Origin of the sequence: Pedobacter zeae (assembly GCF_014196715.1) — a bacterium.
Taxonomy (GTDB): domain Bacteria; phylum Bacteroidota; class Bacteroidia; order Sphingobacteriales; family Sphingobacteriaceae; genus Pedobacter; species Pedobacter zeae.
Genome location: NZ_JACIEF010000002.1, coordinates 1,303,671 through 1,517,507, shown reverse-complemented (window position 1 = coordinate 1,517,507; position 213,837 = coordinate 1,303,671). Strand labels below are relative to the sequence as shown.

The following is a 213,837-nucleotide window of genomic DNA, read 5'->3' as shown; positions in this document are numbered from 1 at the left end:
ACAGAAGTCTGCCCTGCCGGGATGGTTACCGTAGTACCGATCGAAGTATAATCCGATCCGCTGGTAGCTGTGCCACCAACATTGTAGGTAATCTGCGTATCAGTAGTCGATGCATTACTTAAGGTAAAGGTAAACTCACCGGCTGTGCCTGGTTCTGCACCGTCTTTAGTGGCTGCAACAGTTACCGTGGCAGTGGTATTATCGGTAATGTTGATCGTTGCAGTTTTATCGGCAGGTACTGTTGTAATGCTTACCAATGGACTGTTAGAAGAAACAAGGGTCGCCACAACCGTTTCAGTGCCTTCAACGATGTTGTCAGTCAATACCGGGATAGTAATTGTTCCGGTAGTCTGACCCGCCGGGATGGTAATGGTCTTGGTTACGATCGTTGAGTAATCACTACCCTCTGTTGCCGTTCCACCCAAAGTATAGGTAATGGTGGTAGGTTGTGATGATGGATTACTTAAAGTGACCGTAAAGGTTCCGTTCACCGGACCGTTTTCACTGCCTGAAGTACCCGCAGTAATCGTAGCTACCGAGGTATCGTTATCGGTGATGTTCACCGTAGCCGGTACTGTACTTGCCGTAATCGATGGGTTGCTGGTTGCAGCAGCCATCGTTAAGATCACTGTTTCTGTTCCTTCAGCAATGTTATCATCCAGTACCGGTACACTTACCCTTACACTGCTCTGCCCTGCAGGGATGGTTACCGTAGTACCGATCGAGGTATAATCCGATCCGCTGGTAGCTGTGCCGGTTACCGAATAGGTGATCTGCGTATCAGTAGTCGATACATTACTTAAGGTAAAGGTGAACTCACCGGCTGTGCCTGGTTCTGCACCATCTTTAGTGGCAGCAACGGTCACCGTTGCTGTGGTATTGTCCGTAATGTTGATCGTTGCAGGGGTATTGCTTACCGTTACTGTCGGGTTACCCGATACAGTTAAAGTAGCCACAACCGTTTCAGTGCCTTCAACAATGTTATCCGTCAATACCGGGATGGTAATTGTTCCCGTAGTCTGACCCGCCGGGATGGTAATGGTCTTGGTTACGATGGCCGAGTAATCGCTGCCCTCAGTGGCCGTTCCACCCAAAGTATAGCTAATGGTAGTAGGTTGTGATGAAGGATTGCTCAGCGTTACCGTAAAGGTTCCGTTCACCGGACCGTTTTCACTGCCTGAAGTGCCTGCGGTAATCGTAGCTACCGAGGTATCGTTATCGGTGATGGTAGCTGTTCCTGTTGCTGTAGCAATGCTTACCAGTCCTGTTATTCCCGAAAGTGTAGCTGTAAAAGTTTCGCTGGCTTCCGCAATACTATCATCTATTATCGGAACAGTAAAAGTTTGTGTAGCGCCATTTACCGATCCAGCTGGGAAGGTAAGCGTTCCACTGGTTGCGGTATAATCGTCCGGTTGAACAGCTGTACCATTGGCAGTAGCAAAATTAACGGTAAAGCTATTCTGCACTGATCCGGTTAAGGTTACGGTGAAGGTAGCTAAACCACCGGTTACATTTTCTGCAACCGAAATATTATTGATAGAAACAGAAGCATTATCATTATCCACTATAGAAGTGGTTACAGTGGCATTACCTAAAGATGCCGGGCCTGTAATCGAACCGATAGAAACGGTATAGTCTTCCGTATTTTCAAGAATAGCATCATCAACTATAACCACAGGGAATGTGATGGTACCACTGGCTGTTCCAACAACCGATCCTGCCGGGAAAGTAATGGTTGAGCTGTTAAAATTATAGTCTGCAGCATTTGCCGTATTTGGTGTTATTCCGGTCACCACGGTTACCGGCGATGCAAGCGTTGTTCCGGCCGTTCCTGTAAGGGTAACGGTATAGTTAACCGTACCTGCATTTTCATTAACTGATGTTGGACCCGACAATACAACAGTTGGATAGATATTCACGTTAACGGTAATCGGATCGCTTACTACTCCATCGGCTGTTGTTAAGGTATAGGTATAACTATCTGTTCCGGTATAACCTGCATTTGGAGTATAGGTAACTTTTCCACTGGCATCAACCGTGGTGGTACCATGTGCACCATTACCTGCTAAAACAGTTGTATTGGTAGCTGTTACTCCATCATTAGCTTTAACATCGGTCGTTACCGGGGTATTCACCAAAGTATTGATGTTATCGGTTACGCCTACAGGTTTAATAGAAATGATAAAAGTTTGTGCTGCACTTTGGTTTACACCACCATTTGCCGTGCCTCCGTTATCATTTAACACTACAGTTACGGTAACCTTGCCTGCAAAATTCCCTGAAGGGGTGTAAGTTAAGTTTCCGGAGGCATCTATAGCAGGTTGTACCGTAAATGACGTATTACTGTTATTGCTCACTGTAAAATTAACGGTCTGGCTCGCAACCTCATCAGGCGGGCCAGCTAAAATAGCTGTAGCCCAATTATTTACGGTTTGCGCACCGGCATTTGCATTTACAAGTTGATCCGCGCCTTTTACAAAAGAAGGTGCATCATTTACCGGATTAACGGTTATGCTTAGTGTACTGCTTGCCGTACCTCCATTACCATCACTTACAGTATAAGTAATGGCCGGAGCGGTGCCATTATAATTGGCCACAGGCACAAAAACGTAACTGCCATCGGCATTAAGTGTAATGGTTCCAACGCCATTAATCAGGTTAGAAGAACCCGGAGCATAATCCACCCCAGCAATACTGTATTTCGTTATGGTTAAGGCATTATTATCGATATCACTATCATTGCTCAATACCCCATTTGCAGCATTAACAGTTAATGTTACATCTTCATTGGTCGATTTGGTATCGGCAGTTAAAACCGGATCGCTATTTACAGCAGTTATTCCGGCAGATGCTTTATTGTTACTGGTAACAGGATCATTTTGCGCTCCGGAAACAGTAGCGGTCGTATTATAATCAGTACCTACTTTTATTGTTGCAGTAATGGTTAATACACTACTTGCACCACTGTTTAAGTTACCAACCGTCCATACTCCTGTAGATGGATTGTAAGTTCCTTGAGTGGCCGAAGCAGATACGAACTGATATCCTGCAGGCAATAAATCAGCAACACTTACTCCTGTTGCATCACTCGGACCATTATTACCCGCCGTTACCGTAAATACTGCATTTTGGCCAACTTTTAAGAAGGCATTGGCAACCGTATTGGTTACATACAGGTCGGTACTGGATTGGATGCTCGTTGTAACTGTTGCCGATGTAGCAGCGTTTGTTCCCGCTTCAGCAGGAGTTGCTACCGCCGTATTGGACAAACTTCCAGTCGCACCCGAAGGGATAAGTCCTTTTATAGAAATACTTACCGCATTGGTTGATCCGGCCGGAATATTTGCCGTTAATGAAACCGAATTACCCGTTCCCGTACTTCCGGAAGTAACTGTTGCGGTTCCGGTTACACTTGTTGTCCAGCTTACATTTTGGATTCCTGATGGCACGGCATCGGTAATTACCGATGCAAGGGCATCGCTGGTGCTGGTATTCCTTACTGTAACAATATATTCGATTGCGGCACCTGCATTGGCGGTGGCCGGTCCGGTTTTAATAATTTCAAGCACCGGTACCCTGCTTACCACAGTACTGGCAGTGGCAGATGAAGCCGCAGCGCCAGCCTCCGAAGGTGTGGCCGTTGCCGTATTCGTTAACGTACCACTATAACCAGCCGGAACTTTTCCGCTCACCAAAATGGTAAAGCCATTGCCATTTCCAGCACTGATATCTCCCGTTACCGAAATATTGTTTCCTGTAACACTGCTGCTGGTAATAGTCGCGCTTCCGGTACTGCTTGCTGTAATGGCAACATTTGTAATTGCAGCAGGCACAATATCTGCCACACTTAAGTTCACAGCATTACCTGTTCCATCGTTGCTCACATTAATCAGATAATTAATGGTATTGCCTGCTGTTAAGGTAGCCGGACCTACTTTACTAATTTTTAATATCGGTTTCCTGCTCACTGTAGTCACCACCGCTGCAGAAGTAACCGGTGTACTTCCTGCTTCTGATGGAGTAATTGTAGCGGAGTTCGAAATTGTACCCGAGAACGAACTGCTTATTGTTCCTTTAATATTGATGATGATTGCATCATTTGTGCCAGCAGGGAGGTTAGCATTTACACTGATCGAATTGGTATTTCCTGAATTACCAGAGTTAATGATCGCATTACCCGAAGCCGTGGCGGTCCATTGAACATTGGTTAAGTTATTCGAAATGGCATCTGTAATTACGGCATTCAACGCTGTACTTGGCCCATTATTCCGAACGCGGATCTGGTAATTAATTTCCTCACCTGCTAAAGCTGTTGTTGGCCCGCTTTTGGTGATTACCGGACTAACCATAGCCGAAACAGCAGTTGTAGCACTGGCTGTTTTTGCAGCAACACCCGGTTCTGAAGGAGTTGCTGATGCATTATTTACGATAGTGCCAACATAAGTTGGGTTAATGGTACCGGTTATAACGATGTTAATTACACCATTTACCGGAACATTCACCACAGCAGAAACATTATTGGTGGTACCCGAAGCCGATCCATTAATTACAGCTCCATTGCTGGCCGTTGCTGTCCATTGTACATTACTGATATCAGAAGGAACCACATCAGCAATGGTAGTGTTTACAGCATCTGATGGTCCTGTATTGGTTAATTTTAAAGTGTAGGTAATCTGCTGTCCGCTGGATGCTGTGCCAGGTGCCGATTTAGAAAATGCTAAACCTGGTGTTTTCTGCAGCACTGTTGTTACCGGTGTAGAAACCACAGGTGGGTTGCCAGGTTCTGCAGGCGTGGCTGTAGCACTGTTTACTAGGTTTGCAGTTGCATTAGAAGCGACAACACCATTTACGGTAATCAATATTTTTGAATTACCACCTGCTAAAATATTTCCGGTTACAGATAATGCATTTCCGGTTCCGGTAGCCCCCGCGCTTACAGTTGCACCATTGCTAACGGTGGTACTCCAGGTTACATTTTGTATGGCTGCAGGAATTGCATCGGTAATTACTGTACCACTGGCATTACTTGGGCCAGCATTGGTTACTTCGATGGTGTAGCTTATCGGTAAACCAGCACTTAAAGTTGCAGGACCTGATTTAATTACGCTTAAATTGGTTTGTTTAGCCACAACGGTTGTAACAGTAGGCGAATTTACCGGCGTTCCACCAGTGCCAATTTTTGCCGATGCAGTATTCGATATATTTCCGGCAAAAGCAGGATTTATAGTTCCAACAACATTAATGGTAATGGTATTGCCCGAAGCAAAAGGAATATTTCCAACTACTGCTACATTGTTTCCGCTACCGCTTGCGCCTGAAGTAATTGAAGCTGCACCATTTGCTAAAGCCGTCCAGCTTACATTCGTAATATCTGTAGGAATTACATCTGCAATATTTACGGCCGTTGCATCACTTGGTCCATTGTTGCTTATGGTAATGGTATAATTTATTTGAGTACCAGATGCTGCAGTGCTTGGTCCGCTTTTCTGTACGACCAAACTTGGTGAACTCACAACGGTTGTATTCACCGTTGATGAATTGTTTGTGGTATTAAAATCTGTTATTCCTGGTTGTAAAGTTACTGTTGCGGTATTAGTTAGTGTTGATGCAGCAGTGTTGGATGGCACTTTCCCGCTCACTAAAATGGTAATGAAATTTGTACTTCCCGCGTTTATATCTGCACCTACAGAAATATTATTGCCGTTGCCTGTTGTTGGTCCGTTTATAGTAGCAGTTCCGCTGGCAGTTGCCGACCAGCTTACATTGGTAATACCTGCCGGCACAACATCCGAAATCGTTAATCCGCTAGCATCAACCGGACCATTATTAACAACTTTAATAGCATAGCTGATGTTTTCTCCTGCTGATATGGTCTGCGGACCCGTTTTACTGATCGCAATATCAGTCGATCTGTTAATGCTCGTGGTAACAGAACTTTGCTTAATATCACTAACAGTTACTTCAACTGTATTGGTAAATACTGCCCTGGCGGTTTGTTTGATGATACCATTAACAGTAACGGTAATCGTACCTGTTCCAGCGTTAATATTTCCCTTGGTTAATATCGAGTTTGTTGATCCTGAAGTCGTACCTGTAACTGTTGCACCTGCAGTAGCTACTGCGGTCCAGCTATTTACCTGAACATCTGGAGGTACATTATCAACAATAAACGCGTTGGTAATATTTCCGGCACCCGTATTGTTAACTACAATCGTATAGGTTATCGGGTCGCCTATGTTTGCATTGGCCGGGCCCGATTTTGAAACCCTAAATACAGGATCGTTATCTACAGTGGTTACCTTTGTTGAAGTGTTATCAGAAGGATCAGGATCTGTAATGCCCGAAGCTAATGTTGCCGTTGCCGTATTGGTAATAGTATTACCCTGTGTTAAGGCGGGCGAAACCGTTCCACTGATGTTAACCAGAACAAGTCCGGTTGTTGGTGGAATTGTTGCATTAAAGCTTACATTTCTTGTACTCTGATTCCCGGAAATATTTGTTGTTGCCCCTCCGGAACTAACCACATTCCAACTTATACCACTTACAATTTCGGTTGGTATATTATCAAGTATATCGGTTATAGCGGTACTTGGCCCGTCGTTTACAATGCGTAGGGTATATGAAATTACTTCACCTGCCCCCACGTTTGCCGGACCAGATTTTGTGATACGCACATTTGCTCTTCTAGTAGTAGAAGTGGTGACAGTACTGGTTGCAGGTGTTAAATCGGTTACACCTGTCGGCGGAGTTGCCGTTGCAGTATTTGAAATACTGGTGGTTAATGTTGGTGAAATCCTGCCAGTAACTGTAATGATAATTTTATCAGCCGTATTCGCAGCGAGGTTACCTGTAATATCGATATTTCCTGAACCACTGCCCACACTAGCTGTTGCCGCACCTTGTGTAGCCACTGTCCAGGTAGGTGTTAAAAGGTTTGCATCAAAATTATCCACAATTCTTGCGGCAGTAACATCACCAGGTCCCGCATTGGTTACCGTTATGGTATAACTTACCTGCTCTCCTGCAACTGCGGCTGTTGGTCCGGTTTTTTCTATTCTTAAATCAGCTTGTTTTGTAACTGCAGAAGTAACGCTATTCGAAGTTACTACCGGGTTACCTGCTTCTGATGGTGTTACAGTAGCTGAATTTAACAAGGAATTCCCTGCAAAAGATGCATTTACCTTACCCGTAATGGTTACATTAATGGAATTTGCTGATCCGGCCGGTATATTCCCTGTAATGCTTAAATTGTTTCCAGTTCCTGTTGCACCCAAACTTATACTTGCCGTGCCCGCAGTAGTGGCCGACCAGCTTACATTGGAAATACCACTTGGGATATTATCTGCAATTACGGCAGCAACTGCATTACTTGGACCTGCATTTTTGATATTTAAAGTATAGGTTATGTTTTCGCCAGCATTAACTGAAGATGGTCCGGATTTAACAATGGTAATGGCACTTTTATTCGAAATAGTGGTGTTTACTGCATTTGAATTAACCGGAGCTATACCTGCCTCAGTTGGTGTGGCCACAGCCTGATTGGTAATGGTTACATTACTTTGAGCAGCAGAAATCGTTCCTGTTGCTGTTATCGTTACTTTATTTGCAGTACCTACCTTTAAGTTGCTGGTTAAACTAACATTTCCGGTACCCGACGCTGCACTCACGGTAGATGTTCCCGCTGCCACCGCTGTCCAGGTTACACCGGTTAATTGTGTCGGTATAGCATCGGTAATACTTAAATTGCTGGCATTGGAAGGCCCGTTATTAACGGCTTCAATGATATAAGTAACTGTTTCGCCAGCCTTAGCTGTTGCCGGTCCGGTTTTGGTTAAACTGATTGATGGCAATTTACCTACCGAAGTGGTTACCGTATTGGATGTTTTAGGCGTAGCGCCACTTTCTGCAGGTGTAACCGTGGCACTATTGGCAATACTTGTTGCCGCAGTACCTGCATCTACAGTTCCCGTTACGGTAACGACAATTTTATTTGCTGCGCCTGCTGGGATATCGCCGGTTACGTTAACTGCATTTGTACTTCCTGTGGCACCTGCCGTCACAACAGCCGTTCCTGAAACTGAAGTCGTCCATGATGGGTTTAAAATACTTGACGGAATAGCATCGGTAATTACTGATGCATTTGCGTTGGCTGTACCTTGGTTGGTAACCGTAATGGTATAGCTGATCTGTTCTCCTGCGTTGATAGATGATGGTCCGGTTTTCTGTATAGCTAAAACCGGAATTTTGCTCACATTGGTGGTTATGGTTGATGTTGCAGGTGTTGTTCCACTTTCTGATGGCGTAGCGGTGGCGGTGTTAGCTAAACTACCGTTTAATGCCGCACTTACCTTACCGGTAATGGTCACGGTAATATGGTTGGCACTTCCGGCAGGTAGATTGCCGGTAATGGCCACGGTATTTCCGGTTCCGCTTGCCCCTGTCAATACCTGCGCATTACCTGTGGCGGTAGCCGTCCACGTTACATTAGTAACCTGGTTAGATACGGCATCAGCTATGCTTAAATTTTGAGCATCAGCTGTGCTGGTATTAAATACATCAAGGGTGTATGTAATATTCTCTCCTGCTGTTAATGCCGTAGGACCATTTTTAGTAATCGCTACCGTTGGTGTTCGATTAACCGTTGTATTCGTTGTTGATGATGGAGAAGGGCTTCCGGTTTCTGTTGCAGTTACTGTTGCTGTATTGCTTAACGTACCACCAAATGCCGGATTTACCTTTCCGGTAACCGTAATAATTACTTTATTTGCTGCACCTGCCGGAATGGTTACCCCTGTTTGCAGGTTGTTGCCACTGCCTGTTGCACCGGCATTAATGACTGCCGCTCCCTGAACAGTTGATGTCCAGGTAGGATTTAAAACCTGGGCAGAAATGGCATCATTTAAGGTTGCATTAATGGCATCACTTGGCCCGTTATTTCCAATTTCTATCGTGTAGCTGATATTCGCTCCGGAGATAAGCGTAGAAGGTGCACTTTTTAGTACAGTTAAACCCGATTGAGTGGTTACAGAAGTATTAACCGGGCTCGAAGTAGTTGGCGGTACACCGCTTTCTGCTGGCGTAACCGTTGCAGTATTGGTAATACTACCTGATGCATTGCTCGCTATTTTTCCGGAAACAGTAATCTGAACCGTACTGTTCGCCTGGAAACTTCCGGTTAAGCTCAGGTTATTACCCGTACCTGTTGCCCCGGCAGATATAGTTGCCGTTCCCGCCGTTACGGCACTTGTCCAAGTGGTATTGGTTATCGATGACGGTATGGCATCAGTAATTACGGTATTTAAACTATTTGATGGCCCTGTATTTTTTATGGTTATCAAATACACAATATTGTTTCCGGCAATTGCAGTACTTGGTCCACTCTTGGTAATGGTAAATACCGGTTTTCTGCTAACCGAAGTGATGGCCTGCGCATTTACAGGTGTGCTTCCGCTTTCCTGCGGTGTGGCTGTAGCAGTATTGGTAATGTTACCTTCAAAATCAGGTTTAATGGTGCCTGTAACATTGATAATGATTTTATTGGATGCCCCTGCCGGAACATTGCCGGTAAGACTGATATTATTCCCGCTGCCGGTTGCACCCGCTGTTACAGTAGCCGCGCCCAATACCTGGCTGGTATAGCTTACATTTGTTAAAGAAGCTGGCACAACATCTGCCAACTGTACGCCTGTTGCATTACTTGGACCATTGTTAGCAATCTGAATCTGATAACTAAGTGTATTCCCTGCAGTTTCTGATGATGCGGCAGTTTTTGAAAGGGTAACACCAGATGTACTGGTAATATTTGAATTTACACTTGAAGTACTTCCCGTTCCCTGTGGTTCTGCAGGAGTCACCGTTGCCGTATTGGTGATGCTTCCTGTTGCACCCGGATTTACCGTTCCCTGAATGGTCACATTTATGGCATTTGCACTTCCTGCCGGGATATTAACTTTCAAATTGACATTATTCCCACTACCCGATCCACCCGTGGTAACAGTAGCCGTACCTTCGGCAGTACTGGTCCAGGTTACACCTTGTATGGCTGCAGGCACCGCGTCGGTAATATCAGCATTTACGGCATTACTACTCCCGTTATTTACAATCCTTAAGGTATAAGTTACTGCCGAACCCGCTGTTAAACCGGAAGAGCCTGTTTTGGTAATGGCCAATACTGGCTTGGCATTTATAGTAGTATTATTGGTAGCTGTATTATTTGCCGTATTCGGATCGGTGATACCCGCTGGAGGAGTTAAATTTACCGTATTACTTAAACTTCCTGTTGCAGCGGCAGCTACTGTTCCCGTTATCGTCAAGGTTGCCGATTGTCCGTTGCTTAAAGTTAAGCCGGTCCAGTTTCCATTTGTGCTGGTATAGCTACCCGATGAAGTATTATAACCGGTTGCGGTAAAACCAGCAGGTAAAACATCTACAACTTTAACAATATCGGAGGTTAATAGCTGGCTCGTGCCATTATTAGTAAGCGTAATGGTATAAGTTAACGCTTCGCCTGCAATTACCGGATTTGGCGTTGAGGTTTTTGCGATGGCAAAATCTATCGAACGGTTTATTGTGGTTGCATCTGTTGCTGTGTTATTACCAGTGTTAGTATCTGTTGTTCCTGCCGGTGCAGTAACTGTTACTGAGTTATTTAAGGTTCCACTTGCATTGGCCGCAACGGTTCCGGCAATGGTTAATGTAGTAGATTGACCGTTGCTTAAGGTTAAGCCTGTCCAATTCCCGTTAGTTTGGTTATAGGTACCTGCAGCGGCAGTAAAAGTTGTTGCAGTAAATCCTGCCGGAAGGTTATCGACCACGTTTACCACATCAGTTGAGAGTAGCGCACTGCTTCCGTTATTGGTTAAAGTTATGGTATAGGTTAATACCCCGCCAGCTACAACTGGTTTTGGCGATGCGGTTTTTGTGAGCGCTAAATCAACCTGCCTGTTAATGGTTGTATTATCTGTTTGGCTATTGTTGGTCAAATTCGGATCAACCGTACCCGTTGGTGCGGCCACGCTTGCCGTGTTACTGATGGTACCCGATGCAGTTGCTGCAAGCGTACCTGCAATAGTTAAAGTTGCCGATTGTCCGGTTGCTAGAGTTAAACCTGTCCAATTGCCATTTGCACTGGTAAAAGTACCTGTTGATGCGGTAAAAGTATTTGCAGTAAAGCCGGCTGGAAGATTATCGGTAATCTTTACAACATCTGTTGACTTTAAGGTGCTTGGACCGTTATTCGTTAATGTGATGGTATAGGTTAAAGCATTGCCTGCAATAGCTGGTTTTGGCGACGCCGTTTTAGTTAATGATAAATCAATTGACGGAACCGGAACGATATTGGTAATAGAAGTCGAATTATTAGCAGGCGTAGGGTCTGTTTCTGCACCGGTAATATTCGCATCATTAGCATAGTTAGCCGCCGTAGCATTAGCATTAACCGTAGCCACAATACTTAATGTTTGTGAAGAGCCACTATTTAGTGCCCCAATGGTCCAAACACCTGTAGCTGCACTATAGGTTCCTGTTCCCGGAGTGGCACTTACAAAGGTATAGCCTGCTTTTAACAGGTCGTTTACCTGCACACCTGTTGCATTACTTGGTCCGTTATTGGTTGCGGTAATGGTAAAGGTTACATTTTCTCCAACTGTTGGATTTGTTTTATTTACAGTTTTAGCAATCTGTAAATCGGTACTTTCGGTATAGGTAATTACGACATCATCGGCAGAAGCTGCACAAGGAGAACTTGTGATGGTCCAACGTAAAGTAGCAGCGGTATTTTTTGCAATCGTTACCGTAGTATTGCGGTTTGTTGGCGCATTAATGGTGGCCGATCCGTTAACAACTGTCCAAACACCGGTACCCGAGGTTGGCGCATTTCCCTGTAAAGTAAATATTCCTGAGTTATATTGCGTTTGATCTGCCCCGGCATCGGCAGTTGTTGGTAATTGGCTCACTGTTACAGTTACCGGAGATGATGGCACAGATAAACATGTGGTTCCAGCGGTAGAAACTGTTGTTCTTCTGTATAAAGTGGTAGTGGTTAAAACAGGAGGCTGAAAAGTTGCCCCATTTGCACCTGAAATAACGTTCCACGTTGTTCCATTGGTTGAATTCTCCCAAACATAACTAATAGTGCCCGATCCTGTTCCATTACTTACTGAAGTTAAAGCAGCAGGTTGCGTATTGGTACAAATTGTCTGATTGCTGCCGATAGATCCGGCAGTTAAAACACCCTGAACGGTCACCGTAAAAGTAAATGTATTGCCCGAACAGCCATTGGCAATAGGCGTCACCGTAAAGGTTACCACTTGTGCCGAACCGGTTGTATTGGTCAAAGTTCCGGTAACACTTGTACCCGAACCACTGCTTGGAATTCCTGTTACATTGGTAGTATTATCCCTTACCCAGTTATAACTTGTTGCTCCACTAAAATTAACGGCAGTTATAGCTGAACCGCTGCAAATATTCTGACTGGCAGGTGTTGCCGATCCGGTTGGCAATGCATTTACCGTAACTGTAACAGCTGGTGTTATGGCTTCGGCACAGGCACCACTTTTAACCCTAACCCTGTAGTAAGTGGTAGCAGTTAAAACTCCTGGAGTGATGGAAGTTAAATTTTCTGTTCCTGCGATATCCGTCCAGGTACTGTTATTTGGAGAGGATTGCCAAAAAACAACATTGCCGGTCTGACCGCTTATAGATAATGCTGTTGGTGCAGTATTATAGCAAATGCTTTGCGAGCCATTTACCGTACCAGCCACAGTTGCCGGGCTCTGGCTAAGGACTACAGTACCACTAACTGTGCCGCTACATCCCGTATTATCGGTTACAGAAACCAGGCTATAGGTTCCCGCCGTTGTCGAAGATATGATATATGGACTTGATGTAATTCCGGTTACATTCACCAATAAACCTGCAGGGTTTCTGTAGCTGATACTCCAGTTCGGTGTTCCGGTTAGCGCAACCTGAAGATTAGGTGTTGGTGAAGGAGAACAAACAGTACCACTGGCGTTACCAACTATGCTCAAAGTACCGGTAGGTAACACACTGTTGTTAGTTAAAACTAAATCAGAAGTACTGGTACAAGTACCATTGGTTATCGTCCACCGGGCCGTTACAGGAGAGCCATTTCTTACCCCTACAACAGTTGCATTCACTTGATTAGGGTTGTTAAGCGTAGCAAAATTACCAGGATTGGAAATAAGGCTCCATTGTCCCGTACCTACAGTTGGGGTATTACCCGTAATAAAAAACGTACCATCGTTACAGGCCGTACCACCAGAAGTAATTGATGAACTGGCTGTAGTTGGATTGGCATATAATAAAACAGTTGAGTTGCTTCCTCCACTTACTGTTGCTGTATTAGACCAATTACCAGAGGATTGAACTGTCGTCGCTGTTGCAGTAATCGTAAAAGAGGCAGTTTGCCCGGCAGCAAGACCAGTACCTGAATTATAGGTAAAGGTATAAGTGGTACCAACATTCGAACGAGTCCATGGGGCAGTTGTTCCGGTTGAACTTACAAAAGTCATTCCTGTCGGAATTACATCTGTTACCGAAAAAGTATTCAGGTTTGTAGTGCCCTCATTTTTAACCGTAATGGTATAGGTCGCATTGCTACCTGTAGCAATACAGGTTGGACTAACTGTTTTTACGATAGATATGTTGGGTTTGGTTAACAGTAAATCTTCGTCTGTTAAAGCAGGATTATAGTTGCTCCCACCTACTGTTCCGCCAGTTTCATATGTGGTATTTGTGCCTGATATCGCAAAAGATGCGGGAGAAATTAAACGGCTTGGATTTGCAGCAGTACGTGTTGGATCGAGATAAGTTACCTGCGCCGGATTACTGTATGTGCCTGGAGCCGTTGAAGCCGGAATGGTAACCGTCAGTTGAATAGTAGCTGATGTTCCGGCAGGAATGTTAAAATTTCCCAATACCGGAGAAGTAGCCGTTCCGCTATTTGCGACTGTAACTACGGTTGATGGGCTGGTAGAATAAACAATTGTTGCAGATAAGAAGGTTAAACCTGCAGGCAGCTGATCGTTTATACGAACACCCTCTGCACCTCCACCTGTATTGTTAATGTTAATGGTGTAAACCGTGGTAGAACCTGCAGGCACTGAAACTGTCGGGTTGCTTCGAGATTTAGTGATCACCAGGTTTGGCAAACAGGTAGAGCTTACGCCCTGCAATTCAGGGGGTAAATCATTAAACGCGAACTGATTTACTACACCAGGAGTCGAACCATCTGTTGCACCATAAGGAACATTAGAATTCGCGTTCCCAGTTTGTGTAACACCATCATTTGTTCTTCCGCTTAAACCACCTGAAGTATTTGTTGTTATGGTAGCATTGGGAATTTTATAATAGATTACACCGCCGCCGCCACCACCACCAGGACCATGCGCCGTTGTAGTAAAAGAATTACCACCGTTACCACCTTTTGCCTGAATGGTCAAAGTAGCTGTAGGGCTTGGATTAGCAACATTTATAAATATTGTTCCCCCGGCACCGCCACCACCTGCGCCATCTGCAGCGCTACCTAAACCACCCGCCTCGCCCCGGCCTCCATTTGCTAAAATAGTTCCTGTTCCTTCAATTTTATTTGCGGTGATGAGGATAATACCCCCACCAACACCACCTCTAACACCGTTTGTTGCATTATTGGCATCCCCGGCACCACCTCCTCCTCCTAAAAATAATCTGTTTAATGCGTACGGAACTGCAGCGCCCTGTCTACCACCGGTAACTGTATTGTCGCCATCTCCGCTATTCCAGCCCCATCCGCCTAATCCACCTGCAGAGCCATTACCGCCACCGCCTCCACCGGCATTGTGCACGTTACCACCTCCACCAGCGTTCCCCGGTGCACCGCGACCATAATCGCCATCCGGATACCCCTGAACACCATTATCAACCTGGTTATATCCATCCCACATAAAACGCGGGGTACCCACAATTCCTTCTCCTTTTGTACTCGCTAAGGTCGAATTGGTGGTAACGTATAAGCTTTGCTGGGTATTTGCAATGGTACGGGGTAAAAGATAGCCCCCCCGGAAACCAGTTGCACTCGCATCAATCACACGACCATTCATGGTTAGCGTTCCGGCAACATCAATTGCAATTAAACCACCGGCTTTACCATTCCAGGGAATGGTTTTAATATCGGTAGTCATCGTCAGGTTCGAATATTGCATTAAACGCACCACCTGGAAACGTCTTTGTCCCTTTGTAGCAGTCGCATCCGAATTCACATAACTATTTACCAATCCCCCACCTGAACCAGCTGCCTTAAATTGCAATGTTCCTCCTGCAGTGGTTACATCATTAAGAGCCACCACATATTCGTAACGCCCGGCAGTTACGGTTCCGGTATAACCCGAGCCATTATTGGCCGCTATACCCGATCCGTATGATGAAGTATTCGTTGTATTGGCATCCGCACCCTGCATCTGGATAATCAACAACAAATTACCTTTGGTTATCTGGGTGTTACCAAAAGAAAACACGGTACTTCCCACAGTAAATGAGCCAGGTACAGGATCCAATTCTAAGGAGGTACTGCCTGCATTTAAGGTTATATTTCCCGATTTAGACGGATAGAATGTATTCGCTGCTGTACTTAAATTTCCGGCGCCATCTGCACCCGGCGTAGCACATACAGGGGTTTGTGCATTTGAAACAGCGGTATAAAAAAGTAAAATGGCGATAACAAGCGATGCACATTTGATGAAGTAACCAGCTGGCTTCCTTAAGTTAACTTTTTTACCAAAAAAAATGTACGAAAAATGAGATAGAGAGGGTAAATTTTTATTCATAAGCAGGGTGATGATGAAGTACTTGTATCATTAAGCAATGATACCATGTGTATTAGCTGTTTATAGGTTTAGACGTATTTACGTAATTTTAAAATCAATGGTTTTTTTAGAATAAAAAGCTAACGGATAACGCATTACACCTGTTCATTTTATTCATTTATTTCCGCAAAAGTACTAAACAAAACATTATTCAGTATTAGCAACTCTACAAGAAAGCTCAAAAATTGCATAATTAATAATACAATAAAACACAAATATGATATAAGAAAAATAGAATAGCCCTTTTAAGCACTTTCTGGTAGGTTTTTCGTTCAAGCGATACTTTTGATGTGTTGATTTTGATCAAATAAAAAATTACAACCTGTAGCTATATCGGTTTAGTTTCTTATTAAGTATATGATTAAAGTCGACTAAAAATCAAAAGCAACAAGGTGGTATGCCTTCCAAAACCCGAGTAATAGTTGGGTAGTTTAAAGTGCTTAAAGCAACATCAAATTCATCGCTATACCAGGGCACCTGGTAGCATGATGGTACGGGCCAAAAGAGAATGATTAAAACTTTGCCTGTTTTAAAATGTTGACTAAGAATAAACAGGTATGTTATGAAAACTAAAGACAGTAAAAATACAACGGAAGAAAAGCACAAGAGCAAAGGAAGCTCTAAAGGAAAAGCTTCCTTCGATCAGAACGGAGAGGGTGCTTCGGATAAATTTGGTCAGGCAGGCTCCACACCTAACGAATCAGGGGCAAGTGGGCCCGGTACTGTGGATAGAAAGAAAAAAGCTTAGAAAAGATAAAAAGAGTAAAATACTCTTTTTATCTTTCATAGATACTCATCTTTTCAGCCAGTTCTATAATGCTCTTGATTTTCAGTTTCTGGAAAAGCCTCAATTTGTATGTACTTACCGTACCCATTTGAAGTTTTAACTGGTTAGAGATTTCTAATACACCAATACCTTTGGTTAAAAGCTCTGCTACCTCCAGTTCTCTGCCCGATAATTTGGTAAATGGATTATCGGCATCGTTACCCAAAATACTGTTAAACATATTTTCTTTAACATTTCTGCTCGAATACCGGCTGCCTGCTAAAATCGTTGTAATAGCGGTTACAATTTCTGATTCTTCTGCATTTTTGGTCAGGTAACCGGAGGCACCCGATTTTAAATAAGGTACAGCATAAATATTCTCGTTTAAAGAAGAAAATACCAGGATTTTAGCATTTGGCTGAACCAATTTAATTTGATCGATTACCTTAAGGTTGTTGCCTCCAGGCAAGTTTACATCAATGATGACTAAGCTCGGTGATTTTTCTACTTCCACAAGCGCCTGCTCCAATGTCGAGGCATGGATGATTTCAACACCAGGCCAAAAGTCTGATATTAAACCTTTTAAACCTCTACGAATGATTTCATGATCATCGGCGATGAGCACTGTAAAAGTACTTACGGTATTTTTTGTTTTCATTATTTTAAAGAATATTCTGCAAGTTAGTAAAAAGTTATTTTTTTGTACGTAATAGTAGTAAATTTTTTGTCTAAATATGTAAATATTATTATACACAATTAAAAAAAAATGTTAAAAATGTTTTGAAGGTGCCAGCCTGAGATTTTTTAGCAAAAGCATAAACTCCACTAATTTCACGCGTAGCGCTGCTTAACCGCAAATTTCAAACATAAAATACAGTACAGCGATGAATTACAGTCAGTTATTCTTTTCCTTACAATTCCTGCAATTCTGCCAAAAAACGATTAAATCTTAGCCCTGATCCGGCTAAGTGTTTCCAGCCTGATGGCCAAAAATGAGGCGATATGTTTCAAAGGAACGCGGTTAATCAGATCGGGAAAAGAAACCAGGAACCGCTCATATCTTTTTTCAGCCGAGGAGATCCTGCAGAGATAAGCACGCTCCTCTGCAGAGCGGTAATATAATTCGATCATTTTTCGGCCAACAATATTGGCTTCAGTAAAGTTTTCATACAGGTATTCTGATAATACATGTGGTATAGCAATTAAATCTACATCTTCTAATGCCTGTAGATACTCATCCGAATCGCTTTCAGCCAGGAAGTTGCGTATGGTACCTACAATTTCATCCTCTTTGGCAATCCATGTGGTCACCTCACTATTCCCGTCTTTTGTAAACCCCCTCACGATCCCTTTAACAATTAAAAAAAGGTATTGATTACGATCTACAGGTGAAATGAGGTATTTATTTTTTCTGTAGCTGACCGGAAAGGTATACTGATTAATCCGCCTTTCTATTTCATTATTAAGCGGATGAAATTTCTTAAAAATGGAGATCAAAGGGGAAAAATTATTGTATTGCTTCCACTTGTTATCATCTGATAAGTTAACTGCGATCATAAAAACTACTGATTAAACAGACAATTTTCTCATTAAATGAGAGAATTACGATGTAATAATAAGAACATTGGTCTTAAAAAAGAAGTTTTATTACATATAATTTAAAAGCAAACTAAAACTCCTTCTCCACGCCCAGACCAAACAAAGCAAAGTCATATTTCACAGGATCTGAGGGATCAAACTCCTTTAAATTATTGGTTAGTTCTACTGCGGTTAACCAATCTGTTTGCTTCCTGTTGATGAGGCCGAGCAAGCGCCCTACCCTATCTACATGTACATCACAAGGGCAAATCAGATCCTTAGGCTTCAGCGTGTTCCAGATTCCAAAATCAACGCCCCTGTCATCAGCCCTGACCATCCACCTTAAAAACATGTTCAAGCGCTTACACGTCGATTTTTGTTGTGGCGAAGAGATGTGTTTTTGGGTACGGTGCGGAAAATCTTCCATGGAAAAAAAATATCTCCTGAAGTAATTAAGGCATTGTTCGATAGAAACCTGCAACTCACCGGCCTGGCAGGCTTCCGAAGCATTAATCACCTGGTTTACCCCATCTGATATTTCCAGATAGGCATCAAGAAAAACATCTTGTTTGGGCACAAAAGCTTGCTCTAAACTATCAAAGCGGCCATAATGCATTTTGAAAAAGGAAATAAAATAAAGCAGGTCGGTATCGTTAAAGGTGCGGTGCTTAAAATTCAGTAAACCTTTTAACTCTTCATCGCTATGGTTAAGCACAAAATCGTAAGGTGCATTGTCCATCCGGTTAAGTAACTCCCGGCATTTGCTGATAATGGTTTTTCGCTGCCCCCAGGCCAGTACCGCAGCAAAAAAACCTGCAATTTCAATATCCTGTTTTTTCTCAAAAAGATGCGGAATACAAACCGGATCGTTTGCTATAAAACCAGGCTGATTGTATTGCGCTACTTTATAATCAAGAAAATTCTTTAACTCCAGGAATTGCATGAGATAGTTGGGTTAAAACGAAAGAAGTAAAAATGATAGTTATCCGGAGCTGAACGCAGATCTCCGTAATATGCGGTAATTCGTTATCATTTATTGGATTCAATAAAAAAATAAAAAGTTGCGTCATCCCGACCGAAACACAGTGAGCGGAGAGAGCTACCTCAAGACAGACTTAGCTTCGCTGAGCACTCCGTGGTTCTCGGCTTCGCTACACTTCGCTCGAAATGACGGCACTTTTATTTCTAAGCAGCTTAAGCCAAAGCCCTTTCGAGATCTTCTAAAAGATCGTCGATATCCTCTACACCTACACTTAAACGGAGTAAGTTATCGGTCACGCCAACCTTTTCCCGTTCCTCTTTCGGAATGGAACCATGCGTCATCGTAGCAGGATGATTGATCAGGGACTCTACCCCACCTAAAGATTCGGCCAGGGTAAACACTTTAAAGTTCGACGAAATCCTGAAGGTTTCCTGCAAATCTGCACCTTTTAACGTGATCGAAATCATACCTCCGAAGCCACGCATCTGTTTTTTAGCAATATCGTGGTTAGGATGATCTTCAAAGCCAGGCCAGTAAATTTTATCAACTTTTGGATGTGTTTTTAAATAACGGGCAACACGTTCGCCATTTTCGCAATGTGCTTTCATCCTTAAATGAAGCGTTTTAATCCCCCTCAGAACTAAAAAAGCATCTTGTGGCCCCGGTGTTGCGCCGCAGGCATTGTATACAAACCAAAGGTCTTTATATAAAGCCTCGTTATTGGTTACTAGTGCTCCCATTACCACATCAGAATGACCGCCGATATACTTGGTTACCGAATGCATCACAATGTCTGCACCCAAATCAATCGGGTTTTGCAGGTAAGGCGAAGCAAAAGTGTTGTCAACCGTTAGCATTAGTTTTTTCTCTTTGGTAATTTTGGCTATCCCCTCAATGTCAATAACCTGCATGGTTGGGTTAGTAGGTGTTTCTATCCAAACCAACCTGGTTTTATCATTAATATACGGCAGGATGTTTTCAGGTTTGGAAAGATCCAAAAAATGGAATTTGATCCCGTATTTAACATAGATCTTTGTAAAGATACGGTAAGAACCACCATACAGGTCATTCCCGGTAATAACTTCATCACCTGGTTGCAATAGGCGTAACACTGCATCGGTTGCGCCCATCCCACTCGAAAAAGCCAAACCATATTTGGCATTTTCCAAGGCCGCTAAACAATCTTCCAAGGCTTTACGCGTTGGGTTAGTCCCCCTCGAATATTCATACCCCTTATTGTCTCCAGGAGATTTTTGCCAATAGGTAGAGGTTTGATATATCGGTGTCATTACAGCACCAGTGGTTGGATCAGGCTCTTGGCCAGCATGTATAGCTTTAGTTGCGAATTTCATTTTTTTGAGATTTGAGAGGTGAGACCGGAGATATTTGTCGAGATCCAAATCTCATGTCTCACATCTGATTAATATATGAAAACCGTTTGTTAGAAGATTCAAAAACTTCAAACCTTACGACTCTAAACTTATTTTTAAAACGCCTGCACGAAGATTCACGGCTCAGAACTCAGGACTGAACTAATACGCTCGTGCAAACAACACCCTCTGAATAGATGGTTTACCCGAATAGATGCAAACACCATCTTCCAGTAGATTATCCAAAGGAATACAACGGATAGTTGCTTTAGTTTCTTCCTTAATTTTTTGTTCTGTTTCTGGCGTTCCATCCCAATGTGCAGCGATAAAACCAGCCTTTGTATCCAAAAGTTCCTTAAACTCTTCGTAAGAATCTGCTTTTGTAATGTGTTCATCCCGGTAAGCCAATGCTTTGTTGAACATGCTCTGCTGGATATCTTCCAGCAGTTTTACAATATAGATATCTAACCCTTCCTGGGGTACGGTCTGCTTTACTTTTGTATCCCTACGGGCAACTTCTACCGTCTTATTTTCAAGATCGCGGCCACCGATAGCGATACGGACCGGCACACCTTTTAACTCATAGTCGGCAAATTTAAATCCAGGCCGTTGCGTATCCCTGTCGTCATATTTCACCGAAACGCCTAAACCTTTTAAACGCATCGTTAATTCATTAACGTACGAAGAAATTCTCGACAGGTCCTCTTCACCCTTATAAATCGGAACAATTACCACCTGTATTGGCGCAAGTTTTGGTGGGATAATCAAGCCAGAATCGTCACTGTGTGCCATAATCAAGGCACCCATCAGGCGGGTCGAAACGCCCCACGAAGTAGCCCAAACATAATCTAACTTACCGTCTTTACCCGTAAATTTAACATCAAAAGCTTTTGCAAAATTCTGGCCTAAAAAGTGCGAAGTACCGGCCTGCAAAGCCTTACCATCCTGCATCAATGCTTCGATGCAATAGGTATCCAGGGCACCGGCAAATCTTTCGTTAGGCGATTTACGCCCTCTTACCACAGGTACAGCCAACCAGTTTTCTGCAAAATCGGCATAAATATGCAACATACGTTCTGTTTCTTCAATGGCTTCTTCGGCAGTAGCATGGGCGGTATGCCCTTCCTGCCATAAAAATTCGGCCGTCCGTAAAAATAACCTCGTACGCATTTCCCATCTCACTACATTGGCCCACTGATTGACCAATATTGGAAGATCCCGGTACGATTGGATCCAACCTTTATACGTGTTCCAGATAATGGTTTCCGAAGTTGGACGCACAATCAACTCCTCTTCCAGTTTGGCAGCTTCGTCAACTACAATATTGCCATTACCGTCATTTTTTAAGCGATAGTGTGTAACAACAGCACATTCTGTCGCAAAGCCCTCTACGTGAGAAGCTTCCTTAGAGAAAAATGACTTTGGGATGAATAAAGGAAAGTAGGCATTTTGATGACCTGTATCTTTAAACATTTTATCTAAAACGGCCTGCATTTTTTCCCAGATAGCATAACCATTGGGCTTAATAACCATACAACCACGTACCGCCGAATGTTCTGCTAAGTCTGCTTTGATTACGATATCGTTATACCACTGGGAATAATCTGCTTGTCTACTTGTAATTTCTTTGCTCATGTTATGTATTTGGAACGTAATTTGTACGTTAAAAAGTGTAAATTTCGATGGCAAATTTATAAATTTATGCCTACAAAAGGTTAAGAATTGATATCAATTATAATTTAACATTTTTAGACTAAGTAAATAGTTAATAATTAATTACTTTTGAAGCTGTTTATCAATATTCGTGAACACACACAACTAATATAAACACAATGAAACCAATTAAATTTTTACCCATTGTTATGATTGCTGCTGCAGGGTTGGTAGCATCATGCACGACATCAAAATTGGCTCAAACCAAGCACGATGATGATGTTTATAATTCTGTGGCAAAAGCCAGGGAGGTTGAAATAGCACCTCAGCCCCAGAACCGGCAGGGCCAGCAATATCAGGCTCAGGGTCAGGAAGAATATGATGAATATTATGGCACCAGTAATCCGTACTACGATATGGATTACGCTTCAAGGATAAACCGTTTTTACAATGGTTACAGCTTTCAGGGATACTATGATCCCTATTTCGACAATTATTATTACGGCAGCAGCTACGGGCCATCCAATTATTTAGGTATTGGATTAGGCTGGAGCAATGGTTACGGTTTAGGTTGGGGTGGCGGATTTGGCTGGGGCTACGGCAGTATCTGGAACAATCCATTCTATTACGGCAACTTTGGTTATGGCTGGAACAATCCATGGGGATGGAACTCTTGGGGACCATATTCTTACTACGACCGTTACGGCTGGGGCGGCGGATACTACGGCGGAGGCTGGGGTATTGGCGGCGGATACTATGGTGGCGGTGTGTATACCAATAGAAACTACAGACCAAGACCGGGAAGTGATGACAGAGGTGTGCCAAGATATGGCAATTCACCAGGAAATGCCGGCAGACCTAGCAGATCAGGTGTAAACAATCCAAACGGCATATCTTATACACCGAACAATAACGCAGGCCGGCCGGTAAGGAACCAAGGTGGATATACGCAAAACCAGGGTAATCAAAGCGGAAGACCTACCAGGAATGACGGTTATGCACCTCAGGGTACACAAGGCAGCAGACCTACCAGAAACGAAAACTATACCCCTCAACAGCCTACCAGGACTGAAAGCAGACCAAGTTATTCTCCTCCACCATCAAATGGCGGCGGTGGCGGCTCTATGGGCGGCGGCGGTGGTGGCGGTTCACGACCATCAAGAGCAGGAAGAGGTTAATTTTAAAACTTAAACACACAAATGAAAAAAATCATCTTAGCTTCTCTAGTAGCTACAGTAGCTGCTATGGGAACAACATACGCCCAAAGTTATGCACCCGATGCCTTCCGGTTCTCGCAAACCAATTATGGAAGCTCGGCAAGGTTTAAAGGAATGGGTGGTGCCCAGATTGGTGTTGGTGGAGATATCGGTTCTATTAATGCCAACCCAGCCGGCTTAGGTTTATTTACCAAATCAGAATTTAGCATTACCCCTGAATTTAATTCAGTATCCAATGGCAGTGCTTATTTAGGGAATAATACCTCAACAAATAAAAGCCAATTGAACTTAAATAATGTTGGTGTGGTATTTTATAGCCCGGCAACCAAAATGAAAGGTGCTGATGTAGATAAAGGACTTGTAAGCAGCGTATTTGGTTTAAGTTATACCCGCAATAATGATTTTCTGAATAATTTCAGCTATAACGGAATCAATACAAACAGTTCTATCAGGGATTCTTATGTAGACCAGGCCAACAATTATGGTACCAGTAACAGCATTGCCGGCGACGCTTACAATAGTTACCTGATTAATAAAAATACACCTACCTATCCAAATCAATTTTCTGCTGAGCCCTATAACAACGCTAATTTTAAACAAAATTGGGATGAGTCGCGTTTAGGTTCTACTTCTGAATTTAATGTAGCAGGCGCCTTAAATTTTGGCAACAAAGTATATATTGGTGCAACAGCAAGTTTCGTTAATGTAAAATACACCAGCGATGCTACTTTCACTGAATCGGGTATTGTTAATTCTTATGATGATGGTGCTGCCATACCAAAATATAACGGAAATGAAAATTATAATCTCACCCATTTCAGAAATCAGGAAACAAAAGGAGGTGGTTTTAATTTAAAATTGGGTGCTATTTTCAGGCCGGTAAATGAATTAAGGATTGGCTTGAATTTCCAAACGCCAACCTGGATGAACATTGAAGATAATACCAGTGAGACCTTACAGGCTACTACCTCCGGAAATGCAACAACAAGTCCAACCAAATCGAATAACCCTACTCAATACTACTCGTTTACGTATAACCTCCGTACGCCTTTAAAAGCATCTGCGGGTATCAGCTATGTAATCGGAGGTACCGCATTAATATCAGCTGATGTAGATTATGTTGATTATTCTTCGATGCGTTTCTCTGATTCTAATGGTTCTGATCTTTCTACCATTAACAGCAACAATGCATTTATTAAAGAATCTTATAAGGAAGCCATTAACTACAGGCTTGGTGCAGAGGTTAAAGTAACAAACGAGCTGAGTTTGCGTGCAGGTTATGGTGTAAATGGAAATGGAGTAAAAGGCGGGGATAATAAATTTTACCAGGGCCAGTATTATACCGGAGGAATCGGTTACCGCATAGACAATTATTATTTAGATGTAGCTTATCAAAACTACCAAACCAACTTTAACTCAAGTCCTTACTTATTAGATGATTATACGGAGCCTGTTGCTGATATAAAAAGCAAAAGAAACAACGTATTCTTAACTTTTGGTGTAAGATTTTAAGATAGAAACTTCAAAGCTTAAAGCGTGCTGGCTTAATAACCGGCACGCTTTTTATTTACCTGTTGTTTATTTTATTTACCTGTTGTTTACGGCAATCTCATTTTCACCATACACTACCCCGCTGGCTGTAACACCCTGCACAATAATTTTAAACTTGCCGTTAATATCGCCGGTATTAAAATTCAAGGGCGTTTCACCATCAATTAACAGCTGATAATTCCAGTAAACTGTTGCAGAACTGATTGGTTCCTGCTTATTGTTAATATCGGCTATGTAAAACTCCTTGGGAAGATTGATACCGCGCAGGATGACCAGATTGGGCTTACGCTCCTGCCCAACACACCCTTGGTAAACTGTACTTCCTCCACCTGCAGTTTTATACATCCCGCCCTTCAACGGGTTTTTGTTTCCGGGGTTACCGTAGTGATTCGGACAATTTAAGATATTATACATGCAAACATAATCTCCACATTCATTTGCAAATGCATTTTTAGCAAAATTTGTTCTTTCGTCTTTTACCTTTTTGATTACCACCTCTTTGAGCCTGATGCCCGCAGCAGAAGTAATACTCATGCTGTTTTCGCCCATAATACCTGTCTTCGTATTCGGCAATACATAAGTTTGCTGCTTCAGGTACTTCTTCAGTTCGCTTTGTGGTTCATTAATTTTAAGTTCATATTGGTCGTATCTGCTGGTCGACATTGCTAACCACACCGGTAGCCGGGCTTCGTTGATCACCAGGCTGGAATAGGGAATGCTGAAATGCCCAAGACTATCAGTGCTTAAAAAATTGAGGTTCCTCCCGGCAATTGTCGACAGCGCCATCGGCACTTTAAGCTGCTTATTTTTGCGGGTAATTACACCATCATATCCTAAACTGCTAAGCAGCGGATCGTGTGGATTAATTTTAGTTTCTGGCCATTTATACCTTCGCCAGCCTTTGATTAAGAGCAATTCATCCAGATAACCGGTGTTGCTATAGGTCTGGCCAAAACTGTTCGCCGAAAATTCTTTCAGGTTATGGAGATAAAAATGATCCACAATATTGGTTTGGTTGGCTAGCAAAACGCGATTAGCCTGTACACAAGAAACCGAAACCATCCCAACAAGAGGTTTTTTATCACGGTCCATGATATTGAGTTTCAATTTTACACTATCGCGGGTAAAATATTCCTGCTTCCCTCCGTCTATGCTAATGGTATTAATCTGATCGTAATGTGCAAAGAAAATTCTTTCAGCCAACGGCTTGTAATTGCTATCCAAAACGGTAACGGCTTGTAAACCTGCAGGCACCGAATCTAACTGAAAGCGAACATTTTGAGGAGTTCCAGCGCTTAAAATTAATGGGGTTTGCAAAAAAATATCAGAGAAATTATGCATGATTAAATGCACTTTAGTAACTGCATTAGCTGCAATCCTGATCTTAAATTCGTTATTGGCCACTGCTGAGCCTGAAGTTAAAACTACTCCCTTGCTTAAAATTTCAGGCAGTTTATGTTCACCTCTTTCTCCCCCTTCACCCAAAATTCGCATGGTATAATTTTTTGTTAACTGCGGTTGTATCATAAAAGTCCCTATCCCCATGGCATTTGTTGCAATGGTATCCAGTACTTCATGATCTGCATACAAAACTGCTTTGGCTTTAAGGTAGGTTCCTTCATTATCCTTAATTTCGAAACCTACCTTTGATACCAAACCATTAACCAGACAACCACCCTCCGGATAAAATTTTACCGCATAGCGGCTCTCATTCCTGATCGGTAAACTAAACCGGGTATAGCTGGTATCGCTTCCTTTTTTAATGCTGATAAAAAGTTCGTTATTATCTGTAGTAATCTCGTCTGCAGGATAGTCGATCATCAGCTCGCCTATTATACTGCTTTTAGCTGTACCTGCCTGCAAGATTCGTTTACCTTTACCAATCTGATACCTGATCTGTGCATTTTCAACAAAACGGTTGTCGCTGGTCAAAATTCTCAGCAACGCAGTTCCTTTTCGGGTGCGCTCATCATAGGGTTTAATTACAGAAATGCTTTGCGTTAAAGCAGTTACTGTGGCCGATTTAATAGTTATCGGCTGAATGAAAACACCATCAGGTTGTCCGTTTACCTTTAGGTTGGTGTTTGCCACAAAACGGTAAGTGCCACCCGGTAATGAATCCGGAAGAGTTATTGCGCCGAATGAACAGCCTTTATCTATTAAAAATTTATGCTGTAGTACAACACTGCTATCCTTATTGTTAACAAGCGATAAATACAGTGTGTGGTACTGTTTCATATCAGTTATGGTTTTAAGCAGGTATGCCGTAAACCAAACCTGATCATTGTTGGTATACACATTTTTATCAAAGTGAACATAAAGGTCAGACTCGCTCCTGTTTAAGCCATAATGATGAAGATTTGTTGCAATACTATCGAGTTTAGCCTCCTGAGCCTTAACAAATAGAGATGTAAATACCCATAGAGATGTAAGAATAAATGATTTTGAAAGCATAATCGGAGATCTGCCTAAAAATCAGATTTTTTTTCAAATTATTCAACTAAATAATCCCGTGCAGGCTCCCACCCTCCGCTGCCAGAAGGTCAAGTTTGTTTTCAACTGCAGCATCTTTGATCAATTCTGGTGCATGGTGAGGCTTTTTTCTCGCATCGATAATCAAAGAACCTTTACATCCCCAGTGTTTATTGATGGTAAAATCGTTGATGCCATATATATCTGCTGCCGGGTTACTCCGTGTAAAGGTCACCCAAACAAAGTTATCAATCGTAGCAGCGGTAAACCCGGCATCATCTGCCAGCACAATCAACGGCAACCCGGTTAAGTCCTGTTCCATTAAAGCCATATTGAGCAAGGCAATTTCAGCAGCAGTTTTCTCAGCACTTAAATAAGCTTCTGCTTGCAGTACCAATATTCCTGGCATGGCTATAGAAGGTTTAGAAAATCCATTGGTCAATTGCAGGCCATCAGGAACGTAGTTCCACAGTTCGCGTTTCTGGTTGCCCGCAGCAGCGATAACCACCTTCGAACCGCTGTTTAAACCGTCGCCACTATAATCCAGCGTATCAATGGTGGTATTGGTATAAAAATGGATATCTCTTGTCAAATCGATCCGCTCTAATATGTGCTTGATAAAAGCTTCGATATGATGCGTATCCAGCTGCTGATTATCTTCTTTGGCAGCTATAAAAAGGTATTTGGCCAAACTCAATTGGTTTTTGCCCAGAATGTGGTTGGCAATGGTTAAAATTTCCTGTGGCCTTCTTTCTTTCAGGTATGGCGTATAACGTTCGCTGCCAATGGCAAAGAGCAAGGGATGAACACCTGCTGCATCTACCGCATGAACCTCCTTTAACCCATGTATTTCCTGGGGGATGGCAGAACCGGTTATTTCATGAATCAACGCGCCAAAACTGGTATCCTCCTGCGGTGGCCGTCCCACTACCGTAAACGACCAGATGGCATCTTTTTTATGATACACATTATGCACTTTCATTAACGGAAAAGGATGTGTTAAACTGTAATAACCCAAATGATCACCAAAAGGTCCTTCCGGTTTATTCTCGTTCGGGTATACGGTACCAGTAATCACGAAATCAGCATCCGCAGAAATACAGAACCCCTCATCATCATAAAAATAACGGAAGCGCCTGTTGCCAAGAACGCCCGCAAAAGTCATTTCCGACAAACCTTCCGGCAATGGCATTACTGCAGCTAAGGGATGAGAAGGTGGCCCTCCAACAAAAATGCTTACTTTTAGAGGTTGTCCAAGCGCGTTCGCTTTCGATTGGTGCACCCCTATCCCTCTATGGATTTGGTAATGCAAGCCAATCTCTTTGCCCTGAACATAATCGTTTCCGCCCAACTGGATACGGTACATCCCTAAATTGGCATTAAGTATTCCGGGTTTATCCACATCTTCCGTATATACCTGAGGCATGGTAACAAACGGACCACCATCCATGGGCCAGTTAACAATCTGTGGCAGTTGGCTGATGCTTGTTTTTAAAAATTTATGCTTGGCAGATGGTGTTTTAAGTGGCAGGGCCGATAATGCCGACAGTGCAGAACCTGCATATCGAAAAGGATTTTTTAAAGCTTTTATAGGATCGTTTCTTAACGAAACCAATTGCTGCACCTTTGGAAGGGTATCCCTAAAAATGAATTTTGAACGTTCTAAGGTTCCGAACAGGTTAGAAACCGCAGGAAAAGGACTTCCTTTAACTTTTTCGAATAAGAGTGCCGGTCCTTGCTTTTCATATACCCTTAAATGGATGGCTGCCATTTCTAAATGGGGGTCTACTTCTTCTTTAATTCTGATTAAATGACCGTGCTTTTCCAGGTCTGATACACATTCTGCTAAACTTTTATACGCCATGCCCAAAGATAAATATTTAGATTTCCAATGAAACAAAAAAGCCTCATATAAGCAGATTTTATACTAAAGCTACTTATATGAGGCCGTTAACCTACCAAAATCGGGTTACTTTTTCCCGGCAAAAGAACGTAACATCCAGGTATTTTTTTCTTTAAACTGCATAAAACGGTTCACCATATCATTTGAACCATCGTCACCGGCATCATCAGTAGCTTCCAAAAGCTCCCGCTCCAATTCGATCAAAATGGCCATATCATCTAAAATGGCATCAACCATGTCAAGATCTTTTAAGCCGATCGTATCGATCTCTTTAATTTTCGATTGTTTTATATAATCGGCAAAGCGGCTATGCGGAGCTTTGCCCAAAGTTAAAACACGCTCAGCAATTTCATCAATCGTTAACTGTGCATTGGTATACAACTCTTCGAACTTCACATGAAGCGTAAAAAAATTCTGTCCTTTGATATTCCAGTGGCAACCCCTTAATTTTTGATAATGAATATGATAGTTGGCTAAATAATCATTCAATAGATCCACAACCGGTTTAACTTCTTTTTCGTTTAAGCTTATTTCTTTAGCGTCCATTTTTTTGTCGTTTATAATGTATTTTAATGTGTTCTTAACAATTCAGATTCTGAAAAGTTTTATTCAATTTTGTCTCCTGAACAATACGTTATTTATTAAACCGTTTAATATTCATTACCATATAAATTACATTCTTTTAAACATTTGTTAATGAATAGCATAATCGGACAATGAGGTTAAATTCTTCTTATTTTCACTTAAAAACGGGTAAAATAACATAAGATGGTTAACAATATTATTCGTATTATTGCTCCCTTTGACTTAAAAAATTACATAAAAAATAAATGCATAAAATATATTTATCTGCTGTAATGTTATTGGCACTTAATGTGGCAACTGCCAAAGCCAACACAGCAAGAGACTCTATCGGTGTAGAAAATAATAAAGGCAAAAAACTCATCATTCACCAAACTGTAGCAAAAGACACTTACTATTCGATCGGAAGAAGATACAATGTATCGCCAAAGGATATTATGGCCTTTAACGATAATAAGTATCTGCAGGTTGGGGTGATCATTAAAGTCCCAACCAATATCCCTTTTACCACTGGCGGATCATTACCTGCTGCAACTACTCCCGCAACAGCCAATGCAATAGAGCATACTGTTAAGCCGAAAGAAAATTTAAACATGCTGGCCGAAAAATACGGCACAACGATAAACGAGATTAAAGCTTTAAATAATTTAACGGGGAGTAACTTAAGCATCGGACAGGTTTTAAAAATACCTGCAAAAAACCAAACCCAAACCGAAGCTACAGAGCAAGCCAATCCAACCGTAAAAAATAATACGAAATCGCCTGTAAACGATAACCCACCGTCTGATCAGACGATGATCGAACATACGGTACAACCAAAAGAATTCTTAGGGAAAATTGCCGAAAAATACGGCACCACAGTTGAAGAAGTAAAAAAGGCCAACAACCTTTCTGGCAATAACCTGCGGATTGGGCAGAAGCTTAAAATCCCTGCAACCAAAAACATCGACGAAAACAAAGTAGTTTCGTCTGCCGTTGAAGAAAAACCGGCACAAGAAAATAAATCCGCTGACCCGGCAGGTACACATACCGTTTTAAGAAACGAAACGATTTTCACCATTGCCAAACAATATGGCACCACTGCTTATCAGATCCGGAAAATGAACGATCTTCCTGATAATGCCATTACCATCGGGCAGGTTTTAAAAGTTCCGGGCGGTATCATTACGGATGTTCAGGTGCCAAAAGAAAAACAGGCTGAAACCAAAACAAAAGAAGTACCGGCTGCTCCCAAAGAGGAAAGTTTCATCCATACTGTAGCAATCGGCGAAAACATTTTTTCTATCGCTAAAAAATATAATTTAACAGCTTACCAGATCAGAACGGCAAATAAACTCGACGATAATAATATTAAAGTCGATCAAAAACTCATCATTCCTAAACCACCACAACCCAAATCGGTAAATGATGCGTCAAAAGAAGAACAGGAAAACGAACCAGATAGCACCATGGTTAAAGACCCTAAACTGCGCCGCGATCCGAGTGTATATGGCTTAAGCCAGATCGAAGAAAAAGGTACAGCAGTTTGGATTACTGACCAGGACCTTGACGGCACAAAAATGTTGGTTTTGCACCGTACGGCACCTGTTGGAAGGGTAATTAAAATTACCAATCCGATGACCAACCGCACTACCTTTGCCAAAGTTGTTGGTAAATTTACAGAGAACGAATCTACAAAAGATGTTATTATTGTAATGACTAAAGCCGTAGCCGATTCATTAGGCGCTTTAGACAAACGTTTTTTCTGCAATTTAACATACAGTGCTCAATGAGTTCAAACAAAAAGCCTTTTATAATTGGTATTGCCGGTGGTAGCGGATCCGGCAAGACATTTTTCCTGAACTGCTTTCTTCATCATTTTAAACAGGATGAGGTAACACTTGTATCGCAGGATGATTATTACATCCCTGCCGGCGACATGACACAGGAAGAAAACAAACTATACAATTTCGACCTGCCCTCAACCATTGATAGTGAACAATTTTTAAAAGACATTAAACAATTAATGAGCGGCGAAGTGGTTTATAAAAAAGAATACAACTTTAATAACCCCCTGGCTGTAGTTAAAATACTCGAAATTAAATCAGCACCAATTATTATTGTAGAAGGCCTTTTTATTCTCCATTTTAAAGAGATTGCCGCTTTATTGGATCATACGATTTTTGTTGATGCAGATGAACAGGTTGCTTTAGACCGCCGCATTAAACGCGATGGCTTAGAACGGGGTTATCCTGAAGACGACGTATTGTACAAATGGCACAACCATGTAGTACCGGCTTATAAAGAATACCTGCTCCCATACCGCGAGCAATGCAATAAAGTAGTGATAAATAATACCAATGAGCCCGACGAAATTATCGCCATCACGGAAGATATTTCGAATGATTTAAGGAATAGTGTTTTGGTTGATATAAAATAAATACCAAAGAAGTCAAGCTTTTAAAAAGCTTGACTTCTTTTTGATTATACACTTTGTCAGGCTGAGCGTAGTCGAAGCCTTAATCGCCGTGGTTGGTGTCCTCACAAAAAACAAATTTAATCCAACCTCATTTCAGGAATCTCCCCCTCTACAATCAATCTTCCGGCTGTAGATTGCTGTATAAATTCGATGCTAACGCCTGGCGCACGCTCCAAAAGTTTAAAACCACCTTCAGGTAAAATATCTAAAACCGCCAGTTCGGTAACGATCTTTTTAATGCATTTTATACCGGTTAAAGGCAAGGTGCATTTCGGCAATAATTTACTTTCGCCGGCCTTATTTATATGTTGCATGGCTACAATGATGTTTTTGGCAGAGGCTACCAAATCCATTGCGCCTCCCATCCCTTTAACCATTTTACCCGGAATTTTCCAGTTGGCAATGTCGCCATTCTCCGAAACTTCCATGGCACCAAGAATAGTCAAATCTACTTTTTGTGCACGGATCATCCCAAAACTCATCGCCGAATCAAAAATTGACGACCCCGGTAAGGTAGTAATGGTCTGTTTGCCCGCATTAATTAAATCTGCATCCTCTTCTCCTTCAAAAGGAAATGGCCCCATCCCCAGTAAGCCGTTTTCTGATTGCAATACCACGTTAATTCCCTTTGGAATATAATTGGCAACCAGGGTTGGTATACCGATGCCCAGGTTAACGTAGTATCCGTCTTTTATTTCTTTAGCAATGCGCTGTGCGATCTCTTCTTTTGAAAACATAAATTGTAAATGAATGGATTTTGAATAATTGAATGAGTGAATGTTCCAATCTGCTGTCAGATTTCTGCCTTTCTCACCGTTCGCTGCTCAATTCTTTTCTCATAATTTTTCCCCTGAAAAATCCGGTGTACATAAATGCCAGGCGTATGGATATAATCAGGGTCCAGCTCGCCTGCTTCTACCAACTCTTCTACTTCAGCAATGGTAATTTTACCTGCCATAGCCATTACCGGATTAAAATTACGGCTGGTAGACCTAAAGATTAAATTCCCTGCCGTATCACCTTTCCAGGCTTTAACAATGGCAAAATCGGCATCAAATGCATATTCCATCAAATAATCCTTACCATTAAAATTACGCACTTCTTTACCTTCTGCTATTTCAGTTCCAACACCTGCAGGGGTAAAAATTGCCGGCATACCGTATCCGGCAGCAAGGCAACGGGTTGCCAAAGTACCCTGCGGAATAAGGTCTACTTCCAGTTCGCCACTTAATAACTGCCTTTCAAATTCCGCATTTTCGCCAACATAAGAAGAAATCATTTTTTTTACCTGCCGTTGTTTTAGCATTAAACCTATACCAAAATCGTCAACACCGGCATTATTGGAGATACAGGTTAAATTTTTAACCTTTTTGTTTACCAAAGCACTTATACAATTTTCAGGAATGCCACAAAGCCCGAAACCGCCCAGCATTATGGTAGCACCATCTGATATATCTTTGATGGCCTCTTCGGCACCAGATACTACTTTATTTATCATCTTATGAATTTTTGGTTAGTTTGCTAAATTACAAATTGCCTTCAAGAATGCAGCAATTATAATTTTAAATCTCTCCGGAATATTTATCAATTGGAATTAATCTAAATAACCATTACCTTTGTACTGCAATGATTTACGAGAGAGAAGAAAGTCAGTTCATACTACCCACCGATCCTGAATTCCAAAAAGGGATGGGCTTTATTTTCAGCTGTACTGCTGAGCATAAAAAATGCTGTGAAAAATTTAAAAAAGGGAAACGCTGTAAAAAGTGCCCGGGGCGTAAAAAATAGCAATGCTATTTAGCAATTTCTACAATCTTGTCGTCACTTCCATTACTGGTACAGATATAAATTTTACCTTCGGACGATTGGCAAACAGCCCTGATCCTCCCATAACTATTCACGTAAAAATCTTTTGTTGCCGTAATTTTGGTTTGCGCATCGTCTAATTTCAGTTGCATCAGTTTGGTTCCTTTCAATACCGCCAATAACAAAGAGTTTTTAAACTGCGGAATATAATCGTTATTGTAATAAGCCAAACCACTCGGTGCAATGGTAGGCGTCCAGTTAATTAGCGGTTCTGCCACATTATTGGCGCTGCAAAACGATTGTTCGCCACTTTCATTACAAAAACCCTTAATATTTGGCCATCCGTAATTGCGCTCTTTTTCAATGATATTGATTTCATCATCCGAATCCGGACCATGCTCCGAAGAAAATATCTTATTACCTACCTGCACCAATCCCTGTGTATTTCGATGTCCTAAACTCCAAACCGGATTGTTCGGATAAGGATTATCTGCTGGGATAGTCCCATCTAAATTGATCCTTAAAATCTTGCCTGCCAATGAATTTATATTTTGGGGATTAGCGGTATCAGATGCATCGCCGGTACTGATAAACAATTTACCTCCGCTGATCAACAAACGCGAACCATTGTGTATTGAGGCCGCCGGAATCTGGTCGAGCAAAACTAACGGATTGGTTAAATTTCCTCCTGTATAGGTATAACGGACCACTTTGGCCTTGTAAATGCTTCCATATCCATAAATTACATAAACAAAAGGATCAGTACTGAAATTGGGGTGTAAGGCCATCCCCAATAAACCTCCTTCGCCGTTGGTGCGTACTTCAGAGATAGTAAGCAGTGGTGTAACCTGACCTGTGGAAGGATTCAAACGGCTGATTTTGCCAGACTTTTCAGTAAACCAGATGAAATGATCAGGCCCATATACCATTTCCCACGGAAGACTTAATCCGGAAGCAATTACTTTTGCTTTTAATTCCACATCAGGTAAAGTACCAGGATCTTGATCACCATCGCCACTTTTTTTACACGTTGTGATAAACAATACCACAAAAAGACAGAGTAATATTTTTTTCATAACCGTAACATTTTAAAAATAACACAGTTACGGATATAAAAGTTTTAGTTTTCTGGGCTGCTGGCAGATGTTCCCACCCGGTAGTTTCCCAGAAATTGATGGAGTGCCAGAAGGCAACAGCTAATCCCACTACTTTGTCATCCTGAGCAGAGTCAAAGGATCTTTACTATTTGGCAAAGCTGATAGAGATCAAAGATCTCCACCATAACCCCATGTATCAGATCTAGCAACACACATCTTGTGTCTCACCTCTCATGTCTTGCATCTTGCATCTCATATCTTGTGCCCCATACTCGTGCCCCACATCTGCATCTCATATCTTGCATCTCGTGTCTCACATCTTGAACCTCATATCTCGTGTCTACCTCTCCATCTAGTTCAAATAAACATAGGTAATCCCATCTCCACCCCTATCAGCATGTTCATCTTCCATCCTGTTTACCTGGCTATATTTCCGTAAGTACTCCCTGATCATCTTCCTCAATATCCCATCCCCTTTACCATGTATCAGTTTAATAGACGGAAAACCAAGCATAACCGCTTTATCCAGGTATTTTTCAACTTCGAACAAGGCATCTTCCGTGCGTTTTCCACGCAGGTCTAATTCAGCCCTAAAATCTGATACCGCTTCGTTCATCCTTCCGGCGAACGAGTTAGCACTGCTTTGAATCACTTTTTTAGCTTCCCGGTTACTTACCTTTTGCACACGGTTCTTTTTAACTGTCGACCGCAGATCGCCAATAGCTAAAACCAGTTCATTCCGGTTAATTTCCAAAACCTGACCAATGGTTTCGCTATCTGTAAATTTAACGAGATCGCCTACTTCAATTTCGCCTGCCACAACCACCGGCGCCGGCTTCGGTCGCTCTTTAGGTACAGAATTCTTAACCAGCTCCCGTTGCAGGTTCTGGCGGAGGGCCTTGGTTACTTCTTTATCGGCCTGTTTTTCCTTAATCTCGGCAATGGTATTTTCTACTAACTTATTGGCGTTCTTAATAATATTCTGTGCCTCCTGCTTCGCCTCCTTAATCAGTGCCTTTTTATTCTCTTCTAAAAATGTTTTTAACTTTTCATTTTCAGCAACCAGGTTTTTTGCCTTATTCTGCTGATTTGCCAAACTTACTTTTGCATCGTAAACATTTTTCTTTTCACGTTCCAGGTCTACCAACATCGTATCTACCCAGTTCTGGTTGGAGCCTGTTTTCTCCTTGGCCAACTGGATCACTTCCTTAGGCAATCCAATATTCTGCGCAATTTCGAAAGCATAAGAACTACCGGGTTTGCCCATTTCTAAAATGTAAAGGGGTTTCATCTTTGCATTATCAAAAAGCATCGATGCATTTTCCAATCCAGGGGTATTCCCTGCAAACAGCTTTAAATTAGAATAATGGGTAGTAATTACACCTCTAACTTTTTTATTGTTCAGCACTTCCAAAACAGCCTCTGCCATTGGTCCGCCAAACTGCGGATCGGTGCCGGTACCAAATTCATCAATCAGTACCAGTGTTTTTGGTGAGGCATGCTCTACAAAATAACGCATCTTTTTCAGGTGCGCGCTATAAGTACTCAAATCGCTTTCTATCGATTGATCGTCGCCGATATCGGCGAAAATATGCTCAAAAATCCCGACTTCGCTGTTCGCATCAACAGGAATCAGCAACCCGGTTTGCAACATAATCTGCAGTAAACCAACTGTTTTCATACAAACGGATTTACCACCGGCATTGGGTCCTGAGACCAAAATCACACGCGTTTCTGAATCGATGTGAATATTTAATGGCGTAACGGTTTTCTTTTCAGCGGCGAAAGAGATCGATAACAAAGGATGCCTTGCATTGATCAGCTTTGTTTTCGGTTCCTTTAATAACCCGGGCATTTCGGCTTCAATATCTAAAGCAAACAGGGCTTTAGCCCTTACAAAATCTAATTTAGTAAGGAAACCATGATAAGAAAGCAGCAAAGGCGAATAAGGGCGAAGCTCATCTGTTAATGCAATTAAGATCCTGATGATTTCGCGGCGTTTATCAAATTCTAAATCGCGCAGCTTATTATTTAAGCTAAAAACCTCTTCCGGCTCAATATAAACAGTTTGTCCTGTGGCAGACTCGTCGTGCACAAAGCCCTTCACTTTTCGCTTATTTTCAGCCAAAACCGGGATACACATCCTGCCATCGCGTATTGTTAAACTGCCGTCGGCAACCCAATTGTTGGCAATGGCCTGTTTGTAAATAGCATCCATGCGTTTACGCACATCCTGCTCAGTTTTGGAGATGGCTGTGGTAATTTCTTGCAATTCTTTCGATGCATTGGGTTTAATCTTCCCTTTGGCATCAATTACCGCTTCTATTTTGCGGAGTATTGCTTTCTCTATTGGTAAATGCTCAAATAAAGCTTCGAGCGTTGGATAAACTTCGGCCCTTTCTTCGAAAAAGCGGAGCACCGAAAAAACGGTTTGTAAGGAAGTATATATCTGAAACCACTCTTCTTCTAACAGGTAAGTGCCTTCTACCCTGATTTTTTCAACCAGCGATTTAATATCAAAAAAAGTACTGATCTGTAAAGGCTCCTGATTTTGCAGGATGTTCTTAAATTCGTTTGTTTGCCGTAAAAATTTATCTATCTGATCAAAACGGTTCATCACCTGCATCTTGCCCACCATCGCTTGTCCCATGGGGCTCAAACAATGCTTGCTGATCAGCTGCCTGATCTCAACAAAGCCTAAACGTTCTAAACAATTATCGGGATATAACATATTATTTTATTGTATGGGTACCGGAGTGGAAGCCGAAACCACTTGTAATGACTGGGTTTTCTTTATATTAATAAGCGAATCTGCCTGTTTTTTCTTTTTGGCAATTTCGGCAGTTGCTTTAACTTTCGATAAAGAATCTGGTTTCATTTTCTTCCTGATGGCAAGAGAATCGGCCTTAAACTTCTTCGCAATCACTAATGAATCTGCTTTAAATTTCTTTCTTTGGATCATTTTATCGGCGATCTCTACCGCTTTTTTCTGCTTAGTTAACGATTTCTGTATATTTTTATAAATGATTTCAAGTTCTTTCGGATTGGTATTATACCATAAAAGACTTCTGCTGTATTGAACAGAATCTACCCCGAATTTTTTATAAATACCTTTGTAATAAGCTGCTGCAACCTTCTTTGCTGAATCTATCGCGTAGATATTTGCAACATAGCCGTCAACAATGTGTATATCATATAAAATCTTTTCCATTTTATCAGGTTTAATAATGTCATCAGGTATGCTTGGCTTACAACCAAACCATAATATAGCTGTCATTAAAACCCCTATTAGTCTCTTCATCCTTAATAAAATATTATTTTTTGCCCCAAATTCTGGTAAGGTTATTAATTTTACCAAAAATAGTTATAAATGAGCATAGCTGATAATCTTAAAAAATATAAAAGCGAAGTTGAATCGGATGGGGTAAAACTGATTGCAGTATCAAAAACACAACCAATAGAATCTATTTTAGAAGCATACCATGCCGGGCAGCGTATTTTTGGAGAAAACCATGTACAGGAAATGGTTGATAAAGAAGCGCAGCTGCCTAAGGATATCGAATGGCACCTGATAGGTCACCTGCAAACCAATAAGGTAAAATACATTGCGCCATTTGTAAAACTGATACATGGAGTAGACAGCTTGAAGCTTTTGCAGGAAATTGATAAGCAGGCTGCAAAAAACAAAAGAGTAATTGATTGTTTATTACAGGTTTACATTGCTGACGAGGACACTAAATTTGGTCTCGGCTTTGACGAGGTGATCGAATTGTTGCGTTCTGATGAATATGCAGCTTTAAAAAATATCCGTATTGTAGGTTTAATGGGCATTGCCACCAATACCAGGAACGAAAAACAAATTACTTTTGAATTTAATGAACTAAAAGTATTTTTTGATGGCATAAAAGTAAGTTTTTTCCGTAAAGAAGATTCTTTCAAAGAAATATCAACCGGAATGAGTGCCGATTACAAAATTGCGATCGAAGAAGGCAGTACCATGGTGCGCATTGGCAGCAGTATTTTCGGAAAAAGGATAATTAAACATTTCAAAAACAACGTTTCTGCCAATTAATATGGATTTTAACATCAGGTTTGCAACTGCCGAAGATTGCCCAAGAATATTAGAATTGATCAATGAACTGGCCTTGTATGAACGTGCTCCAGAAGAAGTAACCGTTACTTTAGAACATTTTACAGAAGCCGGCTTTGGCCAACAATCGGTTTGGAGAGCCTTTGTTGCCGAGGTAAGCCATAAAATTGTTGGTTTTGCCCTATATTACACCCGTTATTCCACCTGGAAAGGCTGCAGGTTGTACCTGGAAGATTTTATTGTAACGGAAGAATTCAGGGGAAAAGGCCTGGGCAAAATCTTATTCGACAAAGTAATAGAAGAAGCCAAAAACGGAAATTATAATGGTATGGTTTGGCAAGTGCTGGACTGGAACGAACCGGCCATCAATTTTTACAATAAATATAAGGCACATTTAGAAAGCGGTTGGTTAAACGCCGCATTGTCTACAGAACAAATCAAGGCATTTTAATATGGATATTTTTAAGTTTGGAGGTGCCTCAGTAAAAGATGCGGCAGGAGTAAAAAATCTGGCCAATATTGTACGCGATTACAAAAAGGGAAACCTATTGATCGTCGTTTCTGCCATGGGCAAAATCACCAACAGATTGGAAGATCTTACTCAGGCATTTATCACTCAAAACGACGAAGCACATGCAATTTTTGAAGAAATTAAACATTTTCATTTCAGCATTATAGATGAACTTTTTCAGGGCAAACACCACCCGGTTTATGACGAGGTGGCCAATACCTTTGTCGAAATCGATTGGCTGATTGAGGATGAACCCGACAACGACCCTGATTACATTTATGATCAGATCGTATCCATTGGTGAAGTGGTTTCTACTAAAATTGTGGCCGCCTGGTTAAATGAAACCGAAAATAAAGCACTTTGGATTGATGCACGCAATTATATCCAAACCGATAATACTTACCGGGAGGGTAAAGTAGACTGGACCAAGACCAACCAGATTATACAGAAAGATTTGGTACCCTTGCTAACTGATAATATCATTGTAACACAAGGGTTTATTGGCGGAACAAGCGAAAATTACACGACAACCCTGGGGCGCGAAGGTTCTGATTATTCAGCAGCTATATTTGCTTCTTGCCTGGATGCAGCAGCTTTAACCATTTGGAAAGACGTTCCAGGCGTATTAAATGCAGATCCAAAATGGTTTGACGAAACAGAAAAAATTGCTCAGCTTTCCTACCATGATGCCATCGAGCTTACTTATTATGGCGCAACGGTAATTCATCCCAAAACCATAAAACCACTTCAAAACAAAGGTATTCCGCTTTTTGTACGGTCATTCATACAGCCAGAGGGTGAAGGAACTGCCATTACCAAAGAGAATAACCCTTTGCCCATTCCTTCTTTTATTTTCAAGGTAAACCAAGCATTGATTTCGATCTTTCCTAAAGATTATTCCTTTATTATTGAAGAGAATCTGAGTAATATTTTTGAGCTTTTTCATAGGCATAAAATCAAAATCAATACCATGCTTAACTCTGCCATCAGCTTTTCGGTAAGTATTGATGACCATCCTGTTCAGATCGAAAAATTGATTAAAGACCTCTCTGAAGAGTTTACGGTAAAATATAACAAAGGATTGGAATTGGTAACCATCCGTTATTATAACCAGCAAACCATTGACCGGGTAACCACTGACAAAGATATTTTACTTGAAGTAAAGAGCCGCCATACCTGCCAGATGGTGATGAAGAATAAGTAGCAATTCCGGTATTAAGTATCGAGTACAAGACAATTAACAGGCAATTAATGCTTGATACTGAATATAATGCTTGATACTAAATACTCGATACTTAACACTCACATCTTGATACTAAAAATGAACGATAAACTTTTAGCCAAAGCCGTACAAGATTACATCAATGCTAACTTAAATACTGATATTAATCAAATTGCTTTAGCTAAAAGTCCTTTCGAAGGCATTACACCTGCCGAATTAGCCACACAGATCGGTGCAAAAAAGAAATCGGAAAAGAAATTACCCACCTGGTTCCGCACAAAAAACATCTATTATCCTCCAGTTTTATCCATCGAACAAACTTCTTCAGAAGTTACTGCCCGATATAAATCAAAACTGGCCAAAGGGAATACTTTGATCGACATTACCGGAGGTTTTGGTATAGATACCTATTACTTTGCCCAAAAGGTAAAAAAAGTTATCCATTGCGAAATCAATCCCGAACTATCAGCAATAGCAAAAAACAATGCACAGGTATTGGGAGCAAAAAATATCGAATTTAAGGTGGGAGACGGAATTGCTTACATTCAGAATAACAGTTCCCTTTTTGATACCATTTATGTAGATCCGGCCCGCAGGGCAGAAAAAGGCAAGGTTTTTATGCTGAGAGACTGTACACCTGATGTAGTGACTAACTTAGAGGCCTTATTAAAAAAATCGTCAAGGGTTATTATCAAAACAGCTCCTTTACTGGATATTTCAGCAGGGCTGGCCGAATTGAACCAGGTGAGCGAAATACAGATCATAAGCGTAAAGAATGAGTGTAAGGAACTTTTATGGATAATTGATAAAGGATTCGATAAAGACACTAAAATAACCGCGGTTACACTTAATAATGAGGTTGAAAAAGATTTTTCTTTTTACAGGTCGGAGGCGAATGGAACCATACAGTTTGCCGAAAGCCTGCACGTAGGTGGGTATTTATATGAGCCTGATGCGGCCTTATTAAAATCAGGCGCTTTTAATTTAATTGGCTTAACATATGAACTTATCAAATTACACACTCAAACCCAGCTATTTACTGCTGATTTTATAAAAACAGATTTTCCCGGGCGAATATTTAAAATTGAGGCCATATTAAGTACGGGCGAACTGAAAAAGGAGCAAAATTTAAGAGGCAATGTAATTGTCCGCAATTACCCCGCAAAGCCCGAAGATTTAGTAAAAAAATATAAAATCAAAGCTGACCAGGAACAGTTTTTAATTTTCACCAGGATTGCAAGCGGAGAAAATGTAATTTTAAAGGCTTCCATTATACAGTATTACTAGTTGTCACTCCAAATGAATACCGTCCATGCTGAACGCAGTGGAGAAACTTTCTAAAAAACCTAAACCCAAAAACCAACCCATTTTTGGGAAAGCGGGTTCAGAAGCTTTTGGGATTGCAAAGCCCCGCTTCTACCCATGAAAAATCGGCATCAGGCTAAGATCGGGTAAAATACCATGCCCCTTATTATACAAAAAGCCCTTCTCTCGAAAGGCTTTTTGTAGGGATGAAGAAATAATGATTATCGTATTGCTTAAACTTTCTTAACGTTTACAGCCTGTAAACCTTTTCTGCCTTCAGCTACTTCAAATTCTACAGTATCGTTTTCTTTCAGGCTTTCAATTCCACCTAAAACATCTTTAAAATGTACAAATAAATCCTTATTGTCTTCTTGTACAATAAATCCAAAGCCTTTTTGAGTATTAAACCACTTAACTTTTCCGGTTGCCATAAAAAAAATAAAACATTGATTAAAATAAATAAACCTTTTACGCCTTGATCAGCATTTAATTCAACCAATTGATTATTAAAAATGGTATAAACAATCAGTTAGTGCGTTAATATTGAAACAAAACTATCAAATATAACAATTTACACATAAAACACAACCTCTTTTTGATCGTTCAACAAGAATGTTGCGTTTTAAAAAGCATATTGTTAAAATTATTTATTCGGTTGGGGTGTTGTACGTAAATATGGCTTAATTACCCGGTGTCCTTTTGGAAATTTAGCAGGAATATCTTCCGTTTTAATGCTGTTTACCACAATTACATCTTCTCCATCCTTCCAATCGGCAGGTGTAGCTACACTATAATTTGCCGTAAGCTGTAAGGAGTCGATAACACGCAATACTTCATTAAAGTTCCTGCCTGTAGAAGCTGGATAAGTAATAATCAACTTCACCTTTTTATCGGGACTAATGATGAACAATGACCGAACCGTCAGTGTTTCTGAAGCATTTGGGTGGATCATATCATAAAGGTTGGCCACTGTTTTATCGGGATCAGCAATAATCGGAAATTCGACCGAAGTATTTTGCGTTTCATTGATATCGTTGATCCAGCCTTTGTGCGATTCGGCAGAATCGACACTAAGTGCCAAAACTTTAACGTTCCTTTTTTCAAACTCACCTTTTAGCGCAGCTGTTTTCCCCAATTCGGTGGTGCAAACCGGGGTATAATCTGCAGGGTGAGAAAACAGTACTCCCCAGCTATCGCCTAAATATTCATAAAAATCGATTTCTCCAATGGAGGTATTGGCCTGGAAATTCGGTGCGGTATCGCCTAGTCTTATGCTCATAATATTGTTAATTTTAAGTTGATTAAAGCAAATCTAAACAATACTATAGTAAATACATAGATATAATATATTTTAAGACGCCTAAATTACAATTTAAATAAAAAACCCTGAAGATTTTCGATCTGCAGGGTTTAAGAATATTAATTTGTTTGGGTTTTTAATTGTAAGCTTTGATCATGAACACATAGTCCTGTAACTTTTCGATCTGTTTGGTACGTTTCAGGCCTGATAAAGCACTTTTCTTATTAGCTGAAAGCTTATTTTTTCCCAGAGAATCCTGTGGAATAGCCCTCATTGCTTCTAAGATATATTTTGATTTAATTGCAAAAGCTGCTCCTTCTGTCTGATCGGGTTTACCACTGATAATTCCGACTAAATTTCCATTATTATCAAGCAATGGTCCGCCGCTGTTTCCCGGATTTACCGGAATAGATACCTGGTACTGGGTCGTATCGCCTATAAAGCCATTTTTAGAACTTACATATCCTTCACCCAATACTGCATCATCTTTAGGGTAGCCTAATGTATACACTACCTCGCCAATACTGCTGGTGTTCTTTTTAATGGTATAAGGAATAGCAGAAAGGCTGCTAAAGCCTTTATCACTTATTTTTAAAATGGCTATGTCATTTTGCGGATCGGTATAAGTTGCTTTAACTTTAAATGATTCGCCTTTGCTGTTCTGAACGAATAAAGAATCTGCGCCTTTAATTACATGGAAATTGGTCAGGATGTAACCATTTGCCGAGATGGCAAAACCAGTACCACCAAAGTTTCCGGGATTTGCATTTTTATTCTGCGCATCACCCGGTGTTGTAGATTGAATAGTTCTGATTAAATCTTTTGTAGAAGTTTTAACCTTTGACAGTTCCCTGCTCATCTGATTATACCGGATGTCCTGCTTGGTATTATGCTGAATGGAGTAGATAGATACAAGAGAAAGTAAAATAAATGATGCAGCAATGGCTATCGCAGACCGGTGTTTGCGCCATAGTTGTACCACCCTTGAAGGATGCGGCCTAAGTTCATTAGCCAGGCTGTCTACATCAATTTCAGCATGGATCTGGTTTAATTGTTCCTTCAAATGTAACTGCGCAGCAAATGCTCCCATAGATTCTAAAAAGAATTTATGCGAAACTACCTTATGGTCTACCGTGGCGTCATTACGGCGTAACTCCTCAAAAGCTTCTGTTTCCTGTGCATTAAGTTTACCTAAAAGATAATCCTCAATAATTGCATCTAACTCCAAATCGTTTCTCATTTCAATTATTATGGTTGAAAAAATATTTTCTTTAACCTTTGCAGGCATTTATATTTCTGTGTTTTTGCATTATCCGTATTCGTATAACCAAACTTTTCACAGATATCCTGCATGGATAAATCATGGATATAAAAATCCTGAATAATGGTTTTACAGGGTTCGCCGAGGTGATCCAGTGCCGATTGCATTTTTACAAAAGCGGCGTCTTTTTCCTCATGTTCCACAACATCCTCTTCTACAACCAATACATCTTCGTAATCAGTAATATTACCTGTCTTTTTGCTGTTCAGGTTGAGTTTTTTCAACCAGATCCTACGGCAAACCGAATAAATGTAGGTTTTAAGCTTGCTGCTCAGCTCAAAATTGCCTTCCTTAATTTTGTTATATAAAATAATAATGGCTTCCTGATAAACATCTTTTGCATCATCTTCATCGCCATTATTGTTCAGGATAAACTGCAAAACCATTGCATAATAAGCCTTGTATAACTTGTTAAGTGCATCTTTGGAGTTATTTAGAATACCTAAAATAACCTCTCTATCTGTTGGAACTGATCTCTTTAAACTGTTATTCACTAGTTAATACATTTTTCGGTAAATAGTAACCCAATATTAGACAAAAAAATATTTATAGCTACTATAATTGCTTAATACAAACTTAAGGCTGTCGGTAACCCAAAAGCCGGATAAAAAATATTTTAACTTTTTTTCTGATTATCGGGTTACCTTTCTACCTTTGCGGCATTAATAAGAAATTAATTACTAAAAAAAATTCAAAATGAAAAATGCATTCAAATTAGGCTTCTTAGCTTTAGCTTTATCTTTATCAGTTGTTGCTTGTAACTCAGAGAAAAAAGCAGAAGGTGCCGATACTACTTTAACTGATTCTTCTACTGTAGTTACCGATACTACTGCAAAAGATACTACAGTTAAAGATTCTACAGTAAAAGATACTACTGTAAAAACTACTACAGAAAAAACTGAAGTTAAACACTAGTCTAACTTTACCCATAAAAAAAGGCTTCTGATTATCCGTCAGAAGCCTTTTTTATATATTTTTATTTTTTTTTATTTTTTTGGGTTACCTTTTTAAATAACCGGTATTAAGAGGTAAATTAATTAATTACTTAAAAATATTTAAAATGAAAAATGCATTCAAATTAGGCTTCTTAGCTTTAGCTTTATCTTTATCAGTTGTTGCTTGTAACTCAGAGAAAAAAGCAGAAGGTGCTGATACTACAGCTACTGACTCTTCAACTGTTGTTACTGATACTACTAAAAAAGACACAATCGTTAAAGATTCTACAGTAAAAGATACTACTGTAAAAACTACTACAGAAAAAACTGAAGTTAAACACTAGTCTAACTTTACTATAAAAAAAGCCTCCTGATATAAAAATCAGGAGGCTTTTTTTTATTTCAACCTCACCATGGGTTACCTTTTATATTATTTGGTATTAACTTTAAACGGTAACCCTAAAACAAATATCAAAATGAAAAATGCATTCAAATTAGGCTTTTTAGCCCTCGCTTTATCTTTAACAGTTGCTGCTTGCGGCGGATCAGGTAAAAAAGCTGATGGTGCTGACACAACAATTACAGATTCTTCTACAATTGTAACTGATACCACTTCAGTTGATACTACAGTTAAAGATTCTACTGTGAAAGACACTACAGTTAAAGCTACCACAGAAAAAACTGAAGTTAAACACTAGTTATTTTAACAAAAAAGTATAAAAAAGGTCGTGATATTTATATCCTGACCTTTTTTATTATAGAAAGACTGGTTATTTTCAGGCTTTTTATATAAATTAGCCATTAATTAATTCAAAAAAGAACCAAACAAATTAAAAACAATGAAAAACGCATTCAAAATGGGCTTTTTAGCTCTAGCTTTATCGCTATCTGTTGTAGCTTGTAAATCAGAAAAGAAAGATGGCGGAACAGATTCTTCTAAAGTTGATTCTACAGTTGTAGATACTACAGTTAAGGATACAACTGTAAAAGATACAACCGTTAAAGACACTGTTAAAGCTGATACTACTAAAAAATAGTTTTATCAAAACCATTTTAAAAAGCCTTGGTTCAGCTAAGGCTTTTTTATTTTACGCATCTAGACCTTAAAATCCATCAATTGTAGTAAATTTGCGGCAAAAATATAATCCGCATAATGAATTTAACATCACTACAAGCTATTTCACCTGTTGATGGCCGCTACAGAAAAACAACCGAAAGTTTAGCTGCCTACTTTTCGGAAGAGGCATTGATTAAATACCGTGTTTTTGTAGAAATCGAGTATTTTATTGCACTTTGTGAGGTCAACTTACCTGGCTTGGAAAGTTTTGATAGAAATCTGTATGCGGACTTACGTAAAATCCACGAAAATTTCTCAGAGGCTGATGCCCTGGAAATTAAAGAAACCGAAAAAGTTACCAATCACGATGTTAAGGCTGTTGAATATTTTATTAAAAGTAAGTTCGACCTCCTTTCACTTCAAAACTATAAAGAGTTTATCCATTTTGGCTTAACTTCTCAGGACATTAACAATACGGCTATCCCTTATTCGATTAAGCTGGCTTTAAATGAAAGTTATTACCCGGCAATCAGCGCATTGATCGAAAAAATAAATGCCCTGGCTACCGAGTGGAAAGATGTTCCGATGCTGGCTCATACCCATGGCCAGCCGGCCTCTCCTACTAAACTGGGAAAAGAATTTTTGGTTTTTGCCGAACGTTTAAATATCCAGGTAGAAAGTTTAAAAGCGATCCCTAACAGTGCTAAATTTGGTGGCGCAACCGGGAACTTTAATGCACACCATATCGCTTATCCTCAAGTAAACTGGATTGATTTCTCTAACCAGTTTGTAAACCAAACGTTGGGCCTAACCCGTGCGCAACATACCACACAGATTGAACACTACGATCAGTTCGCTGCACAATGCGATGCTTTAAAACGCATCAACAACATTATTATCGATTTAGACAGGGATATCTGGACCTACATTTCTAAAAATTATTTCAAACAGAAAATCAAAGCCGGAGAAATTGGTTCTTCAGCTATGCCACATAAAGTTAACCCGATTGATTTCGAGAATGCAGAAGGAAATGCGGGTATTGCAAATGCCTTGTTCGAATTTTTCGCTGCCAAATTACCCATTTCGCGTTTACAAAGGGACTTAACCGATTCTACCGTTTTAAGAAACATAGGCGTTCCTTTCGGCCATACACTGATTGCCATTAACTCCACCTTACGGGGATTGAATAAAATTTTATTGAATGAAGCCGCTTTACATGCCGATTTAGATGAAAACTGGGCCGTTGTTGCCGAAGCAATTCAAACAGTATTAAGAAGGGAAAACTATCCAAATCCTTATGAAGCGTTAAAAGAGCTGACCCGTACAAACTCAAAAATAGATGCGGCGAGTATTGCAGAATTTATTGAAGGACTGGCTGTTGCAGAAGAAATAAAAGCACACTTAAGAACAATTACCCCTTTCAATTATACCGGCGTTTTTTAAGCAGATTAAATTGACGTTAAGCAGACAGCAGTTAAGGGTTTTATTAATGAGTTATTGTTAATTTTGTTTATTCAAAAAGATTAAGACATGACGATCAACGTATATACAGAACAGACTCCCAACCCAGCAACCATGAAATTCATGGTTAATAAGCTGCTAATTAATGGCAGTGAAGATTTTGCCACTAAAGAAAGTGCAGAACATTCTCCATTTGCGAAAGAGTTATTTAAGTTCAACTTTGTTTCTGGTGTGTTTTTCGCCAGTAACTTTGTAACCATCACCAAAACTGATGATGCGGAATGGGCTGATATTGAAGCCATTTTAAAGGAATTTGTTAAAGGAGCGGTTGAATCTGAATTAAAAATCAAAGAAGCAACGGCTGAGGAAGCCCCGACTTTTGAAGGTTCGGAAACTGAAATTAAAATTCAGCAGATCCTGCACGATTACGTTCGTCCGGCTGTAGAGCAGGATGGCGGTGCCATTACCTACAAATCTTTCGATGAAGGCGTGGTAACAGTAGAATTAAGGGGATCTTGTAGTGGTTGCCCATCCTCTACGATTACGCTTAAATCAGGTATTCAGAATTTATTACAGCGAATGGTACCAGAAGTTACAGAAGTGGTTTCTGAAGCGCTTTAAATTGCATTTTTCATAGTACACATATAACGAAAAGGTCCCGGTGTAAATCAGGACCTTTTTTTATTACTAAGAGTCGTCGTCACCCTGAATTTATTTTACAAGCAGAAATATATTTTCATTTGCCTTGTAGCTCTTTCGTATCCAGGGTCTTAATTGCAGAAAGGATGCTGAAATAAATTCAGCATGCCGATACTTCTAATAAAAATACTTTTTAATCGCTTCCAACATCTCGGCTGTGAGCTTTCCATTGGTTGCCAAAATCTCCCTTTTCTCAAAATAATCATTACCGCCAGCGAAATCGTATACCTCTCCTCCTGCCTGCTGAACAATAAAGCATCCGGCTGCAAAATCCCACTGTTGGAGGTTAAATTCGAAAAAAGCATCAAAACGGCCACAGGCGGTATAAACCAGGTCTACCGCTGCTGCACCAATTCTTCTTACGCCATGGCTTTTCTGCATCATTTCGGCCAGTAATTTCAAATATTGGGGTTGTTTATCAAACTGGTAGTATGGAAATCCCGTAGCCAACAAACTCGATTTCAAATCGGGATTAACAGAAACTTTAATTTCTTTTTTATTCATAAAGGCCAAACCGCCCTTGTAAGAATAAAACATTTCTCCCCTATTTAACTCGTAAACCACACCTATAACAGGTATTCCTTCTTCGTATAGGGCTACACTAATACCGTAAGCGGGTATGCCATGGATAAAGTTAGTGGTTCCATCTAAAGGATCGATGATCCAGGTATAGGTTTTACCTACGCGGTTAATGGTTTTCTCTTCGGTAATGAAACCGGCATCCGGAATCAACTTTTCAAGGTTCTGGACAAGTTTCTGTTCTGCTGTTTTATCAACATAGGAAACCATATCGTTCAATCCTTTGTATTCGATTTTTTGTGCATCAAACTGTATGGCCTCTTTACGGATAAAATTTCCGGTAAGCTTTACAACCGATATCACTTTATTGCATAATAATTCGTAATTCATAGTTATTTAACAACCAAAGAAGGTGGTTGTTGGATTTTAAATGGATTTATAGATGTAATTAAGCAAGCTGATTCTTATTCCTTAAAGCATAAGCACTTAAGGCAATGCCACCAATCACCAGAAAGGTAGAAATCATCTCGGCCTGGGTAAATGAAAGGCCAAAAACATGATATTTTGAATTTACACGAATTAATTCGATACAGAAACGCTCTATTCCATTTAAAATCATGTAAATACCGAACATTAAACCGGGTGCCTTTATTTTATCCCTGATTTTCCACAGGAAGGCAAAAAGGATCAGGCAGATAACCACTTCATAAATTGGCGTTGGATAAACACCCTGAGCCAGTTCGTTACAGAATTTTCCGCTACAACCCGGGATGGGAATTCCTTCTCCTACCACGTTATTTGGATATTTGTATGACCATAACCAATCAGGCAGCCACGAAAAGGGTTTGGGGTTTGGATTTACAATTCCCCAGTCGCCATCGCCAGCTAAGTGACAGCCAATACGGCCAACGGCATAAGCCAGCATCATTCCCGGGCCACCCACATCAAGCATATGCAGGGGTTTAATGCCATTTCTTTTGGCGATGATTAATACCGCTGCCCCACCACAGATTAAACCTCCGTAAAAAGTTAAGCCGCTAAAAGATAATAATCTTTCTATAGGGTGTTGAATAAAATCATCCCAATATTCTAAATTGTCAAAAAATTTAGCCCCTAAGAAACCCCAAATTGCAGCCCAAACAACCAGGTTGCTCATGATCTGGTAAGGATGAACGGTAACCAGGGTCTCCTTTGGTTTATCGAGTTTATGCTTATTTTTTTCCGTGTAATCCCAATAAGCAAACAGACCTGCGAAAAGCAGGCCGCCAATTATATTTCCTTTCGCCGACATTAATATGCCTTGCGCGTCGTTTACAAAAAGCTTGTAATTTAACAGGGCATAAACCAATTTATAACCAATCACGAAGCCAAAAAGACCGTTCATAATCAGTTCTGATGCCGTAGCAGGTTTACCTATTACTACTGTTTTTTTTATTGGATGGAGTATGCCCAGTGCTTCTTTACGCTTAAGTTCTTTAGTAAAAGCCCAGTAGCCGGCCACAAATGCCAGCGCCACAAAAACACCGAAAGTATTAAACGGAAGCGGTAAATTAATGCCGAAAAGGTATTCTAAAAAATGTGAAACGGTAGGAAACATACAAATAATTTGTTGCGAAGATAGGAAAGAAAGACCAAAGCTGAAAGACTAAAGAGCAAAGGCTAAGGGATATTCTTTCATACAATCGTCATTCTAAACTTGTTTCAGAATCCTTTGGCATTTAACCGCAAAGGGCGCAGAGTTAAAGGCGCAGGGCCTACAAAGCTTGTTACATTAAAGATTCTTCACCACGTTCAGAATGAGAGCAAGAAATACGGGATCAGGACTAAAGACAGTGGACTAAACTAATGATGTGCGTAAACGGTTTCCAGTTCAGCAACTTCTACTTCACCATCAGCAGTAATTTCAATCAGCTTAACCGCTTTTAGTTCGTTCACCATTAATGGATCGTACTTGGCACGTACCTTTACATAATTTTTGGTAAAGCCATGCATATAACCTGATTTTTGGTCTGCTTCAAAGAGTACTTCACCTTCGCTACCCAGTTGCGATTCGTAAAAAGCCCTGCGTTTCTTATCAGATAAAATGTGCAGCATTTTGCTGCGCTCGTTACGCTCACTTCCTGCCACAACACCTTTCATTTCGGCTGCCACCGTTAATTCGCGCTCAGAATACGTAAATACGTGCAGGTAAGAAATGTCCAGTTGATTTAAGAACTGGTAAGTATCCAGGAAATCTTCTTTTGTTTCGCCCGGAAAACCCACAATAACATCAACACCGATACAACAGTGTGGCATTACTTCTTTTATTTTGGCAACACGCTCTACATACAAATCGCGACGGTAACGACGACGCATCAGGCCTAAGATTTTATCCGAACCTGATTGCAAAGGAATGTGAAAATGCGGAACAAACCTTTTTGAAGTAGCCACAAATTCGATTATTTCGTTACTCAAAAGGTTAGGTTCAATTGATGAAATACGGATTCTTTCGATTCCTTCAACCTCATCCAGTGCTTTAATCAAATCAAAAAATTTATCTTCCCTTTGGCCATTGCGGATACCGAAATCGCCTAAGTTTACCCCTGTTAACACAATTTCTTTTACGCCGCTTTCAGCAATCATTTTTGCGCGGTTCACCACATTTTCGATGGTATCGCTACGGCTTGCGCCACGTGCTAAAGGAATAGTACAATAGGTACACGGATAATCGCAACCATCCTGCACTTTTAAAAAAGTTCGTGTTCTGTCGCCGATGGAATAAGAAGCAATAAAATTATGGTTTACTTTTTCAATACTCTGCTGATGGACAACTGTTTTGGGCTGTTTAGTTAAATCGGTTATGTATTCTACAATCCTGAATTTTTCTGCAGCACCCAAAACCATATCGACACCTTCAATTTCGGCAATTTCCTGTGGTTTTAACTGCGCATAGCAGCCTACAATGGTTACAAATGCATTTGGAGAATATTTTAAAGCTTCCTTAACAACTTTACGGCATTTTTTATCTGCATGATCGGTAACCGAACAGGTGTTGATTACATATACATCGGCCTGATCCTGAAATTCTACCACAGCATAACCCGCATCGGTAAATAAACGACCGATCGTTGATGTTTCAGAGAAATTAAGTTTACAACCTAATGTATAAAATGCGACCTTTTTCATTGAGCCTGCAAAGATAGAAAAATAGATTTGAGTATTGCGATATGAAATACGAGATTAAAGGTAAATTACAGTTTATTAACAATACAATTTCTAATTTTCCGATTTTCAATCTGATGGTAAACGATCAACTGTAAGCTGCTGATGGCAAGCTATAAACTATTCTTCCTGCCAGCGATAACTTTCCTGCTCAAAGCCCGCTAAGTCCAATACCCTGCTGATTACTGTTCCGGCCACTTCCTCGATGCTTTTGGGCAAGCTATAAAAAGATGGGTTAGCCGGACAGATAATGCCACCGGCTTCGGTAACGGTTTTCATGTTGTTGATATGGATCAGGCTAAAAGGTGTATCGCGTACTACGGCAATCAGTTTTCTCCGCTCCTTTAATACCACATCTGCAGCCCTGGAGATCAGATCGTTTGAAATTCCGTGCGCTATACGCCCTAGTGTACCCATAGAACATGGAACAATGATCATGGTATCGTATTTTGCCGAACCAGATGCAAATGGCGCATTAAAATCGTTTTTGTTATAAAAAGTAAAGTTTTTGAAACTGTTATAATTCTGATTGCCCAATTCGAACTGCCAAACCTCTTTTGCATTGTCGCTCATCACCACACCAATGGCTTCAATCTGATCTTTTAAAACCGATAACTGATCGAATAAAACTTTAGCATAAATGGATCCGCTGGCCCCGGTTACTGCAACTATCACTTTCTTTTTTACCATAAAACAAAAGTAGGTTTTCTGTAAGGGATTAAAAATAAAAAAAGGGCCAGAACATTGTTCTGACCCTACATCTACCTATGAAAAACATACCCTCGAAAGGGTAAGAACAAATATATATAAATTTTTAAAAAAATATAAGGGAGAAATGTTAAATCGTATAAATCAATTATTTAACCTATTAATCGAATACAACAAACTGATTATCAATTAAATAATTTTTAACAAAAATTTACTAAAACTTTTTTTCAAGCAAAAAATACAGCTTTTTTAATAAAAAACAGATTTAAATGTATTACTATAAATACATAATAATTCAACAAATACTTACTTTACGCTTAGGTTATTCATTTTTACACTTTTAACGTTACAATTTTTTAATATTTATATAACCTGATAAAACAGATTGCAAAGGCTTATAAACTTATTGATTTTTAGTTTTTCTCCGTGCTGTAAGTCTTTCTATAAATCGCCATTTACCTTCAACATTTTAAGAAAAGGGCTTTTAAAGCCAAACAAAATCATTGAAAAATAACGGCTTAAAAGCAGGCAAAAACACAAATCGCTTATAATGTATACCATTTTGTATGATAAATATGATATTATCTTCAAAAATCGGTTGGCGATTAACTACTTAAGGGTTATATTTGAGAAAGTGTCAACTTAAATTTATGATAGACTTAGCCTCTCCATTCTTAAAAGCGTTATTAAAACATGCTAAGAGCCCTATAATTATTTTTAAGTTAAAACCGGTATTAGTGGTGGTAGAGCATAACGATGCTTACCAGGCTTTAATAGAGCGTATCGGAGGAAAATTGAAATTCTATGATATTAACATTATCCCCAATCTTTTAAGTGATGCCGAAAAGGTACTCCTGATTAAAACAGTACAAAAAGTAAGCGAACTAAAAGCGAGGCGTATGCTGGTGATTCACCCCATCTATTCTAACTCACCAAATGTAAAATGGGAGCTGGAATTTTCGCCGGTTTTACAGAATGATGGGCCAGTTGAATACATTATCTGTTCGCTAAGAGAAATTCCACAGGATGAAAATGACCTTGGGCATATTTTATTTGAACTTTCTGAAAGTGAAGCACGTTTTAGGGGCTTTTTTGAGCAGGCCCCTTTGGGCATGTGCGTATTAAAAGGTCCGGAGCTTATTACAGAGTATGCAAACGATAATATATTAAAACTCTGGGCCAAAACCAGAAAAGAAGTAATCGGGATTCCACAGGAAGAGGCACGCCCAGAACTCGGACAACAGCGAGCCCTTTTAGACCGTGTAAAAGATATTTTCAAGAATGGCCAACCATTGACCATAAATGAATTAAAAATTACCACACCGGTTGCAGACGGTTATTTTATAGCTTTTTATGAGCCGTTAAAAAATGATAAAAACGAAGTAACCCGGGTTCTGGTTATTATTAAAGATATTACAGAGCAGGTAAATTTTAAAAAAGAACTCCTTAAAGCTAAAGACATTCTAAAAATAGCGATGGATGCATCAGAAATGGGCTCGTGGAACATTGATCTGGAAAGCAAACAGGTACTTTTATCAGAAAGATCACAACAGATCTACGAACTGGAAAGTAATAGATTAGGTATTGAAGAAGCCAAATCGCTGGTAAGTGATGAAGATATTAAACACCTTACCAGTGGTATCAGGCGGGCATTGCACCACCGGAATGCATTCAATATCGAATACCAAATTAATTTGAATGGTATAAGCGCTAAAAACAAATGGTTAAGAACAGCGGGAAAAGCCTATTATAACGAAGAGGGAAAAGCCATTTATATTGCCGGAGCTGTTTTGGATATCACAGAACATAAGCAGGACGAAATCCGAAAAAACGACTTTATCGGCATGGTAAGTCATGAGCTTAAAACGCCTTTAACTTCGTTAAGCGCTTATATACAGCTTTTACAACATAAATTTAAAGAAACGGATAACGACTTTACCATTCAGATACTTGATAAGATTAATGTTCAATTAAAAAGAATGTCGTTAATGATTGATGGCTTTCTGAATGTATCCTTATTTGAATCCGGCAAAATTTTATTGAACAGAACCAATTTTAACCTGGTTGAATTAATTAAAACCGTAGCCGACGAAAATAGAATTGTTTTAACCAGCCATTTTATCCAGGTGATTGGTACGAAAGAAGTAGTTGTAAATGCCGATATGGATAAAATTGGCAATGTACTGAACAACCTGATTGGAAATGCAGCAAAATACTCAAAAAAACACTCTTTAATTGCTATAAAATGCGAAATACAAAACGGTTATGCAGTGGTGAGCGTAGAAGATGAAGGCATAGGCATTAAGGAAAATGACATACCCAAACTTTTTGAACGTTTTTACCGTGTAGAAAGCCCTGACACCAAAACAATTGCAGGATTTGGAGTTGGCCTTTACATTTGTGCCGAAGTAATTGAAAGACATCAGGGAAAAATATGGGCAGAAAGCAAATTTGGTAAGGGATCTACTTTTTATTTCAGCTTGCCTATATCCAAATGATAGATAACCTGCGCGCTCAATTTGCCTGGCAGTTGCAAAATTAAATCTTTATTTGTTCCATTTCCAATTGAACATTTACTGCCATTAAACCATGCTCGTGTAATTCTATTTCAAAAATTACCCTCGAATTTAAATTAATTAGACTAGATACATTATCTAATTGAAAGTGAATATCTTGGTCGTTTTCGTCAATAATGATTCCAAGTCCAGATTCAAAGTCAATCTGAGTAACATCTCCCTTCCTCATATCACCCATTGCAGCATATATTTTTCATAAATAATAAGCAATTATAGTTAAATTATGTATAATTAAAAATACATATTATATTTTTTTTGATTAATTATTAACCTTTATATACATCTGTTATTGCTGCTAAAACGAATTAACTTGCGCAAACAGGTTATTTTGATGTTAACGCATCCCGGAAAAATTATTTTATTTTATTTTAAATAACTGTTTTACAGCTTGTTATTATCAATAAAAAAAATTATATTTATAAGGCCAATCAAGCTTGTGCGTGTTATTAACGAATTAATCATCCCGATTATGAAAAATCTCCATCAAACCCCGAGCATTAAAGAAGAAATCATCCTATTATCTGAAGAAACAGATCGAAATTACTGGGCTAACCGGCTGGGTGTAAGTTCTGAAGTGTTAAAATCGGCAGTAAGGGCCACAAGGTGTATAACTTTAGATCAGATAACGGCTTATTTAAGTCAACGAAAAAAGTCAATTGGCATTTCTTAACCCATTAAGGATTAAGACCAAACTCCAACCGGCTAATGCTCAGTTGTGCACGAGTGCATAACCGTTCAGACCTGATGAGACTTATTAAATTGATGAGAACCACATCATCATGAGGATAAGCATTGAGAAGAGAACGGGCTTAATCAACGGGTACCAGGATACTCAGGCATGCTTTTCAAAATTGACTAAATTCCTTTTTGGAAGATATGTTTTAGCAGTCAAGGTGCTTACATACGCATTTTTTCCATACCGGAATGGAAAGATGCTTGCAAAAATCAGCAACATATACCTCGAGTGGAATGCACCCACATAAAAAAAGGATGGAAAATTAATTCCACCCTCTTTATAGGCTGTATGATGACATTATTTTTGCGATTGTTCAGGAGCTTTTCCGATCAGATCCATAAACTGGTCTAATTTAGGCGTAATTATAATTTGGGTACGCCTGTTTTTAGCTTTACCGGCTACAGTAGTATTATCAGCAATCGGGTTATACTCCCCTCGTCCACCTGCTGTTAAACGCTTAGGATCTACAGCGTACTTGGTCTGTAATGCCTGAACCACCGACGAAGCACGTAAGGCACTTAAATCCCAGTTGTTTCGGATATTAGTTTGAGCGATAGGCACATTATCGGTATTTCCTTCAATTAACACATCGTAAGTATCGTAATCTTTAATGATTTTGGCGATTTTACTCAACGTTGCCCCGGCTTTGTCAGAAATTTCGTAGCTACCGGATTTATACAACATGTTATCGGCCAAAGAAATATATACCACGCCTTTAAGTACCTGAACATCAACATCGCCCAGCTCCTCCCTACTTAGTGAGCGGGTTAAGTTATTGGTTAACACCATATTAAGCGAGTCGCTTTTATTTTTTGCGTTAACCAGCTGTTTGATGTATTTATTTGAACTATTAATTTCATCAACGAGTTTTGAAATATTAACATTTCCCTGGTTGCTCGAGTTTAAACATTTATTCAAAGCATCCTGCAGCGCAGTAACATTGGCTCTTTCTGAAGCAATCTGTTCTTCTAAACTTTTTACCCGGCTCGTGCTGCCACTAAGCTCGCGTTGGCTATCCTGGTATTTATTGCTGAGCTCCTGATTTCTTTCTCTTAATTTGGCATAGGTATCCTGAAGTTCGGCATACTTCTTATTGCTTACACAACCTGCAGCAAGTGCTACGGTAAAGAGCATGATGGGAATTGACCTGTATAATTTCATAATATTACATTATTTGTTTCTACTTCATCAACAAATTCCTTGCCGTAAAGTTTCGCAACGCGCATAGCCGGTGTTAAAAGGTGTTAATTTTTACCGAATCGAAACTCGCCAATGCTTTATAAGTTCGTAATCCAATACTGCCTGAGGGGTATTGCGCATCAGTGGCAGAAAGCGAAGGTTCAGCAGATCCATTGATAAAAACATCAAATTTGTCTCCCTTTGCCACTACTTTGATGTTAAACACTTTGTTCATTTCAACAGGGAATTTTTCAGAACTGATTACCGTCCATTTCTGCCCGTCAGCTTTTCCAAATAATACCGATCCCTTGACTTGATCTAAGCCAACATAATACCCCTGGTAAGCATCAGCGCCAATAGCGGGATTAGACACCCTGAACATTAAACCCGCATCGCCAGTGGTATTGATTTTAACATCTGCCTGATAAACAAAATCCTTGAAGTGTGTTCCATTAGCCACATATTTGGATCCGTTTATGCCATAACCACCTGAGCCTGGATTTGAGGAAACGTTCATCTGCCCATCTTTCCAAAACCAGCCACCACCGTAAAAGACCCAATTCCTGGCCATTCCATGATCAAAATTTTCAACAAAATTTTTATTTAATTTTTTTGGCTCGCCGATTACAGGAAAACAGCTTAGGCGAATATTTTCAGATCCGTAGGGCACCAGGATAATTTCTTCCTTTTTTTCAGCCGAAGCAACCGGGCTAAAGGGTACGTCAAAAGCAGACACTTTACGATAATCTAGGCCCCATGATGGAATCTTTTTTGCCTGAACCTTTATTTTAACAGGTGCAGTTGCAGCAATGAAAGGGTTTTCCATCATTTTAGATTTCAATACGCGGGCATTGCCCAAACTACCTTTATCCATCATTAGGCCATAATTCCACGAAGATTCCGGATGGGTTTCGTAATCTGTAAAGCCCGCAACCGGATGCACTTTGGTAACCTTATCTGCAGCTTTGATTTCCAGTGCGTAAACAATGGGGCCACGTGCTATACTTACAGAATTGTTTACCTGCGTTTGGGTAGTAATTTCCATCGGAAAATTAAGTTCCAATTGATCGTCGTTTTTCCATTCGCGCGTTAGGCTAAACATTTCCCCGGCCTTTACACCTTTCAAAACAACCCCATTTAACCTAATGCTTGGTTTTACACTCCAGGCCGGAATCCTTAAAATTAATGGAAAAGATGTAGGAGCTGTGAGTCCGACCTTTAGCCTGATCTGCTCTTCAAACGGATAATTGGTTTCCTCGGTAAGTTTTATTTTTTTGTTTCCGGCTACTATGGTTTCTATCTCCATGGGGCCATAGGTAATTATTGCCAAACCTTTTTGGGGGGTAGCCACTACACTATTTTTGACGAAATAAGGCCAGCCCATGTGCATATTATAACGGCAGCAGCCAAAGCCTGAATATGGACTGGAAATCATACCTGTAGAATAATCCTGATTAAAGCCATGCTCGCTATGAATATTCTGTACCTGATTGGGCAATGTGTAATAAGAGTGGTTTTTAAAATCGCGGCTAAACTGCGCAGGCAGCGCATTAAAGGCCACTTTTTCCAACTGATCGCCAATTTTGGCCTCATGAATAACTTTCGCTGCAGTTTCTAAACTCTGCATCCATTCTACCACCGTACAGGTTTCAACCCCTTGTATACTGCTCGTACCCGCCAGAAATTCGGTTCCCGAACCCAAGCCTTCCGGCTGGCCATGGTCGCGCATAATATGAGTTATACCTTTAGCAAATGCTTCAAGATTAGATGGAAGATCCTGAAGCTGGGCGTAAACTACCGGGAATTTTAAGGCCTGGGCCACATTCACCATGTGTTTTGGCTGGAAATCGTCGCCGAAAAAGTAAAATCCGTTATTGCTGTAAATATCAATCCAGGGATACGCCTGTTGTTTTAACTTTTCTACAAGTTTTAACAAATCCTGATCTCCGGTTTTATTGTAAAGCCAAATGGCAATTTCCATGTTATCGCCCGCTCTTGCTTTAGCCCACTCACTCAAGGGATCAGCATCGAGGTTATTAAGTTCATATTTAAAGTATTTTGAGAGGAACGGGATAACCCTCTGATCATTTGTGGCTTCATAATAGCTCTGCAAAGCATACATCATGGGCATACGGGGCCACCAATCTTTCATTTTCGGCGGACCAAATGATCCGTTAGCCTGTTGATTATTTAGAGTCCAATCGATATATTTTTGCGCTTTCGCTTTTAGCTTGGGATCATCTAGAGTATAAGCCAATGCAACCAAACCCTTAACATAATAGGGTACGCGCTCCCAGCTATTACCCGATCCGCCCAGCCAATCGGTATTTTTACCCAGGTTATCTTTCTCCGGATATAATTCTTCAGCCATTCCGGTTGCACCGTCTCGCTGTTGCTCCAACTGCTTTAACAACCATCCTCTGGCCTTTATGCTTCCAATGGGCAACTGCACGAAAACCTCTTGTTTTAAAGGTGTTTTGTTCAACTCATTTAAACTTTGAGCGCATAAATACGGTATGGATGAACCAGAAAGCAGGAAATATAAAAGGGTTACTAATTTCTTCATAAAAAGGATATTGGTTAGCTACTTATTTATAAAACTAATAAATATCCCCTAACATTAAAACGATTTAGTAAAAAATAAAAGCAATTGAAGATTTTGAAATATTAACCATATAAAATAACCCCAACAACTTAGGTATAATAAATTGTTGGGGTTAATGCGAAGGGCTTACCGGGGGAAGTTACTTTTTGCCAAAAGTGACCCCCTGCCATGTATCGGTTCTAAAAGGTGAGGCTGGCAAACCATCGTTGCTCACCAGGTTACAGACCGGATTATTGCCCCAGGCATAACGAACAGCAACCGGATTTGCTACCTGATTGCTGCTGACGATAAGCTGGTTCCCTTTAATACTGGCTTTGGCCCAGTAAAATTTCTTATCTGCTCCGGCAATGGCAAAACCTGTTGGTGCTGCACCATCTGCAGTCTTTAACCCATTTTGGCTATTGCCAAATGTTAACAGCATTTGTTTTCCATCAACTTTACTTGATTGGTAAACAGGACCGGAATAGTTTATTTTTTGGCCATACGTTTTGGCCAGGGCAATTAACGCCAATCGCCTACCAACTTCCTGTTTATTTTTAGGGTGGATATCTTTCGCATCGCCAATATCAATAATAGTGGCCATGCCGGTATTGGGTAAAGCCAATGTTTTTTGCTGTGCCTCTCTAAGCTCTGCCCAGGCAGATTCTGCTGGTGTGTTATCAACCTGCATAAAATTGGCCAACTGCACAAAATAAAAAGGAAAATCTCCCTGTGCCCATTTCTGTCGCCAATCTTTAATCATGGCAGGAAATAGTTCGCGGTATTGGTAAGCTCTATCGGCATTAGCCTCGCCCTGATACCAAATAGCTCCTTTAATTGAAAACTGCTGATATGGGTGAATCATGGCATTGTACAAAACAGTAGGTCTATTCGGGCCATTTTCTTCGTAGGGTTTAGCTTCAATATTTTTAAAATCCAAACCTATTTTATATTTCCAGTCGCCTGTTAATGATATTTTTTCTGTTGTATTGTTTGTTAAGCTCAACTCTTTGGCATCACCGTATATACCGCCACCGCCGCCGCTGTCAAAAACCCTTACGGTAATGGTATTTTCACCTGCTTTGAGCAAGTTTGCGGGTACCGAATATGTTCTGCCAACGTTATACCCTACCGTTTCTCCTACTTTCGTTCCATTTACAAAGGTGATATCATTATCATCAATCGGGCCTAAATTAAGTTTAACCTCTTTTGTTTTCCAGTTTTCAGGGAGGATAAACTTTTTGGTAAACCATACTATGCCGTCGAAATCCCTAAGCCCTGCGTCTTCCCACATGGTTGGCAAAGTCATGTTTTTCCAACCTGTAGTTTCTGTTAAAGCCCATTTCGCTTCACCAGCCTGATATCCTGAATCTTTTTCGGTGGTAATCTTAATCCAGTTCTGCACTTTTTCTTCGTAAGAAACCGTTGAAGTGCTGGTTGCTGATTTTTGGATTTTATCAACTGCGGCAGAAAAATCGGCCATTTTTTTTAGCGTTTCGGCACTTGTCCAGGCTTCAGCAACTGTCCCTCCCCAAGAGGTATGGATCAGGCCGATTGGAATTTTTGTCTTTTCATATATCTCGCGTGCAAAAAAATAGGCTGTTGAAGAAAATTCAGCGATATATTTGGGACTGCATTCCTGCCATCCGCCATTGGCTACTTTAGCATCGTTGAGCGGAAAATTACTGGTCACATGCTCCGCCTGTAATAAACGGATATTTGGATACTTCGCCTCTGCGATCTCTTCTTCACTGTTGAGGATTTTTCCCCAGCCTGCTAAAGGCATTTCCATATTAGACTGGCCGGAGCAAATCCAAACGTCGCCAATTAACACATTATTCAGCACCAATAGTTCTCCATCGGAAATGGTAATCGAATATGGGCCACCATAAGCTGGTGTTGCCACCTTAATTTTCCAGTTACCGCCGGCATCGGCAATGGCCCCGTAATTAATTTTATTCCACGAAACCGTTACCTTAACCGCTTTACCAGCTGTAGCTTTTCCCCAAATGGCGGCATTGTTTTTTTGCTGTAAAACCATATTATCACTAAATACCGACGGCAATAAAATTTTTGACTGTACAAGTTGCGAACTGAAGAGAAATAATACGATAAAGGGTACAGAAATTAACTTAGGGATGCTCATATCTTGATCTGTTATTTAGTTATAAAAAAGCGAATGTACATTTTCTGCCTGTTAGCATCAATATATCTGCTCTCACAAATTTATAATAAAAATGGAGCAAAATTTCATTTAATTAGTTTGGGTAAGAATATCATTTTGCTTATTTTGCAGATCTAATAAGAAGAATGCTGGTGCTAAGTTAATTAGCCGGATGTTCTCTCAAACTACTGAATTAATGGTTAAGATTTTTATAGGCGGCCTTCCCGACAATATCCAAGAGATGGATTTGGCAATATTGGTTAGCCTTCACGGCAGAGTAGAAACAATTAAAATTGTTCGCGACAGGGCTACCGGCAAATGTAAAGGATATGCTTTTTTAGAAATATACAGTTTACAGGATGCAAAAAATATAGTATCTACCTTAAATGGTGAGACCTTTAAAGGTAATGTAATTACGGTTAAAGTTTCTGAAGAGCAAAGCACCGTTAAAACAGCTAAACCAAAAAACAATCAGGTTTTTAAAAGTAAGAGACCCCGGCTACAGCGCTAATTGTGTTTAACACTTCAGCAAATACAGGGTTAGTGGTATCAGTGTGAGCGATAGAACAATCTTTGTTTGCCATGTTACTTTACTGGGGTAATAAAAACTGGACAGACTTAGCCGTTTCTGATCTATAATGATTAGCTCCCATCAATTCGACTTATTTATAGGTAAATTGCCGAAATAAATTCGGCATGCGATTACAAGATAATTTATATTACCGAAACCGCTTAAGATCTTTCCGGGAAGCAATTTATACAAAAGAGGCTGCACCTGTTTATGATACAACCTCTTTTATTACAATAACTTATACTTACCGCTATACAATCACAAAAACCATGTAAGCCCTGGGCACAATAAATTGTTTTTCAAGCCCTGTTCTGCTTAGTATATCCTGGTCATCTCAATTTAATTGAACAAACTGCTTCCGTTATCGGTTTGGGCGGTATAGGAATCGAGCTTGAGACCGAATTGTAATGAATATTTAGAAGACAGCTCTTCGATTAAATCGGCAATTTTTTCTTCTTTAACAATGTTAATGGTACAGCCACCAAAGCCCGCGCCCATCATCCTGGCACCCAATACGTAATCTAAAGGTTTCACTGCTTCAACCAAAAAATCCAGCTCTTTACAGCTTACTTCATAATCCTTGCTTAAACCTTCGTGCGTTTCGAACATCAGATTTCCCAAACCTTGCAGATTACCATTTTCCAGTTGTTCTGCAGCGGTTAATAAACGTCCGATTTCTTTCACCACAAAGCTGCATTTTACGAATACATCTTCATCTTTTGGCTTAACATGAGCTTCTAACATACTTAAATCTACATCACGTAATGTATTTACGTTGGGGTAATATTCTTTTACCCAGGCTACCCCTTGCTCACATTGTGCTCTTCTTTTGTTGTAAGCCGAATCGGCCAATGCATGTTTTACATTAGTATTTAACAGCAAAAGTTTATAGCCATCAAGCTTTAAAGGAATATAAATATGTTTCATCGATCTGCAATCGAGCATAATGGCATGATCCTTTTTACCGAATACAGATGCAAACTGATCCATGATTCCGCAGTTAACGCCGGCAAATGTCTGTTCTGCCTTTTGCGCAATCAATGCAAGATCTGTTTTAGAAATGGAAAGGGAAAAAAGCTGATCGAGGGCAAATCCGGTTGCGCATTCTACGGCAGCCGATGAAGACAGTCCGGCACCTAATGGTACATCGCCGTCGATGTAAAAGTTAAAGCCCCCTAACTGAAAACCTCTTTCTATTAACTGATCGGCCACACCTAAAATGTAGTTTGCCCAGCTGTTTTCTGATTTCTTTAAGCTTTTTACCGACGAAATATCAAACTGCTGATAACTTTCTGAAAATAAATGAATTTCATCATCCTCTCTTTCAGATATGGCCACATAAATGGCTTTATCGATAGCGGCAGGCATTACAAAACCTCCATTGTAATCGGTATGTTCGCCAATAATATTGATTCTTCCCGGCGAGCGGACCAAAATAGGTTCGGCATTGAAAAGTTTTTTAAAGGTACTTTTTAAGTGTTGTGCGTTCATGATAAATTAATAAGCTTTAGTCTTCAGCTTTGCTGTTTTTATAGTGTAGGGTAGACATTTCTTTCAGGCGGTTTGCCGCAAATTCAGGGGTAATATCACGCTGGGGGTTGGCCAGCATTTCGTAGCCTACCATAAATTTTTTAACTGATGCCGAGCGCAGTAACGGCGGGTAAAAATGCATATGCCAATGCCATTCGGGATAATAACCATTGTTTACCGGCGCCTGGTGCATGCCTGCAGAGTAAGGGAAAGAGGTTTCGAACAGGTTATCGTATTTGGTGGTGAGTATCTTAATGGCTTCTGCTAAGGATTTCTTCTCTGCATCTGTAAACAATTTGATGCTATTTACATGGCGCTTGCTGATGATCATGGTTTCGTATGGCCAAACAGCCCAAAAAGGCACCAATACGGCAAAATGATCATTTTCGAATATAATGCGTTCATTTTTCTTTTGCTCCAGCTTTAAGTAATCGCCAAGCAAACTTCTCCTGTGGATGGCATAGTAAGTTTTCTGACGCTCGGTTTCCTTGGCAATTTCTAAGGGGATATCGCTCTGCGACCAGATCTGCCCGTGAGGATGCGGGTTGCTGCAGCCCATTATTTCGCCTTTATTTTCGAAAATCTGAATGTATTTGATCCAATTATTCTGGGCAAGGCTATTAAACTCATGCTGCCAAACCTCTACGACCGCCGTTATGGCTTCTACACTCATTTCAGGAAGTGTGAGGTTATGTTTAGGGCTAAAACTGATTACCCTGCAAAGCCCTCTCTGGTTATTGGCTACCAGTAAATCATCTTCATTCATTTCGCCCTCAGGTGTATTTTCCAGCAAAGCGGCGAAATCATTGTTAAAGACAAAACTTTCGGTATAGTTAGGGTTGCTATCGCCATCTGCCCTGCCATTACCGGGGCATAAATAACATTTAGCGTCGTATTCCGGACGGTTATCTGGCGTTAGCTCTTCAACCTTACCCTGCCAGGGCCTCTTAGTACGGTGCGGAGAAACTAAAACCCATTCTCCGGTTAATACATTTAACCGGGTGTGTGGGTTACTATCAAGTTCGAATGTTTGGTTCATTTTATATCTTCAAATTGGTTAGAGAAAAGAAAGCACTTGGCTTAACCTATCCAGGCCGGCAAATTATAAAATTATTATTAATTGTCAAAACGACAATTAATAATAATTTTTATTTCCGTAAAAATTTGAACATATTAAGCCCTTTAAAATATCAGATAAAAAATGATTGAATATTCCAGGCAACCGCATTATCTTGTTGCTGTTGATTGCATAGTATTTGGATTTGATGGTGAACACCTGAAAATTTTGTTGGTTAAGCGGGGCTTAGAACCTGAAATAAACAAATGGAGTTTAATAGGTGGTTTTGTGGGTGCCGATGAGAGTCCGGATGATGCCGCAAACAGGGTACTCAAAAAAATGACCGGTTTAGAAGGTGTTTATCTGGAGCAGATGCAGATTTATGGAGATCCTGGCCGCGACCCTATCGAAAGAACATTTTCTGTGGGTTATTTTGCCCTTATCGATATCCATAAATACCAAGCGCAATTAAATGATGATTATGAAGCGGAGTGGTTTTTGATTAATGATCGGCCAAAACTGATTTTCGATCATAACCAAATGGTGGCGGATGCCCGGAAAAAATTAAGGTACAAGGCAGCACTCCACCCTATCCTGTTCGAAATGCTGCCAAAAAAATTTACCATACCGCAGCTGCATATTCTGTTTGAAGAGGTTAACGATACTAAAATTGATACGCGCAATTTCAGCCGTAAAATTACCTCAACCGGTTTGCTGATCAAGCTGGCTGAGAAAGACAAAACAGGCTCTAAAAAAGGAGCATTTTATTTTAAACTGGATAAAAAGAAATACATTGCTAACTCACAGGCTTTCTTAAATTTAATTCCTAATTTAAGAGTATAAACCCTGCTGAAAAACACTTGGGTTTATGCGTTTATGCCTTGTAATATAAGTTCTTTTAAAAATCATCGTTATAGCTTTAATTATTTTATCAGTATGTTTGATAACGAAACAAACACACAATAAACTTAAATTAATCCAAGAACATGAACATGACCAAGAAACTTTTGTTTACAGCGCTCGTTGCATCATTTACCCTAAGCCTATACTCTTGTAAAACAAAAAAGCTTGCAGCTAAACCGGCTCCGGCTCCTGTTGAAAAACCTGCACCGGTTGAAGAGAAAAAGCCGGCTCCGGCTCCTGAAAAAGAACCGGAAAAACCTGCACCGGTTGAAAAACCTGATTTTAACCTTGATAATATACAGTTTGAATTTAATTCATTTGTATTGAAAACCTCATCGTTCCCGATTTTGGATAAAGCCGTTAACGAAATGAAAAAAGCACCAGAAACCAAGTTTGTACTTAATGGTTATTCATCAGCAGAGGGAACACCAGAGCACAACCTGCAATTATCTGTTGACCGCGCCAATGCAGTAAAATCATATTTTGTAAACGCCGGTTTAAACGGCAGCAATTTTACGGTTGTTGGTCACGGAGAGAAAAACCCAATTAGTAGCAACGACAGCGAAGAAGGCAGAATATTGAACAGAAGAACCGAGATTAAGGTTCAGAATTAAACTTACTTAGACCTTGCACGCGTTAAAAACCTGCAAGGTCTGATCTTTTATATTTATTTCTGATAAACCCGCACATATTCTACTTCCATCCGGTTTGGGAAGCGGGTATCTTTCAGGTCGCCCCCATTCATCCCACCCAAAGCCAAATCGAACAAGATATAGTGTTTTTGTCTAAAAGGATGAAACGTTGTCCCGTTTTCGTTCTCCAGCTCACTCAGTAAAGTTTTATTCAACAAAACATTATCGACGAAAAGGCTGATTGCTTCTTCGTCCCAATCCATTCGCCAGGTATGAAATTGTGAGGCCCATTTTTTTCCACCAAGTGAATCAGTTGATTGGGTATTGCTAAACCATTTAGGCTTACCGTTTTTACCCATACTGGCAATATTGGCCAATAATTTGCCCCGGTAATATTCCATAATATCAATTTCGCCATTGGCAGGCCAGTGGCCTTTAAGGCCTAAAGTCCAGAATGCAGGCCACAAGCCAGCAGAAATATCGATCTTAGCGCTCATTTCGAAACGGCCATATTGCCAGCTTTGCAAATCTTTAGTGATAATGCAGGCTGAAGTATACTCGATATTTTGAGGCTTCTTACGCCAGTCTTTACTCCCTGCAACATATAATGGATTAGGTTTCTGTTCTTTCCGCGCTTCGATGATCAGTTTCCCGTTTTTACAAAAAGCATTTTCGGCCTGGTACCACTGTAATTCTTCATTCCTTACAAAGCCATTTTCGTAGGTCCAGTTTGCCGGATCAGGTGGTCCATCCTTTTCAAATTCATCATTCCAAACCAATTTATAACCCTCGGATGCGTATTGATTGGCAATATTGTGCATTTTCTTTACCGCACAAGACTGCATAATCATTGCGAATGATAACATAAGGCAGGTTCGAAGTTGCTTTTGCATACTATTTTAAGAAATTAGGAAGGTACAATAAAAATACTTGATTGCGACAATATAGATAAAGTAATTGGGCAAAGGGTTTAACCGATTGGTCTTAGAGAGAAGCCACGTAAAATGAAGCGATGTTTTGATGGGCTAAAACAGGGCTAACGCCTAACATTCCTTATTGTTAAATCTTAAAAAAGCTCCCCAATTGCACAAGGCAAAGGGGAGCAAGAAAAATTAATTATCATAACAGAATGGCTAGTAACCAGGGTTTTGCAAAAACGATGGAAGTTTTAATATTTCGCTCTGTGGAATGGGCAGCAAATAATTTGCCGGGCGAAAATTATGCCTCCTAATGGAATTTGTAATCTGGTAATTGTACGAGTTACCATCAGTAGAAGTAGACGTTGTACCCGTTTTAGGTGTAATCATCATTACTTTATTGAAGGCATTTTCTGTTACTTCAGCAATTTTCCACCTTCTTTCATCGTAAAAACGCATATCTTCAAAAGCCATTTCGGTACGGCGTTCTTTAATAATTACGTCTCTGAGTTCAGCCTGACTAATGCCTGCTTTTATACCAAACCTGGCATCGGTGCCAGGCAAGATACCTGCACGTTCCCTGATCTTGAAAATATAGGTAAGTGCATCGTTAACTTGCCCCAATTCGTTCAATGCTTCGGCATAGTTTAACAATATTTCTGCATACCTCATTAAAGGATATCCCCTGTCGGCAGTTGCGCTTCCACCCCAGGATACATTCACATCGCACATTTTACGGCCATAATAACCAGAGGTTGTTCCAATGCCTGTACCATCACTAGGTGCATTTACATAGGTAAAAACCGGTGTTTGAGCCCCACTATTATTGGCAAACGATGAACCATTGTAGATCACAGTGTAACCAAACCTTGGATCGCGGTTAACATATGGATTGGCAGCATTATAACCTGAAGTTGGGTCTGTAATCTGCTTGCCATTACGCATATCGAACTGATCGACCAGGTTCTGAGTTGGTGTTGAATAATACCCCCCACTCCTCGACGGAGGAAGAAAATGACCTTCAAAATCCCTGTTTGGTGCCTGTGTATAAGTAAATATCAATTCGCTGTTTGCCCTGCTAATAAAGGCTTTATAAAAGCCATAACCCGGGGCTGTGGTATTGTCCAGTACGAGATCGTATTTATTCATATCAATTACATCTTTAGCGGCTTGTGCAGCTTTTGCCCAACGGGTAGCGTCGTAACTCGGATAGGCAATTATACTCGCAATTGCACCCGTTTTAACGATACCACCTCCATTAAACAGCGGACTTGCAGCAGTGAGCAATACCCTCGATTTTAATGCAAGGCACATCCCTTTGGTAATTCTTCCGTAATCCTGATCCAGCTGATCTAAAGGGAGATCTGCCGCAGCCGCATTGCATTCGCTTACGATATAATTGATACAGTCTTCGAAATTGTTACGTGGGATATCGATGATATCATCTTTATCAAATAACTTATCGCCTAAAAGTGCTATCCCCCCAAAAGATTTTACCAGGTAATGGTAATACCAGGCGCGTAAAAACCTGGCCTCTGCTGCCACACGCTTTTTTGTTACCTGTGCTAAAGGCGTAGACGGTAATTTAGAGAGGAACAGATTTACCGCCCGGATCTGTAAATAAGGCTGAACATAAAAATCGGTTGTTGTACCTTTTACCACATTTAATGGGTTTACATTACCCGAATACAGAATTACAGCATACTGTCCTGAACCGCTATAACGGTATTCTGCATCATCGGTGGCTTCGTCAAGATTTCCATGACTATCCCAACGGCCTTTATTAAATGAAAAGCCACGCCCCTGGTAAATCCCATTTAAAAAGCCTAATGTTCTTACGCTATCGCTAAACACGACCGATGCATCCTGTCCGACATTTTGCTGATCGAGGTAACTGGTTGCTTTTTTGCAGGACATTAATCCCACTAAAATTAAAACAATTAAAATATATCTTTTCATAACTTAAACTTAAAATGTTACCGATAAACCCATATTGTAAAGCCTTTGCGGCGGATAGTTGGTGTTTGTATTGTAACTTGATATTTCCGGATCGTATTCGTACAACGAACCAAGTTTGGTCCATGTAATTAAATTGGTCCCGTTTACATATATTCTTGCTCCTTTTAAATGCACTTTATTTACCCAGTTCTGTGGAATCCCATAACTAAGTTCTATCGATTTTAGCCGCAAATAATCACCTCTAACATTCCAAAAATCGGATGGTGCGGTAGGAATGGAAATCGAATTTGGTGAGGTTGATAATATAGGATATTTGGCATTCTGACCAAGTTCAGGAGTCCAGCTTTGTTGGTGGATAGCCTGAAAGTTTGATCCAAAAGCCTGGATAGATTCCCTAACCCCTGCCACATTAAAATTCAATGCCCCCTGGAACAACACATTTAAACTTAAGGTTTTATAATTTGCGCTTAAATTAAAACCCACAATGGTATTGGGTGTATTGGAATAACCGAAATAAGATTGATCAGCATCGGTAATCACCCCATCGCCATTTAAATCGGCATATTTAAGATCGCCTGGTTTTGCACCGGTAAGGGGTTTGGCACTATTGGCCACATCAGCAGCATCCTGGTAAAAACCTAAAAATTTAAACTGCCTTGGTGTATTAATTGGATTGCCGGTATACCGTTGGTAAGGGAAAAGTGGCAAAGCCTCATCCTGGAAAACGATTTTATTTTTAGCTACCGATATGTTACCGCCAACACGGTAATTAAAATCTTTACCTATTTTATCGTTATAGGCAAGCTCCAGCTCAAAGCCCCTGTTATTTGTTTTCCCGAGGTTAACCGGAGGCAAAGCCTGTCCAAATACATAAGAAACTGTTCCCCTGTTGGTTAAAATATCGTATCTGTCATCATTAAATACATCGAGTGTAGAAGTGATACGCCCCTTAAACATGGTTAAATCCATACCGATATTGAGTTTCTTCACCTTTTCCCAGGTTACATCAGCATTGGCCAGGCGGCCTTCAAATATGGCAGTATAAGCATTATGAGACGTTCCGAATGATACGGTACCGCTGTTGTTATAAGTTTGTAAATAAGCGTAAGCATAGTTACCGATATCGTCTGTTCCAACAAGACCATAAGATGCCCTGAACTTTAAACGATCGATAAACTTAATATTTTCTTTAAAGAATTCTTCTTCCGAAATGTTGTACCCGATTGATCCGGCAGGGAAAAAGCCATATTTTTTACCAGCAGCAAAAACTTCTGTTTTATTGTACCCCACATTAAATTCGGCCAGGTATTTTCCTTTATAATCATACCCTGCCCGACCAGAAAAACCACTGGTTGGAACCGGTATAAAATTTAATACCCGGCTTGTATTGGTGGCATCGTTATATCCAAAATAAGTTCTGTTGTTATATAATACCAAACCCGATACGTGATGCGAACCAAAAGTACGATCGTAGTTCAGCGAAGCCTGGGGGTTAATCGTTCTGGTGGTAGACCCCGGGTTATAGTTTAATGAATAAAAACCTACCCTAAAAACATTTGGATCTTTAGGGGTATAACTTCCGTCGGCTGGATTGTAAATAAAAGCAGGATAAGTTCCTCTCGACAGGCCCCTGGTGTAAGAGTAAGTACTGCCATAAGCAATAGCTCCCCTTAAAGAAAGTCCCTTAGTAATAAAATCGAGTTTTTGTGTGGCCGCAGCGTTGATATTCATGTTGTTTTCGAAATCCCTGCTGTACCCGCCAAGCGTTAATGCCTGTACAATATTTGGTGAAGAGTAACGGCCCGGTTGCGCATAACTGTACCCATAGCTTCCATCAGGATTGTAAATAGGATAAGCAAAAGGTGCCAGTGTTAAGTAACTGTTATAGAAATAAAATATATTCTGGATACCGTTAATGTTTGGAATTACCGGACTATTTCTCTGTCCGATGTTTCCAAATAGATCGAGTTTAACATTTAAGGTTTTTGTGGCTTTAATATCGATATTAGAACGGTAGTTGTATCTTTTGTAGTAAAAGTTATTGTTTACATCCTGACCAGAACTGAAGTCATTTAAGAGACCATTCTGATTAATCATGCCCACCGAAGCGAAATATTTCACGATATCGTTACCACCGCTAATGTCAAAGTTGTTACGCCATTGATAGCTAAACTTACGGAATAAAACATCTTTCCAGTTTACATTGGGATGGCCATAAGGGTCGTCGCCGGTTCTCCAATGTTCCAGATCTGCATCGGTATACAAAACGGGTAGGCCATCGTTTATTCTAGCCTGGTTGGCAAGCTTGGCCGATTCGTAAGCGTCAAGAAATTTGGGCAATCTTGTAGGTTGCGAGAGGGCATATTCGCTACGGAAAGTAATATTTGGAGGACCTACAGCACCTCGCCTGGTGGTAACCAAAACTACACCATTAGCACCTTTTATACCATATACAGCGGTTGTAGATGCATCTTTCAGGATACTTAAGCTTTCAATCTCATTTGCATCTAAACGGGCAAATTGCGCATAGGTAAACTCAATATCATCTACAATAATAAGGGGCTGATTAGATCCGGTATAGGAACCTGTTCCGCGGATAAAAAATGTTGCCCCATCAGATCCGGGCTGTCCGCTGGTTTGCTGCGAGCTGAAACCCGGCAACCTGCCAGCCAACGTGTTCTGTAAACTGACTGAAGGGTTTCTTCTGATTTCCTGACCTGACACCGAGCTTATTGCACCGGTTAAGGTAGCTTTTTTAGTGGTACCATAACCTACAACCACCACTTCTTCTAAACCCTTAACATCAGCTTCTAAACTTATATTAATGGTGGTCGATTGGCCAACGGTAACTTCCTTGGATAAGTAACCAATAGCATTAATCACCAAAATGCGACTCTTTCCCCTTAGGGTAATCCGGAATTTACCATCGATACCGGTTGATGCCCCATTACCAGGAACATCTTTCTCAATAATAGTTGCCCCCGGAATGCCCCCGTCTTTATCGCTAACCTGGCCTTGTACATTAACATTTTGTGCAAATAACAATTTCGACAAAATGGTGAAGGCTAAAAGGAATATATATTTTCTCATAAATTCTTTCATTTCTAACTTATTTTTAATCGTTACCAACCTTCATTCTGTATCAGGCTTCTATTCCTGATCACTTCTGAATAAGGAATAGGCATCAGGTAAAACCGTTGATTAAATGTTGTATTGCTTACTGTTGATGATGCATAGGTTAAGGCACCTGTTGCCGACTTAGTAATTACAGTACCATGAAGAGAACCGTTTAAAACCTGTCCGGCTATTTTCCAGCGCCTGATATCCCAGAAACGCTGCTCTTCAAAAGCCATTTCAATCCTTCTTTCATTTTGAATGAACGTGCGCATATCAGCCTGAGACATCCCATCTTTAACACCATAGGCATTTGCCCCTGTACCGGCAGTAATACCGGCCCTTGAGCGAAGGGCTCTCAAAGGTGCATAAGCATCAGCGGTTCTTCCCACTTCATTTAAGCACTCTGCGTAATCAAGCAATACTCCTCCATAGCGAAAAATAATATAGTTGTGATCCTGAGTGCCATAGGCTGTTGCATTAGAAAAATCGGCCATGTATTTTTTTAAGTAGTAACCTGTTCTGGTTTGTACGGCTACGCCACCCGGCTTATCTTTGCCACCTTCAAATGTTTCTACATTACGGCTCAACCATTTTATGCCATTATAGAAAACGGTGTTGTCTAATCTTTTATCCCTGCCTGCATAAGGGTTGCTTGCCACATAACCGGAAGCAGGATCTGTGATACTTAATCCGTTCAACATCGGGAATGCATCTACCAGTTCCTGTGTAGGGCTGGTTAAACCATTGCTTAAAGGTGTGGTAAAGCCCATCGGAGCATTGTTTGTTTCTATATCGAAAGTTTTTGCTCTTTGTTTTGCCAATATTACCTCTGTATTTTTTCTACCAATAAAAACAGCATTAAACGTTGTGGTAAGCTGGTATGCATTTAAATTAATAAGATCTTGTACCGCATTTAATGCCAAGGTCCATCTTCCGGCATCGAATGTTGGGTAACCTGCCAAAGCTTTCTTTACCGGATCGCTAGCCGTTCCTCCGCCGTTAAACAGCGGACTTGCAGCATACAGCAACACTCTTGCTTTTAGTGCATATGCGGCACCTCTTGTTATTCTGCCCAGGTCTGAATCAGCCACAGGTTCAACACGCAATAAACCTTTAATGGCATCACATTCGCTTACCAGGTAATTGATACATTGCTCGAAAGTATTCCTTGGAATTTGTAAATTATCATCCGGCGTTAATACTTTATCGCCTATCAATGGTACACCTCCATACCTTTTGATCATCTCAAAATAATTCATGGCCCTGATAAAACGGGCTTCAGCTTTCCAGTACTGAATTGTTTTTGGTGCATTGGCATCAACAGGAACCACGTCTACATTGGCCAGGAAATCATTAGCAGCACGAATTGCCCGGTAGGCATTTGCCCAGTTATCATCCGGATTATTGGTCGAATTTAGCCTTCCGTTTTTATAATATTCAACCACCCTGTTTTGTGCCGATGGAAGGGCATCGTCACTACCGGCATCAAGGAAATCGCCAACAGTATTGTCGCCATCTGCCCTCACCCTGTTAAAACCATCCGGTAATGAAGTATATAAATCTGAAAGCACTTGCCTGGCAAAATCGCCGTTTTTATCAAGCGGATCATAAACATTATCTCTTTTAATTCCCTGCAAAGGAGTTTCTTCATATTTTTTGCATGATGCCATTCCTATCAGGATCACCATCAAAACCATTATTCTAGTATTCATCTCTTTAAAGATTAAAATTTAACACTTAAGCCTCCATTAATCACCCTTTGGATTGGATATACCCCTCCATTCGTTTCCGGATCTACCCGGTCAAATGAAGCACTTGTAAACAAGTTTGTACCATTTACAAATAATCTGATGCCCGAAACTTTTACTTTATTGGCAAAGCGAGATGAAATGGTATAACCCAGCTCAATATTTTTTAACCGCAGGTAATTACCGCTGTGCATCCAGAAAGAAGACACGATGTTGTTGTTAAAGTTGTTACCAACTGTAACCCTCGGATAAGTTGCCGTTGCCGCAGTGGCCGGGGTCCAGCGATCTAAATTATGCTCGTAAGCCTGCCCAAAACCACCGTTCTGAAATTCCCATTCGCTGTTACCGGTTAACAACAGGTTCCTATTGGCAACACCCTGTAGCAATACACTTAAATCGAAACCTGAATAAGAGAAACCTATATTCGCCCCATAATAAAACAATGGCTTATCTGTACCGATTTTGGCCTGGTCGAACTGATCGATTATGCCATCGTTGTTTAAATCCTTATATTTAATATCTCCCGGAACCGGATTATAGCCCGCAATTTTGGCTGAAGCATTAATTTCTGCCTGCGATTGAAAAAGTCCATCGGCAATATAACCAAACGGCTGGCCAACAGGCTGACCGGTACGGCTTTGATAACTGTATTCCCTGAACACTTCGTTCTGGTAAATTACTTTTGATTTTAAAGTACTGGCATTACCGGAGACGAAATAGCTGAATTTGCCTAAAGATTGCTGCCAGTTTAACTGAAGTTCAAAACCGCTATACCGGTTTACACCAATATTTAAGTTTCTAACGGCTGTACCAACAATGGTTGACAGATTGGGTGAAGTAAGCAGGTCTGAATATTTGTTGTTGAAATATTCGGCCTGTAAAAACAAATGGTTGTTAAATAAAGTACTTTTTAGCCCTAAGTTTAACTTATCTCCTTTTTCCCAGGTTACATTTGGATTTGCCAATACATCCTGGCGCAGTGCTGAACTGCTTGAAGCACTGGTACCGAAGAAATATGAACTCGGGCTACCTACGTAAAACTGTTGGAAAACAAAATAACCAGCAGCATCGTTACCCGTACGGCCGTAGCTGGCGAACAGCTTAAGGTCGTTTAGCCAGGATAACTTAGGCATGAACTTTTCTTTGGTAATTGTCCAGCTTAAACCCGCAGCCGGAAAAAATCCCATTGGCGACCCTTTCGGATACCTGTTGGTGCGGTTAAGACCAAATGCTACTTCTGCGGTATAACGCTCATCGAAACTGTAGGCCGCACGACCAGCACCTCCATAATAATTCAAGCCAAGATCCGGACCACTGTTTACATTGTCGCTGGTTGCCCTGATCTGGGCATCAATTTGGTGCAAACCAAAATTCCTTTTGTAACCGATTGCCGCCTCCAGGTATGATTGCCGGTTCTGGTAATCTATTGAAGTACTGTTGTTCTGTGTACCATTTGTACCGAAAACCTGGTAAGTTGCTGTTGAACCTGTTCCTGTTTGCTTGGAAACTGCAAAAGATTTACTTCTATCAGTATTTTCCGATATGCCGGAATAAAATGAAACCAATGCCTGTGCCCATAAGCCGGGTATCACATCATCTAGATTTCTTCTTAAAGTTAAATCTGTAATAATATCCCTTCTGTAATTTAAGCGGTAACCGGAGCTAACAGTTTGCGCATAGATATTATTCTGGAACTGGGTATTGCCTCCATAGCTGCCATCGCTGTTAAACACGGGATAGGCATTGTTTGGGGTATTGAGTATAGAGTTAAAAATATTGGCCGCAGTACTTCCGGGCTGAGTGTAATTCCCAATCCGGCCAAAAAGATGCAGACCTAAGGTCATTTTAGGGCTAAGGTTAATATCTACGTTAGAACGTACCGTATAATTACTAAAGCTGGTGTTGGTAGAATACTCATTCAGGTCATTTTCTTTAAACTGGCCTTTTTGATTCTGGTATTCTAAACCAACGTAGTACCTTGCTGTAGTTCCTCCTCCGCGAAAATTAAGATCGTAACGGCTAAATGCCGATCTGTCTTTCAATACCTGGTCCTGCCAGTTCACATCGGGATGACCAATAGGGTCTGATCCTGTCCTGAATGCCTCCAGATCGGATGGTGTGTAAACAGGCAAATCGCCACTATTTACCCTTGCCTCATTATATAAGGTTGCATAATCAAAAGCATTTAAGGTTTTTGGCATTTTTAACGGGCTCTGAAAACCAGTTTGGGCGGTTAATGAAATTTGCTGGGCACCAACAAAACCTCTTTTTGTTGTTATTGCAATTGCACCACCTGATGACCTAAGCCCCAACATGGCCGTAGAAACCGCATCTTTAAGTACAGTAACCGACTCTATTTCTTCAAGATCGATCATCGTAAGATCTCTTGGTATCCCATCAACAAGAACGACCGGATTTTGACCCCTTAAGGATACCGTTACCTCTTCAAGTCCGGGGCGCCCACTGGTTTGATTTGTGTATAAACCCGCTAAACGGCCTGTTAAGGCATTCTTAACACTCGTTACCGTTGATTTAATAAGATCGTTATTGTATACCGCCTGCGTAGATGATGTGGTGAGGTTCGGCGCTACTTTAATATCATTGGTTAACACCACTTTTTTTTGCTGCATCACCATGATGTTATTACCGTCAATGCGAATAATCTGATTTAGATTTCCGTTGGCAACATATTCTTTCAGCAATTTGCCATTGTACTCAACACGTATAATGTCATTCTTTTTCGAATTGAGTTTTGCCGTTCCGGAACTGTCTGTTTTAGCGTTGTTTTTCAGGCTGATGTTTGAAACATCTGCACCTGGTAATGGGAAATCATTCCCATCGAGGATGGTAAACATAACGCTTTTAAGTTGGGTGGTATCCTGCCGGTTTATTACTTTCAGCGGGTTTGCATAACTCTGATTACCTAAACTCAGAAAGGCCCATGCTATCAATATGAAGCCCAGTTTTTTAAGTGTTTTTTCTCCACTCATGATTTTATGTTAGTTAGTTGGTTGTATTGCTCCATACACCGCCTATTTTTAGCAGGTGATTATCAGGCAATATGATGTTGGTTTATAAATTCAGGATATGGCAAAGCCATGGCCATTCATATTGTCTTTGAATGGTGCTTTTGTATTGTCCTGAATTATTTTAAGATTGGGAAATTCGATAAGGTACAATCGAACAAGATCAGTGTAAATATTCTTTCATATTGTTAGTTAGTTTAATATTGAATAGGACAAGACATTTTTAGGGTAGATAAAAAAAATGGGTTCAGTACCATTAGTCTGATCTGCTATAAAAATTACTCATGGAATAAAGTTTGGTTTTAAACAAAGTAACCATTTATTATCCCCATTGAGTGAGGGGCAATTCAGTAATAATTGGGGGTTAAATTGTTATTTTTTGTTAAATCACAGCTTCTAACCCCCAAATCATTGCTTTTTTAAGCGTTTAATCTACGTTTATTTTTTTTAATGTGTTTAAGATTGGCTGTTCAATTGCTTTTAAGGTAGTTTGATCAGGCTTAATCAGCTCTAAAACAGCAATGTCATTTTTGCCTTTTTTTAACCATTCCTGAGGAATATAAAGCGTTTGTTGCGGACCAATTGCCCAGTACTTTCCTAAGTTATGTCCGTTAACCCAAACCACTCCTTTTCCCCAATCGCTCATATCTAAATAAGTATCTGCAACAGTTGAAATATAGAAAGTACCTTTTTGAAGTGTGGGCCCGTTGCCTGCATTTTTAGGTGATGCAAGCTTGGCATTATAACCATTAATGTTGCTGAAAGGGAAACTGTACATCGACCAGTTTTTAACTTCAGTACCTTCAAAAATTACCTGTTCGGTAATTCCTTTCCTGTTTTCTAACAGGTATTTGCCAAAATTTATCCTGCCCATATTTTCTACAAAAATATCGAGCTGTACATCGCCTGCCGGAAGATTTAGCGAAAGTGTATTTTGGTTTAACCTGCGGTCTAAAATCCCTACCCTTTTTTGGTTGACAAAAACAAGCGCATAATCACGGAGTTGTTTAATCTGCAGCTCTCCTTTCTTTCCTCCTTTAATGGTTGTACGATAAAGCACATAACCATAATCCTGGCTTAGCGCTTCGAAGGTTAAAGGGCCGGTACTTTTTACCGCTTTTGGCAGTACACTGAACAGGGGCAGCTTACTGCTCAATTTAAAAGGTGCTATAGCCATGCTTGGTTTTGCTGCCGGAATTGGCGGCAAGCTTTGCCCCGCCGGAAGGTGTTTTTCTATCACACTTCTAAAGGCCCTGAATTTTTCAGTTACATTTCCGGCTTCGTTTAAAGGCGCATCATAATCATAGCTGCTGGTTTGTGGCTCGTAAGGCGAAATATCTTTGTAGTTAGCTCCATTCATAAAAACGCGGGTGGTACCTCCATGGAACATGTACATATTAATGGAAATACCCGCTGCCAGAACCGAATCTAACCTGTTGGTATATTCTTCTGCCGGAACAGTGTGGTGTGCTGTTCCCCACCAATCGAACCATGCAGGGTACCATTCTGCAATAAAATACGGACCTTTGCCTTTATGGTTTTCATTTACCAAAGCCCTGATTTTTGCCGGATTATCGATCCCGTTTAATGCCGGTAACAATCCTTCTAAATGTCCATCTTTTACGTCTGCTGCAGGATCGCAGGTATAAAGCAATCCGTCGAAACCCGCTTCAATAAACATCTTCCGATTGATATCCAAATAGTTTTTATCAGCTGCATAAGAGCCATATTCGTTCTCTACCTGCACCATAATAATGTTACCACCATGGTTAATCTGTAGCGGAGCCAATTGTTTACCAACTTCAATAATATATTTCTTATATTCCTCTAAATAGTGTTGTTCGGTACTCCTCACTACCAGCCCTTTTTCGTTTTGTAACCAATAAGGGTAACCGCCAAACTCCCACTCTGCACAAACGTATGGACTTGGCCTCAAAATAACCCAGAGGCCTTCTTGTTGGGCAATTTTCACAAATTCGGCGATATTATTATTCCCTGAAAAATCGAACTTCCCTTTTTGTGGCTCATGCAGGTTCCAGAATACGTAGGTACCGATAGTATTTAAGCCCATTGCTTTCGCCATCTTCATGCGTGCCCGCCAGGCCTCTTTTGGCACGCGCGGGTAATGCAGCTCACCAGAGATAATCTGAAAGGGTTTGCCATCTAATAAAAAATCTTTTTCTCCAAGCTTAAACGTATGTTTAGCTTGCTGGCCAAAAGCCGATAAAGAGAAACTTATCGCCAGTAACCATAGTAATTTTACTTTCATCTATAAAAGTTGTTTTTAAGACGATCGGAATTTTGGGCAAAAAGAGTCCCATTTTGCGTATTTTTACGCATCCATCATCCAGGTTTATATAAAAATTTTGCTTTTTTTCTTACTTTTTAAACACGCTCAGATCCCATTCATCTGCCCAGTTTATTGAAATTTTATCCTGTTCAAATTTGATCGGCAACCATAAATAACGACCATCAATTGCATTTTTTGGTACCCATTTATCTGCCATAAAAATAAATTCGCCCTTTTTGCCCGGTACCGGTAACACATGGGTACTCTGCCCACCATAGGTTAGCTTAGCTCCTTCACCCTGGCAAGGATTTCCCATATAAGTCCAGGGCCCCCAGATCGAGTTTGCTTTAAACCACCTGGCCGGATTTGGTGCCCAGCCTGTACAACCAGAACCAATCATATAATAAGTTCCATTTTTCTTAAACAATGCTGGTGCTTCGGTTTGCTGTCCTACATAAATTCTGATAAATTTTCCGGTATGTCCTAAATAATCCGGGGTTAGCTCGGCCAAATGCAAGGTAAAATTCTCTTCTGACGAAAATACATGATAAGCCTTTCCATCGTCATCCACGAAAACGGTCATATCTCTGGCCATTTGTCCGCCAGGAAAATCCCTGCAGAAAAAACCGTCACTTTTATTGGCTGGCTGCTCGCAGTTAACCTTATCGTTTTCGGCGGTACCTGCAGCATAAAAAGGCATTTTACCAGGATTCGGACGATAGCTCTTAATAAAAGTATAGGGTCCGGTTGGGCGATCGGCAACGGCTACACCCGATCTGGCTGCTGCATAACCTTTACCCAAAAGCTCTAAGTGAAACCACATTACAAATTTTTTGGTTTTCTTATTGTATACCACTTTTGGCCTTTCGAGGATACAGCCTTTGGCAATATCGCTGGTCAAATCTTCAGAAACCGACAAGGCAATGCCTTCATCTTTCCAGTTGTACAAATCTTTTGATGAATAGCAATGCACACCAACCTGTGCCGTATTTCCTTTTTCCCCTTCAATTTTATGCTCTCCAAACCAATAATAAATGCCTTTATGCTCCACAATCCCTCCGCCGTGGGCGTTGATATGAACACCTTTGTCATCCTTCCAAATTTTACCTGGCGTAAAAGAGGTATAGGTTTGCTGCGCAGAAACATCACTACCTAAGCCCAAACCAAGGGCTATAAATCCTAAAACAAAACTGATTCTCTTGTTCATCATTTTAATCAACTAATTTTAACATTATAAATACTCTAATTCGGTTATCCGCTATTATTTTAAACTGGCACTGTGATCGTTCTCAAAATTCTCACCGCTCCAGATTTTTTGCGCACTCCATTTTTCAGCCGGGTTGGCCCAAAAAGGGTCTGATTCCGGTAAACCCAGTGGTAAAAAGATATTTGATGCGATGTATGGGCTACCCTGATTATTATAGAAATCGCCGAGACTAGGCTGATCGCCATACAAACCTATTGTTAACCAGCCATTTTTATAGGTGGTAGGGCTTTCTAAAGTTTTTCTGATTACTGCTGTTAAAGCGCAACGTACCTGTGCCGCACTTAACTGTTTAGGCAAAGCTTTTCTCCAGGCCATATCGGCCAAATGATGAAATGCAGCGCCGCGGTAAATAATGGAACGGCCGGTTGCAGGGTAAGTGCCATCGGCATTAATTAATCTTTCCTGGATGATGGCATACCGTTCATTACGTTTTTTAATCTTCTCGAACATTTCTTTATAGCTGTTTGTTTTCGGCCCCAAGATATTAGCCAGCGTAGCCAGATAAGGATGGATAACATAACTATTGTAATAATCGAAGGCGTATGATGTTCCGTCGGTATACATTCCATCGCCAGTATACCATTGTTCCATTTGCTGCAGGGCATAATCAACGCGCATGGGGTCCCAGTTATAGCCAAATCTGGCTAAAAAAGCCTCGTTCATTGCTGAAAAGAGTAACCAGTTAGAGAAAACAGGTTTGAATCTTCTGGTTGTCACGATAGATTGCATCATCAGCTGCTGGTTTTTCTTATCGAGGTTTTCCCAAAGCCATGGTGCACGGATCAGCGCAAGGGCTATGTAAGATGCATCTACCAGTTGTTGACCGCCAATATCGAAAGTCATAAAATCTTTGGCATTAGAATCCAATGCATTTTTTATCCCTTTAATGGTCCACTCCCGGTATTGCTTCCGTAAAGCCACCTCTTCTGCCGAACCTCCTTCTAACTGCAACCATGGTGCAATACCACTTAAAACCCTGCCCAAAACCTCTACATATTGTACTTTAATGCGGTGATCTCTGTTATCGATGTGAATAGAGGTAACCTTGGGCATCGCTATCCTTAAACTGTCGTTAGCTAAATTGTATAAAACAGGCTTTACCATTTTATCCATTTGCTGCAACCAAAACTGCCTATCGCTTAAAGCTGCACCTTTGGTATTTTTCGCTTTCTTTTGTGCAAAAAGAGATCCACCGGTTAAGATGATCAATAAAGCGGTAATTAAAATATATTTAAGTCTCATTTTCTCCATAAAAATTTAATTTTTGTTCGATAAATAGCGGTACATTTCACTTCCTGCCAATAAAAATGCGCCTACACCAAAATTCGCAGTCGAGTTTACATCAACTACCTGCCCGGGAATGGCTTTTTCTCCTATGGGCTGCACATACCCCAGTTTACCATTAGGCTGTAATGCGGTTTGGGTTAAATATGTCCAGGCTTTCTGTGCTGCCGGCCAATAGTTTTTTTCTTTTAAATAACCATTATTTATGCCCCATAACAAACCATAAGTAAAGAAAGCAGTTCCACTGGTTTCGGGTCCTGGTGCATGTTGCGGATCGAGGATACTTCTTGTCCAATAGCCCTCTGCCTGCTGACTTTTAACGATTGCTTTGGCCATGTTGCGGTATTTGGTCAGGTATTCGTTCCGGTGTGGATCTGTAAGAGGCAGATCTTTCAGCACTTTTGCCAAACCTGCAAACACCCAACCATCGCCCCTTGCCCAAAAATCTTTTTTACCATTGATACTTTTATGTTTCGGATAAACATATTTGGCATCCCTGTAATAAAGCTTTTCTTTTTTATCGTACATAATGCTGTTGGCATACATAAAATATTCGTACAGTTTATCCAGGTATTTTTGATCGCCGGTTACCTTGTAAAGCTTGGTCATTACGGGCATTACCATGTACAGGCCATCGGCCCACCACCAATAATCGTTATTGGGGGTACTCATTTCATATTGCATTACCTCTTTTGCCCTTGCAATTTTATATTCTTCTGGTTTTAAATGATATAGATCGATATAGGTTTGAAAGCAAATCTGCCAATCGCCAAACAATACATATTCATCTGTTTCCCCGTATTTATACTTCCAGTTTGATTTATCGGTCGATTTTGCGCCCATCCATTTGTTATGTTCTGCCCAATCTTCTGAATATTTACGGTAGGCTTCATTTTTAGTAATTTCATAAGCCGCCATATTCCCGGTATGATAAGCTGCATGATCCCAAAAAGCACGTACCTGTGGTTTATTATTGCTTTGCCAAAAAGCATTTGCCCTGTTGATCATTTCAAGCACTTCTTCTTTAGGTTGCAGCTTTTGGGCATTTACAGCCACAGTTGCGGAGAAAAAGAGTAAGAAAAACGCTTTATATAATTTTAAATTCATTAGTGTATCGGTTTAATGCCATTAACGGTTGGTCTAACAGGCTTAATGGTTCCATCCGCATTAAATTCCATTCTATCGATGCAAACTTCGCGGTTATAGCCTGCAGCACTTCCCATCGAAATTCCTTTTGGCCGGGTAAAACGATGGTAAACCATGTACCACTCGTCTTTTCCGTTAACTTTAATTACACTGTTATGGCCTGTACCATAAATACCCTGTGCAACATCTTTGGCCAAAACCAGGTTGTTTTCGGGAATGGTTATTTTTCCTGTAGGCGAGTCAGAAAAACCATATCTTACCCGGTAATTCTCGCTTCGCGTATCATCTTCCGACCATAAGAAGTAATATTTTCCATTCCGGTAAAACACTTCGGTACCTTCTCTAAAGCTTTTATCGGGGGTAATTATCTTAATTGCACTGGTATCAATCGAAACCATATCATCATTTAGCGGAGCAACGGCCATATAACCATTACCCCAGTACAAATAATTTTTATTGGTTTTAGGATCGTTAAATACATCGGGATCGATCTCCTGCCCACCTTTTATCCCCCTTGGTTTACTGGCAATCAAGGCCTTTCCACTATCCTTAAACGGTCCGGCCGGATCATCGGCAATGGCAACACCAATTTTTTGCGCAGCGGTGAAATAATAGTAATATTTATAGGCCCCATTTACTTTCTTTTCGATAATAGTAGGTGCCCATGCATTCCTTTTTGCCCATGAAACGTCCTTTTGGAGGTCTAATATCGTGCCTTCATCTTTCCAGTTAACCAGGTCGGTTGATGAAAAACTTTTAAAATAAGTTCCACTCCAGTTATCAAAACCATCACTGGTTGGGTAGATATAATATTTAGAAGTTTTATTGGAATATAAAATTTCAGGATCAGCATAATAGCCTTTTAGCATGGGGTTATTGGCTACTGCAACGCTTACTTCGTAGGTTTTGGCTTGCTGACCAGGAATACTCACCTTAATTTTTACCGGGCCATTGGAAAAATCTATTTTTCCTTTCGGCGTGATGCCGATTTGCTTAAAGGTATTAAATTGTGGATCAAAAGCCTTTACGTTTGTTCCGTAGTTTACCGGAAGGTAAAGTTTCTGATTGATACTATCCAAAACGATGTTATTCTTATTGATCGACTTGTTTTGTGCAGTTTGTAACACCGATTCGACGGTATACCACTGACTAAGTAAGCGGCTTAGTTCCGGTTGGGTAATTGGCAAAATAGTTCCATGTCTGGGATGAAAATCCATTGTAACATCCTGATCAACCACACTAAAATTTATTAAATCTTTACTTTTGGTAAACTGGTAACGGCCTTTCATGTACACATCATACATCAAGATATACTCATCGCTATGGTTTAACTTAAAAACTCCTGCCCCTTCTACCGCTTCTTTGGTTTGCTGCAGGTACTTGTCCTGTAATACATACCCTCCGGTTAGTTGATCAGAAACGGCTTTTTTAATGCCATTGCCGTTACCTTCTGTTTTAAAGAACAGGTTGTATTTTCCTTTATCGTAAATAATGTCGCCATCAATGCAGGCACTGTTGGTTGGACTAAAAAAGAGTTGCTTCGGGGTGGTTTCCAGGTCGGTAAAATCAGCATTGGCGTAAGCATAATAAATTTTATCGGGGTCGTCGCCATGTTTCATCGACCAATAAATCATATATTTTTTGGTTGTTTTATCGTAAATGGTTTGCGGTGCCCAAACGCGCAGCAGATTTTCGTTGTTTGGAAAACGCTTTTGGATATTAACAACTGCTGATGTCCAGTGGATCAGATCATTCGATTTCAGGAGTACCATTGCCCTGTTCGAGTTCCAGCCATTGGCCGAAACCATATCGGTAGCTACCATATAAAAGGTTTTGCCATCTTCGCCCCGGAGAATATGCGGGTCGCGGACACCACCTGTGCTACTGATTTTTTCGGAAGAAATAACCGGATTGTTGTAGTTTAAAGCTTTGTAGTGATAACCATCGGTACTCACCGCAAAACGAATGGCCTCCTCTGCTTTCGAATTTCCGGTGAAATAGGTAAAAAGATAAGCCACATTTTCTTTTGATTCTGCTGTGCGCCTAACAGATTTTTGAGGTTGTGCAGCAATTGTACCTGATAAAACGATCAGTACGAAAAAAAGGATATATTTTGCTAATGGATATTTCATTTGTGCGGTAGTTAATGTTTTATTTTTCTGGTTTCCAATCTAATACCTGCACCTGTGTAGGTGCCTGGTTCGCTTTTCCTTCGCCATCTACCTGGGTAACATTTTGTATAAATAGGCTCAACATTCTTTTAGTTTTCCAAAGTTCGGTATCATAAGTAGGTTCCCAGTCGCCCACACCCGTTTTGACAAGGTCTTTAATCTTCCAGTTTTCTGTTCCGAGATCATCGTTTAATGCAATAGATACCTTGTTTCCACGTTCAGCATCCCTAAACAATAAACCTGCGGCATAATGACTTCCATTTGGCCAAACGATAATCTGTGGCCGCGAAATCGGAATCCGCTTGGTACCGGTACCACTTAAGCTAAACGTTGTTTTTCTAAAATTAAGGTTACTAACCTTCCAGCTGCTATCGGTTTTAAAAACAAGGTGGTACTGAGGCCCCATTTCGTTAGCGCCGCGCCAATAACCTGCAATAAATACCTTGCCTTTGGCATCGGCAAACATCGAGGTCTGGTTAATCAGCTCACTTCTCTGCGGAATTTTAAATGCATACTCTGCATTGGCCGCCGTAATGGGAAGCTCATACTTTTCATTATCAGATTTTACCCAGCTTATACCTCCATCGGTTGATTTAGCATAACATAAATCGTGGTTACTGGCTACATCGGGGCTTTCGCGCCATACCCACGATAAATGGATCGTACCTGCCTGATCTACAGCAACCTGCCAATATGCATTGCGCTGGCCTTCACCGTCTATCATGCCATCCTGTACACGAATCCACTTTTTGGTCTTTAAGTTATAACGGTTGATCATCAGGTTTCCATTGCCAGAGCCTCCATCACGATAAAAAAACAAAAGATCGCCGTTAGCCAGTTTATAAAACTCCGGATAGCTGACCTTATTTTCTTTTACAGAGAGCATATTCTCTTTATCGCCTAAAGTTAATGAACCTGCCGAAACCGATTTGGCATAATTTAAACGATTATTATGCTGGCCCCAGGCAATATGAAGAAAACCATTGCCATCTACCATGATACTGATTGACTTATGGGCATCGGTAGCATCGCCTTTATAGGGTGTAGTCACTAATGTCCAGCGGGCTGAACCGATTTTGCGTTTAGCCAATACCACATTTTGCTCCTGATCATAATAAGCTGCATATTGGTTACCATTAAAGCTGACCAACGAATTTTTACGAAAAATAACCGTGTTTACCGAGTTGTTTGCCCAGCCGTTACCGGCAATGGTACTCAGTTTTGGTGTTTGTGCAATACTCAGTATACTGATACTTATAAACGCACAGGTTAGCAATATACTTTTACTCGAGGGTTGATACATTAAAATAGTTCAGGCTTCTCTTTTTTGTGTTTGGTAAAGCCGAAGTACCGAAATTTTTAAACTTTACACAGGGGGCTAAATCATACTTTGCAGGGGGCGTTTTAAGATAAATGCCTTTTAAAGGCCAAAATAGCGTAACTTTTATGTGGTCGCATTAATATTATAGTATTTATGAAAGCTTCTCCGGTGTTTTTTAATAAACTCCGAGGGCGTTAACTTAAACAGTTTCTGAAACTGCTCCCTAAAATATTTACTATCATTTATTCCTACCCTAAAGGCCGCTTCGTTAATATTTAAATTGGTATTAATTAACAATTCGGCTGCTTTTCTTAACCTGATAAAACGGATGAAACCATTTATAGACTGGCCAGAAGTAGCTTTAATTTTTTTGTAAAGATTAGAATGGCTCATTCCAAGATCGGCAGCCAGTGTTTTTACGTTAAAGCTGTCTTCCATCAGGTTGTCTTCAATAATGGTGATGCACTTTTGAAGAAAACCTTTATCCTCCTGCGATACTTTGTGCACATCGCTCTTCAGGGTTATCTCGTTGTAGAAATAAGACTGGAGATTGGTCCTGTTTTTAATAATGCCATTAATTTTGGCCGTAAAAAGCTCTTTATCGAAAGGTTTACTGATAAAATCGTAGGCACCAACTTCAATTCCTTTAAGTTTTACTTCCGGACTAGGGTCGCCGGTAAGCAGGATTACCGGAATATGGCTCAGGGCAGAATCGTCTTTAATTGCCTTACAGAGTTCGATACCGTTGAGGCCATCCATGTTTACATCTGATATGACAATATCAGGCAGGTATTCTTTACAAAGTTTCAATCCCTCTATTCCATTCTCGGCCTTATAAATTTTGAAATTATCCTGAAAAATGTGCTTGATGTAGTCAATAATGTCCAGGTTATCATCAATCACCAAAATGGAGTGTAAATCTGAAATAAGCAATTCGAGATTACCCATATGCTCGGCATCATTATTTTCTTCAGCTTCTTCTTCCTGCGCAATGAGCTCGTTTACATAGGTTAATTCGTTCTGGAAAACACCATTGTGCTGCAGGTTCGGTTCGCCTACCGGAATATCGATTAAAAATATGGTCCCCTTTCCCTGGTTGGAACGGAACGAAATTTTACCCTTATGCAATTCTACAAAGTTTTTGGCCAGATAAAGCCCGATACCGAACCCCATTTTTAGCGATTCGTTCGACATCACTTTATAAAATTTATCGAATAATTTTTCGCCCACATGTGCCGGAATACCAGGCCCACTGTCGCTCACCTCAATCTGCACACGCCTGCCAAGTGTTTTAACACTAAATTTCACAAAGCCGCCTTTCGGAGTAAACTTAAGTGCATTCGAGAGCAGGTTAAAAAAAACAATTTCGAGTTTGTCTTTATCTGCATAAATATCCAGATCTTCTTCCTCGCATTCAAAAGTGTATTCGATGTGGTTCTGTTTCGCCAGATAATTAAAACAAAGAAAGATCTCTTTTGTAAATTTATACAGGTTGATCCTGACAATTTTTAACGCGTCGTTTTCGCTTTCTGTCTTTCTGAACAGCAATAACTGGTCTACCAGGCTTAATAACCTTCTCGAATTGCGGTAAACTACATTTAAGTCGTTTTTCTCTGTCCCTGCTTCTTTTTTATTGATGATATCTTTAATCGGATTAACGATTAAAGTTAAAGGGGTTCTCAGCTCATGCGAAATGTTGGTAAAGAAATTTAGTTTCTTTTCATTCAGGTCTTTTTCGCGTTCCATTTTAAGGTTGGTAATTTCGACCTCGTGCCTGAGTCTTCTCTGCCTGTTGCGGTAGGTTTGGAAAAGATAAAATAAGGATGAGCCTAAAATCAGGTAAATGGTATAAGCCCACCAGGTGCGGTACCAGGGTGGCAAGATGGTAATGGTTACAATTTTTTCGTTATTACTCCAGGCACCTTCGGTATCGGTACTCTTAATGTGTAATTTATATTGGCCCTCATTCAGTCTCGAATAGTAGGCCGTACTTAATTTATTTACATAATTCCAATCCCTATCCCAACCCTCGAGATAATAGGCGTAAGAAATCTGATCCTGGGAAGAGAATTCTATTGCCGCATAATCGATAGAAATCACCGCAACACTAAAAGGGATATCTATTTTTGCTAAATCTACCACTGAAATATTATGGTAATTTGAATCCTGATCGAGTGGAACATTATTGATCCTAAAATCAGTTAACACGATTTTAGGTACGCGTTTATTTTTTTTAATGCTATCAGGCGAAAACATGCTAAAGCCACCAATCCCCCCGAATAAAAAGTTACCGTTCGATAGTTTTAATGCCGCATTGTAATTAAACTGATTGCTCTGTAAGCCATCGGTAGCATAATAGTTTTTAAAGCTCTGGTGTGTAACATCAAATTTTGACAGGCCGTTGTACGTGCTGCACCATAAATTACCTTGCGAATCCTGCAGGATGTTGAGCACCGAATTACTGGGCAAGCCATCACTTTGGATATATCGTTTTATTTTTTTGGTTTGCGGATTAAAAAGCAATAAACCTCCACCTTCAGTGCCGATCCATATTTGATGGTTACTCCCTTCCTGAATAGCCCTAATGGCAAAGTTGATCTTCGTGTAACGGTGTTTTTTATTTATTGGATCGATTTCGATGAGTTCGGTATAGTTCCCCGCCCACAGCCTGCCTTTCGAATCCTGGAACAAGCTGTGGATGTCCTTCAAATTGGGGTCGAAAAGTTCAAATTTATCGGCTTTTTTGTTGTAGCGGTACAATGCCCCCCCTTTAGTGGTACCTACCCAAATATTTTGTTGCCTATCTTGATAAAGCTTCCAGATGTTTATATCGTAAACGCCTTTAACGGTGTTATAACAGTTATAGTGAACAAATTTCCCGGTTGTTTTATTAAAACGATCTATCCCCCCGCTAAAACTGGCTACCCATACGTTGTGATCTGCATCGTTTAAAATACTGGTTACGAAATTACTGGTTAACGAGTTTGGATCGCCGGTTTTAGCATAATTGGTAAAAGTATTCTGTTTTCGGTTCCAAACACTTAAACCTCCCCCGTCGGTCCCGATCCAAATGTTTTTATTTTCATCTTCACTAAATGAGAGTACAAAATTGTTAATTAAGGAGTTGCGCTTTAATGGATCGTGTTTAATGGTAGTAAACTGTTCGTTTTCAGGATCAATGATGTTAACCCCGCCACGTAAGGTAGCAATCCATTTTCTGGATTCCCGGTCTTCATAAACCTGGGCTACGGAGTTACTGCTCAGCAGGCCTTTTTCTTTTCCTGAAGACAGGTAATCTGTTTGTTGTGTTTTCGTATTGTATACGGCAATTCCCCCGCCATCAGTCGAAATCCAGAGTTTTTGCTGCCGATCAAACAATAGCCCCATGATGTTCTCATTACTCAAATGCTGGTTAAACCTGCTCAGGCTACCATTGGTTTTATTAAACTGAAAGAGCCCCCGCTCCGTTCCAATCCAAAGCATTTGGTTAGTTTCTTTGGTAATGCAAGTTGCCGAACGTACGGCAGTAGTTACTAATCGGAGTATCTTTTTGGCATGATCGTACCTGCAAAGCCCTACATCTTTTATAAAAAGCCAGAGGGTTTGATCTTCATCGATGTATAAAGCTTTTACGGTAAAATCGAAATTTTTACCAAATGGTATGCGTTCTGCAACGTCACTATTCTTTTTGAGCACGAACAGGCCCTTTTCTTCAGTAGCCACGTAAACGGCCAAGGCCTGACTTATTGCTATCGAATTAACAGCATAACTTACTTTATTTTTTACGTCTTTATCCTGATAAATCAATTGATGAAACTTGGAATCGGCATAATCATAATAGGAAATTCCCTTTTGCGTACCTACCCAAACCCTGTTATTTTCATCCCCGTTCAGGACTGTAATATGGTTATTTATCAACGAGTGTTCATCTCCCCACCCATTTCTGAAAACTTTAAAGTGATAGCCATCGTAACGGTTCAACCCATCATAGGTACCCATCCACATAAAGCCATAGTGATCTAAATACAAGGAATTTACCACATTGTTAGACAGACCACTTTCTACCCCCAAGTATTTAAGGGGAACGGCTGGAGGCTGGGCAAAACAAATACCTGCGCCCATACATAAAAAAAGTATGAAGCAGGCCGTTTTTTTTTGAATAAGGAACATAGAGAAAACAGTACCGTAGTATTACTTGGTACGAAACGAATATACATATTTTCCTAAAACTCAGCTAAGCACTGTTGCTTAGGATTAAATAGCAAAAACAGTATAACTTCTCATACGCTTAATACCTGTTCAAGACATGAATAAACTATGGTAAACCAAAAATAGATGATTGTAGCAAGTAGGGGCTTACTTAGATTTGAAAAAATAAAATATATTTCTGGTTTAAATTGTCACACGCGGCACGCGTGCGCCAGCGAGGGGGGGGGTAAAAAATAAGCTGGTTGGGCACCCCTCCTAAATTAGGAGGGGGGTGTTTTCACTCATAGCTGTATAAGTTAAATGGCCAATTAAAATTTGAACGGTTATAGTGTAGCTGCTAAACCGATAGTTTCATCACATTAATCACACTCAACAGACTTACACCAGGCATCGCAGTCTGACAGCCAATCGTAAATCATTTTATATGCGGCAGTAATTTCGGCAGAAAATTTTAAGGTTGCGCCTTCAAAATCATCCTCCTGAAAGATGTAGGCATTTAATCCAACATATAATAGTTCAGATAGATGCTCTACATCAAATTTGCCAACAGCTTGTAGGTGATAACCCAGGTTTATGGCATAACGCTGAAAGGTTTCTTCATTGGCCAAAAGTTTTGTTTTGGTAAGCAGGCTGATGATATTGTTTACATCATAAAGGGCGTTGGCAATAGTAATGGGCTTGTGTTTACCAGAGCGCGGATCGGGCCCGATAGCTGCGCTAAGCATTTCGGTAAGGAATTGATTCACATCCGATAAACCAATCATATCGAAATAGGTTTCAATCAGTTTCCTGAATCCTGTTACAGCTGCTACCTGATTTGGGAGCTGTGTGTTTGGGTTTTTACAATTGTCGGTTTGCATAACATTGTTAAAAAAATATACTTAGGGGCTGCAAACCGACAATCAACTCCATACAGAGATCAATTGAAAATGCGTTTCTAAAACGCTCCCCTAAGTAATATTGTTAAAAAAATGATTTGCTTATACCGTCTCTGTTATGTTAGAACTTTATTGATTATCGATTTGCATAGGCAAGATAAATACAATAAATCAATCTACAAAATATTTTTGCTCAGATAAGGCATAAATGAAGGTAGTTCAGAACTTGCAGTTAACAGTTCTATCAGTGCAGTTAACAACATTATACTTTCAGTTGGTAGGTTTATGCTTGCAGTTGATAGTTCTGAGCTTGCAGTTCGCAGTTCTATACTTGCAGTTCACAGCTCTATACTTGCAGTTAACAGTTCTATACTTGCAGTCGATAGTTCAGAGCCTGCGGTTGATAGTTCTATACTTGCAGTTAACAGTTCTATCAGCGCAGTTAACAACATTATACTAGCAGTTCGCAGTTCTATACTTGCAGTCGATAGTTCTGTCAGCGCAGTTAATAACATTATACTTGCAGTTGGTAGGTTTATGCTTGCAGTTAACAGTTCTATACTTGCAGTTAACAACATTATACTTGCAGTTGGTAAGTTTATGCTTGCAGTTAACAGTTATATCAGCGCAGTTAACAACATATATACTTATTAAGATCAATAATGATAGCACAAGTCATCCAGCCCCGCTAGCCTCGACACTAAGACTTGCGCTAGTGAGGGGCTAGTAGGGAGTAGTTAAAGAATAATTAATTATTTAAAATCCAGTTTAAAATTTTTGCAATATTAAAGGCATCATCCACTCCACGGTGGTGGGTACCTTTTAATGGGATCTGCAACATTTTAAGTGCACCAGCCATTCCTTCCTCATGCCCTAATTTGTTTTTTAAGGCAAACAAAGTTTTAACATTAATGTGCGATGGACCAAAAGGAAAGCCAACACCCATAGCAGCACATTGACGTTGAAATTGTTTTAAATCGTAAGCGCCAAAACTTGCCCATACCCTTTTTTGAGATAAATATTCTTTTCTTAAGATAGAGCAGGCCTCTTTAAATGATATCCCATCCTCAGCTACCATTTCTGGTGTAATGGTGGTTAATGATGTACAAAACGGACTAATAACAGATCGTTCTGGTTTGATCAAAATCCCCCTGTTATCTGTTATCTCTCCAGTTTGTACATCAAGTAAACAGATACCAATTTCGATGATATCACTTTCCATACCTACTGGGTTCGCCCCTTCCCAACAGGTAGATTCTACATCAATGATGATTATTTTATCTAATAGATTTGGCATGGTTTAAACAGTTGACGTAATAGGTATTAACGGCGATGCACTATGATAATAATGATGATCATTCCAATTAAATACTGAGGAAAGCATACTATCCTCTAAAAATACATTTTCGTCAGAATTTATAATATATCCACCTCCACTTGCGTCTACGTACAATAATAGATTTATTGAAACAAATATATCCTCAGCATTTAGATCGGGATAGTTGTAATAAAATTCAAAAAGCCCATTTTTTGTAACAGGTACAAAATCAGACAACAATCCAAAATCTTTCAGCATAAAATACTTATATGTCTTTATTATTTCATCATTCGTAATGTTTAATGTTTGATAAGCTATTTTTTCTCCAAGATCATTATATACTACTTTTGCTTTAGCAACTTTAACTAGGTTCTCATAATATTCTATATCCCAAGTTACATAATTATTTATAATTTGTTTATTAAAATAAAATCCTCCCCCCCATATTGATTTGACGAGTAAATAATAGCACTGTTAAGATCCTCATCATTTTTCAAATAATGAATTACATTGAAGATTTCTCCATGATCATAACTTATCTTTTTTCTTAGATCAAAATTTTCATCATATTCTTCCTTAAAATAATAATCTTTAATATTCTGCGCCTGCTGGCTCGTTATCTGCTCGCCAGATAGATTTTTATATTTTATCGTTGTACTCATAACAATTTAATTATTTAAAAGGCATGAATGGACCAAGATGCATCCTAGAACCTTTTTGTATTATAGCGAAATTATTTTTGGCAATGATATATTACTTTACACCAAGAAATTAATCCTCAGCCTTTTTTAATATTCCAACAGTATCTGACAACTGAAAGGAAACTATAATCAAATCATAAATAGCATACAAGTTCAAGAGGAAAACAGACAGCCTAATGGAATTAAATAAACCTGTTTTGTTAATGACAAAATATTTTAAGTCTAAATCTCCAATTGAGGTTTCCAATAAATAAGCTAAAGCAATGATGATTAAGGAAAGAAATGTAAAATAAATATCATCCTTAATTTCCACATATAAGTCGTCTATTACTGATTGTAGTTTTTTGAGTTTGTTATTATCATTTTGGAATTTCATTTCTCCTTTTTCTTTTATTTTTTCAACCAGAGAAACTATAAAAGTGAATATGGTAAGCGAAAAACCTAATAAAATTCCTAAAAAATTGAATATAAAATCATTATCGGCAATCTTTGATAGGTCAAGCTTAATAAAAGCAACACCAGATAGCAAAAAATGCTTCCAAAAAAAATCCATGATATTGATTTAATAAATTTCATTGCTAATTGTCTTTACCCGAATCATTCATTCTATCCAATTCTTCCAAATCCTGCTTTAATCTTTCCACATCAAGTTCTTCAATATTGTCTGTTGGATAGAATTTTTTAACAATTCTTTGATAACTTCTAATAACCTTTCTTTGGCCATCTTTTAGAACTTTTAAAATAAATGTTCCTGCACCCGCAGAAGCAAGAGCCACAAAATCTTGAACATTATCTTTCATTAATTTTAATTGGCCAATTTTACTTTTAAGTTTTATAGTAAACTCAGAAATATTAAAATCTTCATAAACTTCTCTTACAAATTCGGAAGCTTTAAATCGACCTCTAAAAAGATTAGGCGCATTTAACGTTAAGTCAAATTCTTCGATTGAATCGGCATCATCAACTTCCTCCCAAAAGGTTTTGTTGTCAACAATTGGCTCTAATGCAACAGTTATGTTATTTAAAACGAGGTTTTGCGTGAAATAGTCTCTAAGCCTTGCCTGAGCGAAATCTGGTTGAAATACGGCAGCTCTATCTTGTATCAAGATGATCTGTCTACTAACATCAAGTATCACATATATAAAAGGTGTTCTAACATCTGTAACTTGAATAACGTTTAACTCTCCCTCAATAGGTTTGGTATAGCTTTCTTCCTTTGCTAGTGTTAATAGATGTATATCGTCAGCAAGAGAGTTGTAAAAATATAAGATGAATTTTGAATTATAATGATGGAATTGAGCCTTATTGTTATCTCTTAAAAGTTTTATTAAATCATGGAAATATTCTTCTTTTGTCTTGTTATCAAATAGGCTTTTTTGCAAAGATGCAACTAGATTAAATCTGTAAGAGAAGAATTTTAACATAGAGGTTAATTTGATGGATTTAAGAGAACTATATTAGTAAATATCTCTCTAAAATAAAAATGCCTATTTCTTCGGTGGTGGCACTTTCATTAATGCCCCTAATAACTGATCAAATGAAGGTTCTTTCTTTTCTTCTTCTACGATGTCCTTTTCCCCATTCTGGCGCAAGTCTTAGCGTCCCGGCCCTAAGCAGCGGCCCGACTTGTGCCGTGGTTAAACCAATAGATCAATTCCAATCAATCCTTTCCCTCCTTCGTAATCTATAGCACTACAGTATAAATAGTCTGAGGCATTTGCCACCAACCCAGCCTCAACTGGATTATTATGCAGATAATTAATCCGTTCTTCGAACATATTCGAAGAAGGATCTAATTCGATGGGATGATTATCCTGCCGCCAAAACTGAAAGTTTTTATTATTGCTGTTTTGTTGCCCGGCTTTAGCAAACAAGTAAAGCATCCATTCTTTTCTGCTTTCAATCGAACAGTCTTTTATTTCCTTTAAGATCCTAACTGCTGAATACTTCTTTAAATCGCGCATAATGTTAGCCAATAAATATCCCTCTCCGCTACTCACAATTAAATGTACATGGTTGCTCATAATTACCCAGGCATGCAGATTAAGGCCTTTTTCTTTTCTACAATAAGTTAAACTTTCCAGTAGGAGGTCTCTGTAAACCGTACGTGTAAAAACATCAATCCAGCCCACAACTGCAAAAGAAACAAAGTATATTGCTGTTGAATCATGAAACTTATATTTTATACTCATGATTAAAGATAAATGATTACAAGAGATAATAAAGCATTTAAAAGCACAAGTCATACAACGCACCGCCTTGCCCGCTAAGACTTGCGCTAGTGAGGGGAGAAAGTACCAATTCAATCTATTTATTCGATAGATAATGTTTATAAGGAAGTGAGTTTAAAAAAAGTTTCCACTCTTCTAAAATATCTAGAAAATCCTGTAAAGGTAGCACCACGTCATCGCCTCCTCCCAAATTAAAAACAGCCCTAGCTGGTGGAGAATATATTTCTACTACTACCTCATAACTCCCAATAATTGTATAACCATTAGTGTTAGAATTAAATGCATTAAGGGTCATTATTTCATCAACAACCCAATCAACTCCATCTGGCCCTAGAGAGTCCATAAAACTGGCGACATCTCCATTAATAGTTCCATTTGAGTCTGTATCTGAATAAACATTCGGTCTTTTTCTACCATCATCACGAGAAAAGACTCTAAAATTCAAATGATACTGTTTTGCTTTATTCATGTTTATTAAAAATTTAATTGAAAATAACTGTAATGATCATTAAATGTATTTTGAAGATTATACCTATGATAATTTATATGTTTAATATCTACATGTGTCCCATCCATTAATGTGCTTTCATAAGTAGTCTCATACCATCTATCTGTTCTTCCATGTTCGCCAGACAACTTATAGTTCGATACTGATGGGTTTTTCTTTTTAGAAAGAGCATAAGAATATTCATATATGATATCAGTTTCTGTCCAACTAGGATTTAGCTGCATATGGGTAGCTTTCATTTTGTAAACTGTTCCATTTAACACAAACTCATTATTTATGTCAAAGGTGTTCGGTTGAGGATCTGCCTTTTTCAAGATATTTTGATGTTGAAAATGTCCCCAATTCTGGCGCAAGTCTTAGCGCCCAGGGCTTAAGCAGCGGCCTGACTTGTGCCGTGGTTAAACCAATAGATCAATTCCAATCAATCCTTTCCCTCCTTCGTAATCTATAGCACTACAGTATAAATAGTCTGAGGCATTTGCTACCAACCCAGCCTCAACTGGATTATTATGCAGACAATTAATCCGTTCTTCGAACATATTCGAATAAAGATCTAATTCGATGGGATGATTATCCTGCCACCAAAACTGAAAGTTTTTATTATTGCTATTTTGTTGCCCGGCTTTAGCAAACAAGTAAAGCATCTATTCTTTTCTGCCTTCAATCGAACAGTCTTTTATTTCCTTTAAGATCCTAACTGCTGAATACTTCTTTAAATCGCGCATCATGTTAGCCAATAAATATCCCTCTCTGCTACTCACAACTAAATGTACATGGTTGCTCATAATTACCCAGGCATGCAGATTAAGGCCTTTTTCTTTTCTACAATAAGTTAAACTTTCCAGTAGGAGGTCTCGGTAAACCGTACGCGTAAAAACATCAATCCAGCCCACAACTGCAAAAGAAACAAAGTATATTGCTGTTGAATCATGAAACTTATATTTTATACTCATGATTAAAGATAAATGATTACAAGAGATAATAAAGCATTTAAAAGCACAAGTCATACAGCGCACCGCCTTGCCCGCTAAGACTTGCGCTAGTAAGGGGTTGCCAAAGCCAATCTTTATTTACAAAGCCTACAACAATAAAATTATGACTCAAACAACATGGAAAAAGCATTGGTCTTTTAACTAAAAAAGATCGTAACTAAAGGCTACGACCTAATATTTTACATAGCTGGCTTTATTTTGCACACGCGGCACGCGTGCGCTAGCCATGGCAAAAACAACTTTTTACTTAATAAATTCCAACCATTCCTCTAATAACTCTTTCATATCAAGCATCGGAATAATTAATACATCATCAATATTAACATATGGATATTCATACAAAATATCCATATGTTCTACTGAATCAGAGAAGAACCCTTCATCAACATTAGTATGCCCATCAATACATCTATCCAAATCATAAATGAAAGATTCGCAATCATGCTTATCCAGAGCTTCTATGAAAGATAAAACAGAATTGTTACTTCCATTTGTCTCTTGAAGAACATTAGGATAAACAGTTCCATTGCTTAGTTTACGTTTTACAAACTGTAAAGTATATTTTTTTAATTTTGACATGTCAATGTTTTCAAATATTATGGTTTACTAATAGCTATTTCCCTCCCCATCTCTTCAAATTCCATGAATCCTTTATCTCCAGTATAAACTTATATTTACGGTTCATTTATTATATGGAATGTGGTTCAACAATAAAGCTATAACATCTTAAAAGACCGCGGCTATGGCGGTCTTTTAAGATGTTATAGCTTTTATTTCACACGCGGCACGCGTGCGCCAGCGAGGGGGGCTATTGAATCAAATATATAGCACAATAATATACAATATTTATACCTAATGACTAAAATGGATTTCTACCCTCTTTTTGCCTATCAATTCTATGACTAATTAATTCGGAAAGTGATTTCACAGAAACAGAATGGATCCAATCCGGAAAATTAACGCCCCCTCCAGAATAAAGTCCTTCGTAAACAGGGGGATCTTCGCCTTCATCTAAATAAATAAAAAGAAATTGATCACCTTGATTATAAACATCAACTGCGTAAAATGGTCTAGAGATAACTCTGCTACGAGAAGTCATACGATCTCTAACATAATCCTGCATTTCTTGTTGGCTATCAAAGGTTCCAAAATCTAAAACATAACAAAATGCTCCAGCCAAAAATAATAGTTCCTTTAACACTTTAGGAAAAGGATTGCCATTATTATACAATTGTTCTAATGTTGCTATTTCCTGTAAGGAAATTGGCTCAATAGTTAATTTATATTCTATTTCATTTGGATAAGCATCCGGATTATCTCTTAAATAGCCTAAATATTTTATTTCCATATTATCATCAATGGATTATTTTATATCAGCATGTCCGAGATCTTTTGCGGGATTCACTTCATCACGAACGAGCTGTTTTAATTCTTTAATTTCTGGAAAACGTTGCATCTGCTTTCTGTCGAAAATCAGCTTTTCGCCAACATGAACCGTAAAAACACCGGACGTTTCACTGGGGATTAACGTTACCCCCTTAACGTCCTCCACAAAAGTGGTTAAAATTTCCTGCGCCAGGTAAGCAGAACGTAACATCCAGCCACATTTCGGGCAGTAGGTGATATTAACAAGTGGTTTCTCCATTTTAACTTTTTTACAAGGGTACAAAAAAATCCGGAGGGAGAGAAAATGGTCTTATGCCTGAGTAAGCATCAGGATTCATTTACATTAGTCAGCAAATACCTTCTTATTTTCTGAGACGCTGTTATCAACACTGAACAAAATGAACCAAAACAAGTATACCCTTCAAAATGTTGTCAAAAAAGAAAAAGGGTAATCACATCCATGTTTACCCTTTTTCCAACTTTCCCGTGTTAGAGGAACTATAAGTACATCCATAAAGCATTTTTTGTTTGCTTTAGCTGGATAATCATACAGCCTGAGTCTGAAAAACAGATGGCGAACCATTTCCTTCTTTAAAAGAAGATATTTTTATGCTGCGCTCAAATCGCCCTTTAATTTGTCGCTAATGACCTCTTAAAAGTAGAAGCGAACCATTAATTTAGCTTGTATGAACAAGAATGCTTTAACTGCCGCAATTGAAATAAACCAACCGGTTGAGCTGGTGTGGAAAATCTGGAATGAACCCGAACACATCATGAAGTGGAACGCACCGTCAGATGAATGGATCAACAAAAAAATTGAAAACAACCTGGTATTAGGTGGCGGTTTTTTATATGCCATGGCCAGAAAAGACGGAACCGAAAGTTTTGACTTTAGCGGAACGTACACCGAAATTATTGAGCATGAACGAATTGCATATACATTAGACGATGGACGGAAAAGCCTGATCACCTTTACGGGAAATAACCCGGTTACCCTTACCGAAATCTTTGAGCCTGTTGCAGATCTTGATTTTGCCATGCAACAGGAGTTTTGCCAATCGGGGCTGAACCAGCTTAAAGCCTATGCCGAATCGGAATTATAGATTTTTACGCTTTCTTTTTACGCTTTTTCCTTTTTTTCCACCAGATAATAAAACCGGTAACCGGCAAACTTGCTGCCACCAAAGCCGCTAAAAATGAAAGAATTTTACCCGGAAGCCCCAATAGCCTGCCGGTGTGCAGGTCGTAATTGGTGGCTTCAATCAAATCGGCACCGTTAAAATCTTTATACAATTTGGCCCTGATCATCGTGCCAGTAGCTTCGTCGTAAAAAAAGGTATTCTGCCGGCGTGCCCAACGGTACGGGTAAATCATTCTTAACCGCAACTCGCCTTTACCGCGCAGCGAAAAACTGGTGGAAATAGCACCAGGGTATTTCGTTTTGGCTTCGGTATAGATTTTATTGTAGCGTATAACCAACGGATCGGTATGAGTTGGCTGAGCTGAAACGATGGCTTTGCCCTGCCCCAATTTACTTCCGGTAAAAAAGCTGGCCGCATTTTTCACTTCCTTAAAAGCAAAGTACAGACCGCTTAAAGCAGTAATCAATAACACAACAGATGCATAAAAGCCCAAAACGTTGTGTAAATCGTAATTGAGGCGTTTAAATGATGCTTTTCTTTTAATGGTTAACGATTGTTTTAACAAGCGCAGCTGGCCGGGGAACCAGAGGATCAATCCGGTGATGAGCATCAGGACAAAAATAACCACCGACCATTGTACGATAAACTTACCGGTTTTACCGAGTAATAAGGAGGTATGCAGGTGCTCTATCACTTCGAGCCAATCTTCTCTACCTTTCCTAACCAATTCTGCATTGTACGGATTAAAATAGTAAACCGAAGCCTTTTTAGTGGTAATTTCTACCGTAGCATTGGGAAGCCCTTCCTCAATTCTGATTACCCTCAGCTCATCCTTTGGCGATAATTTCTCGAAGTTTGAAATGATTTTGTCTAAACCTGCAAAAGGCTTTTGTTGAAGTGTTACGTAGCGGTAATCTTTCTGCGTAAAATCCCTGATTTCTTCTTCAAAAACATAGAGCGCCCCGGTAATACTGATGATGATGACCACCAGGCCGGTTGCCAGGCCTAACCACAGGTGGATGTTCCTGACGGCATTTTTAAACTTCCTGTTCTTCATTACTTAAAAAGCATAACCCAGCGACAGGTTAAATCTGCGCCCATTACCCCTTACATAATTTACATTGCTGCCGTAAAACTGCGAAATAGCAGGATAATAAACTTTATTTAATAAATTTTCTATTCCTAGCGTTAGTTTTAACGGTTGTGTAACCTGGTATGCTGCTGCCACATTAAATAAATTGAAGGCTTTTACCGGACCTTCGCCGATTAAATATTTACCGGCAGCATTGGTTTTAAAACGGTCGCGATTTCCTACACGCATCCAGTTTACATCTAAACTTAAGTTTTTAATGCCCGAATACTTCAGGTAAACCGTAGTTTTTGATGGTGGGATACGGGTGGTGTTTAAATACACATCTTTCTCCCCGTTAAAATTACCATCGTTATCGACATCGCCTTTACCCTCTACTTGTGCATAATTACCACCAATACTCAGCTCCTGCAAAACCTGATAATCTGCCTGGATTTCAAATCCATATACACGCTCGGGGATACGTTGAGAAATATAGGTACCATTTACCTCTAACAGGTTGGCGCCCAGTTTAGAAGTGCTGTAGTAATAAGCAGCACTGAAATTCAGTTTACCTATGCTGCTGCTAAAACCAGCTTCATAATTGTTTACAATGATCGGTTTAGTTTCTAATTGCGATAAGGTATTGCTTTTTGCCGCCCTTAATACCCTGCCTAACTCAAATACGGAGAACGACTGTGCGTAACTGATAAAGGGATTAAAAAACCTGAATTTTGAATAACGTGCTCCGGCATTAAACACCAAAGCATTGTAATTTAATTTACCGCCCTTTACAGCTATGCTTCCTGCACCATTTGCACCGGTAGCCAGGGTATTAAAATCATCTACATCAATGTTAATATTTTCGACCCTCAAGCCTCCTTTTATAACCAGATCGTTGATTAAAGTTGCAGAGGCCTGCAGATAGGGTGCAAAGTTTACCATATTCATTTTAGGCACCCATAAACGGCCGTCGGTTAAACTTTGAGCGGTTTTATCGTTCATTAGATCCAAACCATAGTTCAGTTGCAGGGGTACCCGATCTGTAATATTAAGAGGTGTATTCAGGTTAACCCTTGCACCTTTTTTGGTCGACGTAATCGCCGATTGGCCTCCTCCGAAAAATGATGCCGAGTTCGAATAAATGGTATAAAAGTCCTGGTAATACACATTTGCTGTTAAATCGGTTCTGCCGAAAACCTGCTGGTTGGTATATTGTAAATTGGCATTATGGTTAAATCTTGTCCCTTCATCTTCACCCAATCTTGTCCCATAAATACCAATAGCCGGCGATTGACCATAAACACCTTCTTTGGTGATGTATTTAGAATGTTGTCTGGAACTGAAATAATTATACATCACCTGCAAACGCTGTTTCGGGCTAAAGTTATACCCCAACTTTACAAAACCATTATAAGATCTGGTTTCACCTAAACCATATTCCGGCGAGATGACCAAACCTTCAGCATCGCGGAAAACGCCGGTTTTTTCGAACATCCCACTCACCAGGTAATCAAATTTGCCGGTTTTACCATAAAGCTGCTGCGAGAAACGGTAGCCAATGGTGCTATCGCCTTTTAAATTCCCTGTGATTCCGGCCTGAGAATACCCACCGAATGACTTTCCATCGTCGGCCTTTTTGGTAATATAATTAATTAAACCACCTTCTGCTCCATTACCGTAAATTGCGGTGGCACCTTTAATTACTTCAACACGCCCGATAACTGAAGGATCTATACTGCGGATATCCCTTCCTCCTGCCCTTAATGGAGTAGACTGCGGAATACCATCAATTAATACCAAAACGTTTCTACCCCGTAAAGTCTGACCAGAGTTACCCGTTTGATTGGTAGAAAAACCTAATCCCGGTACGCTGTACGAAAGTATGTTCGCCAAATTCGGACTAATGGCCGATTGTGTACTCAATTCCTTAGCGGTAAGCACCGTAACCGACGATGGTGTTTGCGATAACGACTCGGGCCTTCGGCTTGCCGAAATAATTACATCATTTAATCCCTCTGTTTGCTCCTTTAAAACAAATGTTACTTCGGTTGTATCGTTTGCAGCAACAGACACCTCCTGCTCAAGCGAATGGTAACCTGTAACCGAAATTTTAACCTGTTGGTTTCCGGCAGGAACAGTCTGTAGATTAAATGTACCTGTTTTGTCAGAAGTGGTTTTAAGATGCTGTTTTTTAACCTGTACATTGGCGAAAGGTATACTATTTCCTAAAGAATCTACAACTTTTCCACTAATTGTTCCCTTCCCTGTTTGGGCGTAGAGTGAAATGGTGGATAGTATGATGATAAAAGCGGTAGCAAAAAATGATATGTATGGATGTTTCATTGAAATAGTAAAATTTCGGCAAAGCTAACATTATTTAGACTTGTTAAAAATAATAACTTAAAAAAGATCGCTCACTGGTGTTTAATCATTCATCATTTCAAAATAAATAAGGCATAAGATTTAATTTATTTGATATTTGCGTTAAACTATTTGGAGTAAAAAGATGTTGGAAACAAAGATGAAATACGCATTGATCACCGGGGCCAGTAAAGGTATTGGCAAATCTATGGCCATAGCACTGGCCAAAAGAAAAATCAACCTATTGCTTATTTCCCGCTCTGTTGATGAGCTGAATGCTTTACAAACCGCTCTTGAAAACCAATATGATGTTGAAGTGCATAGCTTAGCAATCGATCTCAGCCAAATTGAAGCCCCTAAGGCCGTATTAAACTGGGTAACGGAGAACAATTATGCCATTCAGATCCTGATCAACAATGCAGGCTATGGCTTGTGGGGAAAATTTGGAGAACTGGATTTAGCTGCTCAGCTAGAGATGTGTCAATTAAATATGACTACGGTAACGGCATTGTGCCATCTACTGCTTCCGGTACTGTTGATAGAAAAAAAAGCATATATACTTAATGTTTGCAGTACCGCAGCCTACCAGGCGGTACCGACCTTAGCCATCTATTCTGCCACAAAAGCTTTTATTCTATCTTTTACAAGGGCGCTAAGGTTCGAATTAAAGGATGGTCCGGTTTCGGTGAGCTGTCTGAGCCCCGGTCCTGTTGATACGGGGTTTGCACACCGTGCAGGATTGGATGCTTTTAGCAAAATGGCAGAAAAGTTTAACATGCAACCAGACAAAGTAGCCGAAATTGCCATTAAGGGCTTATTCGCCGGGAAAGCTGAAATTATTCCGGGTTTTACCAATATCATCAGTGTATATGCCAACAGGATTTTGCCAAAAGGATTTATCGAAAAAATGGCTGCAGGAATTTACAAAACTTAATCTTATAGTTTAGCTATAGTTAGTTATTTTTCATTAAATCAACTGTGTATAATTTAATATTATTGCCCTGCTTCGTGCCTTTTCGTCCCGTACCGCCTAATTTATTCCATTGGTTGGTGTCTTACCGGATGATATAGAATCAGGGAATGAGCATGCAGTAGTTCTTGGTGGTGTGCAGTCCCGCTTTACGCTTTACTCCGTTGCACTTCGTGTTCACTGCAATTGGGTTTAGGGACAAGGGTACTGCACTTTGCAAAACACACTTCTGTCCGTAGAGTTAAGCGTAGCATCTCTACGGATGGTGAATAAGATTGAGTTTCTAACTCAATACTCACGAACGAGTCACAGACTCTTTTCGATTCTTTGGTCCTTAGAGCCCCTCGGAACTCTAAGGACAGATTGGGTTTACAAACAAGGGTTCCGCACCCTGCAGTCCCTAAAAATGAAATGCTGTTCTGGCCACTTAGCCCCGGTTGAAGCGTTACCCTGAAGCAACGAGGCATCCCGAACTTTCGGGAAAGCGTATAAGCGGAAAACGGGAAGAAACTAAGTGTTGTGCACAGGCAGAGCACTCTCCTATAAAATGATTTTAGGATTGGGAAATAAATGGACTGTGGTTCTTGGCGGCCTGTAGTCCTGCTTTCGCTTATAGTCCTCGCTGCACTGCGGGCTATTTAGCTCAATCAGGTTTAGAAACAGAGGTCTCTGCACCCTGTAAAACACCTAAAATGAAATATTGCATTGGCCTCTTAGCCCCGGTTGAAGCGTTACCCTGAAGCAACGAGGCATCCCGAACTTTCGGGAAAGCGTATAAGCGGAAAACGGGAAGAAACTAAGTGTTGTGCACAGGCAGAGCGCTCCCCTATAAAATGATTTTAGGATTGGGAAATGAATGGACTGTGGTTCTTGGCGGCCTGTAGTCCTGCTCTCGCTTATAGTCCTCGCTGCACTGCGGGCTATTTAGCTCAATTAGGTTTAGAAACAAAGGTCTCTGCACCCTGTAAAACACCTAAAATGAAATACTGCATTGGCCTCTTAGCCCCGGTTGAAGCGTTACCCTGAAGCAACGAGGCATCCCGAACTTTCGGGAAAGCGTATAAGCGGAAAACGGGAAGAAACTAAGTGTTGTGCACAGACAGAGCGCTCCAAATGATAAACCTATTTACTCCGTCAGTTGAATGAAAAAAGGCTTAAAAACCCCGCGATTTGTGCTTATTATTAGATTTTTACGATTAGACCTGCACTTCTCAAAAAAATATTTTAAAATATTTCTGATTAAATTCTTTGAAACATTAAAAAAATGTTACGTTTGTATTAAATACTACTAAATCTATAGAATATGTCGAATAAAACTAATTTGTTTTATTTCTTTTCAGCACCGAACCACTCGCCTATGCGAATGTGCTGTTGTTGCGCATAATTCTATTCTCCATTTATTTTTTCCTAAACTTTTTAATTTTTATTACAATGGCCACATCGTATCCAACCTTTACCCTGTCTGATCAGTTAACCGAGCAACAACTTGATTTTTTTAATACCCATGGTTTTATCCATTTTAAGAATTTTATAAAACCGGAAACCGTTTCTTCCATTATCGATGCCTCTAAACAGGTAGAACAAAAATGGATAAAAGAAGACGTAAAAAAAATAAATGGGGTGCCCATTAAATACGGCAAAGACCTTGATGGTTCGCCAATTGTGCAACGTTTTGCCTTTATCAATCAACAGCATCAAACGTTAAGCGGCCTTTTACTCGATCCACGGTTTAATGCCTTGCTGCAATTGGCTGGCGACGGCGCACGTTTAGGTACCGAAGAAAAAGATGGTATGGTGTTTAACCACTATATCAACGGGCCTGAAAGCAAATTCAGCAAAATGGGCTGGCATACAGATGGTTTAAGGGATATCTTCTATGGAACAAAACTAAACCCGATGCTGAATGTGGGGATTCACTTAAGTACCTTAAGACCTGAGAACGGCGGATTAAAAATTATCCCTGGCACCCATAAACAGAGCATATATCAAATGCTGTTCCGCAAAAAATACTTCCTCGATAACAAACCTGATGCTGAGGAAGTATCGATATTGCCTGAAGCCGGCGATTTAACCATCCACGATGGAAGACTGTGGCACAGGGTTGCCGAATCGGCTGTGCGTGGCGAGGAAAGCAGACGCCGCGTAATTTACATCCCTATTATTGCCGGCAAGTATGCACCAAAAAATGAGAATAGTCCGACGGTGTTTTACCAGCGTTTTGCAGGAATTGTAAAATAAATATATGTTATTTGTATTACTATTCAGCTACCTGGTAAGATCAGGAAAACTAAAGCGGATAACGGATTTTTCGAAGGGCTTACCCAAGAGAATCAGCTTAAAATTTTACCGGCCGGGAACTGCGATACTATTTAGCGTAATATTGGTTGGGGTATAAACAGGAGGAAAACATTAAACAGCAGCAAGACCATACCAATGGCAAAAGGGTATTTGCAGATCGGAAACGAACCAATATTTTACGTAAAGGCGAACAAAGCCTGATCCTTTTTTTACTTAAAAGGGTCCCGGAATGGATTTCACCAAATATCATGACAGGGATTGGAATGTTTGGTTCATTCGTGGTGTTTTCGGCATTTATTTTAGCACACTTTTATGGCCAGCATTACTTATTGATCGGCATTTTAGGTTTTTTTATCAACTGGCTAGGCGATTCGCTGGATGGCCGCTTGGCTTATTACCGAGAAATACCCCGAAAATGGTACGGCTTTGTGCTCGATATCATCATGGATTGGTTCAGCATCATCCTGATTGGTTTTGGTTATTACTGGTATGCAGAGGGGTTCACCCGCATTTTAGCTTTTATGTTTGTGGTATTATACGGTTGGTCGATGATTATTAGCCAGTTACGCTATAAAATAACCGAACATTACCAGATCGATTCGGGTATTCTGGGTCCGACAGAACTGCGTGTGATTATTTCATTGGTGCTCGTTGCCGAAACATTATTTGAAAACAGTATTACTTATTTTGCAATGGCTATGGTAGCCTTACTTCTGGCACTGAACAGCATTGATACCTTAAAACTTTTGAAAGCCGGCGACGCCAAAGACAGGGAGGAAAAAGCATGATCAGCTGGCAATCGGTAAAACTTTTCCTGAAAGCACAGGTATCGGCATTTTCTGGTGGTGTTACCGACTATGGATTAATGATCCTGTTAACCGAATGGCTCCACATCCATTTTACCATTTCGATCCTGATTTCAGGAACCATCGGAGGTATTGTAAACTTTTGCATCAACCGTTTCTGGGCTTTTAAAAACAATGAAGGCTATTGCAGTACGGCAACAGGGCAGCTCATCCGCTTTTTTACAGTGGTTTTAGGCAGTATTTCATTAAAATCAGGCGGAACTTACCTCTTACACAGCGCCATTAACCTCGATTATAAAATAGGCAGGTTATTGATTGACAGTATTGTTTCCTATGGTTTTAACTATCCCCTGATGAAATACTGGGTATTTAAAACCAACGAAGCCAAAGATTTTGAATACGAGGAAGAAGAATATTTAGAACCTGTACGCAGCGAACAAAGGATTTAATCTTCAACTTTTAAAATCTGCTTGATCAATTCATTTCGCTGCCTATCGCTGATTTTTACAGGCACAAATAAATCTGGTGTATTGGTCCATCCGGTTTCCAGTTTGTAATAATCGGGTTTTGCGGTTTCTTCGCCATTTAACTTTCGCAAATGGTAAGCGATAAACAGTTTCCATCGCTCAGTATACAAAGAGCCCAATAAACCGGCCCATTCTTTATGAGCATATTCGTGCAGATCGGTTTTGGGGTTATAATCGGGACCCCAATAGGTAATCTGCGCTTTTGCATTTTTTAAGGCATTTGCACGGTCGGCCTGGTTCGTACCGAATACACTCGCCTGCTTCAGCCAACGGTGCAGGGTAAAGAAACGGTTGCTGTTTAATAACGAATCCTGCTGACCGATTAATGCCAGGAATTTAGCACCTTCGCCAGCCAAGCGGACTTTATCCTTGTTTTTAATCGCCTCAATAATAGCCTGATAAATTCCATCACCTTTATTGGCCTGCACCTGCCTTACAAAATCGGTTAAATCTGTTTGGTAGGTTTCGCTTTCCTTAAAATCGGCTGCTTCCGAGGCAAACAACAACACTGCATCCCTAAATTTAGCGGTATCGTAATTTCTTTTCCTGGTTCCCCATGATGAAACACTACTGATCAGCGTATCTGGCCTGGCACAGAATATAGATTCGGAAGGGCCTTCCTGGTAAATTTCAGGACTGCCATAAGCCGTTTCGAGCAAGCCTTGCCAGGCTTTTTCAATCTTATCGTTAGTTTTTCCGTAACGGGCCAAAGTGTAACCTTTAATCCAGCTGTTCACTTTTATATGCTGATCATGCCAGCCCAGCTCCAACATCAGCTCGAAAGTAACCGGATTATTATTAATTCCTTCGGGAATGATGCCCACTCCCTTTAAAAATTGCCCGTAAGCACTATTTTTTGCCCGGTAAGTTTCGTCGGCAAAACGTTGCAGCTTACCGTAAATACCGTTTTTTTCTCCAAAATTACTCACATTGCTCCACACAAATGGGGTACCATCATACCCTTTACGCTTCTCCCAGTTGTTGGTATTTTCGCCGAAGAGCTCAATAATCAGCGTCTTTTTCTTGTCTAATCCTTCCAGTAATTTAGCTGAGGGATTGGATTGCCAGCCTTGTAACACCCAGGTTGCGCCGGGATAATGCTGCTGCATAAGCTGTTGTATCATTGCACCCGATGCTTTCAGATCAACACCTTTGGCACTACCCCCTTCGTGAAAAGGATCACCACCAAAATAATGCAGGCCGGCACCATATAGCTTTTTCATTTCTTCATAATAGATATCTGCTATACGCTTAAAAGCCAGATCGGTGGTTGATAAAAAATCAGGACGGGCAAATCCGCCGGCCCATTTGCCCTGCGAAATTACCTCTGCCTTTATTTTGTTTTTTAACGTAGTGGGTACCATACCATAAAAGCCATGCATGACCGGTTCGATACCAAGTTGCTTCATCCTTCCAATTATCCTTTTTTCCAGGCTGGCCTGCTGATCAATAAGATTTTGTGTTACAGGGCCGCCCCACGATTCCATATTCCCCATTAACCACCAGGCACCAAAAGCCGGCCCGGGGATAAATTCCAATGTTTCCTTATCCGAATAGCCCAGTTTTCGTAAAGTATTTTGCCATACGGCCTCCATACCAACCGGAGCCAGCATGATATTTACCCCATTTAATGCCATCCAATCAAGCTCACGTTCCCAATCGGCCCAATTGTAAAAACTCATCGAATAACTGATGGTACAATAATTTAAAGCATAGCGGTATGGGTAAGGCGAAACGATCCGGATTTTTTCTTTTACCAAAGGGATTTTTTCAGGGGGAGAAAGATTATCACCCATGTGCGACATGCTCCTGTGGCAATAATACCTGAGGTACCAGTTTAATCCTTCGGCAGCAGCGCTTGCACTGGAGGCACCGATCTCTATTTTATCATTTTTACTGTAAAGTTCAAATACATCCTTACCATTGTTTGCCGGTATCGCGTTAAAAACCAGCGATTTTGTCAGCCAAGGCACCCTTCTTCCGGCCAATTGCCTTACTGCATCAAACGTTTGCGCTTTTATTGATGTATTCAGGAACAGAACAGTTAAAAGAAAAACAGATTTTAAAATGCGCATGCTAGTTTTGATTAAAGATACCGGAAATTGATTGCATAAAAAGGTAAAAAGGATGTCCAGCCTGTACGATGAAGCTTAAAAACTGAACACCTTATCTTTACCCTATTAATTTAATATTGGTTTAGGGTTGCCGGCCCTGTTTTCATTAATCTTCTTAATGGTTTCTTCAAATTCAGGTTGTTTGGCAATGTATTTATTCAGTAAATCGATCTGGTTTAAGCCCCTCACCAGGTTGTGTTCAGGATAATTTGTTTTATAATAAATATCGCCGTTTAAGAAATCGGCAATAAACCTCACGGCCTGCATGTAAATCATAAATTTACCTGAGTAGATAAAAAACTGTTTTTCGGTAAAGGATAAAACCTGGTCCATCTCTTCCATATAGCCTTTATGTATGGCGGCGAAAACGTCTTCCCGGATGGCTATTTTATTAAAATCTTTTTCTTCTTCATTGGCTTCTGAGAGGTAGGTACGCATCATATCGCCCACATCGCTGATGAAGTATCCCGGCATGACGGTATCCAAATCAATTACGCATAAACCCACACCGGTTTCAGCCTGTAGCAATACATTGCTAATTTTGGTATCGTGGTGTATCACACGTAAATTAAGTGCGCCACTATCTACCATATGTACATATTGTTCTTCTATATCGTAGTGCCTGATGATCTCTTCTATAGCAAACTTTGCCGCACCAATCCTTTCGTCGCTGGCTTGTTCTAATGCCTTTTTAAACTGCTCTACACGCAGGGGCAGGTTATGAAAATCTTCGATAGTAGGTTTTAATTTTTGCACGTTGAAAGCACAAAGCATCCTGGTAAATTTACCAAACTGCTTGGCAGCGTGGTAAGCCTGCTCAGGCTGATGCACAAAATCAATAGAGCAAGAATTTTCTACAAATGGAAAAATCCTGTAAAAATGATCGTCAATAACTGAAAAATCATCTCCGTTTGCAGCCGTAATCGGAGCAACAAACAAATACTTAGGGGCTGTTTGATAGAGGTATTTTTTTATTGTTTCTATATTTTGGGCAATATTTTGGGGCTGGCGAAAAACCTCCGTATTTACTTCCTGCAAAATATAGGCTACTTTTTCATTGGAAACTTTCCAGGTATGGTTAATTAAACCCGAGCCAAAGGGTTCAATTTTAAAATTTTCTGCGTTAAGTCCATAAGCATCTAAAACTGCTTGAAACATAAGATGGTGATATTTGAATGAATATTGTTTTAGGCAACCACTTACTATGGTTCCCTAAATAAATTGCTAATTAAAAATATGCGGGCAAGCCATAAGCAATACCCGCAACCGAGACTAAAAGCCGCTATCGTCTAAAGCGAAAGTATTTTTACGATCTTTCCATTTTCCCCTGGTAAAATCAGGGAATTTCTGTGGCATATTCCCTTCTTTTAACGATTTGGTAGAAAGTGGTGTAATTACGCTCATGGTAACTGAATCGTATACATCTATCGGTGTTTGTTTTTTCTGTTTTACTGCCTGGATAAATCCATTGAATACAAACCAGTCCATACCGCCGTGCCCGGCACCTACCGCTTCTGCTTCGTATTTTTTCCAAAGCGGGTGATCATATTTATCAAACCACTCTTTTGCCGGATCCCATACATCGTCTTTTTTTGATTTGTGATCAATGTAAACGGATTTGTTTACATCCATCCACAGCCCTTTTGTACCCTGTACCCTGAAACCGATCGAATATGGGCGTGGCAAGTGTGTATCGTGACTTAGTAAAACGGTTTCTCCGTTTGCACAGTTGATCAGGGTAGTAGTTACATCGCCGTTTTTATAATTGATTTTGGCATTTGGGTGGCCAGGAGAAACTTCTTCTACGTAGGCAGCCAGACCCCTCGCTTTAGAGCTGAACGATACCAGGCTGGTGAAGCTGTTTCCACGGTTAATGTTTGCGTATTGCATTAATGGGCCAACACCGTGGGTTGGATATAAATCGCCGTCCTGATCGATATTAAATTGGGTACGCCATTGCGCCTCGCTTATCGCTTTTGGGCCAAACTCTACTCCACCCCCATAATAATCTTTACCATTATTAAACAGCACATTTCTTAGGTTGTGCTGATAGCCGCCTTCAAGGTGTACCAATTCGCCGAAAAGCCCCTGCCTAACCATGTTTAAAGCTGCCATCACATCCCTGCGGTAACAAACGTTTTCGAGGGTCATGTAAGGCATGCCGGTTTTCTCTGAAGTGTTTACAATATCCCAGTGATCCTGAACGGTCAGGCCTGCTATCACTTCACAGCCAACATATTTACCTGCTTTCATCGCATCAACGGCCTGATCTCTGTGGAACTGCCATGGAGTTGCAATAATCACCGCATCAATATCTTTGCGGTCTAAAAGTTTCTTATAAGCATCTAAACCTCCTGTATATTCTGTTGCCGCAGGTCTGCCTTTTTTGGCGATAAAAGCACGGCAAATTTTAAGCGAGCTTTCCTGGGTATCGCAAATGGCCACGATTTCTACATCATCTCTTAAAGCCCCTTCAGAGATATGGCTCATGCCCCGCGCGCCCACGCCGATATAGCCCAATCTCACTTTTCCACTGTCTGATGATGCAAATAAACTTCCGGTTGGCAAGATGGTTAACCCTGCAGCCGTAAATGCGCCATTTTTAATAAATTCTCTACGTTCCATTTGTGTTTTTTACGTTTTATTATTTAAGTTTTAAGTTGATTGCAAATTGTTATTGAACAAACGTTCTACGAGCGGTTATTTCGCCGTTTTACAGTCTTTACTCACTCACATCCAGCGCTATTCCACGCTATAAATTTTTAAAAGGTTTTTGGTTAAAATATAGCCGGTAATCTTTAATTCTGCCGTTGGCATTATCTTGTCTGGGTAAGAGTTTCAGTGCCTTGATACTGTAATTTTTACCCAGGTCAATCACAATCTGGTGCGGCGGTTTTGGCGACTGGTTTTCCCATTGGGTATGCCAGATACTCGTAAACTGCAGATCGAAAACATTTGCTGCATTTCCGTCATCGCCCCCCAGTTCTTCACTGTCAGCAAAAACAACTTTCCAGTCGTTACGCGGAATTTCATTTCCCTTATCATCAATCAACACCATTTCGGCTACAGTGGTAAAAGGCTGTCCTTTTTGCTCGGTAAGTGCCTCGAGGCAGAAATAACGGGCTGTAACCGGTTTAAAGTTTACGGTCTGCCATTTATTATCGTTTGCAAAAGTACCTTCAACGTAGGGCTGTTGTGCATCGGCTAGCCATTTCTGGCCTGCGTTACGGTGCAACTGAGGCTGCTCTTCGTTTACTACATCCAAAATGGGCTGATCTACAAAGCTTAATGCTGGACTTGGGTTACCCAACAGATCGAAAACAACAACTTCGTTATTCCCCTTTTTTAACCAGCTGCCTGGCACCAGCATGGTTTGCGTTGGGCCGATATTCCAGTATCTGCCCAAGCACATGCCATTTAACCAAACTAATCCTTTATTCCATTTACCCATATCCAGGTAAGTATCTTCTAATTTGCCGGCTTTGAAGCTGCCTTTGTAAAACGCTGCAGCTGCAGGCTGACCGTTAAGTTTTTCGTAACGGAGCGGAATATTTACCTCACCCATCCTTACCGGATAATTCTTCCAGCCTGTTAAAGCAGTCTGTTTTCCGTTTTCATTCAAATAAACTGCTCCATGAATACCTTTCCAATCGTGCATTTGGTAGCCATAATTTACCCTGCCCGTTGCTTCTACCAATATCCTCAATACACTTTTATTTACACGTGCAGGTATTTCTATACTAAAACGCCCCTTTCTTCTATCGAGTTCACCAATCTTTTTGCTATCCAGGTACACCAATGCGTAATCATGTATATCTTTAAAAACCAGGCTAGCTTTTTTACCGGCCTTTAAACCCGTTTCGTATAGCACACAGCCGAAATCCTGATTTAAATCTTCCATCAACAGTGCAGTATCGGCTAAAACCGCTTTAGGCAGATTTTTAGTAAGTACCGCAACCGATGAGAAAGTAACGGGGCCTAATTTTTGTATTTTATTGGCCGCGGGAACATCGGGCAAAACCTCGCCTTCCTGCAGGTAATTGGAAAATAACTTGCGGATGGCATAAAATTTCCCGGTTGCATTACCTGCTTCATCAATCGGTGCGTCGTAATCGTAACTACTGGTTTGTGGCAGGTACGGAGGTGCATTGGCACCACTGTAAGTTCCAAAACTGGTTCCGCCGTGGGCCATATAGATGCTGAACGAGGCTTTATGGTCGAGCATATATTTAAGTTCGTCAACAATACGTTGGGTGTTGCCTTTATAGTGTGGCCTGCCCCAGCTATCGAACCAGCCCGGATAATATTCGCCACACATTAATGGTCCGGTAGGTTGTATGGCCCTTAATGCTTTAAAATTAGCCTCCGGATCACTGCCAAAGTTTACTACGGCAAATAAACCTTCGGGGTGGTCGTTCTTTAGCTGAGATGGTCCATCGCAGTGAAACAAAGGAACGGTAAAACCCGCTTCCTGTAAGTTGGATTTAATGATATTCATGTAATCCTTATCCTTACCATAGCTGCCGTACTCGTTCTCTACCTGCACCATAATGATATTACCTCCATTAGTGATTTGCAATGGTGCGAGCTGTTTTCCTACTTCGAGCAGGTATTTTTTAGCGCGGTTTAAAAAATACGGATTTTGTGTGCGCAAACGGATGTTCTTATCCTTAAGCAGCCACCATGGGAAACCACCAAACTCCCATTCGGCACAAGAATATGGCCCTGGCCTTAATATGACATACAATCCCACCGCTTTTGCCAGTTTACAGAATTCGGCCGCATCGCTTTGGCCTGTCCAGGTAAACTGATCGGGCTGTTTTTCGTGCATGTTCCAAAAAAGGTAAGCACAAACCGTATTTAAACCCATGGCTTTTGCCATTTGCAGGCGCTGCTTCCATTCGGCTTTCGGAATCCGTGCAAAATGCATCTCGCCGCAACGGATAATATAAGGCTTGCCATTCAGTTCAAAAGATTCGGTGCCTATAGCAAAGCTAGTGGCATTTTGAGCCCAGCTACCTGCCGACAGGCTGATTAACAGCAATAAAGCAACTATTTTGTTAAGCTGTAGGAAGTGCATTGGTTAAAATTCTGTTCAGTTTTGTTGATTTGTATTTTTAAAAGTAGAACAAGCAAATGAGCATTACAACATAAATGTCAGCGCAAACGATTGACTAATATTTATGTTACCCATGTTATTTAAGCAGAGCGTCAGTTTTCGCTATACTGCTTTTCAGAACAAAGGGATTACGCTTTGAGCAAGGTACAGATTAAGAACCGGATCGGGGCCTGGGTTCATTAAGGAGCACAAAGAGGTTGGCATTACCGGTTCTGCCGGAACCGGTAAAGTTATCAGGCAGCAGCTTTGGGTGCGCCACTATATTGTCTATCCGCAATGGCCAAATTATTTGAAGAACCAATAAGGAGAGAAGACGATATTGAAAATGTATTTTTATAGCAATAGTGTTTTAACCTGGAACGGATCTGTTCAAGCACTTTTTCTCCACTCAACCCTGAACGGTCATTTCGTCGTGGCAAAGGCGGGGCTGCTTCAACTCTACCAGGTTTTTATGTTTTACACCCCATTTTTCGAGTTCGTTAATGATGGTCCTCAATTCGTAGCCAATTGAGGTTAGTTCGTATTCTACCCGTGGCGGAACTTCGGCATAAATGGTTCGCTTAACAATTTTATCTGCTTCCAATTTACGCAATTGCAAGGTTAGCATTCGCTCGGTGATATTTGGCAAATGTTTTTTTAACTCTCCAAATCTAAGTTTACCGTTCATTAACCATGAACAGATCGCCAAAGCCCATTGTCCGCCAATAATGTTGGCAGCATAAACTTCTAAACATTCGCCGGTTAAGGCTTGTTTGTTAGCATAATTAGTTGAGGTTTCCTTGATCTTGGACATACTTACATTTTTTATAGTACATTACAATTGGTTGCTAATTTACAAAATAACAGGTTATGCCTCTATTTTTACGCTTATAATATTAAAACTTGTTAAAATGAAAACATTGATTATTGTAAGCCATCCCAATATTAAAAGTTCATTAATCAACAAACGCTGGATTGAGGAGTTGACTAAATACCCAGAGCAATATGTGGTACATCAATTGTATGAGGCATATCCCGACGAACAGATCGATGTATTGGCAGAGCAAAAACTGGTAGAGCAATATGATAGGATTGTATTCCAGTTTCCCTATTATTGGTTTAATTGCCCTCCGCTTTTAAAAAAATGGATGGACGAAGTCATGACCTACGGATGGGCCTATGGTAGCAAAAGTGGCTTCAAAATGTCTGGCAAGAAAATTGCCCTTGCGATTTCACTTGGAGTTGACGAACACGAACTACATCCGTCAGGAACCTATCATTATACATTAGAAGAATTAACGCGTCCGTTCGAACTTTCTTTTCAATATGTAAAAGCCGATTACCAGCCGCTGTTTGCTTATTATGGAATGGAGAATAATGTTTCGAAAGAATGGATAGAAAGAAGCGTTCCATTGTATTTAAATTTTTTAGAATCGCTATAAAACAATATGAACTGATTACCCCTCTAAGTAATTCTTAAAGGGGTAATCAAATCTTTCTGGTGATGGTAACAATCTCTTAAGCGGACTCATCACCATTAATTATGGTAAGTCCCCGCCTCCTAGCCAGCTTTCAAAAAGCCAGGCAATTTTCGGATGATGACGTTATTGCATCTTTACAGCAGATTATTTTATATTTTCTTCTATATTCGTTGTATAAACTATGCCATCCCTAAGCCACGTACCGGATACTGAACTCATCTTGCTGATAAACCAGGAAGAAGAGCCGGCATTTACCGAAATTTATAACCGCTATTGGGAAAAAATGGTCTCGTATGCCGTTAGGCTAACCAAATCTGAAGCCGAAGCTGCTGATATTGTGCAGGAAATCTTTGTATCGATCTGGAACAGAAGAACTACCATAGCTATTAAAAGTACTTTAGGGGCTTATCTTATCCGCAGTACCCGCAATTTGTGTTTAAGGTATATTGAAAGAAATATTCATACTGGCGATTTTTTAGATAAAATAACCGAACAAGCGGTTGATAACAGCCTGAACATTGAAGAAAGCATCTCATTAAAGGAGCTACAGGAAAATATTGACCTTGGCATTACCAGATTGCCTAAAAAAATGCGCGAAGTTTATCTTTTGAGTCGCGATGAGCAGTTATCTTACCGCGAAATAGCAGAAAAACTCAATATTGCAGAAGGAACGGTTAAAAAACAGATAAGCAATGCCCTCAAAATAATAGCTGATTCATTAAACGGTAAGCTTTCGGCCGCCATGATGGCCATTTTTCTACATCTTTTAAAGTAATAAAAAACTTTTTTTATTTTTTTTTAAAAATAAATCTACCACCAAAACATCTTTTTTGGAATATCCATTTGTAAGGCACGCTAAATGCACTTCAAAAACCTATGAAAACCGAACAGGCAAAACAATTAATACAGCATTATTTAGATGGAACAGCTTCAGCGAAAGAAGTGCACCTGGTTGATTCTTTTGTGGAGCAGCAGCTATTGGAAAATACCTGGACTGCCGATGAAGCGCAAAAAGCAGCTTTTGGCGAAAAGTTGAAAGCACGCATTGATGCACAAAGGTTAAATGGGGAAAACAACAGGCAAAACCAGGTAAGACCTAAAACCATTACCCGGCGCCTGTGGATCCTTGCCGCTTCGGCAGCAGTGCTGGCCTTGTGTGTAATTGGTGGCTTGTTTGTGATAGAGAACAATACCGAAGACCGGTCAGAACGCTATGCCAACGATGTGGCACCAGGCGGCAACCGTGCCATTTTAACGCTTGCCGATGGGCACAAGATTGATTTATCTGACAGTAAAACCGGAGAATTGGCCATTACAAACGGACTTAACGTTAAAAAGGCTGCAGACGGCTTGCTGGTTTTTTCTGTTATTGATCAGGGAGAAGAAGAGGAAGGAAGAAACAATACCATAACAACCCCATCAGGCGGCCAGTACCAGGTAAACCTGCCCGATGGCACCCTGGTATGGTTAAATGCTGAAACAAAATTCAGTTTTCCGGGCCATTTTAACGGAAAAAACAGGCGGGTAGAACTGGATGGAGAAGCTTATTTTGAAGTGAGCAAAGATAAAAACCACCCTTTTATTGTTAAAAGTAAAAAACAGGAGGTAGAAGTTTTAGGTACACATTTTAACATTAACAGCTACGAGAACAGTTTAGCTACCCAAACAACACTTTTAGAAGGCTCAGTAAAAGTAAAAGGAACCGGGGGCGAAAAGGTAATTGCCCCGGGCGAACAATCGGTATTGCATGGCAATACCATTGAGGTAAATACAGTAGACCCGGCATTTGCCATCGATTGGAAAAACGGTGAGTTCAGGTTTAAAAATGAGCCTTTACCCAGCATCATGCAGAAACTATCCCGATGGTACGGTGTTCAGTTTGTCATGAATATCCGTTCTGAGCAAACGCCTTCTTTTTCGGGCTCTGTATCGCGTTTCGATAACATTTCTGAAGTGCTTAAAATGCTCGAGGAGACAGGAAATATTAAATTTTATATCAACGGTAAGGTAATAACCGTAAAGTAATATTGCCAACAGCCTTAACCACGCTGTTTTAAAATCAATCAATATCAACTAAAAACCAAAAAAAATGAAGAAACCACTACAGGAACAGCGTTAAATAGCACAATAGGTTTAGAAGAAAAAACCATGGAAGTGTTGGAAGCACAACCATGGCCATGATCTGAGTTAACCCTTTAAAAACGAATTCTGAGGTCCATTTACGCATTAACCCAAACAAACGAAAGTATGAATATTTATCCTTTTTATCAAGGAAGGCATTCGGCATGCCTTCCTAAAAAAATCCTGTTAATTATGAAACTCACCATCATCATCATGACGACTTTACTCATGCATGTTAGTGCCAGTAGTTTCTCGCAAAAACTTACCTATGCGGCTAAAAACATAACCGTAGACCGTGTTTTTAAAGAAATAGAAAAGCAAACCAACTACAGGGTATTGTACGCCACCAGCACGCTGAACGATGCGGCAAAGGTGAACGTAAATTTTAAGAATACGCCGCTCAACGAGGTAATCGAGTACCTGTTAAAAGACCAGCAGTTAACCTATAACATTGAGCAAAATACCGTACTGATCAAGAAGCAGGAGCGCTCATTTATTGACAAAATAGCCTCGGTTTTTACCTCATCGCGTTTTAATGGCCGGATTGTAGATGAAAACAATGCGCCGCTTGTGGGTGCAACCATTACCGTTAAGGGCAGTAAAAAGTATACGGTAAGCGGATCAACCGGGGCATTCGTACTCGATCTGGAAGAAAATGATGTGCTGGTGATTTCTTACATCGGTTACGAAACCAAAGAACTGAAAATAACACGTGGCATATTGCAGAGTGGTGTGGCCAGTTTACTCGATATTAAATTAAGCCTTTCGGCTTCATCTTTAGACCAGGTGCAGGTAGTTGGTTATGGCAGTACCACCAAACGCAATAATACAGGTGCGGTGAGTTCGATCACTGCCGAAGAAATAGGTAAACAAACGGTAGAAAACCCCTTGCTGGCACTGCAAGGCCGCATTGCCGGTGTGCAGATTACGCAGGATAACGGTTTGCCAGGGGCCAATACCCGGATGAATATCCGTGGCGCATATACGGGCGTATCTGGTGCAGGTTATATTCCATTATATATTATTGATGGTGTTCCTTTTACCTTATTTAATGGTGCCCAGCCGGCTACCGATAACCTGAATGCCAACGGGGTAAGCGCTGCAAACGGTGGTGTGAGTCCATTTAGTGTTATTGCTCCTGAAGATATCGAACGTATCGATATTCTCAAAGATGCCGATGCAACCGCCATTTACGGTTCGCGCGGATCGAATGGCGTGGTGTTAATCACCACTAAAAAAGGCAGCAAAGGTAAAACCGCTTTTAATTTCAATGTGAATTCGGGTGTAAGCAATGTGGCTAATTACATCCCGATGATGAATACGCAGGAATACCTGGCTACCCGCAGGGCTGCCTTTGCACGTTCGGGCGTTACCCCAACCACTGCCAATGCCTTAGATTTATTGGTATGGGACCAGAATGCCTATACCGACTGGCAAAAATACTTTATTGGCCATACCGGGCATACCACTAATGCCACCGGATCAGTTTCGGGAGGTAATGCTCAAAATTCCTTCCTGTTTTCTTCAACCTACCGCAAGCAAAGCACTGTTTTTGGAGGCGATTTTGGCGCCACCACTTTTTCAAACCGGTTAAACGCTGGCCATAAAAGCAGCGATGGCCGTTTTAACATAGATGGCTCGGTAAACTATACCTACATGAAAAACCTGTTGCCATCTACTGATTTAAGTACCATTTATAACCTGGCACCTAATTATCCCCTGTACAATGCCAATGGCAGCGTAAACTGGACAGCTACCAGCCCGCTTTCTTACAACCAACAAACAACCAATGCACAAACCACTAACTTGTTTAGTAACTTAAACCTTTCGTACCGCATTATCGATGGTTTGGTGGTTAAAGCCAATTTGGGTTATACCTCAACCCGTTTAAAACAACAACAAATTAACCCGGCCAGTTCGCAAAATCCGAATACTGCGCGGGTAAGCTCGTTAAGGTATACCGATAATGATAACAACAATTACATTATTGAGCCACAGGCAGTGTATACCACTAAAATTGGTGAAGGTAACCTCGAAGCTTTAATCGGTACCACTTTTCAGCAGACAAAAGCAACCGGCATCTTTTTAACCGGTACAGGCTTTAACAACGAAAAGCTGATCAACTCATTGTCTAGCGCTTCATCGGTGGTTACCTCTTACAGTGCCGATGCGATATACAGTTACACCGCAATTTTTGGCCGTTTAAATTACAACTGGCAGGGCAAGTACATTGTTGATGGAACCTTCAGGCGCGATGGTTCATCACGTTTTGGAGGCAACAACAAATTCGGGAATTTTGGTGCTGTAGGCGCATCGTGGATTTTTACCCAGGAAGATTTTATGAAGAACCTCAGCTTTTTAAGCTTTGGTAAATTAAGGGCCAGTTATGGTGTTACCGGTAACGATCAGATTCCGAATTATGGTTACCTTTCACTTTATACCTCTACTGGCTCAAGCAATGTTTATGATGGAGTGGGTACCTATGTTCCTTCGAATATTCAAAACCCGGATTTAAAGTGGGAAACCAATAAGAAACTGGATATTGCACTAGAGTTAGGTTTCTTAAACGACAGGATTTTGCTAAAAGCAGATTATTACCGCAACCGTGTTTCTAACCTGTTAAACTTCATTACCATCCCATCGCAAACTGGTTCAACCGGTTATACAGCCAATTTAAATGCTACAGTGCAAACCAAGGGTTACGAGTTTGAATTAAATACCGTTAACGTAATTGCAGGCGGTTTTAAATGGAACACCAACCTGAATTTAACCATCAGCCGCAATAAATTACTGGCATTTGATAACCTCGAAAATACTTTTTATGCCAATACTTACGTTATCGGGCAACCAACCGATATCCGGAAATTTTATAAATATACCGGTGTTAACCCGGCTACTGGCCTGCCAACTTACCAGGATTTAAACGGCGATGGCAGCATTAGTTTTGCAGGCGACCGCTATGTGGGCTATTATGGTCATCCCTACTTTGCCGGCATGAACAACAGCCTGAGCTATAAAGGTTTTGCACTCGATTTTATGTTCCAGTACAACCACCGTTACGGCATATTAAATCCGACTTTAAGCTCAAGTCCTGCCGGTATCAACTACAACAACATGAGCACTGCCCTGTTAGATCGCTGGGGAGCCGTGGGCGATGTAGCACTTTTCCCGGCTGCTTCTACCGTTAACGATCCATCTTACGGAAACTTAACTTCATCAGACGTAAACTGGGGCGATGCTTCTTACCTGAAACTGAAAACAGTAAGCCTTAACTATACTTTCCCTAAAGCAATGGCCAGTAAATTAAAACTATCTAACCTGGGCGTGTACGTACAGGGACAGAACCTTTATACCTGGGCCAAACAGAAATATACTTACGACCCTGAAACTACATTACCAGGCACAGGACCTGCTTTGGGCACGGGGCAGTACATTGCCTTCCCGCAGGTGCGTACCATTGTATTCGGTTTAAACTGTTCATTTTAATTAAGGAAATCATGAAAATTAACTATAGGTATTTCAAAAAAATAATGGCTTTGGGCCTGGTTTTAATGGCAATGTCGTCATGCAAAAAATTTGTTGAAGCCGATTTGGCCAATAACCTTATCGCTAAAGAAGATGCCTTTAATACCGATAATTCGGCTACCAGTGCCACCTTATCGCTTTATTCTTATTATTCAACCGTAGATCACTTAAAATTCAGCACCATGTTCGGTGGTTTATTGGCAGATGAGCTGCAGAATACCACTTCGAATGCTGATTTAATTCAGCTCTCACAAAATGTAGTGGCACCAACCAATACGAATCCTACCAGTTATATCTGGAACTATTCCTATCAAACCATCCGCTATTGCAACCTGATTTTGGATGGTATCAGTCGCTCTACCGGAATGACCACACCGGTGAAAAACCAGTTAAGTGGTGAAGCTAAATTTTTCAGGGCTTTAATGTACTTTAACCTGGTAAACTTTTACGGAGGTGTGCCCATTACTTCAGAAATAAACGAACTCGATAATGCTTTTAAACCAAGGGCTACAGCGGCCGAGGTTTATGCACAGGTGTTTAGCGATTTAAAGGATGCACAAAATCTGTTGCCAACCACATATGCAGGCAGTGCCGCATTAAAGGTTAGGGTAAATAAATGGGCAGCAACTGCATTATTGGCCAAGGTTTACTTATATAATAAAGATTATGCCAACGCCGAAGCCGAAGCAACCAAAGTAATCGGCTCAGGTACGTATAGCATGGCTACTTTATCAAATGCCTTCATTAATACCAGCAGTGAAACCATTTTGCAGTTATCAACCCTGTTTGGTGCATCGGCCTTTAGCATTTATCGCACAACCAGTTCGGCAGCTAATGTAGCGCCACCGGCTTATGTGCTGTATAACAACTTTACCAAAGATTTCGAGCTGAACGATAACCGTAAAACCTCATGGGTAGATTCGACCACTTTTAATGCCGTTAAATACTACCGTATTAACAAGTACAAGGTACAATCGGCCACAGCGGCTACTTTGGGTAACGAATATACCGTGTTGTTGCGTTTAGGCGAACAATACCTCATCAGGGCAGAGGCCAGGGCACAACAATCGAATATTGGTGGTGCACAGGACGATATTAACGTCATCCGCACCCGCGCAGGTTTGGGCAATACCACCGCTGCCACACAAAGTGCATTGTTAACGGCTATTGCCAAAGAGCGCAAACTGGAGCTTTTTGGGGAATATGCCAACCGCTGGTTCGATTTAAAACGCACCGGCACCGCTGATGCAGTTTTAGGAGCCTTAAAGCCAACCTGGAAAACAACCGCACAACTGTTGCCTATTGGTGCAGACCAGATTTTACTGAACAATAAACTCACCCAAAACCCCGGCTATAATTAAGGGATTTAAAATTAGTCTGCCTGAAATTAATTCAGGCAGACTAATGATTTCAAAAAATAAAATATAAAAGCTTATGAAATTATTAAAAACTGCCTGTTCCCTACTGTTATCGGTAATTGCTATTAATACAGTACAGGCACAAACCACCAAACCAGCCGATACCCTTGTTCAATACCTGGATAAACTGGTGGCCTCTAAAGATTCGGCTGATAAAACCATGTTAAGGTCGAGATTAGCTGATTTATCAGAAGCTAAAACCGAAAAGGAAGTATTAACAGCTGCCAATTATTATTACCGCATTGGCGACACTAAAAAATCCGACGCCATCTATAGCAATATCGCCACCCGTTTTCCTTTAGGTACACAAGCCAGAAATGAAGCTTCGAAAGATTTTTACCTTCTTAAAACCGCTGCCGAAGCCGAAGCCGCTTACAAAGCCTGGATAAAAAAGTTTCCGCCAACAATGTACGAGAACACCAAGGTAGACGACCGCCTGGCTTACGATTATGTAAGGGCAGTGATTGCCGGTAAATTTGCAGCCGAAAAAAATGTAGCCAAAGCTAATGAATATGCCAATATGCTTGAAGTTGATTTCTGGAAAGGCAATGCTTATTCGGGCATCACCGGTGCTTTTTATAAAAACGGCGATTTAGCCAATGCCGAAATTTATGCCAAAAAAGCAATGGATAATGCTTTTTCTTATATAGATGGCAAAAAAGGCAATGAGAACTGGGCCAAATTTTCAGCTTCGGGCTATGCAGGCTTAACCAGTACTTATGCCAATATTTTATTCGAAAGGAAAAAGTATGCCGAGGCTTTGAAGTATTCGGAGATTGCCTATAAAAAATCGACCACCCTAAGCCCCAATTTAAACTACCGCTATGCACAAATTTTAATGGGCCTGAACAGAAACCAGGAAGCTTACGATAAACTGGAAGAAGTAGTTAAAGCGGGTAAAGCCACGCCCGGAATGGCTGCCGATTTCAAAAAACTTTATGTAAAAGTTAAAGGTAGTGAAAATGGTTTCGATGCTTATGCAAGTGCAATCAGAGAAGCTTATCTGGGAAACCTGAACAAACAATTAACCAAGGGAATGGTAAATGAACCTGCCCCGGGTTTTACTTTAACCGATTTAAACGGCAAACAGGTTTCGCTGGCAGATTATAAAGGTAAAATCGTAATTATCGATTTCTGGGCAACCTGGTGCGGTCCGTGCAAGGCCTCCTTTCCGGCGATGCAAATGGCCGTAAACAAATATAAAGATGATGACAACGTAAAATTCCTTTTTATCCATACCTGGGAAAAAGTGGCTGATCCGGTTAAAGATGCCGCCGATTACATTAAAGGGATGAAGTATTCATTCGAAGTATTAATGGATGTGAAAGATGCCGAAACCAAAGTAAACAAAGTAGTAAGCAGTTACAAGGTAAACGGTATCCCGGCCAAATTTGTAATTGATGCAGCTGGTAATATCAGGTTTAAACTAACCGGGTTTGATGGCAGTAACGAGGCAGCTGTTGATGAACTGAGTATGATGATAGATATGGCAAAAACCAAATCATAAATTGAAAGAAGTCAGGCCTCTAAAGCCTGACTTCTTTGTTTATAAGGGCCTGAGCAAAATAATAGCCCAAGAGATTAAAAAACTAAAACTTCCAGATCCGCCAAAGTACCACTGCATTGATGGCTATAACTAATGATAACAGTAAGAACAGTTCAAAATTTGTTTCCGGAAACCGGCTGGATTGTGAAAGAAAAGCTGCTGTAAGCAATATTGTTATTGAGCCGAGGGCAAAGCTAAGAATCAGTTTCCTGGGTTTATTGATTACTGGCTTGGCCTCTACCTGGGGAACTGCTATTGGCGCTTCCGGAAACCTTTTGTTGAGCGCCTGCAATATTTCAGCATCCAGCCCTAATTGCTGAGCCAGTAGGTTTAGGTTAAATGCCCTGGGTAAAACCTCAGCGTTTTCAATCCGTTGCACCGATCGCAGGTTAAGTTTTGCCAGATCTGCCAATTGCTGTTGCGAATAGCCTTTTTTTAAGCGGGCATCTTTAATCAGTTTAGCAACGGTGTCTTTTTTGACGTTATCCATTTCTTTTACAGTACGGCCTTATTACGGCATATGTAAATGTCGTAATCATCTACAATTTTACAGGCATATTTTTACAAAAAAAACTTATGCTTGCTATTGTTATTGAATTATTGCTTTCCTGGTTATTGTTAAAATATACAGTTGATCAAAATTTAAATGTACTAAACTGGTATCCTTGTCCTAAACAACTGCGCAATATGTTACCTGGCTTTATGCTGCCGGTTGTTTATTTGTCGTGCCTTTACCTCGGTATCTCTTTATGGGTACAAAATCCCTATAAAGTGAACCCCGATTACACGGCTGCCATTTTTTTTAAAAGCTCATTACTGGTACTAAAAGGGGTAGTTTTTGAAGAGTTGATCTTTAGAGGTGCATTGTTATACATCCTCATTAAAAAACTCAGTGCCACAAAATCGGTTATTTTATCTGCAATCGCTTTTGGTGTTTATCACTGGTTTTCCTATGGTATATTCGGCCAAACATTTCAAATGCTGGTTGTGCTCGTCTCAACCGGTTCTATGGGTTATTTGCTGGCATTGGCGTTTGTAAAAACCCGATCTATACTGCTGCCATTTGCCTTACATTTGGGTTATAATTTCACCTCAATGATCTTATTTTCTAAAGAAAAAAGTATCGGCCTGCAATTGATGGTTAAAACCTTTGCAACAGACCCAGTTGAACCGAAAGGTATATTACCAGTCATCATGATGATTATTTATTATACCGGATTTCAGATAGTTTGCTTTATTTATCTCAAATTATTGAAACCGGCTGCTATCGATCAATAACTGAAGATACACGACAGAAAAGAGCTTTAAGCAATTCCCAGCAACAAAAAACCCCTCTAAGTTATCCTTAAAGGGGTTTAAAGCAGTGGGCCCACCTGGGCTCGAACCAGGGACCAAAAGATTATGAGTCTTCTACTCTAACCGACTGAGCTATAGGCCCGGAAAAAAGCCTTGGCTTTTTTGCGAGTGCAATGTTACAAATTTGAATTGAAATTAGGAAAATGTTTTCGGCATTTTTTCATAAAAGGCGAGAATATAAACTCATTTTCAAGTGCTTAATTTTAATTTTTATTAAACTGCCCCTCACCTCTACTTAAAAAATGTGGATAAAACGCCTGTTAAGCCGCCTGCAAATCAATTTCGAATAGGTTAATTTTGTAATTGATATGAATACGCCCGATCCGGACCACCAACTTCTTTTAGATTTTTTAGCCACCACCAACCAGCCTGTTTTTTTAACAGGTAAAGCCGGAACGGGCAAAACCACCCTGCTTCGCAAGATCAGGGATACCACCAAAAAGAATTTCGCTATTGTTGCCCCTACTGCTGTCGCAGCCATAAACGCCGGTGGCGTAACGCTCCACTCCTTTTTTCAGATTCCTTTTGGCCCCTTGGTTCCGGTTGTGGATGAACATGCGGAAAACCATTTTAAATATTCAGACGAAAAAACAAGGTTACTGCGCTGCCTTGATTTACTGATCATTGACGAGATTAGTATGGTTAGGGTTGATCTGATTGATTTTATCGACCGCACTTTAAAGCGGGTTAAGGGCTCAAACCGTCCCTTTGGAGGCGTTCAGGTGTTAATGATCGGCGATCTTTACCAGCTCTCTCCTATCTTTCACGATGCCTGGCATATCCTGGGCAGCTATTACTCCAGCCCTTACTTTTTCGATAGCCTGATCTTCAGGTCAACACCAATGCTAACGTTTACGTTAGATAAAGTTTACCGCCAATCAGATCCCGTATTTCTGGATATTTTGAACGGCATGCGCGAAAACAATCTCAATGCCGATCTGCTTGCCAAGCTGAATGAACGTTACGATCCATCGTTGGATCAGGAATGGAAAGACGATTACATTACGCTCACCACACATAACCAATTGGTTAACGACATTAACCAGGGCTGTTTAGATAAATTGCCCGGCGAAATTTTCGAATTCAATGCAGCGGTAACTGGCGATTTCCCTAAGGATGCCTATCCTACGGATGAAAAACTCCAGTTAAAACTGGGTGCCCAGGTCATTTTTATTAAAAATGATTCTTCGGGTAAAAAACAATTCTACAACGGAAAAGCGGCAAAAATCACTGCGATTAGTGAAAATTCGATAAAAGTAACCTTTACCCATGGCGGCAGGGAAATCGAAGTTGAAAAAGAAATCTGGCAGAATGTTAAATATAGCCTGAGTAACGAAGAAAATAAAATCGACGAGACCAGTACCGGGTCGTTCTCGCAATATCCATTTAAACTGGCCTGGGCCATCACGGTACATAAAAGCCAGGGATTAACGTTCGACCAGGCGATTGTTGATGTAAGCACCGCATTTACCCACGGACAAGCTTACGTAGCACTGAGCCGTTGCAGAAGCCTGGAAGGACTTATCCTAAAATCGCCTGTTTTACCAGAAAACATTATTACCGACGCTAAAGTAATCGATTTTACCAAAGCCGCTCACCAGGATAAACCTACGGCCGCGCTGCTGGCACGTTATACACAGCAATATACCTGGGGGCTCATACATGAGCTGCTGGATTTCTCCCTCATTGCCAACGACTGGGAAAAACTCGGGCGCGCAAAACTCATCGACAAAGATGAAAAAAATGCCTTTTTATCTCTTTACGAGCAGGGCAACCCGCTCTTTCAGCACGAAATCTTTAAAGTAGCCAGAAATTTTATCTCCAGGGAATTTTCGAAAATAAATACCAACGAAAATCCGGCAAATGAAAGTGCTTTTATGGAACGTTTGCAAAAAGCGTCTGATTATTTTATTCCGAAACTGGAACAGCTCATCGCTCTAACCGCAAAAATTGTAGCCATCAACTTTTATAACGATACGCATTCCGACAAATTGCTTACCATACTGAACGGCTGCAGGGATGCGCTCCAAGTCAAACTGGCTTTGTTTAAAATTTCCTGGAACCCTTTTTCGATCAAAACCTATATCAATACCTTGCACGCAGCCAGCAATAAACAACCGGAGAAAAAACCGGTTAAATCGAGCATTAAGCCAAAAGAGATTTCGAATCCGCAGGTTTATAAAAACCTGGTTGAATGGCGTAAAACCATTGCAGAGCAACGCGGTACTCCGGATTATGCGGTACTTTCTGATTTAGCATTACTTTCTATTGCCGAAAAAATGCCCAGAACCACCGACCAATTGGCAGCACTTAAAAGCGTAGGCATAGGCAATGCAAAAGAACTTGGCCAACAGATTACCCGTATTGTGAATGCGCATTTAGGCACCAGCGAGTTATTTTAACCTTTGGTTAAGCATTTATAGCTTTTATGATAAAAAAAGCATTTAAAAGGATATAAATGACCAAAAGTGCAATCGAAAAAGTGCGGTCAAATTTTTGGGCTTTTTCTTCCTTGCCTCTTTTAATCAACCTAAGTGAAAGTGCTGTTGATACTATAACCGCCAGGATAAATATAAGGGTAATGCCATGCAGGGTATCTACCAGTGTAAAAGTGGTAGATTCGGGAAGCGAGCCATCTATAATGTATTTATTACCAATTACAGCAAAAAGGGAGCCCACGCTTAAGCCAAAGCGCGAATCTATGCTATCGGCATGAATATAAAAACACATATAGGCAATTAAGAATGCCACATACATGCCTAAAAACATTTTCCAGAACAAGCCAAAAGCATCCCTGCTGATCCCGATCCTTACTTTATAACTGCTATATTCTGTTCTTGGCTCTTTTATGCCCGGATCGCCAAAAGCCGTTTCATAAATTTTATTGGCTGCAGAAGTTTTTAAACTGTCGATATTCCAGCCGCGTAAGGTAAACCGCGGATCGAATTGTTTGCCGAGTGTATCAGGTACAAATATCAGGGATGAGGAATCGAACTGTGAATTTTCTATAGAAAGCCTTAATAGCTGGTGGTCGAAAGGGAAATTGTTAATCGACCATGAATCTTTCATCACACATTGCAGTTTCATCAGCATATACACTTCATTACCAATGGTATCGATGGTAGAAAACGACTTGCTCACTGTTTTAGCCTGAGGCACTTCAAGGTTATCCGCAAAATTAAATTCCTTGTTTTTATATTTAAGCCACAGCCAGAAGTTAATGGTATATTCTTTGTCTTTAAAATCTATATCGTGTATACTGGTTACATAAATTCCTGTTTTTACAGTATCTGCTGTGGTTTGCAGTGCTAAAGAAACCGTAACTGTACAGAAAAGCTGGAGTATTAAACCCAGCAAAAAGAGTCTGGCTGTTTTCAACTGTGTTTTAATTTATAGGGTAAACAATTTTGTTAAATATACAGAATAAGACTTTATTTATGTATAAGTGATATTTTTAGCTAATAAGCTTTCAGGCCCCGCTTTTTTTTAATACTTTCGCAACCCCATTTTAGCCGGCAGCCACAGCATATCAAACCATGAGTAAGTTTTTATACGGAATCGATTTTGGAACAACCAATTCGGCACTTTCTATTTATGATGAAGAAAAGAAAGAAATTGTAGAAACGATTTCTATCCCTTCGCTGATTTATTTTACCGAAGTAAAAAGCATTACGGATGGCGAAAATTACATCGTGGGCGAAAAAGCAATAGATGCTTATTTAAGCGACGGCATGAAAGGCCGCTTTATCAAATCCATTAAACAGATCCTCTCCAGAACTACTTTTACCGAAACCCGAATCCATAATAAAAGATATACCGCCTCCGACCTGGTAGCGCTCATTCTTAAAGATTTAAAAGCGAAAGCCGATCAGGTTATTGGTGAAGATTGCCACAAAGCTATTATAGGCCGCCCGGTTTTCTTTGATGACGATAACACCATGAAAGATACCCTGGCCCAAACCCGTTTAAAAAAGGCAGCAGAAAGTGCCGGTTTTACCAATGTCCGCTTTCAGTTTGAACCTATCGGCGCTGCTTTTGCCTATGAAAAAACCATCCGCCAAAAAGAACGGGTTTTAGTAGCCGACCTGGGTGGAGGAACAACCGATTTTACCTACCTTATCCTCGATCCGGATAAAGTTGGCAGCAAAGACCGTAAAAACGACATGATTGCATCCGGCGGCATCTACATTGGTGGCGATAGCCTGGATTCTGCCTTCATGTGGGATAAAGGCACACCGTATTTTGGAAAAAACACCCTTTATGAAGCCACACCCGGCAAGGTTTTAAATGTTCCTAAATCGCTTTTTGCAAACATCTGCACCTGGGATAAAATGAACTTTTTTAATGGTTTGAAGATCCAGAAAGAGATTGAGGAATATTATTATTATTCGGGGAACGATCCTAAATTTAAAAACCTGATCACACTCATTGAAAATAACCTGGGTTATTCTTTGTTCAGGTCGATAGAGAAAACCAAAATCGAACTTTCCGATCAGCGCGTTTCTACCTTCGCTTACAGCAACATGGGTATCGAGATTGACGAAAACATTTCGCTTGAGCAATACAATGCTATCATCGAAAAAGACATTCATAAAATCGGTGCTTACCTGGATCAGTTTATGGAAACATACCAGATCAACCCAGCAGATATTGACTGCTTGTTTTTAACCGGAGGAACATCGATGGTTTCGGCCGTGCAAACTCTTTTTAAATCCAAATTCCCACACATTCCATTAAACTCGGGCGATAATTTTAAAAGTGTAGCCAAAGGTTTGGCCTATAGCGGCTATCTGTTCGAAAATTAATTACATAGACTATAACCGGTACAGGTAAAAAAGCGATTCTGATTTGGATTTAGAGCGCCCCATCTGTGCAATAACACTCCGTTTCTTCCCGTTTTACGCTTCAACCGTCAGCTTGCAACGGGCAGATGGCTAAGCGGCAAAACAGCATTTCATTTTTGGGGTTTTTAAGATGCAGCCCCCTTGTTCCTAAACCCGATTGAGCGGAATAGCCCGCATCCCGATTTAAGCATTCATAATTTTGTTTATCGGTATGCTTGCTTGTTCCACAGGTTTCATCGGGAGAGGACTATAAGCGAAAGCGGGACTGCCAACCGCCAAGAACTACTGCATGCTCATTTCCAAATTCTATTTCGGCCGGTGGGATACCTACCAATGAGAAATCTACCGGGCTTTTTATTTATCCTCCTGAAATTAACGCAGATACACAATTGTAAATCATAAAATACAACTCCGTAACATATTAAGGATATTTTTTCTTCTTTAGGCTAAGATTTTATAATTTAGCCGACATAAAATTGGTGCGGCTGATAAAATAGATGCAGTAAGCAAAACTTTACGCGTTAGGCGCTGAAGCAATTAATGTAGTGAGGTCTGGAACACCTGTTCTCTAGAAGAGATGACGTTGAACTGATGAAAATTTCTTTGGCAGCCACACCAATTTTTTCACATTTACGTTAGGCGGCTAAATTGAAGTACAGACATGCCTTTATGGCGCCTGAAACTTGTGCTAAAACTTACCGTCTGTTCAAAACCCAATTGTGCTGCAATTTCATCAACGGTATAATCGCTATGGAGCAGCAATTCTTCCGCCTCGCGCATAATCCGGTCTTTTATCAGCACAACGAGGCTTTTTCCGAGCACGCGGTCTAAAAATTTATTTAATTTACCAGCACTCATGCCCATGCCTTCTGCGTAAAATTGAACAGATCTTTCTTGCTTATAAAATTGCTCTAAAATGGCTCTGAACCGCAATACCTGCTGCAGATCATCCAGGTTAAAAGCTGCAAGATAACCATCTAAACCAGCCGTAAAGCCCAGAAACAGCGACAGGTATTGTGCTAAAAAAGAAATGTCGCTTTTACTATTGATTTCTCTTTTTAACTGATCGAGCAGCTGATATGTTTTAGTTGACCGGTGCAGATCGAGATCCCTGAAAGATAAATTTAAAAAGAGGTTTTTAGCCTGGGGATCTAAATGCTGCAGTAAAAATTCGGCATACAATAAACTGCTAAAGCTTAACCAGTAACCTGAAGTAATTTCTCCATCCAACCTCACCAGGCCTTCTTCCGGAATAAAAAACATCCTGCCTTTTAACAGGGGGTAATCGCCAGAATTCATACACAAAAAACCAGCTCCATCACGTACAATCAACATCCGCATGGGATATAGTGCCTGCAACGCATGTTCTCTTTTGAAAAAACCGTTAATAGGCTCCAACTGTATCATAAAACTTAAGGATAAACAAGAATAAGATCAAATTTATCTGATTTGGTTACAATTTGCTAAAATAATATATTTTAATGATAAAACTCCGGCTGCAACAGCGAAAAGGATCAGGACACCCGAATAGTCAGTAACCTTCATTTTGGGCCAGATAAGTCCATATTTCTAACTATCCGGCAACTCCAGAAACCATACCTTCCAAAGGTGCTTACGATCGAAATCATAGCTCATCTTTACCCGCTAAAGTATTAACTTTACGCCATACCGGGCATATATCAGGTTTTCTATTTGGCTAGCTGCTATAATGCCAAGGGAATTAAAAGATTAACCACTCGCAATCGGGCAACCGTTAGTAAACGGAGAAATGAATATATGGCAGAAACAATTTCATTGGCAAAACAAATCATAATCAATTCTCCAATCAGGAGGGTTTGGCAAGCGCTGACATACCCGGATCAGATGCCGGAATGGATGGCAGAGCCGGAGATGCAATTGTCTGTGACGACTGATTGGGTGATTGGCCATCCGATCATCATCCGTGGCCTGAATCCGCTGCCTTTCGAGAACACGGGAAAAATAATCGAATTCCGGCCAGAAAATATTCTGACCTACAGCCATTTAAGTTCAATTTCCGAACTTGCTGACATCAGCGATAATTATACCATACTAGAATTTGAGTTGATGGCATTGAATGAACAGCAAACACAGTTGTTATTAACCCTTTCTAACTTTCCCACAGCCGTTATACGCAAGCACTTTGACCTTTATTGGAATGGTACATTACCCCTGCTGAAAGAGTTTGCTGAGCAAACAGCCAAAGTATAAACTCAATTTCAGGACGAACGTTTTTTCAGCAGGAACAGGTTTATAAACGCTTGAAATTTCCATATCCGGATGTGTTTAAGCGGCTTGAAAGTCTCAACTGATGGCTTGTAAAGACAGACCACTAACTTTCTAAATACGAAAGCCTTCAAAATCAGCGATTTTGAAGGCTTCATTTTGGTGATCCGGCTGGGATTGACTCGGTCGCTTTAGCCCCGAACGCATTGCCTGAGCCTTCCAGAAAAATTATTAAGACTTTAAAACACCTTACATCTTTAAGGCACAGGTTAGTCCGAACAAAAAAGGCATTGTCGATACCCGTGAAAAAAATAAAAAGGTTCGATAAGGACGGTGGTAAGATGATCGAGCGCATTTGCAAGGGTACGCTAAACAATATTGCAAAGGATCTGGAATCGGTCGAGACGCATATTCTCGATATCATCAAGCTTGATCTTACGTTACAAAGGCTTTTTCAAATATCAACTTCGGTGAGTGGTATCGGAACTGTAACGGTTGTAGAGGTTATAATAGCCACAAATGAATTTAAAAATATCACTACTGCCAAGAAATTCGCCTGTTATTCCAGAATAGTGCCATTTGAACACAATTCTGGAAAAAGTATATGGGGGGCAAGGGTTTCTCATAAAGCCAATATACGTGGCAAAACGTTGCTTAACATGGCGGCTATGGCATCATAGATTAGCGGAGACATGAAACGTTACTGCCTTCGAAAAGACTCAGCAGGCAAAAATAAAATGAGTGTAGTGAATGCTTTAAGGAATAAGTTAATTCAAAGCCTGTTCAGTTGTAAAATACCTCATTATATCGTCCGACGGATGACAGAGTGGTTATCAGGATGGGAGTCGAAGAACCTATGTATCAAGATGCTTGGTCAACTCCATAGTATTTCCTTCTAAGCCAAAAAGCAACATTTACCAGTGCAATAAGCGCAGGTACCTCGACCAATGGCCCGATTACACCCACGAATGCCTGACCGGAATTGATGCCAAAAACTCCGATGGCTACTGCTATGGACAATTCGAAGTTATTGCCAGCCGCAGTAAAGGCAATGGACGTGCTTTGCGAATAATCAGCACCCATTTTTTTTCCTGCAAAAAAACTGACGATAAACATGATGGCAAAATAGATGACCAGTGGAATGGCAATGCGAATTACATCCATTGGTATCTGTACAATAAGTTCTCCTTTAAGACTGAACATCACCACAATAGTAAAAAGCAATGCAATCAAGGTTATTGGCGATATAAATGGTATATACTTTTGTTGAAACCATTGCTCGCCTTTAATTTTGATCAAAGCATAACGGCTGATCAGCCCTGCAGCAAAGGGAACACCCAAGTAAAGCCCTACACTTTTTGCAATTTCAGTGATGGTAATGTTTACCGATAATCCATCAATACCAAACAGCGGTGGAAGTACGGTAATAAAAAGATAGGCATAAACACTATAAAGTAAAACCTGAAAGATGCTGTTAAGCGCAATCAGACCAGCTGCATATTCCCTGTTACCCTCTGCTAGCTCATTCCACACCACTACCATTGCGATACAACGTGCCAGGCCGATCAGGATCAATCCGATCATATATTCGGGGTAATCATGTAAAAACACAATGGCCAGTATAAACATAAGTGCAGGACCAATAATCCAGTTTAAAGCCAACGAAGTTCCCAGCACTTTAGTATTGCGGAACACTTCCCCCATTTTTTCATACCTTACCTTAGCCAGCGGTGGGTACATCATCAGTATTAGTCCAATTGCCAATGGAATGTTAGTTGTACCATTGGAAAAAGAATTGATAAAACCTGATGAGGACGGAATAAAAAAGCCGATTGACACGCCAATGGCCATTGCCAGAAAAATCCATAATGTTAGGTAACGATCGAGAAACCCTAATTTTTTACGTTCTGCCGCGGGGGCGCAAGTATTTGCTGACATATTATTTAATCTGTGAAAAGACGTAAAACATTTCAGTTGCAATCTGCAAACTTCTTTCCTGATACTTTTCTACCTGCTGTGGGGTATTATCAAATGCTTTCGGGTCATCAAAGGTTATTGGAATTCGCTTTTCAGCCCCTGGAATGAATGGACAACCGCCATCAGCCTGCGAGCAGGTCATTATTGCAACGAATGTACTTGAAGGATTAAATTCATGATCATAGGTTTTTGAAAAGCCGATTACAGGATATTCATTATCACTATATTTTATGGCATATATTGGGTTATTCCCTTCAGCGATAACCTGAACTCTAAATCCTGTATGCTTTAACGTTTCAGCAACCATTGGAAACAAGGCAGTAGCCTCTGTTCCCCCTGAATAACAAAAGACATTTTTAATGCCGTAATAAGCTGCTGCTGTTTGTGCCCATACCTGAGAAAGATGACTTCTACGTGAATTGTGTGTACAGATCAGGTTGAGGCGTATTTCACTTTCAGTATTGTGTTTATCTTGAATATAGTCAATTAAAGGTTGTAATATCCCTTTCCGATCTGATGTGATGATGTCAAACTTGAAATTGCTAACCACACTTTCAAGTTCAGGAAGAAGTTTTGTGCTCATTGTGATATTTATAGATCTTAAAATTAACAGCAACCTCCACCAGGGGTACAGGTTGAACCTGAAGCCAGATTTACCATTTCAATTTTTTGTTTTTTGGCTGGAACACCACATTTGTCCATCGCAAGGCACGCGGTTTTCTTGGCGAGTAGAATAAAGTTTTCCCCGTCAAATCCCAAGTCATATTTGCCAATAGTTTCTGCCTGGTATTCGACTTCAATTTCCAGATCTTCCATTCCCAAAACCTTTTCTGAAAGTGAAATGATATGGATTAATTTTCCAGCTTTTAAACGGTGTTCATAATCATCAGCATCCCATAACTGGAAATTAGCTACTTTTTCATGGCGTACAGTTCCACCACAGTCGATAAAGTCCTTTGTAATAATTCCTACCTCGGTTACATGGAAATGTTCCGGTACTGAATTGCCGTTTTCCAGTTTAAAATTCACTCCTTCAGCCGTAGCAAGGATTTCTTTTATTTCTGATAGTTTCATAATTTATGTATTTATAGTATTATTGCAATTTAACGATAGATATAAGCAAAAAAAGTTAACAACAGGTAGTTTCACCTTTATAAGATGCCAAAAACCCACCAAGCTGCGCTTCTAACAGCTTCCATGTCTGAGGATTGATGCAGTAGCAAACACTTACACCTTCTATAGTACCCTGTATGATACCGGCTAATTTCAATTCTTTCAAGTGCTGAGAAATAGTTGCCTGTGCGAGGCCAAGTTCACCCACCAAATCCCCACAAATACAAGTATTTGAAATAATGATCCTCTGCAAGATGGCGATACGGGCAGGGTGAGCAATTGCTTTTAGCAATGTTGAAAGCTGGTTTTGCTCGTCTGTAAATATTTCTGATTTTGTAAGTCCCATAATTATATATCGCAATATTACGATATAATAATGAAAGTGCAAAATAAATTTGATTTTTTATTTAGGTCAACCATAGAAATCATAAAACAATAACCTCACATTTTTGTGAGGTTTTTTGTGATCCCGCTGGGATTGGCTCGGTCGCTTTAGCCCCGAACGCATTGCCTGAACCTTCCAGAATCGAAACCGGCCTCCCCTCCGTTCGTACCCCAATGGGTATAAAACAAAAAAACCTCACATTTCTGTGAGGTTTTTTGTGATCCCGCTGGGATTCGAACCCAGGACCACTACATTAAAAGTGTAATGCTCTACCAGCTGAGCTACGGAATCGTTCTCCTTTCGAGGCTGCGAAGTTAGGAATTAAATTCATTCCTGCAAAAGATAAACCTAAAATATTTAATAGAAAATTAACATTAACGAAACAGGATGAAGCTAAATATTTATAGATCATCAGGTTAAAGCGCCAACAAAAAAATCATTTTTCTTTTTTAGCGAATTGATCATCATACCCCCCCTCGCATAAATATGGCTTTAACTCCTCTTAAACCTTTTATCCTCCCTATTCTATCCTGAAAGAACACGCAAAAAAAAACGAAACCATCCGGCCTTGCAGGTTACCATTATCCTGGTAAAATACATCATAACAGATCATTAAATATCCTAAGTTTACCGAAAGGAGCATGATCATTTTTTTATTTTCATAATTATTTTACTTTTACATATACACTAGCTCTTCTCTAATGAATATTGAAAACATTTATGGTAAAGATAAATGGGCCGCTTTTGGCGGTTTTTCGCCACTTATTTCCGTTTTTAAGAATTACCACCCGCTGAACGCTGAAATCGAAGATATTATTAACCGATACACATTCCCTGTGCGTTTTGCTAAAAACAAACATATGGCCTCGCCATTAACCCGTAACCGCTATATTTTCCTTCTATTGGAAGGAGCAGTACATGGTTACCTTAAAATGGGACACAAAAAAATCACCACCTGGATTGCTGCAGAAAACGAACTGGCCGGAACCATCAGGAATTTATGGGAGAACGAAGTTTCTGATGAATATATTGAAACAATAGATCCGGTATTTGCGATTGCCATTCCGCATGAAATGTCGAAACTGCTTTATGAAAATTTCCCCATAGCAAATTATGTAGGCAGAAAAATGACCGAAATTTATTTTCAGGGGGCATCCGAAAGGGCATATATCTGCAGGCTCCCAACCGCTTTAAAACGCTATCAAAGATTTTTAATTTCCTATCCACACCTGATTAACCGGGTGCCACTAAAATACGTGGCTTCATTTATAGGCATGAGGCTCGAAACATTAAGCAGAATCAGGAACAAGACATAATTGTGAACAAAAGAGGTTGTTATCAGTTATAATCTCACCTTTAATCTGTCACGCAAAAAAAACTTTTGTCATTCTGAACGCAGTAAAGAATCTTTCATTTAAACTACGATAGAATCTACCATCGCTTTCAGGAGGAACATCACGATTCAGCGAGAAGGATAAAAAGTTGAATCCTGCTCTCATTCATACTGATTTTTATACAATTAATATCCCTCAGGATTATGCAAAAAAAGCCATTACGCTGGCACTTAACGTAATGGCTTTTATGAACCTTAAAAATCAAAACTTTATTTGTCTTTCAGCTCATTTAAAATAGCTTTATCTAAACTGGTCAATGTATTCTGCTGGGGTTTAAGCAGCTCAAAAACTACAATTTCATTCTTTCCTTTTTTAAGCCATTCGGCCGGCAGATAAATGGTTTGTTGTGGCCCGATACTCCAGTATTTGCCTAAGTTATGGCCATTCACCCACACCAGGCCTTTTCCCCAATTGCGCATATCTAAATAAGTATCGGCAACTTTGGTTAAATTAAAGGAGGCCGATTTAAGTACTGCTGCAGATTGGCTGCTTACTTTCGGCTTTATTTTTTGGAGATCAATTTTATCAAATGGCAGCGGGTACATTTTCCATGATTTGATCTCCTGCCCATTAAAAGTTACATTTTGGGTGATTCCCTTGTTATTTTTAAGCAGGTAAGGGCCAAAATTGATCCTCCCCATGTTTTCTACCAAAATGTCTAATTGTACATTGCCCGCCGGAAGATCGAGCACTAAACTATCCTGATAAAGTCTCCTGTCTAAAACACCTGCAAGTTTTTTATTAATATAGATTAGCCCATAATCGCGTAGCTCATTAATTTTGATCACCCCTTTCCGCCCGCCTTTCAGGTTACTGCTGTAGCGTACAAAACCATAGGGTTGGTTAAGCGCTTCGAATGTTAGCGGTTGTGTATTTAATTTTGGCTTCCCGTTGAGGTTAAAGATATCAGTCGATTGGGTAAAAGTAATTGCAGGCAATGCCGCAGCAGGTTTAGCAGCCGGCACTTCAGGAAGCACTTGGCCCGCAGGCAGATTTTTTTTAATCGCTTCGCGAAAAAGCATAAATTTTGATGTGGCGTTACCTGCTTCATCTAAAGGTGCATCATAATCATAACTGCTTATCTGTGGTTCGTAAGCTGTAGAATCGTTAAAGTTTGCCCCGTTCATAAAACCCCTTGTTGTGCCGCCATGAAACATATACATGTTAATGGAAATCCCTCCTTTTAATGCAGTATCCAGTTTGTTAGCATAGGTTTTCGGATCTACCTGGTGGTGTTTTGTACCCCACCAATCGAACCAGGCCGGATACCATTCTGGTACGAAGTAAGGGCCTTTACCATTATTATATTTCCTGATCAATGTTCTGATCTGATCAGGATTATCAATCCCGTTAACGCCCGGAAGCAAACCTGCCAAATGTCCACCTTCCAATGCCGGAACCGGATCGCAGGTAGAAAGTACCCCATCAAATCCGGCATCTTTAAACAGCTGTTCATTAATTTTCAGGTATTCTTTGTCGTTTCCATAAGAACCATATTCGTTTTCTACCTGCACCATTAAAATGTTGCCACCATGGTTAATCTGCAAGGGGGCTAAACGTTTACCTATCTCGGTAATATATTGTTTGTACTCTTTTAAATATTGTGCCTCTTTACTTCTTACCTGCAAACCTTTAATGTTCTGCAACCAATATGGATAACCACCAAATTCCCATTCGGCACACACATATGGACTAGGGCGAAGCAATACCCATAAGCCTTCTTCTTTAGCAATACGTACAAATTCGGCAATATCGTTATTACCGGAAAAATCGAACTGATCTTTCTGCGGTTCGTGCACATTCCAAAAAACATAGGTACCAATGGTGTTTAAGCCCATGGCTTTTGCCATTTTCATCCTGTCGCGCCAGGCCTCTCTTGGTATGCGGGGATAATGCATTTCTCCTGAAATGATCTGAAAAGGTTTATTATCGAGCAGAAAAACGGAGTCTGCAAGTTTAAAGGTATGCTTAACCTGTGCAAATGCACCAAAGCTGGCAAAACAAGTAATTAAAATTACTTTAATCATTACATGTTTAAGGGTAGGTTTCATTCGAGATGTATTAAGTATTAAAAAATCAACTGCATAATTTTCCCCTATCGATTTACATGGTGCTTTTCAGCTTAAACGATCAGGGAGTTTAAAAAGAGTAGCGTTACACTTTTAAATGATCAGGTTTAATTACTGAGTACAGTAGTAACCGATTTAGCAGGAATACGAATACGTTTTGTATCCTGGTATTGTTTATAGGGCGATAAATTATATTGGTCGGAAGTAACATAGGTTTGTACAGCACTTTGTTTATTTCCTTTTACCTCAATATCCAGATCGAGATTGTTTTCTGTAGGATTAACCACTACCGTTACGAGCTTTTTATTTTCTTGCATATAAGACGATACATCAACCTGGGGTAGGTTTGTTCCGGGTTTTTTAACCTGAAGGCGCTTACTGCCCGGGAGAACAAAACGGCTATAATTACCCAAAGCCCACAATAGTTTGCTATCATAAACCTGTCCGTCTGTTTTGTTTTTGTCGATATAAACCAAACCATCTTTGTAATCGCCGGCTGATATACCCAACCACCACTGCCATGAGGCCGCATTTGATAAAACCAGGTCGTGGTGGATCAACCTCGCAACGAAAAGGGCAGTTACCATACCCAGATCGCGTTTTTCGCCTTTAAGCACCTCATCGCCCAGCACACAATATTCAGACATCCAGTATCTTAGACCTTTTATTTGCGCCACTGCTTCGGCCGTTTTTTTACGGACAGTAATAAATTTTTCTTCCGGGCTGGTAGTAAAATAACTATGAGCTGAAATAGAATGATCTATACTTGCCAGGTTGCCTACATAATTGGGTGATGCGGGATTAAAGAACTGATCTACCTGGTTTCCCTTTGTAGTGTTTCCATTATGGTATAAATAATCGAGCTGACCAGCCTCTCCTATCTGTATTTTGGTTTTAGCCTGATTTTTCACCAAAGCATCATTAACACCCCTGTACAGTTGAGCAAGTTCTGTATTGTTGTACGGACAGCCTTCCTGGTTGTGTTCATTCCATTTCCACTGCGGCTCGTTTGCAGGGCTAAGGTAATTTAGTTCTATTCCGGTTGTTTTTTTTATCCCGTTAATGGTAGCCACCAGGTAGTCGGCAAATTCGGGAAGTTTATCAAAATTCAGGTTGCACATGCCATCTGTAGAATAAGCTTTTCCATTTTTGGTAAACAGCACATGCGGACTGTTTACAAATCCGATAAACTGTTTTACCCCGCGGGTTTGAGCTGCCATTAAAAACCATACCTGCCCTGACATTGCATTCCAATCATAGGTACCGTCGGGTTGCAAAAAAGCGTATTGACGACGCCATTCGTCGCCAATATCGCTTGCCTTACCCTGGGCAGCACTACCGCCACCAATGCTAAAACGCCACATGTTAAGGCCAATGCCCAGCGGTTGCCCGGCTTTTGTAGTTTGGGTGCTAAAAAGCAAATCGGCCATCTTATCCTTTTTCGCTGCAGGCCATAAACCTGCGAACTGACACGTCCATGCATCAGAAGCGCCAAAACCTTCTATGGTTTGGAATGTAATGGCAGGATCTATTTCTATTTTTAGGAGCGTTTCTTGTGCAAGAGTTGCTCTACCATATAAAAATAAGGTCAGACAGATAAAAAAACGGTTAAGGTGTGGTGATGACTTTAACATGCAAACAATTAATTTCTATTTATTAATAACCTGGGTTTTGCTGCAATTTACCACCTGAAGCTAAAATTTCGGCCCTAGGTATCGGTAACCAATAATGTTTGGTTTCGAACTTACGTCCATCTAAAGCAACTTTAGGCGCATAAGTAAAGCCTGTGCTTGTTTTGGTAATAATTATTCCGCCTGCAGGTTTGTTTTCAGTTACCTCTGCAATTTTCCACCTTCTTACATCATAAAAACGATGTTCTTCGAAAGCAAGCTCTACCCTGCGCTCATAGCGTACCGCATCGCGCATTTGTGCCTGCGTAAGTCCAACAGCCAATGCAGGCATATTAACACTTGGCCTTGCCCTTACCATGTTTATGGCATCCCTGGCAGACATTGTCGATCCCGAAGGAACAGCGTCAGGTCCGTAAGCTTCGTTGGCAGCTTCAGCATAGTTAAGCAAAATTTCTGCATATCTGAAATATATCCAGGGCTGGAAACCTGCATTACCCCATGGGTTTTGCAATGGATAGGCATCATTCATGAATTTTTTAAGGTAATATCCTGTTTTACTGGTATTCCAGTTATCAATTCCATCTTTACTGTCTTTTCCTCCGGGAACAAAAGTTTCTACATTACGCTCACGGTATGCTGCACCATTATACAAAATGGTAGCTGCGAAACGCGGATCACGGTCTTTGTAAGGCTGATTGCTATCATAACCGGAAGTAGGATCGGTAATTGGTTTGCCATTGGCCATTTCGTAATCATCTACCAGGTTCTGCATCGGTAAATTTCCACCCCAACCGCCATAACCATTAGGTCCGTTGGCAATTTCCAGATGGGTATGGTTGGCATTTTTGGTAAACAACCTTGCAAAAATCACTTCATTGGTTTGGTCAGTTAAAAACAGGTTTGCATATCCACCGGTATAGATTCCATATTTATTCAACGAAATAACCGCCTGAGCTGCCGTAACAGCAGCCTGCCAGGTACCTGCATTGTATAACGGGCTTGCTGCATACAAGAGCAAACGCGATTTAAGTGCCAGCGCTGCACCTTTAGTGGCCCTACCGGCCAGCCATGTGCCACTATTATCGAGGGGCAGGTCTGCAGCAGCCTGATCAAGCTGTGCGGTTACATAATCTATAGATTCTTTGATTGAGGCACGCTGAAACAATGCCGGATCCTGCAGATTATCGGTTAAGTTGGTTACCTTATCGCCCATTAAAACCACACCACCATAATTCCGGATCAAATCCTGGTAACGAAAAGCCCTGATAAACTTAAGCTCAGCAACCAATTGTTTTTTATGTGCTGCACTCATGGCAATTTTACCGAGCACGCCAAGCGCGTAATTACATTCTCTGATACTTTTGTAACTCCTTCCCCAATATACACCAGCGCTTCCTAAATTTTCGGGCGCCAGCTGCCCTCTCTGGATCAACCAGGTTGCATCATCATTATTATAAATAGATTCGTCGGTGAAAGAGCTCCACATGCTATATTCAAAACCCCTGCCAAAACCCGGCGCAGATCCATCAGCTTCTTTATCCTGTAACCTGGTGCCGATATAGCGGTTGGTTATATAGGCCTCTAAAACAGCTGTATCGGCTTCTATAGCAGTTGTAGAGATACGATCTGTTGGTTCTACATTTAAAAAATCTTTTTTACAGCCCACCATAGCCCCTGAAACAAGGGACAGGCCTAAAAGTGTTATATATATTGATTTGATTTTCATGATGTTTAAAATTTAATATTAGCACCCAAGTTAATAATGCGCTGCTGCGGGTAAAACTGTCCGCTACCGCTGGTTCCTTCAGGATCGTAATCTTTTACCTTAGAAATCGTAAATAGGTTAAAGGCACTGGCATAAATTCTTAATCCCGAAACATTGATCCGCTCTAAGAAGCTGGCTTTAATATTATAGGCAAGTTCTACATTTTTAAGCCTTAAAAAAGAGGCATCATTTAACCAGAACGTATTATTAAACTGCCCACCACTGATGGCATTAGAAGCACGGTCGGTTACCCTCGGATATGTTCCGTTCGGGTTCGAAGCGCTAAACCTGTTATCGGCCCAACTGCTGTAAAAGTTACCTACACTACCCGATTCTGGCAAAACATACTGGCTTACCTGGGCTTGTCCGGCTAGCACCATTGATACATCAAAGTTTTTATAAGAAGCGCCAAGTGTAAATCCATAAGTAATTTGAGGGATGTTGCTATAAGGCGTTCTGATTTGGTCATCGGCGGTTATTTTGCCATCATTATTGTAATCAAGATATTTAAGATCGCCAACTTTAGCACCACTAACATGTGGGTAAGCATCCAACTCCTGTTGTGTTCTAAATATGCCAATGGCATTGTAAAGCAGGTCGACATTTAAAGGCCTGCCTGTTTTACGTTGATAATCCAATGTTCCAACGGCCTCATCAATAAATATCACTTTACTTTTTGCGTAAGTGATGTTACCTGATGCATTCCACTTAAAGTTTTCGCCATTGTGGTTATATCCTAAAGTAGCTTCGAAACCAGCATTATTCACTTTACCGATATTTTCAGAAGGCACTAAAGGCGTATAGTTCGGGCTCTTATCATCATAAGGATTTACAATTCCTGAAGAACCAGGCAATGATGCGTTCCGGGTAGTTAAGATATCAGACCTTTTTTGCTGGAAATAAATGGCCTCAATACTAAAATTTTTAAATAAAGTGGCATTAATACCGATATCGAGCTTTTTGGCTACCTCCCAGGTAATATTTGGATTTGCCAGTTTAACCAGGTTTACACCAGGCTGTATGGTTAGCGCATTGCTGGCATCCCTGGCCACAAAGCCGTTACCTACAAGCACGTAATTATCGAAATACTGGAAACCATTTACATTATCATTACCCAAAGAGCCGTAAGATGCACGGATTTTTAAGTTATCAACAAACTTAACGTTTTCGTTAAACCATTTTTCTTTTGAAATTACCCAACCTGCAGAAGCGGATGGAAAAACACCATACTGTTTGCCCTGAGGGAAAATGGATGATCCATCAACGCGCAACTGGCCTTCAAAAAGATACTTATCATCATAACTATAAGCTAAACGGCTAATGATACTCCGGCGGTTATAGTTTGAGCTGTAACCCGAATTTAGAAAATCGGTAGCGGCCGTACCTCCTTGCGAAAGTTCAGGTAACGAAGTAGAGAGGAAGTTAAAACGTTGTGCATCAAAAAATTCCAAATGGTTTTCGCTCTGCTCATAACCCACAAAAGCATTAATATCGTGCAGATTGAAGCGCCTTGCATAATTTAATTTGATGTTTGAAGTAAGCAACGACTCATTTTTATGGCTTTCGGTCAGGGTAGCTTTTTGGTTATTGCCACCGGTAATTACACTGTTATAGGTTTTAGAGGTAGGATCGTATTGGTATAACAGATAGGGTTTGTTGAAGCTTTTGGTAAACACATTGGATTTATCGGCCGAAAAGAAACCATCCACAGAAAGGCCTTCTACACCTGGAATAATAAAAGTAGCTCTTAAAATACCATTTAAAACCTGTGTTGGCGATTTACTGGTTCCGCCAATATCGGTAACCTGCACCGCAGGGTTTGCATTTTCGATGCCGGTTGTTGGCAAACCGTTTGGATAATAAGCAGCTACAATTGGTTTTGCCCTGTAAATAGACCTGAAAATATCGCCGGCCCCTACCTGAGGAAACACACGGTTTTCTTGCCTGCCCGATACCGATAAACCTACTTTGAGGTATTTAGAAATATTGGCATCTACATTCGAGCGGAAATTATACTGATTGTATTTGGTTGCGCCATTCTTATACAAGCCATCCTGGGCAACCGTTCCTAACGATACGTAATACTTTACATCTTGTCCGCCACCGTTAACAGAAAGGCTGTGCTGACTCTGTAAAGCTGTTTTTTGTAATGTTTGATCGATCCAATCGGTGTTAGGATACAATAAAGGATCGGAACCATTACGGAATTTTTCAATCTGATCTGCGGTGTACGACTGATTAAGACCACCAGAAGGATTAGAATCGAAACTAATTTCGTTCATGATCTGTGCATAGGTGGCTGCATCGGCCATTTTAGGCAATCTTGTTGGCGAGCTAAAACCCTGGTTAAAACTATAATTGATGGTTGGTTTGCCCGTTTTGCCTTTTTTTGTGGTCACTAAAATTACCCCATTGGCTGCCCGGTTACCATAAATCGCTGCAGAGGCATCTTTTAATACCGAAACACTTTCAATATCGTTGGGATCTAAACGTTCCAATCCTCCAATCTGGCCCGGAATTCCATCTACAACAATTAATACATTATTGCTCCCGGTAGTAGCCAGGCCCCTGATGGTGATATTCGAACCATCATAACCCGGCTCGCCACTCCTGTTGTTAATGACTACCCCGGAAAAGCGGCCAGCCAGCGAGTTGGATAAGTTTGGTTGCGGACTCTTCACCAGGTCAGCCCCTTTTACCTGCGATATCGACCCGGTGAGGGTTGCTTTTTTCTGCGTTCCGTAACCAACCACTACCAGTTCGTTAAGTGTTTTGGTATCGGAACCGAGCTTAACGTTGATGGTTGTTCTATTGCCAACCGTTTGCTCCTGGCTAGTGTAGCCTATAGAAGAAAAAACAAGTACGTCTGTTGCGGATGCCACACTGATACTAAATTTACCTTTTGCATCGGTTTGAACTGCTTTTTCGGTTCCCTTAATTTTAACCGATACCCCCGGAAATGTAGCTCCGTTTTCGTCTGTTACTGTACCTGTTACTACAATCTCGCGCGTCAGTTTCACTTTTCCAGCCAATGCGGAAAATGAAGAAGCGGTTACCGGTACACTAATGGATAGGATAAATAAAAAAGCCAATGCTTTAATTTTAAAGAATTTTAAAGGTGAAAATTCCTTCAGATTTTTTTCTCTCATTTTGGTTTGCACGTTTAATATTTGGTTAGCAGATCAGGTCTATACCTAGATAACAATAGTTTGTTATTAGATTTTATAGTTATAGAACTGCTTAATGGAGGTCTAAATTAGCTCCAACAAACAATATTAAAGGGGTACAAACAATCCAAATTAGAGGGGTAAACAAACCTAATTATGCCTTAAAAGAGGTTTTAAGGCATATTGCAGAAAAAAGAGCACATCAGCGCCGTTTTTATTTAGCTTTTTTGACGGTCGAATTTAGTTGGATATTATTAGAGAATGGCTTCCTGAATTTTTTAATATACTGTGATGGATTCATGTTAAACAGCTTATAAAACTGCTCCCTGAAATATTTGGGATCGGTAATGGCCACCATGTAAGAAGTTTCCTGGATCGTTTTATCTGTGTTAATAAAAATTTCGGCCGCCTTCCTTAACCTGATGAAACGGATAAACCCATTGGCAGACTGACCGGAAATGGATTTTATCTTCCGGTATAAATTAGATCTCGACATGCCCAGGGCGGTTGAGAGCGTATCGATGTTAAAATCGGGATCGGTAAGATGTTCTTCCACAATCCGGATACAGTTATCTAAAAAATCCTTGTACTCTGCAGAGATTTTGGTGTTGTTCGAATTGAGTGTAATTTCATTATAAAAGTATTTTTGAAGGGCATTTTTGCTCTTCAGTATACTGGCTACCCTTGCCTTTAAAAAATCCTTATCAAAAGGTTTACTAATGTAATCGTCGGCACCACCTTCTATTCCTTTAAGCTTTACCTCTGGTGCAGAAATGGCCGTAAGTAAAATAATCGGGATGTGCGAGACCGATACATCTTCTTTTATTTTACTGCATAGTTCTATACCGGTCATTCCATCCATCATAACATCGCAAATCACAATATCAGGCAATAGCTCTTTTGTCATTTCATAGCCTTTTTCTCCATTAGCGGCTTCGTAAATATGATAATCCATTCTAAAAACCTGTTTAAGGTATTCCCTTATTTCTGTATTATCATCAATAATAAGCAGGCTTTTTAATTCGGTGGCCAGCTGGTTATCTGCCATTTGCCCTTCAGCAGCTTCTACAATTTTGTTAGCACTGATCTCATCTTCTATCAGTTCTTTAAATAATGAAGAATCCGAATCGGTCAATTCTTCCTGTAATATAATGGCATCTTTAAAATGTGCTACCCCTCTTAATAAAGTAACATTAAAGGTAGTTCCCTTATTTTCTGTGCTGGTATACGTTATGGTTCCACCATGCATTTCAATAAAATTTTTGGCCAGGTATAAACCAATTCCAAAGCCCCCCTTAGCTGATTTGTTACCAGGATCCTGGTAAAATTTCTCGTACAATTTTTCTGCTGCCGCATCAGTGATACCGCAGCCTGAATCTTCAACACTAATGATTACATTTTCCTGGCTGTTATCTATCAGCATCCTAACGCTACCACCTTCCGGCGTAAATTTTATCGCATTGGAAAGCAGGTTAAAAAAAACAATTTCAATTTTTTCGCGATCGGCATAAAAAGCAATCACTTCGTCGGTGCAGCTAAACTCGAGCGTTACATTTTTTGACCGGGCCTGGTGTATAAAGCAAAGGAACACTTCCTTGCACAAACTCACCAGGTTTATCGGCGCCACTTTTAACTTTTCGCCGTAAGTATCTGCTTTTCTAAACAGCAGCAACTGGTCTACCAAACTTAAAAGCCGCTTGGCGTTCCGGTATACAATGTTTAAATCAGTAGTATCAACATTATTATCGTTCTTGTATAAAAGCTCTTTAACCGGGTTGATAATTAAGGTAAGCGGTGTACGGAATTCGTGCGATACATTGGTAAAGAATGATAGTTTCTTCTCGCTAAGCTCCTTTTCTTTTTCGCTCTCTATATGGGCCAGTTTAATCTGAAATTTTAAGTTAGATTGGTGTTCGCGGTATTTAAGGTAGGCATACACAAGGCCAAAGAAAGCCAAACCATAAATACAAAAGGCCCACCAGGTACGGTACCAGGGCGGCGTAATGATGATCTGAATCGAATTTCCATTCATATTCCAGATACCATCGTTGTTCGACGCCCGTATTTTCAAGGTGTATTTACCTGGATTTAAGTTGGTGTAGGTAACTTTATGTTCGCTCCCGCTATAATTCCATTTTTTATCAAAACCTTCAAGAAAGTAGGCATACTGGTTTTTTTCTGAAAGTGTATAATTTAGTGCCACAAAACCAAAAGAAAGTACACTCTGATCGTACGGTAGTGTGATCCTTTTTGTCATATAAACGGGCAATTTTAAAGGAGAATCTTTGCCGGGGAGGATCAGTTTATTAAAAACCGAAAAATCAGAAAAGTAAACTGCAGGTGCCTGCTTATTGTATTTAAGCTGTTTTGGATTAAAATAAACGATACCTTTGTTGCCTGCCAGGTAGATCTCTCCTTTGTCATTTTTACAGATCGCAGCATTGGAATAAACCCCATCCTTTTCATCATAATTTCTGACCGCTTTGGTTAGCGGATCAAAAAGCGAAAGGCCTTGTTCGGTAATTATCCATAACTTTCCACTATCATCTTCTACCATGTCGGTAAAAACATTGCTCGCAAAGCCATTCTGTTTCGAATATATTTCGAAAGTATTGGTTTTAGCCACATATTTATTTAATCCATCGCGGGTGCAGATCCAAACATTTTGATGCGAATCCAGGTAAAGGCTGTTTACAATATTATTGCTAATGCCGCCCGTTCTTGAATTGTTGATCATGTAATTACTGAACTTTTTGGTTTTAGGATTAAACCGGCTGAGCCCGCTTCCGTATGTTCCAATCCAGATATTCCCCTGCGCATCTTTTAACAGGCAATACAAATGGTTATTACTCAGAGAGCCTAAATTTTTCGGATCGTTATAGTAATGGGTATAAGCTTTGGTTTTATCGTTGTAGATTTTTAAACCTGCATCTGTAGCGAGGTAATATTCGCCGTCGTTTACTTCGATCAGGTCTCTAAAAACATCTTCATTAAAAAAACTACCCAGTGCCGAGCGGTGATGGTGATGTATAAACTTATTTTCCTCTTGGTTATACAGGTCAAATCCATTTTCGCTCATTACCCATAACCGGCCCTTTAAATCGGCAGATAAGTTAATAATATCGTTACTGGACAAACTGTTTGGATTATTAGTATGCAAGAGCCTGGCAATGGACCGGTTATCTGTATCGTATTGATAAAGGCCTTTGTTGGTTCCTAACCAAAAATTGCTCCCATCACTAATCATCGATTTGATTTCGGCCTGCCCCAGAGGAAGTGGAATAAAGTTAAACTTATACTGGTTAAAATCTATTTTACTAAGGCCATTTTTACCACAGAGCCATATCATTCCGGTATTATCACGATATAAACCTCCGTTTGCAAAAAATTCGAGTTGATCTATTTTCTTCCATTGGTTTAACCTGGTATTTACCCAGAATATTCCGGCGCTGCCACCTACCAGCAGTTTTTCGCTCCCCACACTTAAAACATTAAATACAGCACCATTACCCGTTTTCCCATTGGCATAGGTGGTAAACGTTTCATTTTTCGGATCAAAGCGGAACAGCTCACCTTTCCAATAACATCCGATCCATATCAACCCATCCCCATCAATGCAGAGTGTCCAGATGTCGTTTGGATTTTTTTGGTTGGCGATTTCCTTTTGCATATAATTGGTAAACCGCTGTGTTTTCTGATCGAATTTATTCAGTCCGTTACTCCAATTGCCCAGCCATAAATTGCCGGCTGCATCCTCTGCAATAGCGTTAACCGACTTTCCTTTAATGGCATACCGGTTTTTCGCATCGGGTTGATAAACCTTAAACGTTTTTGATTTTTGGTTAAACAGGTTAAATCCATCATCGGTACCAATCCACAATTTTTTCGTTTTATCGATCAGTACCGACCATACTTTGTTATTACTCAGCGAAGTCCGGTCGTTTTCTTTATGGTAAAAGCGTTCAAATTTTTCAGTAAGGGGGTCGAACCTGTTTAAACCATTCATGGTACCCACCCAAAGCCGCCCATTACTATCTTCTACGATAGCATTGATGTAATTATTGGTTAGAGAGGTGCTATCGCCGGCAATATTCACATAAACCTTAAAAGAATACCCATCAAACTTACAGAGCCCGTTTTCGGTACCTACCCATATAAAACCTCTTTTATCCTTTAAAGCAACTGTTGTATTTTTTGATGGAAGGCCATCATTAATGCCGTATGTTTTAAGCACATAATGTTCCGGAACAGAAGTTTGACCTGCTACCTGGGCATTAACGCTGTTAAAGGAGAGCCAAAGTTGCGCAATAAAACAAAATGCTTTAATCAATCTCATCATAAGCAGGCCTAACCGATAGGGCTAACCAAAAAAATAGTTTAGCGCGGTAAATATACAATTTACTGCACTATTCCTTTTACCCGGAACGGCAATCCCCAAGTCGCCCCACTGAAAAGAGGGATACACCAGAAACAAAAAATGCGGAACTGATCAACCCAGTCCCGCATTCGGTTACTTCTGTTACCTCGATTAAAATTTAACGGTATTAAGGTTTTTATCGACCAATAAACCTTCGCTAATCTTAAGTCCGAATTGTACTTTATGTTTTGCCTTTAATTTCAGGATAAACAGATCGGCGGTGCCATTTAAAGCTTCTTTATTGCCAATATTTACAAAGGTTGGATACAAAACCTTGGCACCGCTGGTGTGCAAACGATCGTTGGTCAGGTTATCCATCTGCTTCATATTTAAAGTTTCAATGCCTGCAAAATCATAATCCTGTACCGCGTATGGTAGTGCAAAGCTTAATGCATTTACTGATTTCAGGTTTATTCCCTTTACCTTAATTTCTACTATTTCATCTTTGTTGTAAGTGTGTTTGGCAGTGGTGATTTCCAGTTTACCTGCCACTTTATCCATTTTACTTTCGTTTATACCACCCTCAAGCTGGGTAGCCACAACTGAAATATCGTAAGCATCAATCAGGTTATTTTTATTAATATCACCATTGCTGATATAACCTTCGAAATCAGCATCACCTTTTCTTAAACCGGTATAATTAATGTACGAGGTTAAATCATTCTTGTCGATTAAGCGATCGTTATTGATATCGCCCGGAAGATAACTTTCGGTACCGGGAACCTTAAACACATAAAGCTCCCTGCCTGAGCCAAAACCTCCTACGCCATCGGCAACGGCAATTTTGAGGTAACGGGCAGCCGGATGGGTAGCGAAATTGAATATTTTGATTTCGTCGTTATTGGCCCATTCAAATGCACCGGCCTCTGTCCAGTTTTCTTTATTGTTGCTATAAAATACTTTACCTTTTAACAAAATGCCATTTCCTCTTCCAGTGCGCGGCAGATAGTGGAATTTATCGAGCTGATTGATCGATTTCAGGTCGATAACCATATCAAAAGGTACCGCCTTAGTCCCCCATTTGGTATGCCACATATTGCCTTCATCAAATTCAAACAATTTATTGATGCCTGAACCACCTTGATTTTCTGCCGTAGTTTCAGCTACAATACCCTGAATGGCAAATTCTAAAGGATTGGTTTTGGTGGTTGCCTTAACCTCTGTCCAATCAGAATAGCCTTCCTTATTTACTGCACGCAGTTTAAATGTATAGGCTGTTTCGGCTAATAAATCATCAAATAACAAAGCAGTATCGCGGATGGTAGTATAACGCATGCCGTTAAAATCGATCTCATAAAAATCGGCGTTGCGCACTTTGCTCCAGCTTGGGGTAAGCGTATAAGCTCCCCTGTTTTTATCGCTTACGGCTGCATTAAGCGGAGCTCCTAATTTTCCCGTTAACGAGCGCTGCTGATCTGCAGGCTCAAATTTAAATCCCTTTATACCAAGTGTTACCGGGCTGATGGTAATATCTGCAGCCTGAAGTTTAACCAGCAACTGGGGGTTTTTAACCATTACAACTTTTTCAAACTCGCTTCCCTTCGTAGCAAATCGGTTTAAATTGGGTGCAGCATCGTAGAAATACACGTTAACCTGTTTCGAAAACTCTTCTTTGGAGTTTACTTCACTGAGTTTGATTTTATGGTTACCAATTTTTGCGGTTAACCTTTTCGGTTTTTCGGTAACGTTGATCACCAATTCAGTTGTTTTTTCTTTCACAAAACCATCAAAATCGCCCTTTGCAGGATGAATGGTAACCAATGCATTGCGCTTCTGATCAAGATCTGATTCGATTAAAGTATGAACGCCCTTTCCCAGTTTATAAGCCTCGGTAGTACCATCATCATCGTATTCGGTAAATGAGGTTTTTCCAGAGGGATACAGTTCATAGATGCGGTTTGCCTTATTGATTTCGGCAACATGGTTATTCGGGTTCGTTAACGGAATAATAGCGCCGCTTTTCACAAAAACCGGTAATTTCCATAACGGCGAATCAAAGCTGTTAAGGATGCAGTTTCCGGTATATTTTTCTCCGGTAAAATAATCAATCCAGGTTCCTTCCGGCAGGTAAATGCCATTACGGATATCGTTACCTTTTTCATCCGGCCGTGTTGCCTGGTAAATTGGCGCTACCAAAAAAGAGGGCCCGTATAGATATTGGTATTGTGTTGGAGTACCTTTGGTATAGGCATTTGGATCTGCTAAAAACATGGCCCTGATCATGGGTAATCCGGAAACAGCTTCTCTTGCCACGCTATAGGTATAGGGAATTAATGCCGATTTCAATTTTAAATAATTCCGGTTAATTGAAGTTACAGGTTCGCCTAAAGCATGTGGATATTTTTCGTTAGCACCCCAGCCGTCCATATTTAATTCCATTGGCGTAAAGGTTTTCCATTGAAAATCGCGCGTGTTAATGGTCGGGTTTTTACCACCAAAAATACCGTCCATATCGGAAGTAATGTTGGGCTGGCCTGATAAACCTGAACCAATGTAAGTAGGGATGTGGAAACGGATATATTCCCATACGCCTCCGGTTTGATCGCCCGACCAGATGCCGGCATACCGTTGCGTACCTGCCCAACCATCTAATGAAATGATAAACGGGCGGCTATTATTGCCATATTGAGGCATAATCTGTGCAACATCGGCAACACCATTTAACCCAAACGAATAACCGGCACCCACCCATGCCACATCTGTTTTTAACACCCGAACACCGGCATCTCTTACTTCCTTAATAATATCGCGTTGTAATAAAGGGCTTGCTGTTGGCTTAGGATGAAGGTCAGACTGGGTCCACAAGCCAATTTCTACCCCATTTTTACGGGCATAATCTCCAAAAAGTTTTAGGTTCTGAATGTTTCCGTCCAGTGTTTCAGTTTGTCCATAACCTGCGCCATAGCCATCATTAGGGAGCACCCAGCCTAAAGGCATATCATTTTTTTGATAACGATCGATCACCGCCCGTGCTGAAAATTGATAATTGTTTTTCTCGCCGTTAAGTGATTCTTTTATGCCGTCATTATCTTTCTGACTTTCTTTGTAGCGTTTTCCATTTTCGAATAAGATTCCCTTTTCGTCCTCTTTCCAAAAATCGCGGTTGTAGGCATTTAAATGCCCTTGATAAAAACCAAATTTTGGCAATAAAACCGGGTTTCCGGTTAATTGGTAAAAATCGTTCAATAAAGGTACGGCCCCATTATTAATCATAAAAAAGATATCGAGGTAACCGGTTTCATGTACCAGTTTTACCAATCCTTTTTCTTTAGCACCAAAATTGTAGTTTCCTTTGCTAAAGGTATGCCACATTACCGCGTAACCATTGGTAGACCAATAAAAAGGCGTTGGCGAAGCAACTCCTCCATCTGTCCAGGAGTTTTGGTTTTCGATCGCAATATTTTTTCCCTTGTGGGAGAAACGGCCGTTCTGTACTCCGCCACCATAAAAATATTCCTCCGGCTGCTCTTTCAAGCTGAGGGTTACTTTTCCTTTGTCGAACTGAACAGGTGCTGATTCTTCAACAGCAACAGTTTGTTTAACAAGGTCGATAATTTTGATCAGGGAAGTATTTTTATCGACAAGAACGGTAATTTTGCCGGTGGAGATGAAGAGTTGATTTTCCTCATCTTTAATCGCCAAGTCCGAAACCGGTCTGCGTGGGTTTTCTACCAGAATTTTAGCTTCAGGTTTGGCTTCCGGATCGCGGATAAGACCTCCGGCAGGGTCTTCGAAAAGACGGAAAATATGATCGCCGTAAAAATCTAAGGTTAAACGCTGGTGATCGGACAGCAACAATTCTACTGTAGTGGTGTTGATCTTTTTTACTCCAAGCACTTTGGGAGCCTGTGGTGCTAGCGGATCGTTTTTTTGAGCAGAAGCAAAAAACGGGGCGGCTAATAATATGCACGTACCCATTAGTGCAGCACGCTTGGATCGGTTTTTAAAAGGAGTTATTTTAAAGTGTTTAAAAAAATAATGCGGGGTCATTAATGTTTGCTTTGGTTATCTGTTTAGGTTAAGCTAGCAGTTAGCTTTACTGGTTAGGCGATAAAGGTAGCAAACACATTAAAGGAAGCAGCGCATTTTTAGCGACAAACACCGCGCAATCGTTTGCCTATCTGATTTTTTACCAGGTATGATTTATTTCCAAGGCCATTAAGGCAAAGAAATCAGGGATATTCATAACCAGCTCCTGCTACCGGAGCTTGCGTGTAATTTTATGTCCCCTCTTGCTTTCAGGGCTTATTTTTTCGCTTTATCTTTTTAAATATCTGAGTAGTCTGTTGGGTAAACAAATTTAGTATCGTTTTTAGAAACATTATGCTGATACTCTGGCATGGCCGATAGTTTCTTCCAATATTCATCTGCAGAGAAAGCTTTCCAATGTGCATCTCTATCGGTTTTATTTTCGAAAGTGGTGAGATACATCAGGTTAGGCATGCGGCTACCGGCAATTACTTCCCCATAAAATACGGCATTAAAATTTAACCTTTTAAATAAACCGATTTCGTCGCCTTTATTAAACATTTGGACTTTATTCCGAAAATATTTCTCTGTGGGTGCTTCATAGCTCCTCAATTCGTATACCCGCTCTTTCATCGGCGATTTCAGATCAGGTAACATAAAATGTGGAGCACCTTCAAAAGCTTTTAATACAATCGATTCTAACCGTTCGAAAGGAACTTCTTTATAAACAGCATCCAGGTAGTCTTTACCATCAGCAGTATATTGTTTGTCTTTTGCCAGCTTTTTATCCAGTTCCAAAATTCCATTAAATGATTTTAATGGGATAAATACATAAATCAGTTTTTCAGTAACTAAAGCCTGATCTGTTACAATGGGTTTAAACACACCTACTTTCGCAATGCCACAGCGGTGTAATGCAGGTAAATATGCTTTTTGCAAATAATCATCTACCATTTTTTCCTGGGCATCGGTTTTCAGGTGGTAAATTTTGATCTGATAAAAATCTATCGTTGATGCCTTAGCAGTAAATGCGCTGAATAACAGTACAAGTAGAAACAGCCAAGGTGTTTTCATTTTTGGCAACATGTTAAATGGATTGATTTGAACGGAAAATTACTAAAGTTTTCTGGTAAAGTTGAAAATATCTTTTTTCGGCTGCCCATTTTTATCCTTTTCTTCCAGCACAACACTCAATTTATTTTTAGTAATCAATTGATAGCTTAACCTCACCGATTTATCTTTCATTTCAAAAACAGCCCGTTTTCCTTTTAATGCGACCAGTGGAAAAAGCAGTGGTTTTTCTTTTTCCTCCCAGGCAATACTCCCGCGGTTAAAGTGCCGCATCTTCATCACGGGCAAACCTTCTTCAAGTTCAATCACAACGAATTCGTAAAATAAAGCTTTCCCTTCTTTAATACACCTAAAGCTGCTCATCATGCTTTCGCCCTTTGGTTGGCTCCAAAATTCTTCCAAATCACCCCATTCACTTTTCTGCACCCAGGTTCCAGACATAAATGCCAAATCTTTTACCGCAGCCTTTTTTATTTGTGCAAAAGCCGGAATAGAAAAGAATAAAAAAGTCAAAAAACAAAAGTTATTTTTCATAGCGTAATTCATGATAGCTAAAATAACTAATTATATCCAATATGGAATGAACCAGGTTGCAGTTGGTAGTTTACAGTTATCAATGAACCAATGACCAGTGAACCAATGACCAATAAACCAGTGAACCAATGACCAATAAACCAGTTTGCAGTTGGCAGTTACCAATGAACCAATGACCAATGAACTAATGACCAGTGAACTAATTTACAGTTGGCAGTTACCAATGAACTAATAACTAATAACCAATAACCAATTGGCAGTTAAAAGCTTGCATTTACTAATGACCAATGAACCAATGACCAGTGAACCAGCACATCTATTTTGAAAGATTCGGATTTGGGGGTTCGGCATTAAGTAAATGTTTCACAAAGAAATCGCGTTTACGCCTGCGTCCGTACACACCTCCATCACTGTGCCCCATGCCCGGAATACTTAAAATATCGAAATTTTTATTTGCTTTGATCAGTGCATCGGCAAGCCTGTAGGTCGATTCGGGTGGTACATTTTCATCTGCCTCGCCAACAATCAGGAATAGATTACCCTGTAATTTACCTGCATTGGTAATGTTTGATTGTTCTTCATAATGCGGCCCTACGGGATAACCCATCCATTGCTCGTTCCACCACTGCTTATCGATGCGGTTATCGTGACAACCACAGGCAGAAACCGCGGCCTTGTAAAACTCGGGATGAAACAACAGTGCTCCTGTTGAGCTTTGCCCACCCGCCGAAGTACCATAAATCCCAACTCTTGAAATATCGGCATTGGGATATTTAACCGCCATGGCTTTCATCCACAATATCCTGTCAGGAAATCCGGCATCAGCTATATTCTTCCAGCATACATCATGAAAGGCTTTAGACCGGTTGGCAGTACCCATTCCATCGATCTGTACCACTATAAAACCTAACTCGGCAATGCTCTGCATTTCGCTGGCCGGCAGGAAATTTTTAGGTACAAAACTATCATGAGGTCCTGCATAAATATTTTCGATAACCGGATATGTTTTGTCCGGGTCCATTTTTGAAGGGAGGCAAACAATGCCCCAGATATCGGTTATGCCATCTCTTCCCTTGGCCACAAACACCTCAGGCAGTTTAACGCCCGTTGCCAGATAAGCATCTGTTTTTCCATGCTCTATTTCGTTAATTTTTTTTGTGCTGGCTGTTAGTCTCAGTTCGCTAACAGGCGGTATATTTACCTGGGAATAGTTATCGATATAATATTTACGATCTGGGGAAAAGCTGAGGTTATGGTTACCTTTTTCTGGTGTGAGGTTTACCAGGCCCTTTCCATCAAAGCCAATCCTGTAATAATGGATAAAATAAGGATCTTCGTCAGCGTGCATTCCACTGGCCCTGAACCACACCTGGCGTTTTACGATATCTACACTATCAATATCCCGAACTACATAATTTCCTTTTGTAATTAAGCGCTGCTTTCCGGTTAGGGCATCCACCAAATAAAGGTGTCGCCAACCGTCCTGCTCGCTCGTCCATATTATTTCATTTGTTTTAGGTAAATACCTGGTATAAATGCGGCTTTCGTAAATGAAGGTTTTGGTTTTTTCGTCGATAATGTTTTTGGTTTTCCCTGTTAAAACGTCTACTTCAATTACCCTGAAACGCTGGTGGCCACGGTCTACCTTCTCGTAGGTATAATACCGGCTGTTATGCTCGCGCCAATGTATTTCCGGTGCACCAAAAAAATCGATCGGCTCAGCATCTACCTTAATGGCAGTTTTAGTCGCTACATTAAAAACATAAGGCTGATAGGCGGTAAAGTCATCACCAGGCTGTGCGTATTCCCTCGACTTTAATTCGCCACGTGTGGTTCCCGGCACAGCACTTAAAACATAATGTACTTTTTTAAATTCTTTCGGATCGATTTTATAGGCAACAATATTTTTTCCATCAGGCGACCATGCAAACTCGCCATATGGCTTATCGGCATTACCATCGGTAGTCAGTTGGGTTTCGGCCTTTGTAGCTAAATCAATTACAAAAAGGTTGCCGCCGCGGATGAGGATTTCGCTTTTACCATCCGGCGATTTTCTGGATTCCCGGTTTCGTTGCCAGCGCGATCTGCGTTGCTGCAAAGGCCTCCTGGCATTATAGCGGTAAATAGTAGTATCGTTAGTATTAGTTAAATTATAATCGTTTAGGTTTAACTCATACCAATTATCCTGTATTTTTAATTTTGCAGTATTGCCCTTATCGGAAAAATAAAGCTCAGAAAGTTGAATTTTTAGTGGATTCTGTTTTTTACCGGTGAGCTTTTCGATACGCTGTGCAAGTTTATCATGATCGAACGCGATTTTACGTTTACCTGTTGCAGCTTCTACATTATAATATTCCCATGTTCTGTTGGGAAGATTCTTTTTGTACCAAAAGGCGGTCCCATCTTTGTTCCAAAAAGGAATAAGCTCGTTGTTGGTTGGAATATTGCGTAAGGCGGTATCTAGTTTCATGGATAACCGGTAGGCATCCGCCACTTCAGCAGCACTTGGTGCGTACGGCCGCAACCCGGCTTGCTGTGCCAGCGACTGAAACGAAACAAAACTTAGTAAAATGAAGGCTATTGATTTTTTAACGGTTGCGTAAATGCTCATTACAGATTTTTTAAGGTAAATATAGTACGGCTGCTTTGCAGTTTTCCTTCAAATTTTGACCAGTAACATTACTATTTTAACCTTTCGCATTAACTGCATCTTTTGCATTGAGGTTCTGGCGGGCTATACTCCCTTTAATCAGGTAATAAACCGGTATGCCTATTAAAGTGATAATTAATCCTGGCCAGGTAAATTTGGGTTTAAATATAATCAGCAGGAGGCAGAACGCCAGTCCCATTGCAATGTAAATGAGGGGTAATACCGGGTAACCAAAGGCTTTATAAGGTCGGTCGGCATGAGGGCGTTTTCTACGCAAAATAAAAATACCAAAGATGGTGAGCATGTAAAACATAACCACCACAAAAGAGATCATATCCAAAAGATCCCCGTATTTTCCACTAATACACCATAAGCAGGCAAAAATACACTGTATCCACAGCCCAAATCCCGGAACTGCATTTTGGTTGAGTGTAGCAACTTTCTTAAAGAAGAGCCCGTCGTTAGCCATTGAATAATACACCCTGGCGCCAGCCATAATTAAGCCATTGTTGCAACCGAAAGTCGAAACCATAATCATTAATGCGATAATGATGGTACCTGCCGTACCGAAAATATGGTTCGCTGCAGAAACCGCCACGCGGTCTTTATCGGCATAAGCAATGTCATGTAGCGAAAGTACACCGGTATACATCACATTGGTGAGGATGTAGAGTACTGTTACCATAATGGTTCCCAGGGCTAAACTTAGCCCAATATTGCGTGCAGGGTTTTTAATTTCGCCGGCAATAAAAGTAACATTGTGCCAGGAATCGCTACTGAATATCGAACCTACCATTGCCGCAGCAATGGCTCCGAAGGCAGCAAAAGTGGTATAAGAACCCATATTACCATCGGCCGATAGCGGACCTAAAGTCCACATATTTTCCCAATTGTTTTTCCAGATCCCTTTATCTAAAAAGAAAAGTCCGAAAACGATCAGTCCAAATAAACTTAACAACTTAGCCACGGTAAAGGTAGTTTGGATTACTTTACCGCCATTAACCCCTCTGCTGTTGATATAAGTAAGTAAAATAATGATACCAATGGCCAACAGCTGTGCCGGTGAGATGGTAAAAAAAACTAAATCGACGGCAACCAAATCTTCACTTAATTTAGGGACGAGATAAGCCGTAAACTTGGCAAAGGCCACCCCCACTGCGGCAATGGTTGCGGTTTGGATTACTGTAAAAAAACTCCAGCCATACAAAAAACTGATCAGCGGATTGTAGGCTTCCTTTAAATAAATATACTGTCCGCCCGCTTTTGGGAACATGGCGCTTAATTCGCCATAACTCAATGCCGCAGTAAGTGTCATGAAGCCTGTAATGAGCCAAACCACTAAAAGCCAGCCGGAGCTGCCTACATTACGGGTAATATCGGCACTTACAATAAAAATACCCGAACCGATCATACTTCCGGCTACAAGCATGGTTGCATCCATCAGTTTAAGTGAGGGTTTAAATTGGGTGGTTCCTTTTTCAATCATGTGTTCTGTTGCTTGGTGGTTCAAATAGTTCGATTGGTTTTATTTATTAAGCTGGTCGTAAAAATGCCATGAGGTAGTGAAATCGCGTGTTAAGGGCTGTTGGGTTAAAGTAGCCCTGATCATTTCTACAGGGATTAAGTTTTCCTTTATTACAGCATCGTGAAAATCCTTAAAGCTCATTTTACCGCTATCAACCAATTCTTTTTTAAGCGCAAAAAGCTGTAATCCTCCGGTAAGGTAAGCTACCTGGTATAAAGGGCTGTAATCGCCTTTGAAAGATCTTCGTACTTCGCCTTCGGCATTGGCACGTTCGTGCCCTACACGGTCGACCAGGAAATCGACGCATTGCTGAGGGGTCCATTTACCCAGGTGGAAGTTCAGCGAAAAAAGGATCCTGGCACAACGGTGCATGCGCCAGAAAAGCATTCCCATTTTTTCTTCGGGGGTTTTGGCAAAACCTTTATCATAGAGCAAAAGCTCCCAATATAACGGCCAGCCTTCTACGCTGAAAGGTGTTTTAAAAGGATCGCGATAGCTTTTATAACGGCTGTTGATAAAATACTGGTAATGATGGCCCGGTAAAAGTTCGTGCTGTACTGTTCCCCTTGAAAAATAAGGATTGTTGCCGCGCATGCTCATTAACTTATCGTCTTCCTCCATGGCATTGGTTGGATAAGAAATGCTGATTTCGCGTCCACCGGTAAAAAACGGGTTCACCAGCTGGCGTTCGGCCGACATCATCACCATACCCCAGGTTTCTTCTGCAAGCGCCGGGATGCTGATCAGATCGTTGGCTTTTATAAAATTTAAGGCATCATCCTGGAGTTTTACAATCAGCTCTGGCTGTTTACCCAAAGGCACATAACTGTTCTTGATTTTTTCCTGGGCTTTTTTCCAGTCATTTCCAAAACCCATAGCTGCTGATGCTTTCAAAAGCTCTTCGTCGCAAAACTTAAATTCTCTTTCGGCAAGCCTGATCAATTCTTCGGGCGTATAAGGAATAAACTCCGCATTTAATTGCCTGATCAGCTCTTCTCTTCCAATCGGATTTCCTTTAATTTCTGGTTTAGTTGATTTTACGGGAACCGCATCGCTATTATCGTTAAAAAGTTTAGCGTAATTGGTTAAAGCGAGGTCTAACCGCTCGTAAGGTTTAGGCACCCACCAGGTAAAACCGGGCTCGTAATCCATATAAAATTGATAAAAACCCTTTAAACGGTATTTTAAACTCAAAGTTATGGCCGTTGCCATTTTAAGCTGATCGGGTTTTAATATCCCTTTTTTGAAATTAAGGTTCAAGGCATCAACCTGCTTCGCAATGTTATCGATCTGTGCAGCCAGTACAGCACCTTCCTGGTACGTCCCCCTTCTTCTTAATTTTTCGAGTGCATAAATGGCATCAGCAAAGGTAAAATACTTCGATAGGGCATTATAATCTGCCTCCTCTTTAGCTAAGAGCCAGGCAGAAGATTCTATCTCCTTTTTAAGCAGGATATAATCTACTTTGCCATAAATACTAAAGCGCTCAAACCCGGCCAATTTTAACTTGCTTAAGTAATCGTTGTTGATATCCCGCAGGCGTTTTCTCTGCTCCGGACTTTTAAAAGTAGTCATCGGGAAAGAATAAGTGCCGCCTGTAGAATACGGATAATAAAAATCGTTAATGGCATCAACATCCCTTTGGTAGCCTACAATGAGCGTACCCATTTCGCTGGTCTGTTCGTACAAACTCTGATTCGAAGTTTGCGCAAATACAAAAGTACCTGGCAACAGGCTTAGCATGAACAGAAAAACTAAAAAAATTGATTTACTTCGCATTGGGGTCGGTTCAGTTTGGCAAATAGCATTTGCGTCCATTTGAAAAAATAGCTTGCTTTTTGGTAAAAAATAAAGTGTTTTTGCTTAGGCGCCTACATAGCTTACCCTGCTTACATTATTATAGGTATCTATATATGCCCTTGGCGATTGCCCGATAATACTTTTAAATACCCGGTTAAAATTGGTAATGCTATTAAAGCCCGCTTTATAGGCTACGCCTGAAATGCAATCGGCCTTTTCGCCCGAAATAAGGCTTTTACAGGCATCGTTAATTCTTACTTCATTTAAAAATGATACAAAAGTATGCCCGGTGTGTTTCTTAAAATACCTGCAGAAGGCCTGAGGGGTCATAAATGCGGCATTGGCCACATCTTCTAAAGAAATCTGGTTATTGTAGTTTTCGGTGATAAAGTTTATGATCTTGCTTAAACGCATGCCTTCATTCTCGGTTACGTTTGAAGAATACATCTCCGAGCATAATGGCTCTACATTCTCATTTAAATCCTGGAGGCTGTTAACCAATTTCAGAAAGTTAAACAGCACATCAACTCCCGACGCTTCATGAACATTAAACATTTTGGTTACCATGTTTTTAGTAAAAGCAGCCGGAATTTTGAAACCATGTTTGTTTTTAGCTAAAAAACTACTGGCCATCTTCATTTCTGGAAGATTAAACAAGGAAGCCAAAATACCATTCGGATTAAAGTAAATGGAGCATGCCTTGATCGTCTTATTGCTGTCAGCAGAGAAATACTCGGGATTGCTTTTAAACAGATGCGGAAGTTTTGCGCCGATTACAAAAATATCGCCCGACCGGAAAGCATGCATATCATTCCCTGCAATTAACGTACCCTCTCCCTTTTCTATGTAGGTGATCTGCCATTCGTCGTGGCGGTGCAGGTATTGGTAAAAATAAGGCAATTCAATATGTTCCGATATCACACTCTTGTCATCAGGAACAAGCATGGTAAATGGTAATACTTTCATTGTTCAGTTAGTTAAGTTTGGTTTGTTGATTTCGAATTGAATGTATGAATATTAACTCAAATAAACCAATAAAACTTATATAAGGTTAAAATCCTGCTATAATTTGGTAAAATATGACAGACTTTTGCTGGGGATTGCCTGCTCACAGACCACTATATATTTAGTTAACACGCTGTAAGGCAACATCTAAATCGATTAATTCGAATTATTATAAAGTCAAATAAGGAGATTTTTGGGCGAAACACCCCGATTTGCTGGTCTGGATTTATAATCCGGCGCAATGTATTGTGGATTTTTAATCCAGTGGAAAAAATCAAAAATGGTGAAGCCGGGATTTGTAATCCCGACTAACAAGGTGTATTACCTCGTTACTGCATAAGGCTCCATTTTCAGATCGGTAGCGATACCTGAAACAATCTGGCTAACCAATAAACCTGTTGCCGGCCCTAAACTTAATCCCATCATACCGTGTCCGGTAGCGATGATCAGGTTTTCTCTTTTTTCGCTTCTTCCGATATACGGCAAACCATCAGGAGATGATGGCCGGAAACCATACCAGATATCTTTTTCTGAAGGAACTGCCGGCTTTAAATCTGGAAAATAGGCCGGAACCGATTCTACAATCCCTTTAACCCTTTCCATATTAATGCGGGTATTAATCTTATCTAACTCCATGGTACCACCATACCTGATCTGGCCGTTCATTGGCGTTATGGCCACCCTGGCTTCGCAAAGCAGTGCCGGAATGGTTAAACGCTGCTGAGGTTCCGGTTCCATAAAAGAATAACCTTTACCAGGCATTAAAGAGATCTTCACGCCGGCCATTTTTGCCACAGCCGGCGACCATGAACCGGTTGCCAAAACATACTGATCGGCTTCCCAGGCGATATTGCCTGTAAAAACCTTTGTAATGCGATTGCCTGCCGTTTCAATTCTATCAACCTCTTTGCCACGTTCTATCTTAACACCATTGTTTACTAAATACTTAAGCAAAGCATCCATCAATTTTGTCGGATAAAGATGGGCATCGCAGCGGTAATGCACAGCGCCTAAAACATCTAATTTTAAATCAGGTTGTAATGCACGGCATTCATCAGCAGATAGTACCGCCATATCCAGGCCCAGTTCAACTGCTTTTGCCGCTAAATGCGCTTCTTCCTCTCCTGCTTTTTCTGTTTTATAAAATGCCAGAATACCATTATTCGTCAATTCGAAATCGAAATCAGGCTCCTTTGCCAAACCTTCATATAGCTTTTTGCTCAGTAATGATAAATCGCGTAAGGGCACTGCCGATTGGCTTACATGTTTTGCCGTGGCATGTTTCATAAATTTCAGACCCCAGTTAATGAGGTTAACATTTAAAGACGGACGAACATAAAAGGGACTTTTGCTGTCGAACATCCAGCGGATCCCTTGTTTGATCATACCAGGTGCAGCCAAAGGCACAAAATGGCTTGGTACAATCATCCCGGCATTACCAAATGAGCAGTTGTCGGTAATATCTCCTTTATCCAGAATTGTTATTTCGTAACCCCTTTTCTGCAGGTAAAACGCTGAAGTCAGGCCTACAATTCCACCACCTATAATTAATACTTTCGACATCCTTTTAATTTATACTGCTGATATTATTTTTTTAAATCCCATTAAATCACCTGAAATCCATAAGCATACGGATCATCTTCGGCATCTACTTTGATGGTATTGTAGCCATAAACTTTTGCCCAACCCTCTACACTTGGTATGATGGCTTTGATTCCGTTCAGGTCTACAACTTCTTCAACTCTTCCAATAAACTTGCTGCCAATAAAACTTTCATGAACAAAATCCTCTCCCTGTTTTAGTTTCCCTTTAGCAAACCATTGGGCCAGGCGTGCCGAGGTACCCGTTCCGCAAGGCGACCGGTCAATGGCCTTATCGCCATAAAAAACGGCATTCCTTGCAGTTGAATTAGGGTCTATTGTTTTTCCTGTCCATAGTATGTGGCTGCAGCCGTTTATGGTAGCATCCTGTGGGTGAACAAAAGTATATTGTTCGTTTATTTGTTTTCTGATGGTCTGGCTCCAGGTAACCAGTTGCGCAGCGGTATAGTTTTCAAGGCCTGGAAAATTTTCCTGCGGATCTACAATGGCGTAGAAATTTCCGCCATAAGCCACATCAAAACTAAGCATCCCCAAATCGGGGCACTCTACCTGAAGATTTTCGGCAGCCAGATAAGAAGCCACGTTTTTCAGTTTAACCGATTTAACCTTTTTACCTTCCTGTTTATATTCAATCAATACCAATCCGGCGGGGGCTTCCATCCTGATTACCCCTGGTATTTTCGGTTGGATGAGCCCTTCTTCAATAGCGATGGTAATGGTACCGATAGTACCGTGACCGCACATCGGGAGGCAACCACTGGTTTCGATAAACAGTACAGCTACGTCATTAGCCGGATCGTGGGGCGGGTAAAGGATACTGCCAGACATCATGTCGTGTCCGCGTGGTTCGAACATTAAACCGGTTCGAATCCAATCGAATTCTTTCAAAAAATGCTGGCGCTTTTCGCTCATGTTCGAGCCGTTAAGCTGAGGTCCGCCACCTGCAACCAACCTAACCGGATTTCCGCAGGTATGTGCGTCTACACAAAAAAAAGTTTTACTCATGAGATTTCGTTAATTTTTGATTTACCGTTCTGAAAATACCCAATGGATTTCCATCTTTCAATTCATCCGGCAATAATTCCTGTTCCCAATCCTGATAAGCCAATGGCCTTACAAAACGATTGATCGCAGTAGAACCAACCGATGTAAAACGGCTATCGTTGGTAGCCGGAAATGGCCCGCCGTGTTGCATGGCTGCACAAACTTCCACACCTGTAGGCACTCCATTCAGTATGATTCTTCCGGTTTTATCCGTCAGCTTATTCACCAGCGCCTGGTAATGCTGAAGTTCCTGTTTTGCAGCCATTAAGGTTACGGTGAGCTGCCCTTCCAATACTTCGATCGTTTTCTCGAGTTCCGCAACATTGTTGGCCACCACCAATAAAGAATATGGTCCGAAAATTTCTTCTCGCAGTTTTGGATTACTGATAAAGTCAGCTGCGCTTACCTGAGCAATCTTGGCTGTTGATTGATTTTTTAATTCATTATTATGCAGATCAGAAATAGCAATTACCTCTACTCCTTCTTCATTTATAATTTCAGTAGAAAGTTTATCGTAATTACCGGCAATACCCTCGGTTAGCATGGTTGCTGAAGGAACAGCAGCAATTGCTTCACTTAAAACAGCCTTAAAGTTTTCGAGTGCCGGCGATTGAACCGCTAACAGCAAACCCGGATTGGTACAAAACTGGCCCGCACCCAATGTAATGGAAGCAGCATATTTTTTAGCCAGTTCTTCTGCCTGGTTTTCTAAGACTAGTGGAAGAAAAATTACCGGGTTGATACTTCCCATTTCTGCAAAAACAGGAATAGGTTGTTCGCGCTGTTGAGCAAGGTTGATCAAAGCCATTCCGCCTTTAAACGAACCCGTAAACGTTACGGCTTTAGTTAAGGGATGCTGAACCAGGCCAGCTCCAATGCTATAACCGTCATCATACAATAAAGAGAAAACGCCCTTTGGCATTCCTGTTTTTTCTGCAGCTTTAACGATTGCAGCACCTACCAATGCACTGGTTCCATAATGTGCGGGATGAGCTTTAACAATTACCGGGCAACCCGAAGCGAGTGCCGAAGCCGTATCGCCTCCTGCAACTGAAAAAGCAAGCGGAAAATTACTCGCACCAAAAACCACTACCGGCCCGATTGGGATCAGCATCCGTCTGATATCAGGCCTTGGCAAAGGTTGCCTGTCAGGCAACGCGGTATCAATAATGGCATCAACCCACGAACCCTCGGCAACCAGGTTGGCAAACAACCTTAGCTGACCAGTAGTCCGGCCCAGTTCGCCCTGTAAGCGGGCTAAAGGTAAGCCGCTTTCTGCCGAAGCCCTGTTTACCAATTCTTCGCCAAGATCAGCGATTTCATCGGCTATGGCAGTTAAAAAAGCTGCTTTAAGGTCTTTATTCAGGTTTCTATAGCTTTGAAAAGCCAATGTTGCAGATGTTAAGGCTTCATCAACCAAATGCTCGTCAGCCTTAAAAAATTCGCCATCAAGCGTTAATCCCGTTGCGGGATTAACTGCTTTAAGGCTTCTTCCACTAACTTCTACATAAGTGTTTGCTACAATATTTTTCCCGTTCATATTTGGTTTTTATACTATTTGCCCCAGCTACCTTCAGGTAATTCCGGACGAACAGCCAATGCATCGTTAATGATTTTTAACACTTTTTCTCTTTCTGCGCCGCTTACCGGTAAACGTGGTGCACGAACGGCTTCTGTACCTAACCCGGTGGCTACCTCTGCCAGCTTAATGTACTGCACCAATTTAGGGTGAATATCCAGTTCCAATACCGGCAAGAACCAACGGTAAATAGCCAAAGCTTCTGCAATGCGGTTTTGTTTAACCAATCTGAAAATGGCTACAGTTTCTTTCGGAAAAGCATCAACCAAACCTGCAACCCATCCATGTGCGCCCATTACCAGACTTTCCATGGCTAACGGATCTACACCGGTGAAGATTTTGAAACGGTCGCCGAAACGGTTGATCAAACGGGTTACATTTGACACATCCCTGGTCGATTCTTTTATCGCCTGGATATTATCGTATTTGGTTAAAACCTCAAACATATCTAAGGTTACTTCGATTTTATAATCAACAGGGTTATTGTAAATCATAATTGGCAGGCTCGTACTTTCTGCAATTGCGCCAAAAAAGGCCAAAGTTTCGTCCGGAGCTGCATTATAGCGCATAGGTGGCAGCAACATTAAACCTTGTGCACCCAGCGATTCAGCTTTTTTAGCTACCTCGATTGCTTTTTTTGTGGTTGATTCTGCAATGTTTAGTAAAACCGGTACACGGCCATTTACCAGGGTTAAGGTATGCGATAACAGACCAAACTTCTCTTCATCGCTTAGTACACTGGCTTCGCCAAGCGATCCACCTAAAATAATCCCTTCCGCACCTGCTTCTAATTGCGCTTCGATATTTAAATCGAAAGCCGGAAAATCTAACTCATCGTTTGCTGTAAATTTTGTCGTTACAGCAGGGAAAACCCCGGTCCATTTAATACTCATTTAATCTTATAATTTTAATATGATGATTGATATGCTTTTTAAGTTAATTACTCAAAATACCCTTAATTTGGATTTATATTAACAAACCCATAAATGCAAGTTCAAATTTAGGCGATAAGCTCAAGCTAATGTTATTGGATTTTAACCAATACCGACCGAAAATACACCAAGTTGAAAAACAAAGGGAAATGCTGCTGAACGGTAAATTATTTCACCTGGGCAGAACAATAAAGCAGCAAAAAATGAGGCATAACATCGTGCTGCCCGGAAATGGGCTATTAAGTAAGGCCTTAAAGTTACCTGGATAAGTCTTCCGGCCGGTTAAGTTTATTTTGTATTTTCTACCCTTAAGTAATACATAAATTCGATACCGGTCTTTGTAAATAAAGCTTCCTGGCCTTTGGCTAAAGTAACCTGCTGCCAGCTTTGCGAGGGTATAATTTTAAGCGTTTTGATGACCCCTTTTTTTAAAGTTAGCGGTAAATTAAACCCTTTAACGCAATCACGGTACCGGTAAAATGCTTTTCCATCTTTAAGGTAATATTCGAATACCGGTATTTGCGTGGTACGGAGGTATTGATCAAACACCCTCGAAAAATCGTATCCTGCTTTTTTGGAAATGTAATTTTCGATTTGCCGCGTTGTTACCGTTTGATGATAAAAAGTTTGGTTAAGGCCGCGCAATATGGATCTAAAAAGCGCATCGTTATTTAAACTGTTCCTGATGGCATGCAGCATGTTCCCACCCTTCGGGTACATATCACCACTACCCTGCGCATTTACGCCGTAGTCTGGAATAATTGGCTGGTCGTTCTTAATCCCCTTCCTGATCCCGAAATTATATTCGTTTCCCGCCTGCTCACCAAAAATATAATCCACAAATAATGTTTCGCTATAATTGGTGAATCCTTCGTGCACCCACATATCGGCCAGATCGTTGGTGGTAATGTTATTGCCAAACCATTCGTGCCCGCTTTCGTGAATAATGATAAAATCCCACTTCAAACCCCAGCCATTGCCAGACATATCCCTGCCCCTATAACCAAACTGATAGCCATTGCCATAAGACACTGCCGATTGATGTTCCATTCCGGTATGCGAAGCATCGATCAGCTGATAACCATCTTCGTAAAAAGGATACGGGCCAAACCAATGCTCCATGCTTTTCATCATTTTATGTACCTGATCGGGCATATAGGTTTTGGCCCTGGGGTAATGGTAATCCAGCACCCAATAATTCACATCGAGTGCACCTTTTTCGCCAGCATATTTCTCCTTAAAATTAACGTACTTACCTATATAAGGGATAATGCAATAATTACTGATCGGGTTTTTAACATTGTACTGATAGGTTGTGGTACCATCGTGGTTATCTTTTTTAAATACCAGGCGCCCGTTACCTACAGCTATTAAAGTATCCGGAACGGTCATGGTTAAAGAAGCGCCCAGGTTAGGTTCGTCGCTTTGATGATCTTTATTCGGATACCATACTGATGCGCCCAAGCCCTGGCAGGCAACAGTCATCCATGGACGTGCGAGCGAATCGGTGGTAAAAATAAAACCACCATCCCACGGGGCCCTTTTGGCCTGGTGTACTTTTCCATGGTAAAAAATATTTACGCTGTTCTGCGCAGCTAATTTTTGCGCCGGAACCTGTACATACCAAACACTGCCGGCATGCTCAAATTTTAAATTCTTGCTGCCATTATATAAAACACTATCAATAATTAACGGCTCCTGCAAATCGATCTGCATACGGGTATTACCGTTATTAGGCTGCACAACTTGGTATACAATTTTATTTGAGCCAGTTATACTTTTATCCTTATAATCGGGCTTTACAGAAAGCTCATAGCGCTGTACATCCCACCAGGTACGTTCGGCATTTAAACTTCCCCTTAAAGTATCGGCTAAAGTATAAGTCTTTTGCGGCGACTGTGCAAAAAGTACCTGGCTGGATAATGCTAGACTGACTATTAAGGATATATGTATTAATTTTTTCATATCTTTTTGCGGGTTATCATAGTATAATAGTGTGCTAATAATTGGAAAAGCAGTTTTAGTTTTTCATCGGTTACGGCAGTCCTGCTATCCCTCCTGCTCCGATGAAGAATCGGGAGCATCCGCTCTATCAGGTTTATTTAACATCAGTTTGTGCCAAACACTCCGTTTCCCGTTCTGTGCTTTAGGCCAGGGTTTTTAGCCCTGACAGCAGCGGGCATCCCGGTTTTCCATCGGGATAAAGCGGATGGCAGGAACTTCCTTTAAAAAGAGCGATAGACCCCTGCGCTTCAAAATAAAAAACAGCTGTTACGCCAAAAGCCGCCCTTACTAATAAGCTTCGCTTCTGATCGCTTCAATTTCTTCCGTACTTAAGGCCAAATGTTTTCCTAACATGCGGCTTCCGTTTTCAGTAACCAAAAAATCGTCTTCCACCCTGATTCCGCTAAAATTCCTAAACTGCTCCAATTTATCGTAGTTAATAAATTCGGTAAACTGGTTAGCAGCTTTCCAGCGGTCTATCAGTTCAGGGATGATATAGACACCCGGTTCTACCGTTAATACATAACCTGTTTCGAGTGCTTTACCCAGCCTTAACGATTTCAATCCAAACTGGGTGGTATTTTTAGTCAGTTCGTCAGTATAACCTACATATTGCTCGCCTAAATCTTCCATGTCGTGTACATCCAGTCCCATCATATGCCCTGTGCCACATTGAAAAAACATCGCATGCGCACCAGCCTGCACAGCGTCATCTATGTTGCCTTTCATCAGGCCTATATCTTTTAAGCCCTGTGCCAGCACTTTACATGCAGTTAAATGCACGTCTAAATACCTGACACCCGGTGCCAGCAGGTTTTTAGCCTGGGTATAGGCGTTAAGCACGATATCATAAACATCTTTTTGTTCGACGCTAAATTTCTTACCCACCGGAAAAGTACGGGTAAGATCGCCGGCATAGCCCAAGGCAGTCTCAACACCAGAGTCGTTTAAAACCAACTGACCATCCCGGAGCTGGTTACCATGGTAATGGTTATGCAAAATTTCGCCGCGAACCGTCAAAATAACCGGATAGGCCAGGTTACCGCCCGAAGCCAGGGCAGCGGCTTGAATTTTGGCAGCAAGTTCGCGTTCATACAGGCCAGGTTTTGCCTGTTGCATTACCATTAAATGAATATCGGCCGATATGGCTGCTGCACGGTCTAACTCTTCAATTTCTTCAACCGATTTAACCGAGCGCTGGGCAACCACAGCCTTAATAAAATCAAGCGATGCTTTTTCCTTTAGCTGATCGATTGGCAGGTTAAGCCAATTGGCCAGTTTAATCTTATTTTCAGGGCGGTAAGGCGGCAGAAAATGAATATGACGCTTTTTATCCAGGTATTGCTTAACATAAGCCTCAAGTTGTGCCAAAGGCAAAACTTTGGTAAGGCCGGCATCCAGGCTTTTTTCTTCAAGTGTTTTCTGTCTGCCCATCCACACAATATCATCAATTCCCATTTCATCACCGAAAAGAATTACCTGATCTTCATCCAGGTCGATAATAGCAGCTAACGATGGCTCACTGATCCCAAAATAATATAAAAATGTACTATCCTGCCTAAAATGGTAGGTATTATCCTTATAGTTCATCGGGCTTTCTTCATTACCCAAAAAGAGTAATATTCCCGAATTTATCTTTGATTTTAATACTGTTCTTCGTTGGAGGTAAACTTTCTTTTCAAACATATTTTTAGGTATTGCACAAATATCTCAAAAGCTAATTTTATTCAATAACAATTAAATGTACTGGCTAAAATACGAGAGGTATTTGCAAATTATAAGCTAGGTATGCTGCATAAAAATCACAATAAATTTCATTTTAACGAAAAAGAAAGGTAAAATCTGCACAATAACGGCAAATTATCGGGTTTTCACCCTCCTGGTAATTTCATAATTTTAAACGGTAAAAATATCCCTAAATAACTTAGCCACTATGAATAATCACCTTGGTAAAAGCCTGCTTAGCTGTATACTCTTTTTTGCTTTAAGTGCCAATGCCCAAAACTATGTTCCTCATTTTAACGATAACCGTATAAAGGTTAAGAACACCATACCTATTAAAGCTTATGCTTTTGATCTTTCGCAGGTAAGCCTTTTGGAAAGCACTTTTAAAAAGGCCATGAAAGCGGATGAAGCTTACTTATCAATCATTGACGCCGACCGTTTACTATCAGGTTTCAGAAAAAATGCAGGTTTAACGCCGAAGGCCAAGATCTATGGTGGATGGGAAGGTGATGGTTTGGCCGGGCATTCTCTGGGGCATTACCTCTCTGCTATATCTATGCAATATGCATCAAGCAGAGATCCTCTTTTTCTAAAAAAAGCAAATTATATTGTAGACGAATTGATTGAATGCCAGAAAGCCAGAAAAAACGGCTATTTAGGCGCCTTCGCCAATGAAGATAAAATTTGGGGCGAACTGGCAAAAGGCAACGTTAAAACCGGTGGGTTCGACCTGAATGGTGGCTGGGCACCATGGTACACGGTACATAAAATTATGGCAGGTTTGCTCGATGCCTATCTGTACACCAACAATAAAAAAGCATTGAGTGCTTGCGTGGCATTGGCCGATTGGACAGGAACCACCATTGGAGGCCTGAACGACGAGCTTTTGCAAAAAATGTTATTCTGTGAATATGGCGGAATGGCCGAAACGCTGGTTAACCTCTATGCTATTACCGGAGAAAAGAAATACCTCGATTTATCTTACAAGTTTTACGATAAACGTGTACTTGATCCGTTGGCTCAGCAAACCGATATCCTTCCGGGAAAACACTCTAACACACAGATCCCCAAAATTATTGGCAGTGCCAGGCGCTACGAAATTACAGGCGACCTTAAAGACAAAACGATTGCCGATTTCTTTTGGAAAACCGTGGTATACCATCATTCTTATGTAACCGGTGGGAACAGTAACTATGAATACCTGAGTGAGCCCGATAAACTGAATGATAAACTCACCGAAAATACCACCGAAACCTGCAACACCTACAACATGCTCAAACTTACCGGGCATCTCTTTGCAGAGAAGCCATCGGCCGAGTTGTTCGATTACTATGAAAAAGCCCTTTATAACCATATACTGGCTTCGCAGAACCACGACGATGGTATGACCTGTTATTTTGTACCGCTGCGTATGGGTGGAAAAAAAGAATACAGCGATAAATTTAACACCTTTACCTGTTGTGTAGGCACCGGTATGGAAAACCATGTTAAATACAATGAAAGCATTTATTCGAGGGGAAGCGATGGCAGTTTGTACGTGAATCTTTTTATCCCCTCAGTTCTTGACTGGAAAGAAAAAGGAATAAAAATCACCCAACAAACGGCTTTACCTGCAGGAGATCAGACGAGTTTAACGGTTAGTTTAACCAAACCTTCAACATTTTCCATCCGGGTAAGAAAGCCAAAATGGGCTACCGGAACCACCATTGCCGTTAACGGGCAGTTACAAAAAATTACACCAGATGAAACGGGTTATTACGTAATTACCCGTAACTGGAAAAACAACGACAAAATAACTTATGTGACCCCCGAAAAATTATACACGGAAGCTATGCCGGACAATGCTGACCGCAGGGCGGTTTTTTATGGTCCGGTGCTTTTGGCTGGTGTACTGGGAATTACCGAACCTGATCCGGTGAAAGGTGTTCCGGTATTTGTGAGTGCGAACAACGACCCTAAAGATTGGTTGAGTGTAGTGAATAAAAATGAACTGCAATTTAAAACTCAACATATTGCACAGCCTCAGGATGTTACCCTGGTTCCATTTTACCAAACTAAAAATCAGTATTACAGCGTTTACTGGGATGTATTTACCCCAGAAAAATGGACATTACAGCAAAAAATATACGATGAGCAAAAGCGTAAACAGAAAGAGCTGGAAGATAAAACCACTGATGTATTCCGGTTTGGAGAAATGCAGCCGGAACGCGACCATAACTTTACTGCTGCCAAAGAATATATGGGTGAAGACCACGGCAGCAAGTGGCGTGTGGCAGGCGAAAATGGATTTTTACAATTTGAGGTTAAGGTAGACCCCGCTTTGCAGAATACCATTATTGCCTCTTACTGGGGCATGGATAACCGCGGCCGGAATTTCGATGTGCTGATTGATGGGATAAATATTGCCACCGAAGACCTGAACAAATATAAAGAAAGCCGTTTTTATGATATTTCTTATAAAATCCCAGTTGAACTGACTAAAGGCAAAAATAAAGTAACTGTAAAACTGTTCCCTAAAGCAAAAAACAGCGCAGGACCAATTTACCGGGTAAGGGTGATCAGGGAAAGTTTGTAAACAGCCCTGATAATTTTTAGCCACCGAAACACAGAAGCACGGAATTAAAGATAGTCTGCGTTTGCAACGCGGACTATTGAAATTCACATTTGTAATGTGGCCATAACAGTTGTCATTCTGAGCGCTGATAAGAACATTTATTAAACTATAGTTTACTGATTGAAAATAAATTGATACAATTACTTAAAGTAAAAATAAAGATTTAACAGGACACATTTTTATCACAAAAATGCTTATCAATAAGTCTGACAAAACAAAATTTAAAAAATTAATTAACTCAATTTAAGCTAATTATGAAAACACAATCAAATATAAAGTATAAATAAAATCTATATTTAACTGAATATCAAAATAATGTTTTCATAAAAAAGCCCCGTAAATTTTACTTTACGAGGCCCGGACAGGGATGTTTAACATTATCTTTGAAGAATAATTTCAGTGGTATGGTCTTTTGCAAGTGGAAACAGATAGCCTCCCCTGCTGCCCATTTTACTTCCTTTTACCGAATAAGCACCAACGGCATTAATTTTTGCAGGCTGTGTTAACCTCAGCATGGCATTAGGTAAATATTCGTTTGCCTTACCTAACTTCAGGTGGATTTCGCCAGTTACACTATTATAAGTTACCTCATCTATGGTGCCGGCATCAAGGCTAATCCAAAGCCCTGCTGGCGCAATATAAACCGACGATTTGGCTGCCGTAGTTAATTTAAGATTGATAATGTTACCTGTTTTACTCAGGTTACCACCAAAAGCCAGCCAGCCAAATTCAGGATGTTGCAAGAGGTAGGAGGATGTATTAATCGCATACCCAAAAAAGCCAGATCCGTAATCGCCGGTAATGCCATCGTTTTTCAGGGTTGATGGATAAGCATGAAATGCAGCAGGTGCAAAACCTTCCGCGGTAATGTTGGAGATTGCACCTAATAAACCGGCGTAACCCGCACGTAAAAGATAGAAATCGCCAGGATTTTTACGATAATCCATCAACACCGGTATAGCATTGAGCGCCGAACCGTAATGGTGGATCATCCGTTCGATGCGCGAAAGTTTACCTCCATAAAGAAAGTCCCAGTATCTTCTGGCATTACCGTTGTAGGCCCAGTGTGGCACTACTGGCATATAGGCCAGGATGGCATCAAGCGTTACTTTTGCCTTATCCTGGTAACCAAAATAGTTCGACCATACATAAACTTCTTCTTGACCTGTAGAATCCCAAGGCATCTCACTACCAAATGGATATTGTAAAGAACGCCAGTGATTGGCACGCTTTTTCATTTCATTTTCCAACCGGGTGGCTTCTTCTGTTAAACCTTCGTTTTTAAGGTCGTTTAAAATGAGATAAAATACCGTGCCTTCCATTTGGCCAAACTGTGCGTAATAAGGCGCGATGTTAACCATGGCCATACCTGTTTCAGCTGCATCGATAAGGTGTTGTTTCCAGCTCTGCTCCTCAACAAGGCCACTGTAATTACGTGCCAACCGGTACATTACCCAATGGGCGGCTGCTACATGTGGGTAATTATAAGACCTCCCCAGGTTATCGGCTTCTTTTTTTGGCCATGCAGCCCATGTTTTAAAATTGATATCTGCGGCATAAGTACCTTTAGGGAGTGAATCGGGAGCATAATAAAACAGGCTCTTTTTTACGCCATATTTCTGAGGACCGGTATTAAGCTGTATTCTCCCGAACATGACGCTGTCTACAAATTGTTTCAGTTTATCAACTTCTTCTTTTTTGGGTTGCACCAATTGTTTCATTATGGCCCCTAACCACGAACCTGCACCACCTTCATCACTCAAACCCGCAATCCAGGCCCGGCTATCCTGTGTTACCTGCTGTTGTTTTTCATTATCGTAGGTAATAACAGAAGGATTTCTTTTAAAAACAGGATCGGCCTGGTTAAACCACTGCTTGCTAGTTAAAAAATTACCATAACTTGCAATTACATCGCTTTCGGCTTCAATTACTTTATAATTTATACTTTGCTCCAGGCCATCCTCATAAGTAAGGGTTAATCTTGCCCTTCCCCATGTATTCCCTTTTACCAAGTAACTTTTCCAGCCATTTTTGGTTGCACCTGATGCAATTATTTTTAAGGCATTTGCAGGCTCAACCTGGATATTTTTAACCTTTCTGAGATAGTTAAGAAACAATTTTCCCTCTACATCTTTGGGCAATACATAACCCGGCACCGATACGGCTACCGGCTTTTTATTTTCGATCAGCTTGCTTTCAATGTCTTTTGCAGTTCCTGAAAGAATAAACTGGAGGGCATAACTGCGACTTTCGCCAGGTTTTAAAACGGTTGAAGTTGGGGTATTCCATTGCTCCGCATTTTTCCATTCGTTTTCGGCATAAGCTTTACTGTACACCATCCATTCGTAAAAACCTTCAAAGGCAATCCCTCTTGGCGTCCGGTCGTCGTTAAGCGGATTGTAAGCCTCAAATGGTGTGTGCCCCAGCGGTGTAACCAGCAGAGAAGGTGCATGCCCACTTAAGCGCGTAACCTGCAGATAACCTGCGTCTTTTCCGATATAAGGATCGTAAAATACATTTTTAGCATGGGTTTGTTCCAATGTGCGGCCTTCTAATATATTATCAAAAATCATCGGGATACCCAGGGCACCAATTTCTACATTTTTATCGGTTTTATTTTTCAGTTCGAAGCGCAACACCAGCTTTCCGTTCAACATCTCCCATGTGCGTTTAACCTGCAAAGGAATGTCAGCCGGAAGTGTTGCCGCAAGATCGGCCGCGGCGAGTACATTTTTACCTGCCGGAATACGCTGTACCGGGTTCCTTTTTGCTGCTGTGCTGTAGCTTTTCCAGTTTTCTTCGCCGGTATAGCGTAATCTTAAATTAATATCGCCCAAATGGTACAAGCCATCTGAACTGCGTACTTTTAAACTATCGCCCGGTACAAAATCGAAATCTTTAACCATTTTAGGCTGAAGCCCTGCTACTGTTTGTGATGAGTTAACAAGCTTTAAGCTAAATGCGCCGGCATTGTAGGTCGAAAAACCATTTTCCAACCCCAGGGTCGACGTTTTTTTACTTAAAGCCATCCATGGCGATTGGGCCTGAATTACCTCAATATTTACAAAAGTTAAAACACAGCAAAATATTGCTTTAAAAGTTATTATGGATATGGTTCTTTTCTTGTTTGGTTCTATCATCATATCGAAAAAGCAGGTTTGGATATCCCCGTTTACCAAAAATAAAATTTAAAAGATAAAGCAGGTGCCGAAGTTTAAAATAGCGCAAAATCGGTAAAGAATTGGTGTATTTATGGGAAGTTCGGGTACTTCTGCCATCAAATTCTTAACCATTTAAGGAGGTATAAGATCATTTAAGTTTATAATTTAAATAGCAGTTTTTTTGACAGGCTCAGCCTGACAACGTTTATTAAATACCTGGCTATTAACTCCCCGCAGATTACAGCAAGCAAATTAATAGCACCTGAGGGGAAACCCAACCCATAAGCACTGCACCGGGCGCCTAAACGTGATTGCAGCGGCAGCCCCGAATGGAATGAGGGCTACAGCGGAAAGCGCGACTAACGTTAATTGAAATGCAGGAACTGATTTCCTACTATTAATTATTAACCATTTAAAGAATATAAGATCATTTAAGTAATTACATTAAATGGATCTTCGGCTGGCTCAGGCTGACAACGTTTTACTAAATACCTGGCCATTAACTCCCCGCAGATTACAGCAAGAAAATTAATAGCACCTGAGGGGAAACCCAACCCATAAGCACTGCACCGGGTGCCTAAACGTGATTGCAGCGGCAGCCCCGAATGGAATGAGGGCTACAGCGGAAAGCGCGACTAACGTTAATTGAAATGCAGGAACTGCTTTCCTACTATTAATTATTAACCATTTAAGGAATATAAGACCATTTAAGTAATTACATTAAATGGATCTTCGGCAGGCTTAGGCTGACAACCATATGATTCCGGGTTGTTAAATCACAAATATTAAATGGGCCTGCATTTGACTTTTAACCAGGCAGCTTCTTCTGTTGAAAGATGTGACTCAAGCCGATCGAACACCTGCTGATTATACTGATTTAACCAGCTGATCTGATCTGCTTCTAAAAGTGTTTTATTGACGATGGTGGTATCGATAAAACATAAGGTTAAGGTTTCGAAAGTAAGAAAATTGCCAAACCCGCTATCTCCAAAAGGGATGCATAAAACCAGGTTTTCGATGCGCACGCCATGTTCACCCGGACGATAAACACCAGGTTCAATGGAGGTTACCATCCCTGGCTTAAAGGCTATATCTACATTAGCCGGACTAATATTCTGAGGTCCTTCGTGTACATTCAGAAAAAAACCGATACCATGACCGGTTCCATGACCAAAATTTATGGCGTGTTCCCATAGCGGTTTTCTACAGATGGAATCGATCTGATAACCCTTGGTACCTTCCGGAAAAATTAATTTAGAACCTTCAATCAGCCCTTTTAACACCAGGGTATAATCATTGGCCTGTGTTGATGAGCAATTGCCAATAGGCATTACCCTGGTAATATCAGTTGTACCATACCGATACTGACCGCCTGAATCGACAAGAAACAAACCGTCACCTAAAATTTCCTGATCGCTTTCTGCAGTTACACTGTAATGCGGCAATGCAGCATTTGCGTTATAGCCGGCTATGGTAGTAAAGCTTAAGCCCACAAAAGAGGCTTGTCCGGCTCTAAACGTGGCCAATTTTTCAGCTGCAGACCATTCTGTGATCTTTTCTTTCCCCAAATGATCTTCCATCCATTTAAAGAACCGGGTTAAGGCGATGCCATCATGTAACATTGCCCTGCGGATGTGGTTAATTTCGGTATTATTCTTTAAGCTCTTTAAATGGGTACTTGGATTAATGCCTGAGATTATAGTGGAGTCGGCTGGCAGGCATTTAAACAGCCCAAAACAGGTACGTTTAGGATCGATAAAAACCTTCGGCGCTTTTGGAAGTTTTTTTAGTGCATCAGCCACTTTAGCATATGGATACAAACTTACTCCCTGCTGATTTAACGTATTGATATCTACCTGCGACAATTTTTGCTTGTCGATAAAAAGCTTTACCTCTTCAGGGCTTATTAAGGCAAAACTTAAAGTTACCGGGTTATAATCTACATCATTTCCCCTTAGATTAAATAACCAAGCGATATCATCAAGCGAGGAAATAAAATGATAAGCTGCCTTACTTACTTTTAAAGCATCCCTTACCTGGTTTATTTTAGCCGAAATGCTAAGTCCCGCAGCTTCTTCGTCAATTAAGAAAGCATTTCCTTCAGGTAGTGCTACCCTATCCGACCAAATGGTATCGATAAAATCGACATCGGCTATCGTTATCTCGCGCTGGGCCAGACTATCCTGCAGTTCCAGTGCTAATGCTACCGTAATGAGCCCGTAATTAAAACCTACCTTTGCATTCTTTGGCAAAACTTCGATTAACCAATTGATGTATTCTGGTGTATGTGGCACTTTCAGCTTTACCAATTCGTAACCGGTACCGCTTAGTTGCGCTTCTGCCTGCGTAAAATACCTCGAATCCGTCCACAGCCCTGCAAAATCCTGAGTAATAACGAGTGTACCGGCCGAGCCTGTAAATCCGCAGGCAAATGGAATGGCCTTATAATGTGCAGGTACATACTCGCTGATGTGTGGATCTGAAGCAGTAATGATATAAGCATCTACTTTTTGAACGAGCATGAGTTGGCGTAGCGCCTGCAATTTTTCTACAAAGGTCATGTTGGGAGAATTTTATCGGGCCAAATTTAAATATTACTTTGACATCTTAAAACAAACCAGAAATCAGCAGAAAAATCTTTAGGGTTATTTTTTAAACCCAAGGTCACCATAGGATTTTAATGCCAGAGCCAACCTGTTCCGGCACTTGAAAGATTTTATACTTAAACATGCAAATGCAATGAGAACTAAACGCAGCGATCAATTGTCGGAGCTTTAACCACTTCGTAACAACCTGATGTCGGAAAGCACCTTACCTTAAAAACGAGGGATGATTCCCTTTGTGCCAGCGCATGAATGCCAAGCGTAAAGCGTTGTAAAAAACGTTTGGGACAAGCTTCTTTCTGGCAAATTATCTGGTAACTGTCTTCACTTTCTACCACCACATCTAGCACATACTTGGGCCATTGTTTCTTGATCAGATTTGGCAGCCAGCTAAACTGTTGTTTATTAATCAAATTGCCCATCCCTTCAATTGCCTCCGGTGGAATATCTTCACCTACAAGCTGTGACCAGGTTCCTTCAACTTCGGCAATAATACCCAGTACTTTACAGCCCGACAGTACCAACCAGGGGTCGTCCGTACTGGCCCGCATTAACCGATAAGATACATCTTCTAAATATTCCTGTTCAAAAAGGTAAGTAATTTCGATCATAAGCTATTTTTCTACGGTTTACCGGCAGATTATTAAGTCTTTCGGGTGGAGATGCGGGGCTAATTCGATCCCCTTCACTCCATCCCTGTTTACATCCAAAAAAGAAAATCGATTTTATTGCTATTGCTAATTGTTTTAATACATCAAAGGGATTAAACATTTTAAAATACAATGATCCTCAACAATTGCGCAGCTATTATACATGGGCAAATTAAAATAAGCTACACAAAGCTTAATAATGTTAACCTTAATTCCTATAGCGAGGGGTAAAAAGGGTAAAAGTACGGTAACAAGTGGCATATTAATGAGACAAGGCCCTAAATCATATCCTTTTTTAAGATAAATATCCAGCAAAACCAAGCCTGCCGTTATTTTGCCGGCAAAAAACGAAGCATTTCTATAGTTTATGCTTAGCGATCTGCCAAAAGACTTAAAATCTCCGCCTGGCGAGCCGGTAAACGTTGAGCCGGAAGATCAGTAGCTTACGTATTGCTCATCAAAACTCCCGTCATCATACAAATCGATCAAACCGTAACCTGGCGCGGTTTCTCTTTTGTTGCCCTCCCACCAGGCGCCGGATACTGCACCATTGCAAAGATATGTTACCTGGTTGTACACCACTTTATCGCGCAGGTGCAAATGCCCGCTTAAACACAGTTTTACATTAGGATACTGGTAAAAAAGGTTAATGATCTTAGCGGTATCGGTATGCATATCACCACCCAGCATAGTCCATTTGTTTACCACATCATCCTCTATCATTAATAATGCCGTAAGGATCGGAATGTGTGACATCACCATTACCGGCATTGTTTTAGGCGTGTTTTGCAGTTCATTTTTCAACCAGTCTAACTGCTCTTGGCCCAATTTACCGATATACCAGGTATTGTCAATATCCAGATGGGTACTATCCAGAACAATTATTTTCCAGCCGTTCTGTACCAAACTGTAGTAAGGTCTAACCAACTGGAGTTTATCCATGGCGTATCTTTTTCCATAAAAGACATCGCCTTTGGTATCTTCGTTCCACCAGATATCGTGGTTACCCAAACAATAACGGACAGGAATGCTGCATTCGTTTTTCATGGTATCTTTTACCAGCTTCCACTGTTCGTTAATGGTGCCGATATTTTCCTTATTCATATCGAAAACAATATCTCCACCATTTAAAATCAGTTCTACTTTTGGCGATTGTGCCTGTACGTGATGCAAACATTTGGCAAACCTTGCCGGGGCATTAAATTGATTTTTCAGGTGCACATCTGTCAGGTGGGCAATCCTTAAAACCGGTTTTTTCTCTATTGCTGACGAAACTTTTGATAATGTTGGCAGCAAAAACAGGCCACCTATATTTTTGAGTGCAGATCTTCTTTCCATTACGTATGATGTATTGCTTTAACATTAAGAAAAAAGCGGTGCTGTGGTTGGTACAGACACCGCTTAAAGCTTTTTTTGCTTTGTTTTTTGCTTATTGACCTTTGGCCAGGTGATAAGCTTTGATGATTTTATGAAAAATCTGATTGTTGGGATAAACACCATTGAAATTTTGCGAGCCCGGCCCATAGGCAAAAACCGGAACCATAATACCTGTATGATCGTTGGTACTAAATTCGCCCCTCACCATTCCTTTTTCTGCGGCACCATCTAGAAGTGTTAAGCCACCTGTTTCATGATCGGCAGTTACGATAACCAGCGTTTCGCCATCCTGATCGGCAAAGCGGAGTGCTTCGGCAATGGTACGGTCGAAATCGTGCAATTCGCTTACGAGATAAGGCAGATCGTTGGTATGACCACCGTAATCAATCTGTGCACCCTCGGCCATAATAAAGAAACCAGGTTTGTTTTTGGACAAAATCTGCAAGGTATGTAGTAATGATTTTTTAAGCATATCACCGCGACCTTTTATTACAGGCCGGGTAGCCGAATCATCCAGCAAAACCAATTGTTTGCCTTCGTGTTGCTTTTCAAAATCCGTTAAACTATTGGTTACCTGGAAACCTTTGATTTTCAGATCTGCCAAAAGGTTGCTGTTCTTATTTTGTTCGAAAGCTTTGCGGTTAGAACCAATTAAAACTTCGGCCTTGCTGCTTAGCAGGTCATTCGCAATTGCTCCGTTGTAAGACCTGTCTAGCTGATGGGCGTAAAATACTGCCGGAGTAGCATCGGTGAGATCGCCCGCAGTAATGATACCACTTTTAATACCAAAACCTGCCAAAGTATCAACCAGGTTGGTTTTCTTTTGATCATCAGGCCCGATACCAATGTAACGGTTATTGGTTTTATAACCAATTGCCATGGCGCTTCCTCCCGCAGCCGAATCGGTATTTCCGGCATCAGCAGCGGCGGTTTCAGAAAAGCCAATGTAATGGAATTTTGCCATGTTCAGCTCTCCGTGATTGGCGATCAAACCTGCGTGGATAGCAGCCAGTCCCATTCCATCGCCAATTAACAGGATCACTTTTTTAGGTGCTTTGTTTTGTCCGTCGCTCTTGTAGGTTGGTGTATAAGGCGTATATGGTTTGGGGTTGGTATAACTTAATTTATCCTGATGAAGATAAAAATCTTTCAGTTTGGCAGGTTTATCGGTATTGATCCAGTCTACCCCAAGCCTCTCGAGTACGATCCAGGTATTCGGACTATCCTGTGAAGCCCAAAACCGGAAAGGTTTACCCTTACGGTGTGCCTGCTCAATTGTGGCTCTTATCTTTGCTTCATCGGTTTTGGTAGGATTACCTTTTCCGTTCCATACGGTATGATTTTTCAAGTCATCGCTGATCATCGCCACCCTTGCCAGTTGCTCATCGGTATAAATGGTTGCCGGCCTGCCATCGAACGATAATTTCTCATCGTAATTTTTAAAATCGCCTGGCGTTGGCATATCGCCGCTAACCACTACCTTAATGGCATTGGCATTCTTTTTTGCATCGAATACGTCAGCATAACCATCCAGCTCCTTTAACAATACAGGCAATACATGCTGGTAATCTTCTTTTACATCGACCACCAGTTGCAGTTTTAAGGCTGCATCAGTATAAGAATGATTTCCCTTTGCTTTAAAAAGCCGGGCCAGCGGATCGAGGTAGATTTTTTTTAGCGTAAAACCGGGTTTAATTTCTGAAGCTTCGTGTGCAACATATAATTCGCCATCTTTTAAAAATACATCGGCCTCAATAGACCCCATTTCGGCATAATATGCCGTTAACAGGGGAATTTCCTGCTTATAATCGTTATGACTGTGGCCATGGTTCGCATTTAGCTTTACCTGGGCAGAAACACCTTGCAGCCCCAGCACAAAGGCCAGCACTGCAAAGTTTATGCTTATTTTTTTTACCATCCCGGGTTTTGCTTAATTACACCTGCGCTGTTATCTATTTCCCTTTGGGGCACTGCCCACACATCGTGTACCTGCGGGTTAAAAGTCCTCGCCGGCCAGATTACACGGCCATCGTAATCATGCAATGGCTTGGCATAGGTGGCCTGTGCATCGCCCCATCTTACCAAATCGCGGTGACGGTCTGCCCACTCTCCGGCCAGTTCGTTACGGCGTTCGCGCTTCAGGTCGTCAATAGTCATTCCGCTCTTTGTACCTAAACCGGCACGAACCCTGATTTTGTTCAGTTCCGTATCGCCTGCTCCGGCACCGTTTAAATTAATGGCCGCTTCGGCCTTGATAAGCAATACTTCTGCATAACGCATTAAAGGCACATTTAAATCGGTGGTTCCATTATCACCATTAGGATTAACGTGTGTTGGAATCGGGTTGGCATAAGAAAAAGGCTCCATGTATTTTTTAAACTGGTAATTTGAAGTTGCTCCTCCATCTTTGGTAAAACTGCGCTCTGCCCCGAAAAACATAAATTTATCGCCCGGTTTTAAAATGGTGGCCTCGCGGCGCTGATCGCCGGCTTCGTAAGAATCATAAAGCTCTTTGGTTGGCAAATAATAGCCCCAGCCATTGTAAATCCCCCAGGCTTTGTTGGTTAACATTACGCCGGGCAATTTACTGCCCCAGCCTGTACCACCACCATTAGGCGTACAAACCACCGACCAGATGTATTCTTTCGACCAGTTGTTAGCGGCTTTAAATACATCGGCAAAACCCGTATTAATGAGATCGTGCTGCCCTGAATTGATCACCATATCTGCATATTTGGCTGCATTTGCATAATCCTTTTTATAAAGGTAAACTTTTGAGAGATAAGCCCATGCAGCAGTTTTATGTGCTTTACCGTAGTCTCCAGGTTTCATTGCCGAAAAGAACGGAAGGTTATCGGCCGCCTTTAACAGGAGCGAAATAATATAATCGTAATTTTCATTTACATTGTTAGCACGGGGAATGGGCTGAGCGGCATCGGTTTCCGGTTTAACAATCGGTACACCGGCTTTATCATTACCATAATTTGCTGCCAATTGAAAATAGACCAACCCGGCATTGAAATAGGCATCGCCAATGATCTGTTTCTTTAAGCTTTCGTCCATATTGATGCCCGGTACATTGGTAATAATATCGTTGGCCCGTTTAATGATGGCATAGCGCATGCTCCACTGGGTTTCAGTATAGCCACCGCCTACATAGCTACGGTTAAAGTTTTTAATGTTATCGGCCTCGGGTTTGTTACGCCCGGTAACCATATCATCGCTGGCATTGATAAACCAGAACATCCCGCGTCCGTAAAAATCTTCGGCATTGTAGTTTTCGTACATTCCGCCTTCGGCTTTCAGCGCATCTTCTTTTGTTTTCCAGAAATTTTGTGCCGACGGAGAACCTTCGGGTGTAATATCAAGCTGTTTGGTACATGATGAAAAAACAGCAAGGGCGGCAAAGGCCATATATTTTAAATTCGTTTTCATTGTTATTGTGGTGATTATAAATTTACACTTAAACCAAAGATAAAGCTGCGTGCCTGCGGATAACGGCCAACATCCAGTCCGTTGTTATCCATTCCGATCTCCGGATCAAAACCAGAGTATTTGGTAATGGTGAACAGGTTGTTTGCAGTGGCATAAACCCTAACTGCACCCGTTTTTAACTTATTGGCAAGCGATTTTGGCAAGCTGTAACCCAGGGTTACGTTACGGATACGCAGGTAAGAACCATTTTCTACATAAAAATCTGAAGCATTAAAGTTTCCGTTGGCATCACTTGTCGAAATAATCGGCACTTTGCCTCCCGGATTTTCAGGCGACCATGCATCTAAAATACCTATCAGTTTGTTGTACGACGGACCGCTGGCACTATAGGTAGTGCGTTTTACAGCATTAAATAATTTATTGCCCTGTACACCCTGTGCAAAAACATTAAAGTCGAAATTTTTATAACTTGCGTTAAAGCTTAACCCGTAGGAGAAATCTGGATATGCACTTCCTGCGAAATAACGGTCTTTACCATCAATAGCACCATCGCCATTCATATCTACAAATTTAAAATCGCCGGCTTTGGCATTGGGCTGGATCTTTTGTCCGCTGGCATTTTTGTAGTTATCGGCTTCTGCCTGGCTTTGGAAAATACCGTCTGTTTTTAACACATAGTAACTATACAATGGCTGTCCAACCCTTATGGCAAGCGGAGCCAGCTCATTACGGAAGTTGGTACCCACGGCAATGTTCTCTAAACCCGGTGCCAATTCCTCTACCTTATTGTTGATCTTGGTCAGGGTAGCGTTAACAGTATAAGTGAAAGCTTTATTTTTATCGCTGTTATAAGTTAAACCCAATTCAACACCTTTATCTTTTACAAGACCTGCATTAATGGTTTGCGTATTTAAACCGGCCGTTCCCGGAAGCGTTCTGGTTAAGATCATTTTATTGGTTTCTTTGATAAAATAATCAGCTACCAAACTAAACCTGCCAAATGCAGCTAAATCAAGTCCCAGGTTGGTTTGCTTCGACTCAGCCCAGGTGAGGTTTTTATTGGCCAACACCGTTTGTACGTAACCGTTCTGTAAGGTTGGGCTTTGCCCGAAATAACTTTGGGTTGCATTCAGCAAAGGGTTTACTGCTGATGAAGAAAGACTGCCCAGGTTTCCTAAAATGCCATAACTGGCTCTTAATTTAAGCTCATTTAACCAACGCGTATCTTTTAAAAAATCCTCCTTGCTGATTACCCAACCTGCAGAAACGGATCCATAATTTTTGAACCTGTTTTCTTTGGTCAACATGGAAGAACCATCACGACGACCGATCAATGATAGAAGGTATTTTTCTCCATAGTTATAATTTGCCCTTAAAAACAGGGAAGAAAGTGCTTTGGCATCAAAATAACTTGAAGATGGCTGGATTACCGTTGCATTAACCAAATACCTGTATTGAGGCGATTCATCATCAAAACCGGCACCCGAAGCATATAACCCGCTACTTTTGGTTCTCTGGAAAGTATAACCACCGGTAAACTCTAACTGATGCTGGGCAAAGGATGTTTTATAGTTCAAAACCTGCTCGGCTAAAAAGTCGGTGGCTTTATTGCTTCTTTCCACTAAACTATTACTTAACACCGGTTTTCCTACTTCTGGTCTTTTTGGGGTAAAGCTTTTAAATGCAGCATCGGTTTTGGTTACGCTCAAGTTCGACCTGAAAGTTAAACCTTTAGCCAGCTTAAGATTAGCATAAGGATTAACCACCAGCACATTTACCGGGTTATTGATATCAATGCGCTGTAAATCGGCAACAGGGTTAACAATATCTCCATAATCTCCCGCATACTGTCCGCCAGGCAGCCCGGCAAAACTTCCATCGGCATTATAAGGTGTCCCGTTGGTTGGGTAATAAATGGCAGAAAGTAAGGCTCCTGTATAATCGCTGCTGGTATTGGCCCCATTTCCGTTGGTACTGCTATACGATAAGTTTTCGCCAATTTTTAACCAATTGCTTACCTCATGTTCGGTATTAATGCGAAAGTTGTAACGTTTGGTTTTGGTATTTAATACAATCCCTTCGGCATTGCGGTAATTAAAACTTAAATAATAATTCGATTTTTCAGAGCCCCCGTTAATAGCAGCGTTATAGTCCTGCAACAAACCATCTCTAAACACTTCGTCCATCCAATTGGTGCGGGTAATCTGTCCGTCGGGATATTTAGAAGGATCAAAAGCCGGTAATATGGTAGTCCCTCCGTTTTTGGCTGCAGTTGCCGCAACCTCTGCACGTTGTTGTGCATTTAAGGGCTGTAGTTTTCTCCAGGCGCTTTGCTGGCCGAGTTTGGCATCAAAGCTGATCTGCATTTTACCGCTTTTGCCTTTTTTAGTCGTGATCAATACCACGCCGCCTGAAGCCCTGGCACCGTAAATGGCAGCAGATGCATCTTTTAAAACCGATATCGATTCGATATCGTTAGGATTAAGCTGTGGGGTACCCGAAAAGATAGACCCATCGATTACATAAAGAACATTTTCTCCGTTAATACCACCTGCGCCACGGATATTGATACGGGGAGCAGAAGTTGGATCTCCCCCTTCGTTGGTTACAATCACACCGGGCGATTTTCCGGCCAGCACCTCGCCCACACTGTTTAATGAGCGGGAAGAAAGTTTATCCAGGCCAACAATACTGATTGCCCCGGTTAGGGTTTCTTTTTTCTGTGTTCCGTAACCCACCACCACTACATCGGCAAGTGTAGAACGCTCTTCGCTCAAAACCATGTTGATTACCTGGCTATCGCCAACCTTTACCTCTTTGGTACGGTAACCGATCATGGAAAAGGAAAGCACGGCATCAGCACCAACTTCAATGCGATAAGCACCGTTTCCATCGGTAATGGTACCGCTTTGTGTGCCCAATACTTTTACCGAAACGCCCGGAAGCGCCAAACCTGTGGTATCTTTTACTACCCCGGTAATGATCCGGTCTGGTTGGTTGATTACGGCGTTGTTTAAAATCACGTATCCGCCTTTTTCCAACACCTGTAAGCCCAGCCTGTCTAAAAGCGACCTTACCGGCTCTGTAGTGAAATTGCCGCTTACCAACATGTTTTTTTGTTGTAACTGATCCGGGTTGTATACAAAACTAAGGCCGGTGCGGGATTCGATTTCTTTGATGATCTCGGTCATTTTACGGCCTTTACTGATGGTAATGTTAACCGTGGTTTTCTCTAATTTTTGTGCCATTCCTGCCGAAGCCAAAATAGAGCTGCAAAAAATACAGAGGATTGTAAATGTTAAACATGAGTATTTCATGATCTTATAAAGAGCTGTTTTCCTCTTAGCGGAGGTTGTTTTCATTGCTTAATTTGTTTTGTTTTATTTTGTAAAGCTTTAATTATACTGGCTTTTATTGCCAGGAAGAAAGATTGCGGCGACCGGTCTGACCGGTACCGTAGATAATTTCTATATCACATCCTCATCTCATCGGTGTATATTAAATGTTTTATGATTTTTTGATCCGTTAAATTTTAAGTGGTGAAGGCTGCAGATAATATCCAAAATCTCTTCAGGCGATTGCCGGCTATTGAAAGAAGCGGTGGTTTTAAGATTGCCCAAAGCGCTATCGTTCAGTTGGATCTTAATGCTGTAAACATATTGGAGTTTAGCGATGACCTGGTTAAGGCTTGCACCATCAAAAGCGAATTTGATAAATGCCGGTGCTTTTATTCTATGAATGGCTGCAATACCTTCATTTTTATCATACGTTAAAGAGTCGTTCCTCACCAGGGTAGCCAGTTTGCCTTTTTTATTGCTAACTGCAACTTTACCGGTAACTACAGCAATCTCGAGCTGTTTACTGGCCCGATAAGATTTAACCTTAAAAGAAGTTCCTAAAACTTTTATGTCAACACCAGTTGTGGTATGTACAGTGAAAGGCCTGTTCTCCTGATGGGCAATATCAAAAAAAGCTTCACCCTCTCTCAGTGCAACCTGGCGGCTGTTTGTTGCAAATACTTTCGGATAGCTCAATTTTGCAGACGGACCAAGGAATACCACTGAACCATCTGACAAGATGATTCGCTTCCTTTCTGTTGCTCCGGTAATTGCCGTAAGCTGATCTCCGGCTGGTTTTGCCAGATCGCTCATTTTCCATACCGTTAGCCCAAGTGTAACCATCACCAGTACCGCAGCGGCTATCTTATAAAAAGTCCGGAGTTTTAGAACCTTATTGTGTTTAGTGTTTTGGTACATTGCCGCCTTAAGCTCAAGCAACATTTGTTCTCCTATTGCAGCTTTTTGCTCGGCTGATACCAAAACATCTTTTGCCTGGAGCGTGGCATACCACTCTTCAACTTTTTTTTCTTCTTTTGGATTTGCCTGCTGATCCAGGTATTTCTGCAGCAGTTCCTTTGCCTGTTCCTCTGTCATTTAAATACATGTCGTTTAAAAAGCAGAGGGGTACTAACCAAAGATGTTATCTGTAAATTAACTTTATGTTAAGCCCATCAGCAGGGCAATTAGCAGAATATAGGACAGGCTTTTTTTGAGAAGTTTTAAGGCTGCTGAAATTTGATTTTTTACCGTTTGCACAGAAACATCCAGCTCAGCAGCGATTTCTTTGATTGATTTCTCTTGTTTCCGGCTCATCGAGAATACCAGTTGCATTTTTTCCGGCAAAAGTGAAATGGCGCTATCCACTTCTGAATGAAGTTCTTTTAACAGCAGTTTATCATCGGCTGCAGCGTCATGTTTCTCGTCCATTAATACCGTAAGCGCAGCGTGGTGCTGCTCTTTAAGGCTGCCCGACCTGAAATGATTGATTACCTTGTATTTTACCGCTCCGTGCAGGTAAGCGCCGAGGTTTCCGGACAGATTAATCGTTTTACGATTTTCCCATAGCGAAATGAAAATCTCCTGGGTAATATCCTGTGCAATGGCTTCGTCACCGGTTTTTTTAAGCGCAGTATCAAAAATATCTTCCCAATAAACCCGGTAGATCTCTTCCATCGCCTGATGGCTTCCGCACTGTAAAGATGAAAGTAAAATTTTGCTCAAGGGATGCTGCTTTATCGCCGCAAAACTAGTAGTCCAATATTCCCTTAGTATTAATAAATCTTAAAGAGTAAGTGATGGAGTTTGATGATGGAAGATATAAGGGGTAAGATAGAAAAGGGAAAACGGAAAACGGGAGATGGATCGGACACTCCACGATCTGTCTGTAGAGTTCAGAAAGGCTCTACGGATTATATGATGGAATAGCGTCTTGCTGACCCATTGTTAATTACAGAATTTGTAAATCCAATATGATCAATCCGGTGGAAATATGTAAGATGGAAAATGTAGAATGGAATATGGATAAATTCTGCGCTTATCAACAATATCTGCGGGAACATTAAATGATTAGCCGCCCGCAGATTTTAGCAGACTGCCGCAGACTTTATCAGACCAGCTTTGTGCCCGCAGTGATCTTTTCTCTGTGAACCTGGTAGTTAATGATGGAAACATGCAGGATAGAAAACGAACAGGACGCTGCACTTAATAAACAGACAGCGTCCCGGGATAAGCTGGTGTTAATCCTTAAACAAGCCAGCAAAAATTTTATTTGAAAGCAATTTTGCCTGGTGATCGTAAATGTGCGAAGTACTCATGATCTCGTTTACACCATGTTTGGCAACAAAAGCTTCTAAACTTTCTTTAATGGTTTTGGGGCTACCAATAAAAGAATAATATAACATCTGCTGTACCGCTTCTTTTTCCAATTGGTCCCAATAAACATCCATATCCTCAACTGCGGGTTTCAGTAATTCTCTTTTGCCAGTTATAACACCTAAAAACATACGTTTTACCGAACTTGATAAACGTTCGGCTTCTGCATCGGTATCGGCAGCCACCACATTTACACAAGCCATTACATAAGGTTCCTGTAAAAATTCAGAGGGTTTAAAGTTATTTCTATAGATGGAAATAGCGTGCTCAAAATAGGTTGGTGCAAAGTGACTTGCAAAAGCGTAAGGCAGGCCTTTCTCTGCTGCTAAGCGTGCGCTATCCGTGCTCGAACCTAATATCCAGATCGGGATATCCAATCCTTCTCCCGGAATGGCCCTTACACTTGCCCGGTAATTATCAGCAGAAAAAAATTGTTGCAGCTTATCAATATCCCTCGGAAAATTATGCACGGCATTAAAATTTTCGCCACGGATAGCCATTGCCGTTACCTGGTCGGTTCCCGGTGCCCTGCCCAAGCCCAAATCGATGCGGTTGGGATAAAGCGAAGCCAGTGTACCAAATTGTTCGGCCACAATTAATGGTGCATGGTTCGGCAGCATAATGCCTCCTGAACCTACACGAATGCTATGGGTGCCACCGGCAATGTAACCAATAAGTACGGCCGTAGCCGAACTGGCCACACCCGCCATATTATGGTGTTCGGCAAACCAGTAACGCGTATAACCTAAATTTTCAGACTGTTTAGCTAATTCGAGGCTAGTTTTAAAGGTATCTGCCGCAGTAAAGCCATCTAAAACGGTTGCCAGATCGAGAACGGAATAACGTACATTTTTCAATAAGTGATCAGCCATAATCAAAAGAATAAAATCTATGCTGCAAAAATATCTGTAATAAAACCAAGTCTGGTTTAAATAAAGATATATGACGTTCAGCCAACACTAAACGGTTAGGATAGAAATTATATAAAAAATAAATGCCGGTCAGATCATAAAGTGTTTTTAATGTACATGTTAAAAACCAGCCAATACCGTTCAATAATTTTGTATTGTGCAACCCCGTAAACAGGTATATTTTTTCAGTATTAAGTAACTGTTAAACAAAAGTTGATTTTTATCATCAAGAAAATCACAAAAACCAAATAAAACCGTAATATTAAACATACAAAAAGTTAAAAAACAACAATTAGGAATGTATCTTTGTTGCATGAAAATCGCTAAATCATTCGCTCTTGTATTCCTTTTAACCGGCTCATTATCTTACTTATCCACTCCTCTTCTTGCTCAGAGCATGCAAACAGGATTAGACAGGTTAAACGGAAATGCTCTGATTGAGCAACTGGCTGATCAGCGCAAGGCATTCAATAAAAATCATTCAAACCACATCCTTCCAAAGTCAGCATATATCATCAACCGGGAGAAATTAACCCTTATTAGTTTTAACGGCTTAGATTATTATGTAAAAAACAACCGGGTAATCGGTATTCGGGGCTTAAATCTTTCAGATACGGTGTTAAGCCAAATTACAGACAAGCTGCTTCTTTTAGACAGTACCCAATTTAAACAAAGCGAGCTTTCAAATATGGAACACTTTAGTCCAAAAGTTGATTTTCAAAAAATCAGGAACATCGACCGCCAATTTATGCTCACGCTAAAATGTTTATCAAGTACGGTGAGAGACATCGCTGCACTTACAAAAAATGAAAATCCATCTTTAACCGTCGAAAACAATATTGCCAAAATGCGCTTACCCAATATTGATAAGGCAAGAGAAAAATCAAAGGAACAAACGCTGGTATCATTAGTGAAATAACAGCATGCCTTTTTAGGCGTTCAAAATAAATACCCTTATTTATCTGCTTTCTTAGTTCCATACACTTCGGCAATCTGGGCAGAAAGAAACTTAAAAGCAAGCGGCATTTCGGTAGCGGCATTTTTAATGCTCCCTTCAATAAAAATAAATCCTTTATAATTTATTTTATGTAACGCGCTTAAATAAGGCCTAAAATCGTCGCCCATAACACCAGGCAACGATCTGTTCTGTTTTTCGGCAACTTCAGAAAATGCAATCAATGCACCTGCTTCAACAATTTCATTTGGAGATTCTCCTTCACGCATCATATGAAATATATCGGCATTCAGCCTGAAATTAGGGTGATCAATTTCCCTTACCACCTCTGCAGCAGATTTTAATGAGGTAATAAAGTTCGTTTCGGTACGCTCAAGATTTTCCAGCAAAATGGTAACCTGATATTTCCCGGCAATTTGCGCCAGCTTTTTGCCCAATGCAACAAAGTCAGATTTTGCCTTAACGGTACCATAATCTGCAGGAATGCTTCTCGCACCTGAGCTGCCCAAAACAATAAACCTCACCCCGGCTTGCCGGGCCCTCGAAAGGACGGTTTCGGTATAAGCGAGCACCTTTGCCTCGTCTACTTCCGGACCAGCTATTTTTATACTTGCCGGATAAAAAAGGTTGCAGCTTAACACTTTACATTTTGCTGCTTTAATCTTTTTTAAATTGGTACTGAACTGCTCATCGGTGAGTGTAGGCGATAGCAACTTCGGAACTGATTCGCCGATCATTTTAAAACCTGAAGCATAAGCTAAACTATCCTGGGTTAAACCAGCAACAATACCCAAACGGGGATATTGCCTTTTATCCGAAATAAACCCGCATAAACCAATATAAATTAGGCAGATAAAAAAAAATAATTTATTCGTTTTGGTATATCTCATATCATTCTTCCTTTATTTGGTTAAAAAATAAAATTCCGCCCTGCTGTTTCTTGCATAGCTTTTACCTGATAGCCTGAGCATTTCTTCTTTAAATATAGTATAAAATCCGGGTATTAGGTTGGGTACTAACAGAACTTGGTTTATACACAAAAGTGAATAAGCAGAGATTTGTATGTTGGGATGCCATAATGAGCCGGCTATTGGGCAGTTTTTAAATCCAGTTCGTCGACAATTTAGCCGTGTTGGTATAATAGCGGCATTTATACTGAAACGTTTCGGGGGTGCAGGCGTCTTATTTACAAAACAATCACAAAATAGTAACTAAAAAATATAAACAACAGCATTATGAAAACCTTAATCAAAACCCTAACAAAATCAGTATTGGCAGCTATCATTTTAAGTGCTGCTCTTTTTTCCTCTAGCACAATGGCCGATGAGAAAAAACCGAATAAAGTTTCTGCACCTCAAAACGTAAACCAGGTAATTGTAAGCGGAAATGTAGAAGTGACCTTGGTGCAACGTGCGAAAGAAGGTATTAGCTACAATGACGACAATACCGGCAAAGTAAAAGTAGTACAAGATGGATATGCATTAAAAATCAATTCAGAAGATAATCAGCTAGCCAAAATTACACTTTATGTTAATAACATTTACAGGGTTAAAGCATCAGACCACGCTGTAGTAAAAACACAGGGCAAATTGACATTAAAACACCTTCAACTATTTTTAGAAGAAAATGCCGTTGCAGAAATCAATTCCGATACAGAAAGTTTATATACCGTAATCGAAAACAATGCCGATTTAAAACTGAGCGGCGCTACTGAAAAACACACGCTGGTAATGGGCAGAACACCTAAATTAAACCTGGACAGGTTTGCTGCACTCACAACAGAAACCGGTAATACTGATGCGTTGCAAATCGTTGCCCTGGCAAAATAATGCGGCGAAGAGAATAAAAAAAAGCGACATTGATGTCGCTTTTTTTTTGCAATAAACTAGCCTGGGTGATAGCCATTTGTTACGTACCCGTATATTAAACAGGCTTTACTGCTACAAGTTGCATTTCTTTTTCCTTTCCGCGGAGTTTAATGGCACCTAACAGGTGTGTAGTATAACGATCTGTTAGCTGAAGTTCTTTAATCAGCGCTATGGATACCAGCATCTCCTGGTTAAATTCCTTGCACATACCCTGGATTCTTGAGGTAGTATTCAGTACATCCCCGGAGTAGGTAATATCGCGTTTTATAATCCCAACTTCGCCGGCTATAATCTTTCCGCAATGAATACCTGCTTTAAAAGAAGGCAGTAAACCATATTTTCCAATGTACTTATCCTTCAGAAAAGACAAATGTGCTTTAATATCGAAAAAACAATTGATACATTTATTGTTCTTTAGCCCCTCTTCATAGCGCCAGGCAATAACTACTTCATCGCCTACATACTGGTATATTTCGCCCCTGTTTTCTAAAATGGGGTTGGTGATATCGATAAAGATATCTTTTAATAATTCGTGGTATTTTTTATCTCCCAGACTTTCGGCAATGGAGGTTGACGAATTTAGGTCGAGAAACATAAAGATCCGTGATTCTTCCTTTGGTGTATTGTATTTTCCCCTGATGATATCCCAGAAGATCCCTTGTCCGAACTTGCTGTTGATCTGCAGCAGCAATTGCGTGATGGAAACAACGATGGCCCATACCAGGCCGTTTTTCAAAAACCTTTTAGAATCGCCTAATTCATAGAGGCTCAGTAATTCATTTACGATTAAAATAATGCCTAAAAACGATCCGGCCACAACTAAAAGGGTATAACCGTAGGGCTTATCGTTATATTTTACGTTTACAAAAAACACGAGCAAACTCCCTCCTAACAGTGCTCCAAAAAGGCCGATAACAGCATTTAGTACGATGGAAGAAATTAATGTATAACCTGGTACCGGCCCTAAAGAATTCCGGGTATGCAGTACCAGGTCTTCAAAAACAGCAATTACGATCCCCGTCATGGTCCAGGCCAGGATAATAACAACTAATTGCTGAAGTTTCTGCCGGGTTTGCCGGTTGATTTTTACTGGCATCGTGATCTTTATTCCAAACTACTGATTCAATATACCCTGAATTTTACTAAAATACTGAATTTAATCATGCATCTGCCTTACTTAAACAATTAATTGGCAAAATCGCCTTGTTTTTCAGGTTAGATTGGCTAACGGGCCCAACCAATTAAAACCAACACTCTTTTCCCCAGATTCGGAACGATATATACTGTCCGTTGCCGCACATCAACTGTTCGAAAATGAACAGATCATCATCAACAACAAACAAAAACACCTGATTAATAGACAATTAAGATACTTTTTCATTTTGGCATCAGCTTGGTTAACCACTAAACGATACGATTGGTGTACGCCAGTTCTTATTGGCACACCAGCACAAGCTTAACAAAATTTAAACATCAGATGAAAACCTCCATTAAAACACTCATTACAATTGCATCAGCAGCAATTACCTTAACGGCCACCTTTCCTGCCAGCATAAGGGCAACAGAAAAAATAGAAACCCGGCTTTACAAGACCCCGAATTTCCGGAAGATCATCATAAAAGGAAATGTAGAAGTGATGTTGGTGCAGCGGCCAACCGCCGGAATAGCTTATGCAGATGATAACGCTGGCAACGCAAAAGTAACCCTGCAGGGCGAAGTGTTATGCATTACTTCACCTCATAAGGAAACGTGTAAACTTGTTATTTATGTAAACGATATCTACCGTATTGAGGCCGATCAAAACGCGGTAATAAAAACAGAAGCAAAGCTCAGCACAAAATTTCTACAGATCATGCTGAAGGGAAATGCTGTTGCCGACATCGATACCAATTGCGAAGGCTTATACACCTCAATTCTCGATAGCAGTAGGTTAAAACTCAAGGGGAACACTAATCAGCACACACTGATCATGGGTACTGCGTCAAATTTGGTCCTCGATCATTTTGTCGCCATCCAAACTAAGGTTAGCCAGCCAAAAAGCTACGAAGAGAAAATTGCCGCACTTATTCCTTAACTTATAATACATAAATCGTCATTGCGGGCAGGCTTTTATAGCCGGCAAAGCAATGACGATATCTCCCGGATACACAAATCCGGCCTGAAACAAAGCCTGTTTAATTCTGCTCTATCTCTTTCAGGCTATTCATTTTTTTATAAGCCAAAAATCCTTTTATATCTTCAAAGTGTTCGCGCACGCGCTTATTACCAAATTCGAATACTTTTTTCACCAATCCATCCAGGAAATCCCGGTCGTGCGATACCAAAATCAGGGTACCGTCAAAATCTCTGAGGGCATCTTTGATAATGTCTTTGGTTTTCATATCCAAATGGTTAGTCGGCTCATCCAGAATTAATACATTTACCGGCTCCAACAACAATTTGATCATGGCCAGGCGGGTTTTTTCGCCACCAGAAAGTACCTTAACCTTTTTGGTTGTATCATCCCCGCTAAACATAAAGGCACCCAACAGGTCTTTAATTTTCACCGTACCGTCGCTTAGTGGAATCTGATCAATGGTTTCGAATACCGTTAGGTTCTCATCAAGTAATGCAGCCTGGTTTTGTGCAAAGTAACCGATCTTGGCATTATGCCCTACCTTTAAACTTCCTTCAAAATCAATCTCGTTCATAATGGCTTTGATCATGGTCGATTTCCCTTCACCGTTTTTACCTACAAAAGCCACTTTTTCTCCACGCTCAATTACCATAGATGCTTTTTCGAACACAACATGGTTGCCATAGGATTTGGTCAGTTCTTCTACAATTACCGGATACTGACCAGAACGTGGTGATGGTGGAAACTTTAACCGTAATGCTGATGTATCCACCTCATCGATTTCTATTATTTCCAGTTTCTCGAGCATTTTTACGCGCGATTGTACCTGTAAGGTTTTCGAATAAGTACCCCTGAACCGGTCTATAAACTCCTGGTTATCGGCAATAAAACGTTGTTGCTCCTCATAAGCCTTTAACTGGTGAAGACGACGGTCGGCACGCAGTTGGAGGTAATGGGTGTATTTGGCCTTGTAATCGTATATCCTGCCCATGGTTACCTCGATGGTGCGGTTGGTGATATTATCTACAAAAGTACGGTCGTGAGAGATCACCATCACCGCCTTTGCCGAATTGATCAGGAAATCTTCCAGCCATTGAATACTTTCGATATCCATGTGGTTGGTAGGCTCATCCAACAAGATGAGATCAGGCTTCTTTAATAAAATCTTGGCCAGTTCAATACGCATACGCCAACCACCCGAAAACTCAGAAGTTTGACGGGTAAAGTCTTTGCGCTCGAAACCCAAACCTTTTAGTACTTTCTCTACTTCTGCTTCATAATTGGTTTCTTCAATGGAATAAAATTTCTCACTTAATTCCGACACCCGCTCGATCAGCTTCATGTAGTCGTCGCTTTCGTAATCGGTACGGATGGTAAGTTGTTCATTCAGCTCGTCAAGTTCTTTTTGCATCTGGTTTACTTCTGCAAAAGCCTTCATGGTTTCCTCAAAAACCGTAACCTGGTCATGAGTGAGCAAATGTTGAGGCAAATAGGCAATCACTGCCTCTTTCGGACCTGTTACGTTTCCGGAAGTAGGTTTAATTACATCGGCAATAATTTTTAGAATAGTCGACTTGCCTGCACCATTTTTACCCATTAAAGCGATTTTATCGTTCTCGTTTATCGAAAAGGTTACGTCGCTAAAAAGGGTGGTTCCGCCAAATGAAACGGAAATATTATTTACATTAATCACAATTAAGAATATTAAATTCGCGGCAAAGATAAAGGAAAGCGTGTAAATTATCGCGAGAATTTTAAAGACTAAGATTGAAGCTGGAAAGATTAAACTCAGGTGTGAATAGTGATTAGTCGATAATATCATTTTTGGGGCCGGGGTCTTCACCAATTTTTTCACCACTCAATTCCATCAAAGTGGTTTCGATGGTCTGGCACATGGCATTCAGGGCGAGGTCGTTTGATGCAGTGCCGAAAGGCTGCTCAATCTCATCTGCAATGGCTTCAAAGGCCACAAAGGTATAGGCAATAAAAACCACAATAAAGGGCGTAAGCCATTTGAGGCTATCCACCAGCCCGAAAGGTAATAAAAAACAGTACAGGTATACCGTACGGTGCAACAGCACCCGGTAACTATATGGAATGGGGGTTGAAATAATCCGTTCACATCCGCCTACAATCTCTGCCAGTTTATCCAGGTTTTCATCCAACCTCATCTGCTGTATCGTATCAATGCGACCTGCCTGGTGCGCAGCAGCTACCCACTCTCCCATGAGTTTCATTATCATAACAGGTTTGAACTTTGCAGAAATAATTAAACTATAATCTGCCTCACTGAGCCGTTTTTTAAGGTCCTGTTGCGGGTCTGTATCCCTAAGCTGGTGTTTCAACGCATAAGTAAAAGAGACCAGAAGATTAATAAAGTGCACTGCATGTAACCTGTCCGGGGGCTCTGGAAGCGTAAGTACCTGCCGCGCCAATGAACGTGAGCAATTCAATAAGGCTCCCCAGAGTTTCCGCGCTTCCCAAAACCGGTCATAACTGACATTGTTACGGAAACCCAGGAACAGCGCGAGCACAAAACCAAATAAGGTTAGCGGGGTTGGATTTAAAGGGATTTTGAAAGAAAAGATTTTACCGCTAAAGAATACCACCCCGATCGACAAAACAAACAGTAACGAGAGTCTGGGGAGGAGTTTTGGAAGAACAGAACCATGCCAAACAAACAGCATTTTGAACCAGTTTTCCTTATTTCTAATTATCATACCGCATTTTGGCTTTAAGCATCCTGCAAAACAAAGTTGTTTCTGTCTGTTTACAGCTTAATTGTCTGCCCTATTTTTTAATTCTTTCATAAATCCGGGGATCATGTTTTTTAATCCTGATCTTTACATATTTCGATGCCGGCATATTGCTTTCTTTCACTACATTATTGATACCAACCAGGACATTGGTTTCCGGAAAATACGTAACCGTATTTTTTTCGGGAATTTGATAGGGAACGATAATAAACAGCGGAGCTATCCGCTCTACACCATCATCATAGTTGAATAAATCTACCTTATCTCCGGCCTTGAACCCTGCGCGGTCAATGTCGTTTTGATTCATAAACACGACCCTGCGTTCGTTCTTTATCCCCCGGTACCTGTCGTCAAGCCCATAAATGGTGGTATTGAACTGATCGTGGGTACGGGTAGTGGCCATCATATATTCCCCGTCATCAAGATTGTTTTCAGGCAAACCGGTTAATGTAAATGGTGCTTTGTCTCCAAAATCCTTTGTAATAAATTTTCCATCCCTTGCCAGGTTGGGCAGGTAAAAGCCTTCCTTGCGTCTAACCCTTTCATTGTAGTTTTCAAAACCGGGAATACATTTTTCAATATCGTCTCTTACCGCGTCATAATTGTTGGCATACCGTTTCCAATCGACAACTGATTTATCGCCCAAAGTGGCCATGGCCATGCGGCATACAATCTGCGTTTCATTAATGAGTTTATCTGATACCGGTTTCAGCATGCCTTTTGAAGATTGTACTACCCCCATCGAGTTTTCTGTGGTAATAAACTGATGCACACCGTTTACCATATCGATATCGCTGCGTGATAGTGTGGGCAGGATAATAGATTCTTTCCCATGAACCAGGTGGCTACGGTTCAGTTTTGTAGATACAGAAACGGTTAAATTAAGTTTTCTTAATGCATTGGCAGTATAGGTTGTATCTGGCGTTGCCGACAGAAAGTTCCCTCCCATGCAGAATAAGACTTTTACTTTCCCTTCGTGCATGGCTTTGATCGCCCTTACCACATCGTAACCATGTTTACGTGGGGGATTAAAGCCATAAAAATCCCTCAAGCGGTCCAGTTGGGCATCTGTAGGCTTTTCATCAATCATCATGGTCCTGTTTCCCTGCACATTACTATGCCCGCGAACAGGGCAAACACCTGCACCAGGTTTACCGATACTGCCTTTTAACAAGAGGATATTGAGCATTTCCTTAATCATATCTACCCCATTGGGCTGTTGGGTAATTCCCATCCCCCAGCAAATAATGATTCTTTTTTTGAAGGCCAGCATTTGAGCAGCATTGTAAATCAATGCTGCAGAAACCCCTGATTCTTTGGCAAGGTGTTCTAAGTTATAGCTTTCGAACTGCCCGATAAAGGCATCATATCCAACTGTTTTTTCGGCTATAAAATCATGATCGAATACTGCTCCGGGAGATTTCCGCTCAAATTCGAGCAAAATCAATTCAATCGCCTTTAAAAGGGCCATATCGCCATTTATTTTTACAGGCAGGTAAAGATCTGCCAGTTTTCCGCCATTGCCCAGCACCCCGCTTACCTCCTGTGGATTACGGAAGCCCATTAAACCCGCTTCGGGTAAGGGATTTATCGCAATGATTTTTCCTCCGTTCTTTTTACATTTTTCGAGGGCACTCATCATCCGGGGTGCATTGGTACCCGGGTTCTGGCCAACAATCACGACCACATCCGTATCGTAGAAATCTTCGAGCTTTACCGTTCCCTTTCCGATACCGATTGTAGGGCGCAGTGCCGTACCTGACGTTTCATGGCACATATTAGAGCAATCCGGCATATTGTTGGTACCATATTCTTTTGCAAATAACTGGTAAAGAAATGATGCTTCATTGCTCGTTCTGCCCGACGTATAAAATGCTGCCTCATCCGGTACCTCCAATGCATTCAGATGGCTAGCAATTTTTGAGAAGGCATCGTCCCAGGAGATGGGTTGATAGTGGCTAGCCCCCGGTGGCAGGTACACCGGTTCGGTTAACCTTCCCATTTTCCCTATGGTAAAATCATCCAGCTTTGCCAGGTCATAAACCGAATTCTCCTTAAAAAAATCGGCAGTAACCCTTTTGGTTGTAGCCTCTTCTGCCAATGCCTTTGCCCCATTTTCACAATATTCGCCCAATGGCGACCGTTCATCATCCGGATCCGGCCAGGCACAGCTCGGGCAGTCAAATCCGCCAGCCTGGTTCATTTTAAACAGGGCCTTTGTTCCTCTTAAAAGTGTTTTTTCTTCAATCAGATCTCCGAAAGCGGCCATAACCGCCGGTATACCTGCTGCCCAGGTTTTTACAGGCGTTAGCTTGAGATCCAACAATTTATAGGGATTTTCTGCAGCAGGTTCTTTTTTATCGTTCTCCATACCTTAACTATTTAAAAGGGGATTAGGGTAATTGTCGCTTTGATCCTCTTCTACATTATCCAAACAGGTAAAGTCTTTTTCTACCAATAAACTGACAGACCCGGCAAGTCCGCTAAATCCTACCCGATCTGTATGAACCAGTTCCTGTACCATTTTCTCGGGCATGTACAACACCATACGGTTATCCATAAAATCGGCACGGAGGTTACTGTCGGCCGTGGTTGTTATGGCGTACTCCAACGTATTGCTCAGAAAATGCGAGCTTTCGGAGAGAAAGCCATCTGCACCTAATTTTTCGACTTCGGATTTAGTCAGTCTATATCGTAATGAATTGCCTTTTATTCTAATTTTCATGTAATGCAGGGATTAATAGCTGATCTTGATGGCTATATATATTAAATCTGTCTTTTTTAAGAAAACCCAGCAGTGTGATGCCAAATTCATTGGCCAGTTCAACAGCAAGGGTAGATGGAGCACCTATTGCAGCAACGATCGAAATGCCGGCCATGGCCGCTTTCTGAATGAGTTCGAAACTGGCTCTTCCGCTCAAAAGCAAAATATAGGCACTTAAGGGAAGCATATTTTTACCCAGGGCAGTACCGATTAACTTGTCTAATGCATTGTGCCGCCCAACGTCTTCACAGAGTAATACCAATTCTCCTTCCAGTGTAAAGAGCGCCGAAGCATGGATTCCGCCGGTTGCCTCAAAATTGCTTTGGGCCAGTCTTAATTGCTCTGGTAAACTATAAAATACCCCTGCAGATAAACGTATTTGCTGTTGACGGGCCAAATTTGTGTAGGCACTAACTGTTCTGATGGATTGTATGGAGCCTTTGCCGCAAACCCCGCAGCTCGAGGTGGTATAAAAATTTCTGTCAGACTGTGAAAGATTGGGCATAAAGCCTTCTGTCAATTCTACACGAACAACATTTTCTTTTTGCAGTTCGCAGGTTATAGGTACGTGGGCAATTGCTTTAACCGCTGCATGTGAAGAAATTATGCCTTCTGTAAACAAAAAACCAAGAGCAAGTTCCAGGTCGTTTCCAGGTGTGCGCATGGTGATGGAAATATTCTTTTCTGTGCGGATCCCTTCAGGTCCATACACGATTCTAATTTCGAGCGGCTCTTCTACCGACAGCAGGTCGGATGAAGGCGAAGCGATAAAACCAGAAACTTTATTAACCGGCAGACGCTTAATCGAAACCCATGGAATATCCTTCATAACGATGATTGGTAAGATCAGAAATTAAGACTAAATATACTTATTTTGAGCAAATAAAATAGATTAATTCAAAGTTACCGCCAAACTTTATCGTTTGGAGCAGGGAGATAAAAAACAGAGCTATGCTGATTGGCAAGGCTACAAAGCTGCGACTGCTTGAATAAAGAAAGCCTGCCAGAAATAAAAAGGAGCTATTTCATCATGATAAAACTGAAACTTAAATCAACATTTTAATCACCACTCCTAAAACAGCAGCCACAGCAATCAGTTGCGGTTCCTGTAGTTTCCTGATGTAAATAAGGGAGCAACCACTGGCTAAGGCAATAACTGCGGTGGGGATGTCTATGATCGATTTGCCTGCAATCACGATAACCGATCCAACCAGCGCACCGATAACCGCAGCCGTAATCCCATCAACAAAGGCTTTAATACTTGCATTCTTCGCTATCTTTTTAAAAAATGGGGCAAGCACTACCGTGAAAAGAAAACAAGGCGTAAATGTTGCCAATGCAGCTACAGATGCCCCTAAAAAACCATTAACCAGGTAACCGATAAAGCCAACCGTAATCACTACCGGCCCCGGGGTGATCATGGCCACCGCAACGGCATCTACAAACTCATTTTCTGTTAACCAATGATAATCGTTAACAACCCCGGCATGCAAGAACGGAACAATAGCCAACCCACTGCCAAATACAAATGTGCCGGCTTTTAAAAAGAAAAGACCAATCTGCACAAGTGTTGTTTTTGAGTAATCCCAAAAACCGGTTTCCGCAAATAAAAACAAAGGGCTTATACCAGGCGCTTTAATCCACCTGGGAGGCGATTTAACCAGCATGTAAATAAGTCCGCACCCGATAAAAATCAAAATCTGTTCCTGTTGGGTGATTACGGTAACCGCAATGGCCATAACATAAAATATCCACAAAAGCCAGTTGACTTTTAGCGATTGGAGGTTTAATTTACCAACCGATTTGATGGTTAATTTATAGGCACTGATCGCTATGATACCGATAACTGCTGCCCCCACCCCATAAAACACATCACGCATCCAGCTCATTCCGCCGTAGACTTGATAAATCATACCCAATATCACCACCATAATAAAAGACGGGAGCACAAATGCCAGGCCCGTAAGTGTTGCCCCAAGTAGCCCGTAATGGACGAATCCAATGTAGATTCCCAATTGTGCTGCCAAGGGGCCAGGTGCCAGCTGTGCCAATGCCAATCCTTCTTTATACTCTTCTTCGGTAAGCCATTGTTTTTGTTCAACCAAATCGCGGTGCATGTAACCCACCAGCGCTACCGGACCGCCAAATCCCCAGGTTCCCAATTTCAGAAAATAGAGGGCAATTTCTTTTAAGGTATATTTCTGGCTTCCCATCATGTCAGAACGCTATACCAAACTGAAAACCAACAGTAAACGTAGCCGGACGGTCGTTACCAAACCTTACCGGTAAAGGCAAAGCTGCAAACATACTGGCTGATTTGCCTTTGATGACCGTTTTATTCAGCACGGGGGTTAAACCATATCTGCCCGAAGTTTCAAAAGCGGCGCGGCCCGCAAAAGTCCAGCCTTTACCCAAAGCCACCAATACTCCCGGATGGAACGTAAAGTTCGACATTTTACTGATCCCGTTTTCTACCCTGACAGTAGGAACAAATTCTGCTGAAAAGCCAATTTTTGCACTTTTCCAGATATTTATACCGGTTGGCATACCCACTACATAATGGTGATCAAAGTTCATATCTGTACCGGTACGGCTGAAAGTGGCTATAGGGTGCAGGATGCCGACATAGCCGGTAATCTTTGGATAGGTTGTTGCAGGTGCAGCATTTTGCGCAAAAATTACCGCCGGCATGGAGGTAAAAAAAATGATTAGCGTTCTAAATAAATTCATAAGGCAAGGTTAAGCCCTATTGCCTCCATAAAATAGAACGTACTTGACTAATTTGTATCTTTTTTACCTGGCAGGATATTTTTTCGATAGCTCAGCGGGTTATGTCCCGTCTGTTTTTTGAACGTCCGGTTAAAATGGCTCTGATCTGAAAAGCCGGTAAGGTAAGCGATATCGGTTAATGAATAGTTATCATCTTTCATCAGTTCAATGGCCCTGTCTATCCGGAGCTTTCGCATGTATTCACCAAAAGACATGTTATCAAAATATTTGGAGAATTCCCTCGATAAATAGGTTGGGTTAATTTCCAGTTCCTCTGAGGCCTGTTGCAAACTTAGTGTCATGTTGGTATCCAGCTGATCCTGGATCATATCTTTAAGGGCTTTTGCCCAAACGGGTGCTTTCTTACCTTTCTCAGTTTTGAGGTATTGCTGGTATACCTGTAACAACAATTGCTCCACCGGCCCTGCCTGGCTATGTTTTAAATGATATAACTTTTGTGCCCATATATAAAGTCCATCATAGATAGTTAAACCAAAACTCAGCAATTCCTGGTCGTCCAATAGCTGGTGGGAAAGCCCGGAAAATATCGCTTCAAGCCCTGCTGCCTGCGGAGCAAAGTCGTGGCGGTCAGTATCCGCCCCACGAACAATAGCGGCTATCCTGTCCAAGGCTTCATCTTTAAGGCCATGTTTTTTGATGAAATAATCAAAGGTGCAACGGTCATCGTAATGAGAGTACTCTACCCCGGGCAGATCAAATGGTGTGGCATTAAGCTCAGCGGCTTTTTCCAGCACCTCAGCGTAAGGCACGTAGATAATTTCGGCATCGGGATCAATAAAACGCAAAATCAGCCACGGACAGGCAATCCGGTCAATTTTTGGGCGTTCGCGGGTAATCCATTTCATCTGGGTTCAACTGTTATTGCGGGTAAAATTAGCAATCAAATTTGTTTTCCCGGTATGAATCAATTTTTATTGCCCGGTAAAAAAAGTACCTCCATACAGGTGCCTGGTTAACCGCAGGAAAACAAATTATTTGATAGCATTGAAGCAGAATTAAAAGTATAAGAAATTACTTTACAAACAGTTTCAAAAAGTCAGTAAAAAAGAAGCCATTGACCATAATAAAGTGAAAATATGGGAAGTTACTGTGCCAGCGTATAATTTCCAGATCCGCTGATCCTTTCCCCGTTTGCCAATGACCCTGTAAAGGTAAAGCTATTGAGGCCGGTTTTGGTCAGGGTCAGGTTAGGCGAGGTATAACGGTATTTTCCATTCTCGAACCAATACAAGATAGCATGAAGAGCGCAGGATCCGCCTGCATCATCAGAGGTAAAGGTACCACTTTCAGCCTTAGGCATGGCATAGATTGTTAATTTTTTTCCGTCACTGGCATCAGGATCCAGTCCGACACGAATACTGCCAGGGCATTGTACATTATCTATTAAAGCCCTGACACTGTAGGTACCTCGCGTGGCCTGAAGGGTAATTTCGGCAGTATTCGGTTTAACCGCAGGTGTCCCGGCTCTCTGGGCAGTACCAGATCCTGAAACTTGCCCACCGGCCGCTGCAACAGACGTACCGGATTCCAGCCTTGAAGCTGAATTAGGGCCAGTCCTGGGTGCTGAACCAGTGCCAATACAGTTCGATACACAGTATTTTGTTCCGTTTACACAGTTATAAGAAGGCCCTCCTTTTACATCACTATAGGCCGTTATAAAGAATTCCATAGCACTTCCCTGTGGTACTACTTTGTTATATCCGGGCGTATGGGTATACAATTGTCCGGGATCGAGTACAAACAGCCCACCGCTCATCTTTTCCTTTGTCTTCCCGTCAGCAGCAACGATCCATGGGCCAAAAGTAAAGGTAACGCGTTTATCTGAACGATTTTCAATGCGCCAATTATATCCATACGAGCTTACCGAAGGTTCGTAACCAATAGATTTGTATGATACATAAAGATTGGGAAAACAAGGTGCTGGTTTAGCCACACTCCATTCAGTCTTGTTGTAGCCTCTGTTTTGGGCCAAAACCCCGCCAAAACTTAAAAGTAACAATAAAAAGAAGCAATTTTTTTTCATGACAATAACTTGATTGGTTTGATCTTATAAACTTCAGAATTTGTCAAAACAGTAACAATAGCTAGCACTAGCTATTTATGTACTCATACCCAGCCTGCCTCGAAAGCTTTCCTGATCAGTTCCTGTGGTGTACGGGCCTGCGCTTTGCGAAGGATGTTTTTTCTGTGTGCATTAACGGTATGCAGACTGATGAACAAAGCCTCTGCAATTTCCTTGCTGCTACAACATGATATCACCAGTTTCAGTACCTCGCGTTCCTTTGGGGTGAAAGGATCTGCCGATGGGCTAAGATCAACCCCGGTATTAATGTTAAAATAGGAAGGTTCGCCATCCAATCCAATAATCGAAAAGCAGGGCGTACCCTCAGGTTTTATATGCGTAATATCAGTATCTATATCTAACGTACGGTAATAATTCTTTTCGTCATAGTCGATTTGCACGGCCTGGTGAAGGAGCCTAATGTAACGGCCATCCTTTGCTTTCATACGGAGGTCGTACTGCATCTTGTATTTAGGGATTTTTTCGAACGGAAGTTTGGAAAAAAACTCCGTAATGCGCCTTTCGAACTCGAGAAAATAGGGCTTATCCTGCGGGTGCAGGATGTCGAGCAACCGAAGGATATTCATTTCTTCCGGTGTGTAGCCCAGCACAGTGATGATACCGGGACTAACGAACTCGAGTTCGGCTTTGAAAATATTAAATACATAGTAATAGTAAGTACCAGGCTGAAAAAGATGCAGAAGACGTTTATGCAGTTCAAATTGTAGCTCAAGCTCGTGTGGCCTGCCAGGGTCTTCTTTAACAACAGTGCGCCAGATCTTTTTAGCAGATTGGTACAGCGAAGCATTTTGGTTAGACATATAATGAAAACGTTAAATCGATTACATTAATAAATATAACCATAAAATTATTTTATTCCTATAGGTGAATTTGTCCTGTCATTAAAACTTGGTTAAGAAACCCGGTTATTGAAAAAACCAGGAAACCTCGACTTTATCCCATATTATGGAACTAAACGGTCTGAAATAGGAAGAACCCTTCAGTTAGAAGATGGCCTGAATTACCAGGATGATAAACTTCTACTGCAATCATTAAGGATGATGGTAATTTTTTTGAATAGCTATCTTGCAGGCAGCCCGGATTGACTGCCTGCAAAACAGTGTGATGAGCATACGCTTTTACCAGTTAATACCAAGATTAATCTCGAAACTTCCCGCCGTATAGCCGCTCAGGGCACCGGTTTGCGTGGTGTAGGAGGTATTAATGGCATACTTCCTTTTGTAATGCAGTCCAACACCAAAGCTTGCCGCCTTACTGGTATGGTACATAGCGGTTAGCAATACCTGCTGATTGGCTATACTTAACTGTCCGCCCATGTCAACAACATCAGCTATTTCCGAGAAAGAACGGTAGGCTACTTTGGGTTGAAAAACGTTGTCGCCAAACGGAATCTTATAACCTGCGGCAGCATAAACCATAGGTGTATTTACCAGTTTGAAATTATCCCTTTTAAAATAATTTTTCAGGTTGACCAATGCAAAATCAGCATTAAAACCTTTCGTAGTCAGTGCAACCCCAAAATCGCCATCGAAATAAGTTTTATGATCAGTGTTATATGCACCCACCTGAGCATCGTTCGGATTGCCGATTAGATCCTGCATGTCTATCCTTTGGTTCATAAAACCCGCCGATAAACCAAAGTGCAGTTTGGCCGTTTCGCTAAGCGGAAGGTGATAGGCATAACTGGCAAGGACACGGGTCTGCCTTTGCAGTCCAGCTTTATCAAGGTTCATGTTCAGGCCAACACCTACCCTTTCCCATCCGTAAACCGCTGTGAGGTTCTGCACAACGGGTGCCCCGGGAACATTATTCCACTGCGAGCGAAAAGCAAGGTTTACATCTGCCCCCCCTGCCACCCCGGCCAGGGCCGGATTAGCAAGATAAGTATTGTTGAAGTATTGGTTTAACAATGGACTCGTTTGTGCCTGTACTTTCGAAACCCCGATAAGTGCCAGCAGCATCAATATTTTTGTTTTCATCCTTTTAATTTTTGTTAACGGTTTCTGATAATGGTGATAAATCCTTTTTGAACCAGTTTGTCCGGCCCATAAGTGATGATGTAGTAGTAAGTTCCCTCAGCGAGTTCGTTTCCGCCAATGGTACCGTTCCAGCTATTATCATATCCTTTCTTATTGTACATCTCTCTACCGTTACGGTCAAATATCCTCACTTCGTTAACAGGGTACATATCAATGTTCTGTACGATCCAGGTATCATTTACCCCATCACCATTTGGCGTTAAAATGTTTGTTGCAACAAGTTTATAATCCTCTGCTACATTAATCGTAACCGATCCAATACTGCTGCATCCGCTTGCATTGGTTACCCGGACCGTATAAGTAGTGGTTTGTGCAGGACGAACGGTAAGCGTTGCCGTGTTCTGTCCGCTGATGATTCCACCGGCTGTTGACCAGCTATAACCTGTACCGCCACTTGCCGTTAAGGCCGCGGTTTCACCTTTACTGATGTCTGTACCTTTGTTGCTTACGATACTTACCGCTGGAAGCGAATTGATCGTTAAGGTTCCGTTTACATACACAAAACTGTAGTTGTTTGATACGCCACCTGCCGGAACCAGTGCATAAGTACCCGCAACATTTCTGTTTGCAGTCGTACTTACCGAAGGTTTCGTACTGAGTGCGTTCTCCGTATCGCCGGCTTTAAAGCCGCTGTATGTTACCGCAAATGTTGGGAAGCCGTCAGACTGGCACATTACGGCGTTGCTTGCCGTAACAGTAAGCAATGCTTTGTTGATGGTTAAATTAGCGCCAACGTAGGTTATGTTGTAATTTGTCCCTGCGCTTACCGTACCTTGATTAATTGCATAAGTACCTGCATTCTCTCCGGCGGCTCTAGTTAGTGAGCCGGTGAAGCTATCACCCGTTACCAATGCCGGGGCAAATGTATAAGTCAGCGCAGGATCAGCATCGCCATAGGTTTTGCTTTTTGCTGCCGCCGTTACGGTTACCGTTTTCTTGCCAATGGTTAAATCTGCAGCCACATAAGTTAAGGTATAGTTGCTGTTTAAAGCCAGCGTACCCTGGTTGATCGGATAAGTACCTACGTTTTCGCCAACGGTTCTGGTCAATGCACCGGTGAAACTATCACCCGTTACCAATGCCGGGGCAAATGTATAAGTCAGCGCCGGATCAGCATCGCCATAAGTTTTACTTTTCGCTGCTGCGGTTACGGTTACCGTTTTCTTGCCAATGGTTAAATCTGCACCCACATAAGTTATGGTATAGTTGCTGTTTAAAGCCAGCGTACCCTGGTTGATCGGATAAGTACCTACGTTTTCGCCAACGGCTCTGGTCAATGCACCGGTGAAACTATCACCAGCTACCAGTGCCGGGGCAAAAGTATAAGTCAGCGCCGGATCAGCATCGCCGTAAGTTTTGCTTTTCACTGCCGCGGTTACGGTTACTGTTTTCTTATCGATGGTTAAATCTGCACCCACATAAGTTAAGGTATAGTTCGCATTCAGCGCTAACGTACCCTGGTTGATCGGATAAGTACCTACGTTTTCGCCAACGGCTCTGGTCAATGCACCGGTGAAACTATCACCCGTTACCAGTGCCGGGGCAAATGTATAAGTCAGCACCGGATCAGCATCGCCATAGGTTTTGCTTTTCGCTGCCGCCGTTACGGTTACTGTTTTCTTATCGATGGTTAAATCTGCACCCACATAAGTTAAGGTATAGTTCGCATTCAGCGCTAACGTACCCTGGTTGATCGGAT

General features: G+C 40.8%; 152 protein-coding genes and 2 tRNA genes. 43 read left to right on the top strand and 111 right to left on the bottom strand.

Annotated features, from left to right (window positions below):
- The coding region (locus tag GGQ60_RS12930) for a beta strand repeat-containing protein (protein WP_183764670.1) at positions 1-15,821 on the bottom strand (15,821 nt) is incomplete at its 3' end.
- 601 nt (positions 15,822-16,422) lie between these two features.
- On the opposite strand from GGQ60_RS12930, the gene GGQ60_RS12925 reads away from it, so the two are divergent.
- Positions 16,423-16,608, top strand: coding sequence for a hypothetical protein (locus tag GGQ60_RS12925; protein ID WP_183764667.1), 186 nt, complete (start codon positions 16,423-16,425; stop codon positions 16,606-16,608).
- Between the two features lie 28 nt (positions 16,609-16,636).
- Here GGQ60_RS12925 and GGQ60_RS12920 read toward each other — a convergent pair whose 3' ends face one another.
- The 5 genes from GGQ60_RS12920 to proS form a co-directional block, all read right to left on the bottom strand.
- On the bottom strand, positions 16,637-17,284 hold the full coding sequence (locus GGQ60_RS12920) for a response regulator (RefSeq protein WP_183764664.1): 648 nt from the start codon (positions 17,282-17,284) through the stop codon (positions 16,637-16,639).
- Positions 17,285-17,568: 284 nt separating this feature from the next.
- Entirely contained in the window at positions 17,569-18,183 is a 615-nt protein-coding gene (locus GGQ60_RS12915) for a Crp/Fnr family transcriptional regulator (protein ID WP_183764661.1), read from the bottom strand.
- Between the two features lie 112 nt (positions 18,184-18,295).
- Complete coding sequence (locus GGQ60_RS12910) at positions 18,296-19,147, bottom strand: TIGR02757 family protein (RefSeq protein WP_183764659.1); 852 nt, start codon at positions 19,145-19,147, stop codon at positions 18,296-18,298.
- Positions 19,148-19,398: 251 nt separating this feature from the next.
- On the bottom strand, positions 19,399-20,586 hold the full coding sequence (locus tag GGQ60_RS12905; protein ID WP_260300599.1) for a cystathionine gamma-synthase: 1,188 nt from the start codon (positions 20,584-20,586) through the stop codon (positions 19,399-19,401).
- A 132-nt stretch (positions 20,587-20,718) separates the two neighbouring features.
- The gene (gene proS / locus GGQ60_RS12900; RefSeq protein WP_183764653.1) at positions 20,719-22,191 is read right to left on the bottom strand and encodes a proline--tRNA ligase; all 1,473 of its coding nucleotides are present in this window, start codon (positions 22,189-22,191) and stop codon (positions 20,719-20,721) included.
- A gap of 197 nt (positions 22,192-22,388) precedes the next feature.
- On the opposite strand from proS, the gene GGQ60_RS12895 reads away from it, so the two are divergent.
- Entirely contained in the window at positions 22,389-23,387 is a 999-nt protein-coding gene (locus GGQ60_RS12895) for a hypothetical protein (protein WP_183764650.1), read from the top strand.
- Positions 23,388-23,408: 21 nt separating this feature from the next.
- Complete coding sequence (locus GGQ60_RS12890) at positions 23,409-24,938, top strand: OmpP1/FadL family transporter (RefSeq protein ID WP_183764647.1); 1,530 nt, start codon at positions 23,409-23,411, stop codon at positions 24,936-24,938.
- A 75-nt stretch (positions 24,939-25,013) separates the two neighbouring features.
- Here GGQ60_RS12890 and GGQ60_RS12885 read toward each other — a convergent pair whose 3' ends face one another.
- From GGQ60_RS12885 to GGQ60_RS12875, 3 genes are all read right to left on the bottom strand, one after another.
- Positions 25,014-27,431: a hypothetical protein gene (locus GGQ60_RS12885; protein WP_221235944.1), complete on the bottom strand. Its 2,418-nt coding sequence runs from the start codon at positions 27,429-27,431 to the stop codon at positions 25,014-25,016.
- Between the two features lie 46 nt (positions 27,432-27,477).
- Positions 27,478-29,313, bottom strand: a complete 1,836-nt coding sequence (locus GGQ60_RS12880; protein ID WP_183764641.1) for a UbiD family decarboxylase — start codon at positions 29,311-29,313, stop codon at positions 27,478-27,480.
- Positions 29,314-29,418: 105 nt separating this feature from the next.
- Positions 29,419-29,898: a Dps family protein gene (locus GGQ60_RS12875; RefSeq protein WP_183764638.1), complete on the bottom strand. Its 480-nt coding sequence runs from the start codon at positions 29,896-29,898 to the stop codon at positions 29,419-29,421.
- Positions 29,899-30,182: 284 nt separating this feature from the next.
- Here GGQ60_RS12875 and GGQ60_RS12870 point away from each other — a divergent pair, with 284 nt between their 5' ends.
- Together GGQ60_RS12870 and GGQ60_RS12865 are read left to right on the top strand one after the other, a co-directional pair.
- Positions 30,183-31,706, top strand: a complete 1,524-nt coding sequence (locus GGQ60_RS12870; protein ID WP_183764635.1) for a muramidase family protein — start codon at positions 30,183-30,185, stop codon at positions 31,704-31,706.
- A complete protein-coding gene (locus tag GGQ60_RS12865; RefSeq protein ID WP_183764632.1) occupies positions 31,703-32,353 on the top strand; it encodes a uridine kinase family protein in 651 nt (216 codons plus the stop codon). Before GGQ60_RS12870 ends, GGQ60_RS12865 begins: the two co-directional genes overlap by 4 nt.
- Before the next feature lie 116 nt (positions 32,354-32,469).
- Here the strand turns inward: GGQ60_RS12865 and GGQ60_RS12860 are convergent, their stop codons facing one another.
- The 5 genes from GGQ60_RS12860 to GGQ60_RS12840 all read right to left on the bottom strand — a co-directional run bounded on the left by GGQ60_RS12860 (position 32,470) and on the right by GGQ60_RS12840 (position 38,572).
- Positions 32,470-33,129, bottom strand: coding sequence for a CoA transferase subunit B (locus tag GGQ60_RS12860; RefSeq protein ID WP_183764629.1), 660 nt, complete (start codon positions 33,127-33,129; stop codon positions 32,470-32,472).
- A 56-nt stretch (positions 33,130-33,185) separates the two neighbouring features.
- Positions 33,186-33,890, bottom strand: coding sequence for a CoA transferase subunit A (locus GGQ60_RS12855; protein WP_183764626.1), 705 nt, complete (start codon positions 33,888-33,890; stop codon positions 33,186-33,188).
- 295 nt (positions 33,891-34,185) lie between these two features.
- Positions 34,186-35,274 carry a PQQ-dependent sugar dehydrogenase gene (locus GGQ60_RS12850; RefSeq protein ID WP_183764623.1) on the bottom strand — a complete coding sequence of 363 codons (1,089 nt, stop codon included), beginning with the start codon at positions 35,272-35,274 and terminating at the stop codon, positions 34,186-34,188.
- A 373-nt stretch (positions 35,275-35,647) separates the two neighbouring features.
- Positions 35,648-38,026, bottom strand: a complete 2,379-nt coding sequence (locus GGQ60_RS12845) for an endonuclease MutS2 (RefSeq protein ID WP_183764620.1) — start codon at positions 38,024-38,026, stop codon at positions 35,648-35,650.
- 6 nt (positions 38,027-38,032) lie between these two features.
- On the bottom strand, positions 38,033-38,572 hold the full coding sequence (locus tag GGQ60_RS12840) for a DUF4296 domain-containing protein (protein WP_260300598.1): 540 nt from the start codon (positions 38,570-38,572) through the stop codon (positions 38,033-38,035).
- A 93-nt stretch (positions 38,573-38,665) separates the two neighbouring features.
- On the opposite strand from GGQ60_RS12840, the gene GGQ60_RS12835 reads away from it, so the two are divergent.
- The 4 genes from GGQ60_RS12835 (at position 38,666) to GGQ60_RS12820 (ending at position 42,405) form a co-directional block, all read left to right on the top strand.
- Positions 38,666-39,367, top strand: a complete 702-nt coding sequence (locus GGQ60_RS12835) for a YggS family pyridoxal phosphate-dependent enzyme (protein WP_183764614.1) — start codon at positions 38,666-38,668, stop codon at positions 39,365-39,367.
- A 1-nt stretch (position 39,368) separates the two neighbouring features.
- The gene (locus GGQ60_RS12830; RefSeq protein WP_183764611.1) at positions 39,369-39,836 is read left to right on the top strand and encodes a GNAT family N-acetyltransferase; all 468 of its coding nucleotides are present in this window, start codon (positions 39,369-39,371) and stop codon (positions 39,834-39,836) included.
- Position 39,837: 1 nt separating this feature from the next.
- The gene (locus GGQ60_RS12825) at positions 39,838-41,100 is read left to right on the top strand and encodes an aspartate kinase (protein ID WP_183764607.1); all 1,263 of its coding nucleotides are present in this window, start codon (positions 39,838-39,840) and stop codon (positions 41,098-41,100) included.
- Positions 41,101-41,217: 117 nt separating this feature from the next.
- Positions 41,218-42,405, top strand: a complete 1,188-nt coding sequence (locus tag GGQ60_RS12820; RefSeq protein WP_183764604.1) for a THUMP-like domain-containing protein — start codon at positions 41,218-41,220, stop codon at positions 42,403-42,405.
- Positions 42,406-42,656: 251 nt separating this feature from the next.
- Here the strand turns inward: GGQ60_RS12820 and GGQ60_RS12815 are convergent, their stop codons facing one another.
- The 4 genes from GGQ60_RS12815 to GGQ60_RS12800 form a co-directional block, all read right to left on the bottom strand.
- Positions 42,657-42,854, bottom strand: a complete 198-nt coding sequence (locus GGQ60_RS12815; protein ID WP_029276380.1) for a cold-shock protein — start codon at positions 42,852-42,854, stop codon at positions 42,657-42,659.
- A 212-nt stretch (positions 42,855-43,066) separates the two neighbouring features.
- Positions 43,067-43,702, bottom strand: a complete 636-nt coding sequence (locus GGQ60_RS12810) for a peroxiredoxin (protein ID WP_183764602.1) — start codon at positions 43,700-43,702, stop codon at positions 43,067-43,069.
- 157 nt (positions 43,703-43,859) lie between these two features.
- Positions 43,860-44,963: a S1C family serine protease gene (locus GGQ60_RS12805; RefSeq protein ID WP_183764600.1), complete on the bottom strand. Its 1,104-nt coding sequence runs from the start codon at positions 44,961-44,963 to the stop codon at positions 43,860-43,862.
- A gap of 8 nt (positions 44,964-44,971) precedes the next feature.
- On the bottom strand, positions 44,972-45,538 hold the full coding sequence (locus tag GGQ60_RS12800; protein ID WP_183764598.1) for an RNA polymerase sigma factor: 567 nt from the start codon (positions 45,536-45,538) through the stop codon (positions 44,972-44,974).
- A 202-nt stretch (positions 45,539-45,740) separates the two neighbouring features.
- On the opposite strand from GGQ60_RS12800, the gene GGQ60_RS12795 reads away from it, so the two are divergent.
- The 6 genes from GGQ60_RS12795 to GGQ60_RS12770 all read left to right on the top strand — a co-directional run bounded on the left by GGQ60_RS12795 (position 45,741) and on the right by GGQ60_RS12770 (position 49,118).
- Positions 45,741-45,959: a hypothetical protein gene (locus GGQ60_RS12795; RefSeq protein WP_183764595.1), complete on the top strand. Its 219-nt coding sequence runs from the start codon at positions 45,741-45,743 to the stop codon at positions 45,957-45,959.
- 145 nt (positions 45,960-46,104) lie between these two features.
- The gene (locus GGQ60_RS12790) at positions 46,105-46,323 is read left to right on the top strand and encodes a hypothetical protein (RefSeq protein ID WP_183764592.1); all 219 of its coding nucleotides are present in this window, start codon (positions 46,105-46,107) and stop codon (positions 46,321-46,323) included.
- A gap of 132 nt (positions 46,324-46,455) precedes the next feature.
- Positions 46,456-46,677: a hypothetical protein gene (locus tag GGQ60_RS12785; RefSeq protein ID WP_183764589.1), complete on the top strand. Its 222-nt coding sequence runs from the start codon at positions 46,456-46,458 to the stop codon at positions 46,675-46,677.
- 141 nt (positions 46,678-46,818) lie between these two features.
- A complete protein-coding gene (locus GGQ60_RS12780) occupies positions 46,819-47,016 on the top strand; it encodes a hypothetical protein (RefSeq protein ID WP_183764586.1) in 198 nt (65 codons plus the stop codon).
- Positions 47,017-47,132: 116 nt separating this feature from the next.
- The gene (purB, locus tag GGQ60_RS12775; protein WP_183764583.1) at positions 47,133-48,479 is read left to right on the top strand and encodes an adenylosuccinate lyase; all 1,347 of its coding nucleotides are present in this window, start codon (positions 47,133-47,135) and stop codon (positions 48,477-48,479) included.
- A gap of 87 nt (positions 48,480-48,566) precedes the next feature.
- Positions 48,567-49,118: a NifU family protein gene (locus tag GGQ60_RS12770; RefSeq protein WP_183764580.1), complete on the top strand. Its 552-nt coding sequence runs from the start codon at positions 48,567-48,569 to the stop codon at positions 49,116-49,118.
- A gap of 195 nt (positions 49,119-49,313) precedes the next feature.
- Here GGQ60_RS12770 and GGQ60_RS12765 read toward each other — a convergent pair whose 3' ends face one another.
- The 4 genes from GGQ60_RS12765 to GGQ60_RS12750 all read right to left on the bottom strand — a co-directional run bounded on the left by GGQ60_RS12765 (position 49,314) and on the right by GGQ60_RS12750 (position 53,606).
- Entirely contained in the window at positions 49,314-50,105 is a 792-nt protein-coding gene (locus tag GGQ60_RS12765; protein ID WP_183764577.1) for an inositol monophosphatase family protein, read from the bottom strand.
- A 58-nt stretch (positions 50,106-50,163) separates the two neighbouring features.
- Entirely contained in the window at positions 50,164-51,312 is a 1,149-nt protein-coding gene (locus tag GGQ60_RS12760) for a prolipoprotein diacylglyceryl transferase (RefSeq protein WP_183764574.1), read from the bottom strand.
- A 245-nt stretch (positions 51,313-51,557) separates the two neighbouring features.
- Entirely contained in the window at positions 51,558-52,880 is a 1,323-nt protein-coding gene (gene mtaB, locus GGQ60_RS12755; RefSeq protein ID WP_183764572.1) for a tRNA (N(6)-L-threonylcarbamoyladenosine(37)-C(2))-methylthiotransferase MtaB, read from the bottom strand.
- Positions 52,881-53,036: 156 nt separating this feature from the next.
- Complete coding sequence (locus tag GGQ60_RS12750; RefSeq protein ID WP_183764569.1) at positions 53,037-53,606, bottom strand: UbiX family flavin prenyltransferase; 570 nt, start codon at positions 53,604-53,606, stop codon at positions 53,037-53,039.
- Between the two features lie 668 nt (positions 53,607-54,274).
- On the opposite strand from GGQ60_RS12750, the gene GGQ60_RS12745 reads away from it, so the two are divergent.
- Positions 54,275-56,122 (top strand): PAS domain-containing sensor histidine kinase, encoded by a 1,848-nt coding sequence (locus GGQ60_RS12745; protein ID WP_183764567.1) that lies wholly within the window; start codon positions 54,275-54,277, stop codon positions 56,120-56,122.
- A gap of 547 nt (positions 56,123-56,669) precedes the next feature.
- A complete protein-coding gene (locus GGQ60_RS12740; protein ID WP_183764564.1) occupies positions 56,670-56,870 on the top strand; it encodes a DUF3606 domain-containing protein in 201 nt (66 codons plus the stop codon).
- Between the two features lie 363 nt (positions 56,871-57,233).
- On the opposite strand, the gene GGQ60_RS12735 is transcribed toward GGQ60_RS12740, so the two are convergent.
- The 3 genes from GGQ60_RS12735 to GGQ60_RS12725 form a co-directional block, all read right to left on the bottom strand.
- Positions 57,234-58,097 (bottom strand): OmpA/MotB family protein, encoded by an 864-nt coding sequence (locus GGQ60_RS12735; RefSeq protein WP_183764561.1) that lies wholly within the window; start codon positions 58,095-58,097, stop codon positions 57,234-57,236.
- A 73-nt stretch (positions 58,098-58,170) separates the two neighbouring features.
- Entirely contained in the window at positions 58,171-60,681 is a 2,511-nt protein-coding gene (locus GGQ60_RS12730) for a beta-L-arabinofuranosidase domain-containing protein (protein WP_183764558.1), read from the bottom strand.
- 178 nt (positions 60,682-60,859) lie between these two features.
- Complete coding sequence (locus GGQ60_RS12725; RefSeq protein ID WP_183764555.1) at positions 60,860-62,845, bottom strand: sialate O-acetylesterase; 1,986 nt, start codon at positions 62,843-62,845, stop codon at positions 60,860-60,862.
- A 214-nt stretch (positions 62,846-63,059) separates the two neighbouring features.
- On the opposite strand from GGQ60_RS12725, the gene GGQ60_RS12720 reads away from it, so the two are divergent.
- Positions 63,060-63,374 carry an RNA recognition motif domain-containing protein gene (locus GGQ60_RS12720; protein WP_229685006.1) on the top strand — a complete coding sequence of 105 codons (315 nt, stop codon included), beginning with the start codon at positions 63,060-63,062 and terminating at the stop codon, positions 63,372-63,374.
- Positions 63,375-63,773: 399 nt separating this feature from the next.
- Here the strand turns inward: GGQ60_RS12720 and GGQ60_RS12715 are convergent, their stop codons facing one another.
- Positions 63,774-64,925, bottom strand: a complete 1,152-nt coding sequence (locus GGQ60_RS12715) for a galactokinase (protein WP_183764549.1) — start codon at positions 64,923-64,925, stop codon at positions 63,774-63,776.
- A gap of 16 nt (positions 64,926-64,941) precedes the next feature.
- On the bottom strand, positions 64,942-66,003 hold the full coding sequence (locus tag GGQ60_RS12710) for a UDP-glucose--hexose-1-phosphate uridylyltransferase (RefSeq protein ID WP_183764546.1): 1,062 nt from the start codon (positions 66,001-66,003) through the stop codon (positions 64,942-64,944).
- A gap of 162 nt (positions 66,004-66,165) precedes the next feature.
- Here GGQ60_RS12710 and GGQ60_RS12705 point away from each other — a divergent pair, with 162 nt between their 5' ends.
- Together GGQ60_RS12705 and GGQ60_RS12700 are read left to right on the top strand one after the other, a co-directional pair.
- Positions 66,166-66,864: an NUDIX hydrolase gene (locus tag GGQ60_RS12705; protein WP_183764544.1), complete on the top strand. Its 699-nt coding sequence runs from the start codon at positions 66,166-66,168 to the stop codon at positions 66,862-66,864.
- A gap of 149 nt (positions 66,865-67,013) precedes the next feature.
- Positions 67,014-67,538, top strand: coding sequence for an OmpA family protein (locus tag GGQ60_RS12700; RefSeq protein ID WP_308421147.1), 525 nt, complete (start codon positions 67,014-67,016; stop codon positions 67,536-67,538).
- Between the two features lie 53 nt (positions 67,539-67,591).
- Here the strand turns inward: GGQ60_RS12700 and GGQ60_RS12695 are convergent, their stop codons facing one another.
- The 13 genes from GGQ60_RS12695 to GGQ60_RS12635 form a co-directional block, all read right to left on the bottom strand.
- Positions 67,592-68,422: a glycoside hydrolase family 16 protein gene (locus GGQ60_RS12695; RefSeq protein ID WP_260300596.1), complete on the bottom strand. Its 831-nt coding sequence runs from the start codon at positions 68,420-68,422 to the stop codon at positions 67,592-67,594.
- 267 nt (positions 68,423-68,689) lie between these two features.
- Complete coding sequence (locus GGQ60_RS12690; RefSeq protein ID WP_183764536.1) at positions 68,690-70,432, bottom strand: RagB/SusD family nutrient uptake outer membrane protein; 1,743 nt, start codon at positions 70,430-70,432, stop codon at positions 68,690-68,692.
- Between the two features lie 9 nt (positions 70,433-70,441).
- Positions 70,442-73,522 carry a SusC/RagA family TonB-linked outer membrane protein gene (locus tag GGQ60_RS12685; RefSeq protein WP_183764534.1) on the bottom strand — a complete coding sequence of 1,027 codons (3,081 nt, stop codon included), beginning with the start codon at positions 73,520-73,522 and terminating at the stop codon, positions 70,442-70,444.
- Positions 73,523-73,554: 32 nt separating this feature from the next.
- Complete coding sequence (locus GGQ60_RS12680; protein WP_183764532.1) at positions 73,555-75,261, bottom strand: RagB/SusD family nutrient uptake outer membrane protein; 1,707 nt, start codon at positions 75,259-75,261, stop codon at positions 73,555-73,557.
- An 11-nt stretch (positions 75,262-75,272) separates the two neighbouring features.
- Positions 75,273-78,287 (bottom strand): SusC/RagA family TonB-linked outer membrane protein, encoded by a 3,015-nt coding sequence (locus GGQ60_RS12675; RefSeq protein WP_183764530.1) that lies wholly within the window; start codon positions 78,285-78,287, stop codon positions 75,273-75,275.
- A gap of 463 nt (positions 78,288-78,750) precedes the next feature.
- A complete protein-coding gene (locus tag GGQ60_RS12670) occupies positions 78,751-80,592 on the bottom strand; it encodes a glycoside hydrolase family 35 protein (protein WP_183764528.1) in 1,842 nt (613 codons plus the stop codon).
- A gap of 109 nt (positions 80,593-80,701) precedes the next feature.
- Positions 80,702-81,823 (bottom strand): glycoside hydrolase family 43 protein, encoded by a 1,122-nt coding sequence (locus GGQ60_RS12665; RefSeq protein ID WP_221235943.1) that lies wholly within the window; start codon positions 81,821-81,823, stop codon positions 80,702-80,704.
- A gap of 51 nt (positions 81,824-81,874) precedes the next feature.
- On the bottom strand, positions 81,875-83,122 hold the full coding sequence (locus tag GGQ60_RS12660; RefSeq protein WP_183764526.1) for a DUF2264 domain-containing protein: 1,248 nt from the start codon (positions 83,120-83,122) through the stop codon (positions 81,875-81,877).
- 15 nt (positions 83,123-83,137) lie between these two features.
- Entirely contained in the window at positions 83,138-84,271 is a 1,134-nt protein-coding gene (locus GGQ60_RS12655) for a glycoside hydrolase family 88/105 protein (protein WP_183764524.1), read from the bottom strand.
- On the bottom strand, positions 84,271-86,442 hold the full coding sequence (locus GGQ60_RS12650; protein ID WP_183764522.1) for a glycoside hydrolase family 43 protein: 2,172 nt from the start codon (positions 86,440-86,442) through the stop codon (positions 84,271-84,273). Before GGQ60_RS12650 ends, GGQ60_RS12655 begins: the two co-directional genes overlap by 1 nt.
- 19 nt (positions 86,443-86,461) lie before the next feature.
- Complete coding sequence (locus GGQ60_RS12645) at positions 86,462-87,784, bottom strand: BNR repeat-containing protein (RefSeq protein WP_183764512.1); 1,323 nt, start codon at positions 87,782-87,784, stop codon at positions 86,462-86,464.
- 141 nt (positions 87,785-87,925) lie between these two features.
- Positions 87,926-91,924, bottom strand: a complete 3,999-nt coding sequence (locus tag GGQ60_RS12640; RefSeq protein ID WP_183764509.1) for a hybrid sensor histidine kinase/response regulator transcription factor — start codon at positions 91,922-91,924, stop codon at positions 87,926-87,928.
- 446 nt (positions 91,925-92,370) lie between these two features.
- Positions 92,371-92,871, bottom strand: a complete 501-nt coding sequence (locus GGQ60_RS12635) for a hypothetical protein (RefSeq protein ID WP_183764506.1) — start codon at positions 92,869-92,871, stop codon at positions 92,371-92,373.
- Positions 92,872-93,174: 303 nt separating this feature from the next.
- Here GGQ60_RS12635 and GGQ60_RS12630 point away from each other — a divergent pair, with 303 nt between their 5' ends.
- A complete protein-coding gene (locus tag GGQ60_RS12630) occupies positions 93,175-93,543 on the top strand; it encodes a hypothetical protein (protein ID WP_183764504.1) in 369 nt (122 codons plus the stop codon).
- 94 nt (positions 93,544-93,637) lie between these two features.
- Here GGQ60_RS12630 and GGQ60_RS12625 read toward each other — a convergent pair whose 3' ends face one another.
- The 13 genes from GGQ60_RS12625 to GGQ60_RS12570 form a co-directional block, all read right to left on the bottom strand.
- A complete protein-coding gene (locus GGQ60_RS12625; protein ID WP_183764500.1) occupies positions 93,638-94,186 on the bottom strand; it encodes a 3'-5' exonuclease in 549 nt (182 codons plus the stop codon).
- Between the two features lie 3 nt (positions 94,187-94,189).
- Positions 94,190-94,465, bottom strand: a complete 276-nt coding sequence (locus tag GGQ60_RS12620; protein ID WP_183764497.1) for a hypothetical protein — start codon at positions 94,463-94,465, stop codon at positions 94,190-94,192.
- A 149-nt stretch (positions 94,466-94,614) separates the two neighbouring features.
- Positions 94,615-94,869, bottom strand: coding sequence for a hypothetical protein (locus GGQ60_RS12615; RefSeq protein ID WP_183764495.1), 255 nt, complete (start codon positions 94,867-94,869; stop codon positions 94,615-94,617).
- Positions 94,870-94,978: 109 nt separating this feature from the next.
- The gene (locus GGQ60_RS12610) at positions 94,979-95,461 is read right to left on the bottom strand and encodes a hypothetical protein (protein ID WP_183764494.1); all 483 of its coding nucleotides are present in this window, start codon (positions 95,459-95,461) and stop codon (positions 94,979-94,981) included.
- 25 nt (positions 95,462-95,486) lie between these two features.
- Positions 95,487-96,332 carry a hypothetical protein gene (locus GGQ60_RS12605; protein WP_183764492.1) on the bottom strand — a complete coding sequence of 282 codons (846 nt, stop codon included), beginning with the start codon at positions 96,330-96,332 and terminating at the stop codon, positions 95,487-95,489.
- 213 nt (positions 96,333-96,545) lie between these two features.
- On the bottom strand, positions 96,546-97,100 hold the full coding sequence (locus tag GGQ60_RS12600) for an REP-associated tyrosine transposase (protein WP_183764490.1): 555 nt from the start codon (positions 97,098-97,100) through the stop codon (positions 96,546-96,548).
- Positions 97,101-97,215: 115 nt separating this feature from the next.
- Positions 97,216-97,608 carry a hypothetical protein gene (locus tag GGQ60_RS12595; RefSeq protein ID WP_183764489.1) on the bottom strand — a complete coding sequence of 131 codons (393 nt, stop codon included), beginning with the start codon at positions 97,606-97,608 and terminating at the stop codon, positions 97,216-97,218.
- 5 nt (positions 97,609-97,613) lie between these two features.
- Positions 97,614-97,961 carry a hypothetical protein gene (locus tag GGQ60_RS12590; RefSeq protein ID WP_183764487.1) on the bottom strand — a complete coding sequence of 116 codons (348 nt, stop codon included), beginning with the start codon at positions 97,959-97,961 and terminating at the stop codon, positions 97,614-97,616.
- 84 nt (positions 97,962-98,045) lie between these two features.
- Positions 98,046-98,291, bottom strand: coding sequence for a hypothetical protein (locus GGQ60_RS22905; RefSeq protein WP_221235963.1), 246 nt, complete (start codon positions 98,289-98,291; stop codon positions 98,046-98,048).
- Positions 98,292-98,600: a transposase gene (locus GGQ60_RS22900; RefSeq protein WP_221235942.1), complete on the bottom strand. Its 309-nt coding sequence runs from the start codon at positions 98,598-98,600 to the stop codon at positions 98,292-98,294.
- Between the two features lie 282 nt (positions 98,601-98,882).
- Complete coding sequence (locus GGQ60_RS12580) at positions 98,883-99,218, bottom strand: hypothetical protein (protein WP_183764485.1); 336 nt, start codon at positions 99,216-99,218, stop codon at positions 98,883-98,885.
- Between the two features lie 280 nt (positions 99,219-99,498).
- Positions 99,499-99,987: an SMI1/KNR4 family protein gene (locus GGQ60_RS12575; RefSeq protein WP_183764483.1), complete on the bottom strand. Its 489-nt coding sequence runs from the start codon at positions 99,985-99,987 to the stop codon at positions 99,499-99,501.
- A 15-nt stretch (positions 99,988-100,002) separates the two neighbouring features.
- Positions 100,003-100,284 (bottom strand): Rdx family protein, encoded by a 282-nt coding sequence (locus GGQ60_RS12570; RefSeq protein WP_183764481.1) that lies wholly within the window; start codon positions 100,282-100,284, stop codon positions 100,003-100,005.
- A gap of 427 nt (positions 100,285-100,711) precedes the next feature.
- Between GGQ60_RS12570 and GGQ60_RS12565 the strand changes: the two genes are divergently transcribed.
- Positions 100,712-101,128 (top strand): SRPBCC domain-containing protein, encoded by a 417-nt coding sequence (locus GGQ60_RS12565; RefSeq protein ID WP_183764479.1) that lies wholly within the window; start codon positions 100,712-100,714, stop codon positions 101,126-101,128.
- 4 nt (positions 101,129-101,132) lie between these two features.
- On the opposite strand, the gene GGQ60_RS12560 is transcribed toward GGQ60_RS12565, so the two are convergent.
- Both GGQ60_RS12560 and GGQ60_RS12555 read right to left on the bottom strand, forming a co-directional pair.
- Positions 101,133-102,224 carry a PepSY-associated TM helix domain-containing protein gene (locus tag GGQ60_RS12560; protein ID WP_221235941.1) on the bottom strand — a complete coding sequence of 364 codons (1,092 nt, stop codon included), beginning with the start codon at positions 102,222-102,224 and terminating at the stop codon, positions 101,133-101,135.
- A gap of 3 nt (positions 102,225-102,227) precedes the next feature.
- Entirely contained in the window at positions 102,228-104,582 is a 2,355-nt protein-coding gene (locus GGQ60_RS12555) for a TonB-dependent receptor (protein WP_183764476.1), read from the bottom strand.
- Positions 104,583-104,760: 178 nt separating this feature from the next.
- Between GGQ60_RS12555 and GGQ60_RS12550 the strand changes: the two genes are divergently transcribed.
- From GGQ60_RS12550 to GGQ60_RS12535, 4 genes are all read left to right on the top strand, one after another.
- Entirely contained in the window at positions 104,761-105,534 is a 774-nt protein-coding gene (locus GGQ60_RS12550) for an SDR family NAD(P)-dependent oxidoreductase (RefSeq protein ID WP_183764473.1), read from the top strand.
- Positions 105,535-107,001: 1,467 nt separating this feature from the next.
- Positions 107,002-107,808, top strand: coding sequence for a phytanoyl-CoA dioxygenase family protein (locus GGQ60_RS12545; RefSeq protein ID WP_183764470.1), 807 nt, complete (start codon positions 107,002-107,004; stop codon positions 107,806-107,808).
- Between the two features lie 146 nt (positions 107,809-107,954).
- Positions 107,955-108,656, top strand: a complete 702-nt coding sequence (locus GGQ60_RS12540; RefSeq protein ID WP_221235940.1) for a CDP-alcohol phosphatidyltransferase family protein — start codon at positions 107,955-107,957, stop codon at positions 108,654-108,656.
- Positions 108,653-109,123 carry a GtrA family protein gene (locus tag GGQ60_RS12535; protein WP_183764467.1) on the top strand — a complete coding sequence of 157 codons (471 nt, stop codon included), beginning with the start codon at positions 108,653-108,655 and terminating at the stop codon, positions 109,121-109,123. Before GGQ60_RS12540 ends, GGQ60_RS12535 begins: the two co-directional genes overlap by 4 nt.
- On the opposite strand, the gene GGQ60_RS12530 is transcribed toward GGQ60_RS12535, so the two are convergent.
- From GGQ60_RS12530 to GGQ60_RS12510, 5 genes are all read right to left on the bottom strand, one after another.
- A complete protein-coding gene (locus tag GGQ60_RS12530) occupies positions 109,120-111,276 on the bottom strand; it encodes an alpha-N-acetylglucosaminidase (protein ID WP_183764464.1) in 2,157 nt (718 codons plus the stop codon). The two genes, GGQ60_RS12535 and GGQ60_RS12530, sit on opposite strands and share 4 nt — an antisense overlap.
- 105 nt (positions 111,277-111,381) lie before the next feature.
- Positions 111,382-112,473 carry a phosphotransferase enzyme family protein gene (locus tag GGQ60_RS12525; protein WP_183764461.1) on the bottom strand — a complete coding sequence of 364 codons (1,092 nt, stop codon included), beginning with the start codon at positions 112,471-112,473 and terminating at the stop codon, positions 111,382-111,384.
- Positions 112,474-112,587: 114 nt separating this feature from the next.
- Positions 112,588-113,940, bottom strand: a complete 1,353-nt coding sequence (locus GGQ60_RS12520; protein ID WP_183764458.1) for a Gfo/Idh/MocA family protein — start codon at positions 113,938-113,940, stop codon at positions 112,588-112,590.
- Between the two features lie 127 nt (positions 113,941-114,067).
- Positions 114,068-116,395 (bottom strand): beta-galactosidase, encoded by a 2,328-nt coding sequence (locus GGQ60_RS12515; RefSeq protein WP_183764455.1) that lies wholly within the window; start codon positions 116,393-116,395, stop codon positions 114,068-114,070.
- 427 nt (positions 116,396-116,822) lie between these two features.
- Entirely contained in the window at positions 116,823-117,227 is a 405-nt protein-coding gene (locus GGQ60_RS12510; RefSeq protein ID WP_183764452.1) for a winged helix-turn-helix transcriptional regulator, read from the bottom strand.
- A gap of 97 nt (positions 117,228-117,324) precedes the next feature.
- On the opposite strand from GGQ60_RS12510, the gene GGQ60_RS12505 reads away from it, so the two are divergent.
- The 6 genes from GGQ60_RS12505 to GGQ60_RS12480 all read left to right on the top strand — a co-directional run bounded on the left by GGQ60_RS12505 (position 117,325) and on the right by GGQ60_RS12480 (position 126,465).
- Positions 117,325-117,855 carry an NAD(P)H-dependent oxidoreductase gene (locus tag GGQ60_RS12505; protein WP_183764448.1) on the top strand — a complete coding sequence of 177 codons (531 nt, stop codon included), beginning with the start codon at positions 117,325-117,327 and terminating at the stop codon, positions 117,853-117,855.
- A 220-nt stretch (positions 117,856-118,075) separates the two neighbouring features.
- Positions 118,076-118,669, top strand: coding sequence for an RNA polymerase sigma factor (locus GGQ60_RS12500; protein WP_183764445.1), 594 nt, complete (start codon positions 118,076-118,078; stop codon positions 118,667-118,669).
- 101 nt (positions 118,670-118,770) lie between these two features.
- Entirely contained in the window at positions 118,771-119,919 is a 1,149-nt protein-coding gene (locus GGQ60_RS12495) for a FecR family protein (RefSeq protein WP_183764442.1), read from the top strand.
- A 288-nt stretch (positions 119,920-120,207) separates the two neighbouring features.
- Positions 120,208-123,501, top strand: coding sequence for a SusC/RagA family TonB-linked outer membrane protein (locus GGQ60_RS12490; RefSeq protein ID WP_183764439.1), 3,294 nt, complete (start codon positions 120,208-120,210; stop codon positions 123,499-123,501).
- A gap of 11 nt (positions 123,502-123,512) precedes the next feature.
- Positions 123,513-124,901: a RagB/SusD family nutrient uptake outer membrane protein gene (locus GGQ60_RS12485; RefSeq protein ID WP_183764436.1), complete on the top strand. Its 1,389-nt coding sequence runs from the start codon at positions 123,513-123,515 to the stop codon at positions 124,899-124,901.
- 73 nt (positions 124,902-124,974) lie between these two features.
- Positions 124,975-126,465 (top strand): TlpA disulfide reductase family protein, encoded by a 1,491-nt coding sequence (locus GGQ60_RS12480; RefSeq protein ID WP_183764433.1) that lies wholly within the window; start codon positions 124,975-124,977, stop codon positions 126,463-126,465.
- 82 nt (positions 126,466-126,547) lie between these two features.
- Here the strand turns inward: GGQ60_RS12480 and GGQ60_RS12475 are convergent, their stop codons facing one another.
- Positions 126,548-126,994, bottom strand: a complete 447-nt coding sequence (locus tag GGQ60_RS12475) for a helix-turn-helix domain-containing protein (protein WP_183764430.1) — start codon at positions 126,992-126,994, stop codon at positions 126,548-126,550.
- Positions 126,995-127,080: 86 nt separating this feature from the next.
- Here GGQ60_RS12475 and GGQ60_RS12470 point away from each other — a divergent pair, with 86 nt between their 5' ends.
- Complete coding sequence (locus tag GGQ60_RS12470; protein ID WP_221235939.1) at positions 127,081-127,782, top strand: CPBP family intramembrane glutamic endopeptidase; 702 nt, start codon at positions 127,081-127,083, stop codon at positions 127,780-127,782.
- An 86-nt stretch (positions 127,783-127,868) separates the two neighbouring features.
- Here GGQ60_RS12470 and GGQ60_RS12465 read toward each other — a convergent pair.
- Positions 127,869-127,942 (bottom strand) — tRNA-Ile (locus GGQ60_RS12465).
- Positions 127,943-128,168: 226 nt separating this feature from the next.
- Between GGQ60_RS12465 and GGQ60_RS12460 the strand changes: the two genes are divergently transcribed.
- The gene (locus GGQ60_RS12460) at positions 128,169-130,262 is read left to right on the top strand and encodes an HRDC domain-containing protein (RefSeq protein ID WP_183764427.1); all 2,094 of its coding nucleotides are present in this window, start codon (positions 128,169-128,171) and stop codon (positions 130,260-130,262) included.
- 7 nt (positions 130,263-130,269) lie between these two features.
- Here GGQ60_RS12460 and GGQ60_RS12455 read toward each other — a convergent pair whose 3' ends face one another.
- Positions 130,270-131,238 (bottom strand): hypothetical protein, encoded by a 969-nt coding sequence (locus GGQ60_RS12455; RefSeq protein WP_183764425.1) that lies wholly within the window; start codon positions 131,236-131,238, stop codon positions 130,270-130,272.
- Between the two features lie 158 nt (positions 131,239-131,396).
- On the opposite strand from GGQ60_RS12455, the gene GGQ60_RS12450 reads away from it, so the two are divergent.
- Positions 131,397-132,665, top strand: a complete 1,269-nt coding sequence (locus GGQ60_RS12450) for an Hsp70 family protein (protein ID WP_183764421.1) — start codon at positions 131,397-131,399, stop codon at positions 132,663-132,665.
- A 669-nt stretch (positions 132,666-133,334) separates the two neighbouring features.
- Here GGQ60_RS12450 and GGQ60_RS12445 read toward each other — a convergent pair.
- Positions 133,335-134,111, bottom strand: coding sequence for a helix-turn-helix domain-containing protein (locus GGQ60_RS12445; protein WP_183764417.1), 777 nt, complete (start codon positions 134,109-134,111; stop codon positions 133,335-133,337).
- Between the two features lie 369 nt (positions 134,112-134,480).
- Here GGQ60_RS12445 and GGQ60_RS12440 point away from each other — a divergent pair, with 369 nt between their 5' ends.
- Together GGQ60_RS12440 and GGQ60_RS12435 are read left to right on the top strand one after the other, a co-directional pair.
- Positions 134,481-134,933, top strand: coding sequence for an SRPBCC family protein (locus GGQ60_RS12440; protein ID WP_183764414.1), 453 nt, complete (start codon positions 134,481-134,483; stop codon positions 134,931-134,933).
- Positions 134,934-135,250: 317 nt separating this feature from the next.
- On the top strand, positions 135,251-135,628 hold the full coding sequence (locus GGQ60_RS12435; protein WP_183764411.1) for a transposase: 378 nt from the start codon (positions 135,251-135,253) through the stop codon (positions 135,626-135,628).
- Between the two features lie 181 nt (positions 135,629-135,809).
- Here the strand turns inward: GGQ60_RS12435 and arsB are convergent, their stop codons facing one another.
- The 5 genes from arsB to GGQ60_RS12410 form a co-directional block, all read right to left on the bottom strand.
- Positions 135,810-136,886 carry an ACR3 family arsenite efflux transporter gene (gene arsB, locus GGQ60_RS12430; RefSeq protein WP_183764408.1) on the bottom strand — a complete coding sequence of 359 codons (1,077 nt, stop codon included), beginning with the start codon at positions 136,884-136,886 and terminating at the stop codon, positions 135,810-135,812.
- Between the two features lies 1 nt (position 136,887).
- Entirely contained in the window at positions 136,888-137,508 is a 621-nt protein-coding gene (locus GGQ60_RS12425) for an arsenate-mycothiol transferase ArsC (RefSeq protein WP_183764405.1), read from the bottom strand.
- A 23-nt stretch (positions 137,509-137,531) separates the two neighbouring features.
- Positions 137,532-137,999 carry a DUF6428 family protein gene (locus GGQ60_RS12420; RefSeq protein WP_183764403.1) on the bottom strand — a complete coding sequence of 156 codons (468 nt, stop codon included), beginning with the start codon at positions 137,997-137,999 and terminating at the stop codon, positions 137,532-137,534.
- A gap of 55 nt (positions 138,000-138,054) precedes the next feature.
- The gene (locus tag GGQ60_RS12415; RefSeq protein WP_183764400.1) at positions 138,055-138,384 is read right to left on the bottom strand and encodes an ArsR/SmtB family transcription factor; all 330 of its coding nucleotides are present in this window, start codon (positions 138,382-138,384) and stop codon (positions 138,055-138,057) included.
- Positions 138,385-138,641: 257 nt separating this feature from the next.
- A tRNA-Lys gene (locus tag GGQ60_RS12410) sits at positions 138,642-138,714 on the bottom strand.
- A 410-nt stretch (positions 138,715-139,124) separates the two neighbouring features.
- Here GGQ60_RS12410 and GGQ60_RS12405 point away from each other — a divergent pair.
- Positions 139,125-139,739 (top strand): Crp/Fnr family transcriptional regulator, encoded by a 615-nt coding sequence (locus tag GGQ60_RS12405; RefSeq protein ID WP_183764397.1) that lies wholly within the window; start codon positions 139,125-139,127, stop codon positions 139,737-139,739.
- Between the two features lie 287 nt (positions 139,740-140,026).
- On the opposite strand, the gene GGQ60_RS12400 is transcribed toward GGQ60_RS12405, so the two are convergent.
- From GGQ60_RS12400 to GGQ60_RS12315, 18 genes are all read right to left on the bottom strand, one after another.
- Positions 140,027-141,868 (bottom strand): glycoside hydrolase family 35 protein, encoded by a 1,842-nt coding sequence (locus tag GGQ60_RS12400; protein ID WP_229685008.1) that lies wholly within the window; start codon positions 141,866-141,868, stop codon positions 140,027-140,029.
- A 125-nt stretch (positions 141,869-141,993) separates the two neighbouring features.
- The gene (locus GGQ60_RS12395; protein ID WP_183764394.1) at positions 141,994-143,520 is read right to left on the bottom strand and encodes a glycoside hydrolase; all 1,527 of its coding nucleotides are present in this window, start codon (positions 143,518-143,520) and stop codon (positions 141,994-141,996) included.
- Between the two features lie 22 nt (positions 143,521-143,542).
- Positions 143,543-145,243: a RagB/SusD family nutrient uptake outer membrane protein gene (locus tag GGQ60_RS12390; RefSeq protein ID WP_183764391.1), complete on the bottom strand. Its 1,701-nt coding sequence runs from the start codon at positions 145,241-145,243 to the stop codon at positions 143,543-143,545.
- 5 nt (positions 145,244-145,248) lie between these two features.
- Positions 145,249-148,431, bottom strand: a complete 3,183-nt coding sequence (locus tag GGQ60_RS12385) for a SusC/RagA family TonB-linked outer membrane protein (protein ID WP_183764388.1) — start codon at positions 148,429-148,431, stop codon at positions 145,249-145,251.
- Positions 148,432-148,663: 232 nt separating this feature from the next.
- Complete coding sequence (locus GGQ60_RS12380; RefSeq protein ID WP_183764385.1) at positions 148,664-152,788, bottom strand: hybrid sensor histidine kinase/response regulator transcription factor; 4,125 nt, start codon at positions 152,786-152,788, stop codon at positions 148,664-148,666.
- Positions 152,789-152,977: 189 nt separating this feature from the next.
- The gene (locus tag GGQ60_RS12375) at positions 152,978-156,784 is read right to left on the bottom strand and encodes a TIM-barrel domain-containing protein (protein WP_183764382.1); all 3,807 of its coding nucleotides are present in this window, start codon (positions 156,782-156,784) and stop codon (positions 152,978-152,980) included.
- A 348-nt stretch (positions 156,785-157,132) separates the two neighbouring features.
- Positions 157,133-157,909 (bottom strand): NIPSNAP family protein, encoded by a 777-nt coding sequence (locus GGQ60_RS12370; RefSeq protein WP_229685009.1) that lies wholly within the window; start codon positions 157,907-157,909, stop codon positions 157,133-157,135.
- A gap of 42 nt (positions 157,910-157,951) precedes the next feature.
- Positions 157,952-158,440 (bottom strand): DUF6265 family protein, encoded by a 489-nt coding sequence (locus GGQ60_RS12365; protein ID WP_183764376.1) that lies wholly within the window; start codon positions 158,438-158,440, stop codon positions 157,952-157,954.
- A 316-nt stretch (positions 158,441-158,756) separates the two neighbouring features.
- On the bottom strand, positions 158,757-161,051 hold the full coding sequence (locus GGQ60_RS12360; protein WP_183764374.1) for a S9 family peptidase: 2,295 nt from the start codon (positions 161,049-161,051) through the stop codon (positions 158,757-158,759).
- Between the two features lie 76 nt (positions 161,052-161,127).
- A complete protein-coding gene (locus GGQ60_RS12355) occupies positions 161,128-162,576 on the bottom strand; it encodes an APC family permease (protein ID WP_183764823.1) in 1,449 nt (482 codons plus the stop codon).
- A 39-nt stretch (positions 162,577-162,615) separates the two neighbouring features.
- Complete coding sequence (locus GGQ60_RS12350) at positions 162,616-164,394, bottom strand: DUF885 family protein (protein WP_183764371.1); 1,779 nt, start codon at positions 164,392-164,394, stop codon at positions 162,616-162,618.
- Positions 164,395-164,478: 84 nt separating this feature from the next.
- Entirely contained in the window at positions 164,479-165,381 is a 903-nt protein-coding gene (locus tag GGQ60_RS12345; protein ID WP_183764368.1) for an AraC family transcriptional regulator, read from the bottom strand.
- 360 nt (positions 165,382-165,741) lie between these two features.
- A complete protein-coding gene (locus GGQ60_RS12340; RefSeq protein WP_183764365.1) occupies positions 165,742-166,983 on the bottom strand; it encodes an NAD(P)/FAD-dependent oxidoreductase in 1,242 nt (413 codons plus the stop codon).
- Positions 166,984-167,024: 41 nt separating this feature from the next.
- Positions 167,025-168,026 carry a 4-hydroxyproline epimerase gene (locus GGQ60_RS12335; protein WP_183764363.1) on the bottom strand — a complete coding sequence of 334 codons (1,002 nt, stop codon included), beginning with the start codon at positions 168,024-168,026 and terminating at the stop codon, positions 167,025-167,027.
- Positions 168,019-169,605, bottom strand: a complete 1,587-nt coding sequence (locus tag GGQ60_RS12330; protein ID WP_183764360.1) for an aldehyde dehydrogenase (NADP(+)) — start codon at positions 169,603-169,605, stop codon at positions 168,019-168,021. The genes GGQ60_RS12335 and GGQ60_RS12330 overlap by 8 nt, the downstream gene beginning before the upstream one ends.
- Before the next feature lie 14 nt (positions 169,606-169,619).
- Positions 169,620-170,537: a dihydrodipicolinate synthase family protein gene (locus GGQ60_RS12325; RefSeq protein WP_183764355.1), complete on the bottom strand. Its 918-nt coding sequence runs from the start codon at positions 170,535-170,537 to the stop codon at positions 169,620-169,622.
- A gap of 327 nt (positions 170,538-170,864) precedes the next feature.
- Positions 170,865-172,541, bottom strand: coding sequence for a M1 family metallopeptidase (locus GGQ60_RS12320; RefSeq protein WP_183764352.1), 1,677 nt, complete (start codon positions 172,539-172,541; stop codon positions 170,865-170,867).
- Positions 172,542-172,868: 327 nt separating this feature from the next.
- The gene (locus tag GGQ60_RS12315; protein ID WP_183764349.1) at positions 172,869-174,266 is read right to left on the bottom strand and encodes an aminopeptidase P family protein; all 1,398 of its coding nucleotides are present in this window, start codon (positions 174,264-174,266) and stop codon (positions 172,869-172,871) included.
- Positions 174,267-174,513: 247 nt separating this feature from the next.
- Between GGQ60_RS12315 and GGQ60_RS12310 the strand changes: the two genes are divergently transcribed.
- Complete coding sequence (locus GGQ60_RS12310; RefSeq protein WP_183764346.1) at positions 174,514-176,880, top strand: glycoside hydrolase family 127 protein; 2,367 nt, start codon at positions 174,514-174,516, stop codon at positions 176,878-176,880.
- 416 nt (positions 176,881-177,296) lie between these two features.
- Here GGQ60_RS12310 and GGQ60_RS12305 read toward each other — a convergent pair whose 3' ends face one another.
- The 10 genes from GGQ60_RS12305 to GGQ60_RS12260 form a co-directional block, all read right to left on the bottom strand.
- Positions 177,297-180,062 (bottom strand): DUF5695 domain-containing protein, encoded by a 2,766-nt coding sequence (locus GGQ60_RS12305; RefSeq protein WP_221235938.1) that lies wholly within the window; start codon positions 180,060-180,062, stop codon positions 177,297-177,299.
- 803 nt (positions 180,063-180,865) lie between these two features.
- Positions 180,866-182,641 (bottom strand): aminopeptidase P family protein, encoded by a 1,776-nt coding sequence (locus GGQ60_RS12300; protein WP_183764343.1) that lies wholly within the window; start codon positions 182,639-182,641, stop codon positions 180,866-180,868.
- 185 nt (positions 182,642-182,826) lie between these two features.
- The gene (locus tag GGQ60_RS12295) at positions 182,827-183,294 is read right to left on the bottom strand and encodes a hypothetical protein (protein WP_183764340.1); all 468 of its coding nucleotides are present in this window, start codon (positions 183,292-183,294) and stop codon (positions 182,827-182,829) included.
- A gap of 474 nt (positions 183,295-183,768) precedes the next feature.
- Positions 183,769-184,671, bottom strand: coding sequence for a metallophosphoesterase family protein (locus tag GGQ60_RS12290; RefSeq protein ID WP_183764337.1), 903 nt, complete (start codon positions 184,669-184,671; stop codon positions 183,769-183,771).
- 91 nt (positions 184,672-184,762) lie between these two features.
- Positions 184,763-186,628, bottom strand: a complete 1,866-nt coding sequence (locus GGQ60_RS12285) for an alkaline phosphatase (protein ID WP_229685010.1) — start codon at positions 186,626-186,628, stop codon at positions 184,763-184,765.
- Positions 186,622-188,145 carry a RagB/SusD family nutrient uptake outer membrane protein gene (locus tag GGQ60_RS12280; protein WP_183764334.1) on the bottom strand — a complete coding sequence of 508 codons (1,524 nt, stop codon included), beginning with the start codon at positions 188,143-188,145 and terminating at the stop codon, positions 186,622-186,624. Before GGQ60_RS12280 ends, GGQ60_RS12285 begins: the two co-directional genes overlap by 7 nt.
- A gap of 14 nt (positions 188,146-188,159) precedes the next feature.
- Entirely contained in the window at positions 188,160-191,462 is a 3,303-nt protein-coding gene (locus tag GGQ60_RS12275) for a SusC/RagA family TonB-linked outer membrane protein (RefSeq protein WP_221235937.1), read from the bottom strand.
- Between the two features lie 168 nt (positions 191,463-191,630).
- Complete coding sequence (locus GGQ60_RS12270) at positions 191,631-192,578, bottom strand: FecR family protein (RefSeq protein ID WP_183764331.1); 948 nt, start codon at positions 192,576-192,578, stop codon at positions 191,631-191,633.
- Positions 192,579-192,641: 63 nt separating this feature from the next.
- The gene (locus tag GGQ60_RS12265) at positions 192,642-193,205 is read right to left on the bottom strand and encodes an RNA polymerase sigma factor (RefSeq protein ID WP_183764329.1); all 564 of its coding nucleotides are present in this window, start codon (positions 193,203-193,205) and stop codon (positions 192,642-192,644) included.
- Between the two features lie 515 nt (positions 193,206-193,720).
- Positions 193,721-194,728, bottom strand: coding sequence for an LLM class flavin-dependent oxidoreductase (locus tag GGQ60_RS12260; protein ID WP_183764326.1), 1,008 nt, complete (start codon positions 194,726-194,728; stop codon positions 193,721-193,723).
- A 352-nt stretch (positions 194,729-195,080) separates the two neighbouring features.
- Here GGQ60_RS12260 and GGQ60_RS12255 point away from each other — a divergent pair, with 352 nt between their 5' ends.
- Positions 195,081-195,686 (top strand): hypothetical protein, encoded by a 606-nt coding sequence (locus tag GGQ60_RS12255; protein WP_183764323.1) that lies wholly within the window; start codon positions 195,081-195,083, stop codon positions 195,684-195,686.
- A 35-nt stretch (positions 195,687-195,721) separates the two neighbouring features.
- Here GGQ60_RS12255 and GGQ60_RS12250 read toward each other — a convergent pair whose 3' ends face one another.
- Entirely contained in the window at positions 195,722-196,612 is an 891-nt protein-coding gene (locus GGQ60_RS12250; RefSeq protein ID WP_183764320.1) for a sugar phosphate isomerase/epimerase family protein, read from the bottom strand.
- Positions 196,613-196,957: 345 nt separating this feature from the next.
- Between GGQ60_RS12250 and GGQ60_RS12245 the strand changes: the two genes are divergently transcribed.
- Positions 196,958-197,551, top strand: a complete 594-nt coding sequence (locus GGQ60_RS12245; protein ID WP_183764317.1) for a GIN domain-containing protein — start codon at positions 196,958-196,960, stop codon at positions 197,549-197,551.
- 94 nt (positions 197,552-197,645) lie between these two features.
- On the opposite strand, the gene GGQ60_RS12240 is transcribed toward GGQ60_RS12245, so the two are convergent.
- Positions 197,646-198,686: an adenylate/guanylate cyclase domain-containing protein gene (locus GGQ60_RS12240; protein WP_221235936.1), complete on the bottom strand. Its 1,041-nt coding sequence runs from the start codon at positions 198,684-198,686 to the stop codon at positions 197,646-197,648.
- 381 nt (positions 198,687-199,067) lie between these two features.
- On the opposite strand from GGQ60_RS12240, the gene GGQ60_RS12235 reads away from it, so the two are divergent.
- On the top strand, positions 199,068-199,664 hold the full coding sequence (locus GGQ60_RS12235; RefSeq protein WP_183764314.1) for a GIN domain-containing protein: 597 nt from the start codon (positions 199,068-199,070) through the stop codon (positions 199,662-199,664).
- Between the two features lie 100 nt (positions 199,665-199,764).
- On the opposite strand, the gene GGQ60_RS12230 is transcribed toward GGQ60_RS12235, so the two are convergent.
- The 10 genes from GGQ60_RS12230 to GGQ60_RS12185 form a co-directional block, all read right to left on the bottom strand.
- Positions 199,765-201,399 carry an ABC-F family ATP-binding cassette domain-containing protein gene (locus GGQ60_RS12230; protein WP_183764311.1) on the bottom strand — a complete coding sequence of 545 codons (1,635 nt, stop codon included), beginning with the start codon at positions 201,397-201,399 and terminating at the stop codon, positions 199,765-199,767.
- Between the two features lie 112 nt (positions 201,400-201,511).
- The gene (locus tag GGQ60_RS12225; RefSeq protein WP_183764308.1) at positions 201,512-202,426 is read right to left on the bottom strand and encodes a bestrophin family protein; all 915 of its coding nucleotides are present in this window, start codon (positions 202,424-202,426) and stop codon (positions 201,512-201,514) included.
- Between the two features lie 70 nt (positions 202,427-202,496).
- Positions 202,497-204,833: an FdhF/YdeP family oxidoreductase gene (locus GGQ60_RS12220; protein WP_183764306.1), complete on the bottom strand. Its 2,337-nt coding sequence runs from the start codon at positions 204,831-204,833 to the stop codon at positions 202,497-202,499.
- Positions 204,834-204,836: 3 nt separating this feature from the next.
- A complete protein-coding gene (locus GGQ60_RS12215; protein ID WP_183764303.1) occupies positions 204,837-205,187 on the bottom strand; it encodes a DUF7009 family protein in 351 nt (116 codons plus the stop codon).
- Positions 205,177-206,055: a formate dehydrogenase accessory sulfurtransferase FdhD gene (gene fdhD, locus GGQ60_RS12210; protein ID WP_183764300.1), complete on the bottom strand. Its 879-nt coding sequence runs from the start codon at positions 206,053-206,055 to the stop codon at positions 205,177-205,179. The genes GGQ60_RS12215 and fdhD overlap by 11 nt, the downstream gene beginning before the upstream one ends.
- A 217-nt stretch (positions 206,056-206,272) precedes the next feature.
- Positions 206,273-207,442 (bottom strand): chromate transporter, encoded by a 1,170-nt coding sequence (locus tag GGQ60_RS12205; protein ID WP_229685011.1) that lies wholly within the window; start codon positions 207,440-207,442, stop codon positions 206,273-206,275.
- A gap of 1 nt (position 207,443) precedes the next feature.
- Positions 207,444-207,956, bottom strand: a complete 513-nt coding sequence (locus tag GGQ60_RS12200) for a hypothetical protein (RefSeq protein WP_183764295.1) — start codon at positions 207,954-207,956, stop codon at positions 207,444-207,446.
- A gap of 47 nt (positions 207,957-208,003) precedes the next feature.
- A complete protein-coding gene (locus GGQ60_RS12195; RefSeq protein ID WP_183764292.1) occupies positions 208,004-208,861 on the bottom strand; it encodes a chromate resistance protein ChrB domain-containing protein in 858 nt (285 codons plus the stop codon).
- Between the two features lie 239 nt (positions 208,862-209,100).
- On the bottom strand, positions 209,101-210,039 hold the full coding sequence (locus tag GGQ60_RS12190) for a hypothetical protein (protein ID WP_183764289.1): 939 nt from the start codon (positions 210,037-210,039) through the stop codon (positions 209,101-209,103).
- Between the two features lie 83 nt (positions 210,040-210,122).
- Positions 210,123-210,899 carry a LuxR C-terminal-related transcriptional regulator gene (locus GGQ60_RS12185; protein ID WP_183764287.1) on the bottom strand — a complete coding sequence of 259 codons (777 nt, stop codon included), beginning with the start codon at positions 210,897-210,899 and terminating at the stop codon, positions 210,123-210,125.
- A 108-nt stretch (positions 210,900-211,007) separates the two neighbouring features.
- On the opposite strand from GGQ60_RS12185, the gene GGQ60_RS12180 reads away from it, so the two are divergent.
- Positions 211,008-211,184 (top strand): hypothetical protein, encoded by a 177-nt coding sequence (locus GGQ60_RS12180; RefSeq protein WP_183764284.1) that lies wholly within the window; start codon positions 211,008-211,010, stop codon positions 211,182-211,184.
- Between the two features lie 33 nt (positions 211,185-211,217).
- On the opposite strand, the gene GGQ60_RS12175 is transcribed toward GGQ60_RS12180, so the two are convergent.
- Together GGQ60_RS12175 and GGQ60_RS12170 are read right to left on the bottom strand one after the other, a co-directional pair.
- Entirely contained in the window at positions 211,218-212,078 is an 861-nt protein-coding gene (locus tag GGQ60_RS12175; protein WP_183764281.1) for a PorP/SprF family type IX secretion system membrane protein, read from the bottom strand.
- A 14-nt stretch (positions 212,079-212,092) separates the two neighbouring features.
- On the bottom strand, positions 212,093-213,837 hold a 1,745-nt coding region (locus tag GGQ60_RS12170), incomplete at its 5' end, for an MBG domain-containing protein (RefSeq protein WP_183764278.1).

What these genes read in the sequence shown, in the direction of transcription:
- GGQ60_RS12380 (WP_183764385.1), bottom strand. Translation starts at nt 152,788, where the DNA reads ATGATGAGATTGATTAAAGCATTTTGTTTTATTGCGCAACTTTGGCTC.
- GGQ60_RS12535 (WP_183764467.1), top strand. Translation starts at nt 108,653, where the DNA reads ATGATCAGCTGGCAATCGGTAAAACTTTTCCTGAAAGCACAGGTATCG.
- GGQ60_RS12240 (WP_221235936.1), bottom strand. Translation starts at nt 198,686, where the DNA reads ATGCCAGTAAAAATCAACCGGCAAACCCGGCAGAAACTTCAGCAATTA.
- GGQ60_RS12675 (WP_183764530.1), bottom strand. Translation starts at nt 78,287, where the DNA reads ATGAGTGGAGAAAAAACACTTAAAAAACTGGGCTTCATATTGATAGCA.
- GGQ60_RS12650 (WP_183764522.1), bottom strand. Translation starts at nt 86,442, where the DNA reads ATGAAATATCCATTAGCAAAATATATCCTTTTTTTCGTACTGATCGTT.
- GGQ60_RS12415 (WP_183764400.1), bottom strand. Translation starts at nt 138,384, where the DNA reads ATGGGACTTACAAAATCAGAAATATTTACAGACGAGCAAAACCAGCTT.
- GGQ60_RS12245 (WP_183764317.1), top strand. Translation starts at nt 196,958, where the DNA reads ATGAAAACCTTAATCAAAACCCTAACAAAATCAGTATTGGCAGCTATC.
- GGQ60_RS12890 (WP_183764647.1), top strand. Translation starts at nt 23,409, where the DNA reads ATGAAAAAAATCATCTTAGCTTCTCTAGTAGCTACAGTAGCTGCTATG.
- GGQ60_RS12490 (WP_183764439.1), top strand. Translation starts at nt 120,208, where the DNA reads ATGAAACTCACCATCATCATCATGACGACTTTACTCATGCATGTTAGT.
- GGQ60_RS12820 (WP_183764604.1), top strand. Translation starts at nt 41,218, where the DNA reads ATGAACGATAAACTTTTAGCCAAAGCCGTACAAGATTACATCAATGCT.
- GGQ60_RS12280 (WP_183764334.1), bottom strand. Translation starts at nt 188,145, where the DNA reads ATGAAAACGAATTTAAAATATATGGCCTTTGCCGCCCTTGCTGTTTTT.
- GGQ60_RS12545 (WP_183764470.1), top strand. Translation starts at nt 107,002, where the DNA reads ATGGCCACATCGTATCCAACCTTTACCCTGTCTGATCAGTTAACCGAG.
- GGQ60_RS12915 (WP_183764661.1), bottom strand. Translation starts at nt 18,183, where the DNA reads ATGATCGCAGTTAACTTATCAGATGATAACAAGTGGAAGCAATACAAT.
- GGQ60_RS12740 (WP_183764564.1), top strand. Translation starts at nt 56,670, where the DNA reads ATGAAAAATCTCCATCAAACCCCGAGCATTAAAGAAGAAATCATCCTA.
- GGQ60_RS12705 (WP_183764544.1), top strand. Translation starts at nt 66,166, where the DNA reads ATGATTGAATATTCCAGGCAACCGCATTATCTTGTTGCTGTTGATTGC.
- GGQ60_RS12745 (WP_183764567.1), top strand. Translation starts at nt 54,275, where the DNA reads ATGATAGACTTAGCCTCTCCATTCTTAAAAGCGTTATTAAAACATGCT.
- GGQ60_RS12815 (WP_029276380.1), bottom strand. Translation starts at nt 42,854, where the DNA reads ATGGCAACCGGAAAAGTTAAGTGGTTTAATACTCAAAAAGGCTTTGGA.
- GGQ60_RS12715 (WP_183764549.1), bottom strand. Translation starts at nt 64,925, where the DNA reads ATGAACGCACAACACTTAAAAAGTACCTTTAAAAAACTTTTCAATGCC.
- GGQ60_RS12310 (WP_183764346.1), top strand. Translation starts at nt 174,514, where the DNA reads ATGAATAATCACCTTGGTAAAAGCCTGCTTAGCTGTATACTCTTTTTT.
- GGQ60_RS12645 (WP_183764512.1), bottom strand. Translation starts at nt 87,784, where the DNA reads ATGTATCAACCCTCGAGTAAAAGTATATTGCTAACCTGTGCGTTTATA.
- GGQ60_RS12570 (WP_183764481.1), bottom strand. Translation starts at nt 100,284, where the DNA reads ATGGAGAAACCACTTGTTAATATCACCTACTGCCCGAAATGTGGCTGG.
- GGQ60_RS12420 (WP_183764403.1), bottom strand. Translation starts at nt 137,999, where the DNA reads ATGAAACTATCAGAAATAAAAGAAATCCTTGCTACGGCTGAAGGAGTG.
- GGQ60_RS12845 (WP_183764620.1), bottom strand. Translation starts at nt 38,026, where the DNA reads ATGTTATATCCCGATAATTGTTTAGAACGTTTAGGCTTTGTTGAGATC.
- GGQ60_RS12680 (WP_183764532.1), bottom strand. Translation starts at nt 75,261, where the DNA reads ATGAATACTAGAATAATGGTTTTGATGGTGATCCTGATAGGAATGGCA.
- GGQ60_RS12850 (WP_183764623.1), bottom strand. Translation starts at nt 35,274, where the DNA reads ATGAAAAAAATATTACTCTGTCTTTTTGTGGTATTGTTTATCACAACG.
- GGQ60_RS12395 (WP_183764394.1), bottom strand. Translation starts at nt 143,520, where the DNA reads ATGTTAAAGTCATCACCACACCTTAACCGTTTTTTTATCTGTCTGACC.
- GGQ60_RS12205 (WP_229685011.1), bottom strand. Translation starts at nt 207,442, where the DNA reads ATGATGGGAAGCCAGAAATATACCTTAAAAGAAATTGCCCTCTATTTT.
- proS (WP_183764653.1), bottom strand. Translation starts at nt 22,191, where the DNA reads ATGAGCAAAGAAATTACAAGTAGACAAGCAGATTATTCCCAGTGGTAT.
- GGQ60_RS12550 (WP_183764473.1), top strand. Translation starts at nt 104,761, where the DNA reads ATGAAATACGCATTGATCACCGGGGCCAGTAAAGGTATTGGCAAATCT.
- GGQ60_RS12780 (WP_183764586.1), top strand. Translation starts at nt 46,819, where the DNA reads ATGAAAAACGCATTCAAAATGGGCTTTTTAGCTCTAGCTTTATCGCTA.
- GGQ60_RS12615 (WP_183764495.1), bottom strand. Translation starts at nt 94,869, where the DNA reads ATGAGTACAACGATAAAATATAAAAATCTATCTGGCGAGCAGATAACG.
- GGQ60_RS12355 (WP_183764823.1), bottom strand. Translation starts at nt 162,576, where the DNA reads ATGATTGAAAAAGGAACCACCCAATTTAAACCCTCACTTAAACTGATG.
- GGQ60_RS12385 (WP_183764388.1), bottom strand. Translation starts at nt 148,431, where the DNA reads ATGAGAGAAAAAAATCTGAAGGAATTTTCACCTTTAAAATTCTTTAAA.
- GGQ60_RS12315 (WP_183764349.1), bottom strand. Translation starts at nt 174,266, where the DNA reads ATGTTTGAAAAGAAAGTTTACCTCCAACGAAGAACAGTATTAAAATCA.
- GGQ60_RS12825 (WP_183764607.1), top strand. Translation starts at nt 39,838, where the DNA reads ATGGATATTTTTAAGTTTGGAGGTGCCTCAGTAAAAGATGCGGCAGGA.
- GGQ60_RS12655 (WP_183764524.1), bottom strand. Translation starts at nt 84,271, where the DNA reads ATGAATTTAAAATTATATAAAGCGTTTTTCTTACTCTTTTTCTCCGCA.
- GGQ60_RS12620 (WP_183764497.1), bottom strand. Translation starts at nt 94,465, where the DNA reads ATGCTGAAAGATTTTGGATTGTTGTCTGATTTTGTACCTGTTACAAAA.
- GGQ60_RS12235 (WP_183764314.1), top strand. Translation starts at nt 199,068, where the DNA reads ATGAAAACCTCCATTAAAACACTCATTACAATTGCATCAGCAGCAATT.
- GGQ60_RS12875 (WP_183764638.1), bottom strand. Translation starts at nt 29,898, where the DNA reads ATGGACGCTAAAGAAATAAGCTTAAACGAAAAAGAAGTTAAACCGGTT.
- GGQ60_RS22900 (WP_221235942.1), bottom strand. Translation starts at nt 98,600, where the DNA reads ATGAGTATAAAATATAAGTTTCATGATTCAACAGCAATATACTTTGTT.
- GGQ60_RS12785 (WP_183764589.1), top strand. Translation starts at nt 46,456, where the DNA reads ATGAAAAATGCATTCAAATTAGGCTTTTTAGCCCTCGCTTTATCTTTA.
- GGQ60_RS12510 (WP_183764452.1), bottom strand. Translation starts at nt 117,227, where the DNA reads ATGTCCAAGATCAAGGAAACCTCAACTAATTATGCTAACAAACAAGCC.
- GGQ60_RS12325 (WP_183764355.1), bottom strand. Translation starts at nt 170,537, where the DNA reads ATGAGTATTAAATGGACCGGGGTTTTCCCTGCTGTAACGACAAAATTT.
- GGQ60_RS12560 (WP_221235941.1), bottom strand. Translation starts at nt 102,224, where the DNA reads ATGAAGAACAGGAAGTTTAAAAATGCCGTCAGGAACATCCACCTGTGG.
- GGQ60_RS12340 (WP_183764365.1), bottom strand. Translation starts at nt 166,983, where the DNA reads ATGTCGAAAGTATTAATTATAGGTGGTGGAATTGTAGGCCTGACTTCA.
- GGQ60_RS12660 (WP_183764526.1), bottom strand. Translation starts at nt 83,122, where the DNA reads ATGAGACTTAAATATATTTTAATTACCGCTTTATTGATCATCTTAACC.
- GGQ60_RS12605 (WP_183764492.1), bottom strand. Translation starts at nt 96,332, where the DNA reads ATGTTAAAATTCTTCTCTTACAGATTTAATCTAGTTGCATCTTTGCAA.
- GGQ60_RS12500 (WP_183764445.1), top strand. Translation starts at nt 118,076, where the DNA reads ATGCCATCCCTAAGCCACGTACCGGATACTGAACTCATCTTGCTGATA.
- GGQ60_RS12400 (WP_229685008.1), bottom strand. Translation starts at nt 141,868, where the DNA reads ATGAAACCTACCCTTAAACATGTAATGATTAAAGTAATTTTAATTACT.
- GGQ60_RS12750 (WP_183764569.1), bottom strand. Translation starts at nt 53,606, where the DNA reads ATGGTAAAAAAGAAAGTGATAGTTGCAGTAACCGGGGCCAGCGGATCC.
- GGQ60_RS12330 (WP_183764360.1), bottom strand. Translation starts at nt 169,605, where the DNA reads ATGAACGGGAAAAATATTGTAGCAAACACTTATGTAGAAGTTAGTGGA.
- GGQ60_RS12445 (WP_183764417.1), bottom strand. Translation starts at nt 134,111, where the DNA reads ATGATACAGTTGGAGCCTATTAACGGTTTTTTCAAAAGAGAACATGCG.
- GGQ60_RS12580 (WP_183764485.1), bottom strand. Translation starts at nt 99,218, where the DNA reads ATGTCAAAATTAAAAAAATATACTTTACAGTTTGTAAAACGTAAACTA.
- GGQ60_RS12640 (WP_183764509.1), bottom strand. Translation starts at nt 91,924, where the DNA reads ATGGGCGCAGGTATTTGTTTTGCCCAGCCTCCAGCCGTTCCCCTTAAA.
- GGQ60_RS12700 (WP_308421147.1), top strand. Translation starts at nt 67,014, where the DNA reads ATGACCAAGAAACTTTTGTTTACAGCGCTCGTTGCATCATTTACCCTA.
- GGQ60_RS12305 (WP_221235938.1), bottom strand. Translation starts at nt 180,062, where the DNA reads ATGATGATAGAACCAAACAAGAAAAGAACCATATCCATAATAACTTTT.
- GGQ60_RS12285 (WP_229685010.1), bottom strand. Translation starts at nt 186,628, where the DNA reads ATGGTAAAAAAAATAAGCATAAACTTTGCAGTGCTGGCCTTTGTGCTG.
- GGQ60_RS12505 (WP_183764448.1), top strand. Translation starts at nt 117,325, where the DNA reads ATGAAAACATTGATTATTGTAAGCCATCCCAATATTAAAAGTTCATTA.
- GGQ60_RS12730 (WP_183764558.1), bottom strand. Translation starts at nt 60,681, where the DNA reads ATGAAGAAATTAGTAACCCTTTTATATTTCCTGCTTTCTGGTTCATCC.
- GGQ60_RS12215 (WP_183764303.1), bottom strand. Translation starts at nt 205,187, where the DNA reads ATGAAAATTAGAATAAAAGGCAATTCATTACGATATAGACTGACTAAA.
- GGQ60_RS12425 (WP_183764405.1), bottom strand. Translation starts at nt 137,508, where the DNA reads ATGAGCACAAAACTTCTTCCTGAACTTGAAAGTGTGGTTAGCAATTTC.
- GGQ60_RS12290 (WP_183764337.1), bottom strand. Translation starts at nt 184,671, where the DNA reads ATGGAAAGAAGATCTGCACTCAAAAATATAGGTGGCCTGTTTTTGCTG.
- GGQ60_RS12185 (WP_183764287.1), bottom strand. Translation starts at nt 210,899, where the DNA reads ATGTCTAACCAAAATGCTTCGCTGTACCAATCTGCTAAAAAGATCTGG.
- GGQ60_RS12250 (WP_183764320.1), bottom strand. Translation starts at nt 196,612, where the DNA reads ATGAGATATACCAAAACGAATAAATTATTTTTTTTTATCTGCCTAATT.
- GGQ60_RS12555 (WP_183764476.1), bottom strand. Translation starts at nt 104,582, where the DNA reads ATGAAACATCCATACATATCATTTTTTGCTACCGCTTTTATCATCATA.
- GGQ60_RS12350 (WP_183764371.1), bottom strand. Translation starts at nt 164,394, where the DNA reads ATGCGAAGTAAATCAATTTTTTTAGTTTTTCTGTTCATGCTAAGCCTG.
- GGQ60_RS12595 (WP_183764489.1), bottom strand. Translation starts at nt 97,608, where the DNA reads ATGAATAAAGCAAAACAGTATCATTTGAATTTTAGAGTCTTTTCTCGT.
- GGQ60_RS12725 (WP_183764555.1), bottom strand. Translation starts at nt 62,845, where the DNA reads ATGAGCATCCCTAAGTTAATTTCTGTACCCTTTATCGTATTATTTCTC.
- GGQ60_RS12765 (WP_183764577.1), bottom strand. Translation starts at nt 50,105, where the DNA reads ATGAATTACGAATTATTATGCAATAAAGTGATATCGGTTGTAAAGCTT.
- GGQ60_RS12270 (WP_183764331.1), bottom strand. Translation starts at nt 192,578, where the DNA reads ATGACAGAGGAACAGGCAAAGGAACTGCTGCAGAAATACCTGGATCAG.
- GGQ60_RS12735 (WP_183764561.1), bottom strand. Translation starts at nt 58,097, where the DNA reads ATGAAATTATACAGGTCAATTCCCATCATGCTCTTTACCGTAGCACTT.
- purB (WP_183764583.1), top strand. Translation starts at nt 47,133, where the DNA reads ATGAATTTAACATCACTACAAGCTATTTCACCTGTTGATGGCCGCTAC.
- GGQ60_RS12665 (WP_221235943.1), bottom strand. Translation starts at nt 81,823, where the DNA reads ATGATGAACAAGAGAATCAGTTTTGTTTTAGGATTTATAGCCCTTGGT.
- GGQ60_RS12480 (WP_183764433.1), top strand. Translation starts at nt 124,975, where the DNA reads ATGAAATTATTAAAAACTGCCTGTTCCCTACTGTTATCGGTAATTGCT.
- GGQ60_RS12840 (WP_260300598.1), bottom strand. Translation starts at nt 38,572, where the DNA reads ATGACAGCTATATTATGGTTTGGTTGTAAGCCAAGCATACCTGATGAC.
- GGQ60_RS12225 (WP_183764308.1), bottom strand. Translation starts at nt 202,426, where the DNA reads ATGATAATTAGAAATAAGGAAAACTGGTTCAAAATGCTGTTTGTTTGG.
- GGQ60_RS12860 (WP_183764629.1), bottom strand. Translation starts at nt 33,129, where the DNA reads ATGTTTTCAAAAGAAGAGATCGCACAGCGCATTGCTAAAGAAATAAAA.
- GGQ60_RS12475 (WP_183764430.1), bottom strand. Translation starts at nt 126,994, where the DNA reads ATGGATAACGTCAAAAAAGACACCGTTGCTAAACTGATTAAAGATGCC.
- GGQ60_RS12275 (WP_221235937.1), bottom strand. Translation starts at nt 191,462, where the DNA reads ATGAAATACTCATGTTTAACATTTACAATCCTCTGTATTTTTTGCAGC.
- GGQ60_RS12345 (WP_183764368.1), bottom strand. Translation starts at nt 165,381, where the DNA reads ATGAAAGTATTACCATTTACCATGCTTGTTCCTGATGACAAGAGTGTG.
- fdhD (WP_183764300.1), bottom strand. Translation starts at nt 206,055, where the DNA reads ATGAAGGATATTCCATGGGTTTCGATTAAGCGTCTGCCGGTTAATAAA.
- GGQ60_RS12370 (WP_229685009.1), bottom strand. Translation starts at nt 157,909, where the DNA reads ATGAAAACACCTTGGCTGTTTCTACTTGTACTGTTATTCAGCGCATTT.
- GGQ60_RS12710 (WP_183764546.1), bottom strand. Translation starts at nt 66,003, where the DNA reads ATGAACCAAACATTCGAACTTGATAGTAACCCACACACCCGGTTAAAT.
- GGQ60_RS12880 (WP_183764641.1), bottom strand. Translation starts at nt 29,313, where the DNA reads ATGGCGTATAAAAGTTTAGCAGAATGTGTATCAGACCTGGAAAAGCAC.
- GGQ60_RS12670 (WP_183764528.1), bottom strand. Translation starts at nt 80,592, where the DNA reads ATGAAAGTAAAATTACTATGGTTACTGGCGATAAGTTTCTCTTTATCG.
- GGQ60_RS12760 (WP_183764574.1), bottom strand. Translation starts at nt 51,312, where the DNA reads ATGTTTCCTACCGTTTCACATTTTTTAGAATACCTTTTCGGCATTAAT.
- GGQ60_RS12220 (WP_183764306.1), bottom strand. Translation starts at nt 204,833, where the DNA reads ATGGAGAACGATAAAAAAGAACCTGCTGCAGAAAATCCCTATAAATTG.
- GGQ60_RS12790 (WP_183764592.1), top strand. Translation starts at nt 46,105, where the DNA reads ATGAAAAATGCATTCAAATTAGGCTTCTTAGCTTTAGCTTTATCTTTA.
- GGQ60_RS12690 (WP_183764536.1), bottom strand. Translation starts at nt 70,432, where the DNA reads ATGAAAAGATATATTTTAATTGTTTTAATTTTAGTGGGATTAATGTCC.
- GGQ60_RS12895 (WP_183764650.1), top strand. Translation starts at nt 22,389, where the DNA reads ATGAAACCAATTAAATTTTTACCCATTGTTATGATTGCTGCTGCAGGG.
- GGQ60_RS12320 (WP_183764352.1), bottom strand. Translation starts at nt 172,541, where the DNA reads ATGAAAAAATTAATACATATATCCTTAATAGTCAGTCTAGCATTATCC.
- GGQ60_RS12360 (WP_183764374.1), bottom strand. Translation starts at nt 161,051, where the DNA reads ATGAGCATTTACGCAACCGTTAAAAAATCAATAGCCTTCATTTTACTA.
- GGQ60_RS12200 (WP_183764295.1), bottom strand. Translation starts at nt 207,956, where the DNA reads ATGAATTTATTTAGAACGCTAATCATTTTTTTTACCTCCATGCCGGCG.
- GGQ60_RS12925 (WP_183764667.1), top strand. Translation starts at nt 16,423, where the DNA reads ATGAAAACTAAAGACAGTAAAAATACAACGGAAGAAAAGCACAAGAGC.
- GGQ60_RS12600 (WP_183764490.1), bottom strand. Translation starts at nt 97,100, where the DNA reads ATGAGTATAAAATATAAGTTTCATGATTCAACAGCAATATACTTTGTT.
- GGQ60_RS12910 (WP_183764659.1), bottom strand. Translation starts at nt 19,147, where the DNA reads ATGCAATTCCTGGAGTTAAAGAATTTTCTTGATTATAAAGTAGCGCAA.
- arsB (WP_183764408.1), bottom strand. Translation starts at nt 136,886, where the DNA reads ATGTCAGCAAATACTTGCGCCCCCGCGGCAGAACGTAAAAAATTAGGG.
- GGQ60_RS12810 (WP_183764602.1), bottom strand. Translation starts at nt 43,702, where the DNA reads ATGAGCATAAGACTAGGCGATACCGCACCGAATTTCCAGGCCAATACC.
- GGQ60_RS12195 (WP_183764292.1), bottom strand. Translation starts at nt 208,861, where the DNA reads ATGAAATGGATTACCCGCGAACGCCCAAAAATTGACCGGATTGCCTGT.
- GGQ60_RS12830 (WP_183764611.1), top strand. Translation starts at nt 39,369, where the DNA reads ATGGATTTTAACATCAGGTTTGCAACTGCCGAAGATTGCCCAAGAATA.
- GGQ60_RS12870 (WP_183764635.1), top strand. Translation starts at nt 30,183, where the DNA reads ATGCATAAAATATATTTATCTGCTGTAATGTTATTGGCACTTAATGTG.
- mtaB (WP_183764572.1), bottom strand. Translation starts at nt 52,880, where the DNA reads ATGAAAAAGGTCGCATTTTATACATTAGGTTGTAAACTTAATTTCTCT.
- GGQ60_RS12920 (WP_183764664.1), bottom strand. Translation starts at nt 17,284, where the DNA reads ATGAAAACAAAAAATACCGTAAGTACTTTTACAGTGCTCATCGCCGAT.
- GGQ60_RS12520 (WP_183764458.1), bottom strand. Translation starts at nt 113,940, where the DNA reads ATGGAACGTAGAGAATTTATTAAAAATGGCGCATTTACGGCTGCAGGG.
- GGQ60_RS12835 (WP_183764614.1), top strand. Translation starts at nt 38,666, where the DNA reads ATGAGCATAGCTGATAATCTTAAAAAATATAAAAGCGAAGTTGAATCG.
- GGQ60_RS12530 (WP_183764464.1), bottom strand. Translation starts at nt 111,276, where the DNA reads ATGCGCATTTTAAAATCTGTTTTTCTTTTAACTGTTCTGTTCCTGAAT.
- GGQ60_RS12460 (WP_183764427.1), top strand. Translation starts at nt 128,169, where the DNA reads ATGAATACGCCCGATCCGGACCACCAACTTCTTTTAGATTTTTTAGCC.
- GGQ60_RS12525 (WP_183764461.1), bottom strand. Translation starts at nt 112,473, where the DNA reads ATGTTTCAAGCAGTTTTAGATGCTTATGGACTTAACGCAGAAAATTTT.
- GGQ60_RS12495 (WP_183764442.1), top strand. Translation starts at nt 118,771, where the DNA reads ATGAAAACCGAACAGGCAAAACAATTAATACAGCATTATTTAGATGGA.
- GGQ60_RS12375 (WP_183764382.1), bottom strand. Translation starts at nt 156,784, where the DNA reads ATGGGTACGTGCATATTATTAGCCGCCCCGTTTTTTGCTTCTGCTCAA.
- GGQ60_RS12685 (WP_183764534.1), bottom strand. Translation starts at nt 73,522, where the DNA reads ATGAGAAAATATATATTCCTTTTAGCCTTCACCATTTTGTCGAAATTG.
- GGQ60_RS12635 (WP_183764506.1), bottom strand. Translation starts at nt 92,871, where the DNA reads ATGCAAACCGACAATTGTAAAAACCCAAACACACAGCTCCCAAATCAG.
- GGQ60_RS12695 (WP_260300596.1), bottom strand. Translation starts at nt 68,422, where the DNA reads ATGTTATCATTCGCAATGATTATGCAGTCTTGTGCGGTAAAGAAAATG.
- GGQ60_RS12260 (WP_183764326.1), bottom strand. Translation starts at nt 194,728, where the DNA reads ATGGCTGATCACTTATTGAAAAATGTACGTTATTCCGTTCTCGATCTG.
- GGQ60_RS12795 (WP_183764595.1), top strand. Translation starts at nt 45,741, where the DNA reads ATGAAAAATGCATTCAAATTAGGCTTCTTAGCTTTAGCTTTATCTTTA.
- GGQ60_RS12625 (WP_183764500.1), bottom strand. Translation starts at nt 94,186, where the DNA reads ATGCCAAATCTATTAGATAAAATAATCATCATTGATGTAGAATCTACC.
- GGQ60_RS12255 (WP_183764323.1), top strand. Translation starts at nt 195,081, where the DNA reads ATGAAAATCGCTAAATCATTCGCTCTTGTATTCCTTTTAACCGGCTCA.
- GGQ60_RS12405 (WP_183764397.1), top strand. Translation starts at nt 139,125, where the DNA reads ATGAATATTGAAAACATTTATGGTAAAGATAAATGGGCCGCTTTTGGC.
- GGQ60_RS12470 (WP_221235939.1), top strand. Translation starts at nt 127,081, where the DNA reads ATGCTTGCTATTGTTATTGAATTATTGCTTTCCTGGTTATTGTTAAAA.
- GGQ60_RS12450 (WP_183764421.1), top strand. Translation starts at nt 131,397, where the DNA reads ATGAGTAAGTTTTTATACGGAATCGATTTTGGAACAACCAATTCGGCA.
- GGQ60_RS12770 (WP_183764580.1), top strand. Translation starts at nt 48,567, where the DNA reads ATGACGATCAACGTATATACAGAACAGACTCCCAACCCAGCAACCATG.
- GGQ60_RS12855 (WP_183764626.1), bottom strand. Translation starts at nt 33,890, where the DNA reads ATGATAAATAAAGTAGTATCTGGTGCCGAAGAGGCCATCAAAGATATA.
- GGQ60_RS12610 (WP_183764494.1), bottom strand. Translation starts at nt 95,461, where the DNA reads ATGGATTTTTTTTGGAAGCATTTTTTGCTATCTGGTGTTGCTTTTATT.
- GGQ60_RS12575 (WP_183764483.1), bottom strand. Translation starts at nt 99,987, where the DNA reads ATGGAAATAAAATATTTAGGCTATTTAAGAGATAATCCGGATGCTTAT.
- GGQ60_RS12885 (WP_221235944.1), bottom strand. Translation starts at nt 27,431, where the DNA reads ATGCTTTCAAAATCATTTATTCTTACATCTCTATGGGTATTTACATCT.
- GGQ60_RS12335 (WP_183764363.1), bottom strand. Translation starts at nt 168,026, where the DNA reads ATGAGTAAAACTTTTTTTTGTGTAGACGCACATACCTGCGGAAATCCG.
- GGQ60_RS12300 (WP_183764343.1), bottom strand. Translation starts at nt 182,641, where the DNA reads ATGACCTTTGTAGAAAAATTGCAGGCGCTACGCCAACTCATGCTCGTT.
- GGQ60_RS12365 (WP_183764376.1), bottom strand. Translation starts at nt 158,440, where the DNA reads ATGAAAAATAACTTTTGTTTTTTGACTTTTTTATTCTTTTCTATTCCG.
- GGQ60_RS12390 (WP_183764391.1), bottom strand. Translation starts at nt 145,243, where the DNA reads ATGAAAATCAAATCAATATATATAACACTTTTAGGCCTGTCCCTTGTT.
- GGQ60_RS12865 (WP_183764632.1), top strand. Translation starts at nt 31,703, where the DNA reads ATGAGTTCAAACAAAAAGCCTTTTATAATTGGTATTGCCGGTGGTAGC.
- GGQ60_RS12805 (WP_183764600.1), bottom strand. Translation starts at nt 44,963, where the DNA reads ATGAGAAACGATTTGGAGTTAGATGCAATTATTGAGGATTATCTTTTA.
- GGQ60_RS12515 (WP_183764455.1), bottom strand. Translation starts at nt 116,395, where the DNA reads ATGCACTTCCTACAGCTTAACAAAATAGTTGCTTTATTGCTGTTAATC.
- GGQ60_RS12565 (WP_183764479.1), top strand. Translation starts at nt 100,712, where the DNA reads ATGAACAAGAATGCTTTAACTGCCGCAATTGAAATAAACCAACCGGTT.
- GGQ60_RS12175 (WP_183764281.1), bottom strand. Translation starts at nt 212,078, where the DNA reads ATGAAAACAAAAATATTGATGCTGCTGGCACTTATCGGGGTTTCGAAA.
- GGQ60_RS22905 (WP_221235963.1), bottom strand. Translation starts at nt 98,291, where the DNA reads ATGCTTTACTTGTTTGCTAAAGCCGGGCAACAAAATAGCAATAATAAA.
- GGQ60_RS12630 (WP_183764504.1), top strand. Translation starts at nt 93,175, where the DNA reads ATGCTTGCAGTTGATAGTTCTGAGCTTGCAGTTCGCAGTTCTATACTT.
- GGQ60_RS12190 (WP_183764289.1), bottom strand. Translation starts at nt 210,039, where the DNA reads ATGAAAAAAAATTGCTTCTTTTTATTGTTACTTTTAAGTTTTGGCGGG.
- GGQ60_RS12720 (WP_229685006.1), top strand. Translation starts at nt 63,060, where the DNA reads ATGGTTAAGATTTTTATAGGCGGCCTTCCCGACAATATCCAAGAGATG.
- GGQ60_RS12485 (WP_183764436.1), top strand. Translation starts at nt 123,513, where the DNA reads ATGAAAATTAACTATAGGTATTTCAAAAAAATAATGGCTTTGGGCCTG.
- GGQ60_RS12440 (WP_183764414.1), top strand. Translation starts at nt 134,481, where the DNA reads ATGGCAGAAACAATTTCATTGGCAAAACAAATCATAATCAATTCTCCA.
- GGQ60_RS12295 (WP_183764340.1), bottom strand. Translation starts at nt 183,294, where the DNA reads ATGATCGAAATTACTTACCTTTTTGAACAGGAATATTTAGAAGATGTA.